At 40.5% G+C, this 230,686-nt stretch carries 213 protein-coding genes, 1 tRNA gene and 1 pseudogene (2 of these 215 only partly in view); 98 read left to right on the forward strand and 117 right to left on the reverse strand.

All coding sequences use genetic code 11. The features are described from left to right. The 47 genes from BUE31_RS23075 to BUE31_RS23305 form a co-directional block, all read right to left on the reverse strand. On the reverse strand, nt 1–155 hold the start of the coding sequence (locus BUE31_RS23075; protein WP_073406215.1) for a hypothetical protein. 1,429 nt of this gene lie to the left of the window's left edge; only the first 155 of its 1,584 coding nucleotides appear in the window; it begins with the start codon at nt 153–155; its stop codon lies beyond the left edge, outside the window. Nucleotides 156–214: 59 nt separating this feature from the next. After that, nucleotides 215–766 (reverse strand): WcaF family extracellular polysaccharide biosynthesis acetyltransferase, encoded by a 552-nt coding sequence (locus BUE31_RS23080; protein WP_073406216.1) that lies wholly within the window; start codon nt 764–766, stop codon nt 215–217. Next, nucleotides 753–2,174, reverse strand: coding sequence for an exosortase Y (xrtY, locus tag BUE31_RS23085; RefSeq protein ID WP_073406217.1), 1,422 nt, complete (start codon nt 2,172–2,174; stop codon nt 753–755). The genes BUE31_RS23080 and xrtY overlap by 14 nt, the downstream gene beginning before the upstream one ends. Further along, on the reverse strand, nt 2,171–2,791 hold the full coding sequence (locus BUE31_RS23090; protein ID WP_073406218.1) for a class I SAM-dependent methyltransferase: 621 nt from the start codon (nt 2,789–2,791) through the stop codon (nt 2,171–2,173). The genes xrtY and BUE31_RS23090 overlap by 4 nt, the downstream gene beginning before the upstream one ends. After that, nucleotides 2,784–3,917, reverse strand: coding sequence for an XrtY-associated glycosyltransferase XYAG1 (locus BUE31_RS23095; RefSeq protein WP_073406219.1), 1,134 nt, complete (start codon nt 3,915–3,917; stop codon nt 2,784–2,786). The genes BUE31_RS23090 and BUE31_RS23095 overlap by 8 nt, the downstream gene beginning before the upstream one ends. After that, complete coding sequence (locus BUE31_RS23100; protein WP_073406220.1) at nt 3,914–5,317, reverse strand: exosortase Y-associated Wzy-like protein; 1,404 nt, start codon at nt 5,315–5,317, stop codon at nt 3,914–3,916. Before BUE31_RS23100 ends, BUE31_RS23095 begins: the two co-directional genes overlap by 4 nt. Before the next feature lie 3 nt (nt 5,318–5,320). Then, entirely contained in the window at nt 5,321–6,166 is an 846-nt protein-coding gene (locus tag BUE31_RS23105; RefSeq protein WP_073406221.1) for an FkbM family methyltransferase, read from the reverse strand. Beyond that, a complete protein-coding gene (locus tag BUE31_RS23110; protein WP_073406222.1) occupies nt 6,153–7,313 on the reverse strand; it encodes a glycosyltransferase family 4 protein in 1,161 nt (386 codons plus the stop codon). Before BUE31_RS23110 ends, BUE31_RS23105 begins: the two co-directional genes overlap by 14 nt. Beyond that, nucleotides 7,310–8,401, reverse strand: coding sequence for an acyltransferase family protein (locus BUE31_RS23115; RefSeq protein ID WP_073406223.1), 1,092 nt, complete (start codon nt 8,399–8,401; stop codon nt 7,310–7,312). The genes BUE31_RS23110 and BUE31_RS23115 overlap by 4 nt, the downstream gene beginning before the upstream one ends. Further along, nucleotides 8,376–9,689 carry a glycosyltransferase gene (locus BUE31_RS23120; protein ID WP_234997893.1) on the reverse strand — a complete coding sequence of 438 codons (1,314 nt, stop codon included), beginning with the start codon at nt 9,687–9,689 and terminating at the stop codon, nt 8,376–8,378. The genes BUE31_RS23115 and BUE31_RS23120 overlap by 26 nt, the downstream gene beginning before the upstream one ends. Beyond that, nucleotides 9,676–10,929: a glycosyltransferase family protein gene (locus BUE31_RS23125; RefSeq protein ID WP_073406225.1), complete on the reverse strand. Its 1,254-nt coding sequence runs from the start codon at nt 10,927–10,929 to the stop codon at nt 9,676–9,678. The genes BUE31_RS23120 and BUE31_RS23125 overlap by 14 nt, the downstream gene beginning before the upstream one ends. Then, on the reverse strand, nt 10,926–11,858 hold the full coding sequence (locus BUE31_RS23130; protein ID WP_073406226.1) for a hypothetical protein: 933 nt from the start codon (nt 11,856–11,858) through the stop codon (nt 10,926–10,928). Before BUE31_RS23130 ends, BUE31_RS23125 begins: the two co-directional genes overlap by 4 nt. 84 nt (nt 11,859–11,942) lie before the next feature. Continuing rightward, on the reverse strand, nt 11,943–12,833 hold the full coding sequence (locus tag BUE31_RS23135) for an alpha-1,2-fucosyltransferase (RefSeq protein WP_073406227.1): 891 nt from the start codon (nt 12,831–12,833) through the stop codon (nt 11,943–11,945). Between the two features lie 41 nt (nt 12,834–12,874). Further along, a complete protein-coding gene (locus BUE31_RS23140) occupies nt 12,875–13,894 on the reverse strand; it encodes a glycosyltransferase (protein WP_143167228.1) in 1,020 nt (339 codons plus the stop codon). Further along, a complete protein-coding gene (locus BUE31_RS23145; RefSeq protein ID WP_073406229.1) occupies nt 13,891–14,883 on the reverse strand; it encodes a glycosyltransferase in 993 nt (330 codons plus the stop codon). The genes BUE31_RS23140 and BUE31_RS23145 overlap by 4 nt, the downstream gene beginning before the upstream one ends. Continuing rightward, on the reverse strand, nt 14,880–15,818 hold the full coding sequence (locus BUE31_RS23150; protein ID WP_073406230.1) for a glycosyltransferase family 2 protein: 939 nt from the start codon (nt 15,816–15,818) through the stop codon (nt 14,880–14,882). Before BUE31_RS23150 ends, BUE31_RS23145 begins: the two co-directional genes overlap by 4 nt. Further along, nucleotides 15,815–16,774, reverse strand: coding sequence for a hypothetical protein (locus BUE31_RS23155; protein WP_073406231.1), 960 nt, complete (start codon nt 16,772–16,774; stop codon nt 15,815–15,817). Before BUE31_RS23155 ends, BUE31_RS23150 begins: the two co-directional genes overlap by 4 nt. Continuing rightward, complete coding sequence (locus BUE31_RS23160) at nt 16,771–17,784, reverse strand: glycosyltransferase (RefSeq protein WP_073406232.1); 1,014 nt, start codon at nt 17,782–17,784, stop codon at nt 16,771–16,773. Before BUE31_RS23160 ends, BUE31_RS23155 begins: the two co-directional genes overlap by 4 nt. After that, the gene (locus BUE31_RS23165) at nt 17,781–18,734 is read right to left on the reverse strand and encodes a glycosyltransferase family 10 domain-containing protein (protein WP_073406233.1); all 954 of its coding nucleotides are present in this window, start codon (nt 18,732–18,734) and stop codon (nt 17,781–17,783) included. Before BUE31_RS23165 ends, BUE31_RS23160 begins: the two co-directional genes overlap by 4 nt. A 28-nt stretch (nt 18,735–18,762) precedes the next feature. Continuing rightward, nucleotides 18,763–19,752 carry a glycosyltransferase family 2 protein gene (locus tag BUE31_RS23170; RefSeq protein ID WP_073406234.1) on the reverse strand — a complete coding sequence of 330 codons (990 nt, stop codon included), beginning with the start codon at nt 19,750–19,752 and terminating at the stop codon, nt 18,763–18,765. Beyond that, entirely contained in the window at nt 19,752–20,759 is a 1,008-nt protein-coding gene (locus BUE31_RS23175; protein ID WP_073406235.1) for a glycosyltransferase family 10 domain-containing protein, read from the reverse strand. The genes BUE31_RS23170 and BUE31_RS23175 overlap by 1 nt, the downstream gene beginning before the upstream one ends. Next, nucleotides 20,760–21,662, reverse strand: a complete 903-nt coding sequence (locus BUE31_RS23180) for a glycosyltransferase (RefSeq protein ID WP_073406236.1) — start codon at nt 21,660–21,662, stop codon at nt 20,760–20,762. A gap of 31 nt (nt 21,663–21,693) precedes the next feature. Further along, a complete protein-coding gene (locus BUE31_RS23185; RefSeq protein WP_073406237.1) occupies nt 21,694–22,611 on the reverse strand; it encodes a hypothetical protein in 918 nt (305 codons plus the stop codon). After that, a complete protein-coding gene (locus BUE31_RS23190) occupies nt 22,601–23,617 on the reverse strand; it encodes a glycosyltransferase family A protein (protein ID WP_073406238.1) in 1,017 nt (338 codons plus the stop codon). Before BUE31_RS23190 ends, BUE31_RS23185 begins: the two co-directional genes overlap by 11 nt. Then, nucleotides 23,618–24,487, reverse strand: a complete 870-nt coding sequence (locus BUE31_RS23195; RefSeq protein WP_073406239.1) for an alpha-1,2-fucosyltransferase — start codon at nt 24,485–24,487, stop codon at nt 23,618–23,620. Continuing rightward, entirely contained in the window at nt 24,484–25,419 is a 936-nt protein-coding gene (locus BUE31_RS23200; protein ID WP_073406240.1) for a glycosyltransferase family 2 protein, read from the reverse strand. Before BUE31_RS23200 ends, BUE31_RS23195 begins: the two co-directional genes overlap by 4 nt. Further along, the gene (locus tag BUE31_RS23205) at nt 25,406–26,644 is read right to left on the reverse strand and encodes an acyltransferase family protein (protein ID WP_073406241.1); all 1,239 of its coding nucleotides are present in this window, start codon (nt 26,642–26,644) and stop codon (nt 25,406–25,408) included. The genes BUE31_RS23200 and BUE31_RS23205 overlap by 14 nt, the downstream gene beginning before the upstream one ends. Then, on the reverse strand, nt 26,628–27,524 hold the full coding sequence (locus BUE31_RS23210) for an exostosin domain-containing protein (RefSeq protein ID WP_073406242.1): 897 nt from the start codon (nt 27,522–27,524) through the stop codon (nt 26,628–26,630). Before BUE31_RS23210 ends, BUE31_RS23205 begins: the two co-directional genes overlap by 17 nt. A 48-nt stretch (nt 27,525–27,572) precedes the next feature. Next, nucleotides 27,573–28,322: a glycosyltransferase family 2 protein gene (locus BUE31_RS23215; protein ID WP_073406243.1), complete on the reverse strand. Its 750-nt coding sequence runs from the start codon at nt 28,320–28,322 to the stop codon at nt 27,573–27,575. 7 nt (nt 28,323–28,329) lie between these two features. Then, nucleotides 28,330–29,220: a glycosyltransferase gene (locus tag BUE31_RS23220; RefSeq protein ID WP_073406244.1), complete on the reverse strand. Its 891-nt coding sequence runs from the start codon at nt 29,218–29,220 to the stop codon at nt 28,330–28,332. Next, nucleotides 29,217–30,416 (reverse strand): glycosyltransferase family 4 protein, encoded by a 1,200-nt coding sequence (locus tag BUE31_RS23225; RefSeq protein ID WP_073406245.1) that lies wholly within the window; start codon nt 30,414–30,416, stop codon nt 29,217–29,219. Before BUE31_RS23225 ends, BUE31_RS23220 begins: the two co-directional genes overlap by 4 nt. A gap of 4 nt (nt 30,417–30,420) precedes the next feature. Next, nucleotides 30,421–31,002 (reverse strand): acyltransferase, encoded by a 582-nt coding sequence (locus BUE31_RS31355; protein WP_200801976.1) that lies wholly within the window; start codon nt 31,000–31,002, stop codon nt 30,421–30,423. Nucleotides 31,003–31,018: 16 nt separating this feature from the next. After that, entirely contained in the window at nt 31,019–31,957 is a 939-nt protein-coding gene (locus BUE31_RS23235; protein ID WP_073406246.1) for a glycosyltransferase family 2 protein, read from the reverse strand. Beyond that, nucleotides 31,950–32,840 (reverse strand): alpha-1,2-fucosyltransferase, encoded by an 891-nt coding sequence (locus BUE31_RS23240; protein ID WP_073406247.1) that lies wholly within the window; start codon nt 32,838–32,840, stop codon nt 31,950–31,952. Before BUE31_RS23240 ends, BUE31_RS23235 begins: the two co-directional genes overlap by 8 nt. A 6-nt stretch (nt 32,841–32,846) precedes the next feature. Then, nucleotides 32,847–33,566 carry an FkbM family methyltransferase gene (locus BUE31_RS23245; RefSeq protein WP_073406248.1) on the reverse strand — a complete coding sequence of 240 codons (720 nt, stop codon included), beginning with the start codon at nt 33,564–33,566 and terminating at the stop codon, nt 32,847–32,849. A gap of 264 nt (nt 33,567–33,830) precedes the next feature. Further along, entirely contained in the window at nt 33,831–34,493 is a 663-nt protein-coding gene (locus tag BUE31_RS23250) for a CatB-related O-acetyltransferase (RefSeq protein ID WP_143167229.1), read from the reverse strand. Between the two features lie 10 nt (nt 34,494–34,503). Then, the gene (locus tag BUE31_RS23255) at nt 34,504–35,472 is read right to left on the reverse strand and encodes a glycosyltransferase family 2 protein (protein ID WP_073406249.1); all 969 of its coding nucleotides are present in this window, start codon (nt 35,470–35,472) and stop codon (nt 34,504–34,506) included. Beyond that, nucleotides 35,456–36,106, reverse strand: coding sequence for an SDR family oxidoreductase (locus tag BUE31_RS23260; protein WP_073406250.1), 651 nt, complete (start codon nt 36,104–36,106; stop codon nt 35,456–35,458). The genes BUE31_RS23255 and BUE31_RS23260 overlap by 17 nt, the downstream gene beginning before the upstream one ends. After that, the gene (locus BUE31_RS23265) at nt 36,103–36,642 is read right to left on the reverse strand and encodes a class I SAM-dependent methyltransferase (protein WP_073406251.1); all 540 of its coding nucleotides are present in this window, start codon (nt 36,640–36,642) and stop codon (nt 36,103–36,105) included. Before BUE31_RS23265 ends, BUE31_RS23260 begins: the two co-directional genes overlap by 4 nt. Further along, entirely contained in the window at nt 36,639–37,733 is a 1,095-nt protein-coding gene (locus BUE31_RS23270) for an FAD-dependent oxidoreductase (protein WP_073406252.1), read from the reverse strand. The genes BUE31_RS23265 and BUE31_RS23270 overlap by 4 nt, the downstream gene beginning before the upstream one ends. After that, on the reverse strand, nt 37,733–39,031 hold the full coding sequence (locus BUE31_RS23275) for an ABC transporter ATP-binding protein (protein ID WP_073406253.1): 1,299 nt from the start codon (nt 39,029–39,031) through the stop codon (nt 37,733–37,735). Before BUE31_RS23275 ends, BUE31_RS23270 begins: the two co-directional genes overlap by 1 nt. 3 nt (nt 39,032–39,034) lie before the next feature. Then, nucleotides 39,035–39,898 (reverse strand): ABC transporter permease, encoded by an 864-nt coding sequence (locus tag BUE31_RS23280; RefSeq protein WP_073406254.1) that lies wholly within the window; start codon nt 39,896–39,898, stop codon nt 39,035–39,037. Beyond that, a complete protein-coding gene (locus BUE31_RS23285; protein WP_073406255.1) occupies nt 39,898–41,013 on the reverse strand; it encodes a glycosyltransferase family 4 protein in 1,116 nt (371 codons plus the stop codon). The genes BUE31_RS23280 and BUE31_RS23285 overlap by 1 nt, the downstream gene beginning before the upstream one ends. Next, nucleotides 41,006–42,793 carry an asparagine synthase (glutamine-hydrolyzing) gene (asnB, locus tag BUE31_RS23290; protein WP_073406256.1) on the reverse strand — a complete coding sequence of 596 codons (1,788 nt, stop codon included), beginning with the start codon at nt 42,791–42,793 and terminating at the stop codon, nt 41,006–41,008. Before asnB ends, BUE31_RS23285 begins: the two co-directional genes overlap by 8 nt. Before the next feature lie 150 nt (nt 42,794–42,943). Continuing rightward, the gene (locus BUE31_RS23295; RefSeq protein ID WP_073406257.1) at nt 42,944–43,456 is read right to left on the reverse strand and encodes a UpxY family transcription antiterminator; all 513 of its coding nucleotides are present in this window, start codon (nt 43,454–43,456) and stop codon (nt 42,944–42,946) included. A 12-nt stretch (nt 43,457–43,468) separates the two neighbouring features. Continuing rightward, nucleotides 43,469–45,904: a GumC family protein gene (locus BUE31_RS23300; protein WP_073406258.1), complete on the reverse strand. Its 2,436-nt coding sequence runs from the start codon at nt 45,902–45,904 to the stop codon at nt 43,469–43,471. Continuing rightward, on the reverse strand, nt 45,905–46,699 hold the full coding sequence (locus tag BUE31_RS23305; RefSeq protein WP_073406259.1) for a polysaccharide biosynthesis/export family protein: 795 nt from the start codon (nt 46,697–46,699) through the stop codon (nt 45,905–45,907). Between the two features lie 77 nt (nt 46,700–46,776). Between BUE31_RS23305 and BUE31_RS23310 the strand changes: the two genes are divergently transcribed. The 3 genes from BUE31_RS23310 (at nt 46,777) to gap (ending at nt 49,846) form a co-directional block, all read left to right on the forward strand. Continuing rightward, nucleotides 46,777–47,523 carry a glycosyltransferase family 2 protein gene (locus tag BUE31_RS23310; protein ID WP_073406260.1) on the forward strand — a complete coding sequence of 249 codons (747 nt, stop codon included), beginning with the start codon at nt 46,777–46,779 and terminating at the stop codon, nt 47,521–47,523. Nucleotides 47,524–47,634: 111 nt separating this feature from the next. Then, nucleotides 47,635–48,738, forward strand: a complete 1,104-nt coding sequence (locus BUE31_RS23315; protein ID WP_073406261.1) for an MraY family glycosyltransferase — start codon at nt 47,635–47,637, stop codon at nt 48,736–48,738. 112 nt (nt 48,739–48,850) lie between these two features. Beyond that, on the forward strand, nt 48,851–49,846 hold the full coding sequence (gap, locus tag BUE31_RS23320; protein WP_073406262.1) for a type I glyceraldehyde-3-phosphate dehydrogenase: 996 nt from the start codon (nt 48,851–48,853) through the stop codon (nt 49,844–49,846). 49 nt (nt 49,847–49,895) lie between these two features. Here gap and BUE31_RS23325 read toward each other — a convergent pair whose 3' ends face one another. Together BUE31_RS23325 and BUE31_RS23330 are read right to left on the reverse strand one after the other, a co-directional pair. After that, a complete protein-coding gene (locus BUE31_RS23325) occupies nt 49,896–50,765 on the reverse strand; it encodes an alpha-1,2-fucosyltransferase (protein WP_073406263.1) in 870 nt (289 codons plus the stop codon). A gap of 180 nt (nt 50,766–50,945) precedes the next feature. Beyond that, the gene (locus tag BUE31_RS23330; protein ID WP_073406264.1) at nt 50,946–51,593 is read right to left on the reverse strand and encodes a hypothetical protein; all 648 of its coding nucleotides are present in this window, start codon (nt 51,591–51,593) and stop codon (nt 50,946–50,948) included. Between the two features lie 210 nt (nt 51,594–51,803). Here BUE31_RS23330 and BUE31_RS23335 point away from each other — a divergent pair, with 210 nt between their 5' ends. The 16 genes from BUE31_RS23335 (at nt 51,804) to ilvA (ending at nt 69,692) form a co-directional block, all read left to right on the forward strand. After that, the gene (locus tag BUE31_RS23335) at nt 51,804–52,238 is read left to right on the forward strand and encodes a GNAT family N-acetyltransferase (RefSeq protein WP_073406265.1); all 435 of its coding nucleotides are present in this window, start codon (nt 51,804–51,806) and stop codon (nt 52,236–52,238) included. A 162-nt stretch (nt 52,239–52,400) separates the two neighbouring features. After that, on the forward strand, nt 52,401–53,591 hold the full coding sequence (locus tag BUE31_RS23340; RefSeq protein WP_073406266.1) for a phosphoglycerate kinase: 1,191 nt from the start codon (nt 52,401–52,403) through the stop codon (nt 53,589–53,591). 390 nt (nt 53,592–53,981) lie between these two features. After that, nucleotides 53,982–54,221: a hypothetical protein gene (locus tag BUE31_RS23345; RefSeq protein ID WP_073406267.1), complete on the forward strand. Its 240-nt coding sequence runs from the start codon at nt 53,982–53,984 to the stop codon at nt 54,219–54,221. After that, a complete protein-coding gene (locus BUE31_RS23350) occupies nt 54,221–54,511 on the forward strand; it encodes a type II toxin-antitoxin system RelE/ParE family toxin (RefSeq protein ID WP_073406268.1) in 291 nt (96 codons plus the stop codon). The genes BUE31_RS23345 and BUE31_RS23350 overlap by 1 nt, the downstream gene beginning before the upstream one ends. Nucleotides 54,512–55,107: 596 nt before the next feature. Then, nucleotides 55,108–56,811, forward strand: coding sequence for a dihydroxy-acid dehydratase (gene ilvD / locus BUE31_RS23355; protein WP_200801977.1), 1,704 nt, complete (start codon nt 55,108–55,110; stop codon nt 56,809–56,811). Nucleotides 56,812–57,000: 189 nt separating this feature from the next. After that, the gene (gene ilvB / locus BUE31_RS23360; protein ID WP_073406269.1) at nt 57,001–58,737 is read left to right on the forward strand and encodes a biosynthetic-type acetolactate synthase large subunit; all 1,737 of its coding nucleotides are present in this window, start codon (nt 57,001–57,003) and stop codon (nt 58,735–58,737) included. A 73-nt stretch (nt 58,738–58,810) separates the two neighbouring features. Next, nucleotides 58,811–59,413, forward strand: coding sequence for an acetolactate synthase small subunit (gene ilvN / locus BUE31_RS23365; RefSeq protein ID WP_073406270.1), 603 nt, complete (start codon nt 58,811–58,813; stop codon nt 59,411–59,413). Between the two features lie 81 nt (nt 59,414–59,494). Next, a complete protein-coding gene (locus BUE31_RS23370) occupies nt 59,495–60,073 on the forward strand; it encodes an O-methyltransferase (RefSeq protein ID WP_073406271.1) in 579 nt (192 codons plus the stop codon). A 148-nt stretch (nt 60,074–60,221) separates the two neighbouring features. Further along, nucleotides 60,222–61,280, forward strand: a complete 1,059-nt coding sequence (gene ilvC, locus BUE31_RS23375) for a ketol-acid reductoisomerase (RefSeq protein WP_073406272.1) — start codon at nt 60,222–60,224, stop codon at nt 61,278–61,280. Nucleotides 61,281–61,432: 152 nt separating this feature from the next. Beyond that, entirely contained in the window at nt 61,433–61,720 is a 288-nt protein-coding gene (locus BUE31_RS23380; protein WP_073406273.1) for an antibiotic biosynthesis monooxygenase family protein, read from the forward strand. Nucleotides 61,721–62,002: 282 nt separating this feature from the next. Beyond that, nucleotides 62,003–63,163, forward strand: a complete 1,161-nt coding sequence (locus BUE31_RS23385) for a 2-isopropylmalate synthase (RefSeq protein ID WP_073406274.1) — start codon at nt 62,003–62,005, stop codon at nt 63,161–63,163. A gap of 43 nt (nt 63,164–63,206) precedes the next feature. After that, nucleotides 63,207–64,613 carry a 3-isopropylmalate dehydratase large subunit gene (leuC, locus tag BUE31_RS23390; protein WP_073406275.1) on the forward strand — a complete coding sequence of 469 codons (1,407 nt, stop codon included), beginning with the start codon at nt 63,207–63,209 and terminating at the stop codon, nt 64,611–64,613. Between the two features lie 75 nt (nt 64,614–64,688). After that, complete coding sequence (leuD, locus tag BUE31_RS23395) at nt 64,689–65,285, forward strand: 3-isopropylmalate dehydratase small subunit (RefSeq protein WP_073406497.1); 597 nt, start codon at nt 64,689–64,691, stop codon at nt 65,283–65,285. Nucleotides 65,286–65,429: 144 nt separating this feature from the next. Then, complete coding sequence (locus tag BUE31_RS23400) at nt 65,430–66,947, forward strand: alpha-isopropylmalate synthase regulatory domain-containing protein (RefSeq protein ID WP_073406276.1); 1,518 nt, start codon at nt 65,430–65,432, stop codon at nt 66,945–66,947. A gap of 310 nt (nt 66,948–67,257) precedes the next feature. Next, entirely contained in the window at nt 67,258–68,316 is a 1,059-nt protein-coding gene (gene leuB, locus BUE31_RS23405) for a 3-isopropylmalate dehydrogenase (RefSeq protein WP_073406277.1), read from the forward strand. A 134-nt stretch (nt 68,317–68,450) separates the two neighbouring features. Then, complete coding sequence (gene ilvA / locus BUE31_RS23410) at nt 68,451–69,692, forward strand: threonine ammonia-lyase IlvA (protein WP_073406278.1); 1,242 nt, start codon at nt 68,451–68,453, stop codon at nt 69,690–69,692. A 63-nt stretch (nt 69,693–69,755) separates the two neighbouring features. Here ilvA and BUE31_RS23415 read toward each other — a convergent pair whose 3' ends face one another. From BUE31_RS23415 to BUE31_RS23425, 3 genes are read right to left on the reverse strand one after another with little or no spacing between them, the layout of a single operon-like run. Further along, nucleotides 69,756–70,229, reverse strand: a complete 474-nt coding sequence (locus BUE31_RS23415) for an SRPBCC family protein (protein WP_073406279.1) — start codon at nt 70,227–70,229, stop codon at nt 69,756–69,758. Between the two features lies 1 nt (nt 70,230). Next, on the reverse strand, nt 70,231–70,611 hold the full coding sequence (locus BUE31_RS23420; protein ID WP_073406280.1) for a hypothetical protein: 381 nt from the start codon (nt 70,609–70,611) through the stop codon (nt 70,231–70,233). Between the two features lie 18 nt (nt 70,612–70,629). Further along, entirely contained in the window at nt 70,630–70,947 is a 318-nt protein-coding gene (locus tag BUE31_RS23425; RefSeq protein WP_073406281.1) for an ArsR/SmtB family transcription factor, read from the reverse strand. A gap of 158 nt (nt 70,948–71,105) precedes the next feature. On the opposite strand from BUE31_RS23425, the gene BUE31_RS23430 reads away from it, so the two are divergent. Further along, nucleotides 71,106–73,616, forward strand: coding sequence for an ATP-binding protein (locus BUE31_RS23430; protein WP_073406282.1), 2,511 nt, complete (start codon nt 71,106–71,108; stop codon nt 73,614–73,616). A 281-nt stretch (nt 73,617–73,897) separates the two neighbouring features. Here the strand turns inward: BUE31_RS23430 and BUE31_RS23435 are convergent, their stop codons facing one another. The 11 genes from BUE31_RS23435 to hemA form a co-directional block, all read right to left on the reverse strand. Then, nucleotides 73,898–75,232: a sigma-54-dependent transcriptional regulator gene (locus BUE31_RS23435; protein WP_073406283.1), complete on the reverse strand. Its 1,335-nt coding sequence runs from the start codon at nt 75,230–75,232 to the stop codon at nt 73,898–73,900. Between the two features lie 85 nt (nt 75,233–75,317). Then, complete coding sequence (locus tag BUE31_RS23440) at nt 75,318–75,635, reverse strand: hypothetical protein (protein WP_073406284.1); 318 nt, start codon at nt 75,633–75,635, stop codon at nt 75,318–75,320. A 209-nt stretch (nt 75,636–75,844) separates the two neighbouring features. Next, the gene (locus BUE31_RS23445; RefSeq protein ID WP_073406285.1) at nt 75,845–76,378 is read right to left on the reverse strand and encodes a CopD family protein; all 534 of its coding nucleotides are present in this window, start codon (nt 76,376–76,378) and stop codon (nt 75,845–75,847) included. Between the two features lie 94 nt (nt 76,379–76,472). Continuing rightward, nucleotides 76,473–77,498: a uroporphyrinogen decarboxylase gene (gene hemE / locus BUE31_RS23450; RefSeq protein WP_073406286.1), complete on the reverse strand. Its 1,026-nt coding sequence runs from the start codon at nt 77,496–77,498 to the stop codon at nt 76,473–76,475. A 167-nt stretch (nt 77,499–77,665) separates the two neighbouring features. Further along, complete coding sequence (locus BUE31_RS23455) at nt 77,666–78,112, reverse strand: tetratricopeptide repeat protein (RefSeq protein WP_234997894.1); 447 nt, start codon at nt 78,110–78,112, stop codon at nt 77,666–77,668. 80 nt (nt 78,113–78,192) lie between these two features. Next, nucleotides 78,193–78,900: a response regulator transcription factor gene (locus BUE31_RS23460; protein ID WP_073406288.1), complete on the reverse strand. Its 708-nt coding sequence runs from the start codon at nt 78,898–78,900 to the stop codon at nt 78,193–78,195. Nucleotides 78,901–79,026: 126 nt separating this feature from the next. Next, nucleotides 79,027–79,896 (reverse strand): sensor histidine kinase, encoded by an 870-nt coding sequence (locus BUE31_RS23465; protein ID WP_073406498.1) that lies wholly within the window; start codon nt 79,894–79,896, stop codon nt 79,027–79,029. 103 nt (nt 79,897–79,999) lie between these two features. Then, the gene (hemL, locus tag BUE31_RS23470) at nt 80,000–81,370 is read right to left on the reverse strand and encodes a glutamate-1-semialdehyde 2,1-aminomutase (RefSeq protein WP_073406289.1); all 1,371 of its coding nucleotides are present in this window, start codon (nt 81,368–81,370) and stop codon (nt 80,000–80,002) included. 62 nt (nt 81,371–81,432) lie between these two features. After that, the gene (gene hemB, locus BUE31_RS23475) at nt 81,433–82,401 is read right to left on the reverse strand and encodes a porphobilinogen synthase (RefSeq protein WP_073406290.1); all 969 of its coding nucleotides are present in this window, start codon (nt 82,399–82,401) and stop codon (nt 81,433–81,435) included. Nucleotides 82,402–82,507: 106 nt separating this feature from the next. Then, nucleotides 82,508–84,100, reverse strand: coding sequence for a hydroxymethylbilane synthase (hemC, locus tag BUE31_RS23480; protein ID WP_073406291.1), 1,593 nt, complete (start codon nt 84,098–84,100; stop codon nt 82,508–82,510). A gap of 314 nt (nt 84,101–84,414) precedes the next feature. After that, the gene (gene hemA / locus BUE31_RS23485; protein WP_073406499.1) at nt 84,415–85,641 is read right to left on the reverse strand and encodes a glutamyl-tRNA reductase; all 1,227 of its coding nucleotides are present in this window, start codon (nt 85,639–85,641) and stop codon (nt 84,415–84,417) included. 151 nt (nt 85,642–85,792) lie between these two features. Here hemA and BUE31_RS23490 point away from each other — a divergent pair, with 151 nt between their 5' ends. From BUE31_RS23490 to BUE31_RS23500, 3 genes are all read left to right on the forward strand, one after another. Beyond that, on the forward strand, nt 85,793–86,170 hold the full coding sequence (locus BUE31_RS23490; RefSeq protein ID WP_073406292.1) for a DoxX family protein: 378 nt from the start codon (nt 85,793–85,795) through the stop codon (nt 86,168–86,170). Nucleotides 86,171–86,448: 278 nt separating this feature from the next. Beyond that, nucleotides 86,449–87,279: an alpha/beta hydrolase family protein gene (locus BUE31_RS23495; RefSeq protein WP_073406293.1), complete on the forward strand. Its 831-nt coding sequence runs from the start codon at nt 86,449–86,451 to the stop codon at nt 87,277–87,279. A 65-nt stretch (nt 87,280–87,344) separates the two neighbouring features. Beyond that, nucleotides 87,345–88,418, forward strand: a complete 1,074-nt coding sequence (locus BUE31_RS23500) for an MBL fold metallo-hydrolase (protein ID WP_200801978.1) — start codon at nt 87,345–87,347, stop codon at nt 88,416–88,418. Between the two features lie 226 nt (nt 88,419–88,644). On the opposite strand, the gene BUE31_RS23505 is transcribed toward BUE31_RS23500, so the two are convergent. Then, nucleotides 88,645–90,177: a serine hydrolase gene (locus tag BUE31_RS23505; RefSeq protein WP_073406295.1), complete on the reverse strand. Its 1,533-nt coding sequence runs from the start codon at nt 90,175–90,177 to the stop codon at nt 88,645–88,647. 93 nt (nt 90,178–90,270) lie between these two features. Here BUE31_RS23505 and BUE31_RS23510 point away from each other — a divergent pair, with 93 nt between their 5' ends. The 3 genes from BUE31_RS23510 to BUE31_RS23520 all read left to right on the forward strand — a co-directional run bounded on the left by BUE31_RS23510 (nt 90,271) and on the right by BUE31_RS23520 (nt 94,466). After that, nucleotides 90,271–92,460, forward strand: a complete 2,190-nt coding sequence (locus BUE31_RS23510; protein ID WP_073406296.1) for a S9 family peptidase — start codon at nt 90,271–90,273, stop codon at nt 92,458–92,460. 481 nt (nt 92,461–92,941) lie between these two features. Next, a complete protein-coding gene (locus tag BUE31_RS30800) occupies nt 92,942–93,643 on the forward strand; it encodes a helix-turn-helix domain-containing protein (RefSeq protein ID WP_143167231.1) in 702 nt (233 codons plus the stop codon). Nucleotides 93,644–93,719: 76 nt separating this feature from the next. Next, on the forward strand, nt 93,720–94,466 hold the full coding sequence (locus BUE31_RS23520) for a gluzincin family metallopeptidase (RefSeq protein WP_073406298.1): 747 nt from the start codon (nt 93,720–93,722) through the stop codon (nt 94,464–94,466). Nucleotides 94,467–94,547: 81 nt separating this feature from the next. Here BUE31_RS23520 and BUE31_RS23525 read toward each other — a convergent pair whose 3' ends face one another. Both BUE31_RS23525 and mutY read right to left on the reverse strand, forming a co-directional pair. Next, the gene (locus BUE31_RS23525; protein WP_073406299.1) at nt 94,548–94,952 is read right to left on the reverse strand and encodes a single-stranded DNA-binding protein; all 405 of its coding nucleotides are present in this window, start codon (nt 94,950–94,952) and stop codon (nt 94,548–94,550) included. Between the two features lie 27 nt (nt 94,953–94,979). Beyond that, nucleotides 94,980–96,026, reverse strand: coding sequence for an A/G-specific adenine glycosylase (mutY, locus tag BUE31_RS23530; protein ID WP_073406300.1), 1,047 nt, complete (start codon nt 96,024–96,026; stop codon nt 94,980–94,982). 180 nt (nt 96,027–96,206) lie between these two features. Here mutY and BUE31_RS23535 point away from each other — a divergent pair, with 180 nt between their 5' ends. From BUE31_RS23535 to radA, 4 genes are all read left to right on the forward strand, one after another. Further along, nucleotides 96,207–96,500, forward strand: a complete 294-nt coding sequence (locus BUE31_RS23535; RefSeq protein ID WP_073406301.1) for an HU family DNA-binding protein — start codon at nt 96,207–96,209, stop codon at nt 96,498–96,500. 11 nt (nt 96,501–96,511) lie between these two features. Continuing rightward, a complete protein-coding gene (locus BUE31_RS23540; RefSeq protein ID WP_073406302.1) occupies nt 96,512–97,387 on the forward strand; it encodes a tetratricopeptide repeat protein in 876 nt (291 codons plus the stop codon). Nucleotides 97,388–97,691: 304 nt separating this feature from the next. Then, a complete protein-coding gene (locus tag BUE31_RS23545) occupies nt 97,692–99,239 on the forward strand; it encodes an Rne/Rng family ribonuclease (protein WP_073406303.1) in 1,548 nt (515 codons plus the stop codon). 181 nt (nt 99,240–99,420) lie between these two features. Next, nucleotides 99,421–100,902 (forward strand): DNA repair protein RadA, encoded by a 1,482-nt coding sequence (radA, locus tag BUE31_RS23550; RefSeq protein WP_073406304.1) that lies wholly within the window; start codon nt 99,421–99,423, stop codon nt 100,900–100,902. 37 nt (nt 100,903–100,939) lie between these two features. On the opposite strand, the gene BUE31_RS23555 is transcribed toward radA, so the two are convergent. From BUE31_RS23555 to BUE31_RS23570, 4 genes are all read right to left on the reverse strand, one after another. Next, nucleotides 100,940–101,398 carry a nuclear transport factor 2 family protein gene (locus BUE31_RS23555; RefSeq protein WP_073406305.1) on the reverse strand — a complete coding sequence of 153 codons (459 nt, stop codon included), beginning with the start codon at nt 101,396–101,398 and terminating at the stop codon, nt 100,940–100,942. 227 nt (nt 101,399–101,625) lie between these two features. Then, entirely contained in the window at nt 101,626–103,053 is a 1,428-nt protein-coding gene (dnaA, locus tag BUE31_RS23560; protein ID WP_073406306.1) for a chromosomal replication initiator protein DnaA, read from the reverse strand. Between the two features lie 435 nt (nt 103,054–103,488). Beyond that, nucleotides 103,489–105,036 carry an acyl-CoA mutase large subunit family protein gene (locus BUE31_RS23565; protein WP_073406307.1) on the reverse strand — a complete coding sequence of 516 codons (1,548 nt, stop codon included), beginning with the start codon at nt 105,034–105,036 and terminating at the stop codon, nt 103,489–103,491. A 53-nt stretch (nt 105,037–105,089) separates the two neighbouring features. After that, on the reverse strand, nt 105,090–105,620 hold the full coding sequence (locus BUE31_RS23570; protein ID WP_073406308.1) for a DUF7935 family protein: 531 nt from the start codon (nt 105,618–105,620) through the stop codon (nt 105,090–105,092). Nucleotides 105,621–105,712: 92 nt separating this feature from the next. Here BUE31_RS23570 and BUE31_RS23575 point away from each other — a divergent pair, with 92 nt between their 5' ends. Then, entirely contained in the window at nt 105,713–106,066 is a 354-nt protein-coding gene (locus tag BUE31_RS23575; protein ID WP_073406309.1) for a HesB/IscA family protein, read from the forward strand. Nucleotides 106,067–106,122: 56 nt separating this feature from the next. Here BUE31_RS23575 and BUE31_RS23580 read toward each other — a convergent pair whose 3' ends face one another. From BUE31_RS23580 to BUE31_RS23595, 4 genes are all read right to left on the reverse strand, one after another. Then, nucleotides 106,123–106,842 (reverse strand): TlpA family protein disulfide reductase, encoded by a 720-nt coding sequence (locus BUE31_RS23580; protein ID WP_073406310.1) that lies wholly within the window; start codon nt 106,840–106,842, stop codon nt 106,123–106,125. Between the two features lies 1 nt (nt 106,843). Continuing rightward, nucleotides 106,844–107,164, reverse strand: a complete 321-nt coding sequence (locus tag BUE31_RS31725) for a TlpA disulfide reductase family protein (protein ID WP_083620276.1) — start codon at nt 107,162–107,164, stop codon at nt 106,844–106,846. After that, on the reverse strand, nt 107,130–107,570 hold the full coding sequence (locus BUE31_RS23590) for a thioredoxin domain-containing protein (RefSeq protein WP_073406311.1): 441 nt from the start codon (nt 107,568–107,570) through the stop codon (nt 107,130–107,132). The genes BUE31_RS31725 and BUE31_RS23590 overlap by 35 nt, the downstream gene beginning before the upstream one ends. A 143-nt stretch (nt 107,571–107,713) precedes the next feature. After that, nucleotides 107,714–108,625: a coiled-coil domain-containing protein gene (locus BUE31_RS23595; RefSeq protein WP_073406312.1), complete on the reverse strand. Its 912-nt coding sequence runs from the start codon at nt 108,623–108,625 to the stop codon at nt 107,714–107,716. A 303-nt stretch (nt 108,626–108,928) separates the two neighbouring features. Here BUE31_RS23595 and BUE31_RS23600 point away from each other — a divergent pair, with 303 nt between their 5' ends. Further along, nucleotides 108,929–110,509 carry a glycoside hydrolase family 10-like protein gene (locus tag BUE31_RS23600; protein ID WP_073406313.1) on the forward strand — a complete coding sequence of 527 codons (1,581 nt, stop codon included), beginning with the start codon at nt 108,929–108,931 and terminating at the stop codon, nt 110,507–110,509. Nucleotides 110,510–110,618: 109 nt separating this feature from the next. Here BUE31_RS23600 and BUE31_RS23605 read toward each other — a convergent pair whose 3' ends face one another. Continuing rightward, nucleotides 110,619–111,368 carry an SDR family NAD(P)-dependent oxidoreductase gene (locus BUE31_RS23605; RefSeq protein WP_073406314.1) on the reverse strand — a complete coding sequence of 250 codons (750 nt, stop codon included), beginning with the start codon at nt 111,366–111,368 and terminating at the stop codon, nt 110,619–110,621. Nucleotides 111,369–111,458: 90 nt separating this feature from the next. Between BUE31_RS23605 and BUE31_RS23610 the strand changes: the two genes are divergently transcribed. Beyond that, on the forward strand, nt 111,459–112,628 hold the full coding sequence (locus BUE31_RS23610) for a TlpA family protein disulfide reductase (protein WP_073406315.1): 1,170 nt from the start codon (nt 111,459–111,461) through the stop codon (nt 112,626–112,628). Here the strand turns inward: BUE31_RS23610 and BUE31_RS23615 are convergent. From BUE31_RS23615 to BUE31_RS23625, 3 genes are all read right to left on the reverse strand, one after another. Beyond that, complete coding sequence (locus tag BUE31_RS23615; RefSeq protein WP_073406316.1) at nt 112,625–113,410, reverse strand: DUF1835 domain-containing protein; 786 nt, start codon at nt 113,408–113,410, stop codon at nt 112,625–112,627. The genes BUE31_RS23610 and BUE31_RS23615 overlap by 4 nt on opposite strands. A 677-nt stretch (nt 113,411–114,087) precedes the next feature. Next, complete coding sequence (locus BUE31_RS23620) at nt 114,088–116,241, reverse strand: carboxy terminal-processing peptidase (protein ID WP_073406500.1); 2,154 nt, start codon at nt 116,239–116,241, stop codon at nt 114,088–114,090. 340 nt (nt 116,242–116,581) lie between these two features. Then, a complete protein-coding gene (locus BUE31_RS23625) occupies nt 116,582–117,205 on the reverse strand; it encodes a tetratricopeptide repeat protein (protein ID WP_073406317.1) in 624 nt (207 codons plus the stop codon). A gap of 215 nt (nt 117,206–117,420) precedes the next feature. On the opposite strand from BUE31_RS23625, the gene BUE31_RS23630 reads away from it, so the two are divergent. Continuing rightward, a complete protein-coding gene (locus tag BUE31_RS23630; RefSeq protein WP_073406318.1) occupies nt 117,421–118,737 on the forward strand; it encodes an amino acid permease in 1,317 nt (438 codons plus the stop codon). A gap of 127 nt (nt 118,738–118,864) precedes the next feature. Next, nucleotides 118,865–119,377, forward strand: a complete 513-nt coding sequence (locus tag BUE31_RS23635) for a hypothetical protein (RefSeq protein WP_143167233.1) — start codon at nt 118,865–118,867, stop codon at nt 119,375–119,377. Nucleotides 119,378–119,483: 106 nt separating this feature from the next. Here the strand turns inward: BUE31_RS23635 and BUE31_RS23640 are convergent, their stop codons facing one another. Continuing rightward, a complete protein-coding gene (locus tag BUE31_RS23640; RefSeq protein ID WP_073406320.1) occupies nt 119,484–120,326 on the reverse strand; it encodes an isoaspartyl peptidase/L-asparaginase in 843 nt (280 codons plus the stop codon). Nucleotides 120,327–120,437: 111 nt separating this feature from the next. Continuing rightward, the gene (locus tag BUE31_RS23645) at nt 120,438–121,346 is read right to left on the reverse strand and encodes a cyanophycinase (protein WP_073406321.1); all 909 of its coding nucleotides are present in this window, start codon (nt 121,344–121,346) and stop codon (nt 120,438–120,440) included. Between the two features lie 277 nt (nt 121,347–121,623). Here BUE31_RS23645 and cphA point away from each other — a divergent pair, with 277 nt between their 5' ends. The 4 genes from cphA (at nt 121,624) to BUE31_RS23660 (ending at nt 126,586) form a co-directional block, all read left to right on the forward strand. Continuing rightward, nucleotides 121,624–124,251: a cyanophycin synthetase gene (cphA, locus tag BUE31_RS23650; protein WP_073406322.1), complete on the forward strand. Its 2,628-nt coding sequence runs from the start codon at nt 121,624–121,626 to the stop codon at nt 124,249–124,251. A gap of 210 nt (nt 124,252–124,461) precedes the next feature. Continuing rightward, nucleotides 124,462–125,244 carry a PI-PLC domain-containing protein gene (locus tag BUE31_RS23655; RefSeq protein ID WP_073406323.1) on the forward strand — a complete coding sequence of 261 codons (783 nt, stop codon included), beginning with the start codon at nt 124,462–124,464 and terminating at the stop codon, nt 125,242–125,244. Nucleotides 125,245–125,363: 119 nt separating this feature from the next. Continuing rightward, nucleotides 125,364–125,561, forward strand: coding sequence for a hypothetical protein (locus BUE31_RS30805; RefSeq protein ID WP_143167234.1), 198 nt, complete (start codon nt 125,364–125,366; stop codon nt 125,559–125,561). 305 nt (nt 125,562–125,866) lie between these two features. Then, nucleotides 125,867–126,586 (forward strand): pseudouridine synthase, encoded by a 720-nt coding sequence (locus BUE31_RS23660; protein ID WP_073406324.1) that lies wholly within the window; start codon nt 125,867–125,869, stop codon nt 126,584–126,586. Between the two features lie 188 nt (nt 126,587–126,774). Here BUE31_RS23660 and BUE31_RS23665 read toward each other — a convergent pair whose 3' ends face one another. Both BUE31_RS23665 and BUE31_RS23670 read right to left on the reverse strand, forming a co-directional pair. Continuing rightward, a complete protein-coding gene (locus BUE31_RS23665) occupies nt 126,775–127,812 on the reverse strand; it encodes a DUF4097 family beta strand repeat-containing protein (RefSeq protein WP_073406325.1) in 1,038 nt (345 codons plus the stop codon). Between the two features lie 89 nt (nt 127,813–127,901). Next, nucleotides 127,902–128,543: a DNA-3-methyladenine glycosylase family protein gene (locus BUE31_RS23670; protein ID WP_073406326.1), complete on the reverse strand. Its 642-nt coding sequence runs from the start codon at nt 128,541–128,543 to the stop codon at nt 127,902–127,904. A gap of 87 nt (nt 128,544–128,630) precedes the next feature. Between BUE31_RS23670 and BUE31_RS31160 the strand changes: the two genes are divergently transcribed. The 6 genes from BUE31_RS31160 to BUE31_RS23695 all read left to right on the forward strand — a co-directional run bounded on the left by BUE31_RS31160 (nt 128,631) and on the right by BUE31_RS23695 (nt 133,994). Next, nucleotides 128,631–128,795, forward strand: a complete 165-nt coding sequence (locus BUE31_RS31160) for a hypothetical protein (protein WP_159440735.1) — start codon at nt 128,631–128,633, stop codon at nt 128,793–128,795. 330 nt (nt 128,796–129,125) lie between these two features. Then, nucleotides 129,126–130,406, forward strand: a complete 1,281-nt coding sequence (locus tag BUE31_RS23675) for a replication-associated recombination protein A (protein WP_073406327.1) — start codon at nt 129,126–129,128, stop codon at nt 130,404–130,406. Between the two features lie 181 nt (nt 130,407–130,587). Beyond that, entirely contained in the window at nt 130,588–132,066 is a 1,479-nt protein-coding gene (locus BUE31_RS23680; protein WP_073406328.1) for a DUF5687 family protein, read from the forward strand. 1 nt (nt 132,067) lies between these two features. Next, a complete protein-coding gene (locus tag BUE31_RS23685; protein ID WP_073406329.1) occupies nt 132,068–132,802 on the forward strand; it encodes an ABC transporter ATP-binding protein in 735 nt (244 codons plus the stop codon). Between the two features lie 118 nt (nt 132,803–132,920). After that, on the forward strand, nt 132,921–133,415 hold the full coding sequence (locus BUE31_RS23690) for a GNAT family N-acetyltransferase (RefSeq protein WP_073406330.1): 495 nt from the start codon (nt 132,921–132,923) through the stop codon (nt 133,413–133,415). An 18-nt stretch (nt 133,416–133,433) separates the two neighbouring features. Then, on the forward strand, nt 133,434–133,994 hold the full coding sequence (locus BUE31_RS23695; RefSeq protein WP_073406331.1) for a hypothetical protein: 561 nt from the start codon (nt 133,434–133,436) through the stop codon (nt 133,992–133,994). Between the two features lie 6 nt (nt 133,995–134,000). Here the strand turns inward: BUE31_RS23695 and BUE31_RS23700 are convergent, their stop codons facing one another. From BUE31_RS23700 to BUE31_RS23725, 6 genes are all read right to left on the reverse strand, one after another. Then, complete coding sequence (locus BUE31_RS23700; RefSeq protein WP_073406332.1) at nt 134,001–134,447, reverse strand: DoxX family protein; 447 nt, start codon at nt 134,445–134,447, stop codon at nt 134,001–134,003. A 216-nt stretch (nt 134,448–134,663) separates the two neighbouring features. Further along, nucleotides 134,664–135,890 (reverse strand): TPR end-of-group domain-containing protein, encoded by a 1,227-nt coding sequence (locus BUE31_RS23705; RefSeq protein WP_073406333.1) that lies wholly within the window; start codon nt 135,888–135,890, stop codon nt 134,664–134,666. Nucleotides 135,891–136,010: 120 nt separating this feature from the next. After that, nucleotides 136,011–136,766 (reverse strand): LytR/AlgR family response regulator transcription factor, encoded by a 756-nt coding sequence (locus BUE31_RS23710; protein WP_073406334.1) that lies wholly within the window; start codon nt 136,764–136,766, stop codon nt 136,011–136,013. Beyond that, entirely contained in the window at nt 136,763–138,439 is a 1,677-nt protein-coding gene (locus BUE31_RS23715; RefSeq protein WP_073406335.1) for a sensor histidine kinase, read from the reverse strand. The genes BUE31_RS23710 and BUE31_RS23715 overlap by 4 nt, the downstream gene beginning before the upstream one ends. A gap of 158 nt (nt 138,440–138,597) precedes the next feature. Next, nucleotides 138,598–139,641 carry an NAD(P)-dependent alcohol dehydrogenase gene (locus BUE31_RS23720; RefSeq protein WP_073406336.1) on the reverse strand — a complete coding sequence of 348 codons (1,044 nt, stop codon included), beginning with the start codon at nt 139,639–139,641 and terminating at the stop codon, nt 138,598–138,600. 273 nt (nt 139,642–139,914) lie between these two features. Next, on the reverse strand, nt 139,915–140,289 hold the full coding sequence (locus BUE31_RS23725) for a hypothetical protein (protein WP_073406337.1): 375 nt from the start codon (nt 140,287–140,289) through the stop codon (nt 139,915–139,917). Between the two features lie 496 nt (nt 140,290–140,785). On the opposite strand from BUE31_RS23725, the gene BUE31_RS23730 reads away from it, so the two are divergent. The 10 genes from BUE31_RS23730 (at nt 140,786) to BUE31_RS23775 (ending at nt 155,923) form a co-directional block, all read left to right on the forward strand. After that, complete coding sequence (locus BUE31_RS23730) at nt 140,786–141,364, forward strand: RNA polymerase sigma-70 factor (RefSeq protein WP_073406338.1); 579 nt, start codon at nt 140,786–140,788, stop codon at nt 141,362–141,364. 85 nt (nt 141,365–141,449) lie between these two features. Then, nucleotides 141,450–142,496, forward strand: coding sequence for a FecR family protein (locus BUE31_RS23735; protein ID WP_073406339.1), 1,047 nt, complete (start codon nt 141,450–141,452; stop codon nt 142,494–142,496). Nucleotides 142,497–142,753: 257 nt separating this feature from the next. After that, on the forward strand, nt 142,754–146,197 hold the full coding sequence (locus BUE31_RS23740) for a TonB-dependent receptor (protein ID WP_073406340.1): 3,444 nt from the start codon (nt 142,754–142,756) through the stop codon (nt 146,195–146,197). An 11-nt stretch (nt 146,198–146,208) separates the two neighbouring features. Then, the gene (locus BUE31_RS23745) at nt 146,209–147,753 is read left to right on the forward strand and encodes a RagB/SusD family nutrient uptake outer membrane protein (RefSeq protein WP_073406341.1); all 1,545 of its coding nucleotides are present in this window, start codon (nt 146,209–146,211) and stop codon (nt 147,751–147,753) included. 26 nt (nt 147,754–147,779) lie between these two features. Then, nucleotides 147,780–148,640, forward strand: a complete 861-nt coding sequence (locus tag BUE31_RS23750) for a PKD domain-containing protein (protein WP_073406342.1) — start codon at nt 147,780–147,782, stop codon at nt 148,638–148,640. A 64-nt stretch (nt 148,641–148,704) separates the two neighbouring features. After that, complete coding sequence (locus BUE31_RS23755; protein ID WP_073406343.1) at nt 148,705–149,550, forward strand: glycoside hydrolase family 16 protein; 846 nt, start codon at nt 148,705–148,707, stop codon at nt 149,548–149,550. A 130-nt stretch (nt 149,551–149,680) separates the two neighbouring features. Continuing rightward, nucleotides 149,681–151,129 (forward strand): glycoside hydrolase family 30 protein, encoded by a 1,449-nt coding sequence (locus BUE31_RS23760; protein ID WP_073406344.1) that lies wholly within the window; start codon nt 149,681–149,683, stop codon nt 151,127–151,129. A 35-nt stretch (nt 151,130–151,164) separates the two neighbouring features. After that, nucleotides 151,165–152,406, forward strand: coding sequence for a multiheme c-type cytochrome (locus BUE31_RS23765; protein WP_073406345.1), 1,242 nt, complete (start codon nt 151,165–151,167; stop codon nt 152,404–152,406). Between the two features lie 408 nt (nt 152,407–152,814). After that, nucleotides 152,815–153,243 carry a PepSY-like domain-containing protein gene (locus tag BUE31_RS23770; protein WP_073406346.1) on the forward strand — a complete coding sequence of 143 codons (429 nt, stop codon included), beginning with the start codon at nt 152,815–152,817 and terminating at the stop codon, nt 153,241–153,243. 157 nt (nt 153,244–153,400) lie between these two features. Continuing rightward, nucleotides 153,401–155,923, forward strand: a complete 2,523-nt coding sequence (locus tag BUE31_RS23775) for a DUF5686 and carboxypeptidase-like regulatory domain-containing protein (protein WP_073406347.1) — start codon at nt 153,401–153,403, stop codon at nt 155,921–155,923. A 243-nt stretch (nt 155,924–156,166) separates the two neighbouring features. Here BUE31_RS23775 and BUE31_RS23780 read toward each other — a convergent pair. Next, nucleotides 156,167–156,240 (reverse strand) — tRNA-Ala (locus BUE31_RS23780). Between the two features lie 83 nt (nt 156,241–156,323). Then, on the reverse strand, nt 156,324–157,619 hold the full coding sequence (locus tag BUE31_RS23785; protein WP_073406348.1) for a DUF885 domain-containing protein: 1,296 nt from the start codon (nt 157,617–157,619) through the stop codon (nt 156,324–156,326). 739 nt (nt 157,620–158,358) lie between these two features. On the opposite strand from BUE31_RS23785, the gene BUE31_RS23790 reads away from it, so the two are divergent. The 3 genes from BUE31_RS23790 (at nt 158,359) to BUE31_RS31165 (ending at nt 160,136) form a co-directional block, all read left to right on the forward strand. After that, the gene (locus BUE31_RS23790) at nt 158,359–159,564 is read left to right on the forward strand and encodes an MFS transporter (RefSeq protein ID WP_073406349.1); all 1,206 of its coding nucleotides are present in this window, start codon (nt 158,359–158,361) and stop codon (nt 159,562–159,564) included. A 192-nt stretch (nt 159,565–159,756) separates the two neighbouring features. Then, nucleotides 159,757–159,948 carry a hypothetical protein gene (locus BUE31_RS23795; protein ID WP_073406350.1) on the forward strand — a complete coding sequence of 64 codons (192 nt, stop codon included), beginning with the start codon at nt 159,757–159,759 and terminating at the stop codon, nt 159,946–159,948. Nucleotides 159,949–159,974: 26 nt separating this feature from the next. After that, nucleotides 159,975–160,136 carry a hypothetical protein gene (locus tag BUE31_RS31165; protein ID WP_159440736.1) on the forward strand — a complete coding sequence of 54 codons (162 nt, stop codon included), beginning with the start codon at nt 159,975–159,977 and terminating at the stop codon, nt 160,134–160,136. A gap of 78 nt (nt 160,137–160,214) precedes the next feature. Here BUE31_RS31165 and lpxB read toward each other — a convergent pair whose 3' ends face one another. The 6 genes from lpxB to acs all read right to left on the reverse strand — a co-directional run bounded on the left by lpxB (nt 160,215) and on the right by acs (nt 166,057). Beyond that, on the reverse strand, nt 160,215–161,327 hold the full coding sequence (lpxB, locus tag BUE31_RS23800; protein WP_073406351.1) for a lipid-A-disaccharide synthase: 1,113 nt from the start codon (nt 161,325–161,327) through the stop codon (nt 160,215–160,217). Continuing rightward, nucleotides 161,324–161,587, reverse strand: coding sequence for a hypothetical protein (locus BUE31_RS23805; protein WP_073406352.1), 264 nt, complete (start codon nt 161,585–161,587; stop codon nt 161,324–161,326). Before BUE31_RS23805 ends, lpxB begins: the two co-directional genes overlap by 4 nt. 3 nt (nt 161,588–161,590) lie before the next feature. Then, entirely contained in the window at nt 161,591–162,364 is a 774-nt protein-coding gene (gene surE / locus BUE31_RS23810) for a 5'/3'-nucleotidase SurE (RefSeq protein WP_073406353.1), read from the reverse strand. A 168-nt stretch (nt 162,365–162,532) separates the two neighbouring features. Next, complete coding sequence (locus tag BUE31_RS23815) at nt 162,533–163,681, reverse strand: acyltransferase family protein (RefSeq protein WP_073406354.1); 1,149 nt, start codon at nt 163,679–163,681, stop codon at nt 162,533–162,535. Between the two features lie 112 nt (nt 163,682–163,793). Continuing rightward, on the reverse strand, nt 163,794–163,979 hold the full coding sequence (locus BUE31_RS23820; RefSeq protein ID WP_073406355.1) for a CsbD family protein: 186 nt from the start codon (nt 163,977–163,979) through the stop codon (nt 163,794–163,796). Between the two features lie 164 nt (nt 163,980–164,143). Then, a complete protein-coding gene (gene acs / locus BUE31_RS23825) occupies nt 164,144–166,057 on the reverse strand; it encodes an acetate--CoA ligase (protein ID WP_073406356.1) in 1,914 nt (637 codons plus the stop codon). Nucleotides 166,058–166,340: 283 nt separating this feature from the next. Between acs and rpmB the strand changes: the two genes are divergently transcribed. From rpmB to BUE31_RS23870, 9 genes are all read left to right on the forward strand, one after another. Then, nucleotides 166,341–166,574: a 50S ribosomal protein L28 gene (gene rpmB, locus BUE31_RS23830; RefSeq protein ID WP_073406357.1), complete on the forward strand. Its 234-nt coding sequence runs from the start codon at nt 166,341–166,343 to the stop codon at nt 166,572–166,574. A gap of 105 nt (nt 166,575–166,679) precedes the next feature. Next, nucleotides 166,680–166,862 (forward strand): 50S ribosomal protein L33, encoded by a 183-nt coding sequence (gene rpmG, locus BUE31_RS23835; protein ID WP_067063463.1) that lies wholly within the window; start codon nt 166,680–166,682, stop codon nt 166,860–166,862. A gap of 65 nt (nt 166,863–166,927) precedes the next feature. Beyond that, nucleotides 166,928–167,089 carry a DUF4295 domain-containing protein gene (locus tag BUE31_RS23840; protein WP_073406358.1) on the forward strand — a complete coding sequence of 54 codons (162 nt, stop codon included), beginning with the start codon at nt 166,928–166,930 and terminating at the stop codon, nt 167,087–167,089. A gap of 182 nt (nt 167,090–167,271) precedes the next feature. Continuing rightward, nucleotides 167,272–168,237: a signal recognition particle-docking protein FtsY gene (ftsY, locus tag BUE31_RS23845; RefSeq protein ID WP_073406359.1), complete on the forward strand. Its 966-nt coding sequence runs from the start codon at nt 167,272–167,274 to the stop codon at nt 168,235–168,237. 123 nt (nt 168,238–168,360) lie between these two features. Further along, complete coding sequence (gene rimO, locus BUE31_RS23850) at nt 168,361–169,695, forward strand: 30S ribosomal protein S12 methylthiotransferase RimO (RefSeq protein ID WP_073406360.1); 1,335 nt, start codon at nt 168,361–168,363, stop codon at nt 169,693–169,695. A 137-nt stretch (nt 169,696–169,832) separates the two neighbouring features. Further along, nucleotides 169,833–171,425, forward strand: coding sequence for a bacillithiol biosynthesis cysteine-adding enzyme BshC (bshC, locus tag BUE31_RS23855; protein ID WP_073406361.1), 1,593 nt, complete (start codon nt 169,833–169,835; stop codon nt 171,423–171,425). 116 nt (nt 171,426–171,541) lie between these two features. After that, complete coding sequence (locus BUE31_RS23860) at nt 171,542–172,876, forward strand: IPT/TIG domain-containing protein (RefSeq protein WP_083620256.1); 1,335 nt, start codon at nt 171,542–171,544, stop codon at nt 172,874–172,876. 6 nt (nt 172,877–172,882) lie between these two features. Then, complete coding sequence (locus BUE31_RS23865; RefSeq protein WP_073406362.1) at nt 172,883–173,419, forward strand: RBBP9/YdeN family alpha/beta hydrolase; 537 nt, start codon at nt 172,883–172,885, stop codon at nt 173,417–173,419. 74 nt (nt 173,420–173,493) lie between these two features. Then, nucleotides 173,494–174,573, forward strand: coding sequence for an Ldh family oxidoreductase (locus BUE31_RS23870; RefSeq protein WP_073406363.1), 1,080 nt, complete (start codon nt 173,494–173,496; stop codon nt 174,571–174,573). Nucleotides 174,574–174,638: 65 nt separating this feature from the next. On the opposite strand, the gene lepB (BUE31_RS23875) is transcribed toward BUE31_RS23870, so the two are convergent. The 7 genes from lepB (BUE31_RS23875) to BUE31_RS23905 all read right to left on the reverse strand — a co-directional run bounded on the left by lepB (BUE31_RS23875) (nt 174,639) and on the right by BUE31_RS23905 (nt 182,172). Beyond that, nucleotides 174,639–176,066, reverse strand: a complete 1,428-nt coding sequence (lepB, locus tag BUE31_RS23875) for a signal peptidase I (protein ID WP_073406364.1) — start codon at nt 176,064–176,066, stop codon at nt 174,639–174,641. A 9-nt stretch (nt 176,067–176,075) separates the two neighbouring features. After that, the gene (gene lepB / locus BUE31_RS23880) at nt 176,076–177,539 is read right to left on the reverse strand and encodes a signal peptidase I (protein ID WP_073406365.1); all 1,464 of its coding nucleotides are present in this window, start codon (nt 177,537–177,539) and stop codon (nt 176,076–176,078) included. A 3-nt stretch (nt 177,540–177,542) separates the two neighbouring features. Beyond that, entirely contained in the window at nt 177,543–178,691 is a 1,149-nt protein-coding gene (gene lepB / locus BUE31_RS23885) for a signal peptidase I (protein ID WP_073406366.1), read from the reverse strand. Nucleotides 178,692–178,878: 187 nt separating this feature from the next. After that, nucleotides 178,879–179,628, reverse strand: coding sequence for a 4-hydroxy-tetrahydrodipicolinate reductase (dapB, locus tag BUE31_RS23890; RefSeq protein WP_073406367.1), 750 nt, complete (start codon nt 179,626–179,628; stop codon nt 178,879–178,881). Between the two features lie 79 nt (nt 179,629–179,707). Then, a complete protein-coding gene (locus tag BUE31_RS23895; protein WP_073406368.1) occupies nt 179,708–180,403 on the reverse strand; it encodes a DUF5683 domain-containing protein in 696 nt (231 codons plus the stop codon). Nucleotides 180,404–180,443: 40 nt separating this feature from the next. Next, on the reverse strand, nt 180,444–181,361 hold the full coding sequence (locus BUE31_RS23900) for a ParB/RepB/Spo0J family partition protein (protein WP_073406369.1): 918 nt from the start codon (nt 181,359–181,361) through the stop codon (nt 180,444–180,446). Nucleotides 181,362–181,368: 7 nt separating this feature from the next. Further along, on the reverse strand, nt 181,369–182,172 hold the full coding sequence (locus tag BUE31_RS23905; protein WP_073406370.1) for a ParA family protein: 804 nt from the start codon (nt 182,170–182,172) through the stop codon (nt 181,369–181,371). A 311-nt stretch (nt 182,173–182,483) separates the two neighbouring features. Between BUE31_RS23905 and BUE31_RS23910 the strand changes: the two genes are divergently transcribed. Further along, nucleotides 182,484–183,005, forward strand: coding sequence for an NADPH-dependent FMN reductase (locus BUE31_RS23910; protein ID WP_073406371.1), 522 nt, complete (start codon nt 182,484–182,486; stop codon nt 183,003–183,005). Between the two features lie 145 nt (nt 183,006–183,150). Here BUE31_RS23910 and BUE31_RS23915 read toward each other — a convergent pair whose 3' ends face one another. After that, entirely contained in the window at nt 183,151–185,091 is a 1,941-nt protein-coding gene (locus tag BUE31_RS23915) for a gliding motility-associated C-terminal domain-containing protein (protein WP_073406372.1), read from the reverse strand. A gap of 330 nt (nt 185,092–185,421) precedes the next feature. Between BUE31_RS23915 and BUE31_RS23920 the strand changes: the two genes are divergently transcribed. After that, a complete protein-coding gene (locus BUE31_RS23920) occupies nt 185,422–187,509 on the forward strand; it encodes a TonB-dependent receptor (protein ID WP_073406373.1) in 2,088 nt (695 codons plus the stop codon). Nucleotides 187,510–187,556: 47 nt separating this feature from the next. On the opposite strand, the gene BUE31_RS23925 is transcribed toward BUE31_RS23920, so the two are convergent. Next, complete coding sequence (locus BUE31_RS23925; protein ID WP_073406374.1) at nt 187,557–190,106, reverse strand: family 20 glycosylhydrolase; 2,550 nt, start codon at nt 190,104–190,106, stop codon at nt 187,557–187,559. A 339-nt stretch (nt 190,107–190,445) separates the two neighbouring features. On the opposite strand from BUE31_RS23925, the gene BUE31_RS23930 reads away from it, so the two are divergent. Both BUE31_RS23930 and BUE31_RS23935 read left to right on the forward strand, forming a co-directional pair. Beyond that, nucleotides 190,446–191,051, forward strand: coding sequence for a GIN domain-containing protein (locus BUE31_RS23930; RefSeq protein WP_073406375.1), 606 nt, complete (start codon nt 190,446–190,448; stop codon nt 191,049–191,051). A gap of 238 nt (nt 191,052–191,289) precedes the next feature. After that, entirely contained in the window at nt 191,290–194,415 is a 3,126-nt protein-coding gene (locus BUE31_RS23935) for an AsmA family protein (RefSeq protein WP_073406376.1), read from the forward strand. A 212-nt stretch (nt 194,416–194,627) separates the two neighbouring features. Here the strand turns inward: BUE31_RS23935 and BUE31_RS23940 are convergent, their stop codons facing one another. Beyond that, on the reverse strand, nt 194,628–195,554 hold the full coding sequence (locus BUE31_RS23940) for a cobalamin-binding protein (RefSeq protein ID WP_073406377.1): 927 nt from the start codon (nt 195,552–195,554) through the stop codon (nt 194,628–194,630). Nucleotides 195,555–195,865: 311 nt separating this feature from the next. On the opposite strand from BUE31_RS23940, the gene lepB (BUE31_RS23945) reads away from it, so the two are divergent. Continuing rightward, complete coding sequence (gene lepB / locus BUE31_RS23945) at nt 195,866–196,975, forward strand: signal peptidase I (RefSeq protein ID WP_073406378.1); 1,110 nt, start codon at nt 195,866–195,868, stop codon at nt 196,973–196,975. A gap of 15 nt (nt 196,976–196,990) precedes the next feature. Here the strand turns inward: lepB (BUE31_RS23945) and BUE31_RS23950 are convergent, their stop codons facing one another. Further along, complete coding sequence (locus BUE31_RS23950; RefSeq protein ID WP_159440737.1) at nt 196,991–197,563, reverse strand: DUF4142 domain-containing protein; 573 nt, start codon at nt 197,561–197,563, stop codon at nt 196,991–196,993. Nucleotides 197,564–197,719: 156 nt separating this feature from the next. Between BUE31_RS23950 and gcvH the strand changes: the two genes are divergently transcribed. The 6 genes from gcvH (at nt 197,720) to feoB (ending at nt 205,157) form a co-directional block, all read left to right on the forward strand. Continuing rightward, nucleotides 197,720–198,100: a glycine cleavage system protein GcvH gene (gene gcvH, locus BUE31_RS23955; protein ID WP_073406380.1), complete on the forward strand. Its 381-nt coding sequence runs from the start codon at nt 197,720–197,722 to the stop codon at nt 198,098–198,100. After that, nucleotides 198,100–198,495: a VanZ family protein gene (locus BUE31_RS23960; protein ID WP_073406381.1), complete on the forward strand. Its 396-nt coding sequence runs from the start codon at nt 198,100–198,102 to the stop codon at nt 198,493–198,495. Before gcvH ends, BUE31_RS23960 begins: the two co-directional genes overlap by 1 nt. A 434-nt stretch (nt 198,496–198,929) precedes the next feature. Further along, nucleotides 198,930–201,758: a TonB-dependent receptor gene (locus tag BUE31_RS23965; RefSeq protein ID WP_073406382.1), complete on the forward strand. Its 2,829-nt coding sequence runs from the start codon at nt 198,930–198,932 to the stop codon at nt 201,756–201,758. A 45-nt stretch (nt 201,759–201,803) separates the two neighbouring features. After that, nucleotides 201,804–202,664 (forward strand): Rpn family recombination-promoting nuclease/putative transposase, encoded by an 861-nt coding sequence (locus BUE31_RS23970; protein WP_073406383.1) that lies wholly within the window; start codon nt 201,804–201,806, stop codon nt 202,662–202,664. 151 nt (nt 202,665–202,815) lie between these two features. Next, the gene (locus tag BUE31_RS23975) at nt 202,816–203,031 is read left to right on the forward strand and encodes a FeoA family protein (RefSeq protein WP_073406384.1); all 216 of its coding nucleotides are present in this window, start codon (nt 202,816–202,818) and stop codon (nt 203,029–203,031) included. An 11-nt stretch (nt 203,032–203,042) separates the two neighbouring features. Next, nucleotides 203,043–205,157 carry a ferrous iron transport protein B gene (gene feoB / locus BUE31_RS23980; protein WP_073406385.1) on the forward strand — a complete coding sequence of 705 codons (2,115 nt, stop codon included), beginning with the start codon at nt 203,043–203,045 and terminating at the stop codon, nt 205,155–205,157. A gap of 10 nt (nt 205,158–205,167) precedes the next feature. Here feoB and BUE31_RS23985 read toward each other — a convergent pair whose 3' ends face one another. Next, nucleotides 205,168–206,598, reverse strand: a complete 1,431-nt coding sequence (locus BUE31_RS23985) for an aminotransferase-like domain-containing protein (RefSeq protein ID WP_073406386.1) — start codon at nt 206,596–206,598, stop codon at nt 205,168–205,170. 88 nt (nt 206,599–206,686) lie between these two features. Here BUE31_RS23985 and BUE31_RS31175 point away from each other — a divergent pair, with 88 nt between their 5' ends. The 7 genes from BUE31_RS31175 to BUE31_RS31360 all read left to right on the forward strand — a co-directional run bounded on the left by BUE31_RS31175 (nt 206,687) and on the right by BUE31_RS31360 (nt 213,021). Beyond that, nucleotides 206,687–207,562: a Rid family detoxifying hydrolase gene (locus tag BUE31_RS31175; protein WP_073406387.1), complete on the forward strand. Its 876-nt coding sequence runs from the start codon at nt 206,687–206,689 to the stop codon at nt 207,560–207,562. A gap of 43 nt (nt 207,563–207,605) precedes the next feature. Then, nucleotides 207,606–208,484 carry a PhzF family phenazine biosynthesis protein gene (locus tag BUE31_RS23995; protein WP_073406388.1) on the forward strand — a complete coding sequence of 293 codons (879 nt, stop codon included), beginning with the start codon at nt 207,606–207,608 and terminating at the stop codon, nt 208,482–208,484. A 113-nt stretch (nt 208,485–208,597) separates the two neighbouring features. Next, a complete protein-coding gene (locus BUE31_RS24000; protein ID WP_073406389.1) occupies nt 208,598–209,209 on the forward strand; it encodes a SprT-like domain-containing protein in 612 nt (203 codons plus the stop codon). A gap of 9 nt (nt 209,210–209,218) precedes the next feature. After that, entirely contained in the window at nt 209,219–209,860 is a 642-nt protein-coding gene (locus BUE31_RS24005) for an HD domain-containing protein (protein WP_073406390.1), read from the forward strand. A 97-nt stretch (nt 209,861–209,957) separates the two neighbouring features. Further along, entirely contained in the window at nt 209,958–210,374 is a 417-nt protein-coding gene (locus BUE31_RS24010; protein WP_073406391.1) for a Fur family transcriptional regulator, read from the forward strand. Nucleotides 210,375–210,511: 137 nt separating this feature from the next. Further along, nucleotides 210,512–211,822, forward strand: a complete 1,311-nt coding sequence (locus BUE31_RS24015) for a carbohydrate porin (RefSeq protein ID WP_073406392.1) — start codon at nt 210,512–210,514, stop codon at nt 211,820–211,822. Between the two features lie 167 nt (nt 211,823–211,989). Then, nucleotides 211,990–213,021: a YXWGXW repeat-containing protein gene (locus tag BUE31_RS31360; protein ID WP_073406393.1), complete on the forward strand. Its 1,032-nt coding sequence runs from the start codon at nt 211,990–211,992 to the stop codon at nt 213,019–213,021. Nucleotides 213,022–213,092: 71 nt separating this feature from the next. On the opposite strand, the gene apaG is transcribed toward BUE31_RS31360, so the two are convergent. Both apaG and dusB read right to left on the reverse strand, forming a co-directional pair. Continuing rightward, nucleotides 213,093–213,479, reverse strand: a complete 387-nt coding sequence (apaG, locus tag BUE31_RS24025) for a Co2+/Mg2+ efflux protein ApaG (RefSeq protein WP_073406394.1) — start codon at nt 213,477–213,479, stop codon at nt 213,093–213,095. A gap of 117 nt (nt 213,480–213,596) precedes the next feature. Then, entirely contained in the window at nt 213,597–214,607 is a 1,011-nt protein-coding gene (gene dusB / locus BUE31_RS24030) for a tRNA dihydrouridine synthase DusB (RefSeq protein WP_073406395.1), read from the reverse strand. Nucleotides 214,608–214,768: 161 nt separating this feature from the next. Here dusB and BUE31_RS24035 point away from each other — a divergent pair, with 161 nt between their 5' ends. The 4 genes and pseudogenes from BUE31_RS24035 to BUE31_RS24050 form a co-directional block, all read left to right on the forward strand. After that, nucleotides 214,769–215,584, forward strand: coding sequence for a CPBP family intramembrane glutamic endopeptidase (locus tag BUE31_RS24035; protein WP_073406396.1), 816 nt, complete (start codon nt 214,769–214,771; stop codon nt 215,582–215,584). Next, a complete protein-coding gene (locus tag BUE31_RS24040; RefSeq protein ID WP_073406397.1) occupies nt 215,584–215,796 on the forward strand; it encodes a putative signal transducing protein in 213 nt (70 codons plus the stop codon). Before BUE31_RS24035 ends, BUE31_RS24040 begins: the two co-directional genes overlap by 1 nt. Then, on the forward strand, nt 215,793–216,629 hold the full coding sequence (locus tag BUE31_RS24045) for a phosphatidate cytidylyltransferase (RefSeq protein ID WP_073406398.1): 837 nt from the start codon (nt 215,793–215,795) through the stop codon (nt 216,627–216,629). The genes BUE31_RS24040 and BUE31_RS24045 overlap by 4 nt, the downstream gene beginning before the upstream one ends. Nucleotides 216,630–216,683: 54 nt before the next feature. Continuing rightward, a pseudogene (locus BUE31_RS24050) lies at nt 216,684–217,337 on the forward strand (phosphatidylserine decarboxylase family protein); the annotation flags it as partial. A gap of 214 nt (nt 217,338–217,551) precedes the next feature. On the opposite strand, the gene def reads toward BUE31_RS24050, so the two are convergent. After that, nucleotides 217,552–218,124 carry a peptide deformylase gene (def, locus tag BUE31_RS24055; RefSeq protein WP_073406399.1) on the reverse strand — a complete coding sequence of 191 codons (573 nt, stop codon included), beginning with the start codon at nt 218,122–218,124 and terminating at the stop codon, nt 217,552–217,554. A gap of 17 nt (nt 218,125–218,141) precedes the next feature. Next, nucleotides 218,142–219,374, reverse strand: a complete 1,233-nt coding sequence (locus BUE31_RS24060; RefSeq protein ID WP_073406400.1) for a M16 family metallopeptidase — start codon at nt 219,372–219,374, stop codon at nt 218,142–218,144. 195 nt (nt 219,375–219,569) lie between these two features. Between BUE31_RS24060 and hpt the strand changes: the two genes are divergently transcribed. Further along, nucleotides 219,570–220,109, forward strand: coding sequence for a hypoxanthine phosphoribosyltransferase (gene hpt, locus BUE31_RS24065; RefSeq protein ID WP_073406401.1), 540 nt, complete (start codon nt 219,570–219,572; stop codon nt 220,107–220,109). A gap of 129 nt (nt 220,110–220,238) precedes the next feature. Here hpt and BUE31_RS24070 read toward each other — a convergent pair whose 3' ends face one another. Continuing rightward, nucleotides 220,239–220,805, reverse strand: coding sequence for an RNA polymerase sigma factor (locus BUE31_RS24070; RefSeq protein WP_073406402.1), 567 nt, complete (start codon nt 220,803–220,805; stop codon nt 220,239–220,241). 231 nt (nt 220,806–221,036) lie between these two features. On the opposite strand from BUE31_RS24070, the gene BUE31_RS24075 reads away from it, so the two are divergent. The 4 genes from BUE31_RS24075 (at nt 221,037) to BUE31_RS24090 (ending at nt 224,197) form a co-directional block, all read left to right on the forward strand. Next, a complete protein-coding gene (locus tag BUE31_RS24075) occupies nt 221,037–221,516 on the forward strand; it encodes a GNAT family N-acetyltransferase (RefSeq protein ID WP_234997896.1) in 480 nt (159 codons plus the stop codon). Between the two features lie 247 nt (nt 221,517–221,763). Then, entirely contained in the window at nt 221,764–223,308 is a 1,545-nt protein-coding gene (locus BUE31_RS24080; protein WP_073406403.1) for an NAD(P)/FAD-dependent oxidoreductase, read from the forward strand. Nucleotides 223,309–223,310: 2 nt separating this feature from the next. Next, nucleotides 223,311–223,793 (forward strand): DinB family protein, encoded by a 483-nt coding sequence (locus BUE31_RS24085; RefSeq protein WP_073406404.1) that lies wholly within the window; start codon nt 223,311–223,313, stop codon nt 223,791–223,793. A gap of 41 nt (nt 223,794–223,834) precedes the next feature. Continuing rightward, on the forward strand, nt 223,835–224,197 hold the full coding sequence (locus tag BUE31_RS24090) for a CoA-binding protein (RefSeq protein ID WP_073406405.1): 363 nt from the start codon (nt 223,835–223,837) through the stop codon (nt 224,195–224,197). 31 nt (nt 224,198–224,228) lie between these two features. On the opposite strand, the gene BUE31_RS24095 is transcribed toward BUE31_RS24090, so the two are convergent. After that, complete coding sequence (locus BUE31_RS24095; protein WP_073406406.1) at nt 224,229–224,735, reverse strand: OsmC family protein; 507 nt, start codon at nt 224,733–224,735, stop codon at nt 224,229–224,231. 21 nt (nt 224,736–224,756) lie between these two features. Continuing rightward, nucleotides 224,757–225,725: an NAD-dependent epimerase/dehydratase family protein gene (locus tag BUE31_RS24100; protein WP_073406407.1), complete on the reverse strand. Its 969-nt coding sequence runs from the start codon at nt 225,723–225,725 to the stop codon at nt 224,757–224,759. 245 nt (nt 225,726–225,970) lie between these two features. Here BUE31_RS24100 and BUE31_RS24105 point away from each other — a divergent pair, with 245 nt between their 5' ends. The 4 genes from BUE31_RS24105 (at nt 225,971) to hflX (ending at nt 229,612) form a co-directional block, all read left to right on the forward strand. Further along, the gene (locus tag BUE31_RS24105; RefSeq protein WP_073406408.1) at nt 225,971–227,068 is read left to right on the forward strand and encodes an Mrp/NBP35 family ATP-binding protein; all 1,098 of its coding nucleotides are present in this window, start codon (nt 225,971–225,973) and stop codon (nt 227,066–227,068) included. Between the two features lie 73 nt (nt 227,069–227,141). Continuing rightward, complete coding sequence (locus tag BUE31_RS24110; RefSeq protein ID WP_073406409.1) at nt 227,142–227,420, forward strand: NifU family protein; 279 nt, start codon at nt 227,142–227,144, stop codon at nt 227,418–227,420. Nucleotides 227,421–227,561: 141 nt separating this feature from the next. Further along, nucleotides 227,562–228,197, forward strand: a complete 636-nt coding sequence (locus BUE31_RS24115) for a hypothetical protein (protein ID WP_073406410.1) — start codon at nt 227,562–227,564, stop codon at nt 228,195–228,197. Nucleotides 228,198–228,427: 230 nt separating this feature from the next. Continuing rightward, a complete protein-coding gene (gene hflX, locus BUE31_RS24120; protein WP_073406411.1) occupies nt 228,428–229,612 on the forward strand; it encodes a GTPase HflX in 1,185 nt (394 codons plus the stop codon). A gap of 153 nt (nt 229,613–229,765) precedes the next feature. Here the strand turns inward: hflX and BUE31_RS24125 are convergent, their stop codons facing one another. Together BUE31_RS24125 and BUE31_RS24130 are read right to left on the reverse strand one after the other, a co-directional pair. Next, nucleotides 229,766–230,569, reverse strand: a complete 804-nt coding sequence (locus BUE31_RS24125; RefSeq protein ID WP_073406412.1) for an undecaprenyl-diphosphate phosphatase — start codon at nt 230,567–230,569, stop codon at nt 229,766–229,768. Nucleotides 230,570–230,665: 96 nt separating this feature from the next. After that, nucleotides 230,666–230,686, reverse strand: partial view of a DUF3098 domain-containing protein gene (locus BUE31_RS24130; RefSeq protein ID WP_083620260.1) — the end only. Its footprint extends 270 nt past the window's final position; only the last 21 of its 291 coding nucleotides appear in the window; its start codon lies beyond the right edge, outside the window — the gene reads right to left on this strand; the stop codon is at nt 230,666–230,668.

The raw sequence follows: 230,686 nt of genomic DNA on the forward strand, positions 1-230,686 counted from the left end.
CCCCCTAAATTCATACAGCGTAATACGTTGAACCCATTTGCAGGATCAGGGAAAAGTGCGGGAGGAATAAAAAACAGGATCACGCCCATTATCAATACGGCTATGCCGGTAATTAACAGAATAATTTTATATGCGTTACTTTTTTGTGATGCCATTAATTAAGTTTAAGGGAAGGTTTTGCAAAACTACTAATTTATATAATTCAGAAAATAAATCAGGTTATAATTCGCTCACGCACTTTTACCGCCGGGTTTCCCTGGTAAATTGAGTATGCTTCCAGGTTTTTAGTGGCTACCGACCCGCTTGTTAATACAGCATGCGATGCGGCAATTACACCCAGATTAACTATTGCCCCCGCTCCTATCCAAACACCATCCTCTAATATTACAGGCTGAGTTATCAGGTCGAATGTCTTCTTTTTATAATTATGGCTTCCCGTAAGTAAAACAGCTCCCTGCGAGATACAAACATTATCGCCCATGGTAATTGCAACAAGGCAATCAATCCAAACATTTTCCCCAATCCATGTATGGTTCCCAATGGTTAAATGCCAGGGGTATTTTACATTAGCTCCTGGCTTTATAATAACCCCCTTACCAATTTTAGCACCAAATAAACGCAGTAAAAATATATTGAAACTGCTTGACGGAAGCAGGCCCCCTTTTAAAAATACTAAATTTACATAATACCACAACAGCCTTTTTATAGCATTGCCTCCCGGTTTAAAAGGCGAATTATTATATAATGAAAGGTCAGTTTTTAGCATCGTTGTTAATCAATATATCATTACGCTTTACCCAAAAGTAAAGCACAATGGCAATAATTATGTATACAATTATGTTAAAAATGGCATGATGATCAATTATCTGGCTCTCCCTCCTGTTCCAGAATAAAGAGAGCAGTACAAATCGGATAACGTTTAAAACCTCGATCCCCAAAATGCCACCAATAAGAAAGGCGATCTTTGATTTGAATTTTACAGGGTAAGCTAAAACAAATGCAGCAAAAAAGCTAATAACTCCTAAACCAAGGCATGAGTAAACCAGTTTAATAACGCCACGACCTGCAACCAAAAGCTCATACTGATTTTCAATAACCGCAAACCCAAGCCATGTAAGAATTTGAGCACTGCTTTTTATTAATATCCACCTCAATCCACTTATATAATTAAGGTTATTAGCCATAAACGAACTGTAATGACTACCGGTTGAAGTAATGCCAAAATAAAATATGTTGAAATAATAAAAGGCAGGAAAAAGCACGGCAAATATTATTATGAATCTTAAAGAGACATTACTTTTAGCGGAGTTTGTCTTCAGCGCGCTTTCTTGCTTTAGAATTTCATCAATTTTAATATCAACAATAAGGCGGAACCAAAATGCTTGCAAAAAATGAAAAATAACACCGGTGCGGCCGTCAAGAATACCGAGCTGAAAAAATATGCGATAAATAAAATAAAGCATCGGCCTTACATACCGTGGTAGCTTCCACCATAGCTGTTTTAACCATGCTGTGCGTTCATCAGGCGAACCCCAAAAATGCGGCCCAACCGTTTGGCTACGCATCTGCTGCATCCGTTCAACCTCTTCCTGGGCAACCAGGTCACTGTACCGATTATGTTTGGCAATCCAAAAGCTAATATTGTTTTCCTTTAAGTTTTCCTCTAAAATATAACCGTCTTTCCAGATAACTGTATTCCCGGGGACTATCAAACGGTGATCCATCATTTCATTAAGATCAGAATAGCCAACGCCAAACCTGATCATTTTAAGCAGGTAAAACGGCGAATAACCCCCATGTTTTATCCACCGGCCTTTAAAAAAGTTTTTACGGTTAAAATAAATGCCGTCAAGATCCTTATTATCTTCATCCTTGAAATTACTCAGGCGCTCTTTAAGCCCGGGAGTTACTATTTGGTCGGCATCCAGGCAAATTACCCATGGGGTTTGAATGTTAAAATTTTTTAATGCATAGTCCCATTGTTTGGGGTGATTTTCGAAAGCATGCTGTAAAACCGTTGCTCCATAATTTTCTGCTATCGCGATGGTATTATCCGTACTTCCCGAATCTAAAACAAAAACCGGTGCATCAAGACTTTGGATAGATGCAAGCAAACGGGGCAAATGAATTTCTTCATTATAGGTTATTATAATAAATGAAAATTGATTGTTCACGATAGCTTCGCTTTTATGATCATGGATTTCCAAAAATACGGAAACCTTCCACAGCCTCTGAATGCTGTAACCGTAAAACCGGCATTGGTTAATACCCTGGTCAGCGTATTTTTAGACCATAGCTTAATATGTCCGCCCAACCAAAGCGGATCCATATGGCTGTCCCACCTGTTAAAAATACTTAGCGTTAGGTTTTTTAAATAGCCATGATAAGGGGTGGTTATTATCAGCTCACCACCCGGTTTTAGTTGTTGTTTACAAAAATCAATAAATGCTTCCGGGTTGTACAAATGTTCTATTACCTCGGTTGATATAATGGTATCAAAAGGGATCCCTTGTAATTGCGGTGGCAAAACATCCGATGACAGGTCCTGTACAAAAAAACGGTCCGGGTTTGTTTTTTGTGCAATAGCTATACCTTTTTCAGACGCATCAGTACCATAAGCGTTATAGCCTTGTTCAAGCAGGTAATTTACCAGGTATCCATTGCCGCAGCCTAAATCAAGAATGTATTTATTTTTTTCCTTATCAATCAGGCTAACAAGGTCATTCAACTGGTAGCTAAAATTATGAGTAGGGCCTGCGCTATGAAATCCGTAATCCTGATAATCAGCCATTTATAACATTATTATACATATCGGTATATTGTTTAGTTAGATGAGCTTCATTAAAATCAGCCCTGATAATTTCCGGAGCACTTAAACGGATGCGATTAAGCTCGTCCTTTTTACCGTGAATAAAATTAATCATATTACCCACTGAAATAGCATTTAGCTCACACTCCCAGCCTAAATTATTTTGGTTAACGTAATCAGCTAAACCTACAAACGGGCTTATCAAAACTGCAGTACCCTGGCTAAGGCTTTCAATAACTACATTGCCAAAGTTTTCATCGTATGACGGTAAAACAAGCAGATGATGTTGAGCCAATAATTCAAACTTATTATCGCCCTGAAAGCCTATCCAATAAACATCTGCCTCGTCGCCATTTTTTTTCACCACAGCCTTTAGCTCGTCTACATACATTTTATCCCCACTCCCTGCAATGGTAAGGCTGTATGGAAAATTTAAAAACGGCAGGGCGTTTATCAAAATATCCAAACCTTTTTTTTCTTCTATTCTTGAAAGAAAAATCAGCTTAAAAATAGCTAAAGATTGAGCGTCCCCCGGCAAATCAGCAGGCAATTTTACAAAATTAGGCAAGTTACTAATCCGTTTGGGCTTAATGAGCGCATAGATAGCTTCACTTTCTTGATTTGATGTTACATGAATATGGCACCTGTTAAGTAAAGGCCTACCCAATAAGTGATGTATAAGCCATTTTTTGCCAATATTTTTGTTTTGAAACGAATAAGGGCTTAACGTACCCCTGGGTGATATAACAATGGGAACACTGCGCAATAATGCAATTAAACATGAAAATACCGACACCAGGTTCCACCAGGCATGAATATGAATTACATCAAAACCGCGAGCCTCCTTCCACAATTTTTTTAACAGCGCCGGCGAAAAATGGCTGTGGTCTTTTGTTAACCGTTTAAAATAGGTTACTTTAACACCGTCTACATTTACAGCCTCACCAGGGTTAACAGGCAACTCTTCTTTCCCGTTGGCAGTTGTTGCATAAGCTTCGATGTAAATACCAGCCTTTGTCAACTGTTCGCTCAACATGGCTACCGACATAGTTGGCCCGCCGTATATAAATGCCGGTTTGTAAGCAGCACAGATCTGTAAAATTCTCAAATTTCTTTTAATATATTTCTTGAACGCAATATTTTAAATACAACCAGCATTGTTATGTAACTCCAAAAAACGGAGTTAATAAGAAATTCAAAACTTAAACCCCGCCAAAATATTTGAAACAGCCCGCTGAATATGAGTGCCGTGCCTAAAATATAGCCCCCAAATAATTTTTCAGCTTTACACGCTATTATTTGAGCCATCGCTCCATATGCAAAAAGAAAAATGAAAACTCCAATTCCGCCGTATGATAAATAAGCATCAACAATAAAAGCAGGTTTAGCCGAAACATTAGAGTTTCTGTTTACTACCCCTGCACTATAAACACGCTCCATAATCAGGTCTTCAGTAATTGGCTTAGATGGCCAGAATATCCGTGGAACTATAACTATGGCTGATTGTTTTACCAATTGCGTTCCATAAAAATCCACCTTCGCAGGTGTTGATTTAACAAACTTGGTAAACATTTCTATTTCACTTAACCTATATACCAAAAATCCCCAATTGGTATTATCGTCAGCATCTTTATTAAGGGTAGCGTTAAGGGCTATCTGTGTAGCATCATCAGCACTTTCCTCGCCTGACCATACATTCCCCCGAAAATTACTTACATAAGCAGGCAAAAACACAAATAGTAAAATTAATAACGGCACAAAAACAATGGTCACAATCTTCTTATAGTTTGGGTATAAAAATACCCCCAGCACCACCACGCTAATAATAATAGGCTCCTTAAATCCGGAAGTAAGCGCCTGGTAAAAGTTAAAAATATATAGTGCAAGGCAAATTATGGTATTTATTACTTTTTGCAGAGGCAGTGCAAAAGCAAGTGCAAGTGTACCGGCGATAAAGCTTAAAGCGCTAAGTTGAAAATAGAGCTGAGATAGTCCGGGGATCCGCGCAAAAAATATTGAAACCGGGAAGGCAATTAAAGCTGTCATTAACAGCAAATTGGCCAACTTTTCTTTTTCAATATAATACTTTTGCTTTACAGGGTATTTCATAAATATCAATATCCCCGAAACAAATGCCGCATGCCCTAAACAATAATACCTTTGGCATTGTGCCGCCAAATCCAACGCATCCTGATCTATCGCTAACGCAGCATTTGTTTTGCTCAAATATTCATATCCCAAAAGACTTAAAAAATAAAATATTGAGGTGCATGCCATGTAGCCCGCAAAAATTATCTGGATAATAAATATTGGCCGCATTAATTGTTCCGCAACAGTTCTGTCATCCGGCAGGGGTTTTATTTTACCGGTTAACGTAACAAAGAAAATAAAGAATGAACCCAGCCATGCAATAAAATAGGAAACAGTAGAAAACGATTGAAATAACAAGGAAATAGCCCATGGCAAAAAGAGTATAAAATGTTTTGCTATATCGTTACCCTTTTTCATGAATTACGCAGGTATGCAAAATATATTACCGCCCTCAACATTTTCCGGGCTCTTTAAAAGTTCACAGCCAACCGGTGTTATCTGGTACATTGTGTAGCCAAACGATTGCAAAAGGGACCAGCAATCCTCAATTTTTTGCCCGTTGTTTAGCCAATAATGGTTATCGTATTCAAAAATTATCCGCGGCTTATGTTTCTGAAGCGTTTTTGCCAGGCCCTGTAATACCTGGTATTCAAAACCCTCTACATCAATTTTTATCAAATCAAGCGAATCAAGACTTTGGATCTCGGGGAGATTATCAGCAACCTTTATAAATACACGCTGTTTTTCAGATCCTTCTATATTACTATTTAAACTAAAAGCACCCTGGTTCCATGAGTTTTTATTTATGGTAAAATCAGCCTCGCTTTCCTTGCTTGATAACGCATAAGGTAACAGCGTAACATTAGCAACTTTGTTCAACAACATATTACGGGTAAATTTTTCCTGCAAATAAATAAGCGGCTCAAAAGCATAAACTTTACCTGTTTGCCCAACGCATTGCGACATCCTGATGCTTTGCAAGCCTATATTTCCACCTATATCTAATGCATTCCCGCCATTTTTAAGTGAGACCCTGATCAGTTTATTTATCTCATCTTCGTAAGTGCCGGTACTTAAAATGGTCCATTCAATATAGTTATCGGCACTGGTATAAATAGCTATATCCTCGCCGCTTAACCATACTATCCCCTCTTTTATACTTGCTTTAAGCTTATCAGATGCCTTCAGCAGGTTTGAAAGCCGTTCCTTCCCGGGAAGTTTCCAGTTACGGGTAAAATCAAGTTTAATACGGTCAATACGCTTCATTCAATAATTTATTTTCAATTGCTTCCGCAATATGTAAAAAGCTCCAGTTTTTGATGATCTGTTTTGATTGCTGTCCTAATTTAGCTAATTGAGCCTTGTCTTTAGTTAATTGCTGTAATTTTTCCACCAGGCTGCCCGCGTTATCACTTATAAAAACAGCGCCATTTCTTTCCTCTTCTATTAAATCAGCCGCACAGCCCACTTTATCTGATGCCAATACGGCTTTGCCGCAGGCCATGGCCTCATTTATACTTAAGCCCCATGTCTCGCTTTTACTGGGCAGGCAAAACAAGTCGGCCGCCTGGTACAAAACAGGCATGTAGGTTTGATTTTTAAACCCGGTAAAATGAACATTGGCAGCACCACTTTTATCAGCCTGCTCTTTTAAATCATTTTCATTGGGGCCGTTACCTGCTAAAAGCAAATGCACATTGGGCCGGTTCAAAGTTATAAATGCCGACAATAGTAACTCAACATTTTTAACCGGCTCAAACTTGCCCGCATACAGGATCAATATATCGTTATTACCGATACTGAATGATGACCGCAGTCCGCCAGCTTCATTGCTCCTGTCGGCTTCAAACCTGTTACTATCAATGGCGTGTGGTGCAAAGCTTAGCTGGCTCTCCTTCAGCTCGTAAGCTTTATAATAATTTCTGTTGTTTTTGCCTACATAAAAAGCATGGTTAATATGCTTGTACACCCATTTCAAAAAAACGTACCGAAGCGCTTTTTTTAATCCGCCTAACTCGTTCAGTAAGGTTGAATCACCACGAAAATATACGGGCACTTTACTGCTAAAGTAGCGGATTATTTTCAGGTGAGCGTTATATGCCCAGCCAAAGATCAATATAGCATCCGGCTGATATTTTTTAATCCTTTCAATTCCATCAGGATTAACAATTCCTTTAAAATAGTGCGAGCCGGGCTCAGTCGCCGTATTTTTCATCCACTCAAAGTCATATCCCTCCAGCAACGGAATGTCCCACTCAACTACTTTATTAAAGCCATGATCGAGCTTGTTAACAGCACCCTCGCCCAAAGTATAAAACACCTTAACATCTATTTTTTTACGCTGATTCAAAAGCTTAAACACTGGTGCGTAATATTGAATAGGATGGGTTGTTATAACCGCCAGCTTCTTCATTTGGCAGTTAAATTACCTATTGATAAAAATGGTTTTTCCAGCAAATTATAGCTAAGTGACGATAGCGGATATAAAATAACCGCGCTTATAACGGTGGTAACAACCGGCGCCGCAATGCCTTTTAATGATGGCATCAGCTGAATTGTGTAAGTAGCTATTACCGGGTATACCAAAGGATGCAAAAGATAAAAGCTATAAGATATACGCCCCATTTTTTTAAATAACCCATTGCCTAAAATAACATTGAGCCACTTTACCGAAACTACCGACAGATATAAGATCCCGGCGAAACCTGTCCCCATAAAGACATAGCCAAATAACTTGAATAAATTGGAATAATTAGCTGATAAGCTTAAAACTTGTTTAGATATTAAAACCCTGCCAGCGTAGGTAACAGCAATAAATAACATTAGCCATAAAAACCTTTTTTTAAAAAATGCATTGTTTTTTATCAGTAGCCTTGCAGCAATTGATCCGCATCCAAACTCCAGTCCTCTAAAAAATATTGTATCTGTAATCGGGTCAAAACGACTTTTTAAAATAAACACCAATACTATCGCAATTAAAAAAGCGCCTCCAAAAATAATTAAAAACGACTTTTTAAACCCAATCCTGTTTTGATAGATCAACAGCAAGGGTATGGTAAAATAAAATTGCCATTCAACGGTCAATGTCCAAAAATGTGAAGCGGTATTATATTGTATGAAAAAATAATTCAGATAAAAAACACTATGCAGAAAATTACTGAGCCCATCAATATTTTGATGATGAACAAACTTGCCGACAAGGATATAAATTATAGTAGCCACGTAGAAAGCCGGCGAAAGCCTTACCCATCTTTTTACCAGGAACCTAAAAAAATCATGATAAGAAAAATCACTTTTCGAAGCGTAAAAATAATACATGCAAAACCCACTGATCACAAAAAAGAGGTCGACACCATTACCACCAATAGCCAGCAAATTAGCCAGATCAAATTTACCAATATAACATCTCGGGTTACCATGAATCGTCCAGGTATGGATCCATAGAACGCCTATGGCGGCTAAAAATCTCAGTCCGTCAAGTGTTTGTATTCTTTGTCTCATAATGTTTTATGGCCCTGGTAAATAATTCAGCCTGTTTACCTGTAAGGTTTTCTGAACTGTATTTTTTGAAATTATTTGAAATAGATAAAGGCTTAAATAAGCCATTACCCCACCCTGTTAATGTTTTAAATAAATCAGCAACCAGGTGAGATGCATCTTCATTAAAGGTTAAAACAACGGCATCGCCGGTACATTCCTTTATAGCTTCAACGGCATTACTCTTTTCATTAAAAATTGCGAGTAGTGGTTTTCCGGTTAACAGGTACGGGTACACTTTTGAAGCTGTATATCTGGGGTCGTCCGAGCCGGGTATAAATAAAGCATCGGCCTGTTGTAAAGTTAATAAGGTATGATAATAGCTGATCCTGTCGGTAATTTCAACCACATTCTCATCAAGTCCGTATTTTTTTGCCAGTGGCAAAATTGTAGGCTTACCAGTACCTGCCGGCGCATAGCTGGTGCCTATAAAATAAAACCTCAGCTTGCCAAACACACCGGGATTTTCAGCAAGTCCTTTTTTTAGGGCTTCAAAAACCGGTGAAATGGCCTTTTGCATGTCCACACCACCACGGCCCACATACACAATGTTTTTAAAGCCGTTTTGCAATAATGAATCGAATTTAGTTTGATTATCCAGCGCTATTTTTAAATCCGGCTCAAAAGCGCCAAATGTAATGGTGGCAGATGGGATGTCATTTATAACAGGATACCTGGCTTTTAAATTGCTGATATAACCGGCAGATACGCTGATCAGTCCATCTGCCTGCTTCATGGCAATAGGCTCCAGGTATTTATGTAAGCGATAGGAGAACCAATATTTTGACGGCTGCTGATCCTTGGGTTTATCCTGGTAATAATCCGAATGCCATGGGTCCTGCATATCTATTACATAAGGAATGCCGAACCGCTTTTTCCAGTAGGCCCCTAAAATACAAAGCGGAAATTGGGTAGTTGAAAAATAAACAAGATCGTACTTTTCCTTTTTTAAGATCTCACTTACCTTTTTACGGTAATACCAAAGGGAGCGTAAAGCAAGACTGCCTAATCCAACTTTTGAGGTTAGTGCGCTGCTTAAAGCTTTTACTTTATAAATTTTTGTCGCTGCAGGGATACTTTGAACAAGCAGTTCATCCTGCACTACATCTGAGTATTTTTCATCAATTATCACTACAGTGGCATCCCAGCCAAATTGCTTAAAATAAGGCAAGCTCATCCTTACACGATGCATATCTGCCGCGTTTGAGGGTGGGAAATACGGCGAGATGATGAGAACTTTAGCGTTTGGCACTACTTAATGTTTGATTAACAAGATCTAAAAATCTTTCACTTTCATTTTCCCAGTTCAGGGTATTTTTAGCCAAAAGCCATGATTCCTCCCGGCTTTTTAAAAGCAGATCCCGGTTTTTATTATATGCCGATAAAACATCAGTCAATGATTGAACGTTTCCCTTTTGATAAATGTTCCCAATGGCTGGGTATTGATTCAATAAAGCGCTTTGGGCAGTGGTGTCACTTGCCGCAATAGCCAAACCGGCCTGTATATAAGTGAATATTTTATTGCTTAACGCAAAATCATTATTGATGCTAAACCCGGGCTCCGTAGCCAGCCCAATATCAAATTGCGCTGCAAACCCAACCAATGCCGCCGGCATAACCGGCTGATGGTAAAAGATCTTTGCAACACCATTATTTAGTTGTTCAATGAATGTTATCGTCTGTGTTGAATGATAGCCCAGCAGGTGCAATTCAAAATTCTCGTCTTTTAAAATATGCAGCGCTTTTACAACATCTTCTATCCCACGGCTAACACCAATAACCTGCGAAAACCAAAAGAGCTTTACAGGTTGACCGGCATTTAATTGAGGTTGCTTTACATCATTATTAAAAGAGAAAACATTTAGCAGGGTAACAGGCTTTTTATCCGGAAAAAGTTGATGATATGCATTAGCAGTTTGTGTGCTGCTTGCTGATAAATAGCTTACCTGCGGAATATACTTATCCTCAATAAATGCTTTTAAAACAACTTCGCTATCGTTGTTATCATTTGAGCTTTCATACCGGTGAAAATCCTCTGCATCAAAGCCGCATAGCTTTTTATGTTTTTGCGATGCTTTAACCACCGCAGGTAAAGCACCAAGATTATGCCCGATGTACAGATCAGCCTTGTGTTTTTTTGCTTCCCGGATTAAAAAATAGCTGCTCCTGGCAATGGCAAATTGCGCAAAGTACTTAATACCGGTATGTTTTGTAACCCATAAGGAAAACTTATGGATTATCCTGCTTAGTAAATAGGTGAACTTTTTTTGCTCCGGATCTCCCCCTGCTCTTACACACCTCCATTGTTTACCGGGTAGCAGCTTTTTATCAAGGTCGGTACCCCAGGCATTCCAGTAGGCATACAAAACGGTAACATCAAACCCTACTGCAGTTAAAGTATCCGCCTCTTTTACCAATCTTGGATTTAAAGACGGCTGCCCTGAAGAAACCAGTACCATCTTTTTCTTAGCAGGATTTACGCTTGCTGTCAATTCTTTTTAAACAAAGGGTACAGGTTATAGATAAAATCTTTATGAAAGGCGCTTCCGCCACCATAAACATAATGTTCGCTTGTTAATTTACTGCCAAGCAGCATTTCCTTCCTGGCCAGGTCATAATGCTTTGGTAAGCCTAAAAAATTTCCTTTTTCACTGGCAAACATCGCCAGCAAGGTTTGTTCCAGGTGCCACGATTCTGTTTTATACAAATTCCCTTCCATTACCCTGTTTATAAAGCTAAAAAAATGCTCATCAAAGTTGTGCAGTAACAGGCCGGAGTTAAAGAAACTGATCATCTCTGATGTAAGATATCTTGCCAGTGTGGCATCATCAAATGTATAAGAGTTATTTACATCGCGGTTATAACACCCGTTATAATTACCTTTTTCAACAATATCCAATATTTCATCAGGCCTTGAAAAAAAGAGCACATCAGAATCAATATGTAATAAGTAGTTTGTCTGTTTTTCTATAATCATGTCAAACAACTTTATGGATAAGAAAAACACGTCTCTTAATTTTTCACAATTTTCAAGTCCTTTTGACGACAGCAGGGTTTTAACCTTTATATTTTCATCACGCCTTAAAAAAACTTTAATCCCAGGGAACATTTTTTTCAGGAGCCTGATCTCTTTTTCAGTAAGCGTTCCGTCTTCGTGATAATGCAAATAAACATTGGGGTTCCAGAAACAAAAACTATAAAGCGCAGCTACCGATTCGTAAAAATTCTTTTTACTGGATACTGTGGCCAGGGTAAGGCTGGCGTTACTTTGTTGTAAAACGATTGGAGAAAGCGATTTGATTTTTTGTCGCAATAGTGCCCGGTAGGTTATCTTCTTTGTTTTTTCAGAAATCCTTGTATAATAACTGGTGTTGCTAAACTGAAGCTCATATTTTAATTTATTTATGATCTTTTTAATCATGATAAATCAAAACAATAAAAAGCATTAACAGGAATAATGTTAAACCTTTGTTTGTTATATTTTTGCATTATGTTCAGAAAAGGGTTAATTAACATTAATTGGAACATCAACTTCTATCCAATCGTCCGGATAAATATTCATAGGGTATTCCTTATTTAATCTGTAACCTAAAAAGTGCCTGGGGCAGTATACAACTTTGTGTTTATTACTATTTAAATAGGCAGCCCACCAGCTAAAAGTACTATTGGCAATTATGCAAACGTCGGCATTAAGCATATGTTGAAAGTCGACTATCACACTGTCTTTTGAAATATGTTTCCTTTCCAAATAGTCAAATTCCCCGGCAGCTATTTCGGGCATATCCGAAATAATAATATAATAATTAGTGTCGCTATGAATTTCTTTAATTAGCCGGTGATAATAAGAAAATGGTAATGACAGATCAGCATCTCCTAAATTATAAGAAGCCAGGTCTAAAAAATCAGATTTCCTGACATGAACAGTTACAATTTTACTTTCCTGCCTGGGGAAGGCGTAATTTTTATTATATGATTTTTTAATACTATTTCTTAATTCCAGATATTTTAACACTTCGGTTTTGTGTTCGGAAAAATACAAGGGCGATTGGAAATAACCATTGAATAATGTAGCATCGCCTTTATCGCTGAGCGTATTTGGAGAGTCGGTTCCTTTAGGGCTGCTTACCAGGTTTTTAATAAAAACCTTTTGGATTAAATTATAAAAGGCGGACCTAAGATAGTGGCTAAAAAATAATTTAAACCCGCTATGGTTAAAAAACAATATATCAATAATGTAAAATGAATTTCTTTTAAGTTTGAAATAGTTATACAATTCAATGGGCATTCCGTCCTTCAATAAAAAAAATACCTTCTTTTTTTTTAGCCCTGAATTTGATATGAAAGCGTACTGAAACAGTTGATTACCTAAACCGCCGGAAATTCGGATCCCTATCATTGTAAATTATTTATAGCAAGTAACATCGTTAAGCAATTATATCAATTAAATATTGAAAGGTATTTTTCCGCTATTTTAATATGACTAAATTTTCCCGCGGCTCTTTCCCGGCAAATCACCCGGTTAATAGTATTTAATTGGGAAATTTTATCTGTCATTTCAATTTCGTCGTTTACTATATACCCTGTAATACTATCTTCCAAAACCTCCGGTACCGAGCCCCGGTTAAAGGCTATTACCGGTGTCCCGCAAGCCATTGCCTCTACCATTACCATACCGAAAGGTTCATCCCATTCAATCGGGAACAAAAGGCCCCTGGCTTGCCTTAAATAGAAATTTTTTTCCTCGTCATTTAAAGCGCCAAGGTAAATAATTTGCTTCCCGTCTACTTGCGGTTCAATTTGCTGTTTGTAGTATTCAAAATTATCGGGCGTTTGCGGAATATTACCTCCTATCCATAATATATTGGATGTTGCTTTGGCAATTTTTATAGCGGTATGTACCCCTTTAATTTTATCCAGGCGCCCCAAAAACATTAAAGGAGCATCGTCACTTACCGATTCATTTAGCTCATATTTTGAAAAATCAATGGCGTTGTATACCGTTTCCCAATTACCGGCCACATTACCTGTTGATACGCAATAGTTGCTGCATGCTGTAAATATCAAATTACAGTTTGGAAGGGCGTTCACCATCTTTATACCCCTAACAGCTACCGGCCTGCCATAGGTCATTATTTTTTTTACTTGATAATTCAAAACAGGTAACAGATACATTAACCGCCCAAAATTGTGGATAATATCAAACTCATTCCTGTGTTTAAAAAGAAAGTACCATACCTCAAAAAGTTCTTTATTTTTTTGAAGGGCAGATCTTTCCAAATCATTCACCCCAAAAGAAAAACACTTACCCGAAATGTGAGAATCAGGGCCAGCCAATAAACTTACCTCGTGCCCCTGCCTTTTATACTCCTCTGCAAACATGTAAACAAGCCGTTCGTGCCCCCCGTAAAGCGGTGGCGGCACTGGTATCCCCGGGTCCATTATCAATAATATCTTCAAGCTATTTCCTGTTCTACTTCTTGATAGATCTGCATGTACTTTTCTGCAGAAAGTTCGAGCGTCAGGTTATTCAAAATGAATTTGCGGGGTTCAAATTTGTCATGCCTGCTTATAAATAAATTAAGTTTTTCAGTAAACTCAATTGCATTTTTAAACTTAACACCACAACTATCATCCCAGTAGGGCACTGAACTTACCGGTTCATATTTCACCTTTTCAGGATAGTAATATGGGTCCTGCCAGTAGCCTTCCCTGTCCCAGGCCAGTATTGGCGTATTGGTTGCCAATATTTGCTGATAAGCCAACCCCTGTGTCTCATGTTCGCACAAAAAAATAGCTGACCGGCTATTGGCAACCTTCTCCTGCAACTCGTCATGGGTATAGTTACCATACTTAACAAACTGGTAACCAAACCCACCTTCTTCCAAAACTTTCAATATGGGTTTTATTAAGGATTCGTTAAACGCATCATGATCCCATCGGATCTTATCGTAAATTAAGAAATCAATCTTTTTTTCAATTGCAGATGATTTCCATTTTTCAGTATCAATACCAACCGGCCAGGCTACTGCTTTATCACCGTAATAAGGGCTGCACATTTGCTGCATCCAGTTGCCAGGCACTAAAAAGCGCTTTACATTTGGATATTTTTCAAACAGATCAGGGCATTCAACCGGGTGCGAATAAACACCAGCGCCAAAAATGACAGGGTTTCTCCACTTCCTGTCAAACAGCAAATGAGGTTTGCCTATAATACAGGCTATTTCTTCCGGATGTGTTTTTATGTAAGCATAATTGTTAAACCTGTATGGAATATTAATTTTATCAAGCCCGCGCATCAACTCCAAAGCCACCATCATCACGCCGCCGGACCTTTGTTTGCCTCTTAACAACCGCCTTATCCAGCGCCTGGGGTAATGGTCAAACTTTACCCACCTATCCGGATCCGGTTCTTCATAAAAAATATTTAAAGGCTTAATATCGTTCAACGTAACAAGAGTTTCCGGCGAAGCCTTAATAGCTTTTCAGTATTTGCAAAACCAAGCTTTTGATAAAGCAATCCCAATACACCTTTTTCCGGAGGTTTAAACCCGGGGTTAAGCTCAAATATCCATTTAACAAGCTTTACGGCTGCGCTTAAATCATTTAATGCTATCCAATGGGCCAGGGGCCATAATATATTTATTGAAGCACCTATTCGCCTTGGGGTAAGCCTTCCTTCTTTACTTAATTGCTCAAGTATAATTTTATACAGGTTTAAATGCTGCTCGTTTTGCACCTGCTGTTTTAGTCCGCTGCTAATCTGTAACCTGTCGTGGTGAGCAACACGGTGCAAAAGCGCAGTACCAGGATGAACAACAGTTTTGGGATCTTTTAAAGCTACCTCTAATATAAAAAGCCGGTCGTCCCGAAAAGCAAAATCCGGCCTGTGAGGAATTTCTTGAATAAAATCCTTCCTAAACAGGAAAGCCGAATAATGCGATCCATCCCCTTCACCCAATTGCCCGGCTATAAAATCATCCGTTTCAATCCAGGGTTGTTTACTTATAGTTTGTCCATCATTATTAAAGCACCTGTAGCCGCTGATAACAACATCGGCATTATTAAGTTCGGCTAATTGAAACTGCTCATCATTTGCGTTGCTATTAAGCAAATCGTCCGAATCCAGGAATCGGATGTATTTACCATTGGCTGCTTTAAACCCTTTATTTACTGCCTGGCATTTACCCAGGTTGGGCTGATCAATAATAACCAGGTCTTTTTGCTGATCAAGCCATTCCCATGTGCCATCCGTACTGCCATCATCAACAACAATTATTTCAACACTGCAATTATTATTCCTGCAACTTTCAATGGTTTGCGGTAAGCTCCACAAGCGGTTATACGTTGGGATGATAATTGAAATATCTACATCTGCTATCACGTTACTACCCTTTCAGAGCTTTTAACTTTCCGGATCCCAAAAAGTTTATGATAGGTAGATCTGAATAAATTTTTCAAAAACAATTTAAACCGTTGGGGATACTCTATTGCTATTACACTTTTCACATTACCCAACCAGCTTAAATTATGGCTAAGGCGATAAACCTCGCGCCGGTAAGGATAGTGCAAGGTATATTCCCCCAAAAAATGAACAATTATTGGCGTCACTTTTTCAAAAGGATACCAGGGCCTGTGTTCAGCATGTGGCAGTGGCGGGTTAACCAAAAGTGTGCGACCATTTATTATATCTATTTTATATTCACCCGGACAGGCTAACGGATCGCTCATAATTGTTCCATCGTCAATCAATGGCTTCATATCTTCAAGCTGCATGGCCAACGCCATTATTACCTCATCATTCGGTCGGTTACGTAACCGAACAAAACCTATTTCGTCATATTGTTTTTCAATATCCCTTGCCCGTTTGTAAATGCGGGTTGCCACTTCACCTTTTTCAAGATAGTAGAGGCCCCCGTTAAATTTAGGGATGTGCGGTACATTATATTTTTTGCAGATGGCGGTAATATCACCAAACCATTCGCCCGATGAAATGTAATTTCCAACCACAGATACCGGCATCCCTTTAAAGCGTTCAAACACCGGCGAAAGGTCACCAAAAATGAGGCAATCGCTGTCAATGAAAAGTGTTTGTCCTTCGGGTGCTACCTTATCCAAAAATAATTTGCTCGAAAAACCTTCGCCAAGTTCGCCGGGTTTAATGGTTATTACTGTTGCTTTTGAAGTAACATCTGCCGACAACAATTCGGGGTGATCTGTTACAATGCTAAATGTTATATCAGCGCTTTTATGCCATAAATAAAAAGACCTCGCCAGGTTAGCTGCAAGGTTTATATACAAAGCTTTACCTGTGGCAATTGTTAATACAGTTCTTGTCAATTTGTAGCCGCCCCTTTAAACTTTCCGCTGAGCGCTCTGTAATATTTTTCGATGACTGAGTTCAATTCTAATATGGCATCCAATCTTCCTTTAGCGTGGTTAACATTTAACCTGCCTATAAATTTACCTGGATGATCTCCTTTTTTAAGCGAGTTAATTAAGCTTATTATATAAATATTAAGGCTGATCAGGAAGGTCCAAAACCATGTTTTTTTAAACCCGGGAAGTGTTGGGTTAAACAGCCAAAAATATGGGCGGTGCAAAATATTGCAATACCCGAATTGATATACCAGGTTTAATAAATACTGATCTGTAAGCCTGCTTTTTTGAATAAAGTGATAGAATTTCAAATCATCACTATAAGCTATATCATAATTTAATAACTTAATGGCATAGCACACTTCCACATCGCCGCCCGAACTTAGTTTATCATTTAACCTGTCAGTAGCTATGGGTTTAAAATCTATAGCTTTTAATTGTTCAAGAGCTGATTTTCGGGCAACTGACCCGGCACCATACACATAAGGACTGCTCCCTTCTATCACACCATTGTGCTCGCTTTGGGGCCCAGTGGCATAATGACTACTATAAGTAGCAAACCATTCCGGCGGGTCTGTTTCCGGCTTTGGGATTCCGCATCCACCTATAATTCCTGCATCAGGCCATTGTTCCAGCAGGTTATAAGCACTTTCAATATAGTTTTCGAAAAGCCAGTTATCATCATCACAAAAAATAAGGCAATCATAGCCGGCTTCTTCCAGGCCCTTTTCACGGGCAAAGCTTAGCCCGGCCAATTTCTGGTCAACCACTTTAAAATTTACACCATTAATATCATATTTGGCCCATTCCATTTCGGCGACCTGCGCTGTATTATCGGCAGACAAATTATTCACTATAATAATTTCCCATTTAATATCAACCGGTACTCTTTGGAGCGAGAGATATCTTAATGTTTCGGGCAACCGCAAGGCACTGTTGTAACAACAAATTATTACAGAAACGCCTCTCATTTATTAAGCTTTTGTTTTAATTGCTGGTACAACTTTCTAAGCCTGTAGTTGCTGTAATAGGTTTCGTGGCCGTTTATAACACAACGTTTTTTTTCACCCTGGGGGCCATCCAGCTTTGAAACCACATTGCACAATGCCGGGAACAGTTGATATTTGTTTAAATAAAGTAGTTTCTGCTCAATTAAAGTATCCTGTAATTGCTCCCATGGATCTTCCTCCAGCAGCTTTTCAATGGTTAAAATGCCTGATCTATAATCGTCAACATCAATTCTCACCAAGGACTCGGGCGCAAAATAACTTGTTATGTCGGGTGGCCCATAGTAAATGGGCAAAGTATGGGCGAGATAGCACTCCGTTATTTTCTCGGTGAAATAACCAGGTATTGCCGAGTTTTCAATTGCTACAGAATATTTGTAAGGTGCCAGCGCATCCCACTTATCATCAATAGGGTTAAATCCCCTGCCATATACATCAATCCTATCCTTAAAATGGCCAATCAGCTTGTTAACAAAGGCAAATCTTTTTTTGTGGCCTATTAAAATAGTGAGGTCTGAACAAACCACCGATAGCGATTTTGTCTTCTCAATTTTTGCAGTGCTGTAAACATCCGTAAATGATTTACTTAGCTGCCAATGATTTATTTCATGCGTTTGGATCAAATTACGGTGGTGCAGATCTTCCCGGCAGGTTATTACATAGTTAAACTGGTCTAAAAATTTTTGATTAAATTGCTTTTGCTCATGCGCCTCATCCGTCATATAAATAACGTTTGATGGTGGGCATTTAACCACCATCCGTTCATGTTCATGCGGAATATCGCCCCAAACTATCCAGTAATCACATTCCCTGCAATCGTTATCAATTTCAAATTTGTAATCAACAATCTGCGGGTTAAGCTGACTCTTTAAAAAATCATGCCGCCAAGGTGTGGTAAGCTTAATAATTTTCATGCCGATGCCAAAATTGTCATAATAGCCATTACACTTTAAACCTTAGGTATGTTAAAATTCGCGCCAACCGCCAGCCTAATATTTTACTTAACCATGTACCTACCGGGCCTGCTTTATACTTTTGGCCGTTATAACCATATTCAAGGGCTTTATTGATCGCTCTTTTTGAAAGTTGCCTGTACCTCGGATAGGCTGCAACACCAATTTCCCAATAATGCCGGGCAAAGACCCTTTCAAGTATAGGGTCGTTAAACCGTTCCTTTAAATAGCTATATTTCAAATCAATAGATAAAAGCATACTCTCATATGCAGATAAACTTTTTTGGCCCGATACTGTGTTATTGTGTTTGTGCTTACGGTAATAATTAGTGCCGATGGTGCTATATTTTATGCCTTCGGATGCTAATATTACCCTGCAAAAAAACTCGCCGTCATCATCAGGGCACCTAAACTCATTCCACATTCCGGCCTTCTCAATTAGCGTTTTTGGGGTAAGCCATGAGTTTGGCTGGATCATGCTTCCATAGCCCGGCAGCACATCGTCATCTGCATTTAATTTCAGCAAAAAATCTACCGGGTCATTGCTATCCTTACAAAACCAGTCGTCATCCTTTAACACAATTTTGCGATAGTCATCCCCATCGTCAAAATGCACAACCCGGCACAAGCCGATAAGGGTTTTTGAACCTTTTAAATACCCCATCTGCCCTTCAATTTTATCCGGACTTAACAAATCATCGGCATCTAAAAACTGGATGTATTCTCCTTTTGCTTCTCTTAATCCGTAGTTCCTGGCTGCGCTTGCTCCTTTATTTTCCTGGGTAAATGCCTTTACATTTTCATTGACATATTTATTAGCTATAGCCAGTGAATTATCGGTTGAGCTATCATTTATTATAATGATCTCCTTGTTGGGCCAGGTTTGGTTCAGCGCAGTTTCTATCGTTTCCGCAATGTGCTTTTCCGCATTGTATAATGGAATAATAATAGAAACTAAAGGATAAGAATATGTTGCCATTAACTTTTATTCGAAAAAATCTCTATCCATCTATCCCTTAATGAAAAGTTAGCAGGGGGTGTGTTGTTATGAAACCAGGGCTGCCTTAAATAAGCCACGTATTTATCCGGGTCTTTATCCAGCATAATTATCTGATCAATCAAGTCGCTAAAATCCAGTTTATTAAACTGCAGCTTCATTTTCAGATTTTTCCCTATTGATTTTAATTTCCGCCTGATCCTGTCATTAGCTGATTTATAATAAAGCGGCCTGATATCAGTAAAATTCAGCTGTGATCTGTTTTCTAGAAACTTAACCAGGCGCGAGTTATTAGGTCTAATAAAATCATTCGCGAACAAGAAACTTTGGGTATTAAATATTTCACTAATATTAGGATCACCGCAATAAACAGGGAGGCTTTGGCAAAGCATTGCGTCATATAATTTTTCCGTTTGGTAATGCGGATAAACATAATTTTCAAAAGCAATGGTAAATTTATACTGCGTTAAAAACTGGTGTTTAACCTCCCATTTACCGCCTTTGTATATGTTATCAACCGATGGCATATTGTTCATGCTTTTGCCAGGGGCATCCACCTTTTTATATTTTGATAATTGCCTAAAAAATTCTTCCCTGTACGGTACGGGGTGAGAATAAAAGAAATTGCAAAATTTTGTTTTTGATGCCAGAATGCGCTCAACATCCCAATCTTTTTTTACCAGGTCATCCGGATTTAAATTATGCCATTGGATCCGTTTATATTTAGGATTATTAATTTGCTGTTCCGATGGGATCCCAAAGGCCCAATCGCATGAGTTTAGATCTGGTATTATATTTTCGCAAAAGTAACCGATCCTAACATACGGACCCGGTTCAGGCACGTCATTACCATAAGGGCCAAAAAAAATATATTCCGGGTTATCACTTTCTACAAAATCAAACTTGTCTGCTACAACATTCAGGATATCGTAGATGGCGGTATGAAAAAGCAATCCATTTTGGCATTTAATTTTAATCCGCCTTTTCATTTATAAAATAAAGCGGGCATCAATAGCCCGGTTATAATCTTCAATAATGGTATATAGGTTATTATACACAAATCCTAAACGCTCTGTTCCAGCCTCACTGGATTGATTAGCGGTAATTACTGAGCTCCCCGCTTTATAATTTATAGCTTTTCCTACCGCTATTTTTAATTCCGAATAAAGTGAAATATCAGAACGGTCGCCTTTATAACCATACTTGGCTTTACCTATTAACCCTTCTGTTTTTAACCTGGCGGCATTAGTTGAAGAGGTAACATTCCCTTGTGTGCTTACAGCTAAAGCATTATAACCTGTGTAATAGGCAATGCTTGCTTTTAACCAGGAGCAACGGAGTGAATATTCCCAATCCAGCATAGCAAACTGTGTATCAAACAACCCTAAATAAGCCAGTGAACTTTTCCTGATCAACAGGTAAACATCACTAAAGGTAAAGCATGGAGTTTTACCTGCTTTCCACGCTTCATAATATTTTAACCTGCCGGTTGTTTGAATATTTTTCGGCGTTTCCAAATCAGTTGTTAAGCAATTGGAGATACAAATATCAACCTGCGGATTGCTCAACATAAAATCAGCGCATTTTCTTATCGCCGTATAAGAATGCACATCATCATCAATTATTTTTTTTATGATAGTGCCCTTTGCCATTAATAACGCCTTGTTCCAGCCGTGGGCCTGGTTATGGTCGGGTTCTGAAATAAACTGATGAATTTTTCCCTGCTCAAAAAGTTGTTGCAAATACTCCGATGCACCATCGGTACTATTGCCATCAACTACCACGATTTCCTCACCTGGCAACAGCTCATTTATCAATTTTTCTAAAGTGATCTTTAAAAACGGTAAACGGTTGCGGGTAGCTATAATAAAGGAAAGTTTATATAAACTCATTTATTTTGTGCAGGATATTAAACGCATAATTTTATCTAAGCCCAAACAGCCTTCTCATCCAATGATATGTTTTGTAAGGGGTATGGATAGCGATGAACACAATCAGGCTTGCTACTGATACAGGCACCCCTGATAAAAATAGCTTTAGCAACAAGCTTTGCGAAATATAAGGGTATGATTTGATATTGCTCCCTCCAAAATGCAGCACAATTGGTGAATAGGTTGATGGATACCAACTGCGCAGCTCAACAAATTTATTAGCCGGGTTACGCAATAACCTATCCCCTTTTAAAACATTTAGCTTACTTGGTTTTTGATCTGTCGATAGATCTGACATAAATCCACCATCGTCTTTAACAGGGGTCTGTTTATTTGATATCATTCCTATCGATAACAGCTCCTCTTCATTCTTCCATTTATTTTTGATGCGGTGAAACCCATACTCATCATACTTAACTGAAATTTCCCGGGCCCTCTCAAAAATACGCCCGGTTAAAGGTGTTCTTTTTATGTAATAAAAACCGCCGTTAAAAGTTATTGCATTATCAATTGAAAATTCTTTTCTCGCAAACACTGCGCCTTTAGGCCCGGTTCCCCAGTATTTTTCAAGCGGGGTAAGCCGGCCAATAACGGTAACATCCATCCCCTGGCAAGCTTCAAATAATGGATCAAGCTTACCATAACACAAACAGTCGGAATCTATGAATAAAGTTTCTTCTGTTTGCAGAAATGTGTCCAGGTATAATTTTGCCTCTATATAAAGCTTTGCCAATTCATCCTTTACCAAAAGAAATTTTATCCCTTCAAGGTCCTTCTCAGGCTTTATATTGGTTGCAATAAAAATCTGCAAACCGGGGTTGTGTATTTTAATTGATTCTGCACAATTTATTGCGAATTTCAGGTATTCACGTTTATTGGTTGCCAGTAATAAAACAGATCTATCTGCCATTAAACTTATGCTTGTTTTTTAACGCAACTACCTCACTATAAATTCCGGTAGTTTTAAAATTATATGCAAAATAATCAATAGCTATATTTTTCCAGGTAATGTGCAGGATCTCTTCCTTTGTCCCTTCACACTTTCTATAAGCTAAATAATGTTTGGGCCAATATTTTAAGTAGATACCCCAATAATACAGCGCCTTTTTTAGCCAGTAAAAAACAGACAGTTCCGATTTTTCAGCAGCTAAGGCCTTATCATATAAGTTTAGCACAACAAAGCTTTTGGCAAAGCCAATATGGAGTTTTTTTAAATAATCCAATGTAAGGCGATTGGTTGCTATATAATGCTTGAATGTTAACTGTGGCGTGTACAAAATTTTATAACCTGCAATCCGGACCCTATAACAAAGCTCCGAGTCGCCTCCAGATGAAAGCTCCTGCTTTTTCCTGTCGTTCAAAAACATTGGATATTCACGGGTAAGGGTTTTTAAAATAGATTTACGGATTGCCATACCCGCTCCATAAACATTACCTACCAATGTTTCTTTTGCAGCCTGCTTACCAATGGCATAACCATGATAAAAGGTATCAAACCAAAAAGGCTTTACTGATACATCTTCAAATTGAGCGGTTCCCCAACCTCCTATTATCCCAACATCCAAATTTGCCGTAAATAGCTTATAAACATTTTGAGCGTAGTTTTCATCAAGCCAATTATCATCATCACAAAAAACAAGAAACTCAAAAGCTGAAGCTGAAACCCCTTTTAAACGGGCGTTTGAAAGCCCGGGCTGCAGTTCAGAAACAATGCTAAGGGTAATATCATTGGGTTGAATTTTGGCCCAAACCAATCTGGCAACTTCACTTGTGTTATCAGTTGAAGCATTATCAACTAAAATTATTTCACAACTAATATCGTTTACAACTTGTGCTGCCAAATATTCCAGCGTCTTCTCAATTCTTAATGAGCTGTTATAGCAGCACACAATAATTGATACGCCATTTTTTAACATTTAAAAATCAATTAAGGTCCAATTGCCGGGATAAATTTCCCGGGGAGTTTCCAGTTTAATGCGCCATCCCAAAAAATACCGGGGAGCGTAAATGGTCTTTCCGGGCTTATTATTTAGCCATGCCCCCCACCAGCTAAATGTACTGTTTGATATAATACAGGCATCCGCATTAAGCAAATGTTGAAAGTCCATTATTTCGCTATCGGCAGATATGGTTTTATTATTAACTTCTTTAAAATTTTGATTTACAAAATCCCTATCGTCGCTAATAAAAACAAAATGCACGTTCTGTCCTTCAAACTTTGCAAGCGCTTTTTCATAATACGCCTTCGGCAGTGATAAATCGCCAGCTCCTAAATTTAAATGTTCAAGACTTTGATAATCTGTTCTGCGGATATGTACAGTTACAATTTTTTTATGCTGATAAAGGCTACTGTATTTAAGATTAAACGCCTCAATAAAAACATTCTTTATAGTAAACCCATTTTTGATCGTTTCTTTTATCGAATCAAAAAATGATTCAGATTGGTAAAAACCGAAGTATAATATATTGTTTTGCAGTGTTATTTCGGCTGCGGTGCCATTATAATCATACTCGTAAACCGCAAGTTTATTTACTTTGGCTAAGTATTTATAGTATGCCCTGCGAAGGTGAAAACTGAAGATATTTTTGAACCCTTTAATCTTAAATAGTTGTGTAAGTGCTTTGTTTGGCCTTGCAACTATATTGTTAAAGTATCTTTCTACGCTTGAAAGCTCTATATACTGATCAATATAAAAATTTGTATTTAGTTGCTTTGAAGCAGCCAGTATAAAAGCATATTGAAACATCTGATTCCCCAACCGCCCCTGCAACCTTACCGCTATCATTTGTTTAAACCTGCAATTCCTTTTAGTTTATAAATAACCTTATTAAAAAATGAAGGTGCCGGGTATGCTATATTTTTCACCCTTAAATGTTGCTTTGAATAAAATTCCTCTTTTGCCTCTTTATCAGTTAGCTTAATTGGGGCTTGTTTAAGTCTATAAAACCAATCGTACTTGCCTTTCCCCAGCATATAAGTTAAAAACGTTTCATCTATAATATCAAAAAACGGAAAAAGAGCATAAGTAACTTTAACAGAAACAGACCATAAATTAACCTCGGCATCATTCATCCAATATGAATTTGCATAATCAAGCCGGTGATAATAATGGGTATCTTTTAAAACAACCATTTTTGCACCGGTTATTATCTGCCTAAGGCCAAATGTCCAGGTATCAAGCGCGCCAGAACCTTCGGCATATCCTTTTGCATTTGTCCAACTTTGTTTGGTAAACAGATAGTTGCCATGCTGGCCAGGCGTATTTTCTCCGCTTAAATAACTTTGCGGACTAATTTCACCAGCCGGTAACGACCAAATGTATTCGGGTTTAAATTTATCTTCCAAAAAATAATGCTGATGCTGAAATGAAGCTACATCGGCGTTGTTTTCGGCAAGGTATTCTTTTAATGGAGTAATGCTTAACGGGGCCAAAACATTATCAGCATCGAGGCAAAATAACAGGTTGTGCCTGGCATTTTCAACCGCCGTATTCCTGGCTGCGGCACCACCTTTGTTCCTGATATGCTCCAGCAAAATAATTACAGGATATTTAATTTTAAGTTCCTTTAATATTTGTAAGGTGTTATCTGTTGAGCAATCATTGGTGATAATGAGCTCATCACCATCGGTAAAATTAGTCTCCATAATTGAATCAACAGACTCAGCTATGGTTTTAGCACAATTATATGCAGGGATGAAAAAGCTAATTGCCGACATTATTGGGTTTATATTTCATCATTATTTTCCGTTCAAAATACTGATAACTAAAGTGAGCCAGCATAATTACTACAAATAAATAAAGAATGAAGATACTGATATGAATAAAAGGGTTTGCAGTTAGCTTAAACCAGCCACCAAAAAAGCTTCCACCCATTACAAAAAATGCCTTTATAGGGTAATGAAATAGGTACACGCCGTATGATATTTTTCCTAAATAGCTTATTGGTTTGGATTGTAACACAGCAGGAAAAAGTGGCTTTTTTATAACTGCGGGCGCTATTAAGAAAAAGGCCAGTAAATTAACCAGGCTGTACTGGTAAAATCCCCTGATGTTTATTAAAAAATGGGAAGTGGTTTCCGTAAACCAAAAGGCTGGGAAGTCATATCCTAAACTTTTCCCATCCACTAAAAAATAGCCTGCCTGCCGTAAAAAGTATAAACAGGTTAAACCTGTAACCAGGAATATAAGCATTACAACAAAAAAAGTACGGTAAGGGAATTTTATTTTAATGGGATATAAAGCAAGCAGGGCGCCTGCAGCAAGCGCATCGGCCTGGCAAAATGTATTAGTGTACAATAGCTCACCAAGCCAGTATTTATTTGAAACTAAATGTGTGCCAATTAATGCTGCCCAAAGCCTTATAAGCGGGCAAATAATTATTATAGCAATAACCAATTTTTTTAACTGCTTGCTATCAAGAAAGTAAACCAGGAAAGGGAAAATGATATAAAACTGCTCTTCAATAGCTAACGACCATAAATGGCCAAAAAAATCGTTAGAATAATCGCCAAAATGAAATAGCGGGGCCAGGTTAAGTTTTATGTTATAAGTATAGGTGAGATAAAAGGGCAAGTCGTACTTTATAGCATTTAAACCTGCTATTAAACTGCCATCCTTTGATAACGCGGGTATAAAACAATAGATCAGCAGAATAATTATAGTGGTACTGAAAATAAACAAGTAGTATATCGGAAATATTCGCAGCGCTCTTTTATAAAAAAAATTGGAAAGGTACTGCTTAAAGGCTCTTTGCTTTTCGTTCACCAGTATGCGGGTTATTAAAAAACCTGATAGTACGAAGAAAATGTTCACGCCAATCCATCCAAATTTTAATGAGAGGCTGTTATTAGGCCAGTGCGTTGAAATTACCAGTAAAGCCGCCAAAGCACGAATGCCGTCCAAACCGGGGATATAGTCTAATTTTTCAGGCTTGCTGTTCAAGTTCTTTTAATATGTATTTACACCATTTTTGGTAGTACAGCTCATTTTTCCAGTACTGATATGCCTTTTTCCCTTTTTTAATAGCTTCTTTCTTATCCAGGTTAGTCAGCAAATATTCTAACTCATCCACAGAGGATGCATAGTAGCTTATCTCATCCCAGGGAATAAACTTTTTAAACGGGCGAACATCCTGGTCGCCAATTAAGCAGGGTGCTATGCCTAATTGCATCGCTTCAAAAAACCGGAACGAATTACAGCTTGTTCCTCGGGGGCATAGGGCAACGTATGATTCAAGGGTTCTTAAATTGTAATTCTTAGCCCAAAGCAATCTTTTATAAAAACGCGTCGGAAGGCCACCGGCTATTAATACACCGGGATTTCCGGCAAACCTCTTTTGCATTTCAACTCTAACAGGGTGCGTATCAAAAGATCCGTTAAATGTGGCCAGATATTTCTTTTTAACTGGTACTGGCGGCTTACGGTGCGGGCTGCATAAAATGGGGATATCAATGCCGGGGTTAATAGTTCGCGCTGCTGTAAACACAACAGATCTACCGGTTCTTATCAACGAGCCACCGTCAAACTGTGTAATGGTAAAAGTTTTTTTATCATCAATTAACAATTTATCAACTTCATTCTGCAATTGCTCCAAACCTTCATTGTTGGTTGCAAAATTATGATTGATATGCCAGCGAGTCCAGTACACAGGCAAGTAATGCCAATCAGCCACTGCCGGATCATCTGTTATTAATTCCTTTTGCTTTTTTATCCAGATCAAAAAATCCTGCTCAATGCCATAATCTTTGTTATGGGCAGGATAGTTAAATGATTGACTTGCCGGTTGTAAAATATCAGGAATATTTAACAAATAAATTTTCATTTAATCCGATTAACCTGTCCGTTATTTAATATAGTCTGTAAATACATTTTAAAGATTGAGCGCCATTTTTACTTTAAATAACAGGGTTTCCAATTTATAACGGATATAGGAGTGATGATGCCACTTATAGCTAAAATAAAACCTGGGGATTTGTGTAAGCCTTCTATGTTCTTTGCTATCTACCGAAACAATTGATTCGCTGCCCAAATGAGTTACAACCGATGTTGATACCAGGCAGTTTTTTACTTTGTACTTTTCAAGCGTATTGGAAAAATCGTAATCACAGTACCAAAATACCAGGTTTTCATCAAGCATGCCTATAATATCAAAGATCTCTCTTTTCACAAAAATGCACCAGCCTATTAATAATCCAAAATACCCTTCAAGAGGAGGCGCATTTAAAGGGAAGCCCTCTTTTTTATGAAAGTTAGGGCAGTATGGTACAGCACTTAACATTGCAGCATCGTTATCCATAGCGTTTAATATTTCACTTGCCCATCCTTTGTGGAAAATCAGGTCGTTATTGCACAAGCACACGTACGGGCTGCTTGTTAATTTTATGCCGATGTTTAGATATTTATGAAAACCAAACTCTTCGGTTGGGTAAATGGTTGTTGAATTTTCAAACTGAAAGGGTTGCAATGTTTTGTTCGATTCAACTACTATCACATTAAAATGGATCTTTTCCGGGTCTTCAGAATCTATTAGTGTCGCAATAGTTTGTACAGTCAGGCTTTTGAGGTGTTCATCCTTTGAGTAACTTAGAATAATGATATCTATACTAACTGTTTCTTTCATTATTTAACTATATAAAATAAAAAGGCATCCCTTTTTTAAAGATCATCTTAAAAGCAAATTTTATAAAATATCCCGGCGTTTTATAGAATAAATACCCCTTTTTAAAGCTTAAAAGATATTTTAATGCCAATTTATAAATCCTTCTGTTCTCCCAGCCGTTTGAAGCACAGATCCAGATAAATTCGTTCAAAATTTTGTACTCAAAGCGGCATAGCTGACCAAAGCTGATGTTTGTACATAACGCAGGTAGTTTTTGTCGCCATTTTTCCTGGAATATCAATGCGTTTTCAATCCAGGTATTATTCATACTGCCAATAGATGAATGATGAACAAGAACATCATTTACACAATACATTTTAACACCCAGGTTATGCAACTGCATGCAAATATCCGTATCATAAAAATGGAAGCCTTTGAAACTTACCTCATCAAATTTTATTAGCTCAAACAGGCTTTTTTTTATACAAAACCATACACCATCAAATGCAACTACCTGTCGGGTAAGCAGCCCATTACTGTTTGATTTTAAAACAGGTTTCGGATCCTCTTGCGACGACTGTAAAATGTTTTCATAGAAAATTCCGCTACCCCACCATGCGCCCGGCATATAGCTATAATAAGGTGTTCCCGCTATACCTATTGCTCCAATTTGTACAGAGGTAAAGTGGTTTATTACGGCAGTTCCCCAATTATTTGTATGGTACACAATATCATCATGCATAAAACATAGTAGGGAATATTTGCTTTTTTTTACGCCTAAATTATACGCTTCACAAATACTGTACTCGTTATTTGAATTATCAATTAAAATAAGCTCGTAAGGAACACCTATAGTTGCTTCAATATTATTTACCAGCGTTTGATTTGTTGAACGGGAGCAAATTATGACAGATATCATTGATTATTTCCCCCGTTTATTACAGGTTCAATCAGCTTATTTATTTCATTGTAAATACCCGGCGAAACTATATTCGAGTTGTATTGAGCTAATACCAGGTCATTAGCCTTTTTGCCTATTTTATCAATAAGCGCCGGATCCACGCTTAATACATGTATTAAATTGGCTATTTGTGCAATATCCAGATAAGGAGCCAGTAAACCGGCGCCCTGTGCTATCAGTTCCGGAGTCCCACCGCTATTTTCAAATGCTATAATGGGTTTTTTAAGAAAGGCTGCTTCCAATACTATTAGCGGAAAAGGATCTTCTCTTGATAATAAAACAAAAACATCAAATAAATTAATAAAATCGAGCGGGTTGGGTTTGCTTTCTAAAAACACCAAACGGTTATCTATATCGCATTTACGGGCATCATATAGCAGTTGCTTCACAAAATCATTATCCTCGCCAGCCCCTAACCAAACTATTTTGAACTTAAAATCAGGATATTGCTCTTTAAGTTTTATGGCGAGTGGTATAACCTGGTCCGTTCCTTTTCTCCATTCAGGTGTGCCGCCCATACCAATTATAAATTCATCATGCCCGATACCTAAGTCTGCCTTACCAAGGGCATTACTATTTGTTAAGTGGCTATCAGTATTTATGAACTCATAATGAAGATGAATTTTTTCTGCAGGTAAATTAAACTCATTTATAAGGTTCTCTTTTACTGACCCTGAAACGGCAATAACGGCGTTAGTTTGTTTTAAGTTTTCCTCCAGGTATTCCCTTGTAAAAAAATAATTTAACACGTATGAAAGCTCATGTACACAACAAAGTGTTTTAATTGAATGGCTTTCCTTAAAAATTTTCAACCAGGGCAAGCTTACAATTGTATTGCCATAAACAAGGTCATACCTCCTTTTTGAAAAATGAGCGGCTGTTTTTTTATACTGTTCAACTAACGTTATTCCGAGCAGCTTTTTTTTAACCCTGTTGGTATACGTATGCTGCCCGGTAAGATCACTTAATACAAATGTTTTCCCTGCTTTTTCGAAGTCGGGCTTTAGAGGGCCGTCTGTTAACAGCAATATTTCAAATTGCAAAGCCGTGTTCTTTTTTAACCAGTTAAGCAGGTGCAATAAAACAATTGGAGCTCCGCTACGGGAGGCTTCATGACTTATAAATAAAACTTTTTTAGCCGGCTGAATTCTCAATTATCTATGAACGATTTTCAATTATATATTCTGCTTTTAATTTAACAACCGTATTGCTGTCGATGGATCTGTAAATCAAGCAATTTGCGCCAATAATAACATTATCACCAATCGTTACGCCCTTGAGTATGGTTACATTACTGCCTATCCAGCAGTTTTTCCCAATAGTTATTGGTGCAGTTTCAAACTGATCTTTTGAAACTATGAGCGTATTTTCCTTATAGCCGAATGTGTGGTTATGATCATATAATTTTACCCCTTCGCCAAACATGGTATTTTCACCGATACTTATTTTTTCGAGACAGTTAACAGAGCAGTAATTATTGAAAAATACATTTGAATCAATCACCAGCTCCGCTTTAGGCAACATTAATATGTGACAGTATTTTTTAAAGCGAATATGCGATCCAAATTTTATGCTGAAATTATCTGCAGGCAGGTTTGCTGTAAAATATGGTTCAATAATAAGCCCGGCCTCAATTGTAACATGGGGATTATGGTAAATATTATTGAGCTTGTTTTCCTCATAGAGAGCGTTCAACTTCGAGATGAATTTACCAATGATACGCTTTAAAGTTCTTTTCAAGATATCTGTATTTTAGTTAAAAAGAGTTGACTTTAAAAACCATGCGGGTTAAATAATATGACCGGCTTCCTAATATACTTATAAATAAAGAGCTTAATTTTCTAAAAGCCTTTTTTGAAACATTGTACATGCCATTATTTAAAAATAATGCCTCTTTAATTCTTCCGAGTTTTATAAAACCACAAATGGTTAGATTTATAAAACCATTTATCTTACGGATCTCCTGGTTTGATAATAGCTCCTTTTTAAAGTTCTTGATAAAAACTGTAGCCTTAGCCAGGGCCATTAAATTGCTATCGTTTGACATATTTGAAATGTGCCTTCTGTAGTAAAAAAGCTTCTCTTCCATCCCAAAAAACGAAACACCATTTATAGCTAGTCTTAACCAATAATCCCAATCTTCACACCCATATACATATGGGCTTTCATCCTGTAATCCTATATTATCAATATGTGCTTTTTTTATCAAGGCAGACAATACCGGGATATAATTACCCTGGTATTCTAATTTATAAATGGCAGAAGCGGTAAAGAAACCTGTAACGGTACCATAAGGTAATGCTGTTTTTATAGAGTTATCATAAAATGTAAAGCCATCTGTAAAAATAACCCCTGCTTTGGGTTCTGTTTTTGCAACACTTAATTGTTTCTTTAATTTATCGGGCATCCACAAATCATCAGCATCTAAAAATGCTATCCAGCTTCCTTTTGCATTTAATATTCCGGTATTCCTGGCAGCGCCGAGTCTTTTGTTTTCCTGGTTAATCAATTTTACCCTTGCATCAGTAGCAGCATATTTACAAGCAATACTTTCTGTACTATCTGTTGAACCATCATTTATTATAAGTAATTCCCAGTTATTGAATGTTTGATTTATAACGGAATTAATTGATTCTTCAATAAATTTCTCCGCATTATAGGCAGGCATAATTATAGAAACTAATGGATCATTCATTGGGTATCCGTATCCAGCTTTTGGGCAAAAGGTCTTGCGAATCCAAATAATCGGTTTCTGTGCTGAACCAGGTAGCCGGGGCTATCACAACTTTTTCTTTATTGGGGTTTAACCATGCTCCCCACCAGCTAAAGCTGCTATTGGCTATAATATGATGCTTGCATTTACTCATCAGCGCCATATCCTGCCAGCTATCGGCATCATAATTATGCTGTACCAGGGTGGCATTATCAATTACAGGTAACAGGTGTTCACCAACCCATTCAGGGTCGTCAGAAAAAAAATAAAAGCGGGAATCTTGTATTTTTTCTTTTATTAATGCTATTGCGTTTTGAAAGTAATTAACAGAGCACACTCCATGTAACTCATTAGTTGCTTTCGAGTTTACATAATCTCCCCGTCGAACATGGATACTTACTGCATTAGGCTGTTGTGTTATCGCATCTGCGATTTTTTGTGATTGTTGATTTAATGCTGGTTTAGGTATAAGAACGTTTCTTATCAAATCCTCAACCGCATTAAAATATTTTTCACTTTGCCAAAACCCTTCAAAATATATCGGCGGCTTTACTTCAAACACCTCATTAGTAAATCGCAAACTACTTTCCCTATAAATGGTGCTTTTATTTATACCTGTTTTGTTAAAGGCTTTCTGAATAAAATTGGGGCGTAAAAATTTGTTTATCTGTTTATCGCCAGCAATATTTATTGGGCTGCTAAAAAGGTCTAATTCATATATTCTTGGTGTAAGGCCGCTATCTGGTTGTTTAAAAAAAGACACGTCAAAATACAAGGAGGTGTTCAGTTTTTTTGATAAAGACAAACCGAAAGCATATTGAAACATTTGATTACCTAAGCCGCCCTGTAGCTTAATAATTATCATACAGCATTATTGGATCCGCTCCCAATTCTCCCAAACAAAATTAAATTGATAGGTTACAACATGAGTTGTTGATAGTTCCTTCCTGATTTTAGTCATTCGTTCAAGGGCATCAGGAACAAAACTGTGGAATTGAATTTGAAGATTTTTAATAATTTTATGATATCCGGTTTCAATCAAGTAATCCAACAAATCGTATTCAGCACCTTCAATATTTAATTTCATCAGATCTATAAACTCAATATTATGTTTCTTCATAAATTCAGCAGCATTTACAAGTTCAATATCTGCCATTAATGCCGCCTCTTTATGCATAGAAGAACCACTTTCATCTAATGAAATTTTTGCAAATGTGTTTTCATTAGATAAACCAAATTCGAAAATACTTATGTCAGGGTTATATAGGAAACGTCGTTCCATTGCTTGAGCAAATGGCTTATATACTTCGAATACGTAAATTTTAGAACGATATCTGCAGTAAATTTCTGATGACCATTGTCCTTCATATCCTCCTAAATCAAATACCAGAGATTTTTCATTTAACGCATAGTTGTATCTCATTTCATCTCCTCTTTCCTCATAAAATCTTTTTAAAGAAAGATCTAAGTCAGGAAGAATAGGAGTATGTATTAATTTTGCAATTTTATGAAAGGCATTATTTCCTTTTTGGCCGCATTTAGCCAATAAAGATCCGATATTTAATAACAGGTAATAAAGCTTTTTTTTCATTCTATCACTAAGATTAATTAATAGGTGTTATCCCATTTCAAACACATCATTATTGAATCTTAGGCTATTTTCCCTTTAATAGTGGTTTTATGAACACCTGTTTTGTTTAATACTTTCTGAATAAAGCCAGGATGTAAAAAGTGGTGTAAGGCCATTGTTTAGTTTAAAAAAAGACATAACGAGATATAACGGCGAATTTAATTTGTTTGATATGGAAAGACCCAAAGCATGCTGAAACATTTAATTACTAGGCCCCCCTGTAATTTAATTATCACTGGCATGTTTCTTTATAAACAATTTAATGTCATGCAGGTCTTGAAAGTTGGTTTTTAACCATGTCTCATCCTTGTTCCACCATTTAAAATCTTCCAGAAACTCAATCTCATCTTTTTCAAATCTGTATCTTATGATCTTTGCCGGGACCCCAACAGCCACGGCATATGGAGGAATATCATTTGTAACTACAGCGCCGGCCCCAATTATTACACCATTACCAATGGTAACATTATCCAAAATAATTGCATTAACTCCAATCCAAACATCGTTCCCTATTTTTGTTTTCCCCATTTCTTCAAAATAATTTTTGTCGCTAAACGTCATCCCATTTTGTTTGGATAGAGAAAAAAATGAAGGGTGTGTGCTTACAAATTTTGAAGATGGATGCATCCCCAGGCAAATACAAGCTCCCTGGGCTATTGAACAAAACTTACCAATATCAGTATTTACTACTGATACATTTGAGCTTAAATAGGTATAATCGCCAATGTGGGTGTTGTAAACGTAGCAGTCTTTACCTATTGCACAATTAAGGCCCATTGTGCTGAAATGAAAAGAATAGTTTAATTCGGGTTGCGGGTTACCTGTTGCCGGGGTTGATTTTTTAACCAGTTTGACTAATATTCTTTTTAAATAACTGTTTAGCGACATTCCGGTATTCCTAGCTAAGTGTGTTTTGCCTTTTTATTTTCGAAAATACATTATAACCTCTCAGGTAAACATTGATGCAAAGTAAATCATAATAAAAGAAGGCTATTTTTTTTATTATGGTAAGGTATATGCTGATTTTTTTTGGAAAGCCCAGCCCCGAGCTGCGGATAATAGTAAAATGACTGTAAAGGTAGTTGCTCCATTTTTTTTGCAGGTAGTGCAGCCCACCAAAATTCACCCTTATAAACAGCAAATTTTTTACCCGGGGGACATGCATTTCCTGTACATAGCCTTTTACAGGCATATAGGTGCATGTACGTAATAATTGGGGCACAACAACCAATTCGCCCTGCAACAATACGGACAGGTTAATTAACATATCCCCGGGCAGGTCACCCTTTTTTAAAATATCAATTACCTGCCTAGATCTGAGTACCTCAGTTTTAAATATTGCATAAAACAAATTTGCCTTGCCAAAACCCTCAAACTGATTTATATAATTTTTTATGCGTTTAACATCGTTGCCGGTGGTAAATTCCTGCAGCAGGGGTAGGTGATTTGGATAAGAAGCAATCCTGTTATTGTCTTCATCTACCTCCATAAAATCGCAGAACCCGACGACGGCTGCAGGGTTGGCAAGCAGCGACAGCATTATTTTTTCAATAAAATCCGGTGCCCACCAATCGTCATCAGCGGCCCACATAAAATATTGGCCCTTTGCCTTTTCAAGCAAAAAGCAAAAATTATTGTACATCGATAGCCGCCTTGGTTGTTTCCAAAAAGTTATTCTTTGGTCATTGGCGCCGTTAACAATCGGACCGAAATCGAGCGTTTCATTAAAATCCTGCGAAATAATTATTTCAAGGTTTTGATATGTTTGATTGGTTATACATTGTAAGGTATGCTTAAAGCCTTCTTCGCGATTATAGCAGCAAATACCAACGGTTACTAAAGGTTGGTTTTTAATTGTATCCGCCATCTACTTCAATATCCGTCCTGTTTATGCTTTGATTATTTACCAGTTCGGCTACAACATTTACCACATCTTCAGCCTTAATAAATTCATTATTAAACATCCTGCCGGCATGTTTTTGCCTGAAACCTTCAGTCATATTATTAAACACCGGCGAATTTTCAACAAGTCCCAATGAAACAATATTAAACCTTAATTGAGGATAGGCATTTGCCAAACTATGCATTAAGCCTGTTAACCCAGCTTTGGCGCTTCCATAGGCAGGATCAAAGCTGCCTTTCTTTTTAGCAACAGACGATATAAACAATACCAGTGCCCCCGGGCTTAATTTACCAGCCAAACCTTTTATGAGCAGGGCTGGCGTAACAAGGTTTATCTTTAACATCCTCAAAAAATGCTCCGCGCTTATATCTTTTGCGCCAACTGATGGGGTTAATCCCTGGAAAAATAGTACGGCTTTATAATTGTCTTTTAGTTCAGCGGTTATACGTTCAGTATCATCGCTTTCAAAATCAAAATTCAGTTGTTGACTTTGGTCATTACGATAAACATTTTGTATGGCATAAACATCTTTATATTTCTCATTAAAAGCTTTCGCCAAAAAACTGTTGCCCCCGAAAATCAATATATTTTCCTTCATTGTTTAACCATGGTTGCAACCAATGCCTGCGCACCCTTATTAAATATTTTTACAACTGTACAATCTTTTAAGCCAATCATATCCGCAATCCGGGTTAGTTTTTGTTTGGTATAGCCATTGTAGTGAAATTGCCCATCGCCATTTTGATTGCCAAAAAAATGCGTGGTTATCATTCCCCATCGCTGCTCAACAGACCGGCCATTGCCGAAGTAATGGTCTTTTGCACCTACTTTATAAAATTCTTTAAACGAGTCTTCAGCTTCTAAAAACTGTTTACATAACCACTCCATATCAGGCGTTTCTGTTACCAGCTTCCCGCCGGGCTTTAATACCCTTGCACATTCCCGCCAAAACTTTTCCTCATCTTTAAACCCAATGTGTTCCACCAAATGCTCTGATAAAATTTCGTCGGCTGAATTATCAGCATACGGCAAATTAAATATGTCGAGTTTTTCCACACCCGGAAAATCAACATACTTATCAATATTAATATACCCTTCTTTTACATTTTTACCCGAGCCTAAATGGAGTTTCATATTTTCGCCCTTTTTAATTTTTGTTTGCCTTGCAGTATATGCTTAATTTCAAGCGCCACCTGTACGCAGGTTGTAACTTTGCCTGATAGTACCGAAAAGTAATTTTTCACTCCCGGGTATAAGTGTAATTCAGTTATGCGCGCATCATCGCTGTTCTCATAAACCAAACGGGTGGTTTTATTATATCCTGCGTGTACAGCTTCACTTAAGAATGGCATAAACAATGCAGATTGTTCATAAATAGCATTTTCGGCATCTTTATCTAAAACATTATTTATCCCGAACCCGGGGTTATCAATTGCCAGTTGCGATTGAGTAACAGATTGCTTTACGTGGTATAACAGAAATTCATTTTTTATCCTTCCCCTGGGCATTACTGAACAAAATGGGCCATCCATAATAGTTAGGCCTTTTGCGGGTGTTGGGTATTTAAAAACCGGAATAATTACGTTTTCAAACAGCAGTTTCTTTTGCTCAACCCCAAGGTGTTTATTTATTTTATTGATGTTTGAATAAGTGGTGTTTATTACTACATCATAATGTTTTACTGTGTTGTTAAATGTTGCTTCAAATGTTTTATCGGCCAGCTGTTTAAGGTTAGTGCATTCCGTATTCAGCAGCAGGTTAACTTTCGATTTTTTTAAATTACTTTTGATAATTTTTTTTAATTTTTCATAATCCCAAACCGGCTCGGGCACTTTAAAACATTCTTCAATTTTATCCCTGTTTAAAAATTTATTATCAGGAAACTCGTTATCATAACCAATGCCAACATTATCACAAAAGCTTACAAATTCTGCGGGTGTGGTTTTGCTCCCTTCCTTAGCAATTGCATAATAATTTGGCAACTGATGAATTACTGCTTTGCCATAGTTAAATAAAAAAGATAACAGGCCTTCAATGCTTTGCTCGGCTGTTTGTATGCTGCGTAAATAATGATACCCCAGGTGTATCCGGTTATGGTTAACTCTTGATGCCAGCTGCATAATATCGTCTTCGGCCTCAATTAAATCAATCTGATTGTTTTTATCAGCCAATATATTTGCTGCTGATGTCCCAAAAAGTCCTGCACCTATAACTAAGATCCTCATTAGCCTATAAAATCTGCCTGCCAGCTAAACATCGGCCTTATTACCCCGCCATAGCTGCCTGCGTACTCACCCCTGGCCGAGTCACCTTCCAGGCTGTCTTTCACTAAAAAAGAAATGGAATCTTCAGCATAGGCATGCAGTTCAAAAGGATCGGATGTGATAACCGCCGGGCTTATTTTTATCTTGCCTTCTGAAAAGAAATTTCCGGGTATTAACATTTCGGCAGTGTACCTGCCTTTTTTTCGCGCCGAATTACTTTTCCAGTCAGAATTAACATCATGCGAGTCAAATAAACGTATGCCATGTTCATTATGAAAAACAAAGGCGTGGGTTAGCTTAACATCGTCAATTAATACTTCGTATTCCATTTTAATTATAACAGGTTTGCGGATATCAATATATTCATAAACCTCGTATTTTTCATTAAATACCCCGGCAGATAAAATGCGCGCAACGCCGTTGCCTGGGGCTTTGCCAGATTCCCATTGCATAAAAGAGGTTGATATTTCATCTATGCTTAAATAATTGGTGATAATTTTATGGGTTACGTCATGCTCTATCAGCAGTCCGTTCCGTAATAACATGGATGAACTGCAAAGCCGTGTTATAGCAGTTAAATTATGGCTCACAAACAGCACAGTCCTTCCTTCACCTTTACTTACATCGCCCATTTTGCCGAGGCATTTTTTTTGAAATTCTGCATCGCCAACCGCCAGCACTTCGTCAACAATCATTATTTCACTTTCCAGGTGCGCTGCAACGGCAAAGGCCAGCCTTACATACATGCCAGATGAATATCGTTTTACCGGCGTATCAATGTAACGCTCAACACCGGAAAAATCAACAATCTCGTCAAATTTCTGCTTTATTTCGGCCTTGCGCATGCCCAGTATGGCACCGTTTAAATAAATATTTTCCCTCCCGCTTAATTCGGGATGAAAGCCGGTGCCCACTTCCAACAGGCTGGCTATGCGCCCTTTTAATTTGGCCGTACCGGTTGTAGGCGATGTAACACGACTTAAAATTTTAAGCAGCGTACTTTTACCGGCCCCGTTGCGCCCTATTATGCCTACCGCAGCTCCCTGCTCAATTTCAAAGTTTATATCTTTTAAGCTCCAAACCACATCGCTTTCACCCTTTACGGCGCGGTCATTTACCTCGCCTATTTTTAAAAACGGGTCTTCTTTACCACGCAACTTTGCCCATGAGCGTTCCAGATCGCGGGAAAGTGTACCAGTACCGATCTCACCCAATTGGTAGGCTTTTGACAAATTCTCTACTTTAATTACTGCTGACATGAATTATACGGTATCTATAAAATTGCGCTCAACCCGGTTAAAGATCACAATGCCAATAAGCAGGATAAAAGTTGTTATTACAGTGGTAATGCCTAATGACAATATGGTGAATGTGCCCTGCCCTAAAAAGCCATATCTAAATGCTTCTATTATTGACGTCATGGGATTATACTCAACCAGCCACTGATACTTTGGATATTTAGCCTTTACAGTTGATAAGGGATAAATAACCGTGGTTAAGTACATCATCAGCTGAATACCGAAAGAGATGAGGAAAGTTAAATCTCTGTATTTCGTGGTCATAGCCGAAATGATCATTCCTAAACCCAAGCCTAACATTGCCATAAGTACCAGCAGCAGCGGGAACAATAACAAATAAGCATTTGGATGAAATGAAGCACCTTTAACCCAGTAAAATATCATCATTAAAACAAACAGCGCCATTTGAACAGCAAACCTGATAAGGTTTGATGCCACTATGCTTAACGGCACAATAAGCCTTGGAAAATAAACTTTTCCAAAAAGACCGGCATTAGAAACAAACACCGATGATGTTTTTCCAAGGCAGTCTGAGAAATAATTCCAGGCGGTAATGCCTGCCAGGTAAAATAGCGGCTGAGGCAAACCATCTGTTGGGATAGCTGCCAGGTTACCAAATACAAAAGTGTATATTAAGGTGGTAAATAACGGTTGGATAAAAAACCATAAGGGCCCTAATATGGTTTGTTTATAAAATGATACAAAATCACGCCTTACCAGCAAAACAAGTAAATCCCTGTAGTGCCAAATATCTTTAAGCTTTAAATCCAGCATGTTATTTGCCGGAGTTAACTCAATGTCCCAATCTTCCTGGCTTATCTCGCTCATTAACTAAACATTTTTTCTAATTTATTAATGTAATCATTTTCATTAAAATGCAACAGGCATTCATGTTGAAGATGTTGTCTTCTTTCTTGTGTTAAGGGATCCTGAAGGTAATTACTTATCGCGTTTTCAAGTTCAACCAGGTTATCCACATTAACCGCTTTTCCTAATTCGCCATTACATATAGCATCAATACTTCCATCGGCGTTTCCACATACAACAGGCAACCCACAAGCTAATGCTTCAATAAAAACGATACCGAATCCTTCTTTTTTACTTGGCAAAACAAACAGGTCAGCCAGTAAAAAATGATCGGTAATTTCAGCTTCCTCAATAAAACCCGTAAGTATAACTTCCTTATCAACTTTAGCGTCAACTATTAGTTTCCTGATCCTTATTTCTTCTTTATGATCATATTGCCCCGAAAGGATATATCTTATTCCGGGAAACTTTAATTTTAAGCAGCCCATAACTTTTATCACCTGGTCATGCCCTTTGTATTGTTCTGTCGAGGCTAAACGTGTTAAGGTAAATATTACCGGGGTATCATCAGTTAACCCGTATCTTTTTATCAATTGATGTGGCTTTGCAAACGTTACAGGCAATTTAATAAAAGGATCAACTGCATTATTTAATACTTCACATATACCGGCATCAGTATTGTGCCGGCTTATCATTTGCTGTTTGGTGAAGTTGCTTACACAAATCACTTTGTCGCAACGCTTTAAAAATACATTTTTTAATGGTGATAAAGGCCTCCAAACTTCAATTCCGTGGGCAATAAGCCACACTTTACATTTTGGGTTTATTGTTTTTATTAACAACCCTATAACAGCAAGGTTAATATGGCTGATAATAACAACATCGGGCCTCCTGGCGGTAATCAATGATTTTAAAACAAAGGCTATCCTGTTAGCACTGAAGCCCATAAATTGTTTAGCCGGCAAATACCGGTGTATCAGGTCGTTATTTGAATCATATACCGACCATAAGTTAAAGCTCCAATTATTACGCGTAGCCAGCAAATGTAAAGAATGCGCCAGCGTACGGGTCATTTTTTGGATGCCGCCGGTTGTACTAAAGGTTTGTAAGGTATATAAAATTACCTTTTTAGTCATTCAATTGGATTTGGTATAGGGCAAAAATTTTAGACCAATGTAAGTGGCCCTCTTTAAATTTCTTTACTGAATCTTGCGCCAATTTCCCTTTATAAAGGTTAGCGTTACTTATTTCTGTGTGCTTACCCATCCATTCCTGTAAAGGAAAAGTGAAGCCCATTTTAGGCCTGTTCCAAACTGCCTCAGGTAATAGGTTACCAAAGCTATCAATTAATAACTTCTTAGGCTTATTTTTATTAAATCTTATTTGGGGAGAGATCCTCTGCACTACTTGCTGAAAATCTTCGTCTAAAAAGGGGACTCTTACTTCTAAACCATGGCTCATGCTTAATACATCAGTATCTCTCAGTAATTGATTTTGCATATACAGATTTGTTTCAAACCAGGCAGCATGCTCTTTATTGTAGGATCCGAGGTCGGGTATACTGTTTTCACCAAACAAAATTTCATTTACCTGTTTTACATCTGTATCAAGTATTTGAGCAATATCATCCGGCACAAACAGGCCACGCAGCAAAAGGTAATCGGCTAAGGGGTGATCGTGTTCTAAAAAAGAGATCTTCCGGTACCTGTCTGCTTTAAAATAATTGGCTGCACCTAATAAAGGTGCAGGTATTTTCCGCAAGTAATGCAGGTATTTAATACGGTTAAAAGATGGATAGCCACCAAATAATTCATCGGCACCTACACCTGATAAAACTGCTTTTAATCCATCCTCATGTGCGTATTTACTAATAAACCAGGTATTGATGCCGTCTGTAGTGGGCATATCCATACTGCTGATTATCTGAGGGAGAAAAGTTTCAAAATCATGTTGCTGCACTAAATGCGTAAATTTTTCGCCCATTAATTGGTTCAGCACAACATTTTGATAAGCACGTTCATCATAGCTTTTCTCATTAAAATAAATGGAGATAGTTTTAAGATGCTGATTTTGCTCATTAGCCAATAGTGATACCAGGCTTGAATCTATTCCTCCGCTTAAAAACACGCCAATTGGTGCGTCGGCTATAAGTTGCCGCTTTATAGCCTTTTTTAAGTAGTCATGAATATACTTCTTTGCCTCATTAAGATCCGTTATATAATCAATACCGGATGATTTATTATTGTAAGCGCTAATATTATAAGTTTCACTTTGATGGTGCCATGCTAAAAAATGTCCTTTTGTAAGGCTATATACATTTTTCAAGGTGGTATATGGTTCCGGAATATTCCCTAAGGCTAAAAATCTTACAGGCCATGATTCTTCAGACTGTGTTGCAATGCCGGCCGCCTTAAATGCTTTAATCTCTGATGCAAAACTTAATTCACCATTATTTACATAATAGTAAAGCGGCTTTATTCCTGTTGTATCCCTAACCAAATACGTTACAGATTGGTCAACATCATACAATGCGAAGGCAAACATGCCTCTGAGTTTTGAAAAGGCCGAAGTTCCCCAATACAGGTAAGCAGCTAAAATAACCTCTGTATCGGTACCTGAATAAAATTTGGCCCCGGTTTTTATTAACTGCTCTTTTAATTCAAGGTAATTATAAATTTCTCCATTAAAGGTGATCCATGCTTTTTGCTGAACATCTGCCATTGGTTGATGTCCTTTTTTGCTCAAATCAAGTATGGACAACCTGCGATGCCCAAATGCAAGATTTACCTTTTCATCCAAAAATACACCTTCATCATCAGGGCCTCCATGTTTTAATGAATTACACATAATGCTAACCTTCTCACTAATTTCATTAGCCGGTAGTCTGTTTGAAATTATTCCTGCTATCCTGCACATAGATTATATATTCATAGCTTCGCCCCGTAAGTCACAGTTAATATTGTGTAACTTATTATTTATCAAATAGTTGTATTATTATTTCAATTATTATATTATGGCCTTAAAATAAGCAAAATGCCCGTTTAATACCTGTTATATAATATAAATCTAAAATCTATTAATTAGTGCAGCTGCAACATAAACAATTATTGAATACCCGAGATTTTCAAGGCGCAAGGCAAGTTGTTTTTGTGAACGATAGGATATGATCTCGCCAATAAGGCCCTTAAGTGGTCCTGCTTTTATCATAATCCTTTCACCGGGTTGTAAGTCCTCTGCAGTTATCTCTAATTCGTAAGGACTAGCCATCAATAATTTAAGCTCATTTATCTGTCTATCAGGCATTGGTGTTATTTTACCCGAAAAATATAAAAATCGGGCAATTCCTTTTGTCATTAATACTTCTGTTTGCTCATGCTCTTTTATATGCACAAACAGGTACGATTTAATAAATGGTTCTTCGGTCCATTTCTTCCTGTCACTCCATTGTTTAAGCTGGCGATGTAAGGGTAAATAAGTTTCAATCCCCTTGTTTACTAATGCCTGGTAAGCTTTTTTTTCAGCACGGGGATATGTATAAACCGGATACCATTTGCAGGCATCTTTATTAATTAAAGCCATATGTTAATACCATCAGCGTTTTTTGAACCAGCGCCTTAAGTCCCACCATTTATTTTCACCTTTATCTACATAATAGCCTGAACTTTCATAACCGGTGTAGTCAGAGTAATAGTAATATTTGGTTCCATAATTTTCACCTGTAAGTTTGGTAGTATAATACCTTGAATGCAGCAGATCCTGGGCAAATGCATTAAGTACTATTACCGTATTATCCAGGTGGTATTCCTGTGCAATTCTCTGCGGCACGGTTGCTGCATAAAATTTTGATTTACCAGATCTGATCACAAAAACGTTAATATCACTTACCCTTATCAATGGTATTGCATCAGATACTAAACCTATTGGAGCGGTATCAATCATTACAATATCATACCTGGAGGTAAGGTTGGCAATTAATTCAGACATTCTTTTCGAATGCAAAAGTTCTGAAGGGTTTGGCGGTATCGGGCCCGAGATGATGAAATCAAGATTTTCCTGATCAGAGTGAGAAATAATATTATCAATTGTGCATTGATTGGCCAAATAGTTACTTAACCCCAGATCATTAGGTACATGGAAAGTTTTATGCAGTTTTGAACGCCTTAAATCAGCAGCAATTAATATGACCTTTTTATCAATAAGTGATAATGTGCTCGACAAATTAACCGCAACAAATGATTTTCCTTCCCCGGCAACTTCAGATGTAACGCATATAACCTTGCTTTTTTTCTCGGAAGCCAAAAAACTTAAATTGGTACGAACAGAACGCACGGACTCGGCAAAAATGGATTTAGGTTTACTAATGGCTAATATTTGGCTGCTATACTCATCAATTTCTTCGGGAAACTTTCTTATCACACCTATAATAGGTATGGTTGTAAGGCTTTCAATAGTTTCTTTATCATAAATGTACGGATTCAGTATCCTGATCAGGATAATTAGTCCAAACCCGATGGCCAGGCCAAAAATTTGCGCTGAACGCTGAACGCCATGCTCATCCGGCGCAACCGGGCTATAATTAGGCTGTGCATAATCAATAATAGTAGCCCCAGGCAAGATCCCTGCACTGTTAATTTGCGCATCCAGCTTTTTTTCTGAAAGGAATGAATACACTTTATCATTAATGTCAAAATCCCGTTTTAAAGCAACCATATCACGCTCGGCCGATGGTAACTCTGCTATTTGTTGATTAACAGCCCCCAGTTGGCTTTGTATGTAATTTAATTTATTTACAATTAGAAGATGTGTGGCGTTAATGCTATTTAAAATATTATTCTTTACCTGTAAGATCTGCTGCTCAAGATCCTGGATAGTTTGAGAATTTTTTGTAAATGTTTTTAATGCGTTTTTTTTGTCGTTAATAAGTACATTCAGGCTGGAGATAGCGCTATTTAGCTGATCGTATTCAACCCCTCCAAGGCTGAAATTAGGAAGCTGATTATCTTCAGCCTTAATAATTTCCTGCTTAAGCTGGTCAATAGCCAGCTGGTCTATTTTCAGTAATGAACTCTGCGCCTCAATCTCTGTTACCTTATTTAAAGCACGGCTGGATGCTGAAGACACATCCATTATTTTCATTTGACTTTGGTATTTCTTTATGGAGTTATCAGACCCTTTAAGCTCTCCCGAAAGAAAATCTAACTGCTTATCAATAAACTTGATCATCTGCGAGGCTGATTGCGTCCGCTGGTTACGATCATAATTCAGGTATTCCTTCATTATAGCGTTTAGTGCATCAGCAGCAAACTGGGGGTTTGAATCAACTTCCTGCAACGCTATTATATTTGAGTTTCTGGCGGTTTCGCCGGTATGCAGCCCGCCCCTAACCCTGCCAACAAAATCTTCTGCAGAATTTAGCTTAAATAAAAACATTGCCGTTTTTGGTAAAAAGCCCGGATATTTAATACTAAACGCGGTTGGCCCCAGCGTAAAGGGTTTATTATAGTAATAGGTATTTTTAACTTCCCTTCCTGCAACCTTATAGCTTATGTTAAAAGAAGTGCTATTAACCGGCCTGTAAGTGATGAGGTCATGAAAAAAATCTAAGCTATCAAACTTAACAAGCTCAACGTCAAGTGGTTTTTGCGGGTATAGCTCATTTGTGCGGTTTAAAACGCGGCCTACAATGTAAAAGCTTATCCGGTAATCCAAATGTTTAATAGCATTCAGCAACAGTGCGGTGCTTTGCAGCACTATTGTTTCACTTTGAATTTTTGATGCACTTGTTCTGTCACTAACACCCGGTACACTTATAAGGTCAGATATTTCCGATTTTTTTTCCTCAAATTTCAGGGTAGCGCCTGTTGCATAAATTTTAGGGGTATACCACAAATATACGTTAGCAATGATAAGGCAAATTGTAACTGAGCCAACAATCCAGTACCATCTGCTTAAGAGTATTTTAGCAATCTTGATATAATCAATCTCCTGGCTGGGCAATTTTGGCTGAGCCTTATCTGTTTCTTCCATTTAACGATGAATAAGCGTAAAGATAATTAACGCCGTATTGAACAAGAGTAACGCAGGTTGAAAGACAGTGCTGGTAAAACTTTGAAAGTTATCAGTGCGGGTTGCCCGTTTATTTTGTGCAATGTAAATTATATCTCCATTTTGTAATACGGTTCTCGGGTCGTTAATTGATTGTATATTACTCAGATCAACTAAAATTACCTTAGGATTTTTTTCAGTCCCCCTGATGATCTTTATATTGGTTTCATTTGCTTTATCAGTAATGCCGCCTGCAGCACCTATCATCTCAATTAACGTTGTATGGGCTTTAGTTAAAGGGAAATTTCCCTGCCCTTTTATTTCTCCAAGTATTGTTACCTTCAGGCTTACAATTTTCAGTTCAATTATCGGGTTTACCAGCACATCTTTACGGTAGGCGTCTTCTACCAGCTTTTGAGCTTCGGTACGTGTATACCCGGCAACCTTTATGCGACCAATGGCAGGCAATATAACTGTGCCATCATCATCAACCTGGAAGTTCTGGTCGGTACCTGCAGAGGTTCCGCTCCCTAAAACATTGGTGTTTATAGCAGCACTTGACGTATTAGTAACAAGGTATTTAGTATCCTGCAGATTACGCACCTGGATAACATCCTGCGCTTTTATCCGGTATTCACTAATTACATCAGCGCTATTGTAAGCACTATCGCTAATCGCATTTTTTTGCTGAAAAAGCGTCTGGTACTGCCTGGTTGAGCAAGAGGTGCAAATTAAAAAAAGTCCGAAAATTAAATAAGTATAAATTATATGACGCATAGATACACTTGCATACTTAAATGTAATGATTCCAAAATTAAACAAAATTGCGAGTATAACTGCGTATTTTTGCTGAAGTGCCAGATTTTAAAATTTCTTTAATAACAGTCGTCTACAATGCTGAAAGCACCATTGCTGCTTGTATCGAATCTGTAATAACACAAAGCTTTAATAACATTGAACATATCATTATTGATGGGGCATCAACCGATGGCACAATCAAGGTCATTGAAAAATACAAGCAGCACCTAACTCACTTCGTTTCAGAACCCGACAAGGGCATATACGATGGCATGAACAAAGGTATTAAACTAGCCACCGGTGATGTTGTTGGAACACTTAATGCCGATGATTTTTTTGCTGATAATACCGTATTAAGCGTTATAGCCGATGCGTTTGCAAAAAAAAATACAGATATTGTATATGGTGACCTGGATTATATAAATGCAGGCGGAAAAGTTATCCGCAAATGGCGATCAGGCACATTTACATCCAAAAGCTTTAATCTTGGCTGGATGCCTCCGCATCCTACTTTTTATTGCAAACGTAATTTATTTGAAAAGTTCGGGTTCTACAGCCTTAATTATGGCACGGCAGCGGATTACGAATTAATGCTCAGGTACTTGTATATCAACAAGTTAACCGCATCTCACATAAATACAGTAATAATTAAGATGAAAACCGGTGGAAAAAGCAACAAAAGCTTAAGCAACCGCGTAAAAGGATTATTCTTTGACTTAAGAGCAATGAGGAATAACAAAATTTTGCTGCCAATTTTAGCATTAATAGTTAAACCGATACGCAAGATTATTCAATACTTTTAATCAAGGTGAAAGAATGTTAGTATGTTAATAAGAAGTGTCCATATTAATTAATATTTATTATTTACTTGCACCACTAATATTAACTATTGTATAACTAGCGTAACTATAAAGATGATGGAATTTTTACATAATTACACTTTTATATATTATGTCTTCATCGTCGCCATTTCTTTGCTGATCACTTCTTTTGCTATCCCATCAATTTTACACGTAGCCCGCTTTCGCCACCTATACGATGATCTTGGCCATTTCAGAAAAGAGCATGATCACGGTATCCCAAGGCTTGGCGGAGTAGCTATTTTTGTTGGTTTCACTATCACTTCGTTATTATTCTGTATGACTGATAAGTCATTACCTATAAATTATTTACTTACTGCCTGCATAATTTTATTTGCAATGGGCATAAAAGATGATCTTTCGGGTGTAAACTCCAATACAAAATTCATTATACAATTTATTGTTTGTGCCATACTGGTAATATTAGGTAATATACGCTTAACCGGCATGTATGGCGTGTTTGGCATTTACGAGTTGCCTTATGTAGTAAGCGTGGGCTTATCAATTTTAATAATTTTAATGGTTGTTAATGCTTTTAATTTGATTGACGGCATTGATGGTTTAGCGGCTACAACCGGCATTATTGCTAATGGCTCTTTTGCAATATTGTTTATATACGAAAAACAATATGAGCTGGCGGCGGTTTCGCTCGCTATGGCAGGCTCTGTATTAGGATTTTTGAGATTTAATTTAACCCCCGCCAAAATATTTATGGGCGATACCGGCTCATTATTAATCGGGTTAATATCGGCAGTAATGGCTTTAAAGTTTATTGAAGTAAATATGCATACCGTAAACAAGCTGCCCCAATTGTATGAGGCGCCTGCATTAACCGTTGCCATATTGATAGGCCCCATATTTGATACGATCCGCGTATTTGTGATACGGATATCAAAAGGAGGCTCACCTTTTAATGCTGATCGCAATCACATTCACCACCGTATGTTAAAGCTTGGTTTTAATCATTTACAAACCACCCTTATTTTAACCGGCGTCAATATTACAGCCATATTTATGGTGCTTTTACTAAAAGCATATAGTAACTCTATCCTTATAGTTTTAATTGTATTAATGTCGCTGACATTTAACTGGCTCATCACTTTCTTTATCCGCTCAAAAGAGCGCGAAAGTTTGGCGCTTCGCAATTTGTTTATTTAAGCATTTCTGCCAATTTATCCTTTCAAAATTACTTTAGCCGGTATTTACAAACCGCTTTAAAATATTTCTGCTCCTTAATTTTAGTTAAATTTGCAGCCTTATATTTTAAACCATGAGGATTGCTGTAAACGGGTTCGGGCGTATCGGGCGCATTTTTTTAAGAAATATTTTGAACAGGCCAGGTATAGCTGTTATAGCTATTAATGATCTGACTGATACTAAAACGCTTGCCCATCTTTTTAAATACGACTCTGTACACCGTGGTTTTAAGGGCACCGTCACCTATGATGACAACCATTTATATATAAATGACCGGGCCATAAAAGTATTTGCAGAACCTGATCCTACAGCATTGCCATGGAAACAATTGGAGATCGATCTGGTAATTGAATCAACCGGTAAATTCACCTCAAAGCAAGGCGCTGAATGCCACCTTGAAGCGGGTGCCCGCCAGGTTATCATTTCAGCGCCCGGCACTGACAAAAGTGTCCCCACAGTTGTGTTGGGTGTAAATGACGGCTTGGTTGACCTGAGGTCGCCAATATTATCAAATGCCTCCTGCACTACAAATAATGTGGCTGCCATGGTTAAAATACTTGATGATAACTGGGAGATTATTGACGGCTACATTACTACCGTACATTCAATGACGGGCGACCAAAACCTTCATGACGCACCTCATAAAGACCTGCGGAGGGCAAGGGCGGCATCAGGCTCTATCATCCCAACAACCACCGGGGCTGCCAAGGCTATTACCGCAATATTCCCTCATTTGGAAGGGCGGCTGGGTGGCGCAGGAATCCGTGTGCCGGTTTTAAATGGTTCCTTAACAGATTTTACATGCAGCTTAAAAAAACAACCAACAGTTGAGGCAATTAATCTTGCTTTTAAACAGGCAGCAGAAGGCGCTATGAAAAATGTTTTGGAATATACCGAAGATCCAATCGTATCAACCGATATATTAGGGAACACCCATAGCTGCATATTTGATGCCCAGCTTACTTCAATTGTTGGAGGACTGGTAAAGGTTGTGGGATGGTATGATAATGAAATGGGCTATTCAAGCCGCCTGGCTGATTTGGTTGAGAAGATAAGTAAGATGAATTAGTTTCAAGTCAATTATAAATTGACGGTTAGTTTTTAGTCTCAATGCCAGTTTAAAACACCGGTACCTGGATCCAGTTTTCAGGATATATTTTGGATGGATGATCTTCACCCTTTAGGAAACCAAGGAAGTGTTTCGGGCAATAAACTGCTTTACTTTTCTTATTATTTAAATAAGCAGCCCACCAGCTGAATGTGCTATTGGCTATTATACAAACATCTGCATTCATCATCAGCTGAAAATCAACGATCTCGCTTTCATTCGAAAAATACTTATTTTCAAGATAATCAAACTCCTTGCGTATGGTATCTATTTCATCAGACATTATTACGTAAAAATTATCAGGGGTATGGACCTCCCTAATTACTTTATGATAATAACCCAGCGGTAAAACCAGGCTGTCTTTATTGCCTGTTGCAGTTTTATAATCTGCCATCCTGATATGGATAACAACAACAGATTGGTATTTTTTTAGCCAGCTAAACTTTTGAGCATACGCTTTTAAATATTTCGATTTTATTGAATACGCTTTTAACAGCTCATCCGCATATGCTTTAAAATATATTTCAGACTGGTAAAATCCATAATACAATGCACTATCATCAGCTTTTTGTAAAACCGAGTTTGGATCTTCGTTTATATCTATAAGGATATGCCGCTTTGTTAGCCGGTTACAAACCCTGTTATAAAAACCCCGCCTTAAGTAATGACTAAAAAACAATTTAAACCCAGCATGATCAAATAGCAACTTATCCAGGTAGTAAAAAAAGTTTTTTTCAAGCTCAAAATACTTGTAAAGGTCAATAGGGGTACCATTTTTTACCAGGAAGAATGGGGTATTAAGTTTTTTATGCTGATTGTAAATAAATGCATACTGAAACAGCTGGTTTCCAAGACCGCCGGATAATACTATAGCTATCATATTTCAGTAAACCAAAGGCAGCAATAATCATTGGGGATAAGCCTGAAATTCAAAGTCTGTTTAAATTATTAATCAGCCTAAAATTAAGGATATTATTTAATAATCAGGCAGACCCGGTTATTATGAAAAAAGCATCGGCCACCTTATTCAACCCCATTAATTAAATCTTCCTTAATCAGCCTACTTCACATACTGCAAATAGGCAACTGCGCTGGTAACCGGGTAATTTTTTTGGTTGTAGTAAGTATATGATGAAAAAGTTAGCAAATCGTCAGTTTTACCCAGCAGCAGGTTTTGTTGATCTGTAGCTAACTGGTTAGAGCCATACATTTTTGAAAACGTTAATAAACGGTGCACGTTTATCTTAACCACTTTTACGCCGCTTATAGTGGTATCTGATATCGACTTAAACTTTACGTTATTTAAGTTATCATCAACAAAGTTAAAAGTTGTTTGCCCTTCCTGGTTTAAGGTTGTAAAATCAAATGCCCCCAGCGAAGTTTTTTTAAGGTCCTCTTTTAAATGAACGGCCGATGTTTTCTTGTAGCCGTCGGCAAGTACAAAAAGATTTACATTTTCATCATATGCTAATATTAAGGTTTTACCCGAAACACTGGTTAAAACCTTTTGTCCGTAAATTACAAAGGCCACCATATGCAGGGAATCGTCAAGGCTTAGCTTTTTTATAGTATCTGTTGGCGACGATGCCGGGTTTCCTGTAGTTGGATTCCCGATGATTGGGTTGCTGTTGCCCGGTGTAACATCAGCTTGCTTGGTGCAACCCCAAAGTATCACAGAAACTAAGATTATCGAAAATAAGGTTCTCATAATAAAAACTCAATAGGTAATAAGTCAGGTATAACTATACAATAGTTGTGCTACTTTTATCGCATTTTGCCAAAAACGGTTAATTGCCTGATAAAACAGTTAATTATAGCGCAACATTATTTTATTGGCCAACTTATACGGGAGAAAAATTAATAAGTTTGGGGAAAAATCTGCTCACTTATATAGAAAACAGGTAACCATTTTAATTGAATGATAAAGTTTATTGCTGTTGATGAATTGCTTGCTATCCGTAATGAGGTTTTGCGCGAAGGGAAATTAGCCCCTGATGAATGCATTTTCCCGTCTGATAGTTTACCGGGCGCTTTTCATTTAGGCTATTACGCGGGCGATGAGCTTGCCTGCATTGCATCTTTCCATCCGCAAGGTTATGGCGAATTTACCGGTGCGGGTTACCAGCTGCGCGGCATGGCTACTGTTGAGGCATACCGGGGAAAAGGGTATGGCAACCAGTTGCTCAACTTTGCCATAGTTTACCTGCGGGGGCAAAAGGCAAATTACCTTTGGTGCAACGCCCGTAAAAAGGCGCTGCAGTTTTACCTGAATATGGGTTTCGAGGTTATATCTGCTGAGTTTGAAGTGCCCGATATAGGGCCCCATTATGTACTTTACGTTAAAATCAGGTGATTTTTGCATTAATTGAAACACCTTTTTAACTTTTACGTTCGGATTTTAGAATTAAATGCTGAATTTGGCGGCCTAATAAATTACTTACATCAAACTATATGAAGCTGAATAGTGTTCTGCCTTATGGCGGGCATATTCATCGTCATTAAAACTAACTGCTAAATGAAAACTATCGACCAAATTAGCTTTGCCGGAAAACGCGCCCTTATCAGGGTTGATTTTAACGTACCACTTGATAAGGATTATAACATTACCGATGATAACCGGATGACGGCTGCACTGCCTACCATTAAAAAGATCCTTAAAGATGGCGGAGCAGTGATCCTGATGTCGCACCTGGGCAGACCAAAAGGCGGTCCGGAAGAAAAATATTCGTTAAAACACATTGTTGCTCATTTAGCTGATCTGCTCGGGCAGCAGGTTGAGTTTGCAGATGATTGCATTGGCGCCGATGCCCTTGCCAAATCAAAAGCATTAGGAAAAGGCGAAGTGCTTTTGTTGGAGAACCTGCGTTTTTATAAGGAAGAAGAAAAAGGCGACAAAGATTTTGCCGAAAAGCTTTCAAAGCTGGGGGATATTTATGTAAACGATGCCTTTGGAACCGCACACCGTGCACATGCCTCAACAGCCATAATTGCACAGTTTTTCCCTAAAGCCAAATACTTTGGTTACCTGATGGCCGGCGAGCTGGCAAACGCCGAAAAGGTATTGAACGGCGCAGCAAAACCTTTCACCGCTATTATGGGCGGCGCCAAGGTATCTGACAAGATTGAACTGATCGAGAAGCTGCTGGATAAGGTTGATAACCTGATCATCGGTGGTGGTATGGCTTATACCTTTGCAAAAGCACAGGGTGGCAACATCGGCAAATCATTGGTCGAAGCCGACAAGCTTGATCTTGCGCTGACCCTGATCCAAAAAGCAAAAGACAAACGCGTTAATTTATTGTTGCCTACAGATTCAGTTATTGCTGATAATTTCAGCAACGATGCCAATACCGATAAGGCGCAAAACGATAATATAAAAGACGGCTGGATGGGTTTGGATATAGGTCCGGATTCAATTGCAGCATTCTCAAAAGTAGTTGAAGCATCAAAAACCATATTGTGGAACGGCCCTATGGGTGTTTTTGAAATGGCAAAGTTTGAAGCCGGCACCAAGGCAATTGCCGAAGCCGTAGTTACTGCAACAGAAAATGGCGCATTCTCATTAATAGGCGGCGGTGATTCCGCAGCAGCGGTAGCCAAGTTTAACTTTACCGATGACGTGAGCTATGTATCAACCGGCGGCGGCGCTTTGTTAGAATACATGGAGGGTAAGGAATTACCAGGCGTGAAAGCGATAAATGAATAAGTTTAGAATCAAGACATAAGAGCCAGGAATCAAGATAAATAGGGACTGATTTTATAAATATGTTAAAGAGGTGAGCTGTGCTTGCCTCTTTTTTTTGAACTAGGATTTTTCACAAGTTGTTTGTTTTTTTAAGGCATTCAAGAAGGTTTCACCGTTTACCTGATTTTAGGATTAAAGGATGAATGCCGGCAAAATCATGTCTATCCTTAAATCCTACAAATGATGGTTCAAATATTAGGCGCTAAGCACTTTTGCCTCACCTGCCCCACTCCTCCATAAACCGGGACAGGCAAGACAGCCGTGACAGCACACAAGCCCCTTTCCTAAATACGCTTACAGAAGTTAGAATTTGCAGAATTAAATATTAAATTTGTGTATACGCATTATGTTATGACTACCACAGCTATCCGTCAAAAATTGATGACCTATCTCGCCGACGCCGATGACAGTAAGGTAAAAGCTATTTATACGCTTGTTGAAGAAGATATGAATAAAACGGATGTCTTTAAACTGACTGACGAACAGCTACAAATATTAGATACAGAGCGTGAAATGCACCTGGCCGGTAAAACAAAATCATATACACGACAGGAAGCAACCGAAATTATTAAGGGACAGCGCAGTTTTTAATGTACAACCTGGTAATTAAACCGCACGCCCTTGAAATGGCAAAAGAAGCCTATGATTGGTATGAGGAACAGCAGGAAGGATTAGGCGATCTGTTTTTAAAAGAGCTGGATGGTTGTTTTAGCAGGGCAGAAAAATTGCCGCTTGCTTATGCCTGGATCAGGAAAGACTTTCGACAGGTTCTTCTAACCACTTTCCCCTACGTTGTTATTTTTGAAATCCTAAAAAGCGATGTTGTTGTGTATGCTGTATTTCACACCAGCAGAAGTCCCCGGAAGAAATTTAAAAAGTAGCACGGTCCATCGACCCCTCACCAGCGTATTGCCCATTTTTTCTGAACCATGATTTTTCACAAGTTGTTTGTTTTTTTAAGGCGCTCTAGAAGGTTTCACCGTTTACCTGATTTTAGGATTAAAGGATGAATGCCGACAAATTCATGTCCATCCTTAAATCAAGCTAATTATGGTTCAAAATCCTCCATCATTCAAAGCTGCAAATTCTTCTACCATCCGCACATTAGAAATTCGCACATCCGCACATCAATTCCCTCCTCATCCGCACATCCAAAATCCGCACATCCGCACATCAAAATCTCTTTTTCAGGCAGAAAATCGCCCCTTTACTATGCATGCATAAAAAACGTACCGAATACCGTTTTGAACTTTGGTCTATTTTGTTAAATATATTCTATCTTTATATCGATAAAATTCAATTTTTTATATTGATAATACTACATTAAACAAAATTAAATACTAATTACAAATTTTTCTTTTATCGCTTGGTATTCCTTTCAGCTATCTCTACCTTACAAATAGCAATTTGCAATACCAATGCAAACCTTAACTGTAACAAAAATTTTAGTACAAAAAGCCGGCAGCGGCATTAACGTATGAGCGCAAAAACTGAATCGATAGAGCTAAATAAATACAGCAAAAACTTAACGCAGGACCCTACCCAACCGGCAGCGCAGGCCATGCTTTACGGCATTGGCTTAACTGACGAGGATATGAAAAAAGCACAGGTGGGTGTGGCAAGTATGGGCTATGATGGCAATACTTGTAACATGCACCTGAACGATTTGGCTAAACTGGTTAAACAAGGCATCTGGAGCGAAGATTTGGTTGGCCTTATATTCCATACCATTGGCGTGAGCGATGGCATGAGCATGGGTACCGAAGGGATGCGTTATTCGCTGGTTAGCAGGGATGTTATTGCTGATTCAATTGAGGCTGTTTGCGGTGCACAATATTATGATGGACTGATCACCTTGCCGGGCTGTGATAAAAACATGCCAGGTTCAGTAATTGCCATGGGCAGGCTTAACCGTCCGTCTATCATGGTATACGGTGGTACTATTAAACCGGGCCATTATAAAGGTGAAGATTTAAACATTGTATCGGCATTTGAGGCTTTGGGCCAAAAGATAGCCGGCAATATAACACCCGAAGATTTTATGGGTGTGGTAAAAAATGCATGCCCAAGCGCAGGAGCATGTGGCGGCATCTATACCGCCAATACCATGGCTTCGGCAATTGAGGCTTTGGGTATGAGCCTGCCTTACTCCTCTTCAAACCCGGCTTTGAGCCAGGAAAAAAAGGATGAGTGTTTAGCAGCAGGCAAAGCAATAAAGATTCTTTTAGAAAAAGATATAAAACCATCAGACATCATGACCCGTGCGGCATTTGAAAATGCTATTGTTACGATAATGGTTCTGGGTGGAAGTACCAATGCGGTACTGCACCTGATAGCGATGGCTAAAAGTGTGGATGTAAAAGTTACACAGGATGATTTCCAGTCGGTAAGCAACCGTATCCCTGTTTTGGCGGATATGAAGCCAAGCGGTAAATACATGATGGAGGACCTGCACAAAGTAGGCGGCGTTCCGGCTGTTATGAAATACCTGTTAAAACTGGGTTGGATAGATGGCAGCTGTTTAACTGTAACCGGTAAAACCATTGCAGAGAATTTAGAAGAAGTACCAGAGATTAACTTTGATACACAGAAGATAATAATGCCGGCTGAAAACCCGATAAAAGCAACCGGCCACTTACAGATCCTTTACGGAAACCTTGCCGAAGGCGGCAGCGTTGCCAAGATAAGCGGTAAGGAAGGCGAACGTTTTGAAGGCCCTGCCCGTGTTTTTGATGGTGAGTTTGAACTTATCCACGGCATTACCAGCGGCCATGTAAGGGCTGGTGATGTAGTAGTTATCCGCAACATAGGCCCTAAAGGTGCGCCGGGTATGCCCGAAATGCTGAAACCTACAGGCGCTATATTCGGCGCTGGCTTAGGCGCTTCGGTAGCTTTAATTACTGATGGACGTTTCAGTGGTGGTACACATGGATTTGTGGTTGGTCACATTACTCCTGAAGCTTACGATGGCGGTTTAATTGCCTTTGTACAGGATAACGACACCATCGAGATTGATGCTATCACCAATACCATGACGCTGAAGGTATCCGAAGCAGAGATTGCTGCACGCCGAGTCAACTGGGTACAGCCAGCGCTTAAAGCTAAAAAAGGGCTGCTGTACAAATACGCAAAAACCGTTAGCACTGCCGCAGAAGGTTGTGTTACGGATGAGATGCCTTAGGAGAGGTGAAAGCTAAAAGGTAGCTCAACTTGTCATTGCGAGCGAGGAACGAGCGCGGCAAACGCGAACTCTGCAAGACCGACTGAAAAGTTCGCGATTGCTTCGTACCTCGCAATGACAAGGAGATAAAAGGTTAGAATTTTAATAAATCCGAATTCGAAAATCCGAATTCCGAAATAAATAAAAGATATGGAAGTTGCACAGGAAACATTAACCGCACCGGCTGCGAAAGAAGCCGTTGAACTATCAGGATCGCAGGCCTTGCTTGACGCTTTGATCATTGAGGGTGTGGATACTATTTTTGGCTATCCGGGTGGCGCAATTATGCCCATTTACGATGCTTTGTTTGATTATAAAGAGAAATTAAATCACATATTAGTCCGCCACGAGCAGGGCGGCATTCATGCTGGCCAGGGCTATGCACGCACATCAGGTAAAGTGGGTGTGGTATTTGCAACCAGCGGTCCGGGTGCTACCAATTTGGTAACCGGCTTAGCTGATGCGCAGATAGACAGCACACCTTTGGTTTGTATCACAGGCCAGGTGTTTGCTCACCTTTTAGGTACCGATGCTTTCCAGGAAACAGATGTAATAAATATTACTACCCCGGTTACCAAATGGAACTACCAGGTAACTGACGCAACTGAGATTCCCGAAGTTATTGCCAAAGCTTTCTACATAGCTAAAAGCGGCAGACCAGGCCCTGTTTTGATCGACATCACAAAAAACGCACAGATCCAGAAGTTTGACTATAAAGGTTATACCAAATGTGATCATATCCGCAGCTACAGGCCAAACCCAATTGTTAGGCCGCAGTATATTAAAGAAGCTGCCGAATTGATCAACTCAGCTAAAAAGCCGTTTATTATTTGGGGACAAGGCGTAATATTGGGCAGCGCTGAGCAGGAGTTTAAAGCTTTTATTGAAAAGAGCGGGATCCCATCTGCATGGACAATTCTTGGTGCAGGCGCTATCCCTACAGATCATCCGTTGAATGTAGGAATGCTGGGGATGCACGGCAATTATGGCCCTAACGTATTGACCAATGAGTGCGATGTATTAATAGCCATAGGCATGCGCTTTGACGACCGTGTAACCGGCCGTCTCGACAAATATGCAAAACAGGCAAAGGTGATCCATTTGGATATTGACCCTGCCGAGATAGATAAAAACGTAAAATCAACTGTACCTGTTTGGGGCGATTGCAAAGAAACCTTGCCTTTGCTTACTGCACTGGTTGAGGGGAAAAACCATACCGAATGGGTGAAGTTATTTAACGAGTACACCCAAAAGGAATACGATGCGGTAATTCATGCCGAGCTTAACCCAACATCGCCGGAAATGACGATGGGCGAAGTAATAAAACAGCTTAACGAATTAACCAAAGGCGATGCAGTTATAGTTACTGATGTTGGCCAGCACCAAATGGTGGCCTGCCGTTACGCTACGCTTAACAAAACCCGCAGCAATATTACCAGCGGTGGCTTAGGTACTATGGGCTTTGCCCTGCCTGCCGCAATTGGAGCTAAGTTTGGCGCGCAGGAACGTGATGTTGTTGCCATTATTGGTGACGGCGGGTTCCAGATGACCTTGCAGGAATTGGGTACCATTATGCAAACCGGTATTGATGTAAAGATCATCATCCTGAATAACAAGTTCCTTGGCATGGTGCGCCAGTGGCAGGAGTTATTTAACCAACGCAGGTATTCGTTTGTGGATATTCAGAGCCCTGATTTTGTGGCCGTTGCCGCTGCTTATGGCATTGCAGGCAGAGTGATTAACGACCGCAAGGACCTTCCATCGGCATTAAAACAAATGATGGAAAACAAAGGCTCGTTCCTTTTAGAAGTAATGGTTACCAAAGAGAACAACGTGTTCCCAATGGTGCCGCAAGGATGCAGTGTTGCCGAGATCAGGTTGAAGTAGAGGCCCCCCGGAGAAAATGTAGAGACGCAATACTTTGCGTCTCCTTAACAAAAGGGATTTAAAAGAAAATTAAATGGAAACCCAAATAGACAAACAGGAATTTAACATCACGGTTTATACAGAAAACCAGATTGGTTTGCTAAACCGGATAGCTATAATATTTACCCGCCGGAAGATCAATATTGATAGTTTGAATACTTCTCCATCAGAAATTGAGAGCATTCACCGTTTTAATATTGTGATAACTGAATCGGAAGATGTGGTGCGCAAGCTTTGCCGCCAGATTGAAAAACAGGTGGAGGTTTTAAAAGTGTATTACCATACCAATGAGGATGTGATTTGGCAGGAACTGGCACTTTACAAGGTATCAACCGATGTTATAGCCGAAAAGGTAAGCGTTGAGCGTTTGCTGCGCGAAAATGGCGCCCGTGTAGTAACCCTTAGAAAGGACTACACTGTGTTTGAAACAACAGGCCACCGCGAAGAAACAGACAACCTGATCAGCATTTTACAGCCCTATGGCCTGATTGAGTTTGTACGTAGCGCACGTGTAGCCATTATTAAGGACAGCGAAGGCTTCAACAGCAAGCTGCGCGATTTTGAAAGGCTTGAACCTGGTGAAGACGTAATTGAAAATGAATATTTAAACAAAGGGGATAAAGTATTCACCATGTAAGGCGAAAGCTAAAAGGTTAAAGGCGAAAGGTTTTAAAACCATCCGCTAATGACTAATGACACAATGACCAATGACTAGCTCATGCTTGAAGAAATAAGACAAAAATATCCATCAGCTTACAATGCTATAAAAGTTGCTACTGAAGCGAGTGGTTTTACCATGCCATCAGAAGTATTGACCTGTTCATTACTTAAAACGCTGGCGGCATCAAAACCGGGTGGTAAGTTTTTGGAGCTGGGCACAGGTACAGGTTTATCTACGACATGGATCTTAGATGGCATGGATGATTCGGCGTCAATGATCTCCATTGATAATGATGAAACGGTTTTAAGCATTGCCAAAGAGAACCTGGGCGTGGATAAACGCTTAAAGCTGATCTGTGCCGATGGTGCAGATTGGATCAAACAAAATGCCGGGCAAAAATTCAGCTTTATTTTTGCTGATGCCTGGCCGGGTAAATATTTGCTGCTGGATGAAGTGCTGAACATGGTTGAAAAAGGCGGCTTGTATATTATTGACGATATGCTGCCACAGGCAAACTGGCCAACAGGCCATGCTGAAAAAGCAACCGATCTGATCAGCTATTTAGATAGCCGCGAGGATATAATTTTAACAAAAATGGGCTGGGCAACGGGGATAGTGATCATAACAAAGAAGTAACGGGAAAGACTTACGAAGTTTACTTGCCAATTTGCTAGTAAACTTCGTAAGTCTGAACTCCACAAAAAGTAAATTATAAACTATAATATAACACAAACCAATCATCGGTGAAATCAAAAAAACCGGTGAAATCAAAACAAAAATAACGATGGCAAAATTAAATTTCGGCGGCACTGAAGAAAATGTAGTAACCCGCGAGGAGTTCCCTTTAGCAAAGGCACAGGAAGTATTAAAAAATGAAGTTGTAGCGGTAATTGGCTATGGCGTTCAGGGTCCTGGTCAGGCGCTTAATCAAAAAGACAATGGCATTAACGTAATTGTTGGTCAGCGTAAAGGCACAAAAACATGGGATAAAGCTGTAAGCGATGGCTTTGTACCCGGCGAAACACTTTTTGAAATTGAAGAAGCCCTTGAAAAAGGAACGGTTATTTGCTACCTGCTTAGCGATGCCGCCCAGATTGCATTATGGCCAACTGTTAAAAAACACTTAACCCCGGGTAAAGCACTTTACTTCTCTCACGGTTTCGGAATTACTTTCAACGAGCAAACTGGCATCATCCCTCCTGCCGATGTTGACGTATTTTTGGTTGCTCCAAAAGGATCAGGCACATCATTGCGCCGCATGTTTTTACAGGGCCGTGGCTTAAATTCAAGCTACGCTATTTTCCAGGATGCTACAGGTAACGCATTTAACCGTGTTATTGCATTAGGTATTGCTGTAGGTAGTGGTTACTTATTCGAAACTAACTTTAAGAAAGAAGTATACAGCGATTTAACCGGCGAACGTGGTACGCTGATGGGTTGTATCCAGGGCATCTTTGCAGCACAGTACGAAGTATTGCGCAAAAATGGTCACTCACCGTCAGAATCATTTAACGAAACTGTTGAAGAGCTAACTCAATCATTAATGCCATTGGTTGCAGAAAATGGTATGGACTGGATGTATGCCAATTGCTCAACAACAGCACAACGCGGTGCATTGGATTGGTGGAAACGTTTCCGTGATGCTACTAAACCTGTATTTGAAGAATTATACAAAAGCGTGGCAACAGGCGTTGAATCACAAAAATCAATTGATTCAAACAGCAAACCCGATTACCGCGAAAAACTGGATGCTGAATTAAAAGAACTACGCGAAAGCGAAATGTGGCAGACAGGCAAAACTGTACGCAGCCTACGCCCTGAAAACCAGGTTGTAGAAGCGTAAGGAGAAAGGTTAAAGCTGAAAGGCGAAAGCTAAAAGGTAAAAAAACGAAAAATAAAAATTTGTCATTGCGAGGAGGTACGACGAAGCAATCTCGTCGGCATGCTAACGAAGAGATTGCCAAGCTATCGCTCGCAATGACAAAATTTAAATAAATGATACTCGAACTAGCCATATTAAATATAATCCCTGGTATGGAGGATGCTTTTTTAAAGGCATTTTCAGTAGCGCAAGGGATTATATCAAAGATGGCCGGCTATATTTCGCATCAGTTAAAAAGATGCGTGGAGCATACAAGCCGCTTCATTTTATTGGTTGAGTGGGAAAAACTCACCGACCATACTGAAGGCTTCAGAGGATCAAAAGAATACCAGGAATGGAAAGGGATGTTACATCATTTTTATGATCCATTCCCAACAGTTGAGCATTATGAGGAGGCATAGCCCCCTAACCCTCTAAAGGGGGAATAGAAATAAAGTTGGTGAAATTACTGGGCAATCATGGAGATCAGCAAATGACCAATCGGTGAAATCAAAATCATCGGTGATTTATAGGAATGAAAGAGATATGAGACGTGAGATTTGATACATGAGATTGTTCATATTTCAAATCTTATTATCATTTTAAATAGATAAATAAAATAGAAGCATTAACCGATGTTAGATAGAGATAAAGGACTTTGCAAAGTCTCAAATCTCACATCTCGCATCAAAAAATCTAAAAATATGTTACACGATCCAAACCGCGTTTATGTTTTTGATACCACGCTTCGCGATGGCGAGCAGGTACCGGGCTGCCAGTTAACCACCCCTGAAAAAATTGAGATCGCCAGAGAACTGGAGGCGTTGGGCGTGGATATTATTGAAGCAGGTTTCCCAATTTCAAGTCCGGGCGATTTTCAGAGTGTTGTGGAGATCTCAAAATCGGTTTCGCATCCAATAGTTTGTGCATTAACCCGCGCAAACAAAGGCGATATTGATGTAGCTGTTGAATCGCTTCAATATGCTAAGAGGCCAAGGATCCATACAGGGATCGGATCGTCTGACATGCACATCAAAACCAAGTTTAACAGCACCCGTGAGGAAATATTGGTACGTGCTGTTGAAGCGGTAAAATATGCCAAAAAATCGGTTGAGGATATTGAGTTTTATGCTGAAGATGCCGGCCGTGCTGATATTCATTATTTAGCGCAAATGATCGAGGCTGTTATAGCTGCCGGTGCAACGGTTGTAAACATTCCGGATACCAACGGCTACTGCTTGCCAAACCAGTACGGCGATAAGATCCGTTTCCTAAAAGAGAACGTAAAGAACATTGATAAAGCCATCATCTCTGTACATTGCCATAACGATTTGGGTTTAGCTACCGCTAACTCAATTGCAGGTTTGCAAAACGGAGCAAGGCAAATTGAAGGAACCATTAACGGCATTGGCGAACGCGCAGGCAATACTTCTATTGAGGAAGTCGTCATGATCCTGAAAACACATCAGCTTGGTTTACATACCAACATAAACGCACGCAATTTTTACGAGATCAGCCAACTGGTACGCACGCAAATGCGGATGCCGGTACAGGCTAATAAAGCAATTGTGGGCAGCAATGCGTTTGCACACAGCAGCGGCATCCACCAGGATGGCTTTTTAAAGAACCGCGAGAACTACGAAATTATTAAACCCGAAGATGTGGGCTTCCCAAGTGCAACTATTGTGCTTACTGCTCGCAGCGGAAGGCATGCCCTAAAATTCCATTTAGAGCGTTTGGGTCAGAATTTGGATAAGAACGAGTTAAACGAGGCTTATAAAAACTTCTTAACTCTGGCCGACAGCAAATTAAATATAACCGATGAAGATTTGTTAATATTAGCTAATAACAGTATCAACGCATAAGTGAACGTTTTACAAATTGAGTAATACATAAGAAACTATAAAAATGAGCAAGACATTATTTGACAAGGTTTGGGACACGCATGTGGTGCGCAAAATTGAAGGTGGACCAGACGTGCTATTCATCGACCGTCATTTGATCCATGAAGTTACCAGCCCGGTAGCCTTTTTAGGCTTAAAGAGCAGGGGAATAAGCGTTTTATACCCCGACCGTACATTTGCTACTGCAGATCATAACACGCCAACCATCAATCAGCATTTACCGGTTGCCGATCCGCTTTCTGCAAACCAGTTGGATGCGCTTGAGTCAAATTCAAAAGAATATGGCATCAGCTACTGGGGACTGGGCCATCAAAAAAATGGTATCGTTCATGTTGTTGGGCCTGAATATGGGATTACCCAACCGGGTGCTACAATTGTTTGCGGCGATTCGCATACCTCAACGCACGGCGCTTTTGGTGCCATTGCTTTTGGGATCGGCACTTCTGAAGTGGAGATGGTTTTGGCTACTCAATGTATTATGCAGCCTAAGCCTAAAAAAATGCGCATCAACGTTAATGGTAAATTAGGCATTGGCGTTACACCGAAAGATGTTGCGTTGTTCATTATTTCAAAATTGACCACATCAGGTGCTACAGGGTATTTTGTTGAATATGCCGGTGATGTGTTTGAAAACATGAGCATGGAAGGCCGGATGACGGTTTGTAATTTAAGTATTGAGATGGGTGCCCGCGGCGGTATGATTGCCCCGGATGAAACTACTATCAACTATGTAAAAGGCCGCGAGTTTAGCCCTAAAGGCGAAGCATGGGACAGGGCATTAGCTTATTACAAAACCCTGAAGACTGATGCTGATGCTGTTTTTGATAAAGAATTAACTTTTGACGGTTCATCAATCGAGCCGATGATAACTTACGGTACTAACCCGGGTATGGGTATGGGAATCTCTCATGAGATCCCTGATGCCGCTCATGTTGAAGGTGGTGCTGCTACCTACGAGAAATCATTAAACTACATGGGCTTCCATGAAGGCGACTCAATGTTGGGTAAACCTGTTGATTTTGTGTTTGTGGGCAGCTGTACCAATGGCCGGATTGAAGATTTTCGCGCGTTTACCTCACTTGTAAAAGGCAAGCACAAAGCTGAAAATGTTACTGCCTGGCTGGTACCCGGCTCGCATATTGTTGAAGCGCAGATTAAAGAAGAAGGTTTGCTTGATATTTTAACCGAAGCAGGTTTCGCATTACGTCAGCCGGGCTGTTCAGCTTGTTTGGCAATGAATGATGACAAGGTTCCTGCCGGAAAATATGCTGTAAGCACATCAAACAGAAACTTTGAAGGCCGCCAGGGTCCGGGGTCAAGAACCATGCTGGCCAGTCCGCTGGTTGCTGCCGCCGCCGCTATAACCGGCGTAGTTACCGACCCAAGGACGTTAATAGAGGAACTTGTTTAATTTGTAAAAAAGTGAGTAGCGGGATAATTGACGAGCGTCAATGACCTAATGACTCAATGACTAATGACTAACAGAATGGCTTACGATAAATTTAATATACTAACAAGCACTGCGGTACCGCTTCCGATAGAGAATGTGGATACTGACCAAATCATCCCGGCGCGCTTTTTAAAAGCTACAGAACGTGTTGGCTTTGGTGATAATCTTTTCCGCGACTGGAGATACAATGCTGATAATACCCAGAAAAAGGATTTTGTATTGAACAACCCCATTTACAGCGGTAAGATACTTGTTGGCGGTAAAAACTTTGGCTCCGGCTCATCAAGGGAACATGCAGCATGGGCCGTTTATGATTATGGCTTCCGTTGTGTGGTATCCAGCTTTTTTGCGGATATCTTTAAAAATAACTGCTTAAACATTGGCGTATTGCCGGTTCAGGTTAGTCCGGAGTTTGCCGAGAAGATTTTTACCGCAATAATTGCTAATCCAAAAACAGAGCTGGAAATAAACTTACCGGATCAAGCCATTACGCTTTTATCAACCGGAGAAAAAGAAACATTTGTAATTAGTCCGTACAAAAAAGATAACATGATCAATGGCTTTGACGATATAGATTACCTGCAAAGCATAAAAGGAGAAATTGAAGAATTTGCGGAGAACCTGCCGCTTTAAAAAATAGAGTCAAGAATTCAAGAGAAAAGAACCAAGAATTCAAGAGTCAGGAATCAAGAAGGTAGCCAATAATAGCTATTGCGTTTTTTCTTGACTCTTGAATTCTTGACTCTTCTTCCCACCCAACCTAATACAATCCAGAAAATGGAAAGAAGGAAATTAGAAATAATGGACACTACGCTTCGCGATGGAGAACAAACATCGGGCGTGTCTTTTTCCATTTCAGAAAAACTAACCATAACCCAGTTATTACTGGAAGAACTCAATGTCGACAGGGTTGAGATTGCCTCTGCCCGCGTATCTGACGGCGAATTTAATGCAGTTAAAAGCATTTTAGTTTGGGCCGAAGAAAACGGATATGCTGACCGCATTGAAGTGCTGTCATTTGTAGACAATGGCGTTTCGATCGACTGGATGGTAAATTCAGGGGTTAAAGTTCAGAACCTGTTAACAAAGGGGTCATTAAATCACTTAACCCATCAGCTAAAAAAAACACCGGAGCAGCATTTTGCTGAAATAAAGCATGTGATTGAGCTTGCGCAGAGTAAAGGTATAGCTACCAATGTTTATTTGGAGGATTGGAGCAACGGCATGCGCAACTCCCCTGAGTATGTGTATCAGTATTTGGATTTTATTATCACACAGCCAGTTAAGAGGATCTTGTTGCCTGATACGCTTGGGGTATTAACCCCGGCAGAAACTGCGAAGTTTTTAACGGAGTTGATAGCCAAATATCCGGGCGTTCATTTTGATTTTCACGCACACAACGATTACGATTTAGGCACCGCCAATGTACTAGAGGCAGTTAAGGCCGGGGTAAGCGGATTGCACCTAACCGTAAACGGGATGGGCGAACGTGCCGGTAATGCCGCCATGGCCAGCGCCGTAGCTGTTATAAATGATTTTGCACCAGAGGTTGAAATAGGCGTTAAAGAATCTTCGATTTATACGGTTAGCAAACTTGTTGAAACATTTTCGGGTGTTAGGATCCCATCCAACAAACCAATTGTTGGTGACAATGTATTTACTCAAACCGCCGGCATCCATGCCGATGGCGACAATAAAAATAATTTATACTTTAACGACCTGCTCCCTGAGCGTTTCGGCAGAAAGCGGGAATATGCTTTGGGTAAAACATCCGGCAAAGCAAACATTGAAAAGAACCTGCAGGAGCTTGGTTTAAAATTAAATGATGCCGACCTTAAAAAAGTTACCCAGCGGGTTATTGAACTGGGCGATAAAAAGGAAACGGTAACTAAGGAAGACCTGCCTTATATTATTTCGGATGTTTTGGATAGCAGCCTGTACGAGGAGAAGGTTGTTGTAGAATCGTACGTATTAACAAATGCGATGGGTTTGCGTCCGTCTGCCACTATTTCAGTGAAAATCGACGGGGAGAAATTTGAAGAAAATGCGCAGGGCGATGGCCAGTTTGATGCTTTTATGAAAGCACTGGCCAAGGTTTACGTTAAAAAGGACAGATGCTTGCCAAAGCTGATTGATTATGCAGTTAGGATAGCCCCCGGCAGTAGTTCGGACGCACTTTGCGAAACCATTATTACCTGGAAAACGGATGCCAAAAAATTCATAACCAGGGGATTGGATTCAGACCAAACCGTTTGCGCAATTAAGGCTACGCAGAAAATGCTGAATATAATTTAAAAACGAAAGTCTTAACTTCGCCCAAGTATTAAAACATTGAAAATATTTAAAATAGTCTATCCATGCATTGCCTTCCTTTTCTTTGGAGCCGTAATTTATGTAGATTACTTTTATCATTTAAAGGATACTTATTGGTTAAACATTAAATCAATTGGTTACGTTTTAAATCTTATTTGTATGACTATTATTCTATTTAGAAAAAAGGATAAGAACGATAATGAGAATTAGCCTTGGTTTCAACTGATATTGTTTCCAATTTGAAATTGATTACCGCTGATCTCGATAAAACTGAAAAACACAAACAAAATAAATGAAACTAAACATCGCACTTTTAGCAGGAGACGGCATAGGGCCTGAGGTTATTGACCAGGCAGTTAAAGTATCTGACGCAATAGCAAAAAAATTCGGTCATGAAATTGCATGGACACCGGCTTTAACCGGCGCTGCAGCTATCGATGCCGTAGGCGAGCCTTACCCGGATTCAACTCACGAAGTTTGCATGGCAGCCGATGCCGTCTTGTTTGGCGCCATTGGCCATCCGCGTTATGATAATGATCCGAAAGCAACCGTTCGTCCGGAGCAGGGGCTGTTAAAAATGCGTAAAAAGCTGGGCCTGTTTGCTAATGTTCGTCCTACGTTTACTTTCCCGTCGTTAATTGACAATTCACCCTTAAAAAGGGAGCGGATTGAAGGCACCGATATGATCATCCTGCGTGAGCTAACCGGTGGCATCTACTTTGGCGAAAGAGGAAGACTGGATGATGGAAACACGGCATTTGATACCTGTACCTATACAAGGGCAGAAATTCAGCGCCTGGCTAAATTAGGTTTTGAAATGGCGATGACCCGCAGTAAAAGACTTTGCTGTGTTGATAAAGCCAATGTGCTTGAAACTTCGCGTTTATGGCGTGAAACCGTACAGGATATGGAAAAAGATTATCCTGAAGTTAAAGTAAGCTACGAGTTTGTTGATGCCGTTGCGATGCGCCTGGTTCAGTGGCCAAACACCTACGATGTAATGATCACCGAGAACCTTTTTGGCGATATTTTAACCGATGAGGCCTCTGTAATTTCGGGATCGATGGGCTTAATGCCATCTGCTTCTATCGGCATTCATACCTCATTATTTGAGCCTATCCATGGGTCATATCCGCAGGCTGCAGGCAAGGATATTGCTAATCCGCTGGCAACTGTGCTTTCTGCTGCTATGATGTTTGAGGATGCTTTTAAATTAAAAGAAGAAGCAGAAGCGATCAGAACTGTTGTAAACAAATCATTAGCTGAAGGCATTGTAACAGAAGACCTTGCCGGTAAAAACAAAGCCTACAAAACAAGCGAGGTAGGCGACTGGCTGGCTAAAAACGTATAGTGAGATAAGAAGATAAGAGTCAGGAATCAAGATGTCAAGAGTCAGGAAAGCTTCGATAGTTGTTCTTGTTTTTTATCTTGACTCCTGATTCTTGATTTCCTGAATCTCTTTATTAATGCTGCAAATCATTCTCCATGTCTGATGTTAAATTAGATTTCCAATCCGCCTCGCAGCGGCTAAACGGTGTTGTAAAGCACACGCCGCTTGAATACCATGCCGGGTTATCAAAAGCCTACCATTGCGAACTATACCTGAAACGTGAAGACCTACAAATAGTACGCTCCTACAAATTACGAGGCGCATTTAATATGATCAGCCAGTTAACGGCAGATGAGTTAAGCCGTGGCGTGGTTTGTGCAAGCGCAGGTAACCATGCACAGGGTGTAGCTTTTTCCTGCAATAGAATGGGCATTAAAGGCGTGATATTTATGCCTGAGATAACCCCAAAGCAAAAGATCACCCAAACAGAAATGTTTGGCAATGGCTATGTGGAGATAATTTTGGTGGGCGATACTTTTGATGATTGCCTGATTGAGGCGCTTTCTTATACCCAGGCACACCAGATGACCTTTATTCCCCCGTTTGATAACTACCGTGTTATTGAAGGGCAAGGCACTGTAGCCGTTGAGATTATGGAGGACCTGCCAGGTACCGAAGTGGTGATAATGCCCATTGGCGGCGGCGGACTGGCAGCCGGAGCCGGAAGCTACTTAAAACAACAAAACCCTAATATTTTACTGATAGGCGTTGAGCCGGAAGGTGCGCCTAGCATGCTCAAAGCCTTTGAACATGGCGGCCCTGTTAGTCTGCCGGATATTAACCGCTTTGTTGATGGCGCTGCTGTAAAAACCGTAGGCAAGCTAACCTATGAGCTTTGTCGCCAGGTTTTGGATGAGATGCTTACCGTTGCTGAGGGTAAAGTGTGTACAACCATTTTAAAATTGTATAACGAGGATGCCATTGTTGTTGAACCGGCAGGCGCATTATCGGTTGCTGTGCTGGAGGCTTGTAAGGATAAGATAAAAGGCAAAAAGGTGGTTTGCGTAGTTAGCGGTGGTAATAATGATATCGAGCGCATGCAGGAAATCAAAGAAAAATCGCTGCTGTATGAAGGGCTTAAACATTATTTCATCATAAAATTCCCCCAACGGCCGGGAGCTTTAAAGTTGTTTGTAAACAATGTGCTTGGCCCCGGTGATGACATTACCCGTTTTGAGTTCATCAAAAAAACGTCAAAAGAAAGCGGTCCTGCACTGGTAGGCATCGAGTTAAAATCAGCTGGCGATTATCCTGCGCTGCTAAAACGCATGGAAGAAAACCGTTTTGAGGTTGTAGAGCTTAACAAAGATCAAACTTTGTTTGAGTTTTTGGTGTAGTTTTAAAACAAAAGCCATTAAGCAAATATTAATGGCTTTTGTTAATTCCAAAACGGTATCTCATTAAAATATAGCCATCATTTTATCCAAACTCTGCTCAAGACCGAGTTTCGCAAATTGAGACATTTGGCCAAAGTCTGCATATTCCGTAACCGTCATTTCGGTTTTATTATTACCAAGATCTTTAAAAGCAACTACCGTACGGATATCTACCGGAAAATCAGGCGGCATACCCAGATCGGTTGGGTTGGCTTTGTTGCCATCTTTATCAGCCAGGTTCATAACAAATTCTATCGTTTCATGCAGTACTATCTTTTTATAGTTCCAGATGCTAAACGTGTCCTGGCCGCCAAAGCTGGCAGGAGCCCGCATGCAAACTATTGATGTAGCACCTTCACGAAAATCAATTATTGCGCTTGGGCAGGTAAAATGATCGGGGCCCCACCAGCGCATAACAAGCGCGGGCTCTGTCCATGTTTTCCATACCAATTCAACCGGGGCATTAAAAACGCGGGTAACTTCAAGTTTTGGATTCATGTTATTTAGTTTTTAAGATTCTTAAATATCCGCCAAATAAAGCAGTTGGCAGGGCGAGTATAACCAGTGTTGCAGGGTACCATACAGGTGGCTCCTTTACAACAAGCAGGCCAATGACCGATAATATTAAACCAATTACTCCGCTAATAAAGACATGGAGCATTGGTTTGGCCGGCGCCAAAGCTGCAGTAAGATAACAACCGCCAATGCCATAAATGGTGCGGTAGATAATTACAATAACTATAAACCACCATGCATTTAAATGATATGGCAATTTCATTATGCCGGTTTTTTGTAATGCAAGATCAGTGAGCGTTGAGATGATGATAACAACAATAAATCCTGCCAGTATGGCCCAGATGCTCTTTAAGGTATTGTTCATAATTTAATATGGTTTTGTTTAATTATTGGTTTGAAGTTGGTTAAGCAAATCATCAAGTTTATCAAGCCGTTTTTCCCAAAGTTTTTTATAGGGTTCAACCCAGGTGGCTACCTCATTTAATCTATCTAGTTTTATCTCGCAATAACGCTCCCTTCCCTTCTGGTTTATTACAACAATGCCGCATTCGGTTAATATTTTAACATGATTTGATATAGCCTGCCTGCTAATATCAAAAGCATCAGCTATACCATTTAAGGTAAGGCTTTCATTGGCTATTACTTTAATTATCTCGCGCCTTACCGGGTCGGCTATTGCCTGGAATACATCTCTTCTCATCTTTTTCTTACAATTACGCAATCATTCGATTGCAAATATAAATGCAATCATTCAATTGCGCAAGTGTTTTTTCAATTTATTTTTTTGCGTGATTTCACGCATTTTTTAATCAAAAAACACATATTTCCTGTTTTTGCGTTATGATATAGGATATCAATATGCATAAACAGAGTTTCATCCGATCGGTAAAGGGGAAAATTATTATTGCTGCCATACTGGCCTGCTTTGCCCTTTTTATGGCCTGGAGCACCAGTAAGGATGCTTTTACGGCTATGCTGAATGCGTTTTCAAACGTTTCGGCCCCAAATGAAAAGCTGCGCCTTGTTAATGACCTGTCGCGCGGAATAGCCAGGATAGACCAGGTGCAAAAAGCCCGTTTACTAAACAACCCCGACAAGTATTATGGCTTTAATGATTCAAAAAATTTGATCTTAAAAATTGATACGCTACAAACGTTGTATCCTATAAAATCAACACAGGTGTTAAGGCTTAATACCTTAAGGAAATTATTGCAGGACCGCGACCGGTTATTTGCAAACTACGTTAAAGTAAGAGAAGGGCTTATTGACAACAAATCCTTTTCGATCCAGGTGGAAAGCTTAAATGATATAGTGGATAAAAGCGCACAGCAGACCGATAGCATGGTTACCACAACCGAAAAAAAGACCTCAACCACAACCGTTTATCCTGCTGCAATTTCAGCGGATGATAAAAGAGATAACAGGAGCTTTTTTAACAAACTCTTCGGCAAGAAAAAAGCAAAAGATACAGACTCAGCAAGCAAGCCTTTCCAGATAGTTGCCGAGGAATTAAATGTAAAACACGATACATTGGCAAAGGCTATCCAGGATAGTTTGCTGAAAGGACTGGGACAAACCATGAAGGACCTGGAAAAGATCCAGAAAAGAAAAAGCGCCCTGTTTGTTAACCGGGAAACCGTGCTAACCCGGTCGAGCGCAAATATTATCCGCCAGATAGTAACCATCCTCAAAAAGGTGGAAACTGAAGTAGTTGTGCAAACCGACTTAAATAACCAGGCTGCAAAAAGCATGGTTCACAGCAGCATTAAGCGCATCAGTATAATTATGCTGGCATTTGTTATCCTTACCGTTTTACTGGTGTATTTTATTTTGAGGGATATCTCGCGCATAAATAAATATCGTAAAGAACTTGAACTGGCGAAAGACGAAGCTGAATACCATGCGCTGGCCAAGCACCGTTTCCTGTCGAATATGAGCCATGAGATCCGCACACCGTTGCAATCCATCATAGGTTACGCCGAAATGATCAACCAGCAGGAACATCCGCAGAAAAAAGATATCGAAGCAATTTACCGGTCATCGGGCCATTTAATGCAGATAGTGAACGAGGTGCTTGACTATAACAGGATCATATCAGGTAAATTCAGCTTTGCAAATCAACCGTTTGATATGCTGACCCTGCTTGATGAAGTTATATTTGTAATGCGCCTGGAAGCTGATAAAAAGGGCATTGATCTTGAAACTGATTATGATAATACAGTTCCGGCTTTTGTAACCGGCGATCCGTTCAGATTAAAACAGATCCTGTTTAACTTATTGGGCAATGCTATTAAGTTTACACAACAAGGCGGGGTTATTTTAACCGTTAGAGCAGAGCAGGTTGACGGGCAGGTGCAATACCATTTTGATGTAACAGATACTGGCATAGGCCTTGCCGTTGCAGATATAGAGCGCATTTTTAATGAATTTGAGCAGGCAGGCGACGAAAAACAAAGTCGCGCCGGTACTGGTCTTGGCTTGCCTATAACCAAAGAGCTTATTGAAAGCCAGGGGGGCAATATAACCGTAAAAAGCAAGCCGGGCAAAGGCAGCAGCTTTAGTTTCGGCCTGCAGTTTGCAAAGGCTCAACAAGAGGTTAAAACTATTATACCCGCTGCACATGCAACATCCGGTTTAGCTACTAATAAGGTTTGGATTATTGATGATGATACTTTTATACTTGAGCTATGCTCCCGTATCTTTGATAACAACAAGATTGCATATCGTTGCTTTACCTCGCCTCACGAGATCTTAAATACACCGTGGGATGCGGCTGTAAAGTATTTGCTGCTGGATATCCGGATGCCCGAAATGAGCGGCATGGAGCTTTGCCGGTTGCTCCGTAAACAGGTACCCGCCGATGTAAAGATCTACGCCCTTACTGCGCAGGCCCTTCCCGGTGAACGCGAATCAGTTTTAGCGCAGGGATTTAATGGCCTTCTGATGAAACCTTTTAGGGAAAGCGAGCTGGTTGCACTTATAAAAGACAATCCGGATGCCGGTGAAAAGAACAGCATACCGCAGATCAATATCAAAGCCATTGAGAAAATGACCATGGGCGACACGGAACAAACAGCTAAAATACTTGCCCGCTTTGCCGTGGATAGTATGAATGATGTTGAGCAATTAAAGGCAGGTTTAGCTACAGAAAATATTGAAAAGGTATTGTTGCTTACCCACCGTATTGCAGGCCGTACCGCACAGGCAGGTGCAAGAGAACTGGCAGAAAGCTTTCGTTTAGCCGAAATGGAATTAAACAGGGATAAAAAAATTACCGCAACCAGGATTGAACATATTTTAGCCCTGGCCCAAAAGCTACATGACCTGGCTGTTGTAACCCGCGATTATAGTTTTATAGAGACGGTATAAAACAGTGCCAAGTCAAAAGTCATTATGTGTATCCACGCCCGCAAAGCGTTCCATTTTTCCACGCGGAACACCCGGAACGCTGTGAAACATACTGACTATCAAATGTTTAGTTATTTATCAAGAATCAAATAGATATAAATTACTCATAATCAACATGTCCATCAATCTTTATATCGAACTCGTTAAATTATGTTAATCAATGTAAACCCAGTTTTTGTTAACTGAATCAATCCAAGCCAGAATTGTGCATCAATTTGTGGTTGCTATAACACGGGTAGAAATCAGCTATCCAGGCCGTAACGCTCAATTTTACTATAAAGCGTTTTGCGGTCAATATTGAGCAGCTTGGCGGCTTTTGATTTATTATACTTTACCTGGATCAGCGTTTTTTGGATCAGTTGTTTTTCATTCACCTCGTTTTGCGCCTTAAGATCAGATTCCCGGTTTTGGTGAATATTGTTTGACACAGAGAACAACATTTCATCGGGCATAGTGTCAACACCGGCTATATCATCATGGCTTAGCAAAACCATCCGTTTAATTACGTTTTTAAGCTCGCGCAAATTACCCGGCCAATCGTATTTATGCAGGATCTCTTTTGCCTCTGTAGATAGGCTACTAACCTTACGGTCAAGTTCTGCATTTGCCAGCTTTATAAAATGCCTGATAAAAATATCTATATCGTTTCCCCTTGCCCGTAACGGGGCAAGCTGGATCTTAAACTCATTAATGCGGTGGTAAAGGTCCTGCCTGAAATCGCCGCCGCTTACGCTGTTTACCAAATCATCATTGGTTGCTGTAACTATCCTTACGTTAACAGGTACTTGCTTGTTGCTGCCTAATGGCTGGATTGTTTTTTCCTGCAATGCCCGCAGCAGTTTTACCTGTACATCATAACTCAGGTTACCTACTTCATCTAAAAATAGCGTGCCTCCGTCAGCATATTCAAACATGCCTTTTTTGTCGGCAATGGCGCCGGTAAAAGCACCTTTTATATGTCCGAATAATTCGCTTGCGGCGAGGTCTTTTGAAAGTGCACCACAATCAATTGCCACAAATGGCTTTGCCTTGCGTTTACTTTGGCGGTGAATGGTTCGTGCCACATACTCTTTGCCCGTACCGCTTTCACCCTGGATAAGTACAGCCATGTCTGTTGGCGCAACCACGTCAATGTGCTCATGCAACTTGTCTGAATCATGGCTATTGCCTTTTATAAATTCGGGCTGATCATCCTGAACCGCAGCCGTGGGCTCTTTTTTCCCGCCCAAGGCATTGCTCATGATCATCAGCAATTCATCAGGATTAACCGGCTTTGTAATATAATCAAATGCGCCCGACTGGATAGCATTTACCGCAGTGCGTACATCATTAAAGCTCGTCATAATAATTATCGGAACAGTTGAACCTGTACCCCTGGCGTTAATAAGCACATCAAGGCCAATACCATCGGGTAAGCGATAATCAAGCAATAAAAGATCAAATGTATTTTGAGCGATAGCTTTCAGGCCATCCTTAATATTGGAGGCTGTAGTTATATCATGCCCATGCTTTTGTAAAAATCCCTGCAATAATTGAGAGAAGGTAAGATCGTCTTCAACTATTAATATTTTTGCCATAAGCTTTTATAGTGATGCAAGGCAAAAATACAAAAGGCCCCGATATAATGGGGCCTTTTGAGGGATAAAACAATATGATTAGAGTTTATTGAATTATTTTTCCGTCTTTGTCAAACTTTAAGGCTTTTGTTTCTGTGCCTTTTTTAACATCAACCTCATAATATTGGGTAGTTCCTGCTGTTACTGCAAAAGCTGTTGATGGCACCCATGTTTTGAAAACATCGCTTGAAAGCACTGTTTTAACCGGATCAGGAAGTGCTTCAAGTTTTATAGGGGTTTTCTGTACGCTGTCTGCCTGGGCTACAATTGCAACAGTGTGCATGTTTGTATTTAAATTGTTTGCCTTAACTGTAGCTAATCCTGCTACAACTAATACTGCTGCTGATAAAATGAATTTTTTCATAAATATAATTTTTTGTTTTTTATGTATGATGTGATACCATGATACATAATGGTGCCATAAACAGATTAAATATACTACCCACTTAAAATCAGCAACTTAGTAAAATTCACTTGAAATATAGTTGCTGACTTACTCCACAATTTGAGGGAAAAGGCAACAGAAAATACGGGTTAGAAAGTAAAGGGAGATTTTATAAAGAAGAGCAAAAATTACTTTTTGGTGCGATAGTACTTATAGATTTTCACCGCCGACATGAGGATGACCGATAAAAGCACCAGGCCTACAATGCCATAGATCCAGTTTACAGCATTTTTTAATACGGCCAGAAAAACTATGGCGAACAGAAAAAGGGTGGCTACCTCGTTCCAGATGCGGAGCTGGGTGGATGTCCAGGTGAAAATCCCTTTTGCCATCTGTTTCATTTTATTTTGGCAGATGAAGTGGTATATTATTAACCCTACAACAAAAGCAAGCTTAATATGCATCCAGGGCTGCTGGAGCCATACCGGTGCAAGGCAAAGCATGGTAATGCCTGCAGCCAGCACCAATACCATTGATGGCACTGCAATAATATACCAAAGCTTACGCTCCATTATTTCAAACTGTTTAGAGAGAATAGTGCGATCGGGATCGGGCTTGTCCTGTGCCTCGGTATGGTAGATAAACAAACGCACAATATAAAACAACCCCGCCATCCAGCAGACTACAAAAATGATGTGTATGGATAAAATATAATTATACACGAATTCTCTCTAATTTATTCAAATTTCACGAATTATGGTTATCCAATTTATTAAAGCAGATTAGTGAAATTCGCCCTAATTCTTGAAATTCGTGTCAGTTTCTGTATTCTTTTATCACCTCAACCGCGTACTTCACGTTATCAAACGGAATATCCGGCATTATGCCATGCCCAAGGTTAAAGATAAAGCCTTTTTCATCCTTCATCCTGTCGAATAAACGATAAATACGTTCTTTAATTACTTTTTTGTCAGCATACAAAATATGCGGATCAAGGTTGCCCTGTACAGCTATGCCGGCAGGTAAACGTTTTTTAATATCGAGCAGGTCAACGTTCCAGTCGATAGAGATCACATCAGGTTTTGCCTCTGCCATCAGCGGTGCAAAAACCGAACTGCCTTTACAGAAAGAAATAACCGGGATATCCTTACGGTTAAGCTTGCTGATGATCTCAACAATGTAACGGTGTGAGAACTCTTTATAATCATCCCATGATAAAGCCTGTGCCCAGCTGTCGAAGATCTGTACTGCATTTACGCCGGCTGCAATTTGCAGGTTCAAATAATCGGCGGTTACGGTTGCTATTTTTGATAACAGCTGGTGAGCCATTTCCGGCTCATTATGCAGCATCAGTTTGGTAAGCTTAAAATCTTTTGACGACCCGCCTTCAACCAGGTAACTCATTACTGTAAAAGGAGCTCCTGCAAAACCAATCAGCGGAATACTGCCGTTTAGCCTTTGTTGAATTACTTTTATAGCATCAGCCACGTATTGCAGCTTGTCGCCCACATCGGTTTGCAAATTATCAATATCGGCTTTGGTACGAACCGGGTTGGCAAATTTAGGCCCTATATTTTGTGTGAAGCTCAAATCACCGCCCATGGCTTCACCGGTAACCAGGATATCTGAAAATAAAATAGCGGCATCAATCCCCAGCAAATCAACCGGAAGCATGGTAACATCGGCAGCCAATTCCGGGGTTTTGCACATCTCTAAAAACGAATATTTATTCTTGATGTCCCAATATTCTTTCATAAAACGGCCTGCCTGGCGCATCATCCATACCGGTGGTCGTTCTGTTTTTTCAGAAAATGCCGCTTTTATTAATAACGAATCTCTCATAATGTGAAGAGAGTCAGGAAATCAAGAGTCAAGAATCAAGACTTTGTTCCTGATTATGACCGGCATCCCTGCTCTGTTTAACGTAACTTAAATTTTAATATATAGAGGGGCAGGAGTTATGAATCAAGAGAAAGTAAATCTTGACTCTTGATTCTCGCATCCTGCCTCTATCTTATGTGTTTTTTTAATTCCTGGCGAAGGCGTTCAATAACACCCTTCATTTTTGCATTTATATTTTCCTGGTGCTTTTCAGTAAGTTGTAGATAAGCATCAGCCTTTTCAAAGTTGCCCTGCCTTATGCTGATGTTGGCCACATGTACCAACGCTGCCACATGATCATTAATCGAGCGCAGGGGATATTGGGCAGCTATTTCATAATGCTTTTCGGCATCCTCAAAATCCTGTTTTTGCAGGCAAACGCCGCCCATCAAAAACTCATAATAACCCCGGCGATTTTTGCTTAGCCATTGCGGATTAAAGATCTCCATTAATGTGCGCTCTGCTTTATCGTAATTTTTATGATGAAAATATTTGGCCGCAACAATAAGCGTTCCCTGCCTTATGTAATCCCAGGCAAGCAACACAATAAACATCAGGGCAACTGACGCAAACATGTATTGCCGCAGATAAACTAACAACAGCAGCGACAAAAAAAATATAAAGCCAATAAATAAGCGTGTCCTGTTTGCAAACATTAATGCTGGGTATCAGTAAACTTATAACCTACACCACGGATAGAATGAAAATAAACCGGGTTTTTAGGATCTGGTTCAAAATATTTACGGAAAGTGAGGATAAAGTTATCAATGGTACGGGTTGACGGGTAAACGTCATAGTTCCATACAGTTTCCAGGATCTGCTCGCGCGATACGGCATCATTACGGCGCTCTATCAGCAGCTTAAGCAGCATGGTTTCCTTTTTAGTTAAGGGGGTAATCGACTCATCGCCATTTACCAGCTCAAAAGAGTTAAAGTGGATGGTTTTATCACCTATCTTATAGCTGTTAAACTCTTTAAGGTCATCGCCTTTAAGGCTGCGTTTTACAAGGTTGTTCACCCTTAATATCAGCTCTTCAAGGTTAAATGGTTTGGTAAGGTAATCATCGGCACCTTTTTTTAAACCTGCTATTTTATCCTCGTTGGTATTTTTAGCGGTTAAAAACATAATGGGCACTTCAGAGTTCTCCAGCCTGATAGTTTCAGCAACTACAAAGCCATCAATCTCGGGCATCATAACATCCAGTATTACCAGGTTAAAACGCTCTTCTTTAAATATTTGCAATGCCTTTTTACCATTGGTGGCAGTTGATACCTTGTAACCTTCAAGCTCAAGGTTAAGCTTTATGGCCTCAAGCAAATGCTCTTCGTCCTCGGCTAGTAAAATTCTTTTTTTGTTTGGCATGATAATTTAATTATACACTAATATTCACGAATTTAATCGAATTTCACGAATTAAAAAGGTTCCAGCTCTAAAAGCAGATTTGTGAAAATTCGCCCTCATTCGTGTAATTCGAGTTTTTAATTCTATTTAATCAAAAACTACTTCAAATATACTACCTACCGGGCGGTTATCCTTCACCTTTATGCTGGCCCGGTGCTTCTCCAATACTTCTTTTACAATATACAGACCTAAACCGGTACCTTTTGTGTTGCGGGTATCCTCGCTGCCTACACGGTAGAACTTATCGAAAATACGATTTTTTTCATGATCTGCTATTCCTATCCCATGATCGGCCACTTCAAGAAAAATTTTGCCTTCTTTTGAAAATAGTTTAACCGCTACGGTTTCGCAGGGGCCAGAGTATTTAATGGCATTTTCAACCAGGTTGGTAACAACAGATGTTAAAGCAAACTTATCGCCTGTTATCTCAATTTTGGGTTCAATTTCAGCATCAATTATCTGCTGTGTGCCCTCGCATTTGGTTATCTGCAAGCGATTTACAATACTATCAACCAAAACGGAAAGGCTGAACTTGTCTTTAGGAAAAGTATAACTGTGGTTATCAATTTTTGAAGCCAGCAACATGTTTTCAACCATATCGTCCAGGCGGTCGATATCCATTAGTGATTTACCTATAAAGCTAAGTACCTGATCTTTTGTAAGATCTCGTTTCTGGATGGTTTGTAAAAGGATCTTGATTGATGCCAGGGGCGATTTAAGCTCGTGTGTTACTGAAAGCAAAAAATTCTTTTTTTGCTCCTGCAGCTTACGCTCCCGGTTTATTGACCGGTGCAGTGAATACGCCCCAACAAAAAACACCACGATGAATATGGAGCCTTCGCCCATTATCATCCCGAAGCTGCTGGGCATCATTTTAATAAGCAGGTAGCCCCACCATATCAATTCGGCCAAGGCGTAAATGATAAGGGCGTAGAAAATTACGAATGATCTTTTCATAACAGTTTGTTTTAAAGTTTGCAGTTGCCGGTTCTCAGTTTGCAGTTGGTTATTAACTAAAGATAATTCAAAACTGCCAACTGCCAACTTTTTTCTCTGCCAACTATTTTTCCCGGAACACTACTTCAAGGCTATCAAATATAGCACGTTTTGCTTTCTCAAGGTCTATTTTGGTGTGAGCGGATGATATAAATCCAACCTCGTAACCACTCGGGCCTAAATAAATGCCCCGGTTAAGCAATTCACGGTGTAACTTTTTAAATTTATCCATGCTGGCCGCATCAATTTCATCAGCCCTGCGGATAGTCTCCTGGTCTGTAAACGCAAACCAAAATATGGAGCCGATGGTAAATACTTTAAACTTATAATTACGGGCAGTGGCAAAACGCTGAATAGCCTCGGTAAATTCTTCCGTTTTATTATTCAAATCGCGGTAAAAGCCCATGCGGAGCAGTTCACTTAGCTGTGCAATACCGGCAGCCATAGCAACCGGGTTGCCTGATAAGGTACCCGCCTGGTAAACCCCGCCATCCGGAGAAACATGCCCCATGATCTCTCCCGAAGCGCCATAACAGCCAACGGGCAAGCCACCGCCAATGATCTTTCCGTAAGTTATAATATCAGGTTTAATTTGATAATAACCCGCAGCGCCTTCAAAACCAATCCTAAAGCCGGATATCACTTCATCAAATATCAGTAAAGTACCGTTTTGGGTACATACTTCGCGCAGGTATTTCAAAAACTCCTTTTCCTGTAAAAGTAAACCGTTATTTGCCGGTACCGGTTCAATAATTATAGCGGCTATCTGGTCTTTAAACTCCTCAAACGCTTTTTTAATGGCTTCCTTATCATTTAATGCAACAACAATGGTTTCATCGGCAAATGATTTTGGTACACCTGCTGATGAGGTTTCGCCAAAAGTAACCAGACCGGAGCCGGCCTTTACCAGCAACGAGTCGCTGTGCCCATGGTAACAGCCTTCAAATTTTAAGATCTTATCGCGTTTGGTATAGCCTCTTGCCAGCCTGATAGCCGACATAACGGCTTCTGTGCCTGAGCTCACGAAACGCAGCTTTTCAATAAATTTATTGTTTTTGATAATGAGCTCGGCCAGTTCGTTCTCCAAAGCTGTTGGCGCACCGAACGACATGCCATTTTGCATCACTTCTATAACCTTTTCGCGAACCTTTGCATTATTATGTCCAAGGATCAGCGGCCCCCATGAACAGCAAAAATCAATAAACTGGTTATCGTCAGCATCCCATAAATAGCAGCCATCTCCCTTTTTTATAAAAAGCGGTGTACCGTGAACAGATTTAAATGCCCTTACCGGTGAATTTACCCCACCCGGAAAAAATGTCTTAGCCTTTGCAAACAGCTCAGCTGATTTTTCCCTAACAATATCAGGCTTGCCTGTTGAACCCGAAGGCTCATTCCCCTCTGATGTAAATTTCTTTTTTATTGAATCAAACATAAATTTATATTTTGCCAGCGATGTTTTTTTCTAACCTCTAATCACCGGCCTCTAATCTCTAACTACAACCACTTATTCAGCAAAACCTCCTTAGCATGATACGTTAATATCGCGCTGGCGCCTGCACGCCTGATGCTGGTAAGCACCTCGGTAATGGCGCGTTGCTCATTTAACCAGCCTTTTTGAATGGCTGCCTTTATCATAGCATATTCGCCGCTTACATTATACGCTGCAACGGGCAGTTCCGTATTATCCTTTATTAATTTAATTATATCAAGGTAAGGCAGGGCCGGTTTAACCATTAAAAAGTCGGCGCCTTCCAGTTCATCCAAATTGGCTTCAATTAAAGCTTCCCGCTGGTTGGCAGGGTTCATCTGGTAAGTTTTTTTATCGCCAAACTTAGGGGCCGAATTCAATGCATCTCTAAATGGACCATAAAACGCACTTGCATACTTTGCCGAATACGACATGATAGATACATTGGTAAACTTATTATCATCCAATACCTTGCGGATATAGCCTACACGGCCATCCATCATATCGCTCGGGGCAATAATATCGGCGCCGCATTGTGCATGGGCAAGCGCCATTTTACCAAGCACTTCCAGCGTTTCATCATTAAGGATCTCGCCATTCTCTACAATGCCATCATGACCATCACTGCTGTAAGGGTCCATCGCTACATCGGTAATTATACAGGCTTCAGGGAAGGTCTTTTTTACTTCGCGGATTGCACGCAGGTAAAGGCTTTCCTCCCTATGGCTTTCAGTAGCGTATTTATCTTTTAACGATTCATCAATATTCGGGAACAGGTCAAAAGAATTAAGTCCGAGTTTCAGGCAGCTTTCAATCTCGCGCAGCAAATTATCGATTGAATAACGGTAGATGCCCGGCATGGAAGCCACCTCAGTTTTTTGTGCATTACCATCAACTATGAACAGCGGAAAGATAAGGTTAGCCGCGCTAACATGTGTTTCCTGTACCATCTGGCGGATAACTTCACTTTTTCTGTTTCTTCGTGGTCGTTGCATTTTAGTTCATGGTTAATAGTTCATGGTTAATAGCCGGAGGTTCATAGTTCATAGTTAAGAACACTTGCTTTTTACTATGAACTATGAACCTCCGGCTATGAACCCCTCAGCACCTGTGGCTCAAACAAATTGTTCCAAATACGGCTTCTGCCAGGCCTGTTTCATCAGGCGAATAAGGCAGGGTATATTTTACGCCCATTTCATCCAGTTTTTTGCCGGTTGATACGCCTATTGCAATGATCTTTTGGTCGGGATCAAGCAGGTTATCAACAAAGTAAGCTTCCACATTTGACGGACTGGTAAATACCATTATCTCCGCACCGGTTTGCGGTACATCGTCTTCCAGTATAGTTTCATAAACCGTAAGATCAATGATCTTTGTATCGGCAGATAATGCCTGCTGAATGCTCCGCATAGAGTTTTCGGCAGATGGAAATACCACGGTCTTTCCGTTGGCAAGGGCTGCAAACTCGGCTGCCACCTCTGCGGGGTCGCCATCGCCGGTAAAGTCAACAAAGTGCCCCTTACGGCGTAGCATGTCTTCCGATCCGCTTCCCATTACCCCAAACTTTACTTTTTTAGGCAATAACGGATCAAGCTGGAAGAAATATTCAACCGCATTTTTACTGCTAAAAAACAGCCAGTCGGCATTTCTTAAAATATAGTTGTCAAGTTTGGTAATCACTGCAACCGTGCGTATGAGTGAACGGGCTTCAACTTCAATATCATGTTTCTCCAGCGCCTTACGGAAATAGCTTTTTTCAGAAAGCTCACGCGAGATAAATACCTTCATCGGGAACTTACGGTCCTTACTAAAAAACAGGGCTACTTTTTGAGCCAGTCCTTCAGTGGTTGACGCTTCTAAAAACAGCCGATCGGGGAACTCATCACCTTCATCAGCTTTTGAGGTAAATACCTGGTAAACGCCATCTTCCTTACGGCAATAGCAGCCTAAAGGTAAATGGCAGCCCCCGCCAAACAGTTGTAAAAGTGTACGTTCAACCGCAAGTTCTTCGGCAACATCAGGGTGGTTCAGCGGTTGCAAAGCTTCAAATAATTCTTTATCATCTTCGCGGATCTGGATTGCCAGCGCACCTTGTGCCGGTGCGGGGATTAGTTCAGTAGGCGTTAATTCCTCTACATAAAAATCGCTCAAATCCAGTCCCAGCCTGCTTACACCGGCTTTGGCCACCATAATGGCATCATAATTTTCATCGCGCAGTTTATTTACACGGGTGGGTACATTGCCCCTAAGGTCTTTTATATCCAGATCAGGGCGATAAGCCAGCAGTTGTGCCTTACGCCTGTTTGATGATGTACCGACAATGCCGCCATATTTAACTGATAGCTTTTGGTGCACATCAACACAGTCCTTCAGTATCAGCAGTAGCTCAGATGGATCTTCCCGTTCTGAAACTGCTGCGATAATGAGTCCCGGAGGGTTTTCGGTTGGCAGGTCCTTGTGCGAGTGTACCGCTAAATCAATGGTGCCTGCCAATAATTCTTCTTCAAGTTCTTTGGTAAAAAAGCCCTTGCCTTCCAGCTTATCAAAGCTCAGGTTAAGGAGGCGGTCGCCCTGGGTTTTAATGATCTTCAGCTCAACAGCAATGTTAAGTGCGGCCAGGCTATCTTTTATAAAGTTTGCCTGCCAAAGCGCCAGATCACTGCCGCGGGTTCCTATTATTAATGTTCTGTCCAAAGGGCCTAATTATTTGCAAGGGCAAATTTAACATTTTACAGGGATGTTTAGAGGGATAATTAATGATATGAAAGTGGGGTGACGGTTGGGGTGGGGTTGAAAGGGTTGTAGGTTATTTGTCTGAACCATGATTCACCTGATTAAAGGATTAAGGGATGCCTGTCGCTTTGCTTTTATATTTGTTTACCATCCTTCAATCCTTTAATCAGGTGAATCATGGTTCAAAAAAGCGTTAAGGATGGAAGTGGGTACCGGCCTGTGCTTAAGGCCTGCAGGCGTATGAACGGACAGCCTGGGCCGAAGGCAACGCCCTATTAATTATTATTGATCAATATATCTTTAGCCATTATCATGGGTACGCTGATATACTTTTTCTCCATATAGTTGATCACTTTTTCAAGGATCTCGCGGCTATGCTGGTCCATGCCTTGTACTTCATCGGCAAAAACTGAATTGATTGCCGTATTGCGGATCTCTTTTATTTTTTCGGGGACCTGGCGCATGGCAAGCTCTATGCGGCGTTGTTTAAGCTCCAGTAAAAAATCGTTAATGTTTTGTTCAATAATTCCTTCGGCAAGGGTAAGTTCTTCGTAACGCTCCTGCAGGTTCTTTTTGGCAACTTCGTTTAAGGAGTGTACCTCAATAAAGTTAACCGGGTATTTTTCAAGTACATCAGGATGGGTATCGTTCGGTACTGCCAGGTCAACAATGGTTTTGCGGCCGGTATCGCCATTTAATAAGCCCGCATAAATTTCGGGCGTAATAATGGGCTCGGTAGCCGATGTACAGGTAATAATGGCATCAAAACCTTTATCGTAAGTTTTTAAAGCTCCCAGGTTAAATGCTTCGCCGTTTAAATCAGCAGCTAATTGCGTGGCATTGGCAACAGTGCGGTTAAATACCGAGAAGTTTGAAAATTTATGCTTTTGAAGATATTTTGAAATGTTGCGGTTGGTTTCGCCTGCTCCTATGATCAGGATGCGGGCATTTGTACAGAGCTTAAGGTCGCGTAGTTTGCGGTAAGCCAGTGAAACCACCGAAATAGGGTTTTTTGAAATATTGGTATTGGTGTAAACCTCTTTGGCCGTTTTTACTATACAGCTCATATACATGCGCAGTCCGTCGCCAGTTAGGCCTGCTTCTTTGCAGTTTTCGTAGGCCTTGCGTAATTGCGAAAGGATCTCTTTTTCGCCAACTATCAAACTTTCAAGTGAGCACGAGGTACGCAGCAGGTGTTCAAGCGCTTCCCTGTCTTCATAAATAGAAGCCGAATCTAAAAAGGTGCCGGTAGATACCGGGCAAAGCCCCATATCAATAGAATCCATAAACTCCTTGGCGAATGCTTTATCAACAACATGCGACGTAAGCATCACAAACTCAACCCGGTTACAGGTGGCAAGATAAAAAATCTCGGAGATGCCGAACTGGGTTTTTACCTTATGCAGCTTATCCGTTAGATTTTCCTGGCAAATCACCAATTTTCCCAACTCCTTCAGCTCAATCTGTTTATGCGTAAAAGCGATTACCTTTAGATACTTCAAAGCTATTTTAAAATTTGACCCGACAAAAATAACAGGATTAATAAGATGCAGTGTCAACCCTTTGTCATACAGTTGTATTTAGAATGTTTATAAATAAAGAGTGTTTTTTTAACAATTAAATCTATTTTATAGGTAAAATCATACATAAATAATGAATTTATTAAAAAAGGGCAGTCTTTTTATCCTTGTAATTGGCTACCTGGCAGCCGGGGCCAACCACTTCCGGTCGCCGGGAGGTTACATAAACATCATTCCGCAGTATATTCCCCTCCCAAAACTTATGAATATTCTTGCAGGCTTTTTTGAAATATTATTTGGCTTGATGCTGATTTTCAAAAGAACAAGGCGATGGGCTGCAGGGTGTATTATTTTAATGCTGATTGCCTTTTTGCCGGTACATATTGATATGGTTATCCGTGCGCCGTTCTGGCTGGGCAGCCTTTATGTAACGCCGCTTATTGCCTGGGTGAGGCTGGTGGTTTTGCAGCCGCTGCTGATATGGTCGGCGTGGTGGTATACGAAGAAATAATAAAGGTCTTCTTTGTGTAGCAGAGGAGGGGTGGCGAGCGAATCCGCTAACTAGTGGACGGGGTGAGTCAACCCGCTATGCATTTACGCCAATGCATTTGCGTTGATATCGCCTGCAGATTTTACTCACCCGGTCGACGCTTCGCTGGACCTCCCTCTCTTCGCTGCGCGGAAAGAGGGAAGGGGAAAGAGAATGTTTGTTTTCGCACAAAATCAGTGTCCCACAAGGCCATCGAAAGCAATTATTTAATCATCCAATATCATATCTTTGATATAATTATGATCAAAAAACAAAACTTCAACATTCCAGGCGCTAAGGGCCGTGGTATGCTGATGGATCTCACCTATAAAACATCCCTTAAAAATGCACCGCTGGTAATATTTGCCCACGGCTTTAAAGGGTTTAAGGACTGGGGGGCGCATAACCTGGTGGCAAATTACTTTGCCGAACATGGCTTCCGATTTTTGAAATTCAATTTTTCGCATAACGGCACCACTGCCGATAACCCAACAGACTTTGCCGACCTGATAGCCTTTGCCGATAACACTTTTTCAATTGAGCTGGAAGATTTAAAGGCTGTTATTGATTTCGCCTGCGGCGGATCTGGAATAGCGGCGGCGGCGGGTGTTTATTTAATAGGCCATAGTATGGGTGGCGGCATAGGTATTATAAAAACTGCCGAAGATAACCGGGTTAAAAAGCTGGTTACCATGGCTTCTATATCGGGCTTTCGCAATTTATGGCCGAAAGAGATTGAAGAGCAATGGCGCTTAACCGGCATCACATATATACAAAATAAACGTACCGGCCAGCAAATGCCTTTAAAAGTTAGTTTGCTTAATGATTTGGACAAGAACCCCGCTCGCTTCGACATCCTGGCACATGCTGCCAAAGTAAAACAGCCCTGGCTTATTGTGCATGGGCAGGAAGATGCTTCTGTACCGGTAAGCCATGCTGAGGAGCTGAAAGCTGCACAGCCCCATGCTGCCTATTCAGTAATTCCCGGCGCCGACCATGTGTTTGGAGCAACCCATCCCTATGTTGAACAAAGCCTGCCCGCTCATTTACTTGAGTTTTGCAAGCAGGCGATTGTCTTTCTGAAAAAGTAATTTTTTTGTCATAACTATACCGGCATTAAACTTACTGCTAATCTTTCTGTTAAGCGTACCGGAGCATGAATGTAACAATTCAGCTTCATCAATATCTCACTAAAAACCCCATGTATATTTGGGGAATCAATTTTGACACCTATTTTATGAGTTTATCAGGGGCGAGTAAAAAGGGGAGAAAGTTTTTAAATCCGATCCCAACCGATGAGGCCGGATTTGACAAAATGATCCCCATATTAAAAGAGTATTATCATAACAAAGCCGAAAACACGCCCAAACAACAGTTAGGTCCGTTTAAAACCGATGTTTCAGTTTTTCAAGCCCCTCCCGAAACCGGGTTAAGGATCACATTGATCGGGCATTCGAGCCTATTGATTGAGATTGACGGCAAACGTATCCTTACCGACCCGGTTTGGAGCGACAGGGTATCGTTCAGTTCCTTTTTCGGGCCTAAGCGGTTCTTTCAGCCGCCGATAGCGCTGGATGAACTGCCGCCTTTGGATGCCATTATACTCTCGCACGATCATTACGACCACCTGGATAAAAACACCATTAAGTTTTTTGCGGATAAAACCATTCCATTCATCTGCTCGCTTGGCGTTGGGCAGCATATTGAGAAATGGGGCATAGAAAGAAACTTTATCAGTGAACTGGATTGGGGCGACAGCATAATGCTTGGCGGCGATTGTAATATTATAGCAACCCCGGCAAGGCACTTTAGCGGCAGGGGTGTTGTTGGCCGTAATGAAACCTTGTGGTCGTCATTTGTGATCAAAGGGTCGCAGCATAATATATTTTTTGGCGCAGATTCGGGCTGGTTTCCTGGTTTTAAGGAGATTGGCGATACCTTTGGCCCCTTCGACCTCACCATGCTGGAGATAGGCGCCTACGGCAAGTTCTGGCCCGACATTCACATGGGTCCTGATAATGCCTCAAACGCTCACCTGGCGCTAAACAGCAAGCTGATGATGCCCATCCATTGGGGAACATTTAACCTTGCCCCTCACGCCTGGTACGAGCCAATTGAACGGTTAGTAACCTACGCCAAAGAAAAAAACATTGAACTGTTTGTACCCGAGCCGGGCAAACCTACCGAGGTGAAGCCCTATGTTTCGGGATGGTGGCAAAAATATTTGTGAAGATGATGTGCAGATGTGCTGATTATTGATGTGCGGATGGTTTTGTCTGAATCAGGGTTTCTTTTTTGAACCATGATTTGCTTGATTAAAGGATTAATTGATTCCTTAATCCGGGCAATCTTTAAATCCCAGGAATTCCGGTTCAGACAATCTGTTGTAACGCCTGTAATGTTTGTATTGGGGGATAACGTACATAACAGGTGTTACAACTATAGTTCAACCAAAATCAGGGAATCTTTGTAAACTCATAGGCATCGCGCTCCACAAAATCGGCTACTTTAATCCTGATGCCTTTTACCGTACCATTTTGCACTATAAACGGAAACACAGCTTTACCTAAGGTAGGGTCGGAAAAGGTGGCGTAAAAGCGGTTGCCGCCAAGTGGCTGCAGATGGGTGTACATTTTAGGGTGATGCTCAAAGCGGATCTCCAGGTCGTTATTTTCACCTTGTGTAATAGTAAGCGATCCATAAAGACTATTCTCATACTTGCCAATATAGCTTGATGGCAATAAAGCAGGTTTTGGGTTAAACGCAACCGAATCACGTAGCTTTTTATCGGCCACCTGTTCAACCGCCGCATCATTTTTATAGGCAGCCAAATAGGTATCGCTGTAATCGCGGTATTGCTTTTTAAAATAAGCATCCATTATTTCCCAGCGCAGGGCCTCAAAAAAGTTATTCTGATCGGTATTGGTTAATATAACTATCCCTAGGTGCTCATCGGGCACCAGCGTTACTGACGATAGGTAACCGTTTATACCACCGTCGTGCATTATAAGGTGCTTCCCGACATAGTCCTGTATCATCCATCCAAGTGCATACAGCTCGTAATTGGTTGAGCCATCCGGGTGGTTAACCCGGCCCATAATATCCTGTGCCTCGCGTGTAGCCTTAATCGCGGCAGCCGGGATTATCTGCCTCGCTCCTACTTTACCATCGTTAAGCAAAGCAAGCACCCATTTGCTCATATCGTTTATTGACGAACTTATACCGCCCGCAGGCGCAAGGCCATCTATCTGGCAGTAAGGAATTGGCGATAAACGTCCGTCAATCAGCGTATGAGGAACCGTTCTGTTTAATGATTTAGGCAGATCGGCGCTTAAGGCTAAAGTATTGGTCATGCCGAGTGGCGCAAAAATATTTTCTTTAAGATAGATCTCCCAGGGCTTGCCTGTTACCACCGGAATGATCTCGCCCGCGGTTAAAAATGCGGCATTGGTATACCCCCACCTGGTGCGGAAAGGATAAGCAGCCTTAAGCATGCCCAGCCGTTGTATAATATCGCTGCGGGTTAAGTTGGTGTTATAAAAAGTAAAATCGCCCTGAAAAGTTTGGAAGCCCAGGTGATGGCAAAGCAGGTCGCGGATAACGGCCATCTCACCGGCGGGTTTATTGTCGAGCTTAAACTGCGGCAGGTATTTGGTAACCTTATCATCCAGCGAAAGCTTTTTGTCGTTCTGCAGCATGGCAAGCGCGGTAGCGGTAAAGGCTTTTGTATTGCTGCCGATCATAAACAGGGTATTAATATCAACCTTGGCAGGCAGGCCCAGCTCCTTAATGCCATATGCTTTCATCAATACTATTTTGCCATCCTTAACAATACATACGGCGGCACCCGGGATACGCCAGTTGGTTAATGCCCGGTTAATATAAAAATCAATACTATCCTTAACAAACTTACTCCTGTCAATATGCTGTGCAAAAGTTAACGTTACACAGCTAAAAAGGCCAACCGCACTTAGTAGTATTTTTTTCATTACAGATATTTATTACAGGCTATAAAGTGCTAATTTAACGCAAAATTTACTGACCCATTATTTATAAATAAAATAAAGCTAAAAACTGACCCAATGAATATTAAACGTTACCGATTAAAACTAATACCCCTCCTTTTTTTAATACTGATACTTACACAGTTGTCTGTGAAAGCACAGCGTGGCAAAACGCACTGGGCGGCGGATGGCTACCAATACTATCGTGGAGATGCATCCGGGATAGTGGAGCTTGACACCCGCGATGCCAATAAAAAAACTGTTTTGGTAAGCACTGAAATGCTTACGCCACCGGGAAAAACCCCGCTTAAGGTGGCTAACTTTATCCTGTCAAACGATGGACAAAAGGTATTAATATTTACCAATACGCAGCGGGTTTGGCGCTATAATACCCGTGGCGACTATTGGGTGTATGACCTTACCGCAAAAACTTTAAAGCAGTTGGGCACCGCAAGACCCGCATCGTCATTAATGTTCACTAAACTATCTCCCGACGGAACAAAGGCTGCCTATGTTAGCGAACACAATATTTTTACTGAAGACCTTGCAACTGGTGCAGTTAAGCAATTAACCTTTGATGGCACCCAAACAATGATAAACGGCACATTTGACTGGGCCTATGAAGAAGAGTTTGACTGCCGTGACGGTTTCCGCTGGTCGCCTGATAGCAGGAGCATTGCTTACTGGCAGATAAATGCGGCAAATACCAAAAAATATTTGATGCTGAATACTACCGATTCCATCTACCCATACGTTGTTCCGGTTGAGTACCCTGTTGCAGGTGAAAACCCAAGCGCATGTAAAATAGGCGTTGTTGATATTACTACCGGCAAAATAAGCTGGATGGATATTCCGGGTGATGCTATTCAGCATTATATCCCGCGGATGGAGTGGACTACCAACTCAAACGAAATTATATTGGAGCAATTAAATCGCGCTCAAACCGAAAGCAAGGTCTTTACAGCCAATGTTTCAAACGGTACGGCAAGGGTGATCCACACAGAGAGCGACAAAGCCTGGATCGACGGCAAATCGCGCTGGAACGGCGGTGACCCTGTAGGCTGGGAATGGATAAACAAAGGCAAGGACTTTTTATGGATCAGCGAAAAAGACGGCTGGAGACATATCTCGAGAATTGACAAGGATGGCAAAGAAACCTTAATTACCAAAGGCGACTATGATGTGGAATCTCTCGACCTGGTTGACGAAGCAGGCGGTTATATTTATTTCTTGGCTTCGCCTGATAATGCTACCCAGAAATACCTTTACCGCATAAAACTAAGCGGCGGCAAAGCCGAGCGCGTAACGCCTGCGGATGAGCCCGGAACCCATAGCTATGAGATCTCGCCGAACGGAAAAATAGGGCTGCATAATTTTTCAAACAGCTACACGCCGTATCAAAGCGAAGTGGTAAGCCTGCCTGATCATAAGCATCTAAGCGGAACCGTTATAAAACTAAACCAGGACGCTAAAAACAAACCGGAATTTTTTAAGGTAAAAACTGTTGATGGCGTTACTATGGACGGATGGATGGTTAAACCAACCAACTTTGATCCTACAAAAAAATATCCGGTTGTGTTTTATGTGTATAGCGAGCCTGCAGGGGCAACGGTAACCGATGCCTATGGAGCAACCAGGAACGGCGAATATGTTGGCAATATGGCTGACGATGGCTATATCTATATCTCCCTGGATAACCGCGGAACACCCGCACCAAAAGGGGCTGAATGGCGTAAATCGATCTATAAAAACATTGGGATAGTAAATATTGAAGACCAGGCAATGGGCGCTAAAGAGATCCTGAAATGGCCGTTTGTTGATTCAACCCGTGTGGCAGTTTGGGGATGGAGCGGTGGCGGCTCATGCACGCTTAACCTGATGTTTCAGCATCCTGAAATTTACAAAACAGGGATAGCTGTTGCTGCTGTAGGCTGGCAGTTAACTTATGATAACATTTACCAGGAACGTTATATGGGCGTACCCATTGACGATGCAAGCCGCGAAGTATTTATAAAAGGGTCGCCTATTACCTATGCTAAAAACCTGCGCGGTAATTTATTATATGTACACGGTACCGGCGATGATAACGTGCATTATAAAAATGCCGAGATGCTGATCAATGAGCTGGTTAAATATAACAGGCAGTTCCAGCTAATGTCGTACCCTAACCGTTCGCACGGCATTTATGAAGGGCCCGGCACCAGCTTGCATTTGCGCACGTTGTACACGCAGTATTTAAAAGAGCATTGCCCTCCGGGAGGCAGATAAGAATTAATAAATTTTGACCGAAGTAGCGGTTAACCTTAAAGTTAACCGCTATTTTTATGCTTATTATTTTTAATTAAAGCCATAGGTGGATCTATCTTTCAATATTTTTCAAATCTTAATTCTTGTTGGTGCAATCAACGGGTTTGTGTGGAGTGCATTAATATTTATACAAAGGCAAAAAAATATCAGCATATACCTGGGCTTATTCGTTTTTTTGTTTGCACTGGCAAGTATTAAGATTATTCTCCAGGAAAAAATCCCCTATTTTAACTCATATCTCCCTATTCCGTTATTATACCAATTCGCTTTAGGTCCGCTCTTATATCTTTACCTTAAAACCGTTTTAGGAGCTAATTATAAACCATCCAGCAAACAACTTTGGCACTTTTTACCCTCATTGCTCTTTGATATCCTTCCTGCTGCCCTATTGTTTATTTTTAATTTTACCAAGTATACTTTTCAAATACAAAAACTAAGTTTTATGAGTGATATACTGGCGTGTTTTCTCTTCATAGCTTATTTGTACTTTTCACTTTCACTCATTATTAATAGATACGGAAAGAACCCCCTTGTATTAAAAAATGAAAAAAAAATTGGATGGGCTAAAAAGTTTATGCTTGCCTCAACTTTAATAGCCGTTACCTGGTTAATGTACATAATATGGGTAATTGTATTAAATGGCAAATTAGTACTTGGCATGATGCCCTATTATCCTATCTATTTAATATTTGGTTTTTGTATTTACAGTATCGGGATAGCAGGGTATTATAAACCTGAGATTGGATTACTAAAAATACCCGTCAACGAAAGAAATGAACTTTTAACAAAAGGTGAGGTAAAAAACAACAAAGAGATAATTCTAAAGGCAATGGCTACTCATTGTTATTATACTGATGAAAATATAAACATCCAAAAACTTTCAAAAAAAATAGGAATCAATGTAAAAGAGCTGTCCTATATTATAAATGTTGGGTTTGGGAAAAACTTTAGCGATTTTATCAACGAGTTCCGTATTACTGATTTTAAACAAAGACTCGAAGACCCTAAAAATATAAAATATAATCTACTTGGGCTGGCTTATGAAGTAGGATTTAATTCAAAGGCATCTTTTTACCGGGCCTTTAAGAAGGCTACCCATAAAACCCCCGCAGAATTTTATAAACAACAATATAAATCTATCTGATTATTAAGTTTCAAAACCGGTTTTGAGACTCCGGTGGATGTTTACCCGCCTATTTTCGTGAAAAAATATTCTAGTCATGAAAACTTCTTTGATTTTTATTATTATGCTGATCGTCCTGACAGGCTGTTCATCAGGCATGAAGCCGCAATTTAGAACCGATCATTTTATGTTTATTTATAATGCCAAATTCGATAAAAAAGAGGCTAGGGACGTTGCTAATGTACTGGAAGCTAATTACGTAAGAATCAGCAAAGATCTTAAAACTACACCAACTGATCCTATTGAGGTGTCGCTATATACAAGCAGATGGACTTACGCCACTACGCATGGGCATTGGACTACCGGGGGTAATATTGAAGGTTCGGGTAAATTACATTTTCTTCAACATGGCTGGGATGAAATGGACATTAAAAAAATCGCGATTCACGAATTTTCACACGCAGTAATGTTAAAGCTACTTTTAGACCGTGAACCAAAACCACTTGATGTTACAGGTTTTGATAAAAAATTCAATGCATTCCCGGTGTGGCTATATGAAGCCATAGCAGTTTATGAAGCTAAACAATTTGTTGACCCTAAAACCCTACCCTTTTTTTCCAATAATTCATTTCCTGACCTAAATGAGTTAAATAACAGGATCAAAGGCTCCAAAATATATAAGGTTGGTTACACAATTATTGAATACTTGCTAAACAAATACGGGCAGGATAAATTGATTACCCTGATAGCATCATATGGCAACCTAAAGGTATTAAATACCACTGACAGCTCCTTTGCTAATGGATGGCATGAGTTTGTTAAAGAAAAATATTTGAATAAGTGATTTAAGTTGGGGATTCAGTAAACAAACAAAAGCCACCAGGTTATCCCTGAGTGGCTTTTTTAATTAGGGTTTATAATTGGTTTAGTATTCTGTATTCTCCGTATCAGCAATTACATCTGCTTCTTTTGAAGTTTGTTTGCCGTCGTGCTCAAAATCAGTTTTGCGGCCAAGCAGGGTGAAGTTTTCGGCAACTACCTCTGTGGTATATTTTTTTATTCCTTCTTTATCTTCAAATGAACGGGTGCGCAGCTTGCCTTCAATATAAACAAGCTTACCCTTTTGCAAAAACTTTGCTGCTACATCGGCAAGGCCCCGCCACATTACAATATTGTGCCACTCGGTTTGTTCAACCTTGCGTCCATCTTTATTAAAACTTTCGGAAGTTGCCAATGGGAAACTTACTACTGAAACACCACCTTCTAAAGAACGGGCCTCCGGATCTTTACCCAGATGGCCTACCAAAATAACTTTATTAACGCCTGACATATATATTGTAAAGCAACAAAAAATATATTACAAATTAAAAATATTTTTTATAAATATAAATATGATTTTTGGGATGGCTAATTTTTTAAGGTCTTCAACTGATGTATAGAACCAATGTTCCTTTAATTTCAGCGGTTGATTCTGCAATATTACCAGGCGCACATAAAGCCTCTGATGGGTAAGAACATGTTTTTTTACGGCTGAGATCTCAGCAATTTTCAAATCCGGTCCAAAAAATTCGATCACTTCCGGCTGGAGGAATAATTCGCCGGGTGGTAATAAGGATATTGTTTCAATTAAAGGCAGATCATACATATTTGCCCAAATATCAGCCTGGTCTCTTTTGTTAATCAGCACGTTATGCCCATCGGTAACTAAAAAATAATTAAAATACCGTTCGCGCACTTTAACTTTATTCAGTTTAACCGGTAAGAGATTAATTGCGTTATGCGTAAAAGCATAGCAACCTGTCCGTACCGGGCAAATTCCGCATGCGGGATTCTTAGGTTTGCAAATTACTGCGCCAAACTCCATCATGGCCTGGTTATGCGAGCCCGGCATTTGCTTATTAAGCAAATCATTTGCTGCCTGCTGGAATATCTTTTTGCCCTTTGTGCTGTTAATGGGCTCATCAATGCCCAGGTAACGCGCTATTACCCGATAAACATTACCGTCAACAACAGCCCTGGCTTCGTTTAACGAAAATGAGGCTATCGCCGAAGCTGTATATTCGCCAATGCCTTTTAGCTTTATAAGCTGATCATACGTATTTGGGAATTGGCCATTATATGCTTCTTGCACTAACCGGGCTGTTTTAAGCATGTTACGCCCACGGGAATAATAGCCCAGGCCCTGCCATAGTTTCAGGATCTCGTCCTCGCTGGCGGCAGCAAAGCTGCTAACATTGGGATATTGTTCAAGGAAGCGGTTAAAGTAAGGCATCCCCTGCTCCACCCGTGTTTGTTGTAAAATAATTTCCGAAAGCCATATCACGTAAGCATCGGTAGTATTGCGCCAGGGCAGGTCCCGTTTATTTTCCTGGTACCAGTGTCTCAGTTCGTTATTAAAATCCATCTGGCGCAAAAGTACTAATGAAATGATGCCATTTTATGGTAATTTTTGGGGCCTTTTAGCTGAATTACAGCATGTAATAAAAAAAATATGTTAATTATTTCAATCTTTAGTAATAAAGAGATACTTTTGCAACCCCAAATCAGTTAAGTAATAGTATAATAAATAAAAGAAAAAGCAGATATGACTAAGGCAGAAATTATAACTGAAATCTCATCCAAGACAGGCATTGAGAAAGTTGACGTTCAGGAAACTGTTGAGGCGTTTTTTAAAGTAGTAAAAACCTCAATGGTTGGTGGTGAAAACGTTTATGTAAGAGGTTTCGGTAGTTTTGTTGTGAAGAAAAGGGCGAAAAAAACTGCCCGTAATATTTCAAAAAACACTGCCATCATTATCCCGGAACATTTCGTTCCAAGTTTTAAACCGGCCAAAACTTTTGTTGATAAAGTTAGAACCGGTAACAAGATTACCAAATAATTTACTGCGCAATGCATAAAAAACAAATAGTTGTAATTGTAATAGTTGTTACCATTATGGGCTTTTTGTTTTTTATGCCGGTAAAAGGGCTTATAAAGTCGAAAGAAGCACAGGGGCATACCAATACTACTGCTGCTAAAAGCCGGCCGGTTACAACTGTTGATGTAGCAATTGTATCGGCAGCTGCTAAAGTTTTAATTGGTCCGTCATTATCTGCACAGATAAATGATACGGAAGGCCAATTAAAAATTGCAACTGCTGATGCTGATAAGCTTAATCTGCAAAAAAAACTGGCCAAGCTGTGGGATGATGTAAATCAGCCTGCACCGGCGGCGTTTTATTACCAGGCCATTGCCCAAAAGGAAAACAAGTTTGACGAATGGCAAAATGCAGGCACCCGTTTTAACGACGCCTACAAAACAAGCCAGGACACAGCGTCGCAACCATCATTTGTAATAAATGGCATTGCGAGTTTCAAAAACGCTGTTAAGCTTAAACCTGCAGACCTTGATGCTAAAACCGGTTTAGGTGTTGCTTATGTAAACCAAACCAGCTCAGGTATTACTGATCCCGACGGAGGTTCGCCAATGCAGGGGATCATGTTGTTGCTTGATGTTGTAAAACAAGACCCGAAAAACAGGAATGCAAATTTAAGCCTCGGTTTATTTGCCATGAAATCGGGCCAGTATGCAAAAGCTGTGCAAAGGTTTAAAACTATAATTGCACAGAAAGCTGAAGTTGAGCCCTATTTTTACCTGGCAGAAAGCTATAAGCAGCTGGGACAGAAAAAGGAAGCTATTGACGCTTATCAGAAATGTAAAGAGATGATGCCCGATCCGGCATTTAATCAGCGCATTGACGAGTATATTAAAGAATTAAAGAATTAATCACAAATAAAAATTATTATTATGCCGAGCGGTAAAAAACGTAAAAGACACAAAATGGCTACTCATAAACGTAAAAAACGTTTAAGAAAGAACAGACATAAGAAAAAATAAGCAGTGTTGTTAAGTCGATAGTCTTTAGTCGTAAGTCTAAAGTCTGTTTGACTCGGGACTATAGACTCAAGACTATCTTTACTTGCACACTAATACCCCCTTATATTCCTGTTCACATACTAACAGGCAAATTTGTTTTTTACCCACTTATTAACGTGCGGTTTGATAACCGCTTTAAGAAATGGAGTAGCAATTGATAAAAGAATTAATTATCGATTCATCCCCCAGCGGGACTACTATTGCATTATTACAGGACAAACAGCTTGTAGAGCTTCATAAAGAGCAGATCAGCAACAATTATACTGTTGGTGATATTTACCTTGGCAGGATCAAAAAGATCATGCCTGGGTTAAATGCTGCTTTTGTTGATGTAGGCTATGAGAAAGATGCCTTTTTGCATTACCTTGATCTTGGCCCGCAGGTGCAAAGCCTGCTTAAGCTAACCAAGCAAGTACGTAGCGGGGGATATCAGTCAAAGCTTTTAGATAACTTTAAGCTCGACGGTGATATTAACAAGGGGGGTAAGATCTCGGAGTTATTATCAAAAAATCAGCTTATACCGGTACAGATAGCCAAGGAGCCTATTTCAACAAAAGGCCCCCGCTTAAGTTCTGATATATCTATAGCTGGGCGATATGTAGTATTGGTGCCGTTTTCGGAGGTTATCTCTATCTCAAAAAAGATAAAGAGCAACACCGAGCGTAACCGGTTGCGTAAAATTGTTGAAAGTATAAAGCCAAAGCATTTTGGTGTTATTATACGTACAGTTTCTGAAGGTAAAGGCGTTGCCGAAATGCAAAAGGACCTGCTTGATCTGATATCAAAGTGGGAATCATTCATTACGCGCCTGCCATCCATTGAGCCTGCTAAAAAGGCGCTTGGTGAGATCGACCGTACATCAACCTTATTGCGGGATATCCTCAATCCAGATTTTCAGCATATTTATGTGAATGATAACAGCATGTTCGAAGAGGTACGCTCTTATGTTCATGAAATATCACCCGACCTTGAAAGCATCGTCAGGTTCCATAAAAACAGTGTGCCCATATTTGAGCACTATGGTGTTGATAAACAAATTAAAGGGGCTTTTGGTAAAACCGTAAACCTTGCAGGCGGCGCCTATCTGGTTATTGAGCATACCGAAGCCTTACACGTTATCGACGTAAACAGCGGTAACCGTACAGCCAGCAAAGAAAACCAGGAAGAAAATGCTTTCCAGGTAAACAAAGAAGCTGCTAAAGAAATTGCCCGCCAGCTCAGGCTGCGCGATATGGGCGGTATTGTGGTTATCGACTTTATTGATATGCACAAGCCAAACAACCGTAAAGATCTGTTTGATTATTTACGTGGTGAAATGGCGCACGACAGGGCCAAGCATACTATTTTACCGCCAAGTAAATTTGGCCTGGTACAAATAACCCGTCAGCGGGTACGCCCTGAAATGAACATTGTTACCAACGAGGTTTGCCCAACCTGTAATGGTACCGGTACCATAAGGCCAACAATTTTGTTGCTTGATGATATCGAAACTAATTTTAATTATATATTGGTTGAGCAGAACGAGAAGAACATTACGCTTACTGTTCACCCATACATTGAAGCCTACATTAAAAAAGGCTTTATAAACCGCCAGATGAAGTGGTTTTTAAAATACAACCAGTGGATAAAGGTTAAAAGCAACCCCGCTTACCAGATCACTGAGTTCCATTTCTTCTCAGGCGCTGAAGAAATTAAATTGTAGATGTGCGGATTCCGGATGTGCAGATGTGCGGATGAAAAAATAGAAAAAGAGCAGATGTTTTAAAAAGCATCTGCTCTTTTTGTTTTAAGGGCTATTCATTTACTAATTATTTTAGCAAAACATTGTGTATATTGCAGTTAAAATCCGCACATTTGCACATCAATAATCCGCACATCCAAAAATGGCTAAATCAAAAATCGCATACTTCTGTCAAAGCTGTGGCTACGAATCGGCAAAGTGGCTGGGTAAGTGTCCGTCATGCGCGCAATGGAACACCTTTGTTGAAGAAATACTGGAAAAGCCTAATACATCTGTCCCCAACTGGAAAACTGCCTCTACAACGTTGCAAAAGGCAAATAAGCCGGTTCAGGTTGCCGATATTACTTTTACAGATGAAGACAGGCTGATTACCCCCGATGCGGAATTTAACCGCGTTTTAGGCGGCGGAATAGTTGCCGGATCGTTGGTATTGATTGGTGGTGAGCCCGGCATAGGTAAATCAACCCTGATGCTGCAGCTTGCCCTGAATATGCCCAATCTGAAAGTACTTTATGTATCAGGCGAGGAAAGTGAGCGGCAGATAAAGATGAGAGCGGAGAGGCTTCAGGAAGTTGGAGATCAGAGATCAGAGGTTAGAGATCAGAGATTAGGAGAAAAATTTAATAAATCCGAAATCGAACATCCGAATTCCGAAATCAATAAAGGTTGCTACATTTTGACGGAAACATCCACCCAAAACATATTTAAACAGATTGAGGCTTTGGAGCCAGACCTAGTGGTAATAGATTCTATTCAGACTTTACATTCGGCACATATTGAATCTACACCCGGCAGTGTGTCGCAGGTTAGGGAATGTACTGCCGAGATGCTGCGCTTTGCCAAGGAAAGCTCTACACCGGTATTTTTAATAGGCCATATAACTAAAGACGGCATGATTGCCGGCCCGAAAATACTGGAGCACATGGTTGATACCGTTTTGCAGTTTGAGGGCGACAGGCACCATGTTTACCGCATATTACGCACGGTGAAAAATCGTTTCGGCTCATCGTCTGAGCTTGGCATTTATGAAATGCTTGGCGAGGGCTTGCGGGAGGTATCAAATCCATCTGAGATCCTATTATCGCAACGCGATGAACCATTGAGCGGCATCACTATTAGCGCCACACTAGAAGGTATGAGGCCGATGCTGATAGAAACCCAGGCACTCGTGAGTATCTCAGCATATGGCACGCCACAACGTACCGCAACCGGCTTTGACACCAAACGCATGAGCATGCTGTTGGCGGTGCTTGAAAAACGTTGCGGTTTTAAGCTGGGCGCAAAGGATGTGTTTTTAAATATCACCGGCGGGATCCGGGTTGAAGACCCGGCTATTGACCTGGGGCTTGCGGTTGCCATTATTTCTTCGCACGAGGATATTGCTATTTCTACAAAAACCTGTTTTGCGGGTGAAATTGGTTTATCAGGCGAGATTCGTGCTGTGAACCGTGTGGAACAACGGATTGCCGAAGCGCAAAAACTTGGGTTTGAACAGATCTTTATCTCTAAATATAACCTCCCCGCCGGCGGCCAGGACAGAAAGAAGATAGACCTGTCCCGCTATAAGATAGAAGTACGGGTGGTAAGTAATATTGAGGAGGTGTTTGGAATATTGTTTGGATAAATTACTACGCGTTAATGACAAATGGGATAAAAACACCTTAATTAATACAATTATCTTTCCTCCTGGTATCAACAATATAAATTATCTTCCAGCCACCGGCAGTTTTCATTAACGAAAAAACATCTACCCCACAATGACTGAATTTATCGCCCAGGTAAAATTTATAGGGGGCCCAAACACTGGCCAGGTCGCCATCAATTTTGATATCGCCGTAGGTAATACGTTCATCATAGATGGCAGTGTGTGGTGTTCCAATAGCTTTTGCAAAATCATTGGCGCTATCAGTTGAAATTGCAGCTTTGCCTTCTTTATTTGTCGAAACGCTTTGCAGTATCATTTCCTTTGCAAAAACAGATTTCAATAAAGTGCTATCGCCCTTGCGCATAGCATCAAATAGGGTGTTGATGGATTGCTTAACACCATCTATTGCCGATTGCTGGGCAAATGTGCTGATTGAAATTAGCAGCAGGAAATTTAGGAGTAATAACTTCTTCATAATAATTATTTGATACAATTTAGGGAAAATCAAGTATTGAGCAAATTAATATATTTCTTTTAATTCCACGTCATGCCGAATTTATTTCGGCACCCCATATGCCATATATGCGCCTTGCAAGCGTGAATGTTCTGTGGGGTGCCGAAATAAATTCGGCATGACGGTTTGGGTTATAAAAAAAGCCCTGCATTTTCATGCAAGGCCCATATAAATCATTATAAGATCAGTTAGGACATTTTAAGCTTCTTCTGAATATCGGCTACATAGCCTTTAAATTTCTTATCGGTGTCAATCAAATCTTCAACTGTCTGGCAGGCATAGATCACGGTTGAGTGGTCACGGCCGCCAAAGAAATGTCCGATTGATTTTAATGAGCTTTTGGTATGCGCTTTAGCAAGATACATAGAGATCTGGCGAGCCTGTACAATTTCGCGTTTGCGGGTTTGTGATTTAACCATCTCTATTGGCACTTCAAAATACTCGCAAACCAGGTTCTGGATATACTCCATCGAGATCTCTTTTGAAGAGTTCTTCACAAAGTTTTTCAACATTTGTTTAGCCAGGTTCAGGTCAATCTCCTTACGATTAAGGGTCGACTGTGCCAGCAATGATACCATTGCACCTTCAAGCTCACGTACGTTATTGTCAATATTATGGGCAACGTACTCAATTACATCGTTTGATAATTCAATGCCGTCCTGGTAGGTTTTATTTTTAAGGATAGCCATGCGGGTTTCCAAGTCAGGAATTTGCAGGTCGGCCGAAAGTCCCCATTTAAACCTTGATAACAGGCGTTCCTCTAAACCGGCAAGGTCTTTTGGCGCCTTATCCGAAGTGATGATAACCTGTTTGCCTGATTGATGCAGGTGATTGAAGATATGGAAAAAGAAATCCTGTGTTTTTTCTTTACCGGCAAAATTGTGCACATCATCCATTATCAGCACGTCAATGGCTTGGTAAAAGTTCACAAAATCATTGATGTTATTATGCTTTAAAGCATCAACAAATTGCTGTGTAAATTTCTCACATGATACGTAAAGCACCAGCTTATCAGGCAATGAGTTTTTTATTTCGTTGCCAATGGCTTGTGCCAGGTGGGTTTTGCCTAAGCCAACACCGCCATATATCATCAAGGGGTTAAATGATGTGCCACCGGGTTTTGCCGCTACAGCATAACCTGCCGAACGGGCAAGCCTGTTGCAATCGCCTTCAACAAAATTATTGAACGTGTAATTGCGGTTTAACTGCGGATCTACATTCAGCTTTTTTAGTCCCGGAATAACAAAAGGATTCTTTATGTCCTTATTGATCGAAATAGGTATCGGCATAGACTGATTTTTTGACTCAGCGCCATTCCCGTTAGAGGGTATATTTGTGGTGTATGGCTTGCTGGATGATGATTGTTCTACAACTATATTATACTCCAAACGCCCATCATCCCCTAATTGTTTTTTTATTGTTTTGCGCAGCAGGCCAACATAGTGCTCTTCAAGCCATTCATAGAAAAATAAACTTGGTACTTGTATGGTTAAAACACTCCCTTCCATCCTTAAAGCTTTAATTGGCTCAAACCAGGTTTTAAAGCTTTGAGCCGGTATGTTGTCTTTTATGATTTGAAGGCAGCTATTCCAAACGTTAGTACAAGTTTTTTCCATAAGTATTTTATTAAAATATTGATTTCCAACCCCCAGCGAAACATCTTTTGGAACTGCTACGGAACATCGAATATTCTAAAAAAAAGTGGATAAAAAAATTAATTTTTAACTTTTTAGGAAAATAAATTTATCGAATTATAACGCGTTTTATGCTGTAAATTGAATATTAAATATTACATTTCGCAATAAAAAGGGTCCCGATATTTTATTATTTAACTATTTCAATACTTTTTTACTTAGTCCTCCAATTTCGACATTCAGCACAAGTTCCCTGCCCACTGCAAGGGCTTGGCATTTATCAATTTTCAAGCCATTATAACGGTTCTTGCCCCTTAAAGTTTTAAATATTTTTTAAGTGGCTGATTATGGTGTGAATAAGTTTTTACGGATGTGGATAACAAATTGTCAGTAGGATATTTTGACAGGTTTTAGCTGTTAATATTCGCCAAAAACCTGTCGTAATGCGTCAGATATTTCCCCAAGTGTGGCATAGTTCTCAACAGCGTCCAAAATAAAGGGCATCAGATTTTGATTACCCCTGGCAGTTTCGCCAAGTTTTTGCAGGCAGTTTGCTACGGCATTATTATCCCGGATATTTTTAAGTACAGCAATTTTTTCCGCCTGTTTTATCCGGATAGCATCATCAACCCTGAACACATTTATAGCGCTTGCTTCAGTTTCTGTAAACTTATTAACGCCAACTAATACTTTCTCACCGCTTTCAATTTCATTTTGATATTTATAAGCTGAGCTTGCAATTTCCTGCTGAATATAATCCTGCTCAATGGCCTTTACCGAGCCACCCATTGCATCAATCTTATCAATATATATCTGGGCAGCTTTCTCAAGCTCATCAGTCAAAGCCTCTATAAAATAGGATCCTGCTAAAGGGTCAACCGTATCGGTAACGCCGCTTTCAAATGCAATGATCTGCTGGGTACGTAAGGCAATTTTAGCTGCGGCTTCCGTAGGTAAGGATATAGCCTCATCATAGCCGTTGGTATGTAAGGATTGTGTGCCACCAAGTACAGCGGCCAATGCCTGGTTGCTTACCCTTACAATATTATTCATAGGTTGCTGCGCTGTTAAGGTTGAGCCACCTGTTTGCGTATGAAAGCGCAGCTTTTGCGCACCGGCATCAGTAGCGCCCAACTCCTTTGTGATATGCGCCCACATGCGCCTTGCGGCCCTGAACTTGGCTATCTCCTCAAAAAAGTTATTGTGGCAGTTAAAAAAGAAGGAAAGCCTTTTTGCAAAAACGTTTATGTCCAGTCCTTTTTGCAAGGCGGCCTTTAAATAGGTTTTCCCGTTAGCCAGTGTAAACGCAAGCTCCTGCACGGCCGTTGAGCCAGCCTCACGAATGTGGTAGCCTGATATGGATATAGTGTTCCATTTAGGCACCTCCTTGCTGCAATATTCAAATACATCCGTTATCAGGCGCATTGAAGCTTCAGGGGGATATATATAGGTACCACGGGCAGCGTACTCCTTTAATATATCGTTTTGGATGGTTCCCGAGATCTGCTTCAGATCAGCCCCCTGTTTTTTTGCCAAGGCGATGTACATCGCTAACAATACAGGCGCTGTGGCATTAATGGTCATTGAGGTAGTAATGTTCTTTAACTCGATGCCGTTAAACAGGATCTCGATATCCTGTAATGAATCTATGGCAACGCCCACCTTGCCTACTTCTCCCTCGGCAAGCTCATGATCTGAATCATAACCTATCTGGGTTGGCAGGTCAAAAGCAACCGATAGGCCCATAGTTCCCTGGCTTAACAGGTAATGGTATCTTTTATTTGATTCCTCGGCGGTTGAAAACCCGGCATACTGGCGCATGGTCCAGGGCCTGCCCCGGTACATATCTTTCTGGATCCCCCGCGTGAACGGAAATTCACCGGGCAAGTCGGCCATGCCAGAAGGCTCAGTATAAACCTCTTTAATTTCGATCCCTGATGTGGTGGTAAATTTCTTTTCGGCCATGTGGTTTATAAAATATTCAACTAATCTCTGATCCCCAGCCTCTGATCTCTAAATCAAAACAACTCCTCAAGATCTTTTCTCAGCATGCTTGCGCCAAGTTCATAAGGGTTATCTTCAAGCTGACTTAAGCTTCCCAGTATAATCTTACTCAGGTCAAGCCCTGTGGCTGTTTCAGGCGCTCCTTTAATAGCATTGTTAACAATGCCTAATGTATCCTCTTTAACATGTTTTACTACACCCCATGCCCTGCTGCTTAAATAAATTTGCTGGGTTATGTTGTGCTGGTATTCATTACGGATCTCATCAACAATTAAGCTATATAACTCATGCGCCGAATAGGAAGGCGCATTTAAACGGATCAGCATATTGGCAGGGTTAACCCGCTCAATAAATAACACACAGCGCTCATACGCCTGCAGGCGCAGTGGCAGGGTTTGGTTGCTGATGGTTTTCCTGAATTCAAGCAATTGGATCTTCTCATCCCTGTCGAGGTATGGCTTTATAAGGTAGAAGGCTATCCATACAATACCCAAACCGGCTATAGTATATTTTACGATATCTAAAAAGTAAGGCAAAAAGTTCATGCTGAAGAATGTTAAATAGAGGTCATAAATAAACCTGTTGCGACAAAAATCCGCATTTTACCTTATATTTGTTTAGTTAATTAAAAAATAAGATGAGTACTGCTGTTGAAACCGCACCCGCACCGGTAACCTTTACACAAGGGGCCGTAAAAGAACTGTTCAAATTAAAAGATCAGCAAGAGCTTAATGATGATTTTGGCCTGCGCGTAGGCGTTGAAGGCGGTGGCTGCTCTGGTATGAACTATGTTTTAGGGTTCGATCAGAAAAAAGACGGCGACCAGGAATTTTATATCGACGGGATAAAGGTTTATATGCACAAAGCGCATGGTTTATACCTCGCCGGGATGCTGATAGATTTCCAGGACGGTTTGAATGCCCGTGGTTTTACCTTTAATAATCCTAATGCTGCCAGCACCTGTGGTTGTGGCACTTCGTTTTCTGTATAATCGCAAAATGATAAACATCACATACAGGCAGCCAACAAGCTGCCTTTTTTTATGCTTTATTTTATCTCTTCAATTGTTTTTTTGATCCAGTAAGGCACAGCCCCCTCGCCATACCCCTGGCTGTTAAATCTTATAATGCCTTTCCTATCAATCACAATGCTTGCCGGGCATTCGTTTACCCCGTAATAATAAAACAAAGACATCGAATCACTAACTACATGATAATTGAAAGGAGATACTTTTAAAAATCGTTCAACATTGGTTTTTTTGTCTAAAGTTATGGCAATAAACACCACCTCCTTATTGTTTTGATAGGCCTGAACCACACGGTTTAATTCAGGCATTTCATAACGACAAGGCGGACAGGCAATAAACCAAAAGTTTATTACAACTATTTTACCTGATAAATCTTCGGGGTTTATAATAGCTCCATTCACATCTGTAATTTTCCTGAACTTAAATGCATCGCCTGACTTAAAAAATTTAGTCTCTTCCGGTTTGGGTAAATTTGCAAATTGTTTATCTTCTTCTGTTTCGTTTCTCCTGGTTAATATAAATTCGGTACTGTCACTGTCGTGATGAATTGGCTTTAACCTGTATTTACCACCGGCCAACAACTTACTCCAATTTGCATAGGTACATCTATGCCCATTCTCGTCATTTACAATAGTTTTTTTATTAAACGCATATTCTTCAATAGGTTTTGTAATTTCTATCTGGGCATAGGTATTTATCGTTATTAAAATTCCAATCAGTATTAACAGCTGTTTTTTCATTTTACTTCACTTCCTCAATGGTTTTTGTAAATCCGTCAAGGGTATAAGGACCATACCCCATGGTATGAAACCTTACTTTACCTTCTTTATCTAATATTACACTGGTTGGATAGCTTTTTATTTCGTATTGGGCGGCGATCTCTTTCCCGTCATCAACAATGTGATATGCAAACGGGTTGTCCTTCAGGAATTTTTTAAGATCGTCCTTCTCATCCAGGGCAACCGCTATAAATATAATATTAGGGTTATTTGCATAGGATAGCGCAATTTTATTAAGCTCAGGAATTTCATCCTGGCAGGGAGCACTTAATAAACCAAAAATTTAAAACCACAACCTTACCTTCAAGGTCTTTTGGCCTTATTTTATAGCCTTCAATATCTTTTGCACTAAAAAGCTCTAATTTTTTTCCCGTTTTAATGTAGCCGCTTTCATCCGTTGGGAGCCTAAAACCTTTCATCATGGCTCTTGTGGCTTCGTCAATTTTCATCAGGGTGAATTCATCAACACTATCCTTTCCGGGATTTATAACTTTCAATGTATAATTACCCGTTATAATTAACTTGTGCCAGTCTGCATATGAATATCTAACCCCTGCTGAATCTTTTACAACAGTGTTTGAATCAACTTTATGGGTTCGTCGTGTAATTGAATTTGAAACTTGCGCATTAGCCGCCATGGTGAGAGCTACCAGGGCTATAAACAGGAAAAAGCTTTTTCTTATTATCATGATAAGTGTTAGATGAAATAAAGATACAACCTGCCCGAATATAAACAAGATTATTAATTTTCGCAGATGAAGCGCATTAATCATTGCCTATTAAACAAAAAAAGCACCTTGTCCAGGTGCTTTTTTATTCAATGTCAATTTTACTATTTCAAAGAGAAGCTGGTTTTACCCATGGTATACCCATCGGCATAAAGCAACACGGTATATGATCCTTTTTGGAAAGCAACCGGGTTGTTCCAGTCAATAGTATAGCCGCTGCCATCATCTTTAAATTCAATTGCAGTTTTGTAGGTAAACTGAAGATCCTGCCCATCGGCATTAAATGTACCTGAATCAGTACCTGTTATTAAATTGCCTGTTGGGTCAATTACACGCACATAAATATCATGCATTGATTTTTCAGCAACAGCATTGCTTGCAATTGTAAAGTTTATCTTAATTTTTTTTGCCGGACCAGAGCGTTTTGTGTCCACCTCTTTCCCGCTGCCCCTAACTTTATACGCTACTATATCAACAGTAGCTACTTTAAGCGCCGATGCTACCTTAACCTTGGTATCTAGATCCTTGTTTCGTTTTGTTAAATCACTGTCTTTTTTTGCAGCAGTAACTAAATTGGTTTTCAGGGTATCTCGTTCACTAGCTAATGAAACGTTTTGTTTTTTTAGCTCATCAATATCAGCGGTATATTTAGTTACAAAATACCTCAATTGTTTTACATCTTCCTGTGCTTTGGCCAGTTCAGCCACTGTTAGTTTACCTTTGGCAAGCTCAACGCGTAAAACCTTTATTTTAGCCTTTAGCGAGTCGTTTTTCGCCTGCAGGGTTGCCGACATTTTTGTTTTGCCAACATTTACCTGCTCAATTTGCGCTTCTAAGCTGTCGAGCTCGGTTTGCAGCCTGGTTTTCTCATCATTTTGATACACAACTTTAGTATCAGATTTATTTTTTTGCAAATACAAGTACACATCCGTGGCAAGCAAAGCCAATACTACCACTATAAGGAAGTAAATGACGTTTGAATTTTTTTTAGGTGTTTGGCTTGTTTGGTTTTCCATAACAATTAATTTTTTTTAAGTTTTCAATAATAGTTAAAGTATGCCGGTTTTATAATAATAAATGTTATAACTTATTGTTTTTATTATTTCCGGTATTTAATTATTGATCTATCCCATTCAATATAAATTAAAGTGTGAAAAATATAACGCAAGTATTGCCCTAATTGGTATAATATTTAGTTTGAGCCGGGCTAAAAATAAGCACAATATGATTAAAACACAAAATACGGGCAATTATTATACCCTATACTAAAACTGCTAAGCTATGAGTTTATATCTTTGCAGCTTTTAATAATTTGTTTAATGCGCATCTACCGCCAGGCACTTTTTTTAATTTTTACTTTAATTATTGTTATAGAAGCAAGGGCTCAGCCTATCCGCAGTATTGATTCACTGCCTGGTGAAGACCCTTTGATTAAAGATACTATCGCTCCTAAACGCGAGTTCAGGGGCGTATGGATTGCTACTGTTGAAAATATAGATTGGCCCAGCAAACCGGGATTAGGCACCGATGAGCAAAAACAGGAAATGGTTGACAGGCTAACTATCCACCAGCGGCAGGGTATTAACGCAGTGATGTTTCAGATAAGGCCGGCTGCAGATGCGTTTTATGCCAAAAGCCGCGAACCATGGTCAAAGTGGTTAACCGGCAAACAAGGAAAAGCCCCCGACCCGGCATATGACCCGCTTGAATTTGCAATTAACGAGGCCCACAAACGCGGCATGGAGCTGCATGCCTGGTTTAATCCTTACAGGGGAACTAATGATGGTAAATTTTCTTTATTGGCACCATCGCATATTACCCGAATAAAACCAGAATGGTTTTTTACATATGGCGGAATTAAACATTTTAACCCCGGTATACCGGAGGTGCGCGATTATATTGTCAAGGTGTTTTTAGATGTGGTTGACAATTATGATATAGATGGTGTACACATGGATGATTATTTTTACCCATACCCAATTGATGGCCAGCATATAAATGATGCGCAAACATTTGCCACTTATGGCGATGGTTATGATGATATAAAAGACTGGCGCCGACACAATGTTGATACCCTGATCAAGATGCTAAGCGACAGCATTCATAAACATAAACCACACATAAAATTCGGGATCAGTCCGTTTGGGATCTGGGCAAATACTTATCAGAACTCTGAAGGCTCTGAAACGCATGGCGGCTCATCTTATTATGAAACGTTCGCAGACTCGCGCAAATGGGTAAAAGAGGGTTGGGTTGATTATATTAACCCGCAGCTTTACTGGCCCATTGACAACCCCTCAGCCGCTTTTAACAAACTTCTGGACTGGTGGAGCGATAATACTTACGGGAGACATCTGTACATCGGGATGGCGGCATACCGGATAAACGAGCGGAAGGTGAACAAATTTAAAAATCCGGCTCAAATGCCCGACCAGATAAAATACCTGCGTAAAAACCCAAGGGTGCAGGGCAGTGTTTATTTTAGCTCAAAGTCATTGCTAAATAACCCGCTTGGTTTCAGCGATTCGCTTAAACAAACTTATTATAATCACCCTTCATTACCACCGGTAATGCTTTGGTTAGATTCAATTCCGCCAAACCCACCGATAAATTTTACTGCTACAGCAGGAGTAAAAGGTGTTGAACTAAAGTGGGCAACTCCCCCGCTGGCCAAAGATCTGGAACCTGTGTATGGTTATGTTGTTTATCGTTTTAACGGAAATGAGAAGGTAAACTTAAATGATCCCAAATATATCCTGCATATCCAATATAACACCAGCACCTTTTTTATCGATGCCAGCGTGAAGAAAGGAAAAACCTATCTGTATGTAGTTACGGCAATTGACCGGCTAAAAAATGAGAGCGAACCATCGCCAACTGTTGCTGCAACACCGAAATAATTAGGTTAAGAGTCAAGAAATCAAGATGCAAGAATCAGGAAATTAGTAGCTGTTAATGCTCCCTTTCTATCTTGATTCTTGCGTCTTGACCTCTTAACTCTCTTCTCAACTAACTGTTCATAACAGCGCCGCAATTAATATCAATTACCTGGCCGGTTATGGAGCTTTGGCTTAACAGGTAAGCAACCAAAGCGGCAATTTCTTCGGGACTGCTCATGCGCCTTAAGGGCACACTTTGCATAGCCATATCATAAAACTCCTGCTTGCTTATGCCAATACTGTCTGCAATGCCCCGCAGGCCGCTTTGAGCCATATCCGTATCAACCCAACCGGGGCAAATGGCATTCACCAGAATATTTTGTGATGCATACTGTGCAGCCCATGATCGCATTAAGCCCAGCAGCCCCGCCTTTGATGCGCAATAAGCCGAATAATTAGGCACACCCAGCCTAGCCAAAACTGACGAGGTAATAAGGATCTGTTTTTCGCCGGATGCCCTGTTTAAGTGCGGCAAAAAGGTGTTCACAAAATTATAAGTACCTGTTAAATTGGTTTCAATAATATCGTGCCAGCGGTCGGCCTCGCCCCAGTAATTTTCTCCTCCAATGCCAGAGTTGGCTATTAAGCCGTTAATAGCCGTTTCCCCTATTTGTGCGGCTGCTTTGCTTAAGCTTTCTTTATCCCTTATATCCGCAGTTAATATTTGATGATCACCTGCAGAAAGCGTTGCTAACGTTTCCTGTAATTTATCGGTGTTACGTCCCAATAAAATACAGTTATTCCCTTTGCTGCTTAGTTCCTGCGCTATTGCACGGCCAATACCGCTCCCTGCGCCGCTAATGAGATATGTTTTATTCATGATAATATCCTTTACGGCTAAAGTAGTTTTTTGAAAGGAATTTTAAATTTAATTATTATATTTACGAAACATTCGTAGATAATTAACAACATGAAACGTCTTCTGATTTTGGCAGGCCTATTCTTTATAACATTTTCTGGCTTTTCAAAAAGCAATAAAGCCGCTGTTGACGCGCCTGAAGTGCTAAGCAAAGTACTGCATAAGTTAGCCGGTTTAAAAAGCCTCAGCTATACTTATAAAAGAACTATTGATTATCCTGGTGAAGCTTATCATGAAGAGATGACTGTTAATTCATATCTTGATTTTGAACCTGCTGCACAACTTATTGGTGTAAGATATCAATTTAGCAACAATGATCTGTTGTCCGTTTACAATGGGTCAGAAAGTTTTTACTGTGATAAAAAAGAAAAAACGATCTCGGTAGATAATTCACCTAAAGCGGAATCGTTCAAGTATTCATCCAATCTTTTCAATTCATATCTAACCTTAAAAAATGCTTTACCCGCAATAATTGCCGATAATAGTATTCCGAAGCTATTGTATGATACAACTATCGCAGATAAGCGCTTTTTTGTGGCTGATGTTATATTAAAAAACAAAACCCTGAATTCTTTAGGCGAGTATGTGCCAACCACTAAAGAACTAAAGTTTAGCTACAAGCTGATTATCGATAAAACCACTTTTATGCCGGTTGAAGTTATCCAGCATACCTTAAACACCCTGGATATGACCAAAACGCAATTTACCGGCATTGATCTAAGTCCGGCGGCTAAAACCGAAACATCATGGTATGCTTCCAGCTATGATTCTTATTCGCCCGAAAAGGCTAAAGAAAATGTCGCTTTAATAAAATCAGGAACTCTGGCACCGGAAAGCAGCTTAACTTTTTTTAAAGATCAGAAAACTACAGCCATCAGTGCTTTTAAGGGGAGTGTTGTGTTACTTGAATTTTGGATAAAAGATTGCGGTCATTGTATTGAAGATGCGCCCCTGCTCAATGCTTTATACAATAAATATAAAGACAAAAATTTCAAGTTACTCGCAATAAACTCGCACGATACAAAAAACATGATCGATTTTTTTGTAAAAAAGCATAAGGTAAAATATGATGTATTAACCGGCAATAATGAAATTGAAAAGAATTACGGGATCTCCGGGTTTCCAGCTATGGTGCTGATAGACAAAAACGGGACGGTAGTTTATTCTGCCTATGGCTTTGATGAAAAAAAGCTGGAAGAGATGATCGATCAAAGCATTTAACTGATAAATTTTTTATCACGGAGATTGTTCAGGTAAATTTCAATGTCCATATCACTCATGCCATAGATCTTTTCTGTTTTCCAGAATTCCAGGTAGATCTCCGGTATCGTCCTCACGCCGTAATTATAAATTTCCAGCAGCTTTTGTTCAATGTAATTTAGTCCCTGTTCATTTACCTCCAAGCGTTTAAGCTGCGCCTGTAACGCCGGTTTTAAAAAATGCTGACTACCCCAGAAGGTAGTAGTTGCTAAAAACTCCTTTAGCATTTCAGCATCCCGGCTTACATAAACTTTCCAGGCTTGCGCGGCGATGGCAAAATCCTTCTCGCTCAGCTGTTCTCTTATATTATCGTAAAGATATTCCAGCTCTTCACCATTTAGTTCGCCCATTCCTCTGAAATCATCCTTACCTGGAAAATCACCCGGGCAAATCAAATAAATAGCAGGTGCAGACAGATCTGTTTTTTGTTCCAGGTAAGCTATAACACCCAGCAAATTTGCCTGGCAATGCAAATCGAATTCAAACCACAGGTTTATTTCATCGTATTGTTCGCTCAGTTTTGTAAGCTGATCGAGCATTTTATGCTGATAGTTCTCCGGCTTTTCGTTAAACGCTTCTAAGATCCATTCTTCACGGTTTCGCCAGAAGTGCGCTGATGAAATATTTTCTTCAAGGGGACCTTCTGAAAGCACTTCACGCCAAACTATAACATCGCCAGCAAGGCCGGTTTGTTCAAAGCCGCGTAAGGTTGAATCGCCGTTAAGGATATGAAGAGTGTTCATATGGGGTGGATTTTATAAACGCAAAACCAAAGCTAAGATTTTGGAGATAAATTAATTCAGCTAAAATTAATAATGACGTTGCATAGATATTGGATGTTGTATACCTGCCTAAAGTGTTACGTACCTACGGCCAATGTCATTAAGTTAAGTTTTTTTGCCCTCTTTTTTGCTTGCAAAAGAGAGGGCGGTCCAGCGCAGCGTAGACCGGGTGAGTCCTCTGCAAGCGGCGTTAACGCGAATGCATTGGCGCCAATACGCGGCGGTGTAGACTCACCCCGGCATTGCTTCGCTCGCCGACCCTCTCTCCGGCAAGCCGGAAAGAGGGTGAGCTGCAATTTTCCCTTAACTTAATGACATTGACCTACGGTAAGAGAAATATTTTCTCTCTTTTTTCTACCAATATTGGACCCCATCGGAGTCAGAATTTGGTTTAGAAATGCGCCAACCCGTTATCCTTTCCTATTGCCACCATGCAAGCGGCTCCTTTAGGAGCCTAATATTGGTAGAAAATATAATTGTAAAAAATTTAGCGTGCCATAGGTACACAACCTATAAAAGCGACATTAACGCCAATGCAGATTAAGTTTTGTAACGATAAACTACATAAGCGTAAACTCCTTATAAACAACAAATCCCGGCTTTAACCGGGATCTGTTTATACTATTATTAAACACTGTTTAATTAGATATCTGAGGCGTTGTTGTGCTGGTAAATTTATTATCAAGGCTTATATAATCTGTAAGTATCTGGCCTGCTTCACGTTTTAAGAAATCCAGGTCCTCATTACGCGGACGGGTTTGCCCTTTCTTTAAAACCGGTAAGCCCATTGCCACCCTGCGTAAATTATTTTCTTCAAACGCCTTTTTATCATCAGCATCGCGTTGTTCCTTTAGTTTTTGCTCATTTAAGGTAACGCTTTTCTCTGCCTCGTGCTTTTTAATCTCGGCGATATCTTCCAGCATGTATTTGTAATTCGGGCTGCTTTCCATACGCTGATCGTGCAGTTTCTTTAGCTGCGGCAACACAGCGCTAAAGTCGCCAACCCTGGTATAACTACTTTTTGCGATCACGTCAAACGGCATGGCTGATGGCTCGGTATCTTCGCCGTATTTGTCCAAAGGAATAACCGACGGGAACTGGATATCAGGGGTAACGCCTTTGTGCTGGGTTGAGTTACCTGTTATCCGGTAAAATTTGGCAATTGTTAAATTAAGCTGACCAAACACACTCTGGCTGCCTGTTGTTGCTGTTACTGCTTTTTTATCTTTACCAACCAGGCCTGCTACACGTTCAAGCATTGATGGCGGGATTACCCTATCCAGGTCAATCGCATTTTGCACTGAGCCTTTGCCATAGGTTTGGGTACCTACAATTATACCGCGGCCATAATCCTGTATAGCGCCTGAAAATATCTCAGTAGCTGAAGCGCTGAAACGATCAACCAAAATTGCCAGCGGACCTGAATATGAAACTGAAGGGTCTTCATCCTTGTCAACTTCTATCTCGTCATTAGGGTTCCTTACTTGTACAACCGGTCCGGTTTTAATAAACAGGCCTGTAAGGTCAACGGCTTCCAGCAATGAACCACCCCCATTTTGGCGCATATCCATCACTATACCATCAACCCCCTGAAGTTTTAGCGAGTCGATAAGCAGCTTAACATCATGCGTGGTGCTCTTGTAATTAGGATTGCCTGATTTATAATCGTTAAAGTCGATATAAAAAGCAGGAACTGAAATAACCCCTATTTTAATGGTTTTGCCATTTTCAATATATGTGCGGATCTCTTTCTTGGCTGATTCATCTTTCAGGATAATCTTTTCGCGTACCAGTTCAACAACTTTTGGCTTGCTGCTCACACTCATCCCTTTTGGCAAAAGCTCTAACTTTACCGTTGTACCTTTTTTACCTCGAATCAATGCGATGGCATTTTCTACTCGCCAGCCCACAACGTTTTGAAACTCGCCGTCAGCGCCCTGTGCAACCCCAACAATGCGGTCATCAACGTTTACCTGCTTACTTTTTTCAGCTGGCCCACCGGCAGTTAACGATTTAATGATCACAAACTCATTCTCCACATTTAGCCCGGCGCCAATACCTTCCAGCTGCCTTGACATCTCTATATTAAAGTTAGCTGCATTTGCCGGGTTAAAATAATTGGTATGCGGATCAATAGCCTCAGTAAAGGCATCCATAAATAGCTGGAAAACATCCTGGTTGTTTAGCTTATTGGCTTGCGATAATAAATTTGTATACCGTTTTCTTAATGTTTCTTTATTCTTGGCAACATCGGGGCTGGCCAGCTTTAAATTAAGCATGTCGTACTTTACACGTTCGCTCCAAAGTTTGTTCATTTCGGCTTCAGACGATACAAACGGAAGGTTATCCCTGTCGTAAGTGAAATTTTCATTCTTCGAAAAGTCAAAGCTGTTGTCCAATTGCGTTAAGGAGTACTTAATACGATCGATATAACGCTTTTGGTAAACATTAAATATGTAAAAAACATTACCCAGGTTGCCATTTTTCACATCGTCATCCAATACGGTTTTGTACTTATCAAAATCCTGGATATCCGAAGCCAGGAAATAATTGTGGCTTTCATCCATCATTTTTAAATAGCGATTATAGATCACCGTTGAGATGGAATCATTAAGCTCAACTTTTTTATAGTTGTATTTTGATATCATCGTAGCTATTGTTTTACAAACAATGCTTTGCTTCTCATCAGGCTGTATATTATTTGAGCCATCAACCTTTACATGTTTGGCGGGTTTAGCGCTGCACGCCAGTGTGGCACCAAGAACCAGCACTAAATATAATTTTTTGAACATATCTTTTACACTCTTTAAATCGGGGGTTATATAAAACATCAATACTTATGCCTAAAATTCAGTTTGCTAACTTAAATAAAAAGAGACAGCCCAATGCCGTCTCCTAATGAATAACAATATTACAATAATGTTTGAATTGTTTTCACAAAATGCGCATACATTTTACGATAATGTTACAAATTTATTGTGCTGGAGAAAAGAATCAAGACATTAAGAGTCAGGAATTAAGATAATTAAGAACCGGAAAGTTAAAATATAACCAATAGATCAATGTAGCCACAAGGACTTCAACAGCATTTTTTCTCTTGAATCTTGCTTTCCTGACTCTTAAATCTAATTTTTATTCTGCTTTTGAAGTGCTTACGGGTGGGGCCTCAGCATAACGCACATCGGTTTTTGGGGCATTATTTTTATTTTGTTTGATGAGTGCCATTTTTTTCTCAATGGCTGTAACATCAACATTAAAGCCCTTTACGCTGGCTATATCATGCGCTTCAGTAAGGTCCTGCTGGGCCTGGGTATAATCGCCAAGGTCTGATTTTATAGTAGCAAGGTCTATTAAATTAGCAATGGTATGTTTATCATCATTTTGCTGGCGCGATATAATATTACTTTGCAGCAAGTACCATTTAGCTTCCGAATACCGGTTTTGCTGAATGTACAACCTTGCAAGCTCACTAAAATTATAGCTGGCATCGGTGTATACCCTAAAACGCATATTATGCTGTGCCGTACGCATCACCATGTTTTCGGCCGCCTGAAAGCTGTATTCACTACGGTCTAACGTAATATTATGAATTTTACCAGGCTTTAATACGGGGGTAATATGTATGCGTGAAACTGAATGATCGGTTACCTGCTCAATCAGCGGAAATCGTTTATGGCTTTTTAAATCAATACGGTACCATTGTGCAGAAGCCGAAAGGCTAAACACGCAGCAAATAATAAGAAGGGTAAATCTCATTTAATCTTTTGTCCCGAGTTTAAATTAATAATGTAAAAGTAAATAATTTTCAACAAAATACCGAAACGTGAATTTAACGCATAAATTATGGCTTATTATACGAAATACTTTATAAGTTGTTTGGAAAATATAAAATAAGCGAAAAGAAATAAAAACAGATATATTTATAAATTGCATGCTGACCTGAATTAAAATCGCTTTCTTATATAATATACATGGCCTCAACATCCAAAAAATTAGGCATCTGGACAAGTACTTCCTTAGTGGTGGGCAGTATGATAGGCTCCGGTGTATTTTTAGTGCCTGCAGCAATGGCTTCATATGGCAGTGTAAGCTTATTGGGATGGGTATTTTCGGCCATCGGCGCCTTTTTTCTTGCGCGGGTGTTTAGCCTGTTAAGTACCATGATCCCGATAAGTACCGGCGGACCCTATGCTTATACACATTATGGTTTTGGCGATTTTGCAGGCTTTATGGTTGCCTGGGGTTATTATATTTCAATTATTACAGCTAATGCAGCCATAACTATTTCGTTTGTAAGCGCCATGAGCACCTTTTTTCCGGTACTGGCAACAAATGCGGTTGCTGCAATTTTAACCGGCTTAAGCGCTATATGGTTTTTAGCATGGGTAAATACCAGGGGAATCCCGGCATCGGGCAAGGTGCAGCTGGTAACAACCATTTTAAAACTGCTGCCTTTGCTGGTGATCTCTATTGGCGGACTATTTTTTATCCGGCTCGAAAACTTTCACCCCTTTAATAGCAGCGGCGGCTCGGTTTATGATGCCATTAATACCACTGCCACTATAACCATGTTTTCGTTTGTAGGTATTGAATGTGCTACCATCCCAGCCGATAGCGTTGAAAATCCGGGAAAAACAATTGCCCGCGCTACCATGATTGGGCTGCTGATCTGTACGCTGGTTTACATATTAGGCAGTGTAAGCATAATGGGTATTATTCCTGCTGCCCAGCTTAAGCATTCTGTTACGCCTTATGCCGATGCTGCCGCTATTATGTTTGGCAGCAATGCCCGATACTGGGCCAGCGGCGGCATGGCCATTGCAGCCTTTGGAGCACTTAACGGATGGACACTGATCCAGGGTAAGCTGCCTTATGCCATAGCTAAGGATAAACTATTCCCGGCAGTATTTGGCTGGCAGAATAAAAAAGGCGCACCATTTGTCGGCATCATTGTAAGCAGCACTTTTGTTTCCTTATTTATGATGATGAATTACACCAAAGGCTTGGTTGAGCAATTCAAGTTTTTAATATTACTATCTACCCTAAACACGCTGGTGCCATATCTTTTTTGCGCAGCGGCATATGTTATCATCCGGTTGAAAATAAAACAATCAAAAGGCTTATTTACAGCGCTCCTTGTTGGCATGCTGGCTTTTGCCTATTCCATATGGGCAATTGCAGGATCGGGCCAAAGCACCGTTTATTGGGGTTTTTTACTGCTTATGGCAGGGATTCCTTTTTATGTTTGGGTGGTTTACAAAAAGAATAGCGAAGCAGATAATAACTAGTGATTAAACATGGTGTTACTTATACCCAACGGATTAAAATCAGTTGAGACTTAAAGTAATTGATTTGTTACCATAGATCCATCAAACCAACGGAGAGATCGCGAGTCAAAGAAATAAAAAAAACTTTATGAAAAATCTAATCACTATCACAATTTTATTATTGTCTGCATCTTTATTGACCAAAGCGCAGGACACCACAAAAGTTAAGGCCCAGCCAGACAGCGTTATTAAAATGATTCCTTTTGGAGAGGGTAAGCATTCGTCATACCTTTTTACTATTGGCGGCAAGCTGCAAACACCGGAAGATATTAAGATCAGGCTATTAAGCTATGCGCCATCGGCAGCTGAGTATTCGATAGCTAAAAATAGCGCTACCTGGGGCTATATTTCCTGGGCAGGGTTTGGCGCATCAAGCATTGCCGCAGTAATTGTATTTGCGACCCATAATAAACACACAGGCGAAACAACAGGATTTGTTAATGGCCAACCGGCGTTTATTTACCAGCATCATAGCCAGGCAGGGGCATACATTTTAACGGGGGTGGCTACTGCATTTTTAACCTCGGCAATAATTAACCTGGTTAAAGCAGGCAAGCACGGTAACAGGGCTTTGAAATTGTACAATCAGCGCTTTGAATAAGGAGTTATTGTATAAAGATTTACGAAGTTTAACTCGGTAATTTATTTGTTTTTAATGGCCTCGTTGAGGGCTTTGCCGTTTAAAAATTTCGTAAATCTGATAAGTATTAAGCAAACACCTCTACACCATTATCATATGCTGCCCAAACCATATAGGGATGTGTATCGGCATGATAAATTTCACCGGTGGCGGAGATGCCTATTACTCCTGCAAAGCCATCATAGGGTTTTAGCTCATTCAGAGTTTTTTCTGTTGCCATTGCCAGCGGCATAGCGTCAGTTACCCGGGTTACAATGTTTGAGGCGACTGCTCCACTAACAATATCTTCGCCCACACCTGTGCATGAAATGGCTGCAAAAGCGTTGGCATAATTGCCCGCAGTAGTTGCCGAGTCACTTACCCGGCCGGGAATTTCAAAACCTTTACCTCCGGTTGAGGTTGCCGCTGCCAGGTTACCATAAACATCAAGCGCTACACAGCCAACTGTGCCCAGTCGGATGGAATCACTGAGCTTTTTTTCGTATTCCCTTCGGCGTTGCGGTGTTTCGGGATTATAATATTTAAATTCGTTTTCGCGGGCAAAATCCTGCGCGCCTTTGCCGCTTAAAACCCGGTCTTCATAAGTTAAAAGCTTTTCGGCTATGCAAATAGGGTTTTTTACATCCTCAATGTTTATAACGCCCGAAAACTTCATGGTCTTACCATCCATCAACGATGCGCTAAGGCGGATTTTACCATCACTCTGGATCTGTGAGCCGGTACCTGCGTTAAACAGTTCGCAATTCTCCAGCAGGTGTACCGTATAAACAACTGTTTCAACAGCGGTATGGCTTAACAAGTATTTATGGCCAAGCTTTATTATTTCGGCAAGCGCATCCTGCTTGGCCTTTTTTACTTCCTGGTTAGTTTGCGATTCGCTAAAAAAACCACCGTGGATTATTATCTTCATAAAGTAGAAATATTAGGAGAGTCAAGAAGTCAAGAGTCAGGAATCAAGATAAGAAAAAAGAACCGTGCCCTTTCTTGACTCTTGTATCTTAACTTCTTGATTCTATTCTTCTCAGCTTCCCGGAGTACTATTCAATACCCCATCCTCAGCCTTTGCTGCTTTTTTTATGATCAGCTGGTTCTGCAGCAGGTCGTACTTGTCAAATATAGACATTACGCTTACCCGCATATTTTTTATTGATACCGGCGAACCCATTTCCACATCATAAATATTTGTTTCGGCCATTTTACGCCCGTTAACTAAAATAGTTAAACCCGAGCCTATGGCTTCCATCATGGTGCCTTCTGTTATCAGTAAGCCCGCATCTTCACCTAAACCTATCCCAAGCATGCCTGGGTTGCTGGCCACTGCATATAATAGCCTGCCAATGCGGCCGCGTTGTACAAAATGTGTATCAATAATAACAGAATCAATAAAGCCAAGGCCGGCCGTGATCTGTACCTCACCCTTGATCAGCGCTTTGCTGCTTTGCCCGCGATAGATCATATTGGTTGATGCCGCAGCCGCACCAGCTGATGTGCCTGCAATTACAAAATGCTCGTTTTCATAACGGTTCTTCATGATCTGCAAAAATTCTGTCCCGCCAAAAATTGAGCTTAGCCTTAGCTGGTCGCCACCGCTAAACATTACCACATCTGCTTTGCGGAGGCGGTCGAGATATTCCGGGTTTGAGGCATCTTCGCGTTTGCGGATATCCATTACACCGATATGGTTAACAAGCAAATAATTAAATGCTTCGGTGTATTCTTCGCCAACCAGTTCGGGGATCTGAGATGCGGTAGTAATTACCTCAACAATTGACCCGCTTTGTTTTGCCGACTCGGTAATGATCCTTTTTAAGATCCCCTGCTCAAAAAATTTAAGATGATCAGGCTTTAAAATATCCTCCTGGGCGCTTAAATTAGTATTCATGTCAACAGCGCCACCAATAATTATCAATTTACCTTTCGGGACAGTCATTTCTTAGTTGATTAAGTTAGATTGGGTTGATTGGTTGATTGGGTTGGATTAAGTTGACTGGGTTTATTAAGTTGATATGCCAACTCAATCTAACTTAATCAACTTACTCACCTGATCAACCACTCCCCTTACAGGTTACAAATTAAAATAAAAACCACCATAAAGGCAGGCTGTTATAAATAATAATGCCTTTTTTGTGTTAAAAATTTTATTAGACTATTAAGTTTTTTAGATTTAGGAGAAAATTACCCCCCGATAGTAAACGAAGCACTCATAAATGAAGATAGAAAATATACAAGTACTGCGCGGCCCGAACATTTGGAGTGTTAGCCGGAAAAAATTGATCCAGATGAGGCTGAACCTTGAGGAACTGGAGAACCAGCCGACAAATACCATTGATGGCTTTTACGAAAGGCTTGAAAAACTAATACCTACACTTTACAGCCATCGTTGCTCACCCGGTGTACCCGGCGGTTTCTTTCAGCGGGTTAAGGCAGGTACCTGGATGGGCCATGTAATTGAGCATATTGCATTGGAGATCCAATCGCTTGCCGGTATGGAAACAGGCTTTGGCCGCACCCGCGAAACAAAAACGCCGGGCATTTACAACGTGGTATTTACTTACCTTGAAGAGAAGGTAGGGATCTTTGCTGCCGAATCATCAGTAAAGATTGCTGAGGCGCTAATAAAAGGCCAAGACTACGACCTGGAGCATGATATCCAAAAAATGCGCGAGATACGTGAGAATACCCGTTTGGGGCCAAGTACAGGCTCAATTGTTGAAGAGGCAATTGCACGGGATATTCCATGGATCAGGTTAAATAACCAATCGCTGGTACAATTGGGCTACGGCAAAAACCAGGTACGTTTCCGCGCCACCATGACGGAAAAAACCAGCTGCATAGCGGTTGACATTGCCAGCAATAAGGACGAAACCAAGCGTTTATTACTTGAACAGGCCATTCCCGTTGCCAAAGGCATCACCATTTCATCACTTGAGGGGGTAGACGAAGCTATCCGTAAAGTAGGCTTTCCACTGGTATTTAAACCATTGGATGGCAACCATGGCCGGGGCATCTCTATCAACATAAAAACTCATGAGGATGCTGTTGAAGCTTATGAATTTGCCGCTAAGATCTCGCGTCGCGTAATTGTTGAACGGTTTGTTACCGGTTACGATTTCCGTGTACTGGTGATAGATAATAAAATGGTTGCCGCCGCCCTGCGCGATCCGGCCCATGTTAAAGGCGATGGCATATTAACCATACAACAGCTGATAGACAAGGAAAACGAAGATCCGCGCCGTGGTTACGGGCATGAGAATGTTTTAACGCTGATCTCTATTGACCGCGACACGCTGGACCTGCTGGAAAAGAAGGGCTATACTTTAGAAACCGTTCCCAAAAAAGGCGAAAAGGTTTTTGTAAAATCAACCGCCAACCTAAGCACCGGCGGAACATCTGTTGATGTTACCGACCATGTGCACCCGCAAAACGTATTTATCTGCGAACGCATCTCCAAGATAATAGGCCTTGATATTTGCGGAATTGATATTATGGCTGAGAACCTGACCGAACCGCTTACCGAAAACGGCGGTGTGGTGCTGGAAGTAAATGCCGCACCCGGTTTCAGGATGCACATAGCGCCAAGCGAAGGCTTGCCGCGTAACGTTGCCGGCCATGTGATTGATATGCTGTATCCCCCGGGGAAATCGGCACGCATTCCTATTATAGCCATAACGGGCACCAACGGAAAAACCACAACCACCCGCCTGATAGCGCATATTGTAAAAAATAACGGTCACCGGGTTGGGTTTACCACATCCGATGGCATCTATGTGCAAAATACCATGATGCTAAAGGGCGATACAACCGGCCCCGTTAGCTCTGAGTTTATTTTGAAAGACCCAACGGTTGACTTTGCCGTACTTGAAACTGCCCGCGGCGGTATTTTACGAGCTGGTTTAGGCTTTGGCTTTTGTGATATTGGCGTAGTTACCAATATCCAGGAAGATCACCTTGGTCTGGCAGATATTCATACGCTCGATGACCTTACCCGCGTTAAAGGCGTAGTGGTTGATTCGATTAAAAAAGATGGCTGGGCGGTATTAAATGCCGATAATGAGTATTGCGTACGTATGGGTAAAAATGCGCATTGTAAAGTGGCCTATTTTAGCTTGCACGAGAACAATCCAATCATCAAATCGCATTGCAAAAAGGGTGGAATTGCCTGTATTTACGAAAACGGCTTTATTACCATTCAAAAAGGCGACTGGAAGATCCGTGTGCAGCGCACTACCCTGATCCCGGTAACATTTGGCGGCACCGTTCCTTTTATGATTGAGAATGTGCTGGCTGCCACGCTGGCAACCTTCCTGTGCGATTTTAAGACCGAGGATATTAAGATCTCGCTCGAGACCTTTATCCCATCGGCAGCGCAAACACCGGGCAGGATGAACATCTTTAATTTTAGAGACTTCCGCTTTATGATCGACTTTGCTCATAACCCGGCAGGCTTTAAAGGCATAAAGGCGTTTTTAGACCATATTGACTCTCCTCTAAAAATAGGCATCATAGCAGGCACCGGCGACAGGCGCGATGAGGACATCCGCGAGCTGGGCAAGCTATCGGCAGAGATGTTTGATTATATCATCATCCGCCAGGAAAAACACCTGCGCGGCCGTACTGCCGAAAACATTGTTGGCTTACTTAAAGAAGGAATTGCATCAGTAAATACTACCGTACCTATTGAAGTTGTACCAAAAGAAATTGATGCTATTAAACATTCCATGAGCCTTGCCCGCCCCGGTACGTTTATAGTTGCACTAAGCGATGTAATTGACAACGCAATTGAAACCGTACAAAACTACCAGGAGCAGGAAAGGAACGGGACGTTTAATATGTAGGGGGAAGAGATTTCGGAATTCGGATTTTCGATTTCGGAATTGAAGGGATAATTTAAAATTTGTCATTGCGAGGAACGAAGCAATCGCGAACTATGTATTTACGCCATGCAGGTTCTACACTGTTCTATCGGCTCTGTAAAGTTCGCGATTGCCGCGCTACGCTCGCAATGACATGATGATGATTGCACATTAACCTATCGAGTTAAATTTATGAATAAACAAAAATCTACAATAACCCTAATAGCACTCTCATTTGCTTTTACCTCCTGCCTCACCTCAACCAAAGATTACACTCCTGCCGATGCTCATTCGCATAACGATTATAAAAACAGCATCCCGTTTTACCGGGCTTATGATGCCGGTTTTGGATCGATAGAGGCGGATGTTTTTGCGGTTAACGGGCAGTTGCTGGTGGCACACAGTGAAGATGAGATCACTCCAAAGCGCTCGCTTAAAGGAATGTATCTTGATCCGCTTATAGAGAAATTTAAGCGCGATACCACTCGAAAGCTGAGGCTGCTCATCGAAATAAAAAAAGATTATACCATTACCCTCCCATTGGTAATTGAAGAGCTTAAGCCACTTAGTCAATATTTGAATTACCCCGGCCATGCGGGCAGGCTTTCAATAGTAATGACGGGGGCCGTTCCGCCGGGCGCCGTAATGTTAAACTACCCTGCATGGTTAAATTTTGACGTGGATCATATTGGTGGGTTTACCCCGCAGCAGCTTACAAAAGTTGGTTTGATAAGTGTGCCGTTCAGCAGGTTTTCTAAATGGGATGGCGCAAGAGATATAAGTCAGCCTGATGTTGATCGCTTAACTGCTATGATTGACAGCGCCCACGCCATTGGCAAAAAAGTCCGCTTTTGGGAAACGCCCGATAACCCGGCCTGCTGGAAAGAATTGATCCGCTTACATGCGGATGTGATAGGAACAGACCGGATTAATGAGCTGGCAATTTATTTGGATAAAAAGGCGTATTTGGAATAATTGCTGTTTCACCGTGTTTCGGGGTGTTCGGCACAAGTACCGAACGGAACAAGATAATAGAGTTATCATATTATTATAATTATTCACTGAGGTACATAATTGAGTGTAAACCTTATTCAATGAAAATATTAAAAAATGGATATTTCAAAGGAGTTGGAGTATTATTAATAATAGTCTCTTTAATGTGGGCTTTTTTTATTCTGGTACTTTATTCTGATAGCATGATGAGTGATTCTCATACCATGTTGAACTCCATCATTTGTTTGCTATTATTAGGTATTGGTTTATTTTTAATTATTGGATCACAAAAGCGATAATATTATATTGATCAGCTAGTGATTGTAGGGTCAATAAGGGTAGTTGCTTTATTGTTATAATGGAATAATTAATATATCAAGTTAAGAAAGAATGCCTTGTTCTTGTTCCGTTCGTTTTTTGGACGACACAACATGAAACAGCGTGAAACAGGCTTTTCAGGGCAAGGTCCAGGAAAACCGTGTTTCGTTCTATATTTGTGTCGAACACCCCGAAACAAAGTGAAACAAGTTTTCTTTACCCCATAGTTGTCTATCCGCAAAAAATATCGGGTATTAATTAATAATGCCTTTACCTTTGCCCCAATATGCCCTTACTTGAGATCCTGTTTCATGATGATCACCTGGTAGCCATCAACAAGCCGCATGGCCTGCTGGTGCACCGCTCATCAATTGCTAATGATGCTACCGAGTTTGCCCTGCAAATGCTGCGTGATCAACTTAACCGGCATGTATTCCCCGCACACCGGCTCGATCGTAAAACAGGCGGCGTACTTTTATTTGCGTTAAGTAAAGATGTGGAGAGGCTGATGCAGCAGCAATTTTCTGAAAACCTTGTCGATAAAAAATACCTGGCTATAGTTAGGGGACATACCCCTGATATAGAAGAGATTGATTACCCGCTGCGTAAAGAGAACGGAACTTTACAGGAGGCATTTACCAAATATAAAACACTTGCCCGCGCCGAGCTTGATGTACCGCTGGGCAACCACCCGACTTCCCGTTATTCATTGGTCGAGGCTAATCCTGAAAGCGGGCGGATGCACCAGTTGCGCAAACACTTCGCCCACGTTTTTCACCCTATAATTGGCGATCGTACCCACGGCTGCAACAAACAAAACAAATTATTTAAAGAGCGCTGGGAGTTGGATACCATGCTGCTGCATGCTTCGCAATTAACATTTAATCACCCGGTTACCAAAGCGCTGGCACATATTGAAGCGCCTTTACAGGATGAGTTTTTAAGGGTGATGGGGATTATGGGGTGGGATTTAAATGGGTGTCACCCTGAGGCACTCGAAGGGTGAGCGCAGTGGCCTATCCGCGTGCTAAGCATGGTGCTTAGGCCTTTGCCCGCATGCTTCGAGCGCCTCAGCATGACACCCCTTTTTATTCCGCTCAAGCAATCCGTATACATAAAAAAAGCATCGAAAATAAATCCCGATGCCTTTTTAAGTCTTGAATCCTGGTTCCTGACTTCTTGCTTCTTTTCTTCCTAATTAAACCTCATATTTATATCACCGCCTGATGCATGTGCACTAACAGGTATACCCCCGCCGTTTACGCTTCCGTTTATGTGGTTTTTGCTCCACTCGCCACTAAAGCCACTTATTTTTGATGGATTAATGCTTTCACCCCTTATATCAAGGTCTAACCCTTGTTTTTGAGGTAATTCTATCTCAATATTCCCTGAGCTGGCGCTAAGTCTAAGGTATTTGCCAACTTTGGTCATTTGTGCAACTAAATTACCGGCGCTGGTGCTGGCTTCCAAGCTGCAATTCATTCCTTTCAGGTCAATTCCGCCGCCTGATGTGTTGGTAGATAATTCGCCCTCAATATTGCTGCCTTCAACACCGCCGCCGCTGGTATGTGCAAGGATGTTGCCCTTTAGGTTGGCAAGCTCAATGCCGCCGCCCGAAGTCATCAGTTTGATCTTTCCGGTACAATTTTTTGCAGTAATGCCGCCACCACTGGTACTCAGGTCTATATCCTCATTTGAATTTGAAACATCAATTCCGCCACCAGAAGTTCTGCCGTGGATAACACCATTAAGCTTATCAATTCTTAAGCCGCCGCCGCTGGTTGAAAATGTTTCATTTCCTTTTAAATTATCAAGCTCAATACCACCGCCGCTGGTTTTTAAACTGGTGGTAACCCCCTGCGGAACATATATTTTAAATGAGATGCTCATTGACCGCGTCCAGTTCGAAAAATTGTGCTTGTTTTTTACGATAGCGCTTAACTCATGCCCGGTAACCGAAATATTCATGTCGTAATCTTCAGCAAGGCGCTTTTGAATTTCTTCTTTTGAGAGCTCGCGGCCATTATTGCCCCTAATGTATACTTCTACTCTTGGTGATTGTCCGGCCTGACCACTTACAGAAATACCCCCTGCAGATGTACTTACCACAACGCTGTTGATGGCATCATTTGTTAATGATTTGGTAAGATAGGGTGTTTTGTTTTCGTGATCCTGTGCCAGTGCAACAACGCTTTGGCAGGCTACTATAAATAAGGTTAAATAAGTTTTCATAATTTTAAGTTTGTTTATCTATCAGACTTAAAATTATACTGATACGTTGCATCCGGGAAGATATTTATTTTTGATACAGATAAGTCTCATCATACCATTAAACCCTTATTCTTTGGCACCGACAAATAATAATGCCACAACAGCATGGTAGCAATAGTTCTGTACGGCTGCCATTGAGTTGCCATCTCTGTCATTTGTTCTTTAGTTGTATTGGCAGGCAGCTTTTTAACCCGCTTCATTGCATTTACAGCTGCAAGGTCGCCAACCGGGAATATATCCGAATGCTGTAAAACAAACATCAGGTAAACATCGGCCGTCCAGTTGCCAATGCCTTTAAGGGCTACCAATTTGGCACGGACTTCATTGTCGGGCATGTCTTCCAATTCAGCTAAATTTAGCTGTCCGCTTAGCAAGGCTTCTGCAAGGTATTTGATATAGCCTGTTTTTTGCCGGCTGCAATAGCAGGCTTTCATTTCCTCGTCGGTAAGCAACAGCAGCCTTGCAGGGGTTAGTTCCTGCAACCTTTCCTTCAATTTGTTTAAGGCTGATAGTGCCGATGCCAGCGAAACCTGCTGCTCCAAAATAATGTGCACCAACGTCTCAAACGTATTTGGCCGCGACCAAAATGGTGGATAGCCGTGGGCTTTGATGATAGCTGCAAGATTAGGATCAGCGGCAGCGAGCTTATCGCAAATAGTGTGGTAAGTAGATTGGGTAAAGCGATTGATCACAAATTGGAATTAAAATTGAACCATTATCAAAAATAGCATTATAAAGTTTGTTTATTATATTTGATATGGGATGAAACTTTCAAAACCATGAATGAAGAAAACTCTTTTAACAGTAACAATAACCTGAAAGGTAAATCTTTAGAAAGCCAATTAACACCAGCGCAAAAAGAAATCTGGGGAAATATACGACAAGGTTTTATAGAGTTAAAACTAGCTGAAGAAGGGAAAGTTAAATTTCGTCCAATACGGTAACTACTTGATGAACTTTCCTAGGATGAAGAGGATGCTTATTTATTAACAGCTATGGAAGAAGTTAAAGATGAAAAAACAGTTTCTGAAAAGGAAGCAAATGAATTTAAGAGATGGCTAAGGTCTTCTGTTCAAGAATATCATAAATCAAAACGCAATAAAAACTACTAAGACCTACTATAAATTCTTAAACAATGTTGGCCCGTTTTCTCCCCCGAAAAGATGTTTATCGTTTCTTTCCATAAAACATAACGTCAACCTCTCTGTTATTTCAAAAAAGCATCTTGCTAAAAATATTAGGATTTAGCGTTTTCTTTTCTCAATTTTACCAATATGAATAACCTGCCCCCATTAGCCGAGCGGATGCGCCCCAAAAATCTGGATGATTATGTGGGGCAAAAACACTTAGTGGGCAAAGGCGCCGTATTACGCAAGGCTATTGAATCGGGCTCGCTGCCTTCCATGATATTTTGGGGACCGCCCGGGGTTGGGAAAACCACACTGGCTTATATCATTTCACAAACGCTCGACAGGCCATTCTTTTCCTTAAGCGCCATTAACTCGGGAGTTAAGGATGTGCGCGAGGTGATTGAAAAAGCTTCACTGTTAAAAGCAGAAGGCCAGATCCTGCCGGTTTTGTTTATTGATGAAATCCATCGTTTCTCCAAATCGCAACAAGACTCATTGCTTGGGGCCGTTGAGCGGGGAATAGTTACATTGATAGGTGCTACTACTGAAAATCCTTCATTCGAAGTTATTTCGGCTTTGCTGTCGCGATGCCAGGTTTATATCCTGCAGCCGTTGGATGAAGATGATTTGATGAGCCTGCTGCAAAAAGCGATGAAGGAAGATGAGGTAATCAATAAAAAGAATATCACCATAAAAGAAAATGAGGCTGTACTTCGCTTATCAGGCGGCGATGCCCGAAAGCTGCTCAATATTTTCGAGCTGCTGGTAAATGCGTTCGACAGTAAAAAGATCACCATTACCAATGATGCAGTGCTGGAGCATGTGCAGCAAAATATGGCCTTGTATGATAAAACAGGCGAACAGCATTATGATATTATTTCGGCCTTTATTAAATCCATGCGCGGCAGCGACCCTAACGGTGCAGTTTATTGGCTGGCGAGGATGATAGTTGGCGGTGAGGACCCTTTATTCATTGCCCGGCGGATGCTGATCCTGTCATCAGAAGATATTGGCAACGCCAATCCAAATGCCCTGCTGCTGGCACAAAGCTGTTTTGAAGCAGTTAATAAAATTGGGATGCCCGAGTCGCAGCTCATCTTGTCACAAACGGCCATCTATTTGGCAACATCTGCAAAAAGCAATTCGGCAACTACGGCCATTGGCGCGGCAATAGCCATGGTTAAACAAACCGGCGATTTGCCTGTACCACTGCACCTGCGCAATGCGCCTACCAAATTCATGAAAAATATAGGCTATGGTAAGGATTATAAATACGCCCATAGCTATGAAGGGAATTTTACCGAGCTTGACTTTTTACCCGATGCCATAAAAGGGACAAAACTGTATGATCCGGGTAACAATGCCCGCGAAAACGAATCAAAAGAGAAGCTGAGAAAGCTTTGGGGCGACAGGTATAAGTATTGAAATCCTTGAAAGAGTAAAGAGTAAAGAATCAAGAGCCAAGAGTCAAGACAAAAATATTCTGACGGGCATTATACTTGTGTTTTATATTTAATAGTTTAACTTTCGATTCCTGCCTCTTGATTCTTGGCTCTTGGCTCTTTTTTAACTATTATTACCCTTGTAAATATTTTATCAGGCATAAATGACATCAACTTTCCTCCGGCACGAGTTAAAAGCTTTCTGGCGATCAAAAAATACAGGTAAAAGTATTGCTATACGGATAGTAATGGGATTTTTTATCCTGTACCTGTTTATTAACATGTTTGTTTTAGGGCTGTTTTTAAATGATATTTTAGCAAAAGTATTTCCAAAGGAGGATCTTGTTGTTTCATTCTGCGGTATCCTGCTGATGTATTTTCTGTTTGATCTTTTTACACGCTTACAACTGCAGGAACTACCTACCCTGCGCGTTCAGCCTTATTTGCAGCTGCCTGTAAAACGCAATGCGCTGGTACGGTACCTGGCATTTACCTCCTTACTTTCGGTATTTAACCTTTGGCCTTTCGTGCTGTTTGTGCCATTTATTATAAAAATCATCTCTACTGATTCGGGCGGTGTAGTAGCGCTTGCCTTTATAGTATCATTGGCGGGCCTCACCGTATTTAATAATTACTTTGCCCTGTACTTAAAAAGAAAAGCCAATTTAAACGGCTGGATCTTTTTAATAGCAGCTGGTGTGATCATCCTGATCGGCTTGTCTGATTTTTTTTGGCACCTGTTTTCTATCCGTAAATTCTCATACCTGTTTTTTGGGAATTTAGTTACACACCCGGTATTGGCAATTGCGCCCTTATTGCTTGGAGCGGTAATGTATTATCTTAACTTCTCGTATTTAAAAGATAATCTGTACCTGGAAGAGCTGGGCTCGCGCAAAGTTGCTAAATATAAAAGCAGTACCGAATATCCTTTACTTAGCCGCTTTGGCAGCGTGGGCGACCTGGTGGCTAATGAAATTAAATTAGTGTTCCGCAACAAGCGCTCTAAGTCGGCATTTATAATGGGGCTGTTTATTATGCTTTATGGATTGATATTTTATACCAACCCTAAAATGAATAATGATAGCTACAAGGTGTTTGTAAGCATGTTTATGACGGGCATCTTTATCATTAATTACGGTCAGTTTATGTACAGCTGGCAGGCATCGCACTTTGATGGATTGCTAGTCAGCAAAATAAAGTTTTCTGAATTTTTAAAGGCCAAGTACTTGCTGTTTACCATTATATCAACCTTCTTTTTGCTGCTAACAACCCCTTACGCTTATTTTGGCTGGAAAACCCTGCTTATTGAAGTAGTAATGTATTTATGGAACATAGGTGTAAACACTACGTTGGTATTATTTTTTGCAAACCGAAATTACAAACGGATCGACCTTTCAAAAGGTGCTGCATTTAACTGGGAAGGGGTTAGCGGTAACCAGTGGATCTTATCTATCCCCTTGCTGGTGGCTCCATATGTAATTTACGGGCCATTTGCAATACTGCATCATAATGATGCGGGCCTGGCAATGTTAGCAGTTGTTAGCCTGGTATTTATTTTTATGCGCGGTTTCTGGATCAAAAAGCTGGAGGCTGATTTTTATAACAAACGATACACAATAGCTGAAGGGTTCAGAAATAAATAATATGATAGAAATTAAAAACCTTAAAAAAGTTTATAACGGCGTTACCGTTGTAAATGTGCCCGGTGTTGAGATAAGGAAAGGCGAAAGCGTTGGCCTGGTGGGCAACAACGGCGCCGGTAAAACAACTTTGTTCCGCATGGTGCTTGACCTGATAAGGCCCGAAACAGGACAGGTTTTATTAAATGGCGAAAATGTTGCAGGACACGAGCACTGGAAAAACTATACCGCATCATACCTTGATGAGGGATTTTTGATAGATTACCTTACACCCGAAGAGTACTTTTATTTTATTGGCGGCCTGCACCAGCAAACCCAGGTGCATGTTGATGATTATTTGGCAGGCCTTACCGATTTTTTTAATGGCGAGATCTTGAAAAAGGGCAAATACATCCGTGACCTTTCGAAGGGGAACCAGTGTAAAGTAGGTGTGGCATCGTGCCTGCTGCAAAACCCGGAGCTATTGATGCTGGATGAACCTTTCGCCAATATAGATCCAAGTACACAGTTCAGGCTAAAAAGCATTTTGAAGGACCTAAATAAAAACAAAGGTGTAACCACACTAATCTCCAGCCATGACCTTAACCATATTACCGATGTATGCGATCGCATTTTACTGATGGAAAAGGGAGTGATCATAAAAGACATTGCCACTAGTTCATCAACTTTAAACGAACTGGAAGAATATTTTGGTGTAGGACAAACCATCTCCATAGAAACAAAAGTTGACGCAGAATAAAATCATTAAATAATCTCTGTGAACTTTGCGCATCGCTTTGCGGCCTCTGTGGTAAAAATTAACTACGGAGTTAACAGAGAAGGCATAGAGCGCACAGAGAAAAGAATATACTATTAACATGTACACTATCCGGAAAGCAACATTAAACGATGTTGGAACAATAATAGACCTGGCCGAAAAAGTCTGGTGGCCCTCCTACTCGCCTATACTTGAAAAAGAACAGATCAGCTTTATGCTGGGCGAAATTTATTCGGTTGAGAAGATCACTTCACAAATTGGAAATAACATTCAAAGTTATTTACTGCTGATAGAAGAGGACAAGCCAGTAGCATTTGCCGGGTATTCGCCACGCGACGAAAATCCTGAAATTTATAAGCTGCACAAACTTTACTGCCTGCCCGAAACACAAGGGAAAGGTTATGGCAAGATCCTGATAAACGAAGTGATCAATAAGACTATAGAAGCAGGTAAACACACCCTGGATTTAAACGTAAACCGCTACAACAAAGCCAAAAACTTTTACGAAAAAATGGGCTTTGAAGTGGCTTATGAAGAAGATATTGCCATTGGTCCCTATTGGATGAATGACTTTGTGATGCGGAAAGAATTATAGTTGTATATTTAACTCATTATGAGCATAATATACAAATCATTCCTGAATAAATTAATAGCTGTTGCTGGTTTAATTGCCTTTATGTTTACCGCGGCATCGGCACAACCAGCATTTGATTGTGCAAAATTGTTGAGTCGGGCCATAGCGGGTGATAGCGCACAAATTGCGGTAAATAATATTAAGCAACATGCTAATTGTTTTGGGCTTGACAGTGTCGACGTTAAAATTTGGGCTCAAGCTCCGGTTTTGGGTAGCCTTTTAGTAAAGCGAGCTTCAATGGGCAATGAAAATTTAACCTATAACGATCTGTTAACAGAGTTTAATACCGCTAAAAAAGATACGGGCTATTTATCCATGCGTAATTTAATAATTGCTCAAACCACGCTCGAAGCCACAAAAATATCCGTAGCCTCGTGGGACAACAGCGTGAAGCTTTTAAAAGTAATCGGAATGCCTGATAGCGAAATGGAAAATTTTCATCAATTTATGCTGGAGAAAAAAGATAAGAACTGGAACTACAGGCAGCTTGTTGTTGCTTACCGGATGAAACAAATGGACGCGCCAAAAGGCAAAAATTGATCAATCCTACCCAAGTTTGTTTATCAACCATTGATCAATTGACATTGCACCGCTGCCTTTAATAATAATTATGAGCAGCATAGCCAGCAGCATTACAAAGTACTCTATCCCTTCGCCTTTCTTTTTCCCAAACCAATTCAGCATCCACCCGTCGGGCGAGTGAACTACCAGGGCGCCAGTAAATATAATGAACGCCCCACCGGCAGCAAAGCGGCCCAATAATCCTATTATTAACGCTACACTGCCAAAGGATTGACTGATAATAATTAGCCATGCAATAAATTGAGGGACTTTTTTTGTCTTCAGATCCAATAGTGTAGCCTTAATTCCAACACCCCTAAATCCAAGTTTTTGCATGCCATAAGGCAATATAATTATCCCGCAAATTATCCGCAGAAAGGTGTACACATAATCAGCATCTGTTTGCAGCAATTTTTGAATAACATTGCTCATTGCTTTGGTTTTTGTTGTTAACTGACGTTAAGCTCAGCTGCTTTACTATTTCTCTTTTGTAAAGATACATTAAGTGTTACTTTTAATAGGATCCAGGTTATAGCAATCATTAATGCGGAATGTAAAGCTGTTGCTGCCTCAATTAGCATTTAAAAACAAAAAAGACAACCTGCAAATTAATGAGGTTGTCTTTATTAAATATGGAGTAATTTAAACTTATTCGCCTGTTGGTTTCTGCCAAAAAGAACCTGGGTTGTTAGTTGAATATTCAGCCTTATTGCCCCCGAATTTATTTGTGCTGTTTATTGTAGTAAACTTGCCGGGATATAAGTTTACATATTGAACGGCCGGTTTGCCTTTCTGCATGGTTTCCAGGTCCCACTCGCTTTTTGCGGCACATCTTATCCAGTAAAGATTTTTTGACATGTAATTAAGGTAAACCTCTTGTGTTTCTTTGTTCTTATGATTCCAGTTGGCATCTTCATTCAAAACCAGCGGACTGTCATTGATCAACCGCTCCCTAACTTCTTCAATGCTTAAATAGTTCCCTTTGTCGTCTTTCATATATGCGCAGAAGGTAGGATCCATCCAAATCCATTTATTCAACGTTTTTGACCATACAACGGTAATTACATGGCAGTCAAAATCTGCGGTATCTTTTGGCATACAGGTTACCAGCCTTGCTTTAAAGCCTTCCGCCTGGTAAGCATCTTTTAAAATGGTGGCCATCATGCGGCAGTTCACGCCGCGGTCATCCTTTTTGCAAACAGCTATCAGATCAATTGCATTTTTTGATGGCGGGTTATTTGAATTGCCATCATGTCTTACAACATCATGTACCCAATAAAGCAGGTTTTTAATTTTGCTGATCTCATCACCATTACCACTCACAGAATCAAGGTTGAATTTGGTTTTAAAGTTAACCAGTTCAGGAGCGCTTGCAGCTTGATAAGTGAATACCGGAAGATCAGCTTTTTCCTTATTATAAGGACCAGCTTTTTTAAGTACATAATTATAATCTCCTTTTTCTCTTAATTGGGTTAACACCTCTTTAAATTCCTTGTTGTCACGCAGAGTGTTCAAATCGCTGTCAATTTTAACCTGGGAATAGTCGGTAAATCCAGATGAACAGGCTTTTTTTAAGTATTCAATAGCTTTTTCTTTTTGCCCGTTCATTGCAGTATAACAAGCCATATTATAATACATGCCCGGCAAATAGCCGGGGTTATTTTTTTTAAAAGCCGGCGACAGCTTATCATACTTGTCAAACCATTCGTTTCCCAGCGCAATAGATTTAGGATAATCTTTTAAAGCATAGGCGGCATGCATACTGCTATCTGTTTTAATATAATAGGCATTAAAATCTGCCGCTTCTTTACTCTGCTGTGCATTAGCTAAAAGGGTTGCTAAGCAAATACCACATGCTAATAATAGTTTTTTCATTGTTTTTATTTTTTGTAAGATGAAATATTTTGGCAATAGGTTGCTCGTTCGGAATAATTTTAAGGTTAATTCCGTTAGGTAATTCTTATTTTAATTAGATAGGAGGAAAAGAGAGTGGAATTATCCTGTATCAAGCGCTTTTTTTACGTCATCCTTTTTATTTCTTGACACTGGTATTTCCGTGCCGTTAAATAATAATAAATGGTCGCCGTATTCCTTTTTCCAGCTTTTTACAAACTTTTTATTTACCAGGTGCGACTGATGGCAGCGGATAAAACCGTAATCTTTCAGGATCTCTTCATACTCATAAATCGGCTTGCTAACCAAAAGCTCCTCGCCATCCTGCAAAAAGAAAGTGCTGTAATTGTTTGACGATTCGCACCTGATTATTTCATTTGTTTTTATAAACCTTGTTTCCTTAAGTGTGGTAAGCGCAATACGCTGATCTTCTTTATTCTGCTGACTTTTTAATAAATGGATCAGGTTTTCAAGCTGCTGGTTCTGCACCTTAAGCCGGCATTTCTTAACCGCTCTGTCAACTGCCGATTGTAGTTCATTAATATCAATCGGTTTTAGTAAATAATCAATAGCAGCAAAGCGCATGGCCTGTATAGCGTAGTTGTCAAAAGCGGTAACAAATATTACTTCAAAATCATAATTGCTTAGTCCACGTAATAAATCAAAGCCGGTTTTATTAGGCATCTGGATATCTAAAAAAACAATGTCAGGCTGCTGTTTTAGTATAATGGATGTACCATCATCAGCACTCAAGGCCGTATCACACACGGTTATTTGCGGGCAATAAGCATTCAGCAACTCCTGCAGGTTGTTTAAATTATGCCTTTCGTCATCTATTAAAACCGCCTTAATGCTCATAAAAACCAATTTTTAAAGGTGAGCTCTATTTTGGCTCCTGTTGGAACGTTCTTTTTTACTTCGAATGTTACAGGCTGATCTTTTGTAAACTCATTCAGCAATTTTATCCTGTCCTGCGTAAGCTTTAATCCAAAACCTTTGCTGTTTACATTCGCTAAAAAACCTTCGCCGTTATCTTTTATTGTTACTGCCATATTGTTCTGTTGCTTTGCAAAACCAATGGAAACCAACCCCTTCTCCTGCAAAGCAGAAACCCCATGCTTAACCGCATTTTCAACCATCGGCTGTAATAATAATGATGGGATTTCTGTTTCATAAATATTGATCTCTTTATCTATGTGTATTTCATACTTAAACCCAAACCGCAATTGTTCCAGCTTTAAATAGGTCTCTAAAGTTAGTATTTCCTTATCCAGTGATGTTTGATCCTTATTACTGTTATTTAATGATTCGCGCATTAGTTTAGCAAAATCAGACAGGTATATGTTAGCTCCTTTTATATCCTGCTTATTTATAAGCCCCTGTATGGAGCTTAACGCATTAAAAATAAAATGCGGGTTAAGCTGGGCGTAAATACTTTTAAGCTCCAATTGCAGCTTTGTTTTCTTCGCCAATTCCCTGTCGGCCTTCTGCTTTTGTTTAATATGCATTATTAAAAACAGGATAAACCCCATAAAAGCACATATTAAAATACCCGCGATAATTTTAAACAAAGTTGATTGATACCAGGGTGTTTTAACTTCAAAAGGGTAACTTGTTACATTTTGGCGCTGTACATTATAGCGCATTTTTAACAAATATTGACCCGGCGTAAGGTTTTTGAGCCACACAAACTGGTTGTCAAAGTCATTTACCTTCCAGGGAATAAAAACTTCTCCATTTTTTTCAAGCTGGTACTCCACTTGCTTTCTGTTATAAATATCAGCCAGCAAATAAAATATAAGGTTATTATCGGTTGGCTCAAGTATCAACTTTTTAGGTCTTAAAGTCTGCGGATCAAGCTGATCAACCGTATAGTGTTTCTTCCATCTCCCTATCTCTTCATCAGTTGCCCTGTATGACCATGGCCGGCTAAGTCTTTTAAAAAACAAATCCAATTCATTAGCGGTATAAATTTCGCCTACAACAGGTTTTATGGCCGGCCATGCAACAACAGAAGTGGCTACTATTTTATCGCTTCCCTTTTTCCTCACATCAATTATCACCTTATTTCCTATACTCGTTCTATAACCACCCAGGTAGGCCATTTGCGGCATTCCGGAAACCGCCCCTACGCTGTAGTCAGTAAATTTTGTGATAGCGCCCCATGGCTCAATTACTTTGTTATCACCGTCCGTTACCCTGAACTCATACTCTGGGGCGTTGGTTTTATTTACACCATGTAACAGAAATTGAGCCTTTGCTGTATCAAATGTTGTAATTGCTGTAAAATTGTGTGGCCTGCCTTTTTGAAAGGCAGCAGAATGGGATAACGAGGTAAAAAGGCCGTCGCCCGGGTTCATTATCCAAAAAGAATCATTGGTTTCATATACCGCAGTAATTATCCCCAGGTTGGAAGCTTTATCGGTTGTGCCATTCGGATAGCTTTGCGAGTACAAGCTGTAATTAAATTGCGCTTTAGTTGGCTTTGCTAACGCGATGAGTAGTAATAAGAGCAGGCTGATCTTTTTCATATCTTTTTATTTATGATCAAATATCTGCTGCTCATTTTTAATATTTTTCAGCAATGTGAATCCTGCAAATTGTAATGTGAATTTGGTATTAAAGCTAACAAAAAAGGCATCTGCAAATAAATGCAAATGCCTTTTTGAGCATTATTATACCTTTTCGATTATAACGTAGCCATATCAATAACAAACCTATACCTTACATCGCCTTTTTCCATGCGCTTGTATGATGGTGTGATATCTTTTATATCGATAATTTCAATATCTGATACGATATTATGTTCGGCACAAAAATCCAGCATTTCCTGGGTCTCGGCTAATCCGCCAATACCTGATCCTGCAAGACTCTTACGACCGGCAAGTAAGCTAAATGCAGCTACTTCAGCAGGCTTAGGCGGAACGCCAACGCAAATGTGTACCCCGTTTGTTCTTAATAATGATAAATACATATTAAAATCATGCTCGGCTGAAACGGTATCAAGTATAAAATCAAACGTTCCCTTTGCTGCTTTTACTTGTTCAGGATCAGTAGTAACTACAAAGTGGTGTGCCCCTAACTTTTTAGCGTCTTCCTCTTTTTTAGGCGAGGTACTTAATACCGTTACTTCGGCGCCAAACGCAACACCAAATTTAACAGCCATGTGGCCAAGGCCGCCAAGACCAAGTACTGCCAGCTTATGGCCCTTACCAACCTTCCAGTGTCTTAACGGCGAGTAGGTAGTAATACCAGCACAAAGTAAAGGCGCCGTTGCAGCCAGGTCCAGTTTATCTGAAATATGCAGCACAAAATCTTCATTAACCACAATGGTGTTTGAATAACCGCCATAAGTTGGTGTTTTGTGATCCTGCTCCAACCCGTTATACGTTTGCGAACTGCCATTTAAACAGTATTGTTCTAAATCCTGCTTGCAGTTCTCACATACGCGGCATGAGTCAACCAGGCAGCCGGTTCCGGCAAGGTCGCCAACTTTGAAATTCTTTACATGATCGCCAACCTTAATTACGCGGCCAACAATTTCATGCCCCGGAACCATTGGGAAGATCCCCGGGAACCAGTCGTTTTTAATCTGGTGCAGGTCTGAATGGCAAACACCGCAAAATAAAATATCAAATTGTACATCGTGTGGCCCTACTTCGCGGCGCTCAAAGGTCCAGGGTGCCAGGTCAGTATGTTCATCCTGAGCAGCATATGCTTTAGTTTCAATCATAGTAGTGTTTTTTTGTTAGTGAGGAATTACCAGGAACCGGAGCGATTCCTGATAACAAATATACAATTGCACTTATGTAATTAAAAATGTGCAGCCGTCTTTTAATGTATTGTTAATGTCAGAATTAAGAGACGATCATAAAAGGTTATTTCTCCCTTTTAATTTTTACTATTACTGGGTGATATAATAAAGATATAACCAAAACTTAAGCAAAAAAGCTCCCGGAAATTAATCCGGAAGCTTTATATAAATATCAACATTAAACTATTTTTATTAAATGGCAGGAAATATATTTTGGGCTAGTTTTCCCAAAACGGGTATAGGCTTTTCTTCTCCGTTTCTGGCACCAGTTAAACCAATTATCCAAAGAAGGATAAATAATGCGTTTACAAAAACAATAACATTAAAAGATGAGAATATGCCTTCTAATAATCCCATCCTATCTAAAAATAAAAGCACTCCATATCTTATTGAGATATAAGTAATATATAAAAGAAGAGTTTGCCTCAATTGAAAACTGCTTAAGCTTGTTTTCTCGGTTTGATGATATCCAAAATAAGATACCGACCACCCTAAAACAAAAAAATAACTGCACAACCCCGCTGTTTTCCCATCATCCTGTACACCGAAAATTTCATTCCCTCTCATAAATTGCTGTCGATTTGATTTTAATAGTAAATTTCTTAACAACTAACCCGTTTGTTTATAGTAGAATATTTATTCCTTATAAACCGGCTGTTATACGAAAGAGCGAATGCTTTTGTTATCATATTTATGTAAAATATGCATTGAAGGGCCAAGGTCCGGCATAAACAAAATATGGCTAAAACCAGGCTTTATTTAGTGGTGAACTTAAGGCCGAACCGATGGCTTTTCAGATGATGCAGAATGGTTGTCACTCCGTTTTCAGTATTATGGCATAGGTATCCGTCTGGTAAAAAAGCAAAGCAGATACAAACGGGAATTTATTCTTTGGCAGCAAATTTGAACCCGTGTAGTGGATATGTAGTGCTTAAATTCACCTTAAATAACCATAACTTTTTAAGTATTGTATTTAAAAACTTGTTAGTTAGCCAATTTTTTTTGAGTTTTGTTAATTGGTTAATGCTATATTAAATATAACATTAACATCCCATTATTGCCAATGAGTGATTTTACTGAACTTTCTGATGAGGACCTTCTTTTACTAATAAAGCAGGATAAGCTTAGTGCGTTTAAAGAGTTGTATGGCCGTTATTGGAAAAAACTTTACAGCAATGCTTATAAACGCTTAAAAAGCAAAGAGCTGGCAGAAGAAATTGTACAGGAAATATTTACTAACTTTTGGTTAAAAAGAGAATCACTACAAATAACCACTGTTTCTGGCTACATGCATTCGGCAATTGTTAACCGTGTAATTGACCAGTACCGTAAAGAACTGGTAAGGGTAAAATACAGGGAGGCTTTTAAGGTTGTTCATTCGGAGGCCGATAATTCAACCGAGGATGCAATAATGCTGAAGGACCTGGCTTATTCTATTGAAGCGGAGGTAAGCCAATTGCCAGACAAATGCCGATCGGTATATGAATTAAGCCGCAATGAACATAAAACCAATAAAGAAATAGCGCTGCACCTCGGCATCTCAGAAAAAACGGTTGAAAATCATTTAACCAATGCGCTGAGAAAACTCCGTATCGGTTTAAGCCACTACCTTTTCATCCTCATCATTTTCATCTATAAATAATTTTTTAAGAATTATTTTATCCGGGCTTAGGGGATACGCCTCAGTTAAACGTTAAGTATTATATAAACCCAATTATTTTCTTTTCATGGAAGGATCTAAACTAGCTGAATTGCTGGAGAAGTATATTGATGGCAATTGTACGGAGGCTGAAATAGCATTGGTTAAAGAATGGTATCAGTCCTTTGAACAAGAGCATGACCATATTTCGGGCATAAGCTTGTTTGAAGAAAATGAGCTTAAAGAACGGATCTATAACCACATCCTCCATAATACAGGTGAATCTGAAGATGAGGAAGAAGAATCCCCTTCAGAAAGATCTAATTGGCTGGTGCGCAGGTGGCCTGCCATTGCAAGTGCAGCTGCAATAATTGTAGCAATTGGAGCATTAGTGCTGTATCAGCATAATCAAATAAGAACAATGCAAATGGCTGCTGACGATGCTTCGCAGCAGCAAATGGAGTCTATTACCAATAACTCCGATCAGATCTATAAAGCAAAACTTCCTGATAACAGTTCTGTTTGGCTAAACCCGCGTTCGCAGTTAACATTTCCAAAGACCTTTGATTCAAAATCAAGGATTGTCTCTATATCGGGCGAATGTTTTTTTGAAGTAACCAAAAATCCAAAATGTCCTTTTATAATCAACAGTCGCTCCATTATTACAAAGGTTTGGGGTACCAGTTTTTTTGTTCGTGATAATGACCAAAGTAATACTGCAGAAGTTTCAGTACTTACCGGCAAGGTTTCGGTAAGTATTAAAACCGCTCATAACATCGACCAGCCTTCATTAAAGCTTGAAAAAGGCGAGGTGATGCTTTATCCCCATCAAAAAGCCATCTATTTAATTGATCAGCACATTTTAAAGCCCGAAACTGTAGAAAATGATGCCACGCTTCAGATCTGGAAACGCGTAAACCTGTTTTTTGATAATAAGCCACTTGGAGAAATAATCCCGGTGCTTAACTCAACATTTCATGTCCATATAAAGGTGAGGAGCGAGAAATTAAATCATTATATCCTGAATGCCGATATGGCTGGTTTTAATTTACCCGATGTATTGCAAGCATTAAAAAAGTCCCTGAATGTAAATTATGAACTGGGGGACTATGAAACCGACATAGAATTAGAATAAACCAATTAGCTAACCTAATAAATAAGCAGATGAAAGAAAAATTGCAAACATAAACCTATAAAATCCAACCAACCTGGTGCATGGCATCAGCATAAAAAAACTTAGAAGTGTTACGAGCACTTCTAAGTCAAAGTCGGCCCCGCGTGGAGAACACCAAACTAATGGTGAAGGGGCTTTAATTGTCTCATTTTTAACAAAGAAACATAAACAAATATATGAAATTTCGTTTACGAAGCCCTATTCCCTGGTTTAAAATCATGAAGATTACATTTAGTCAGATCCTGATAGCCTTGATGTTAAGCGGCATAGCTTATTCAAGCCCATTGAAGGCCCAGGACGTTCTTGACAAGACGGTAAATATGTCATTAAACAATGTTACGCTGCTGGACGCAGTAAACTATTTGCGAAAAAATAATAACGTAAAATTTATTTACAGTAAAAACGCTATTAATGTTTCGCAAAAGATCTCAGCAAATTTCACTAATCAATCTCTTAAAACCGTACTCGATCAGCTTTTTAAAAATAATGGCATTGATTACGAGGTATTGAAAAACAGGATAGTTCTTGGAAAATCAACTGATCTAACCGAGCCTTCAAATTCAACAGCAGCTACGGTTGATAAAGCCGATGGTATAAGCAATGCTGCAATAACTATCCCCGTATCAGGTAAGGTTATTGATGAAAAAGGCTTACCAATACCGGGTGCAACAGTTCTTGAAAAAGGCACTACCAATGGTATTACCACAAATAGCGATGGTACATTTAAATTAAATGTAAGCAGCTCAAATTCTGTTTTGGTTATAGCTTTTGTTGGTTACACAAGCCAGGAAGTACCGGCAAGCTTACAAATGCCAATTACCGTTACACTTATTGAAGACGTTAAGGGGATTAACGAAGTGGTGGTAGTTGGTTACGGTACACAAAAGAAAAGTGTTACAACAGGTTCTATCTCAGGAGTTACCGCTAGAGAGTTTGAAGATCAGCCAGTTACCCGTATTGAACAAATATTACAGGGCAGAACCTCAGGTCTTACAGTCACTACAAATGACGGGCAGCCGGGTGATGGGTCTACAGTACGAGTAAGGGGTGTAACTACATTTAACAATAATGATCCGTTGTGGGTTGTTGACGGTGTGGTGGTTGATAATGGCGGTATTGGCTACCTGAATCAGTCGGATATTGAATCGATCGAGGTATTAAAGGATGCCGCTTCATCAGCTATTTACGGTACGCGGGCTGCTGCAGGCGTTATCCTGGTTACCACCAAAAAAGGTAAAGCCGGTAAAATGCAGATCAATTATTCGGGTTATGTTGGCACATCTGCACCTGCCAGAAAATTAGATCTGCTGGATGCAACACAATATGCAACATTAAGAAACGAATCAAGTGTGGTGGCTGGGGCAAAAGGAAATGGAATACTATTTCCTAATCCCTCATCATTAGGAAAGGGTACCGACTGGCAATCTCTGATCTTTAATAATAGTGCGAAAGAAACAAACCAGGAATTAAGTTTCTCCGGAGGTAACGAAAAATCAACATATTATACTTCTTTTGGTTATTTAGATCAAAACGGTATTGTTGCCTCCCCAATTTCGAAATATAAAAGGGTAAATTTCAGAACGAACCAAACCTATAAACCATCAAAATATGTGAATTTTGGAGAAAATATTGGCTATACCTACAACAAATCAATTGGCCTGGGTAATACCAATAGCGTATTTGGTGGACCTTTAAGTTCTGCCATCAATCTTGATCCTACTACTCCTGCCGTAATAACCGACCCTACCGCTGCCACCGCTTTATTAGCAGCTCATCCAACAGCTATTGTAAATGCGCAAGGGTTTCCTTATGGTATATCAAGCGCCCCATCATTGGTAGGGCAGGAAATTACCAACCCGTTGGCATACATCCAAACCCGGTTGGGAAATTACAGTTGGGCCCACAATATAGTTGGTAACGCTTACTTAGAAGTTAATCCAATAAAAGGGCTGGCTATAAAGTCAACTCTTGGTACTAAAATGGCATTCTACGGCGATGAAAGCTTTACGCCGGTTTCTTATCTTAATGCATCAACCTTTACCACTCAAAATAACTATAACCGTGATATGACCCGTGTTTTTAACTGGAATATTGAAAACACGGCATCCTACACACACAGCTTTGGTAAACATCATGCTAACGCGCTGTTGGGGCAAGGATCATATATTGACGCAGCCAACGTGCAATCAGGCGTAACATACTACAATTTACCTGTAACTACCTTTAAAGATGCTTCATTAAATTACAATATTCCGGCCGTCCAAAGAATAGGTTATGGAAGTGAAGGGCAGGCACATCATATCAGTTCATTATTCGCACGCTTAAATTATGATTATGATGAAAAGTACATCCTTCAGGCTGTGATCAGAAGAGATGGTTCATCACGCTTTGGAGAAAACCATAAATATGGAACATTTCCATCCGTATCATTAGGATGGGTACCCACAAAAGAAGCCTTCTGGCCACAAAATAATGTTGTAGACTTCCTAAAGCTTCGTGGGGGTTACGGTGTTGTAGGTAATGACGCGCTTCGCGATAACGCATTCCTTTCAACAGTTAGTGGCGGCAGAAACTACAGTTTCGGCACAAATGATACCTATATTAGCGGTTATAGCCCGGATGCGCCATCAAATCCCAATTTGAAATGGGAACAAACTTCACAAACTAATATAGGTTTAGATGCGGTTTTATTTCATGATTTTAATTTAACACTTGAATGGTATAAGAAAAAAACAACCGGCATCCTTCAAGCAGTCAACATTCCATATTATGTAGGTGCGATCAACAACCCTTATGCCAATGTTGGCGATATGGAAAATACAGGCGAAGAACTGACATTGGGTTATCACAAAAAAGTTGGTGATTTTAACATTGGTTTTGATGGAAACATATCTCACCTTAAAAACAGGGTTACCCGTTTAGCTCCGGGACAGCTTTATTTAGACGGAACAGGCGTTCAAAATGTTGAGGGCGGTGTAACCCGTTCAACAGTGGGACAAGCCTACGGCTCTTTTTATGGCTATGATAACCTTGGAATATTCCAAACCCAGGCTGAAATTGACAGTTACATTTCGCCAAAAACCGGGCAAAGAATACAGCCTAACGCTAAGCCAGGTGATTTTAAATGGGCCGATTTAGATGGTAATGGAACTATAGATGATAAGGACCGTAAATATATAGGTAACTCATTGCCTTCCTGGCAGTATGGCTTAACCTTTACTGCGGCATACAAAAATTTTGACATTGTGATATTTGGACAGGGCCAGGCCGGAAATAAAATATTCCAGGGGCTACACCGCCTGGATATTCTTACTGCCAACTATACTACAGCTGCCTTAGGAAGATGGACCGGACCGGGAACATCAACTTTTTGGCCGCGTTTAACTGATGATGATGTTAACAAGAATTTTGAACGTAACTCCAGCTTCTTCCTGCAGAGTGGCACTTATTTCCGGATCAAAACATTGCAGTTAGGGTATACCCTTACAAAGGATTTAGTGAAGAAATTAGGATTACAAAGAGTGCGGGTTTACGCAACCGGAGAAAATTTAATAACGTTTACGAAATATACCGGCTATGACCCGGATATCGCCGGAAGCATTGACCAGGGCTTTTATCCGCAGGCCCGTACATTCATACTTGGTTTAAGTGTAGGTATTTAATATATAAGAACATGAAAAAGTATTTAAAATATTTATCAATTTGTGCTGTTGGGCTTCTGATTGCCCCGGCATGTAAAAAAAGTTTCCTGACGGTAAATCCAAAGGGGACAAATCTTGAATCACAATATTACCGTAATCAAGCTGAAGCCTTTACCGGCCTGGTAGCTGTTTACGATATTGTTGGTTATCAAAGTGGTGGCCTTTTAACAAAGGAAGATGCGATGGATGCCGGTTGTGATGATCATGTAGCCGGTGGCGGTGGCGCAGGCGATATTACCGATTTGCAGGTATTTAATAATTATACCCTTAATGAAACACAAGGCCCATCAAGTGCCTTATGGCAGGGGAGTTATCAAGGGATCTTTCGTGCTAATGTGCTTTTATCAAAGTTGCCGGGAGTACCTATGGATGCGGGGTTAAAGAAGAGGTATGCTGACGAAACTACCGCACTGCGCGCCTACTTTTATTTTGACCTGGTTCGCCTTTTCAAAAACATTCCGTTAATATTAACCGAAGTTGCTTCAGATCAGATAGACAATGTTTTACAGGTGCCTCCGGCAACAGTGTATAGCCAGATAGAGTCAGATCTGAAAGCTGTAATTGACTCAAAAAGCATCCCTGACAAAGTTGATGTTACAGCAGATGGCGGCCGGTTAACCATGGGTGCCGTACACGCGCTGTTGGGCAAAGTATATCTTTTTGATAAAAAGTATACTGAAGCTGCTGCACAATTTGCCATTGTTAATGGTACACCTGGTCAGCCAAATTCTACTTATGGTTATCAATTGCTTGCTAATTTTGCTGATCTGTGGAAGGTTTCCAATAAATTCAATGCTGAATCCATACTTGAAGTAGGGCATTCATCAAAATCAGGAGGTAGCTGGAGTTGCGCTGCATGTACTGAAGGAAATCTTTTAAACATATTGGTAGGCCCGAGAGGATATAACCCCAAAACTGCTGCTGCTCCTGATTATATCTCAGGTTACAGCTTCATTCCATTCACAAAAGAATTCTTTGATTTTATACATTTTGACCCGCGCAATAAAGCAACTGTTGCCAATTTAGACAGCCTTAAAGCAAATGGGATAGCTGATTATTCTGCTGGTTATGCTAATACAGGGTTTTTTGTTGGAAAATTTGCGGGTCATCTTGCTGACAAAACTACAGGTGGCGGTGCTCCTGAATTAAACTATCCGCAAAACATATATGAAATCCGATTAGCTGATACCTATTTAATGGAAGCCGAAGCGCTTATTATGGCTAATGGAGATTTAACCCGTGCCGCTGCTTTGATGACAGCTGTACATACCCGTGCGTATAATGATGGTAAAACACATGCGCTTGCAGCAACAATGCCCGTACTTAAAAATGAGAGGCGTGCTGAACTTGCTGCCGAAGGCCATCGCTGGTTTGACCTTGTACGCTGGGGAGATGCAGCTTCAGTACTTGGATACAAAGGCTTTAAAGCCGGCAGGAACGAGATCCTTCCAATTCCGCTTAATGATTTGAATGCCACCAAATTAAAGCAAAGCAAAGAGTATGGTGGTACTCTGTAATTTAAACTTATTTAATATTTAAATCAATGAAATTAAATTTATTTAAAGCTTACGCCCTAATTTTAGGGGTATCGGCTATTGGAATATATGTTGGCTGTAAGCCTGAAAAATTTGGAGATGGAAACGGGTTAACACCTACCAACCAGGCATCATTTACTATTACGCCTGTTGCCGGCAAGGCTAATCATTATGTATTAAAAGCTGTTGAAACCGGTGTACTGGGTGTAAAATGGGATTTAGGCGACGGAGGAGGTTCAAACCCCGGAACCGCTGTTGACAGTGTGTTTATTCCGGATGCAGGAACTTACAATATTACATTAACTACATTAGGTATTGGGGGCGCTACAAAAACAGCAACGCTTCCTGTTACTGTTCCCACATCCGACCCTGTATCAGGAAATCAGGTTTTAGGTGGTAAAATGGGTGCAGGTGATGATGCTTACTGGACACACTTTATTGTTGGCAGTGGAAATAATATGGTAATTGATCCGAGTAAAGGCGTAATGGTTGCTAATGAAACGGGTTATCAAGCCGGTGCTATTTACCAGGCCTTTAACCTTACTGCCGGGAAAAAGTACATGGTTGATATGGTAGTTTCGGGCAGCGGCGCTACCAATAGCTGGTTTGAAGTTTGGGTTGATACCAAGAAGCCTGTTAACGGGCAGGATTACAATACCGGTACTAAACCAATTTCTTTAAATACATTTGCGGGATGCGGCAAGTCGCCTTTCAATGGTAAACTATCAGCACTTTCATGTTCAGGTAGTGGCAATCCATTCACTGTTATAACCACCGGCAATTATTACCTGGTAATTAAATGCGGTGGCCAGGATACAGGGCTTACCGGAATTTCTTTTACCAACGTAACGTTAAGAGGAGTTAATTAATAGTAATAATACAAACAACAGGCTGTTTATTAAAGCAGCCTGTTGTTACAAAAAAAATTACTTTATGAAAAAATCAAACTTTATACTATTTCTATGTTTAGCATCAGGTATGCTATCATGCTCAAAAAAACAGGCTGTATTACCTCCGTTTGTGCCGGTTACACAAACGCCTAAAGTATATACCTTTGATACAATAGCAGCCTGGGCAGATGAATTTGATACAAATGGTGCTCCCGACCCTAATAAATGGGGATATGACGTAGGTGGAGGCGGCTGGGGAAACCATGAGCTGGAATACTATACCAATACAGTTAACAATGCAAGTATTACCAATGGCATACTAACCATAACTGCAAAAAAAGAAAGTATTGGCGGAATGAATTACTCTTCATCGCGCATGGTATCAAAAGCTTCAAACGATTTGCTTTATGGCCGGATTGAAGTAAAAGCCAAATTGCCAGTTGGCAAAGGAACCTGGCCTGCAATATGGATGTTGCCAAATGATTATGCTTATGGTAACTGGCCAAACTCTGGCGAGGTGGATATTATGGAGATGGTGGGTTTTGATCCTAATAATGTTCACTTTAGTATTCATGATCAAACCAACTTTGGCGGAAACTCTAAAACAAGCACTTTAAATATACCAACTGCCGAAACTGATTTCCACATTTACCGCGCTGATTGGACTCCGGATGGTATTAAAGGCTATTATGATAATACGCTGGTATTTACTTTTTTAAATGATAAAACAGGAAACTCAGCAACATGGCCGTTTGATAAACCATTTCATATATTATTAAACCTGGCTATTGGCGGCGATTGGGGTGGTTCACAAGGTGTTGACGATTCCATTTTCCCTACCGCCATGCAGGTTGATTATGTGCGTTATTATAAAATGATCACCAATTAATTATAGCGCTTTAGCTGTAAAACATTTCAAATCATCACAAATTAATTTGACACCGGGTCGAAAAATCAGGCATAATCATTATGCCTGCAATTATCTGCCGGGTATGTTTTCATTTATTTAAAAAATACTTATGGAAAAGATCAGGAAATATACTTTAATGGTTACGATAGCAGGGCTTTTGGCTTTTGGGTTTGGATGCAGTAAAAAGTCGCCCATCGGCGGCGGCGAAACACCACCACCCATAAAACCGGTTACCCCGGTTAAAACCGATGTTTCAATGTGGGTTACCACTGCTGATCAGTTTCAGCTGTTGAACAAACAAAATGTATCGCTGATTTTTAGTGCCGGTTCAAATCAAAACACAACCATAAATGTTGATACCACGCAAACCTATCAAACAATTGACGGCTTCGGCTTTTGCCTGTCAGGCGGCAGCGCTTACCTGATTAATAGTTTAAGCGATGCAAAGAAAACTGCATTGTTAAGAGAGTTATTTGCTACAGACTCAACCAGCATTGGCATCAGCTATATCCGTATAACTATAGGTGCGTCTGACATGAGTGCAGGTACTTTTAGCTATGATGATGTTGCCGGCGATGTTTCCTTGCAGAACTTTAGTCTCGCTAAAGAACAAACGGACCTGATCCCCATCCTGCAGAAAATAATAGCTATCAACCCAAATATTAAAATTTTAGCCTGCCCATGGAGTGCCCCGGCCTGGATGAAGGATAGTAATAGCTTTACTGGCGGCAGTTTAAAACCCGCGTATTTTGATGCCTATGCAAATTATTTTGTAAAATACATCCAGGGAATGAAGGCCGCAGGGATAACTATTGATGCCATTACCCCACAAAATGAACCTTTAAATGCTTATAATACGCCTGCTATGCTGATGCTATCCGCAGATGAAGGCTCTTTCATTAAAAACAATTTGGGGCCTGCATTTAAAACTGCCGGAATAACTACAAAAATTATTGTTTACGATCATAATGCCGACCACCCTGAATATGCGACTCAAATTTTAGCTGATGCGGCCGCCAATCCTTCTGTTGACGGGTCCGCCTTTCACCTTTATGGGGGCTCTATAAATGCTTTATCGCCAGTACATGATGCCTATCCTGCTAAAAACATTTACTTTACTGAACAGGCAACATTCCAAAGCGATCGGTTTGGCAGCGCTTTAGCATGGCACATAAGCAACCTGATTGTTGGAGCAACCCGTAACTGGAGCCGTAACGTTTTGGAATGGGTGCTGGCTACCGACGCGAATAACGGCCCGCATACCGCAGGCGGGTGCAGTACCTGTTTGGGAGCAGTAACTATAAGCCCTGAAATTACGCGTAATGTTGCTTATTATATTATAGCACACGCATCAAAATTTGTAAGGCCCGGCGCAGTAAGGATAGCTTCTGATCAGCAAAACACCCTATTGAACGTAGCGTTTAAAAATACTGATGGCTCCAAGGTGCTCATCGTAATAAATACATCAACCGGCGATCAATCATTCAACCTGAAATTTAACTCAAAAATTGTTACCACAACACTGCCTGGCGGTGCTGTTGCAACTTATAAATGGTAATTACAGGCACTAATTAATAACATTGGCACACTATAATGAAAAGTAAGCGCATTTATTTTTTAATACTGATTTGTTTGGTGCCCATTGCTGCCATTTATATCCAATATATAAATCAGTCGGAAAAAACAGATGCCAGGGGGGATAACTATGCCGGTTCGGATAAATGCATAAAGTGCCATAAAGCCGTTTATACGGCATACTTGGAAACAGCGCATTATCAATCATCCAAACCGGCATCTGCCCATAACATACATGGAAGTTTTGATAATTACCACAACGTTTTTTCAATTACCGAGCACTCAAAAGTGATTATGGAAAAGCGCGGCAACAGCTTATACCAGGTTGCTTATGAAGATGGGAAACAGGTAAGGGCCGAACGTTTTGATATTACATTTGGCGGCAGAAAGGCAGAAACATATTTATATTGGAAAGACAAACAGTTGTTTGAGCTGCCAATCTCATACTTCACCTCTTTGAAAAGCTGGACAAACAGCCCTGGCTATGTTCCAAAAGAGCATGCCTATTTTGACAGGCCTGTAATACAGCGCTGTTTTGAGTGCCATAGCAGTTACATAGAACAATTGCCAATTACCAACCTGGAAAAGCAGGAAGCCGAGTTTAATAAAAGTTCAATTGTTTATAGTATTGATTGCGAAAGGTGCCATGGCCCTGCTGCTAACCATGTAAATTTTCATACGGCTAATCCGGATGAGAAAAAGGGAAAGTATATTGTTAAATATTCATCGTTAACAAGGGCACAAAAACTAGACGCCTGTGCAGTATGCCACGGCGGCGGTAAAGATGTTTACCTGGAATCGGTATTTAAATTTAAAATGGGCGATACGCTGTCAAAATTTAAAGAACCAAGCTTTTCGTACCAGGACCCTAACCCGGCAACGCTTGATGTTCATGGCAATCAAAACAGTTTGCTGGCGGCAAGCAAATGCTTTTTAATGAGCAATATGGACTGCAATACCTGCCATAACGTACATGTAAATGAAAGCGCCGACCTGGTTGCTTACTCACAAAAATGCATGAAATGTCATAATGAAACCAATCATAATTTTTGCAAAATGGCCCCTAAGTTAGGTACATTGATCAAAAATAATTGTATTGACTGCCACATGCCGCTAAAACCATCAAACGAGATCTCAGTTGCATCAAAAGGCGGCAAAAAGGAAATACCTTACCTGGTACGAACACATCACATTACCATATACCCGGAAGAATCAAAAAAGATATTAGCATTTGTAAGCGGTAAGGCAATTGGTAAATAATCGCCATTCTTAAACAGGCAATGGGCCGCTGTTAATATATACCCTTTCTTTTAAGAGCCCACTGCAATAAATAATATCCTTTCTGATTGTTTTTAGCGTTTCAGGATTTTGGCCAAGCCGTTAATTGAGACAAAGAATTATTCCGTCATCTGTAATTAATTGATAGCTTAATACGTAGTTGTATAATCAGAAAGTATTTGAAGTACCACTCTGCATTTTTAACAAATCAGGTAGAAATTAATGTTAAAATTAGTTAAATGATTTTCTGGCAGGTGAAATACCAAAATAAACCAGAATTGATCCGGATGTTTATGTAACAAATCCATTACAATACTTACAGGTAATTCTATTTATCCCTGTTTAAAATTATTGGCAAGCTATTATTGAACACAAATAAAACAAATAAATATGAAGAAGATCATCTTAAGTATGTTAATGGGAGTGGCAGCAATCACTGCTGTAAGTGCCCAGAGAGTAAAAAGCCCCTTTGTTCCGGCAACAGTAAAATCGGCGTTAACTGCAAAGTATCCCGCTGCTGCCGACGTAAGCTGGGAAAAGGAAAAGGGGAACTATGAAGCAAACTGGGGTGGTAAATCAGGGGAAGATATGTCTGTACAGTTTACACCGGATGGGGCTTTCGTTGAACAGGTAGTGGCTATAAAGGTGAGTAATTTACCAGCTGGTGTTATCACTTATGTTAAACAACATTATAAAGGGGTTAAAATAACTGAGGCCGGTAAACTAACTGATGCTAAAGGCACCCTAATGTACGAAGCCGGGGTAAAAGGTAAGGACCTTGTGTTTGATGAAAAAGGCAATTTTCTTAAACAAGATTAATTTCCATGATTAATGATTCCACCTATTTTGGCAGCCTGTTATGGGCAGCCATTTTTAATTTCAGTAAATTCAATAAAGTTTTGCTTAACTTGAATATGTATTGCAATATTGACGGGCATATGCCTTTGCACCAAATTAACTTTTGCTAAAATCACCTATGATAAAACTCTTTGCTGGATCATTGCTCTTCCTTTCCATTTTACTATTAGGAAGTCAGCAGGTTATTGGGCAAAAAGTAATTATTAAGGGTAAAATAACAGATGCAAAAACTGGTGAGCCTGTTACTTATGCTACCATTGGTGTTAAAGGAACAGAGATAGGTACAAGCACAAATTTTGACGGCTTTTTTAAATTGGAGTTTATAAAAAAGAGCGACTCTATTACAGTAAGCTGCATAGGATATTTGCAGCAATCATTTCTGATTGGCCGTGCATCTGTACAAACTATAAATATTCAGTTAAAACCGTCCTCCCAATCACTGAACGAGGTCAGGATCACACCGAAAGGTTATATGAACCCGGCCTGGGCAATTTTAAAGGAAATGGTTAAGCATAAGCCGGTGAACGACCCGCGTAGTATAAAATCTTATCAGCTGGAAAGCTATAGCCGCATTGAATTGGACGCGAGCAACTTCAGTTCTAATTTACTGAAAAAGAAATTTATCCAGCAGGCAATTTCAATGGCAGATAGTATGAAAATAGCAGGGGTTGATAATATGCCTGTGCTCCCGTTATTTCTTTCAGAAACCGTTTCTGATTTTTTTTATCAAAGTAATCCGGAGGCTAAGCGGGAGGACATAAAAAAAACAAAAACAAATGGCGTTGGTTTTGAAGACGGTGCCCTGCTTGCACAGTTAACAGGCAGTACTTTTCAACAATATAACTTCTATAAAAATTTCGTTAGCGCCGCAGGAAAGGAATTTGCATCCCCAATTTCTGACGGTTGGAAAAATTGGTATGACTATGAACTGGAAAATCGAAATGCCATAGTGGATGGAAAAACCTGTTACCAGATCTCCTTTAAACCCAAGCGCTCCCGGGATCTTGCTTTTACCGGTACAATATGGATAGCGCAGGAGAATTATGCTTTATACCAGATCAAGGCAACTATTGAACCATCAGCAAATTTAAATTTCATCCACCGGATCTCTGTTCAGCAACAGATGGACGGCAAGACACCTGACAGGCCATGGTTGCCGGTAAAAACCCGTATTTTAGTGGAGGTTGAGCAACTTTCGAGCAACTCAAGCGGCCTGCTGGCCAAATTTTACACTGTAAATAAAATAATAAATACCGACGGGGTTTATCCACCTGACTTTTTTAAGGATAATATTACCGTAGACCCGGATGCACGACAATCCGATAATCATTTTTGGGACATGAACAGGCCCGATTCGTTAACGAACGCTGAAAAATCGGTGTATAGTTTGATTGATACGGTTAAGACGCTTCCAACGATTAAAAACTACCTTACAGCTGCAGATCTGCTGATCAATGGCTATTACAGGGCTGGCAATATCAGCCTGGGGCCTTTCCTGAATACTTATAGTTATAATAATGTGGAAGGAAACCGGATCAGGCTAGGGTTCAAAACAAATTCAGATTTTGATAAAAAATGGATATTGGGCGGTTATGTTGCTTATGGTTCTAAAGATCTGGACGTAAAATATGGCGCTTCAATAGATTATATACTATCCCGGAAGCATTGGACAGAAGCGGGTATCAGCTTTACGCATGACCTGAACCAGGTGGCCTTATTGAGTGACAATTATTTGTACCAACGCAATAACCTATTTTCTGCATTTACGCGATTTGGCCGTATTGATAAACGAAAAGTATTTGATCAGGATTTGTTGAACTTCTATGTCCGCCGTGACCTGTTTAAAGGTTTTACAGAAAAGATCAGTTTTTCACAGTGGTCTTTAGATCCGTTATTCCAGTTTAACTTTAATGACCCAAAAGGTGGCATAAGCCAGCAGTTATTTGTTTCCGAATTTCAGTTTGAAACCAAATGGTCTCCTGGGGTTCAACCCCTGATTTCAGAAACTATCAATCGTCCGGTCAGTATTAAAACGGATGTTTCCAAGCCTGAATTTACTTTCAGGTACACATTGGGATTGAAGAATTTATTCGGCAGTGATGTTACCTATCACAAATTCAGTTTTAATATAACCCAGACCTTAAAAATGGGTAGTCTTGGAAGAGGGAAATATTCATTTTCGTCGGGCTATATCCCTTCAAGTGTTCCTTTTCCTTTATTGGAAAATCACCTTGGCAATACCACCTTCATTTATAACCCAAATGCCTTTAACCTGATGCGCTTTTTTGAATTTGCCAGCGACAAATACGCCAGTTTGAGTTATACGCAGCATTTTGAAGGGCTGCTATTAAACACGATACCCGTAATTAAGAATTTTAAATGGCGCCTGGTTGGAACAGCAAATATTTTGTATGGCAGCATATCACAAACTAACCAAAATAATATTCTTGACCGCAATACCCTTAAGTTACAAGGCCTGGGTACTACTCCGTACGTTGAAGCAGGTTACGGAATTGAAAATATCTTTAAATTCTTTAGGGTCGATTTTATCCATCGCCTTACTTACAGGGATAATAACAATGCTTTGAATGGAAGTGCTAAAAACTTCGGGATTAAGATTTCAGCACAGATCAGGCTCTGATCCAGTAAATATTAAGGGAATGATCCCTTGATGTTAATCTGACACAACTCTAAATATTCCAGAAAAATTGTTCGCCGGCTGATGAAAAAAAGACTTAAACCATGGCTTACGGCTATTTTCAATCCAAATAATTGTATTTTATATTGGGTTGGCTTGTTTTACTTGACGGGAAGTTTTGGAAAAATGTTTTACTTGAAAGAAAAAAGGCATTTACATGTTTCGTAAATGCCTTGATTATTTAAGTGGAGAATATCGGAGTCGAACCGATGACCTCTTGCATGCCATGCAAGCGCTCTAGCCAGCTGAGCTAATCCCCCAAAATTGTGGAGTGCAAATATATATCTTTCGGGCAGAAATCCAAAGCTGTTTTAAATTCATTTATTACTTGCAGGCTATAGTCCTATTCAGCTTCAAGTACTCGTTCTTTCACCATAAATACAGGCAGCGAGCCAAGGTTAAGGATTCGGTCGTGAAAGTTTCTGATATTAAACTTAGTGCCTTCCTTTTTTTGCAGTATTTGTTTCCATTCCATTATCTGGCCAGCTCCGTATTTATAGGTAATGCACTGCGCCGGCCAGCGCTTTACACGGGCTATTTCGCGCATGGCAATATCGTCCTGGTTTTTAATGTTCTTTTTCCAAAAAGAAAGGGCTTGCTCATCTGTCCAACCGTAATAATTAAGGCCGATATCCATTGGTACCCTTACAGACCTTACTATATCCCATTCCCATTTACCAAGCTCGTCATACCGGGTTTTATAAGCGCCAAGGTCTTTTCCAAGTTCCTCCACATAAGCCCCCCAGCCTTCCTCTAATCCTAAATAATAAAAAAGCTGCTGCACCTTTGATTGTTTTATGGCAGCATTTATGGAAGATTTATAATGATGCCCAGGTACCGCTTCATGAATAAAAAGCCAGTCAACCTGTCTTTTATTATAGGGTTTATTAAACTGGTTATAATAAAATACGTTGTTATCATAATAACCCGGGGCTTGCGCCATTGCTTCATTTGTGCTTTGTTCAATTTTTAAAGGCTGTATTTTGTGCTTATTGAACACATTACCCATATTTTTATAAATGACCGCCCGTGTTTGCTCAAAATACTTCAATACATCTTTTGGGTCGTTAATAAAAAACTCCTTATCATTTAAGTGTTTGTAAAAACCGTCTTCGCTTAAACCGCTTTGACTACGGATGGCTTCGATATGTCCTTGCACCCTTTTTATTTCCGTTAGTCCGAATTGGTAAATTTCATCAGGCGTAACATTGGCGCTAAGCCATCTTTTTAAAAAATACTTATACCAGGCTTTCCCGTTGGGGATGGTGTACAATCCTCCTGCAGAAATTTCTTTTGGTTTATTTGCGTCCCATTGTTTTTCCAGGCTCAGCCGTTCCAAATTCATACTGGTTTCATAAGCTATAAGCTCATAGTCCTGTTTTTGGCTTTTGCTCAAGCCCTCTGCGGAGAGCTTTTTTTGTTCAGCCTTAATAGTTTCGAAAAAAGTTATCTGTTTTTGAATTTCATCTGCCGGTTTTATTTGTTTCAGGGCAGTTACATAACTAAGCTCCATTTGCGGAATTTTTAGCGCAGCATATCCTTTTACAAATTTATCAGCGAACTGATCAAAGGTTTCAGAAGCTTTAAAGCCGGTTAAGCAAAACAGGGAAACATATAAATAGATCAGTTTAAGTTTCATTTTATAATTGTTGGGCTCTCTTAATTATTGCGGATCAAAGTTATAAATATACATGATAAGGTGAGCGGCCCGACGAATTACAAAAAACCCTTAAAACAAGTAAAGCCCCTGATGGGCAGGGGCCTTTACTAACCAATTATAAACCTAAATTATGAGAAGACTTTTTTAATATTTTGATGGTGTAAAAATAACACTATCTTTTCATATAAATCGAATTTTTTTGTAATTTTTTTGTAAAAAACTTCTTTGCTGCTATTCGATTAACAAAAATACAAACATTTTGTTAAAAATATAATAATTAGCAAAAAAAAGTTAAAATTATTTATCACTTACTTATATCTAACAATATTAAGCATGCAAAAACAATTTTATTTCACATAAAATAAGCTTTTATAAATTTTTTACTGAAAATAACAATAAAAAATTGCTGATTTTTCTTTTAAAAAACAGATAAGCAAGCAACATACTCTAAAAAACAATCTATAAATATAAAATTATCTGATTTTTCCTCTTTATATCACAAAATATCTACCAATCAATTGAAAAACTAAATAATTTCAGACTTAACGGCAAAACTTTTTAATAATTGTCTCCGGCTTACCTTAATTAAATTTTCAAAAACAAGGCCCTCCTTTAAAAAGTCTCTTGAATTGGTATAATGCGTTGTAAAAAATTGCGCAAATCAAACATCATTTTAAAAATGCTTTATCACTTTTGCGGATAATTTTTTCAATTACCGATGAATAACAATGCCCTCCTTAAAAAACATCCGGAACTAACCACTTTAACGTTGTGGATAATGACTATTGCAACCAGCCTTGTAGTAGCTAATTTATACTATAACCAGCCTTTGCTTGAAGATATTGCCCGCACTTTCAATACAACCCGCGCAAGGGCAGGCCAGGTATCCGTGCTTACTCAAATAGGTTATGCCACAGGTTTATTTTTCCTTGCTCCGCTTGCCGACATGGTGAAACGTAAGCGTTTAATGATAATTGTTTTTGCATTCATTATACTATCCCTTTTACTTACCGCCCTGGCTCCAACTATTAATGTGCTTATTTTTGCAAGTTTTTTGATAGGTGCAACCTCCATGATCCCCCAAATATTAGTCCCCATGGCTGCACACCTGGCCAAACCTAATGAACGCGGAAAAAAGATCGGGGTTATTATGAGCGGCTTGTTAATTGGAATTTTGCTATCGCGAACCTTTAGCGGTTATATTGGCGAGTATTTTGGCTGGCGGGCAGTGTATTATATAGCTGCCGGTATAATGTTATTAATGTGGCTGATGATCGGTTTGTTTTTACCCGAGGTTGAGCCAGATTACAAAGGCACCTACAAACAATTAATGGCATCACTCGCCCACCTGGTTAAGCACGAGCCTAAATTACGGCTGGCAGCTTTACGCGGTGCCCTCTGCTTTGCGTGTTTCAGTGCTTTTTGGACTACTATTGTGTTTTTACTAAAGCAAAACTTTAACATGGGCAGCAGCGTAGCCGGGGAGTTTGGTCTTATTGGCGCATTCGGAGCAATTGCCGCTGGATTAATGGGCAGGTTAAGCGATAAAATGGATGCCTATAAATTATCAGGCTTTACACTGTTACTGATCCTCATCTCATTTATCATCTTTATTTTTTCGGCACATAGTATTGCCGGTTTAATTATCGGGGTGATTATTATGGATATGGGCGTACAGGCAACCCATATTTCTAATCAGTCGATAATTTTCGCTTTAAAACCCGAGGCGCGGAACCGCATCAATACCGTTTATATGGTAACTTATTTTATAGGCGGATCTGTTGGAACCTTTTTTGCCACCCAGCTTTGGAAAAGCTATCAATGGAATGGCGTATGTATTACAGGGATCACTATATCAATAATAACACTGGTTATCCATTTTCTAAATCATCCTAAACCCGTAAATAAACCTGTAAGCGCTTAGCTTTTGACTACTGTTTACAACAGGTGTACTAAAATATTATACATTAAACTACACAAATAATCATCCTTCAATACAGGATGATTATCTTATTTATGCTGTATATCACCACTTTGTAAAATAAACCTGAGCTAACAATGACTATTCTTTGCTTCAATCAAAATTTTGGCACTGAATTGGACTACTATAAATCAAATGCAATACAGGATGGCACTTGACAGCAAAAAGAATCGCGAAGGCGAAGAGAAAGAATGGGAAAACCCTGTTGATCCGGCTAAGACTTCGGACGAGCGGGATAAAGAGCAGCTTTTAAGACAATACAAAGAAGCCAAGCGCAGGAAAGATAACCTGACAGAAAACAACGAAACTGAAAAACAAACAAAATAAACCATTAACTAAAAGAACACCTACCTATGAAAACTTATAAAAAAACCACCCCCAGTAAATTATTAGCAAATTTTGATGCCGAATTAATGAACTTGCTAACTAACGATTTGAAGTTATTTATGGCAAGAAATCCATTTTTAATGAGCAAGAAACAGGCTATGGTACAATCTACCCTGTCAGTAGCCTGACCATCATATATCTACCTGTTGAAAAACAGAACTAAAAATTACCTATGAAAACGATAGCGCTTTGCAATTTGCAGAGCGCTATTTTTTTGTAGCGTATTTGATGATGAGCGCTGCTGTTTTAGCCGAAGCGCCTGGTGTGCCCATTTTTACATCAAGCTCATCATAATCACCCATCATTCTGCTCCTGTAGTTTTTGTTATCTATGATCTTATCCAGCTCGGCAGTTATATTTTCTGTGGCGCAATCTTGCTGGATCAACTCTTTTACAACCAGCTTGTCCATTATCAGGTTCACCAGCGAGATGAATTTTATTTTTACAACCAGCCGGGCAATACCAATTGATACCGGGTGCCCCTTATATACAACTACTTGCGGCACATTAAACAGGGCGGTTTCCAGCGTTGCTGTTCCGGATGCCACTATTGCCGCATCTGCGTTATTGAGCAGATCATAAGTAGCGTTGAATAAAACCGGGATATCTTTTCCGATGATAAATTGCCGGTAATAGTCCTCCGTAAATGACGGTGCGCCTGCAATAACAAACTGATGATTCGGAAACTGATCTGTCACGCCTAGCATTTCAGGCAACAAACGGCTGATCTCCTGCTTACGGCTGCCAGGGAGCAAAGCAATGATCTTTTTTGGAGGCAGCTTATTATTTATGATAAAGTTTTCGTCGGGTTTAAAAGCCGCCACTGCATCAAGCAAAGGGTTGCCAACATAATCAACCTCCATTCCCCACGCTTTATAAAAATCAACTTCGAAAGGCAGGATACAAAACAGGTGATCAACTATCCGTTTTATTTTCAGCACCCGTTTTTGGTTCCATGCCCAAACTTTTGGCGAGATATAATAGCAAACCAATAGGTTATTATTTTTGGCGAATTCGGCAATTTTTAAATTAAAGCCGGGAAAGTCAATCAAGATCAAAACATCCGGTTGCCAGGCGGCTATATCAGCCTTGCAAAACTTCAGGTTTTTTAAAATGGCATTCAGGTTAAGCACAACTTCAATAAAACCCATAAAGGCCATATCTGCATAATGCTTTACCAGGGTTCCGCCTTCGGCCTGCATCAGGTCGCCGCCAAAAAAACGAAACTCTGCCTGTTCGTCGCGCTCTTTTAAGGCTTTCATCAAATTAGCCCCATGCAGATCGCCCGAAGCTTCGCCGGCTACCAGGTAATACTTCATCGCAAATGAACTTTAAAAATGAATACCAGCAACATTATTATAAAAGTAGCCAGCATGATGCCACGGGCGGTTTGGTCAAGCTCTTTTTTAAGGATAAAACGCATCATTATCAAATTCAAAGCAATAGCTGCAAAATAGGGCAATGCAGGGCGATTGATGATCTCCACGTTAGTTTTTAATAAATATGCCGCACCCCATGCAATAACAGGAAATATAAGGGCGGCTAAAATGCCGGTGATGAAACTATTTTTGTTTAGCATGGCTTATATATTAAACTTCCATCCATTTAAAACCTGGATAGCATGGTGTGCCGTCATATCAAACTGTACCGGCACTACAGAGACATAATTATGTTCCAGTGCCCAAACATCTGTATCCTCGCCATTGTCGCTGGTTTGAAAAACACCGGTGAGCCAGTAGTACGGGCGGTTATGCGGATCCATCCGCTCATCAAACTCTTCTGCCCATTTGGCATTGGCCTGACGGCTGATCTTTATCCCTTTTATATTATTACCTGCCGGGAAGTTTACGTTTAATAAAGTAGCTGTAGGTAAGCCATGCTCCAAAACCTGCAAAGCTATCTCCTTTACATATTTTAAGCAATGCGAAAAATCAGCCTGTAAGGTATAATCGTCCAATGAAAACCCGATAGACGGGATGCTTTCAATAGCGCCTTCAACAGCTGCCGACATGGTACCGGAGTATAGTATATTGATAGAATTATTTAAACCGTGGTTGATGCCCGAAACACACAGATCAGGCTTTTTCCCTTTAAAAATCTTATTTACTGCAAGCTTAACACAATCAACAGGCGTGCCGGAGCAACGGTACATTTCAACCCCTTCGTAAATATCAACCTGGTCTAACCGTAATGGTTTGCCAATAGTAATGGCATGGCCCATCCCTGACTGCGGGCTATCAGGTGCCACAACTACAACCCTGCCGATCTCGGCCATGGTATCCATTAAAGCTTTTATACCGGGTGCGGTTATTCCGTCATCATTTACAACAAGTATGGTGGGTTTGGATTTTTTCATTTCATGCAAAATTAATACATTTAACTTATGCCAGCGGATGAAATGCACTAATGCTACCTGTTGCCTATCAGCTAGAGACGCGATGCATCGCGTCTCTAGCTGATAGGCAACCCTGGAAAAACGGATAAATGGCGTATAAAGACGCGAAGCATCGCGTCTCTACAATTATTAAATCACCTTCCTCACTCCCGGGATCCTAACAATCCCAGCAGCCAGCAAAAAACTCCCAACAACAGCCAGCGGCCCAACCACTAAAAGTTTTAACGCCGGATCAACTGACCAATCTCTAACTACCATTGATAGCGAAATAAGCACCAGCGGGTGAAAAATATAAACAGCAAACGTGTACCGGGATAATTTATCAAGGATGGCTGATGGCTTGTTCCACAGTTTTTTGCCATAACAAAGTAGCATGGTTATTATTGAAAAGCCAATTACCTGTTCCCAAACTGCGTATAATAAGGACTGCCAGTGCCATCCGCCGGAGAACCAACCGAGCGGCATATCCAGTTTTATTTTGATGATATAAAATAAAGGGAAACAAAGGATCAGGAATATTACCAGTATCAGCATTTGTTTACCTGTTTTTGGAGATAAAGTATTTAACCAGTTGTTTTTATAAGCCATTAAACCAAATATAAACAGGGCAATATATTGCGAAAAATGCCCCGGCTGAAAGCCAAGCGGCTTTAACACCCAGCCAACCGGGAATGTGGTTCTTACCAAGAAGCTAATAAAGCCTACTATTATGGCATGTAAAATGATGATGCCTCCTGACGGTGCCGGCAAGTTTTTTGAAGCGCTATTTTTTATAACTGCCCGCCATAGTACATAAATAAGCGTAAACAACAAAAGTGCAGCAACAAACCAAAGTACGCCAAAATCAATCCAGGAATGAAAACCACTTAAGTACTGCATGTAAGTAATATGATGACCTTCCGCAAAATAATAAACCAGGTAACTCAATATAGGTGATAAGATAAGCGAATAAAACATCAGCGGCAAACCTAACCGCAGCAAACGATCGCTTATAAAGCGTACAGATCCTTTCTTTTCAAACGAAGGACCAATAAAGCAGGCTGATAGAAAAAAGAAAAAGCCCATAAAGAAAGCCTGGTTGATAGCCACAAACATCGTCATTGGAATAAGGGCACTTGCGTTGGTTGTTTTTTGACTATAGTACCATCCACCCGGAGCCCCATAAGTAATAAAAGAATGATGCAGGATCACCAATACGGTAAGCAACACTTTCAGGTGGTTGATATAATAGATCTTTTTAGGCTGTTCGGGAATAAGAGCTGATTGTGAAGCAGACATAAGCTTTTGAAAAGGTTAAATAACATCCCAATAGACACTTAATACATTAGATAGTTACAACAAGCACAAAAAAAGGGAGACTCCCGCCTCCCTTTTCAAAGTTTAAATGTCCTTATAAACTATTGAGCCACTTTACCAGCTCATCGCGCGTTTTTCCTGTTTTTTTCTGAAGCTTTCCTAAGGTTTCGTCATCCTTACCTTCTTCGTGGATTAGGTCGTCATCGGTTAGATCGCCGTAAGCTTGTTTTATTTTACCCTTCAACTCGTTCCAGCCGCCTTTTAATTCTAATTTGTCCATGATGTTTTTTATTTAGATGTGTTTGAATAACATCCGGGACATCATTTTGGTTTGAGAAAAGAGAGACAAGAAGTCAAGAATCAGGATTCAAGATTAAAAATACAGGGATGGTTCTCATCATTCTTTCTTGATTCCTGACTCTTACAATCTTATCTCTTTCCTTCCTACAACGCTCCTGCTTTTATCTCATCAACAACGGCCGGATCAAGCAGTGTAGAGGTATCGCCCAAATTACTGGTATCGCCCTCTGCTATCTTCCTTAAGATGCGTCGCATTATCTTGCCAGACCTTGTTTTAGGCAAACCGCTTACAAACTGGATCTTGTCGGGTTTAGCTATAGCGCCGATGATCCGCTGAACGGTCATTACTATATCCTTACGCGCAAGTTCTTCATCGCCATGCTGGTTAGGGCAAACCACAAAGGCATATACACCCTGGCCCTTTATATCATGGGGGTAACCAACTACAGCCGATTCAACCACGCTGCTGTGCATATTAATAGCATTCTCCACTTCGGCAGTGCCAATCCTGTGACCGGACACGTTCAGCACATCATCAACACGACCAGTTATCCGGTAATAACCATCATCATCACGCAGACAACCATCGCCGGTAAAGTATAAGTTTTCGTAGGTAGCAAAATAAGTGGTACGGCAGCGTTCATGATCGCCATACGTGGTACGCAGCATACCAGGCCATGGGAAACGAATACATAAATTACCGCTTACACCATTACCTTCAACCACTTTTCCATTTTCATCAACCAGAACAGGCTGTATCCCAGGCAGCGGCAATGTAGCATATCCGGGTTTGGTTGGGGTGATGCCTGCAATTGGCGAGATCATAAAACCACCGGTTTCCGTTTGCCACCAGGTATCAACAATGGGGCATTTACCAAGTCCTATTTTTTCATCAAACCAGTGCCAAGCTTCTTCGTTGATGGGTTCGCCTACCGATCCCAATTTTTTTAGCGAGCTAAAATCTTTTCCTTTTAAAACATCATCGCCAAAGCTCATTAATGAACGGATTGCGGTTGGCGCCGTATATAATATGTTTACTTTATATTTTTCAACTATGTCCCAAAACCTTCCGGGGGTAGGCCATGAAGGAATTCCTTCAAACATAACTGTTGTTGCGCCCTGGCTTAATGGCCCGTAAGCAATGTATGAATGCCCGGTTATCCAACCGATGTCGGCGGTACAAAAATAAACTTCGCCCTGGTTATATTGAAAGGCATTGGCAAAGGTATAACCGGTATAAACCATATACCCGCCGCAGGTATGCACCACACCTTTTGGCTTGCCGGTTGAGCCGGATGTGTAAAGAATAAATAACATATCTTCCGCATCCATCTCTTCTGCAGGGCATTCTAAATTTCCCTGTGTTTCAACTTTCTTTATTTCATCTTCCCACCAAACATCACGGCCCTTGATCATTGAAACCGGCGTGCGGCTGCGGGTAAGCACAATAACTTTTTCAATGGTAGGGCATTGTACCAATGCATCGTCAATAATGCCTTTTAAAGGAATAGGTTTATTACCGCGAAAGCCACCATCGGCAGTAATAACAAGCTTACAGGTGGCATCATTGATCCGGTCGGCAATTGATTGTGCCGAAAAGCCGCCAAATACTACGGAATGGATAGCACCTATGCGGGCGCAGGCTAAAACCGCAATTGCCAGCTCAGGCACCATGGGCATATAGATACAAACCCTGTCGCCTTTTTTTACGCCGTTATTTTTTAGCACATTGGCAAACTGGCAAACTTTATTATGCAGCTGGCGGTAGGTTAAAACCCTGTGATCTTCCTGCGGATCATTAGGTTCCCATAAAATAGCAGGCTTATCGCCTAAAGTTTCCAGGTGACGATCAAGACAATTCTCGGTAATATTAAGTTTTGCGCCCTGGAACCATTTAATGTTTGGTTCTTTAAAATTCCATTCAAGCACTTTGTCCCACTTTTTGCGCCACAAAAAATTGCTGGCTATGCCTTCCCAAAACTCTTCAGGATTAGTTACGCTTTGCTGGTAAACTTGTTTGTATTCTTCAAAAGATGCGATCTTCATTGCGGTTTTCATAGTATCTGGAATTGGTGGGCGAAAATTACTAATTTCCGGTTTAATAGCTTGTATTAAATAAAGATTTATATAAATTTTAAAAAGTATTACTATCTTTTTAAAATATCAACATAAGCTATCTCTCCTTTGCCTTATATAAACAATGCTTTTACCAGTCAGTTTTTCCACTGAAACAACCGAATAAATATATTTTCAAATATTTTCAAAACTGTATTGCCTATTTCACATAAAATCCTGATATTTGCAAACTCTTTACAAAAAGGGATAATTAAAAAGATTTGTCATGTCAAGAATTTGTGATCTAACAGGAAAAAGATCTTTAGTAGGTAACAACGTTTCTAACTCAAACGTTAAAACCAAACGCAGATTTCATCCAAACTTAAAACTTAAGAAGTTTTATATTCCTGAGGAAGATAAATGGATAACCTTAAAGGTATCTACTTCAGCTGTTAAAACTATCAGCAAAAATGGTATAACTGCTTGTATCAATAAATTTGTAAAAAAAGGATACATTTAGTAGAAGGTTAATTGGTTGATTAAGTTTATTGGGTTGATTAAGTTCAGGATACCAATTGCTACAAATCACTAATTCACTCATTCGCTAATTCAATAAATAAAGAAAATGGCTAAGAAAGGCAATAGAGTTCAGGTAATTTTAGAATGCACCGAGCATAAAACAAGCGGCATGCCTGGTATGTCTCGTTATATTACCACTAAGAACAAGAAAAATACAACAGAAAGACTGGAAATGAAGAAATTCAACCCGGTTTTAAGAAAAGTAACTGTTCATAAAGAAATTAAGTAATTAACTGATTAAGCTGATTGAAAATCGCTAATTCATTAAATCACTAATTCAAAAAATAAAAAGACATGGCAAAGAAAGTAGTTGCAACGCTAAAAGTAGCAGGTAAAGGCAAAGAATATTCAAAAGTTATAACAATGGCTAAATCACCACGTACCGGTGCTTACTCATTTAAAGAACAGATCGTAGCTAACGATTTCGTTAAGGATGCGATAGCCGGAAAATTATAATAATAATTTTTGATCAAAATATAAAGCCATCTTGTATATACGGGAAGGCTTTTTTTGTTGAAGAGATTTTGATGCGAATGAATTTAATAAAAACAGATTTAAACTGATTATGTCTATATACTTACAATCAGCACATATTAAATCCGCACATTTGCATATCCGCACATTCGCACATTAAAAACATGGGATTATTCGATTTTTTCAAAAAAAAGGAAAGCACTCCACAAGAGCAAGAGGCGCTGGATACCGGTTTAGAAAAAACAAAGGATAACTTTTTTTCAAAAATAACCAAGGTAGTTGCCGGCAAATCATCTGTAGATGATGATGTACTGGACGACCTGGAAGAGGTGCTGGTAACATCAGATGTGGGTGTAAAAACCACGTTGAAAATCATCGAGCGCATCCAGGCGCGAGTTGCCCGTGATAAATATATAAGCACATCTGAGCTGAATTCCCTGTTAAAGGATGAAATTCAGAAACTCCTCGCCGAAAATAACAGTAACGATTTTACCAGCTTTGAGTACGGTACACATAAACCATATGTAATAATGGTAGTTGGCGTAAATGGCGTAGGCAAAACTACCACTATAGGTAAGCTGGCCCATAAATTAAAACAGGCGGGCAATAAAGTGGTATTAGGTGCTGCGGATACCTTCCGTGCCGCCGCGGTTGCGCAGATCCAGTTATGGGGCGAGCGGGTAGGTGTAAAGGTTGTGGCGCAGGCAATGGGTTCAGATCCTGCTTCAGTAGCTTATGATACTTTGCGTTCAGCTGTTGCCAATGGCGATGACGTTGCAATTATTGATACTGCGGGCCGTTTACATAATAAAGTAGGCTTAATGAATGAGCTTACCAAGATCAAAAACGTAATGCAAAAGGTTGTTCCCGGCGCCCCGCACGAGATCTTGCTGGTACTGGATGCCTCAACCGGGCAAAACGCTATTGAGCAATGCAAGCAGTTTACAGAAGCCACCGATGTTAATGCATTGGCTTTAACCAAGCTCGACGGCACTGCAAAAGGTGGTGTGGTGATAGGAATTTCGGATCAGTTTAAGATCCCGGTAAAATATATAGGCGTTGGTGAAAGCATGAATGATCTGCAGTTGTTTGACAGGCAGGGATTTGTAGATTCACTTTTTAAGAATTAAAGGATTGTCATTGCGAGAAAGAACGACGAAGCAACCTCTTACCTTGCAATTTCCGCCATGCACAGTTCGCGATTGCTTCGTTCCTCGCAATGACAAGTTGTGCATTGCATTGAGTTCTGAATTATGAAAACAAAATCAATTAGCAAGCCAGTAATTACAAACAAGCCACGGGTAAACGTAGTTACTTTAGGTTGCAGCAAAAATATTTACGATTCTGAGATCTTAATGGGTCAGTTGAAAGGCAACCATTTTGACGTGGTGCATGAGGCTGAAAAGGTAAACAGTGATGATATCATTGTAATAAACACCTGTGGCTTTATTGATAACGCCAAGCAGGAATCTATTGATACCATTCTTCAGTACAGTGAACTGAAGGAACAGGGAAAAGTTGGAAAAGTGATTGTTACCGGTTGTCTTTCTGAACGTTACAAGCCCGAGCTTGAAGCCGAGATCAGTAATGTGGATTCATGGTTTGGCACCAATGACCTGCAAAACCTGTTAAGCTCCGTTGGCGCTGATTACAAACACGAGCTGATAGGCGAACGCCTGTTAACTACTCCCAAACACTTTGCTTATTTTAAAATAGCCGAAGGATGTAACCGTCCGTGCTCATTTTGCGCTATCCCGTTGATGCGCGGTAAGCATTTAAGCTCCCCTATTGACCAATTGGTTAAGGATGCGAAGGTTTTAGCCAAAAACGGCACAAAAGAACTGATACTTATTGCCCAGGACCTAACCTATTATGGTTTGGATCTTTATGGCAAACGTAACCTGGATGAATTGCTTCGCCGCTTATCTGATGTTAACGGCATTGAGTGGATCAGGCTGCAATATGCTTATCCTTCAGGCTTCCCGATGGAGATCCTGGATGTAATGAATGAGCGTGATAATATTTGTAAGTACATGGATATGCCATTGCAGCACATCAGCGATGATATGCTAAAATCTATGCGCCGCGGCATCACTAAACAAAAAACCATCGATGTGGTAAACCAGATCCGTGACAAAGTTCCGGGGATTGCTATGCGCACCACGCTGATAACGGGCTATCCCGGTGAAACCGAACGTGATTTTGAGGAAATGCAGCAATGGGTTGAGGATACAAAGTTTGACCGCTTAGGTTGCTTTACCTATTCGCACGAAGAAAAAACGCACGCCCATTCATTGGTTGATGATGTACCGGAGGAAGTGAAACAACAACGTGCAGATGCCATAATGGAAATTCAGCAGGCAATCTCATTCGATAAAAACCAGGAAAAAATAGGCAATACCTATAAAGTGTTGATTGATAAAAAGGATGGCGGCTATTTTGTTGGTCGTACGGAATATGATTCGCCGGAGGTTGATAACGAGGTTTTAATTGATGCCAAAATTGATTATGCTACCATAGGCAGCTTTGTAAACGTGCAAATTGATACCGCCGAAGACTTTGATCTTTATGGACATATTGTAAAATAAAGCCTTTTTGATTTATAGGATGTTTATTTTATAATTTTAAAGTATAAATTCGACACCTTTAACAATGGATGACATTTGATGTTTACACCGGGTTTCCCTAAATCCGAAATGGAACATCCGACATCCGAAATCAAAAAATGGACTCAGCCTGTATAAACTATAAAGACACGGGATCTTTCTCCCCAACCGTTATTGATTACCTGGAAGATGCCCCTGCGCTTCGTCCGTTTTATGGTTACCGGCCGGATCTCAATGGCTTTGCTAAAATGCTGAAAAGCAAAAAGGTAATTGCCGACCGTGAGATGCTGGTAAAGATCGTGACAGACCAATACAGCAAAATGCCCTACCAGGATGAGGTTCAAAACAATATATCCCTTCTCAAAAAAGACAACTCATATACTATTACTACAGGCCATCAGCTAAATATATTCGCAGGCCCCCTGTATTTTATTTATAAAATTGTTACGGCTATAAAATTGGCCGGTCAGCTAAAAGCGCAATTTCCAGATAAAGATTTTGTACCGGTTTACTGGATGGCATCTGAAGATCATGATTTTGCCGAGATAAACTATACCAATATCGGTGGAAAAAAAGTGCATTGGTGGTATGAGGCTTCTGGTGCTACCGGAAGGATAAACCCGGATACCATGCGCCAGGCGCTTAATCAATATAAAGGCGCTTTGGGTATTGAGCGCCATGCTAATGAGCTTGCCGAAATTGTTGAAACTGCCTACACAAAATTTGATAAGCTGGCCGACGCTACCCGGTATTTGGTGAATGCTTTGTTTGGCCAATATGGCTTAGTAATTATTGATGCTGACGATCACCGTTTTAAACAATCATTTGCACCGATAATTGAGCAGGATATAATTGAGCAGAACAGCTTTAAAAACATTGAAGCTACCAATAAGCAATTGCATGATTTGGGCATACACATCCAGGTTAATCCCCGCGAGATCAATTTCTTTTATTTGATGGATGGCCTGCGCGAGCGGATAGTTTTTGAGCATGATAGTTACAATGTATTAAATAGCGAGATCAGTTTTACAGAAGCTGAATTAAAGGCCGAGATCAGTCAGTACCCGGAACGGTTTAGCCCAAATGTGGTGATGCGCCCACTTTACCAGGAGTGTATTTTACCAAACATTGCCTATATAGGCGGCGGCGCTGAGGTAGTATACTGGCTGGAACTAAAATCAAATTTCGAGCATTATAAGGTTGATTTCCCAATCCTGATCCTGCGTAATTCTGGTTTGGTGATAGGCAAGGAAACTGCTTCAAAAATTGCTAAAATGGATCTGCAACCTGCCGACCTGTTCAAAACCAGTGATACCATAAAAAACGACTGGATAAAAAAGCATAGTCAGCATAATTTAACGCTTACAGAAGAGTGGCGCGAACTGACCAGTGTTTTTGAAAAAATAAAGCTGCGCGCCTATAAAATAGATAGCACTCTTGCTCCATCAGCAGATGCGGTACAGACCCGGTTAAAACATGCGGTTGATAACCTGGAGAAAAAACTGATAAAGGCCGAAAAACGCAACTACCTTACCCGTCTTGAGCAGGTTGAACATATCAAGAGCGATATTTTCCCAAAAGACAGCCTTCAGGAACGCTCCGAAAACTTCGGCCTGTTTTATGTAAAATGGGGGCAGGAATTTATTGATGAACTCATCCGCCACTTTGAGCCACTTGATTTTAAGTTTACAGTGCTGACGGAGAAATCCTGATAACTTAATTATCCAGCACTTTTCACCAATAAATTACTCTTATTTATCTGGTAGTTATCGAATTAGTAAATTATATTTAGCAATTGGTAAATATAACTTCACAAGTCAAATTCGGAATGATATATAAGCACATAAAGTCAGGCAGTGTTATTCGCATCCTTGTATTTTTAACAGTCTCATTTTTGATATCCTGCTCTAAAAAAACTGCGGATACTCCCAATAAGCCAGTAGCTATTACGTCTTTAAGCGTAAACACAGGGCCATACAATACTAGTGTAACTATTAACGGCACAGGTTTTAGCGCTGCCATTGCCGAAGATAAAGTATTATTTAATGGAAAGCCCGCTGAAATTAAAGCCGCATCAGCCACAAAGATAATAGCTACTGTTCCAGTGGGCGCTGGCACCGGAGTTGTTAGTGTTTCCGTAAAAGATGCTACCGCAGTACCAGGCCCTGTATTTACTTACCAGTTTACTGCTGTAGTAAGCGCATTTGTGGGTAGCGGTAAATCGGGATATGATGATGGGCAGGGTGCCGCAGCTTCCTTTTCAACTATCTCTTCGCTTGAATTTGATGCAGACGATAACTTATATGTAACTTCCGGCAACGCCATCAGGAAGGTTAGCCCTGATGGGCTGGTAACTACTTTAGCCGGCAGCAGCAAAGAAGGAAGTGATGACGGTAAAGGAGCGGCCGCATCTTTCAAATATCCGCAATGTACTGCAATTGATGCAGCCCATAATATCTATGTTGGCGACACCGAGAATAGACTGATCCGTAAAATAAGCCCTGATGGGGATGTTACTACTATTAGCGGCCACATTGGGGGAGGCTATGCCGACGGAAAATTAAGTGATGCTTTGTACGTTGACCCCGATGGGATGGCCTTTGATAAAGCAGGCAATCTTTTTGTAAGTGATGGCCGCAATAATGTTATCCGAAAAATCTCGACTGATGGAATAGTAAGCACATTTGCAGGCGGCGGCCCGTTTGCGAGAGGTTCAAAAGACGGAAATGGCACCAATGCTACTTTTACTGAGCCATTCTCAATCGCGTTTAATTCTTCAGGAAATCTGTTAGTAGCAGATTTCTCCAGAAGTTTAATCAGGGAGATTGCACCTAATGCCGATGTTACAACATTTGCAGGTGGTAATAGCAAGGGCACCTTTATTAACGGGAAAGGAACTTTAGCATCATTTTTTTCTCCCTGGGGTGTTGCTGTAGATGCAAAAGATAATATCTATGTAACCGACTTTGGTAACAATGTGATCAGGATGATAACGCCCAACGGTGAAGTAAGCACGCTAGTGGGTAGCGGTGCTTCAGGCGCTGCAAACGGACCGGCTGACAAAGCCTCATTTAACTCCCCCGGCGGAATAGCGATTGATAAGTCGGGGAATATATACGTGGCTGATTTTAATTATTTGATTCGAAAAATAACTTTGAAATAAAAGTATATGCAATTCAATTCTACAATCCTTATCATTCCTGGCCTTGGCAATTCAGGCCCGCAGCATTGGCAATCTATTTGGGAAAACAAGTTTAATTTCACCCGTGTTGAACAGAAAGAATGGGAAACCCCTGTTTGCGCTGACTGGATAGAAGCTATTAACAATGAAGTAAGCAAACATGACCCTGCTAATGTGATATTGGTTGGCCATAGCCTGGCTTGCTCAACAATAGCCTATTGGGCGCAAAAATTTAACATTAAAATTAAAGGCGCCTTATTGGTTGGGCCAAGCGATACCGAGGCAGATACCTACCCACCCGGAACAACAGGATTTAAACCTGTACCTCTGGTTAAACTACCATTCAAAACAATAGTGGTAGCCAGCACAAACGATTTTTATGTAAAATTTGACCGCGCCGAACTTTTTGCCGATAGTTGGGGTAGCGAATTAATTAATATTGGGGATGCGGGGCATATTAACGTGTCATCGGGTTTCGGAGAGTGGGATGAAGGGTTGGAGATATTGAAGGAGCTGGATAAATAATTAATTCCCAAAAGATTTACGAAGTTTTTGAAACTTCGTAAATCTGGCTGAATGCAAACCCGCTATATTTGCCCATGCTAATCTCTCAATCAGCTCTCCGTAATTTCACCCAAAATATCTTCCTTTCCATGGGCTGCAGTAATGAACATGCTGTTCTGGCTGCGGATGTATTGTTGCAAGCAGATCTTCGCGGAATTGATTCGCACGGTGTTGCACGCCTGGTGGGCTATGTGCGCCTGTGGGAAAGCAAACGGATAAACACTAACCCAAATATCACCATTGTACACGAAACACCCACCACAGCCACTGTTGATGGCGATGCGGGTTTAGGTCTGGTCGTTGCTCCCTTTGCTATGCGTTTAGCCATTAAAAAGGCTGAGCAATACGGCTCCGGCTGGGTGTCTGTACGAAACTCCAACCATTTTGGGATTGCAGGTTATCACAGCTTGCTGGCGGTTGAAAAAGACATGATCGGTTTTGCCATGACCAATGCCAGTCCGCTGGTTGCACCAACTTACTCAAACGAAAGATTACTGGGAACCAACCCCATGTGCTACGCTTTTCCGGCGGGTAAATATCCACCGGTAGTGGTTGATATGGCTACTTCGGCGGCTGCAAACGGCAAGCTGGAGATTGCGCAGCGTGCCGGAAAACCGGTTCCCGAAGGTTGGATCCAGGATGCTGATGGTAATTATACCACCGATCCGCATGCTTTAAAATCCGGTGGCTCGCTTTTACCATTAGGTGGCGATAAAGAACATGGCAGCCATAAAGGATTTGGACTAAGCGCAACGGTAGATATTCTTTCGGCAGTATTATCTGGGGCTAATTATGGGCCATGGGTGCCCCCGTTTGTTGCTTTTTTACAGCCTCCGACAGACCCTGTTGGCCTGGGCATCGGTCATTTTGTTGGGGCTATGCGGGTGGATGGCTTCCGCCCTATTGATGAATTTAAAGCACATTTGGATAACTGGATCACCCGTTTTAAATCGGCACAAACAGTTGATCCTGATCAAAAAGTTATTATCCCCGGTGAGCCGGAGCTGGAAGCCGAAGCAGATAGAAAAGTAAACGGCATCCCGTTAGTTGATGCTGTTGTGGAGGATTTGAATGGGCTGGCTGAGAGGTTTGGGATAGGCCCCCTGGCCCCCTAACGGGGGAATGCTTGATTGAGATTTAACTTAATCAACCACTCTCTTAATCAATTCAATCAACCAATTTACCTTATCCACTTAAAGATCCTTCTCCAACGGGTCTGGTGTAAAAAATCTGCGATTTCATCGGTGCTCATCCATATAAACAGCGCTTTGCCAACAATATGATCCTCTGGCACAAATCCCCAAAAGCGCGAATCTTCCGAGTTATGGCGGTTATCGCCCATCATCCAGTAATAATCCTGTTTAAAGGTATAGGTTGCAGCTTTTTTTCCATTGATTATAAGATCCTTGCCTGAGATAGTAACCTTGTTGTTTTCATACACCTCAATAGCCCGTTTATACATTGGGATAGTTAAGTCATTCAATGTAATTGTCCAGCCTTTTTTAGGGATGATGATTGGGCCAAGGTTATCTAATGTCCATCTGAAGTGTTTGTCGTGCGGAAAGATTGATTCTTCAAACCCTGAGATATTCTGGTAATATTCAGTTACCGATTTAACGTTAGCATAAGCGCTCATTGCTTTGGCAGATTGGCGGGTCATCAGCATTTCATAGTCATTATCACCAAATTGCTGCCGTACATCAATATGCAGTTCCCGTAAAATAAGCGAATCAAGCAGTTGGCCGTTTGTATGTACAATATATGCAGGCTGCCCATCCACTGGGTTTAGCGCTTTTTTACCATTTATGTAAACCTGCGCATTGATGATCGTCAGTGTATCTCCGGGAGTCGCCTGGCAGCGTTTTATATAGTTTTCGCGTTTATCAACAGGCCGGTAAAACGGTGAATCAGCATCCATCGGATAATTAAAAACAACAACATCACCCTTTTTAACAGTGCTTAACCCTGGCAGGCGAAAATAAGGCAATTTAATGCCGTCCCAGTAAGCTTTAGTATTAATAAGCGGCATGGTATGATGGGCAAACGGAAAAGAAACCGGGGTAATTGGCGTACGCGGACCATAGTTAACCTTACTCACAAATAAATAATCGCCAATTAAGAGCGAACTTTCCATTGATCCGCTTGGGATAACGTAAGCCTCAATAAAAAAGGTACGGATCAGCGTGGCGGCAAGCATGGCAAACAATATTGCTTCTGTCCACTCCCGGGTTGATGATTTAACTAACTTTTCCCGGTGTGCTTCCTTAAACCCAATATTTGCAGATTGCCCAAGGTATTGGGTCTTTTTCTCAAAACCCCATTTTGGGAGAAATATAAATGGCAATAGTATTGCAGCGGCCTGCTGCCTTATGGTAAATTTTCCATATGACTTAACAAAATCCATATAGATCCCGATACCAACAATAACATTAAATACCGGGATAAAAAGCCAGAAAAGCCACCAGGCGGGCCTTCCGCTTAGCTTTAGCATGATGTAGGTTGAATAACCCGGGATCAGCGCTTCCCAGCCCGGGCGGCCTGCTTTTTTAAACAGTTTCCAGGAACCGGCCCATATTAATACCAGGAACGCGACAACAGCATATACCATTACAAAACCTTAATTTATTCCTTTAAATAACCTGTCCCAGCGAATTTGACTAAATAGCGGCGCTTTATCATCTGCACTCATCCAGATAAAAGATGCCTTTCCTATAATATGATCTTCCGGAACGAAACCCCAAAAGCGTGAATCATCCGAATCGTGCCTGTTATCGCCCATCATCCAGTAATAATTCAATTTAAAAGTATAGCTCTTGGTTTTTTTGCCATTTATGAATATGTCATTCCCTTTAACTTCCAGTCTATTGTTTTCATAAATATTTATGCAGCGCTCATATAGCGGGTAGGTCATACTATCAAGTTTTACTGTCCAGCCTTTCTTGGGAATAATTATAGGACCGTAATTATCCACGTTCCATTTATAATCAGGCTGTCTGCCATTAAGCATTAAACTTGCGGGACCTACCGGATGGATGGAGTTTGTTGGATAAACCGGACTCTCTGGGTCTGTTAATCCTTTTGGTGAGATATGCGGCTTTATTGATTTAACGTTTGAATATCCCTTTAATATCTTAGCTGCCTCAGCTGTCATGGTCGGGTTTGGATTACCGTCATACATAGAAACATGCAGGTCTTTTAAAATTTGTGGATTAAGATCGGCTCCTGTTGTAACATAAGTATAATCTATTTCCCCTTCAGATGGATTTTGTGAAGGCCTGTTATTTATATATACCTGTCCATCAACCACGCTTAAAGTATCTCCGGCAATTCCTTCGCACCGCTTTAAGAAAATTTCGCGCTTATCAACCGGGCGATAGTAAGGTGAATCGGCATCCATAGGATAATTAAACACCACAACATCTCCTCTTTTTATGCTGCTGAAACCAGGCAACCTTAAATAAGGAAGCTTTAATCCATCCAAGTATATTTTAGTAAACGGGAATGATACGGGCCGCATTGGTGTGCGCGCTCCATAGCTTAGCTTGCTTACAAAAAAGTAATCCCCTGTAAGTAAAGTACGTTCCATTGAAGATGTTGGCATAATGTACGACTCTATAAAAAAAGCACGAATAAATATCGCAGCGGCAACAGAGCATAAAAAAGGGACACCCCACACAATAACAGTAGGCGTTTTTGCAGGCTTTCCAAATTTTTCTTTAAACTCCGCAGTTGCAGATGGGCCTAAATATCGGGTATCATCAAAGCCCCATTTGGGTAAATAAATAAACGGGAAAAATGAGGCTGCAAGTTGTTTACGGATAGTAAATTTTCCATATGATTTTATAAAATCAATGTAGATACCCAATCCGGCAACTAAGTTTAATATTGGGATAAAAAGCCAAATGAGCCACCACGCAGGTCTACCACTTATTTTAAGCATTACGTAGGTTGAGTAAAATGGAACGAGTGCCTCCCATCCTTGCCAGCCTGCTTTTCTGAATAATTTCCAATAACCAGGAAGCATTAAAACAAAAAAAGGGGCAGCTAATATGCATACCCCTATATAATAAGCTATTCCCATATATTAATGAATGCCATTGAATAACCTGCTCCAGCGGATCTTGCTGAAGAATGGTGCATTATCATCCCAGCTCATCCAGATAAACAAGGCTTTGCCAACAATGTGGTCTTCAGGCACAAAACCCCAAAAGCGTGAATCGTCTGAATCATGACGGTTATCGCCCATCATCCAGAAGTAATTCATTTTAAAGGTGTAGCTGTCGGTCTTTTTGCCGTTAATAAAAATATCGTTGCCTTTAACTTCCAGCTTGTTGTTCTCATAGGTTCTGATACAACGCTCATAAAGCGGATAGGTCATACTGTCAAGCTTTACTGTCCACCCTTTTTTAGGAATAATTATAGGGCCATAATTGTCAACGCTCCATTTAAAGTCAGGCTGTTTGCCGTTAAGCATCAGGTTAGGCGGACCAACCGGGTGACCCGGATTTGTAGGATAAACCGCGCTATTAGGATCACTTATCCCTTTTTGAGAAAGGATCGGTTTAAGTGATTTTATGTTTGAGTATCCTTTTAATTTATCGGCAGATTCCTTCGTCATGGCCTGATAAGTATGCCCTTCATAAAGTGTTATGTTAAGCTCATCCGTAATTTGCGGGTTAAGATCAACACCGTTGGTTGAATAACTGTATTCCATTTGCTCGCCCGGTGGGTTGGGAGCGATTTTGCGGTTTACATATACCTGTCCGTCAACAACACTTAAAGTATCGCCGGGAGCACCCTGGCAACGTTTTATAAAGTTTTCACGCTTATCAACCGGCCTGTAAAACGGTGAATCTGCATCCATAGGATAGTTAAATACCACCACATCGCCTTTTTTAACATCACTTAAACCAGGTAAGCGGTAATAAGGAAGCTGGATCCCGTCCCAATAGGCCTTGGTATTTATAAGCGGCATGGTATGGTGGGCAAATGGGAATGCAATTGGTGTTATAGGTGTGCGGGCTCCGTAATTAACCTTGCTTACAAACAAAAAGTCGCCAACAAGCAGCGATCTTTCCATTGATGGGGTAGGTATTACATAGGCTTCTATAAAAAAAGTACGGATCAAAGTTGCCGCTATTACAGCGAAAACGATAGCATCAGTCCACTCGCGTACAGCGCTTTTCTTTTTTTTAGGGGTATCTTTCTTTTTACTCCAGAATTTCCAGTTCATGTTTACAATATTGGTAATTTATTTTAGGAATACAGAATCAAGAGTCAAGAAATCAAGAGTCAAGATGAAAAACTTTTCTGTCAATGCTTAAATCTTTTCTTATTTCTTCTAATCTTGATCCTTGTTTCCTGTTTATCTTTATTCTTATCTCTTGATTCTTGATCTCTTGCTTCCTGACTCTCTTCTCTTATTTAAAGTCAAACATATCTTCAACCGAGTGGAATCCTGTTTTTCCCTGGATCCATTCAGCAGCCAATACGGCACCTAATGCAAAGCCGTTACGGTTATGGGCGGTATGTTTAAATTCTATCGAATCGACCTCTGAATCATAGATAACGGTATGCGTACCCGGAACGCTGTCAATCCGAAAGGATTCTATCAGCAGTTGATCGCTTTTTACATTATCATCCGCAGTTTCGGCGCCGTCGGCAGTAAGAGAATTAACCCATTCTTTTTTCGAGTGGAGGTTTTCAACTATTCCTTCAGCAATGGTTATGGCTGTACCACTTGGCGAATCAAGCTTTTGGGTATGGTGGATCTCTTCAACCTGCACATCATAATACGGGTAATTGTTCATCAGCCTGGCAAGCACCTTATTAACGTGGAAAAATATATTTACGCCAACACTAAAATTTGTGGCATATAACAGGGCTGTGCTGCTGCGTTCATATTGCTCTTTTAACTTTGGCAGGTTACTATACCAGCCGGTTGTACCAACAACAACAGGCACACCTGCATTAAGGCAGTGCTCAATATTACTTAATACGGTACCGGGGGTGCTAAACTCAATGGCAACATCGGCCATTTGCAGGTTTTCGGCAGTTAGCTCATCCTGGTTATCCTGGTCAATTTTTAATACGATTTCGTGCTTGCGGTCGGTGGCAATTTTTTCAATTATCTTGCCCATTTTCCCGTATCCTAATAATGCGATCTTCATTCCGGTTTTTATTTTTTTGATGTGATGCTAACAACCATACTGCCTGATGATTGACAAGATCTGTAACCTTGAACAATTATCAAAGTGTAAAGGTAATTTTTATCCCCGGAATATATGAACCGATAGAATTTTGAGCATAAATAGTTGGCTGATTGATCAGGCCGGGCGTTATCCGCATTGAAAAATTATTGTCAAGCGTATAGCTATGGATAAATTTGGCGTCGATATAAGCGTCAACAGCATTTATACCCCAAAAAGCTACAGCTCCTAATATACAAAGGTCACGGTTGCGGCGGTAGCCATCTTTTGCATCATAAATTGCCTGATCGCTAACATTTGCAGCTTTATATTGGTTATATTCAGTATAATAAGGATCACCAGCCTTTGGCGTTATTAAATGATTGCGATATATTGACAGTTGCAAAAACTCCTTGTAATACTGGGCATTAAATACTATTCCCCAGCCAAAAAGACCAAGTGCGCCATAAATAACAGGCACTTTCCAAATTTTGTGATTATATATCTGCCCCAGTCCCGGAACAAGCAGGGAGCGGATAACCGCCTTATGCGGGCTGTGCAAAGTATCGGGATGATAAACTTTCTCTTTCCGTATTTTAGGTGCGTCTGATCTTATTATATCGGTATCCTGCCGCATTGCCTTAAGTGAATCCATTTTACTTTTTACAACAGTTTTGATTGTTGTATCGGGCTTTTGTGCCCTGGCAGTAAAAACAAATCCGGCAAGCAGCCAGGTAATAAGCAAATATTTATACATCTGTTACATTAAAAAACCCTTTGTTGTAAGGGAATATAGTTTACCAATCCATAATTTCGAGGATCCGGCTAAGATCACTTTCTGATAAAAAGGGAATCTCAATTGTACCCCGGCCCTGACCGCCAATTTTCAGCTTAACTCTTGAGCTGAATTTAGATGCCAGGTCGTCCTGTATTTTTTGAACCTGGAACGAGATCGGCTCAGGCTGTTTACCTTCCTTTTTTACAGGCGCCCTTTGCATATCACGAACCAGTTCTTCTGTCTTACGAACGGATAAACCCTGCTGAATAATATGTTGATGGATATATATTTGTTTTGTGGGATCGTCAATAGTGATCAATGCCTTGGCGTGGCCCATGGTAATTTCGCCTTCGCGGATAGAAGCCTGGATAGCCGGGGGTAATTTTAACAGGCGCAGGTAGTTAGTAACAGTCGACCGGTTCTTACTTACGCGCTCACCCAATTCATCCTGTTTAAGGTTACATTCCTCAATCATCCGCTGCAAGCTAAGTGCTACTTCAATAGCATTCAGATTTTCGCGCTGCAGGTTTTCAATAAGCGCCATTTCCAGCATTTGCTGATCATTGGCACTACGGATATAAACCGGGATGTGTGTTAAACCGGCAAGCTTTGAGGCACGTAAACGGCGTTCGCCGGATATCAACTGGTAGCTATGTGCGTTTAGCCGCCTAACAGTAATTGGCTGAATAAGTCCCTGTAGTTTTATTGAATCAGCCAGTTCTGTCAAAGCTTCCTGGTCAAAATCAGTACGGGGCTGAAACGGATTAACTTCTATTTCAGATAATTTTATCTCGTTTACCGAACCCAGGCTGTTAACTTCAGGGCCGGATGAAACGTTATTTGCTTTATTATTATTTTGACTTTGATTAACACTTTCCGAATCATTCAGCAATGCACTTAATCCTCTTCCTAAAGCGTTTCTTTTTTCTGCACTCATCTTTTAATTATACTATTGCTGTATTTGTTGTGGCTTCTTCTCTAACCAAACCATTTTTGCGTAAAATTTCGCGGGCCAGGTTAAGATAATTTATTGCCCCTTTGCTGGTAGCATCATGCATAATTACTGATATGCCAAAGCTTGGAGCCTCGCTTAAACGCGTGTTACGCTGAATAATGGTATCAAACACCATATCTTCAAAATGGCTCCTCACCTCTTCAACTACCTGGTTTGATAAACGCAGCCTTACATCGTACATCGTTAATAATATGCCTTCAATCTCCAGTTTAGGGTTTAACCTCGACTGTACAATTTTTATGGTGTTTAACAGCTTGCCTAAACCTTCCAATGCAAAATACTCGCATTGTACAGGTATAATTACAGAGTCGGCTGCTGTTAAAGCGTTAATGGTGATCAAACCCAGTGAAGGCGAGCAGTCAATTATAATAAAATCATAATCATCCCTTATGCTGTTTAACACCGCTTTCATTTTATACTCGCGGTCGGTAAGATTTATCATTTCTATCTCGGCGCCCACCAGGTCAATATGGGCAGGCAACAGATCCAGATTCGGGGTCTCGGTTTTTTGAATAGCTTCACGCGGGTCTATCTGGTTAATGATACACTCATAAATGCTATTCTTTATGTTCCTCGGATCAAACCCAATACCCGAGGTTGAATTGGCTTGCGGATCGGCATCAACCAATAATGTTTTAAACTCCAATACGGCTAAACTTGCAGCCAGATTTATTGATGACGTAGTTTTACCTACACCGCCTTTTTGGTTGGCTAAAGCAATAATTTTACTCATTTTATACGTTAAAAAAATTTATAAATGGGTTTTTCACTAACAACGAAATATAGGAACAGCAATTTATACTTTCCTAAGGTTTTTTATGCGGGATAAAGATACATATTTAAATAATTCCGAAATCCACAGGTTTTGCCTATTTACAAACAGTTTTGGGTCCGAAAGTCGAGAAAGTCCGGAAGTCCGAAAGAAAAAGCTTGCGAATGTATACAAGACTTACGAAGTTTTGAAAACTTCATAAGTCTTTCCATGATTATTTATTTACTTTGTTCATTCGTGATTTTTTAATTCACAAATTCAATAACCCAAACATGGTTACTATCATATCAGCCACTAATCGCCCAAACAGTTCAACGTATAAGCTGGCACAGTATTATCAGAAAAAATTAAAAGAAAAAGGATTTGAGGCCGGGATCTTATCTTTAACCCAATTGCCGGCAAATATAATTGAAAGCGATCTGTACAAAAAAAGGAGCGAAGAATTTATGCCGATACAGGATCTTGTGTCAAAAACCGATAAGTTCCTGTTTATTATCCCCGAATATAACGGCAGCTTTCCCGGAGTTTTAAAGGTTTTTATAGATGCCTGCAGCTTTCCCGAAAGCTTTTATGAAAAAAAAGCAGCGCTTGTTGGTTTATCATCCGGTAAATATGGAAACATTAGGGGCATTGATCACTTTACCGGTGTTTGCCATTATATGCACTTAAACATTATGCCGTTAAAAATTCATATCGGCAGTATTAATAAAGAGTTTGACGCGGATAATAATCTTTTTCAGAAGGATACCCTGAAGTTTACTGAAGAGCAAATGGATAAATTTATTTTGTTTTGATTGGGAGATTACACCGATTTTTGTTGATTTCACCGATTGGAATAATCATATAAAGCTTATTAAATAATTTCACGCAAATCAATACTATTGATAATCAAATTTTTAGCCTTTAGCTTTACGCATTCTGCTTTTAGCTTTTATATAATCACCTTACAATAAACACCCATCCTGAAAGTTTAGGCGTGTTGTTTTTCAAATCGATAACATAGTAATAAGTGCCTTCGGGCAGGGCCGAACCGTTATAAGTACCATCCCAGGCTTTGGAATAGCCTATACTTTGGTAAACTTTTTTGCCATAACGGTCAAATACCAGGGTCGAGCTTTCGGGATAGGTAAATAAGGCTTCAATGTTCCATTGGTCATTAATGCCATCGTTATTTGGCGAGAAAGTATTTGGTATGATTATCTTTTTATAAACCTTTACAAAAACAGGAGCGCTGACGGAGATGCCACAGCTTTGCGATGTTACCGTCATGGTATAAGTAATATCATCAGTAGGATTGGCAATTGGCGTGGCTGATGTCGGGTCGTCAAGCGCGGTAGCCGGCGACCATAAAATGCTGCTGATCTTATCCCCTTTTACCGTTCCACTTAACTTTACCGATTGTCCCTCAAAGATGTTTTTATTTCCGCCGCCATTGGCTACCGGGTTCTGATTTACGGTTACTATTATTGATTTGGTATCGGTACAATAATCATTGCTCACATTAACATTATAGGTAGTTGTTACAAGCGGTGTGGCTATTGGGTTTGGCACATCATCATGATTAAGCCCGGTGGATGGCGTCCATTTGTAATACAATCCGCCCGATGCGCCAAGCTGTGTGTGTTCGCCGGCACATATAGGTGCAACGGCAATTACATTTGCTACAGGCTTTGGAATAATACTAACCTGCACATTTGCAGGCGCCCCTGTGCAATTTTGAGCTGATATGGGTACAACTGTGTAAGTACCTGCATCTGCCAGGGCAATGTTATTAATAACCAGCGGGTTTTGCAAAGTTGGCGCCAGGTCGGGCCCCGACCATATATATGTTGCCCCGCCAGAAGCGGTTAAGGTTAAGGTAGTGCCTTCACAGAAGGTTTGCGGCGCAATGGCTGCAGCAACAGGAAGCGGGATTACCGTAGCGGTTAATGGCAATGAGTAAACCCTGCAGTTAAGTGATGAGATATCCCCGCCATTTGCCACAACACCAACCCGGTATAAATAGGTCCCTAAAACGGTGTTATCAGCAGGCCTTATATAGGTATCGGAATTGGCTCCAGGTATGTCGGCCCAATTATTGCCGCCGGTATTATACTGCCATTGATATACCGGGTTGCCATTAACTTTGGCTTGTAGGGTAACCATGGTATTACTTCCTATACATACATCCTGCGCTGCTGAACCACTGAAAGATCCAAAACCAGCCTGCACCACCTGGCCGCAGGCACGAAAGGTAATGTCATCCAAAGCCAGGTCATTCCCGCATCCTCCCGGTGCATTGTTTATCATTTTTACAATAACGTTGGTAACATTAGCGGGGGTAGTAAAAAAGGTGCCGTATTGTGCCCATACCGTTTCGTCTGTAGGCGGTATATTACCTGTATTATAGGTTTTAAGTACCTGCCCGGTAGTTGTTTCGATTGAAAATGTAATATTAGGTTGGGAAGAAGCGCCTCCACAAGCTGATGGAATGATAAGATTAGTTATATAAGCAGCAAACTCATAAGTAGTATTGGGGCATAACTGGCCGGCATCTGCACTTTGGGTATAAAACAACCCCGGATTATTTGATGCATTAACTATCATCATATACCCGTTAGGGTTACCTGTGTGGTCATGTGAAAGGGTGTGCCAGGTTTGGCCAAAGCAGCCGTTAGTACTACTGGCAATGGTATAACTTCCATCATTAGGGCAATCGCTTCCAAAGTAGTTGTAATTGGTTACATTACTACCTAATGGGGCTCCCTGGTTAGTACCCGATCCAAAATCCTGGTTAATAACTGGATCGCCCAGGCTCCCGGTACAAACCTGCGCCTGGCTTTTGATGGCAAGAGTTATACAAACTACCAGTAAAAATAACTTAAGCCAAATTGGTTTCATCACCAGGTAAACAACTGTAAAATAATTGGTTTTATTCCAAAAGTAATTTAATTACTCAATGCGCGACCCGTAATTTGAAAAAACGGCCAATTATTAGTGAATTTGATAGAGAAAGGACTGATATCGGCAATAAGATATAGCAAGTGATGGCATTGAAGGGCAAACTAACCCCAACAATTAATTATATTGCGGGGGTTGCGCCCCTGGTTTATCTGTGTCATCCATTATTGTGACTATCCTTCTAAAATTCTGTTGATATTTACTCTTAAAGGAATACTAAGCTGCATTAATTTATAATTAAATAAGCTATTTTTGTGTTCCATAACTCCTATGATAAAACACTGCCTTAGCTTATTTATTACGCTTTCTATTGCTTCAGGGGTTAGCGCTCAAAACATTCACATTAAACAAAAAAAAGATACTGCTAAACAGTTAGAGCCGGTTATTATCAGGGGCTATTTGTCTGATCAGCCCTTACTAAGTGTGCCCGCATCTGTAAGTGTTATCAGTAAGGCGCAATTGAGCCTGCAGCCCGATAATTCATTTGTTTCGGCATTAAACAGTGTGCCCGGTGTAAGAGCCGAGGAACGGTCGCCGGGTAGTTACCGACTGTCTATAAGGGGGAGCCTGCTGCGTTCGCCATTTGGCATCAGGGATGTAAAGATCTATTACGATGAGATTCCGCTTACTGATGCGGGTGGCAATACTTATCTCAATGCTATTGATATTAACAGCATCAACCATATTGAAATATTAAAAGGACCTGATGGCAGCTTGTTTGGTGCAAATTCAGGCGGGGTAGTTTTGTTAAGCCCGGTTAACCTGCACACGGATAGCAATTCTGTTTTGCTTGGTTTAAACGGGGGGAGTTACGGGCTGGTACATGAAAATGTGGCTATCCAGAATCAAATCGGCAATTCCCGTTTAAGTTTAAACCAGGGTTATGAAAGCTATGGGGGCTACCGCCAGCATAGCTATATGCAACGTCATTTTATACAGGCGGTAAACCGGTGGACCTATAATGGCAAAGACGAGCTTCGGGCATTGGCCTTTTACTCCGATTTGAATTATCAAACTCCCGGGGGACTTACCTTAGCACAATACCAGGCAGATCCGCAATCTGCACGGTTGCCTACCAAGTTTGTTCCGGGGGCCATCGCTCAAAAAATAGGCATCACTACAAAAATGTTGCTGGGTGGCGTGGTTAATGAACTGCATATAAATAACAGGCTGCGCAATGTACTGTCGGTTTTTGGCTCTTATGTTGATTTTTCCAATCCCTTTATTACCAATTATGAGCAGCGCTACGAAAGCACCTATGGCTTGCGGACCTATTTTGAACTAAGCAGCGAAAAGCATACAGATTACGGGTGGAAGCTGAATTTAGGACTGGAATGGCAGCAAACCAAGGCTGATATTAATAATTATGGCAACAGAAAAGGCGTGAGAGATACGGCCCAAACGCTCGACAAGATCAACACCAACCAGCATTTCTTTTTTACCCGGTATGTGTTCGATCTGTATAAGCGCTGGCATGCAGAAGCGGCTTTGAGTCTTAATTTTTATGATTACAAATTCAGGAACGTTTACCCAAATGCCGAAGCGGATTTTACCAACAGGCATTTTACCCCGCAACTAATGCCGAGGGTAGCCTTATCATACGATGTAACGGATAATTTTATATGGCGTGCATCTGTAAGCCGGGGTTACTCCACACCTACTACTGCCGAAATAAGGCCCACCAATAATATCATCAACACCAATTTACAGGCGCAATATGGCTGGAACTATGAAACAGGTTTCCGCCTGCGTAATGCCGACCAAAGTATGTTTTTGGATGCTTCAGTATTTTATTATGTTTTGCATAATGCCATTGTGCTGCGCCTTAACCCGGACGAAACTGAATATTATATAAATGCAGGTGGCACACATCAGCCGGGCATTGAGCTTTATTTTTCAGATTGGATCATCAGTCAAAATGGTTCCGGCTTTATAAGGGGGTTGCAGTTTAATGAATCGTTAACGCTCAACAAATTTACCTTCAGCGGTGATTACCATAATGCTACTGCTAACTACCCGGACAATAAATTAACAGGGGTGCCGGGGCAGGTAATTGTTTCCAGCTTTCAAATTAAATTCCCGGATCGCTTTTACCTTTTTATTGAGCATAATTATACCGGGCGCATTCCGCTTACTGATGCCAATACCGTTTTTGCATCGCATTATAACCTGTTACAAACTAAAGCAGGCTGGCAATTTACAGTTAACCGCAAAAGTAAATTTGAAATATACGCAGGTGCAGGCAATCTGCTTAATGAAAAATACAGCCTTGGGAATGATTTGAATGCTGTTGGAAACAGATTTTATAACCCTGCGCCGCTGCGCAATTATTTTATTGGCTTTAACGCAGGGTTTTAAAATAGTTATAACAAAGGCAAACCTCAAAATGCCCCTGTTACTTTTTGTTAGGGAGTAACAGGTTCTGAAACGTTGCTACCCCGGCCTTTAGTATCAAAAGCTTTAAATTTCACGTTGTTATTATCAATTTTAACACCATCGTTATATAATGCGCTTTTAGCATCGGGATCTTTTCCGTTTGTTGTATAGCGGATGGTTAAGCCCGGGAACTGGATATTGGCAACATATTTACTATCCTGTAAGGCAACACCCGGCTTTGGTACCCTATAATTATAGCCGCCGTTATAATAGCTTAAACGGGGCAGCTCTCTTTTGCCTAATACATTTAAAAAATTTACCCAATCCTTTTGGTAAAGCGAATCGCTTTTTGCGACATTTTTTTCAGTTGCCCAGGCGGGATCCTGGCTCCAGGCGCGTTCGGCAAAGCCTAATACTCTTGGTAACAGCATGTATTCAAGGCGTTCGGTGCTTTTTATATTTTCGCCCCAAACAGCACTTTGCAAGCCTAAAATATTGCTTTTTCCATAATCTGTAAGGCGTTGTTTACCGATGAAAATGTTCCTGTTTAACGGCAAGCCATCTTTATCAACCTTTGAGTTTTTAAAGTAATCATATGGGATGAACGAAAAGGGCTTGTCGATATCAGAGAATGCACCCCAATAATATCCCGGCTCATCAAATGATTTATAGTTTGCCATATCAAAATACAAATTGGTTACACAGGTAAGCACTGTTTTATAGCCTGCATTTGCCAGTTTATACGCCAGGTCCTCATTACCGCCGCCCAATGTGTTGTTCCAAACTTCGGCCTGCAAATGTTCAGGCATAAAATCAGGGTTTGGCACGTAAACAGGCTGACCATCAAGCGCGGTTTTACGCAATGCCATTTCTTCCCATCCCGACAGGTAAAGCCCTTTTGCTTTTACAAGCTGGTTAACCCGGCCATAAAAGTAGTACCACAGGTCGGCGGTGCTTCCAATTTCGGGATGTGTAGCTTTTAAAGCTAAATATGCCGGAGATTTCTCCCAAACGTGTGCCGGCACCTCGTCACCACCAAAGTTGATGGTTTTTAAAGGGGCACCTGCTTCTTTATACATACTAACAATATCGCCTATTACGGTTTCAACAAAGTTGTAGGTTGATGGCAGGGATACGTCAATAATATTATCTGTCCAGTATTGGTTGGAGCTATATTCTGATTTGTCGTTCAGATCATAAAGCAAATATTTTTCTGCTTCTGCCTTTTTACCTTCCGCCATTAACCGGGTGTACCGGGCATTCATTGATTTAATGGCTGCACGTGCATGGCCGGGAGCCTCAATTTCGGGGATCACCATAATATGCAGCTTATCTGCATATTTCAGGATCTCAATATAATCGGCCCTGGTATAAAAGCCGGTGCCGGTTTTATTATCTACTTCACCGCCTGAGCCGTGTGACGGTGGTAAAAATTGCTTGCTATCTAATGTATGGCCGCGTTTTGAACCAACTTCTGTTAGCTCAGGTAACGATGGTATTTCCAAACGCCATCCTTCATCTTCAGTTAAATGAAAATGGAACACATTTATTTTGTAAAGCGCCAAAACATCAAGCACCCTGAAAATTTCTTTTTTTGGCTGAAAGTTACGGCCAACATCAAGCATAAAAGCGCGGTAGCCAAAGCGTGGTTCGTCTTTGATTTCTACACAAGGTATTTGAATTTCTTTTTGCGGATGAGCGTATGCTGATGGGGGGATTAAGGTTTTGAGAGATTGAATAGCATAGAAAATACCTGTTGCGGTAGTTGCATTAACATCTATCCGGTCGGCCTTAACGGTTAACTCATATGCTTCGGCACCCAGGCCCTCTTTAAAACTAAAATTTATAAAACCGGATGCCTCAACCTGATGGGTTCGGCCCGAAGTCTTGTTAATTACCTGCGCGAGCCATGTGTTGAAACGCATTACTTCACCGGCAAAGTGATCATCAAAATGAGTGCTCACATTTTTATCAAGAACAAAAAAGCCCCCGGTTTCTTTATAACTCACCGGTGTAGGGAACACTTTAGTTAACTGTTGCTCCGGCACATCGGTTATATTTTTATTCTGATCATAAATTATAGCCGTTGTTACCAGTCCCGGGTAATTGGGTTTAAAGGGTTTAATGGTAAATGCGCCGGTGTTGTATCCTTTATCGGGCTGGCTGTCCCAAACCACATAAAATCCTTCCGGGCCGTCGGTATTGGTAATTACCGGTTCTTCATCAACAAACTCTATCCGTAATGATTGCCCGGGCTTTATTTCGGTAAATGTGGCTGTTGGGGTTAAACTAAAAAGATCGCCATTTACAAATTTGATGATTGCGTTGCCGGTAACGGTTTGCTCGGCCATTAAACGGGCTGAGTTAAAGTACATTTTCCAGCCGGTGGCTGGGAATGTTGCTTTACCATTGTTGGTAATGGTTAACGCATTTAATGATTGCGGTTTGTTCTGATAATTATTTTGCAGGGCTTCCCATGCTATACTCAAATCGCGGGTATTAAACTTTGGTTCATCAATGGGTTTGGCGACCAGGTTTAAACAAAAGGCAGCCATTAAAATAACGAGAAAATATCGCATAGAATAATTATTAGGTTGTAAATGAGGTAGTAAATATAAGCTATTTATGAAAATTCACTAACTTTTTAAAATATTTTAAAAAGTGTATTTATTACAGATAAAATTGCTCCAATAGCCGACAGAAAACCATAAAATACCGATAAATGGCCATTGGCAACCGATATACCCCTTTGAAACCGACTATAAATCAATATAATATGACTTGCCGACTAAAGCAGCGTATTTGTCTACAATAGGTGCCTAATGGTCTATTTTGTTTTTTTAGGAGATGAAATGGTTGTTGCTTTGAACATTGAAAACAACAAACAAGCAAAAATCAACCATTAAAATATTAAGAAAATGAAAACATTAATTTTAACCATCGCTATCCTGTTCGCAACACTGTTAGGCATCAGCCAGTCAACCTATGCAGCAGGCAACACCACTGAAGAAAGTACTACTTTAACAGTTGTAAGCAATATCAGTGAAATTGAGATCCACGGTAATGTTGAGCTTTATGTATCAGACGGCCCCGCCGACCAGGTAAAAGTTTACAACAAATACTATTCAGATAATGCATTGGTTCAGGATGATAAAGGTGTGTTGCGCATTTCATCATACAATACGCAAAAGCTAAAAGTATGGGTTACCGTTAGCCAGCTACAAAAACTAAGCGTATATGACAATGCCGAAGTAAAGTCATTCGGAAAGCTTTCAGCAATTGATCTTGATGTAAGAATCTACAACAACGCATCGGCGCAACTAGATCTGGAAGCTTATGCTGCCAGCATCACTTTAAATGATTACGCCAAAGCTGATCTGACAGGTAACGTGAGCGAAGGCAGCCTGCAATATGATCCAACCGCACGCTTAAACACAAGTAATTTTAACATAATACGCCTAACCAACTCTCGGAAATTTCGCAGTGCTAAAAGTGATAGTAGTGATGAGCTGTCAATAATTTAATCCCCTATATTTATATTTGGCAAAAGCGCGCATAGAATTAATTTTCAATGCGCGCTTTTCATTTATCAGGCTTTTCAGCATACTTAAAAAATAAGATGCCGGTTGTTTTTTACCTTAAGCCAATGTTAAATATTGCCCCATAGCATTATGGAATACATTTGTTTCGTTATTTTAGCTGTGTTAAATCTAAAAATCGGGATTTGATCAGCCAGATTTTTGCCGGTCACAACTAACGCTTATGAGCCTATCCATCAAAAAAACAATATTTAAAACTTTAAAAATAACAGGTATAACCGTTGGAAGCTTGCTGATACTTTTATTTGCTTTGCCCATTTTATTCCCGCAAACGGTTAGCAATAAAATCAAACAATGGGCTAATGGCAGCATAAACGGGCAACTGGAGTTCTCTAAAACAAGGCTCTCGTTCTTTAAGCATTTCCCAAGCCTTACACTAACCCTGTATGACTTAGACCTAAAAGGAAGCGCACCGTTTCAAAAAGACACGCTGGTGGCAGCAAAAGAGGTTTCCTTTGGGATTGATTTGAGCACGCTGTTTCAAAAAAAACTTACCATTAATAAAATTTTCCTTAACACTGCTTTTATCAATATCCAGTCGGACAGTGCGGGGCATGTAAACTATAATGTTTATAAGGGTAAAAATACAGCCTCATCTCCTGCGGATACCAGCAGCGCATCGTTAGGTATAAACCAGATCCTGATAGAAAACAGCAGGTTTGTATACAATGATCCATCGTTGCCTGTAAAATTTGTTGCCCGCGGTATTAGCTATACGGGGCAGGGCGATCTAACTAAAGATGTTTTCGACCTGCATACCCATACCGAAATGCAGGCAGTTGATTTCTATTATAACAATGTGCCTTATGTAATATCGAAGAAGTTGAACGCTGACCTGATCACACAGATAAATACCAAATCGCTGGCGTTCGTTTTCCAGAAAAACGACTTATTATTAAATACATTACCCGTTAATTTCATTGGCAAATTTGCGTTCCTGAAAAATGGTTACAGCATGGATTTTAATATTAATTCGAAGGATAGCCAGCTGCATGACATTATCACAGCACTGCCCCCATCCTATTTAAAAGGGCTGGATAAAGCAGATATAAAAGGTACCGGGAATATCAAATTCAGGCTTGCCGGTTTATACAATGCTGCTGACAGTACACTGCCCAATCTGAGCCTGAATATCAAGATCCGCAATGGCTACATCAATAGCCCAAAAACGCCAACCCCAATCAGTAATTTATACATGGACTTTGATACCCAATTGCCGGGGCTTGATCCGGACAGTTTGAAGATCAATCTGGATTCACTGCACTTTAATATGGGTAAGGATTATTTAAATTCTGTTGTTCGCGTTAAGGGAACCAAAGCGCCTATTGTTTATGCCAAACTGAATACCGAGATGGATCTTGCAAAATGGAATGCTGCGTTTGGTAAAATGCATGTAAACCTGAAGGGGCAATATGCATTACATTTACTGGCGCAGGGTAAGTATGCCACCACTATCCATCGTGTAAAAAATCGCAAACCGGATACGGTTATTACCAGCATCCCCCAATTTAATGTGCAATCCACTTTTCGCAATGGTTACATAAAGTATGCAAGCGTGCCCGAGGCTGTAAAAAATATCAGCTTTGATATGAGCGCAGTTTGCCCGGATAACAATTACCAGCATACCAGTTTTTCGATAGATAATTTGAATGCCAGCGTGCTGGAAAACTTTATTAAGGGCCATTTTAAAATGAATGCCGAACCCGGTTTTCCGATGGATGCCGATTTAAAGGCAAAGTTTAATATGGCCGATATTAAAAAGGTTTACCCGATTGACAGCCTGGGTGTATCGCTCGCGGGTAACCTTGTTGCCGACCTGCAAACAAAGGGCAAATACCTGCCTGCAAAAAAGATTTATCCAACTACCAAAATTAATGTTCAGCTTAAGGACGGGGTGATCCAGACAAAATACTATCCGCACCCTATCCAGAATATCCAGGTAAATACCAATATTGTAAACAGTACCGGAACACTGGCAGGAATGAAAGTTAATATTAAGCCTGTTTCGTTTGTGTTTGAAGGGAATCCGTTTACGTTTAGAGCAAACCTAAAGAACTTTAATAATATTGAATATAACATTGCGTCGCAGGGCACGCTTGATGTGGGTAAGATTTACCAGGTATTTGCTATTAAAGGATATAATGTAAAAGGGCAGATAAAAACTAAACTTTCATTAAAGGGCAAGCAAAGCGATGCTGCCGCAGGTAACTATGCGAAGCTTAATAACTCGGGGAGTATGCAGGTAAAAGAGCTTGCTGTTAAGTCTGATCTTTTCCCAAAACCTTTCCTGATTAAGAATGGTACATTTAGCTTTAAGCAGGATAAGATGAACTTTGATGCCTTTACGGCAACATATGGTAAATCAATAATTACTTTAAACGGTGCATTGTCAAACGTTATTGAGTATGTAACCAAACCGGGCGCTGTACTTAAGGGGGACCTGAATTTTGGCAGCCCCAACATTGTGGCAGATGATTTTATGGCTTTTGCCAGTGCATCGCCAACTCAAAGCGGACACCCGGGATCGGCAAGCACCGGTGTGATCATGGTGCCAAAAACACTTGACCTGAACTTTACCGCGGATGTTAAAAAGGTAAAGTACAATGGCCTTGAATTAACAGACGCTAAGGGGCAAATGGCTATTACAAATGGTAACATCGTTTTAAAGCAAACCGGCTTTACCATAATAGGAGCCCCTGTGACCATGGATGCAACCTATAGCAGCCAAAGCGCAAAAAAAGCAGTTTTTGATTATCATATAAGCGCTAAGGAGTTTGATATAAAAAGAGCATATAACGAGATCAAGCTTTTTCACGATATGGCCTCTTCGGCAAAAAGCGCGTCGGGCCTGGTAGCGCTCGATTATAAGCTAGGCGGCAGGCTTAACAGTAATATGCAGCCGGTTTATCCATCATTAAAGGGTGGCGGCGTATTGTCGGTTAAAAAAGTATCCGTACATGGGTTTAAGCTTTTCGGCGCGGTAAGCAATAAAACCGATCATAAAATTGACAGCGGCGATGTTTCAAAAGTGAATATAGAAACCACCATTGCCAATAACATCATCACCATAAAACAAACCAAAATGCGCATGGCCGGGTTCAGGCTAAAATTTTCGGGCCAGGTAAGTTTTGACAATGTGCTGAACCTGCAGTTCAGGCTGGGCCTGCCGCCGTTCGGCATATTCGGCATCCCGATGACCATCACAGGCACACAGGCAAACCCGAAGATCCGTTTGGGCAAGGCTAAGAAAGATGATGAGATTAAGGAGACGGATGATAATGGGGAGTGAGAGACTTTTTTCTATTTATGTTATTCCGGAAGGAACCTGAACTAAGACAAAAGGGTCTCGACACACCAACTACTAATCCCGGGTTTCGTTCGATTTAGTAAGGCACATGTATAGAAAAGTGCCCTTTCGTATACATATCGTAGTGCACATGTATAGAAAAGTGGCATTTTCTATACATATCAATCTACAAGTCTGAGTAACTTAATCGTCTTCTACACCCCAAACCTGATCCAACCATCCCCCTCATATCCAAAAATAAATTGCTTTGGGTGGATAATCTCGGCAAGGATCTCAATTGAATCAACAATCCGCGGACCAGGGCGGTTAAAGTATTGGTTGCCATCGGCAATATAAACGCGGTTATTTTTTACCGCTTTCATATCGTTAAAACCGGGCAGCTGTAATATAATATCAACTTCTTTTAAAGTGCGCTCAATTGAAAATCCGCAGGGCATTATGATGATAACTTCGGGGTTTTGTAAACGGATCTCACCCCATTGTATATAAGGCGAGTGTTTTCCTGCTTCGGTTAATACATTTGTTCCCCCGGCAATGCTTACCAGCCCGGGCACCCAGTTACCGGAAAGCATCATAGGTTCCAGCCACTCAATACAGGCAACCGTGGGCTTGTTATCGCTGAATTTCAGTTTATGGCGGATGATATCAACCCGCTCCTGCAGGTCTTCAACCAGGGTATCACCTTTATCAGCCACGTTCAATGCTACTGCAACGGTTTTAATATCATTAAAGATCTCGTCAAGACTGTTGGGCTGAAGCGATACGATATGTGCTTCTTTATCCAGGTAGTTTTCCAACGCCTGCTCTACCTCTTGCAATGATACCGCACAAACTTCGCATTGTGCCTGGGTGATCACCACATCGGGCGCCAGTTCCTTTACCACATCGCGTTTTACGGTATAAACCGACAAGGCATCGGCAAGGATCTCTTTTACCTTAACATCAATAGCGGCGCTGCTTAAATTATCAGGGAAGTTTGCTTCAGAACATACCGGTAATTGTTTAACCGATTCGGGAAAATCACACTCATGCGACCGCCCAACAAGGCTTTGTTCGAGGCCTAAGGCACAAACTATTTCTGTTGCGGATGGCAGTAAGGAAACTATTTTAAGTGAGCTCATATTAAGGCGCAAAGGTAGGGATTGTAAATAAAAAGGAAATGTAATTATTTGTAGTAAGATATACTTGGCCTCATTCTTTCCCTCTTTGCGCAGCAGAGAGGGTGGTCGAGCGAAGCAATGACCGGGTGAGTAGACTATGCATGCGACGTTAACGTAAATGCATTGGCGCAAATGCGTGGCGTATAGACTCACCCCGACGACTCCGCTAGCCAGCGGATGGTCGGCCCTCTCTTTGCTTCGCATAAAGAGGGCAAAAAAATTTGTAACAATTGCCTGATCTAACCGTCAAAACTTTCACAAACCCTTGCGTTATGAAATGGAAGCTTCCTTTTACAAAGAAAACCGATAGCACTAAACCGAAAAAATCAAAAACACGCGAGTGGGTTGATGCTATATTATTTGCAGCTATTGCCTCTACCATTATTCGGGGATTGCTGTTTTCGGCATATGCAATACCATCAGGATCAATGGAAGGCACTTTGTTAACCGGCGACTATTTATTTGTAAGCAAAATAAGCTACGGCCCAAGGATGCCGTTTACACCGGTTTCAATCCCATTTTTAGAATCAACCATAACAAGATATAACGTTAAAACCTACTGGGATGGGATTAAGCTGCCTTATTTCCGCCTGCCGGGTTTAACCGAAATAAAGAAAGGCGATATAGTTGTCTTTAATAAACCTGAAGAAGCCGATCCGTCATACAACAGGCCGGTTGATGTGCGCACAAACCTGATAAAACGCTGCCAGGCAACCCCGGGCGATGTTTTTACCATTGTAAACGGCCAGGTATTTATAAACGGTAAAGCAGCGCCTAATGCCGAAAAAGCACAAACATCATACGAAGTAGTTACCAATGGCACCGATATTAATCCGCAGGTATACCATGATATGAGCATTGAGCTGCTTGGGCAAAAAGACGCCAATACTTATGTGATGATAATTCCGAAAGCTTATGTGGCAACACTAAAAGGCTACTCTAATATAAAGAGCATTACACCTGTTATTCAATCTGCCGGAGAATATGCGGCTGATGTTTTTCCGCATAACGAAAAATTTAAGTGGAACCAGGATAATTTCGGTCCGCTGGTTATGCCAAAACGCGGGTATATAATTCCGTTAAATGATTCTACCATGGTTTTATACCGCAGGGCAATTGAATTGTATGAAAACAATAAAGTGGCCATTAACGGTAAGGCCATCCTTATAAACGGCAAAAAAGCTGACAGCTATACCTTTAAAATGAACTACTACTGGATGATGGGCGACAATCGTCACAATTCGCTCGATTCCCGCTTTTGGGGCTACGTGCCCGAAGACCATGTGGTTGGCAAGGCTATGATAACCTGGATGAGTATTGATTCGACCGGGACCTTTTTTGATAAAATAAGGTGGAACCGAATTTTTAAGCCTATTAAATAATTTTAAACCGGCTTATTATTCCATGCTATAGCTTATTGCATTTATAGCATCGAAATGTGCCTGCAGCACGCGCAATGTTTTAGCGGCAAATGATTTTATGTCAGGATCAGCACAGTTTTTTGCAGCGTTTTCAAACGTTGCGATTTCTTTTTTATAGTCTTCAATCATATTACTGATATAGGCTTTATCAAAATCATTTCCTGATTTTTTTGATAACATGCTTATTTCATTCTGCTTATTCGGGTCAGCAAATGTTAGCAAAGAGATATTTTTGGCTGATGCCAGGCTTTTAATTTTATTACTTATTTTGGAATGTGCTGCAATCATTATCATTCCAAAACTTTTAATCCGTTTATTATTGCTTTTTTGCCGGGCAAGCTTACCCAGTTCCGTTTCTGCCATGCTATTCCTGGCTGCTTCGGCTATAAAATCCGCATCAGCCTTTTCAACAATTACGTTTTCTTTCCCGCTACTTTTTTTTACGGTAGTAAAACTATCAACCATACTGTCATCCTTTATATTGCTTTTGCATGCCTGGAAAGTTAACAGAACCGTTGTAATAGTAATTGAAAGCTGTAACTTATTCATAATCATTTATGTTGATAGCTATCTTATTAACAAAGCATAGCTGCTTTTAGTTTCTATATTTAAAAACGTTAAAACCCGTAAAGAATTTTTATAAGTGGTTATTTATTGCGTTAGCTTAAAGTTTTATTATTTTTGGACCATAAAATCAAAAAAACTATGGATTTTCCGGCAGGATTAAAATACACTAAAGACCACGAGTGGATAAAAGTTGACGGCGATGTAGCCTATATTGGGATTACCGAATTTGCACAAGGCGAATTAGGCGATATTGTTTATATAGATATCAGCTCGTTAGGAAAAGAAGTTGCCAAAGACGAAGTTTTTGGTACTGTTGAAGCGGTTAAAACCGTATCAGACCTTTTTATGCCGGTTGCCGGAACAATTAACGAAGTTAACCCTGCGCTGGATAAGCAACCCGAATTGGTGAACTCCGATCCTTATGGTGAAGGCTGGATGGTTAAAATAACCCTATCAGATCCCGCATCGGTTGAATCATTATTATCAGCTGATAGCTATAAATCGCTTGTTGGCGCTTAATGAAAGCTATTATTAAATATTACTGGCCCGCAATTTTGTGGGCCTTATTTGTTTTTATAATGTGCAGTGTAAAATTAGGGGAAGTGTCTGACTCACCTCTATTTTTCCCCGGCTTTGACAAGCTGGTGCATTGCGGATTCTTTTTTGTGATGATTGTTTTTAGCACCACAGGCTACATAAGGCAACAATCTTTACGCAGTTTATCGTACAAGGTGTTAGCACTAATTACTGTACTGGCCATTGCTTACGGCGGCATTATTGAATTATTGCAGCTGTATATATTTACATGGCGCAGCGGCGAATGGAATGATCTTTTTGCCGATACGATAGGCGCATTAATGGCAGCATTTAGTATATTTATAACGGTTAAAGCATTAAACCATGATAAAGAATAAATTTATACTATTAGGGTTGTTAGGATTACTCGTCCTTTCATCATGCGGCATTTTCCATAAAAGCTGCGGCTGCCCTACATTTGGAAAAGTAAAATATGCTGCCCCGTACAAATCCTCTTCGCTTATTGCCTAAAAGCATATAAAGTTCTGCCAGTAACCTCCGTGAACTTCGCGCCTTCTCTATTTCTCTGCGTTAAAAATTTACTGCAAGGTCTTTGGGAATATTGAAAGGCACAAATATTTAAAGATCCATTACCTTCCTGTTTTAAATTTAAGTGTACCCAAGCTAATCTGTTGGTGAGAATCCCCTACCTATTTGTTAAAAATTGTTAAATCTTGATTTTAAACTACGATAATATCGTAGAATTACGAATAATTCGTAATTTAGCTGCGCAGGTATTATTTAAAATTAGTGTATCATTTTTAAACTGTTTATGTCAAAAAACTTACGCCACACCATCACAGCTTTTAGCCTTATTTTAGTATCATTAACCACTTTTGCGCAACAGGCAAAAAGGCAGGTAAAAGGAAAACTGGTTGATGAAACCAATAACCCAGTTGATTATGCTACTGTATCAGTAGTAAACGCCGCTGACTCCCTATTGGAAAAAAGTTCAGTATCCGGCAAAAATGGAGGCTTCGAAATAAACGGACTTAAAAACGGAAGCTACAGGCTGATTGTATCACAACTGGGTTTAAAAAACTTTGTACAGGCTTTTAGTATCAGCGCAGCTAAACCCTCTATTGATTTTGGCACACTGAAAATGGTAAAGGATGTACATAACTTAAATGAGGTTGATGTTAAAGCAGAAAAAGCACCCATCACCATTAAAAAAGATACCGTTGAATTTAATGCGGGCTCGTTTAAAACGCAGGCAAATGATAACGTGGAAGCGCTGTTAAAGAAAATCCCCGGCATGGATGTTGACAAAGACGGCAAAATAACTACGGGCGGTAAGGATGTAAAAAAGGTAATGGTTGATGGCCGCGAGTTTTTTGGGAACGACCCAAAAGCGGCTACAAAAAACCTGCCTGCTGATGCTATTGATAAGGTGCAGGTAATTGATGATAAAACTGATAAAGCAAAAAACACAGGTATTGATGATGGTCAGCGCGATAAAGTATTAAACCTTACCCTAAAGGCCGATAAAAAGAAAGGCTGGTTTGGAAACGCTACCGCGGCAGGCGGCACGCAGGATAAGTACCTTGGCCAGTTTAACTTAAATCATTTTGATAACAAAAAACAGCTGTCGTTCCTGTTTTTGAGCAATAATGTTAATGAGTCGGGCTTTAGTTTCGAGGACTTGAATAATTTTACAGGGGGCAATGTTTTTGATGCTTTTTCATCAGGCAACGGGAATAACTCCATATCAGTTAGCAGTGGAGGACGGGTAAATGTTAACGGCGCGTTTTCAGGGGTAAATGATGGCGTAATTACCAACCACAGCGGCGGGATCAACTATTCGGATATTTATGGCAAAAAGGAACAGTTGAAATTTAACGTGAACTTTATTTCAGTGATCTCCTCAAACATGCTGCAAAAGATGTCTGACATCCAGGATAATCCAAATAACTTATTCACCAATCAAAAAACGGGTGGCAGTAATACAATTAACAGCTATCGCCTAAACTTTACTTTTGATTATAAGCTGGATAGTTTAACCAATATTAAATTTAAGCCAAGTATCAGCACTACGCTCAATAAAAATAATTCATCGTTATTTTCAAATACTCTTAACGGTGCAATGGATAGCATAAACAACATAAGCCAATTGCTGAACGGTAAAAAAACAAGCCCGGCGTATGGCGGCCTGTTTTCTGTTAATCATAAGCTGCATAAGGGTAAAGGATCACTTAACTTTTTTGCAAACGGCAATTACTCCAAATCTGATTACGATTACACCAATATATCAACATCCCGTTATTTTGTAAACAACCAAAACGGGAATGACATTAATCAACAAGCCAGTCAGAACAATAACGCTACTTTTTTTAGCGGCACGGCGTCATACGTAAGCCAGTTAAGTGCTAAGCATAAACTAAACCTTACCCTTAGCCAAAGTTTTGATTACCGCAAGCAACTGGCAGATCAATACACGTTAGATTATAACGGAGCCACCGGGAAGTACGAGATAATAGATCCGCTGCTGAGTGGAAATTTTGACAACCGCAACTGGCGGTATACAACTACTGCTGGCCTTAACAAAACTAGCGATGAAGTAACTTTAAACTTCAACTTTGCTGTTGCCGATTTGGGTTTGCAGGGCGATTTCACCAGCAATAATAAATTCAGCACGGTAAAACGCGATGCTTTTGCGCTGGTACCCAATGCCAGTTTTTCCTACCGTAAAAAGAATGGGCCAAACTTTTACTTAAATGTTGGCACCGATGTTAGTTTGCCGTCAGCTACTGACCTGCAGCCTGTATTTAATAATACTGATCCGTTGTATATCAAGCAGGGAAATCCTAACCTGGTGATGTCGCGCTCATTAAACACCAATTTTAACTACAGCTATTTCGATATCAAAAACAATTACTACTTTAACCTTTACGGCAACTTTACAAATACCTGGAACGGGTTTTCAACCGCAAGTACAGTGGATGCAAATGGTATAACAACCTCTCGCCCTATTAATACCGATGGCAACTACAATTCAAACTTTGGCTTTAATTACGGAAAGCCTACAAAAATTAAAGGGTTAAAATTTAGCTTAGGTTTAAACGGAAGCATTAGCCGCTTTGTGAACATAATAAATGGCAATGAAAATGCCGTACGCCGTCTTTCACCGGGCTTAAGCATGGGTACCAATTACGATATTGATAATTTGCAGTTGGGTTTAAGAGGCTACGGAACATATAACAATGCCAAAAACTCCTATCAGTCATTAGCCGATCAGCACTATTATACTTTTTATAATACATTTACCGCCAGTGTAAAGCCAATAAAAGATTGGCGCATATTCAGCGATGTTACCCAAAGATTATTCAGAGGTGCGCCTGCAAGCGCCAATACCTCGTTTTATATCTGGAATGCAGGACTTGAGCGCACATTCTTAAAAAAACAAAACCTTACTTTTTCTCTAAATGCATTTGATATTTTAAATCAAAACTCAGGGATTCAACGCAACATATCAACAACCGGCATCGTAGAAAACGATCAAACAAATACTATTGGCCGCTATTTTTATGCAAAGCTTATTTATAAGATAACTAAGGTTGGATCGCCTGCTAAAAGCACTCCCGGCATAATTATTATGAGGTAAAAATTGGTCGTCAACAAATGCTTGTAAAGGCTTATCTTTGGCTATATGCCTGATAATAAACCACCGGTTACCGGAAAGTATATTGATCCTTTAGTTGACTTTGCCTTTAAGAAGATTTTTGGCAGCGAGCCTAATAAAGATCTGCTGATCGCCTTTTTAAATGAGGTCTTCCGGGGACGCAAATACATAATCGACCTGGTTTACAACAAGAATGAACATCCCGGTGATTTAAAGGATGAAGGCGCTGCTATATTCGATTTGCTTTGTACCGGTGAGAACGGTGAAAAGTTTTTGATTGAAGTTCAACGTGGGCGTCAAGGTAATTTTAAAGAAAGAGCTTTATTCTATACATCGCGGCTGATAAGTGATCAGGCTCCAAAGGGTAAGCGTAGCGAATGGGCTTATAACCTTACTGAGGTTTATCTTGTTGCTTTGTTAGAAGATTTTACATTACAAATAAGCAACGGCAATGAATACCTGCATGATATTTGTTTATGTAACCGTGAAACAGGTGAAATATTTTACGATAAGCTGGGTTATATTTATTTAGAATTGAATAAATTTGTAAAAGAGGACACCGAACTGGAAACTGATTTGGACAAATGGCTTTATATTTTAAAGAATATGAGCCGTATGGACAAGATTCCGGCTTACCTGCGAAAACCCATATTTGAAAAACTATTCAGCATAGCTGAATATACTAATTTGACAAAGGAGGAAAAGACCATGTACGATAGCAGCATGAAATATAAATGGGACAATAAAAATGTACTGGATTATGCGTTGAAAGAAGCTAAACTTGAAGAAGCACGGGCAATTGCCCGTGAACTTAAAAAGGAAGGCCTGGATATTGCCTTTATTGCCAGGACCACTAAGCTAGCTATTGAAGAAATAGAAAAGCTATAAAAACCAGATAACAGCTTATTACAGTTCGCCTGCTAAAAGCACTCCCGGCATAATTATTATGAGGTAAGTATTACTTGTGTAAATTTTGATTGTTCTTATTTGGATTTAATTTAAATAAGCTATACATTTGGCCTAAGTTTTAAATAAGAATATGACGCTTTCAGAACTTGCACCAGGCGAAATTGGGATTGTAAAAGAGTTTACCGACCTTGAGATGTCAGTAAAATTGATGGAAATGGGATGCTTACCCGGCGAATCGATCACCGTTTCGCGTATTGCACCGCTTGGGGATCCGATGGCTATTAATGTATCAGGTTACCAGCTGAGTCTGCGCAAATTTGAAGCTTCAACTATTATCCTGCAATAGCACGTTAACAATTGAAGGCCGATATAAGAGTTGCACTTGTAGGAAATCCAAACACCGGTAAATCAACTCTTTTTAATACATTAACCGGTTTAAATCAAAAAATAGGAAATTTTCCCGGCGTTACGGTTGATAAAAAAACCGGCTATTCCACTTTGCCCGATGGCCGTATTGCCGAGATCATTGACCTGCCGGGCACTTACAGCCTTTACCCTAAAAGCCAGGATGAATCTATCGTTTTCTCCGTATTGGCCGACAGATCAAATGCCCATACTCCCGATCTTGTTGTTGTAATTATTGATGCAACAAATCTTAAAAGAAACTTACTGCTTTATACCCAGGTTGCAGACCTGAAAATACCCGTTATTATAGCGCTGAACATGACGGACCTGTCGACAAAGGCAGGTATTAATATTGATATTGACCTTTTTGCCAAAAAACTGGGCGTACCTGTAGTTCCTATTTCGGCACGAAAGGTTGAGGGCATTGATAAGTTAAAACAGGCTATAACCTTTGCTAATAAAATTGCATTACAGGAGTCATCTATTGATGTAGAAGCCATTGCCCCGCAACTGATAGCGCAAATAAGCGAAGAGCTAAAGCTCGACAATCCTTATTTCGCCTTGCAGCTGGCCCATCAGCATGAAACTGTTAAGTTTTTAACCCCAACCGAAAGCGACCGTATAGAGGAACTGGAAAAAGAATTTTCATTCCACTCCCAAAAATCGCAGGCTACAGAGACTATTGCCCGGTATAGTTTTATTAATGATTTGCTATACGATACTGTTAAGATTCCCGAAACAGCTAAAGATGAAACATTAAGCAATAAGATTGATAAGATACTAACCCATAAAGTGTTGGGCTTTGTTATTTTCCTGGGCATATTGCTCTTTATGTTCCAGTCTATTTTTGCATGGTCGGCTTACCCGATGGAAAAAATTGGAGATCTGTTTGCATGGGTTCAAAATTCATTGCACCAATTACTTCCCGCAGGGCCATTAACCGGTTTATTAGTCGATGGCGTTATAGGAGGATTGAGCGGCGTAATGGTGTTTATCCCCCAGATAGCTATACTTTTTGCATTTATTTCGATCCTGGAAGATACCGGCTACATGTCGCGGGTTACGTTTATGATGGATAAGCTGATGCGCAAGGTTGGTTTAAATGGAAAATCGGTTGTTCCGCTTATTGGTGGTTTTGCGTGTGCTGTGCCATCTATTATGAGCACCCGTACTATTGAGAACTGGAAAGACCGGATGATTACCATAATGGTAACACCATTGGTTACCTGCTCGGCCCGGCTCCCTATTTATACGCTGCTAATCGCGTTGGTTGTGCCAAACCGTAATGTTTGGTGGATCTTTAACATGCAGGGATTAGCATTAACGGGGATGTATGTTTTCAGCCTGATATCAGCGATAGTTGTAGCCTTTGCGTTTAAGCTGATCCTGAAGGGCCGCGAGCGCGGCTACTTTATTATGGAATTGCCGGTTTACCGGATGCCAAGATGGAATAATGTGGCCTTCAGCATGTATGACCGTTCAAAGGCGTTTGTTTTACAGGCTGGTAAAGTTATTATAGCCGTATCGGTTATCCTATGGGTACTGGCATCATACGGCCCTGGTGACCGCTTTGCAAAAATCGAACAAAAATATCAGCAGCCTCAGTATGCAAAACAGCTTAACCCGGATGATCTTAAAAGAGCCATCAATTCCGAAAAACTTGAGAATTCATACGCCGGGGTATTGGGCCACGTTATTGAGCCAGCCATCAGGCCATTAGGCTTTGACTGGAAAATAGGTATAGCGCTCATCACTTCCTTTGCTGCCCGCGAAGTTTTTGTAGGCACAATGGCTACCATTTACAGTGTTGACGGCAATGCCGATAAAATAGAATCGGTACAGAAAAAAATGGCCTCGGCCAAAAATACTCAAACTGGCCAACCGGTATTTTCGCTGGCAGTTGCATTTTCATTAATGATGTTTTATGCCTTCGCTATGCAGTGCGCCAGCACGGTTGCCGTAGTTTACCGCGAAACAAAGAATTGGCGCTGGCCCGCTATCCAATTCGCTTATATGACAGTATTGGCATATGCCGCGAGTTTACTGGCTTATAATTTGTTGAAATAGTCATAGCGGATCAGGCTGTTTTGTCACCAGCGGATTGAAATAAAAGACCTAGTTTCTTCAGCGCATTTTCAGTATTAGCATCCCATAATTTACAATAGCTTATGCGTAAATAATTTTGATAGTCGCCTTTGGCAGAGAATAATTCACCAGGGGCATAACTAATTCCAAGCTTAAAAGCAGCGTCTTGCAGTTGTACCGTATTTATATATCCAGGTAATTCAACCCAAATAACAAGGCCGCCGATTGGGGAGCTGATTTTTGTACCTTCCGGAAAATACTGTTCAATCAGGTTTGTAGTTCGCACTAAATTTTTGTTCAGCTCAATTCTGAATTTTTTCAGGTGCCGGTCGTAAACACCAAAAGATAATAGCTCGCACAATGATTTTTGAGTAAAACTACAGGTTGGGCCGTTGTGCATGGACTTAAGACGCGCCACTTCATAAACAAACCTATCTGTTGCACACCAGCCAATACGGAGCCCGGGAGCAAGTGATTTCGAAAAAGAGTTGCAATACAATACCCAGCCATTTTTATCATAAGTTTTAATGGTATCCGGCCTGGTGCCTTTAAAAAAAATATCTCCGTATAAGTCATCCTCTATGATGGGAATTTCCATTTTATTGGCAAATTCTGCAAGCTGTTGCTTTTTCTCACTGCTTAAACATGTACCATTTGGGTTATTAAAATTAGCCACCAAAACGCACGCTTTAACAGCAAACTTGCTGCATGCATCCTCCAGGTCCGTTATATTGATCCCTGTTTCTGAATGGCACGGGATTGTAATTACTTTTAAATTTAAATATTCCAGGCACTGCATAATGCCGTAATAGCATGGGTCTTGTACCAGCACTGTATCGCCTTCTTTTGTAACCGCTTTAAGGCCAAGAATAACAGCTTCAGTGGCGCCATTGGTAATGATTATATCACTTGCCTGTAATGAGCCGCTCCACATGAATGACCTTTTAGCAATCTCTTCCCGTAATTTCAGGTTTCCTTTGCGTTCCTCCATAGCAAGGTAGCTTCCGCTTAAATCTCTCGAAGCATTTTGAATGGCCCGTTTAATACTATTAAAAGGTAATAAACGATGATCAGGAAGGGCGTTGGCAAAGGATACAAAATGCTTTCCGGCACCATCTTTACGAAGTTTTTGGATCAGTTGATCTATATGAACTGTTTTGGCAGACAATGTTACCGGGTTAGTTTGGGGAAGGGGAAGCTTTCTTTTAGACCGGTAACTTACAAAGTATCCTGATTTTTCACGCGCATTTATTAGTCCTTTATCAATTAGATGGTTAAATGCCTGTAATACTGTGCCCACACTTATGCCATTCTCTTTATGCAAACTACGTAACGACGGAAGTTTATCTCCGGCTTTATAAACATCATTTTCAATCATTGATGCTACTTTATTAGCCAGGGTTATATAAATAGATTCATGCATAGTAAAATCTGTTATAGTTAAATATTCAAAAACTGTATCTGTTATATATTGGCAAATTTAATGAATTTTGTTATTACAATATCAGCACATGAAAACATCCTTTTTTACTTTCCTATCCGTAATCATCATCCTAATAAATAAAACCCAGGCACAAACCCAGCAAATGAACATTAACCAACAACCGAGAGAAATAGTTAAAGCCTTTTTACAAATTGTAAGATCAGGAAAAAGCCCCGAAAGAGCAGCAGAATTTATGGCCGATACAGTTTTAGCCAATCAAATGAATGCTGAAAAACAGGAAACTATAAAAAGAACACCACAGAATTATTCGGAACATGTTAAAGAATTTAAGGCTCTTTACGGCCCATATGAATTTGAAATAACTGAATTGATAGCTAATGATAATAAAGTATATGCCCGATGGAAACAAACCGGGAAGCATTTAGCAGACATAGGTCAATTTAAAGCTACGGGCTTACCTTTAATAGAAATTGGAAGTGCAGTTTACCGCGTTGAAAATGGTAAGATAGCTGAATACTGGATACAAACAGACCGAAAAGGATTTGACTTGCAATTACAGCAAAACGAAGAATTAACAACCCATAAACTGCCAAACGGGTTTCCATTCACCGACGCTGTGGCTTTAGGGGAAACATTATACATATCAGGACAGATAGGGACTGACAATTTAAACGGCAAGTTGATAAATACCGACTTTAAAGCAGAAGCAAACCAGGTAATGAAGAATCTAGGCAGCGTTCTTCAAAAGCACAACTTAACCTATACCAATCTTATAAACGTGACAATTTACCTGACAACTATGGATAATTATGCCCCCACCAATGAGGTTTATCAAAAGTACTTTAATGGCCAGTTTCCGGCACGGGTATGTATTGCTGTTAAAGAGCTTCCCCTCCAGGCAAATATTGAAATTTCAGCAATCGCCAGGATCGGGAATAAATAAATAGATCCTACTCACTTAATCATAAAATATTAACAACCAGTTTATGAGTATAATACCATATTATCATGTCGACGTTTTTACAGATCAGCCATTTTCCGGTAACGGCTTAACTGTTTTTACAGATGCTGAAGGACTTAGCGAAGCCGCAATGCTTAAATTGACACAAGAAATGCGGCAATTTGAGAGTATTTTTCTTCAAAAAATTGATTCTGGCAAGGTGCGGGCCCGTATTTTCACTTGCCAGGAAGAGATGGATTTTGCAGGCCATCCGGTTTTAGGGGCAGCTGCCACTTTACACGATCTCTACCAACCTGACGCTGAAAAAGCGACCTGGACATTTATATTAAATAAAAAATCGGTTTCAGTAGTCACCGAAAAGAAAAACCAGTTTTACAGCGCAATTATGAACCAGGGAAAGGTTGAGTTTGGCAAGGAGTTAGACGCGGCAGAAACAGCCTTGTTGCTTGATTGCTTAAGTTCAAACCCGGGTGATCTATATCCGGGATGTTATCCAATAGTTGTTTCTACCGGTTTGCCTTACCTGATCATTCCCTTACAAAAAAATGGTTTCGGGGCAAAAATAAGGGTACCTGACCTGGAGGAAAGGATCCGGCAATGGGGCGCCATGTTTATTGGGATACTTGAAATTCCAACGTTACGGATAAGAAGTTGGGATAACGAGGGAACTGTAGAGGATATAGCCACAGGCAGCCTTGCCGGGCCTGCTGGCGCTTACCTGGTAAAACTCGGTTTTCAAAAACCTGGTTCTGTTATACAAATTAACCAGGGAGAAAACCTCGGGCGCCCTAGTCAGCTTTTTGTTGAAGTAAGGATAAGTAATGGGGAATTAACTGATGTTTATGTACGTGGCAACGTTTGTAAAGTTGCACAAAGCATTTTAACGGCGGGACAATATTTATAAGCTGAAAGCGAAAAGCCGAAAGCATAAAGCTTTTATTCCTTTTCTAATTTTTTTGCTTTGGGCTTTAAGCTTTAGTCTTTCCGCTTTTTATTATCTTTGCGCCGAGGTAAAAATTGGATAAAGTAAAAATTCTTGAAACATATCTTCCGCCTGATGCAGCCCCGCTCATTGGCCGGTGGATTGACTACTTTAAATGCGAATTCAAAATTTCGCGCAACCGCAACACTAAGTTTGGCGATTACAGGCCGCCGCACTCGGGTAAAGGGCACCGCATCTCTGTAAATTTTGATCTGAACCCTTATGCGTTCCTGGTTACCACAGTGCATGAGTTTGCACACCTTCATACTTGGAACGAACATAAGCACAAGGCCAAACCGCATGGTACCGAATGGAAGCTGAACTTTAAAAAAATGATGCAGCCTTTTTTTGAGAAGGACATTTTTCCTGCGGATGTTAAACATGCTATAACAGGTTATTTGAATAACCCGGCGGCATCCAGCTGTTCCGACCTTACTCTGTACCGTTCGCTCCGGATGTATGATGCGCCTAAAGAATCAATTGTAACGGTTGAAAAGTTACCTTTGAAGGCTATGTTTAAGCTAAAGGATGGGCGGATCTTCCGCAAGGAAGAGAAGCTGCGGAAACGCTATAAATGCATAGAAGTAAATTCAAGGCGCGTATATTTATTCAGCCCGGTTGCCGAAGTTGAACTGATTGCAGATTAATAAACGATTATGAACAATTCCGCACTTATTGATAAAACAGTAACCTTTGTTCGCCAGACATTACAAGATGCTGAAGGCGGGCATGACTGGTGGCATATTAACCGCGTATGGAACAATGCAAAGCTGATTGCCCAAACCGAACAGGCCGATTCTTTAGTTGTTGAACTCGGAGCCCTGTTGCATGACATCGCCGACAGCAAATTTCATAACGGAGATGAGGAACTCGGCCCAAAAACTGCCGGTGATTTTTTGAAGGATAGCAATGTTGACGAAGAAACCATTAACCATGTGCAGCAAATTATAAGACATATTTCTTTCAAATCAGGCTTTGATAAGGCAGGCTTTAAGTCTATTGAGCTGGATATTGTACAGGATGCCGACCGTTTGGATGCGCTTGGAGCCATAGGCATAGCCCGGGCCTTTAATTATGGCGGTTTTAAAGGCCGCGAGATCTATAATCCTGAAATTAAGCCAAACCTTAGCATGACAAAAGAGGAATATAAAAACTCAACAGCCCCCTCTATCAATCATTTTTACGAAAAACTATTGCTGCTTAAAGATAAAATGAACACCACTACCGGTAAAAAGCTGGCAGAGCAGCGGCATAATTTTATGCTGAGCTATTTAGAGCAGTTTTATTCGGAGTGTTAACATACAGTTTAAACCAATAGTATACTTTTGCCGTTAATACAATAAAACCAATAACAATCAGACCCAGTGGCATAGGCTATTAGCTAACTTAAACAGTATGAAAGCAATAACAGAACAAAAGCTGGCTAATAAAAATGTTACCCCAACAGCTATGCGTATATTGGTTATGAATACGCTGTTAGCGCAAAACGCAGCTATAAGCTTAAGCGATATTGAAAAAAGTTTGGCCCCGGCAGACCGGATCACTATATACCGAACCATTAAAACTTTTGAAGAAAAAGGATTGGTTCATGTAATTGAGGATGGCGCCGGCGCACCAAAATATGCTTTATGTTTAGAGGAATGTGATGTAAACGAGCATCATGATTTGCATGTGCACTTTAATTGCATCTGCTGTAAAGAAACCTTTTGCCTCCCAAATTGCAAAATCCCCGATGTTTCATTACCTGCTAATTTTTCTTCAACAGAGATGAATCTTATTGTTAAAGGAATTTGTGACAAATGCGCTAACTAATGCAATTCCATTGCATTGTTTTAATAACTTACTTTGCGGCATAATTAAAAAATTAGATAAAAAAATTTGAATAATAATAAATTTAGACAAGTCTAAATTTATTATTAGATTTGCTTAAATTTAATAAAATGTCTGTTATGAAAAAATACATACTCTCTTTTATATTATTAATTGCTGTTGTTAAGCTATCTGCTGCGCAGGATACTGTAAAGCAGGAACGCTTTAGCTTCCATTTTCAGCAAACTATTATTACACAATACAAGTCAGGGTTTAGTGCCGGTTATAGTGGCTTAAACAGCTTATCGACCAAAGAAGAAACACAAAGTTCCATCACTTCCACATTTTTTGGTGCGGCCCGCCTGTGGAAAGGGGCTGAAGCTTACTTTAACCCGGAGATCTCCGGAGGCGCAGGTTTAAGTAAAACATTGGGGATAGCCGGTTTTCCGAATGGCGAAACCTTTAGGGTTGGTTCGGCAGAACCTAAAATTTACATCGCCCGCTTGTATTTTAAGCAAAACTTTGAATGGGGAAATGAAAAAGATACTATACAAAGTGATGCCAATGTGCTGGGTGGTTTAAAAAGCAAGCGCTATTTTTCAATAGCTGCCGGAAAATTTGGAATGGCTGATTTTTTTGATGGCAATAATTTCAGTCATGACCCGCGCACGCAGTTTATGAACTGGGCATTAATGGATAACGGCTCATGGGATTATCCCGCAAACACACGTGGCTATACTATAGGTGCCGTTACCGAATTAGGTCAGCCTAACTGGACCCTGCGTTTTGCTTTTACCATGGTGGTAACCCAGGCTAATTCATCTGTATGGGATAGCAAGATAGGTAAAGCAAATACCCAAACTATTGAATATGAAAAACGGTACACTTTAGGTGGTCAAAGCGGGACATTGCGTTTACTTGGATTCAGGAACAATGGTAAATTCGGTAATTATAATTTGGCTGTTGCCCAAAACCCGGCTGCCCCAAATGTTGATAGTACGCAAGCTTATGGCCGCCATAAATATGGTTTTGGTATTAGTGCTGATCAGTATCTTTCTAAAGATCTTGGCGTATTTGCCAAAGCCAGCTATAATGACGGGCATACCGAAACCTGGTTCTTTACTGAAATTGATCGTTCTGTAAGTTTAGGCGCTGTATTAAAAGGCACTTCCTGGAAACGTAATGAAGATGAAGTTGGCCTTGCGTTTATTGGGAACGGTTTATCTGCGCCACACCGCAATTACCTTGCAGCAGGCGGCTATGGCTTTTTAATTGGCGATGGCAAACTTAATTATGCACCCGAAATGATTGCTGAACTGTATTATAAAATTAATGCCTACCAAAAGAAATTCTTTTTAACCCCCGATTACCAGTTTATTGTAAACCCTGCCTATAATAAAGATCGCGGACCGGTAAATGTATTCTCGATAAGAGCACATGTGGAGTTTTAACATTTATGTTCTATTGTCTCTTAAGCCACAGTAATTGGGGGAACACTTTCCAGGTTTTGAATACTCAGGGTTTTAACCAGGCAAACATTATCTGTTGCTGATTGTCATATAATTAACAATGAGCAATTAATTAGTATTGCTTAAACAGTTAATAAACAATTACCCCGATGAAAAAGATCATTAAAATATTCATTTTATTATGTGTGGCATATTTTGCCATACCCCAAACATATGCACAGGTTAGCGTAAGCGTAACAGTAGGTACACCGCCCCCGGCATTACGGGTTTATGTGCAGCCGGAATGCCCGGTTGATGGTTATATATGGCAACCCGGTTACTGGGCTTATGATAATGACGAAGGTGGTTATTACTGGGTGCCGGGTGTATGGGTGGCCCCGCCAAATCCAGGCCTTTACTGGACCCCGGCTTACTGGGGCTATACCGGCGGCGTATACGGATTTTATTCGGGTTACTGGGGGCCGCATGTAGGCTTTTATGGTGGCATTAATTATGGTTACGGCTATGGCGGCCATGGATATGGCGGCGGCAGATGGGACGGAGACCGTTTCCGTTACAACACTGCTGTTGTACGTGTAAACAGAACCGTAATACACAATACTTATGTTGACCGTACCGTTGTACGCAATACACGTGACCACCGGAGCTTTAATGGTGGCCGAGGCGGTGTAACAGCCAGGCCAAGGCCACAGGAGCGGGCAGCAATGAGAGAACGCCATATTCAGCCTACATCAAACCAGGTCTCGCACCAGGAAGCAGCGCATAAAGACAGGAACTCGTTTGTAAAAGCAAATCGCGGAAGGCCTGCTGCATCAGCGCCGGCAAACAGGGCTGGTGCAAGATCCAGTGCAGCAAGGCCAAACGGCACTCACCCTAATCGTAATCAACCACAGCAACAAAGGGCATCACAACAACGTGCTCCGCAGCAACAAAGGGCACCGCAACAGCGTGCTCCACAGCAACAACGGGCACCGCAACAGCGTGCTCCACAGCAACAACGGGCACCACAGCAACGTGCTCCACAACAACAACGGGCACCACAGCAACGTGCTCCACAACAACAACGGGCACCGCAACAACAACGGGCACCACAACAACGTGCTCCACAACAACAACGGGCACCTCAGCAACAACGTGCTCCACAACCGCATAATGCGCCAAGGCCAGAGCATCACCGGTAAAATATTTATCAAACAAAAACCCCGGCTGTTATATGGCCGGGGCTTTGTTTTTTAATTATGTTGAGTGAAAACTAATTCATGCGGTATGGCGCTATCAGGTAAAATTCAGGGATCAATACATTAAAAAGCTGGTTATCCATTAGTCGCGACATCTGGTATTCGCCTTTCATGCTGCCCATATCTGTTTTTAAGTTACAGCCCGAAACGTATTCATGAGCCTGCCCCGGCTCAATAACCGGTTGCTGACCAACTACACCTTCGCCTTCAACTTCGCGTTTTGCGCCGTTCGAATCAAAAATATACCAATGGCGGCCCAAAAGCCGAACTGCATATGAACCCATATTCTCTATTTTTACCTTGTAGGCAAACATAAAATGGTCATTCGCAGGATTAGAATACTCCGGCTGATAAATGGTTTCTACCGAAACTTTAACGCCGTCTGTAATAGTAGTAACCATATAAAAATCTCCTTAATTCAAATATATATTATCTGTTCAAATATCAAGCCATATTTGCAGAATATTTTTAAGTGGAAAGTCTGGAGTCTATCGTCTTAGTCTTTTTTGACCCCAGAATTAAGACTGCACGCTTAATATTTCATCCGCGTAGCGCGGATTTTGGCTTACTTCATGTAAAATTTCCATTACATCTTCTAAAGTGCCAGCAGTAACCAGGCGCATGCGGTATTCCTTAAAATTTTCAATCCCTTTAAAGTAATTGCTGTAATGCCTGCGCATTTCAAAAATTCCAGTTTTTGGACCTTTCCATTCAATGGACTTTTGCAAGTGGGTGGTACAGGCATCAATACGTTCGGCAATGGTGGGTTTATCCAGGTATTCGCCGGTTTTAAAGTAATGTTTTATCTCCCTGAAAATCCATGGATAACCAATTGCAGCGCGGCCTATCATCATCCCATCCACATCAAATTCCATTCGCCATTCTGCCGCTTTTTGGGGAGAATCGATGTCACCATTCCCAAAAATGGGGATTTGAATCCTCGGATTCTTTTTTATTTCGCGGATCAGCGCCCAGTCAGCAACACCTTTGTACATTTGCGCCCGGGTACGCCCATGAATAGTGAGCGCTTTTATACCTACATCCTGCAGGCGCTCAGCAACTTCGTAAACGTTTTTAGTATTATCATCCCAGCCAAGCCGGGTTTTTACGGTTACCGGCAAGTGCGTAGCTTCAACCACAGCCTTGGTCATGGCCACCATTTTATCAATATCCTGTAACAGGCTTGCACCTGCGCCACGGCATGCAACCTGCTTTACCGGGCAACCGTAGTTAATATCCATCAGGTCGGGCTTTGCAAGCGTGGCAATTTCAGTGGCCTCGCGCATGTGATCGATATCGCTGCCGAAGATCTGGATGCCGATTGGACGCTCGTACTCAAAAATATCAAGTTTCTGGCGGCTTTTGGCTGCGTCACGGATCAATCCCTCGCTCGAGATAAATTCCGTGTACATCATATCCGCCCCATATTTTTTACATACGTAACGGAAGGGAGGATCGCTCACATCTTCCATCGGCGCCAGCAAAAGCGGGAACTCCCCTAAATCAATATTTCCTATTTGTACAGACATCCAGTATATTCGCTGCAAAAATACGTATTTTAAGCCGGATGATAAACACACCGTACAAAGAGTTAGATAAGGGTGACAAATCTTCAGTTCGTCCCTGGTTGCAGCTTCTTATTTTCATATGTATATTTATTGGTGTCCTGATTTTAGGTAATCTTATCGGAATGGGGATCGTTACAGCGCTCTACGGCTTAAAAACATTGCTGGCATTGGGCAGTGTAACGGTTACCGCACCTCATTTTGTTCCGGCTTTATGGATAGTGCAAATACTGGGTACCACCCTGCCCATATTTATTGCGCCCATAATGTTTGCCAGGCTTGTAGCTAATGATCTGCAGGGCTATATAAAACCCGGCTTTCGTTTTCCGTGGCTTTTGCTGGTGGTCATCTTCGCGCTCATGTTTTTATCCAATCCGCTTATTGAGCTTTTATCAAACATCAACCAAAAAATGATTTTACCGCCCTGGTTAAAATGGATGCGCGATAGCGAAGATAGTGCGCAGAAAGTGATGGAAGCCATACTAAAAATGGACAACATCTGGGATGTGATAGCTGATGTGCTGATGATTGGCCTGCTAACCGCCATTGTTGAAGAGTTTATGTTTAGGGGAGTGATCCAAACCATATTTATACGTTGGACGAAGAATACGCATGTAGCAGTATGGATAACCGCTATTTTATTCAGCGCTTTCCATATGGAGTTTTTTGGGTTTTTACCCCGCTTAATGCTGGGCGTGTTCTTTGGTTACTTTGTAGCCTGGAGCGGCAGTATCTGGACGGGTGTTTGGGCGCATTTTATTAATAACAGCACCGTAGTTGTAGTAACTTATCTTTTCCAGAAAAAAATCATCAATGGCGAACCGAACGAGCAGCATATGTTTAACTATATTGGTTATGCAATAAGCTTTGTAACTGTGGTGTTTTTGCTTTTTATTTACAAAAGGATAGCTGTGGTAAAAGATCAAATCCAGGTTGAGTGATGGAAAAGAATTGGGTAAAAATATTCACATCCACTAACTTTTACCAATCAGAAATGGTGAAACAGGCCCTTGCGGGCAATCATATTGAAACCGTATTATTAAACAAGCAGGACTCATCACACCGGTCATTTGGCAACATTGAAGTTTATGTGCACCAAAATGATTTTAGCGATGCTATTGAAATTATTATTCTGAATCAAATTACCTCATGAAAACACGCGCCATAACCGGTTTCTTTTTTGTTATAGTTATGCTGGCATCCGTTATGTTTGGGCCTTACCTGTTCGGTGCTTTTTACCTGGTAATAAGCTGTTTTTGCCTTTTTGAATTTTACAAGCTTATTAAAGAAAATACAGCCAGCCCCAATGTTATAGCCGGATTAATTAATGGCGCGCTACTTTTTGCCGCATTTGCCTTATTGAGCTACTCTAGTATTTTTGGGATACCTGTTTTAGAAGGAAGAAATGTTGCGCATAAAATGCTGTTTTTACTTCCGTTATGTTCAAGTGTAATTTTTATACACGAGCTCTTTAAAAAGGCAGCAGCTCCATTTGCTAATATTGCTTTTACTTACCTCGGGTTAATATTTACAATAGTCCCTTTTGCATTTTTTCATGGACTGGCTTATGTATCAGGGGGCTTTAACCTGCATATCCCACTCGGATTTTTAATTATGCTTTGGGCTAATGATACCGGCGCCTACCTGGCAGGAAGAGCATTTGGACGTACTAAACTATTTGAACGCCATTCACCCAAAAAAACATGGGAAGGCTTTATCGGAGGTGTTTTGATAAGCGCAGGAACGGCATTAATACTAAGTTATTTTTATGCGGAGCTTGCCCGGGAACAATGGATTATCATTGCTTTATTGATATCATTTTTCGGCACCACAGGCGACCTGGTGGAATCCATGTTTAAACGAAGCATTAATGTTAAAGATTCGGGAGGCATCCTTCCGGGTCACGGCGGGCTATTGGATAGGTTTGACGGACTACTTTTAGCGGCCCCAATTGTATATACTTACCTTTACTTCATTTCAAATTAGTAGTTTTGTACAATTATCAGAATACGATAACACTATAAGAAACAACCCCCAATGATGACTTTTCATAAAGAAGGATACACATCCTTAGCTATTTGCGTCCTGTTCATATTTGTATTGAATGCATTTATATCATTTTACTTCCCTGAAGCGCATGTGGTAAAATGGATAGTTTATATACTTTCTTTTTTACTTTTTGTTACCATTGTGCAGTTTTTTCGCAGCCCGAAGGTGAACATTGACACAGATGATAAGTATGTACTTTGCCCTGCAGACGGGAAAGTGGTGGTGATTGAAGAAACTGTTGAAACAGAGTTTTTGAAAGATAAAAGGATCCAGCTTTCGATTTTCATGTCGCCAATAAATGTGCACATAAACCGTAACCCTATAGCGGGTGTAGTTAAATATTTTAAATACAACCCGGGTAAATACCTGGTGGCCTGGCACCCGAAATCATCAACCGAAAACGAGCGGACCACCATTGCTATTGAAAACAATAATGGCGTAACCGTATTGTTCCGGCAGATTGCAGGGGCACTTGCCCGCCGCATTGTGTGGTATGTAAAAGAAGGTGATGTGGTTGAGCAGGGTGCGCAGTTTGGCTTTATAAAGTTCGGATCGCGCGTTGACGTATTTTTACCATTAGGAACAGAAATAAAAGTTGAGCTTGGCCAGGTAGTAAAAGGCGGCCGCACCATATTGGCCCAGCTGGCTGAAAAGCCGGCGCCGGTTAAAGCCGAACCCTTTAAAGAAAAAGCCGAGCCGGGAGATACCTTTGAAACGGTGAAAGCTGCAAGGCCGGTTAAGAATACCATAAAGAAGGCGTAAAGGTTTTGAACCCTGATCGAGATATAGCAAAAATGCCCGGAAAAATCCGGGCATTTTTGTTATATCTATATTTTAAACTCTCTTTAGGGGCTGGACTCTACCTTCCTTTCTTGGCAGCCGGGAATTTCATTCTGTATTCAACATCAACTATCCCTTTTGAAATATCGGTTAGTTTTTTCTCTAACAGGCGTTTGCGGAGCGGGCTTAGCTTATCGGTAAACAACTTGCCTTCAATATGGTCATATTCATGCTGTATAACACGCGCAGCCATGCCTGAAAACGTTTCTTCATAGTGTTTCCAGTTTTCATCGTAATAAGAAATTTTTATGGTTGGCTTGCGGTAAACATCTTCTCTTATATCGGGGATACTAAGGCAGCCTTCGTTAAACGCCCATTCTTCGCCGGTTTCTTCTAAAATATTGGCATTTATAAAAGCCTTTTTAAAGTCTTTCAACTCAGGCTCTTTATCCTCAAATGATGAAACGTCAACAACAAATAAGCGCATGGATAAACCAACCTGGGGTGCAGCTAAGCCCACACCATGTGCGCCATACATGGTTTCGTACAAATTTTCAACTAACTCTTTTATATGCGGATATTCATCCGGCTCAATGGCTGTCGCTTTTCTTCTTAAAACAGGATCGCCGTATGCTATAATAGGAAATTTCATTGTGCAAAAATACGGCTTTATTGCTTAGGCTCAAATAGTAAGGTAATCATCCTGTCATTATCAAAAATTTCGTTACTTATTTCTAACAATTGTTCGGCTGTTACCGCATTAATTTTGTCGAATACCTCCTGCAGTGTGTCCACATAATTAAAATCAAGCAGGCTTTTAGCCATAGAAATGATCAGGCTCATCCGGTTTTCTTCGGCTAAGGCTATCTGGCCAATAAATTTTTCTTTGGCCTGGTGCAACTGCAGGGTACCTAATTTATTATCGCGCAGTTTTTTTAATTCTTTATGGATCAGCCTGGTTGCTTTTTCAGCTTTTTCGCTATCGGTCCCAAAATAAACGGAGAAAATCCCTGTATCGGTTAACGAGGTATAGTTTGATTCAACAGTATAAGCTATGCCATGTTTCTCCCTTATTTCAAGATTCAGTCTGCTGCTCATTCCCATGCCGCCCAACAGGTTATTTAAAAGCAATAAGCCATTTTTATGCTCATGGGCCGACGGATAGGCCCGGCTGCCAATAATGCAATGCGTTTGCGAGATGGGCTTGGTAATGATGCTTTTTGTTGAAAGGATCTCCGCGGGAGTAACCCTGTGTTTTTTTGAATAGTTTGCCGGGATAGCGCCAAAATATTTTTCGGCAAGTTTAGTTACCTTTTTAAAATCATAATCGCCAAAAACGGCAAAAATCATTTCTGAAGTGTTATAGTTTGCGGCAATAAATTGATTAATATCTGCGCTGTTCAATTTGGCAACGGTTTCAGGTGTGCCTAAAATATTATTACCTATCGGGTGTCCCCTAAACAATAATTCCTCAAAATCATCCTGAATGGCTTCCTCTGGCTGATCAAGATAAGAAGAAATCTCATCCAGTATTACTCCTCTTTCTTTTTCCTGCTCATCTTCCGGAAAGGTGGAATGAAATAAAATATCCTCAAAAAGGTCAATTGTACGCTCCAAATGCTGGTTTAACAGCGACGCATGGATGCAGGTATACTCTTTGGTTGTATAGGCATTAAGGTCGGCCCCTACAAGCTCAAGGCGGTTCAGGATCTGGTTGGTGCTGCGCCTTTCCGTTTCCTTAAACAGTAAATGTTCAATAAAGTGAGCCAGGCCGGTTTGATGTTCTGTTTCATCGCGCGAGCCGGCATTAACAATAAAACAGCAATGCGTTATTGTTGATGTTGCATGTTTATAAAGTATCCTGATGCCGTTGGATAACGTGTGAACCTGGTAATCCGTCATGATTGAGGCGCAAAGATAGGGTTTAAGTCGGAAAAGTCCGAAAGTCGGGAAAGACTGAAAGAAAAAGCAAAATTATTGATGGCTTTTAAACAGAGATAACATAAAGCCACTCAAATACTGTAACATGTTCATTATTTTTCTTCCGGACTCCTGGACTTCCCCGACTTTCGGACTAATTTTTACTAAATTTAGCACATGAAAAAACAAATAGCCGATTTAGAGTTTGAACCGCTTATAGAATCCGCAGCTATTGACAATCGCATACAAGCTATTGGCAAACAGCTGAATACTGACTATCAGCATACTATACCGGTATTTGTAGGTGTTTTAAACGGCAGCTTTTTGTTTATTGCAGATATTATTAAACAAATAGACATCCCCTGCGAGATCACTTTTACCAAACTGGCTTCTTATTATGGCGGTACCAAAAGCAGCCTCAAAATTCGCGATGATATTGATTTTAGCGTTGATATAAAAGGCCGGGATGTTGTAGTTATTGAAGATATTGTTGATACCGGCAATACAGCACACTATTTGTTAGAGAAACTTAAGTTAAAACAACCGGCCACAATAGCGCTGTGCTCCCTGCTGTTAAAGCCCGCTGCCTTGTTAAAGCCAATTGAAGAGCTAAAATATATAGGCTTTGAAATTGAGAATGAGTTTGTTGTAGGCTACGGCCTGGATTACAAAGAAATGGGCAGAAATTTGAAAGATATTTATAAAAGAGTGAAGTAGAAGAAGGACTTCGGAAGTCGGAATTTCGATTTCGGAATTGTTTTTATCCTCACGCCCTATGTTTGTGAGGACACAAACATGGGGCGTGGACAAGGAAAAAAGGATCTTGATCAACCTAACCAATTACCCTCAGCCCGCCATATAATGCATTTCATTGGCGGTAAGCTTGTTCACCATATCTTTTAAAATGGCGCGGGCGCGGTGCAGGTTGGTGCGGGATAACAACTCGGTCATCCCCAGTTTGGTGCCGATCTCCTGGTGCGAGTAGCCTTCAATGGCGTACATATTAAATACAGAGCGATAAGTTTGCGGCAGCTTCTGGATCATCTTCATCAGGTCCTTAGCTTCCAGTCCGTGGGCATTGTAGCCGCTGCTGAACCCGCTGTTCTCTTCGGTAAAATCTTCTACCAAAACCATTGGTTTAAGTTTGCGGTAACGTGATATAGCACAATGAACCATAATGCGGCGGATCCATCCTTCAAGATTGCCATCACCACGGAAATTGTGTGCGTTTTTGAACATCTTTATAAAGCCTTCCTGTAAAATATCCTGGGCTTCGTCTTTATCATGAGCATAACGCATGCACACAGCCAGCATCCTCGGCGCCAGGGTTTTATATAAAAGTTCCTGTTGCTTACGATCGTTTTTCAGGCAGCCTTCCCAAATTTCAGCTAATTTTATATCGGTGGTCATCATCTTGTTGTATTTGGTACCACTATGCCAATATTGATACCCTTATTTTAAATTACTGATTATCAAACAAATAAATTTTACACCATCTACGAAACTGTTCGTTTCCGAACGGTAGGTGATACAAAGGCGGACGATTTGGTTGGGATTCACAGATCATGGTTGATGGTTCGTTGCAGAACTGCCAACCGGGTAAAACAAATTGGTATTTTTATTAATTTTAAGCCTGTTAGCTTAATGATCACAATGAATGGAACTGCACAAAGCATCACCCTTAAAAGAACCGACTCTGATGACGCCGGTTTCCGTAATTTAATAATCCATCTGGATAAAGACCTGGAAAACCGATATGGCGCACAGCAAGGTTTTTTCAGTCAGTTTAACAAACTGGATAAAATTAAAAATGTGGTGATTGCTTATTTGGATGACGCACCTGCTGGCTGTGGTGCGTTAAGGCCGTATAACGAAACCGATATTGAAATTAAGAGAATGTTTGTTGCTGATGAACATCGGGGCAAAGGCATTGCAATACAGGTATTAAATGAATTGGAGGCCTGGGCGGCAGAATTAAACTTTCAAAATTGCATACTTGAAACCGGCACAAACCAACCCGAGGCTATAAGCCTTTATCTAAAATGCGGTTACGAAATAATACCTGCCTACGGGCATTATGTTGGGGTTGAGAATAGTATTTGTATGGGGAAGGGGTTGGGGTAGCCTGTATAAAACAAACATTTGCAATGTCCGGCAGAGCCGAAAATGTTTGAACCATGATTAATAGGATTTAAAGATGCCCATGATGTCTTGCGAATTTGTTTAAATTATCATTAAACAGGATTAAAGGTATCAGGAAAATCCTTCAATCAAGCGAATCATGGTTCAAAACCAACGCATATGGCAAATTATCAATGTAATCCCATTTTCCCTATCTTTGCCCTATCCGGGATAAAAACCCGGCAATAGCATGATAAAAGAAATTGAAATTGTTTGTCCCCCGGGGCAACAGGAAGATGAAGGCGCTTTAATAAAGATTGCCGCTACCGCATTAAACATCTCTCCGCAAAAGATCTCCGCCTTAAAAATTCTTAAGCGCTCCATTGATGCCCGTGGCCGCAGGGTGGTTTACCGCATGCAGGTGCAGGTGTTTATGGATGAACTATATGTGCCCGAAACTTTTACGGTTAAATACCCGGATGTTAAAACAGCTAAGCCTGTTATTATAATAGGCGCTGGTCCGGCAGGGCTGTTTGCCGCATTGCAATGCATTGAGCTGGGTTTAAAGCCTATAATAGTTGAACGCGGCAAAGATGTAAAACAACGCCGCCGCGACCTGGCAAACATCAACAAACAAGGCCTGGTAAACCCCGAATCAAATTATTGTTTTGGCGAGGGTGGCGCTGGCACTTATTCTGATGGCAAGCTATACACCCGCTCAACCAAACGCGGTGATGTAAACGCAGTATTAAAAACCTTTGTGGCCCATGGCGCTACTGAGGATATTTTGATTGATGCCCGCCCGCATATCGGCACCAATAAATTACCGCAGATCATCACCTCAATAAAAGACAGCATTGTGAACGCAGGTGGCGAGGTGCTTTTTGATGCCAAAGTAATCAGCCTGTTGGTTGAATTTGGAAAGATAAAGGGTGTTGAGCTGGCCAATGGCCAAAAGATAATGGCCGATGCGGTGATCCTGGCGACAGGACACTCGGCAAGGGATATTTTTGAAATGCTGCATCATCAAAACATTTTAATTGAAGCCAAGCCTTTTGCTTTAGGTGTAAGGATAGAACACCCACAGGAGATAATAGACCAAGCCCAATATCATTGCGAGTTCCGCGGACCCGATCTGCCGCCGTCCTATTATAACCTGGTTGAACAGGTGGAAAACAGGGGGGTATTCTCTTTTTGTATGTGTCCGGGAGGTATTATTACGCCCTGCGCAACCGAGGCTGAGGAAATAGTGGTAAATGGCTGGAGCCCTTCAAAACGGAACAATCCCTTTGCAAACTCAGGTACCGTGGTACAGATAAATTCGGAAGATGTTAAAGGCGACATGAATGATCCGTTAAGGATGCTCCGCTTTCAGCAGGAAATAGAAAAGCTGGCATTTAAAGCAGGCGGTGGAAATTTAGTTGCCCCCGGACAAAGGATGATTGATTTTGTAGAGAACCGGATCTCGAAAGACCTGCCTGAAAACTCTTATCTGCCCGGCACAAAGTCTGTTGAGCTAAAAGAAATTTTACCCGGCTGGATCAATGAACGCCTGCGTAAGGCCCTGCCCGCTTTTGGGCGCAAAATGAAAGGCTATTATACCAACGAGGCTATTTTAGTAGGTGTTGAGTCGCGCACATCATCGCCAGTAAAAGTGCCGCGGGATAAAGAGACGCTACAGCATCCACAGGTAACAGGATTGTTTCCATGCGGCGAGGGCGCAGGCTATGCAGGTGGCATAATTTCTGCTGCCATTGATGGAATAAACTGCGCCATTGCAGCATCAAAAATATAAACATGACCATTTCAGAAAAATTAAGCAAAGAATTAGAACAAGTATTATCGGGCGATCCCTGGTATGGTGCACCGGTTTACACTATCCTTGAAAAAGTAAGCTTTGAAACGGCTTATGAGAAACCTGCCGGAGCGGTACATAATATTGCCGGCATTGTGCTGCACATGCTCTCATGGACAGAAGAGGTGATGGACCGCATGAATGAAATGACAGCACAACAACCCTCAAGCGGCGACTGGCCCGATCCCGGTACACCTGATGAGCAAAAATGGCAGCAATATGTCAATGATCTGAAGCTGGTTAACGTAAATTTGCTGGGTATTATTCAAAGCTACACAGAGGAGCAATGGAGTGAACCCATTCTTGATGAGCGCAATTCAGAGCTGGGGACAGGTGTAAGCTATGAAGAATTAGTAAGAGGATTGTTACAACACCATGTATACCATTCTGCACAAATTGCGTTGTTAACAAGGATTATTGGATGATTATAATATCACGGCTTAATAATCAGTGAAATCATAATAAAGTGGATAAAAAAACATTAATATTAGGCGCAACACCCAACGAAGGGCGATACGCAAACCTCGCCGCCAACAGGCTGGTACGGAGCGGGCACACCATTGTGAACGTAGGTATAAAGGAGGGCGAAGTTGCAGGTGTGCCTATTGAAAAGCCGGAAACTATTCACAATGACATTGATACCATAACGCTGTATGTTGGCCCGGTAAACCAGGAAGGGTTGTACAATTATATACTGGATACCCACCCCAAGCGCATCATCTTTAACCCCGGCACCGAAAATTCAGAACTGCGCCGAATGGCCAATGAAAAGGGAATTAAAACGGAATATGCCTGTACGCTGGTGCTGCTATCTGTTGGGCAATATTAGGTTATTTGCAGAGACACAAAGTATTGTGTCTCTACGTAATATTATAACTGGTTTCAAGATCCGTTCCACCGCGAATGGTCTGATAGATAACACAATACCTTTCGGTAAGCTTTGAAAGGCTTGCAAGCTGCTCTTCTGTCGCATCTGAATCCAGATCAAAGCTAAGCCTGATCTGTTTAAACCCTACAGCAGCTTCTTTTGAAACCCCTAAAGTGCCACGGAAATCAAGGTCGCCTTCAGCTTTAACGGTGCCGCTTTTAATTTCTACCCCAATGGCAGTAGCTACAGCGCTTAAAGTAACGCCGGCACAGGCTACTAACGCTTCCAGCAGCATATCGCCAGAACAGGCAAGCATTCCGTCGCCCCCCGTTGCCGGATGAAGGCCTGCTTCAACCAATGCGCGACCGGTATCAACTTTGCAGGAGATACCTTCGCCAATATTACCCTGCGCTTTTAAAGTAATTAAAGCCGAACCGGGTTCTACCTTGTACTTTTCTTTGATCGGAGCCTGCAGCTCTTTTAACTCATTAGTATTCATATATAAATTGTATAGGGCAAATTATTTTGATCCGGCTAACCTTTCACAAACCTCCTTTATCGTATCACTCAAAGGCTTAAACTCAATCCCTATTGCTTTTTTTATTTTCTTATTATCATAATCGCGCTTCATGATAGCAGCCTGGGCTGAAACTTTGTCTAATGAAGGTGATTTACCGGTTAATACTCCAATTATCCGGGCTGCCCGCCACGCTAAATTCATCACCCAGGGTTTAGCTAATGTTGCCGGGGGTTTTATGCCGAAGCCATCGGCAATTTCGGCAGTAATTTGTTTGTATTTACGGTTTTCAGCGCTGATAATATACCTTTCGCCATTAATATCGCTATTCATTAACCCTATCATGCATTTGGCAACATCTTCCACATCAACAAAGCCCGAGCTGCCCGCAGTATAAAATTTAAGTCCCTTTCTAACGGTTTCAAATAGTTGCCCGCTGCCTGTTGTACCCGCATTGGCGCCTAAAATTATTGAAGGATTAACAATCACCGCATCCAGTCCCTCGGCAATGCCGCGCCAAACCTCCATCTCACTTTCCAGCTTTGATATGGCATAGCCATCGGTTTCAGTGTCACGGTCAAGGTGGTGATTTTCGGTTATCTGGTCGCCGGGTTTGGCAAGGCCGACAGCTGCAACTGAGCTTACATGCACCAGCCGGATATTTTTTTCCATGCACAAATTAACCAGGTTAGCTGTGCCGGTAACGTTGGCCCTGATCATGGGCTTTTTATCGGCTTGTTTTAATGATACCCATGCCGCGCAATGATAAACCTGAGTTACGCCATTAAGAGCATCCTCCAATGCAAAAAAATCCAGCAGATCTGCCTCTACCCATTCAATCTGGCAGGGAAGTAAAATATCAGGGATTAATGAATTAGTACGTCGCGTACAGCGAATGCGGTGCCCCTGCCCTGCTAGTTGCAAGGCTACTTCTGAACCTAAAAAACCTGTTGCACCGGTAACTAAGATCATATTTTGATGTGCGGATATGCCGATGTGCAAATGTGCAGATTTTAACTAAGATTCATAGGATTTGAAGATTAAAGGATTTCTTTTACCCGATGAATTATTATATACCTCTTTCTTCCGGACTTTACTGACTTTTCCGACTTTCGGACTCCAACTAACCTCTAATCTCCAGTCTCTGATCTCTACAACCAAAACTATCATTTACATGACACTACTTCGCCCCGTTTTAAGTAAATTCGCATCATATTATGACCATCACCCGCGAACAAATTTTACAAGCCCTGGGCAATGTTGAGGAACCCGATCTGAAAAAAGACCTGGTTACCCTGAATATGATCCAGGATATTCAAATTGAGGGCAACCGCGTTAGCTTTTCAGTGATATTGACAACACCGGCATGCCCGCTAAAGGCGATGATAGAGAATGCATGCCGCAATGCCATTCTTTATTTTGTTAGCAAGGATGCCGACGTGCACATCAATATGACATCGCAGGTTACCTCGCAAAAAAATACCGGGGTGCCTGGCGTTAAAAATATTATCGCGGTAGCATCAGGTAAAGGTGGTGTGGGTAAGTCAACCGTTGCGGTAAATCTGGCTTTGGGTTTAGCAAAAACAGGCGCAAAAGTGGGCCTGATTGATGCCGATATTTACGGCCCGTCTATCCCGATCATGTTTGGACTGGAAAATGCCCGGCCGCAGGCAAGTGAAGTTAATGGCAAAACCCGCATTCAGCCAATTGAGAAATATGGTGTTAAATTACTGTCGATAGGCTTTTTTACCGATCCAAACCAGCCTGTGCCATGGCGCGGCCCAATGGTATCAACCGCGGTTAAACAATTATTTAACGATGCCGACTGGGGCGAGCTGGATTATTTAGTGATTGACCTGCCGCCGGGAACCGGGGATATCCATATTACGGTAACACAAACTTTCCCGGTAACGGGTGCGGTAATTGTTACCACGCCGCAAAACGTAGCGCTGGCCGATGCAAAAAAAGGGATTGGCATGTTTATGATGCCCGCCATTAATGTACCGATACTGGGAGTAGTTGAAAACATGGCTTATTTTACGCCTGCGGAACTGCCTGAAAATAAATATTATATATTTGGCCAGGGCGGTGGCAAAAAGCTTGCAGCACAACTGGATGTTCCATTTTTAGGAGAGATCCCGTTGATAAAAGGTATTAGCGATAGTGGCGATACCGGCAAACCAATTGTTTTGGATGAAGATAGCATGATGGCAAAAGCCTTTACAGATATGGCTAAAAGCGTGGCACAACAGGTGGCCATAAGCAATGCCAAAGCTTTTGAAAAAGCCAATGCAGCGCAGCCGTTGAATAACTAAATAAGCAGTACCAGTACTGCTTTGATATACAAATGAAAAATATTTAATAACTTTACTTTATAAAATAGTACAAATGAGTTTATTAGATCAGGTGGAAGCAGCGTTGGATACGATAAGACCGTATTTGCTGACAGATGGGGGGAATGTTTCAATTGAGGAGATCACTCCCGATAATGTAGTTAGGCTTAAGTTGCTTGGCTCGTGCGGGTCATGCCCAATGAGTATAATGACGCTAAAGGCGGGGATTGAAGAAGCTATAAAAAAAGCTGTGCCCGAAATTACCGGTATTGAAGCTATAAACCTAACCGATATAGACGACCCGAATGCGGTGCTCCCTGAAAACCTCAGGTAGTGTTAAGATTTGTTAAATTGCCATGCAGATTGCAGCAATAACCTATTTTTGTTCAAAGGTTGAATCTTTTTATTAAAATACTGTAGAATATAACAATTTGTCATTCTGAGCGTAGTTTAGAATGACAAAAGAATTGATTGAATGAAGAAGTTAATTGGCTTTCTTTTCTTTTTATTTATAACAGCAACAGCTTTTGCGCAAAAGCAGGAAGCGCCTATTGTGCAGTTTAGCGGTATTGTGCATAATGCCGATAGTGTGGGGGTTATTGTGCCATATGTAAGCATTGTAAACACCACCAATAAAAACCTGGTTAATATTTCAAACTATAAGGGCTATTTTTCATTCCCTGCCCATGAGCGCGATACCATTCGTTTTACCTGTGTGGGATATGCCCCGGTAATTATAGTTATTCCTGCAAACATTACCTCAAAAAGCTATACTTCGCAGGTAATGCTTAAGCCACAGATCATTAACCTGCCGGTATTTCACGTTTTCCCCTGGGCAACTACTGAAGAATTCAGAAAAGATTTTATCTCCATGAAAATTGCGGATGATGACCTTGCAATTGCCCAAAAGAACCTGAGCCGTACATCTATTCTGAGCTTGCAGCGCACCTTACCACGGGATGGCTCCGAAATGAATGGGTTCCAGGATTTTCATAACAGCGTGCTCAACTCACATTCAATTACCAACCCGCTGTTGAATCCGTTTAACTGGGGTAGCCTGATCAAAGAGATCTCGGACGGGGATAAAAGCCGTACACCAGGCACTAATTAAGGGTAAAAGATTTAAGAAGTCAAGAATCAGGAATCAAGAGAGAAAGTAAACCCAGGTTAATTGCGAGCGATGGCGTGGTAATTTTGAGGTTATGTTTATCAACCATGCATATTCATCTAAAGATATAGTTGCATAGGAAAATGTGCTATAATCATCCGATTTATTCTGCAAAAAAGTCTTAATAACTGCCATTTTATTATATTGGCATCTATATTGTAAATCATTAGTTAATGAAGCAAAAATTTTATGATACTGCTGTGAAGCAGGAACGGGCTGTTTTAGTGGGCGTAATAACCCAGGGAGAAACAGATGAGCAGGCAAAAGAATATTTAGAAGAACTTGAATTTTTAGTGGCCACAGCCGGTGCTGAAACGGTAAAAACTTTCACACAAAAGCTGCAGAAACCAGACAGGGCTACTTTTGTGGGTTCGGGCAGACTGGAAGACATTAAGGCTTATGTAACAGCCGAAGAAATTGATATGGTAGTTTTTGACGATGAGCTTACCCCATCGCAATTACGTAATATTGAAAATGAACTACAGGTAAAGATCCTGGACCGTAATAACCTGATCCTGGATATTTTTGCCGGGCGGGCACAGTCGGCCCAGGCTAAATCGCAGGTTGAGTTGGCACAACTGCAATACCTATTACCACGATTAACCCGTTTATGGACCCACCTGGAACGCCAGAAGGGCGGTATTGGGATGCGTGGTCCGGGTGAGTCGCAGATTGAGACGGACAGGCGTTTGATCCTGAACAAGATCTCCCTGCTTAAAGACAAGCTGAAACAAATAGACAGGCAAAACGAGACCCAGCGTAAAAACCGGACCCAGATGATCCGCGTGGCTTTAGTTGGTTATACCAATGTGGGTAAATCAACCATTATGAACATGATCTCCAAATCGGAGGTATTTGCCGAGAACAAGCTGTTTGCAACCCTTGATACTACGGTTAGGAAAGTGGTGATTGAGAATGTGCCTTTTCTGCTATCAGATACAGTAGGGTTTATCCGTAAACTGCCACACCAATTGGTTGAGTGTTTTAAATCGACCCTGGATGAGGTTCGCGAAGCGGATATACTGGTGCATGTGGTTGATATATCGCACCATAACTTTGAAGACCAGATAAGAACGGTAAATGAAACATTGAAGGATATTGGTGCTATTGACAAAAAGGTGATCACTGTTTTTAATAAGATAGATGCTTTTCTGCCTGAACAGCACCAGCTGGAAGAACAACAGGATCCGTTAACGTTACATGACTTTAAAAATAGCTGGATGGCAAAAAATAACAGTCCGGCAATATTTATATCAGCCACAAAAAAGGAAAACCTGGAAGAGTTCAGGACGCTGTTATATGAGGAAGTGAAAGAGATCCATACGGCAAGATATCCGTATGATCAATTATTATATTGATCCCGATAGACCCTAATTGTCAATTGCGAGGTACGAAGCAATCGCGAACTATACTGGGCGAACAGAAATGTGTAGAACCTGCATTGGCGGTTGTGTACAGCGTGCGGTTGCCCTCCGCTAGCCAGCGGATCGCAATGACAAGGAAAAAAGAGTTTATGCCGTATGCAAAGCGTTGGTTGTAAAGTACAATATGATAATAACTATCCCCGCAACTATACGGTAATAGCCAAACAGCTTAAAGCCTTTCTTCTCTAAAAAGGTAATAAAGCTTTTAATTGCCAGTAAAGCAACTACGAACGCTATAGCGCTCCCAATAAGCAGGTATTTTATATCCTGGTGCATTTCATCAGCGCCTATTGTACTGTGTTTATGAAAATCCCATAGATCTTTTATAGTTGCGCCAAACATGGTGGGCACTGCAAGGAAGAAAGAAAATTCAGCTGCTGCTTTACGGCTCAATTTCTGCGACATACCACCAACAATTGATGCTGCTGAACGGGATACCCCCGGCACCATAGCCAAACACTGGAAAAAACCAATTTTCAACGCGGTTGAGTAGCTTATTTGCTCTTCATCGTCAACAGTAGGCTTATTAAACCAGTCATCCACAAAAAGGAGAATAATACCACCTACAACAAAAGCAATGGCTACAACAAGCGGACTTTCCAGCAATACATCTATTTTCTTTTTAAACAGCAAACCAAAAATAACGGCGGGTATTACGCCTATTACCAGTTTGATATAAAAGTTTATGGAGCGGAAAAAGCGTTTAAAATAAAGCACCACAACGGCAAGTATGGCGCCCAACTGGATAACTATCTCGAAAAGCTTTACAAATTCATCTTTGCTGATGCCCATTAGCGAGCTTGTAATAACCAAATGCCCGGTTGATGATACCGGCAAAAATTCTGTTAATCCTTCAATTATAGCAAGGATTATAACATGGATGATGTTCATAGGGGTTAAGTTGTTTAAGTTGCTTGGGTTGGATTAAGTTGAATAAGTTTTATCAGGTTGATGATTTTAACTCAATCAACCACTCTCTTAATCAACTCAATCAACTTTTACAGATGG

It is taken from the genome of Mucilaginibacter sp. OK098, from assembly GCF_900142915.1.
Taxonomy (GTDB): domain Bacteria; phylum Bacteroidota; class Bacteroidia; order Sphingobacteriales; family Sphingobacteriaceae; genus Mucilaginibacter.

Excerpts from the sequence above, each read along its gene's own strand:
- BUE31_RS23080 (WP_073406216.1), bottom strand. The coding sequence starts at position 766 with ATGCTAAAAACTGACCTTTCATTATATAATAATTCGCCTTTTAAACCG.
- BUE31_RS23090 (WP_073406218.1), bottom strand. The coding sequence starts at position 2,791 with ATGGCTGATTATCAGGATTACGGATTTCATAGCGCAGGCCCTACTCAT.
- BUE31_RS23100 (WP_073406220.1), bottom strand. The coding sequence starts at position 5,317 with ATGAAAAAGGGTAACGATATAGCAAAACATTTTATACTCTTTTTGCCA.
- BUE31_RS23105 (WP_073406221.1), bottom strand. The coding sequence starts at position 6,166 with ATGAAGCGTATTGACCGTATTAAACTTGATTTTACCCGTAACTGGAAA.
- BUE31_RS23110 (WP_073406222.1), bottom strand. The coding sequence starts at position 7,313 with ATGAAGAAGCTGGCGGTTATAACAACCCATCCTATTCAATATTACGCA.
- BUE31_RS23115 (WP_073406223.1), bottom strand. The coding sequence starts at position 8,401 with ATGAGACAAAGAATACAAACACTTGACGGACTGAGATTTTTAGCCGCC.
- BUE31_RS23130 (WP_073406226.1), bottom strand. The coding sequence starts at position 11,858 with ATGATTAAAAAGATCATAAATAAATTAAAATATGAGCTTCAGTTTAGC.
- BUE31_RS23135 (WP_073406227.1), bottom strand. The coding sequence starts at position 12,833 with ATGATAGGGATCCGAATTTCCGGCGGTTTAGGTAATCAACTGTTTCAG.
- BUE31_RS23160 (WP_073406232.1), bottom strand. The coding sequence starts at position 17,784 with ATGAGAGGCGTTTCTGTAATAATTTGTTGTTACAACAGTGCCTTGCGG.
- BUE31_RS23165 (WP_073406233.1), bottom strand. The coding sequence starts at position 18,734 with ATGAAAATTATTAAGCTTACCACACCTTGGCGGCATGATTTTTTAAAG.
- BUE31_RS23170 (WP_073406234.1), bottom strand. The coding sequence starts at position 19,752 with ATGGCAACATATTCTTATCCTTTAGTTTCTATTATTATTCCATTATAC.
- BUE31_RS23175 (WP_073406235.1), bottom strand. The coding sequence starts at position 20,759 with ATGAAAAGGCGGATTAAAATTAAATGCCAAAATGGATTGCTTTTTCAT.
- BUE31_RS23180 (WP_073406236.1), bottom strand. The coding sequence starts at position 21,662 with ATGAGTTTATATAAACTTTCCTTTATTATAGCTACCCGCAACCGTTTA.
- BUE31_RS23185 (WP_073406237.1), bottom strand. The coding sequence starts at position 22,611 with ATGGCAGATAGATCTGTTTTATTACTGGCAACCAATAAACGTGAATAC.
- BUE31_RS23190 (WP_073406238.1), bottom strand. The coding sequence starts at position 23,617 with ATGTTAAAAAATGGCGTATCAATTATTGTGTGCTGCTATAACAGCTCA.
- BUE31_RS23195 (WP_073406239.1), bottom strand. The coding sequence starts at position 24,487 with ATGATAGCGGTAAGGTTGCAGGGGCGGTTGGGGAATCAGATGTTTCAA.
- BUE31_RS23200 (WP_073406240.1), bottom strand. The coding sequence starts at position 25,419 with ATGTCGGCAATTAGCTTTTTCATCCCTGCATATAATTGTGCTAAAACC.
- BUE31_RS23210 (WP_073406242.1), bottom strand. The coding sequence starts at position 27,524 with ATGAAAATTTATTTGTTAAATATTCCTGATATTTTACAACCGGCAAGT.
- BUE31_RS23215 (WP_073406243.1), bottom strand. The coding sequence starts at position 28,322 with ATGAAAGAAACAGTTAGTATAGATATCATTATTCTAAGTTACTCAAAG.
- BUE31_RS23220 (WP_073406244.1), bottom strand. The coding sequence starts at position 29,220 with ATGATATCTGTCATAATTTGCTCCCGTTCAACAAATCAAACGCTGGTA.
- BUE31_RS23235 (WP_073406246.1), bottom strand. The coding sequence starts at position 31,957 with ATGAATGATCCATTAGTTTCTATAATTATGCCTGCCTATAATGCGGAG.
- BUE31_RS23240 (WP_073406247.1), bottom strand. The coding sequence starts at position 32,840 with ATGATAATTATTAAGCTACAGGGCGGCTTAGGTAATCAAATGTTTCAA.
- BUE31_RS23245 (WP_073406248.1), bottom strand. The coding sequence starts at position 33,566 with ATGAAAAAAAAGCTTTATTACCTGTTATTAAATATCGGATCTTTATTG.
- BUE31_RS23250 (WP_143167229.1), bottom strand. The coding sequence starts at position 34,493 with ATGTCGCTAAACAGTTATTTAAAAAGAATATTAGTCAAACTGGTTAAA.
- BUE31_RS23255 (WP_073406249.1), bottom strand. The coding sequence starts at position 35,472 with ATGGCGGATACAATTAAAAACCAACCTTTAGTAACCGTTGGTATTTGC.
- BUE31_RS23260 (WP_073406250.1), bottom strand. The coding sequence starts at position 36,106 with ATGAAGGAAAATATATTGATTTTCGGGGGCAACAGTTTTTTGGCGAAA.
- BUE31_RS23265 (WP_073406251.1), bottom strand. The coding sequence starts at position 36,642 with ATGAAACTCCATTTAGGCTCGGGTAAAAATGTAAAAGAAGGGTATATT.
- BUE31_RS23270 (WP_073406252.1), bottom strand. The coding sequence starts at position 37,733 with ATGAGGATCTTAGTTATAGGTGCAGGACTTTTTGGGACATCAGCAGCA.
- BUE31_RS23275 (WP_073406253.1), bottom strand. The coding sequence starts at position 39,031 with ATGTCAGCAGTAATTAAAGTAGAGAATTTGTCAAAAGCCTACCAATTG.
- BUE31_RS23280 (WP_073406254.1), bottom strand. The coding sequence starts at position 39,898 with ATGAGCGAGATAAGCCAGGAAGATTGGGACATTGAGTTAACTCCGGCA.
- BUE31_RS23285 (WP_073406255.1), bottom strand. The coding sequence starts at position 41,013 with ATGACTAAAAAGGTAATTTTATATACCTTACAAACCTTTAGTACAACC.
- asnB (WP_073406256.1), bottom strand. The coding sequence starts at position 42,793 with ATGTGCAGGATAGCAGGAATAATTTCAAACAGACTACCGGCTAATGAA.
- BUE31_RS23295 (WP_073406257.1), bottom strand. The coding sequence starts at position 43,456 with ATGGCTTTAATTAATAAAGATGCCTGCAAATGGTATCCGGTTTATACA.
- BUE31_RS23300 (WP_073406258.1), bottom strand. The coding sequence starts at position 45,904 with ATGGAAGAAACAGATAAGGCTCAGCCAAAATTGCCCAGCCAGGAGATT.
- BUE31_RS23305 (WP_073406259.1), bottom strand. The coding sequence starts at position 46,699 with ATGCGTCATATAATTTATACTTATTTAATTTTCGGACTTTTTTTAATT.
- BUE31_RS23315 (WP_073406261.1), top strand. The coding sequence starts at position 47,635 with ATGATGGAATTTTTACATAATTACACTTTTATATATTATGTCTTCATC.
- gap (WP_073406262.1), top strand. The coding sequence starts at position 48,851 with ATGAGGATTGCTGTAAACGGGTTCGGGCGTATCGGGCGCATTTTTTTA.
- BUE31_RS23325 (WP_073406263.1), bottom strand. The coding sequence starts at position 50,765 with ATGATAGCTATAGTATTATCCGGCGGTCTTGGAAACCAGCTGTTTCAG.
- BUE31_RS23330 (WP_073406264.1), bottom strand. The coding sequence starts at position 51,593 with ATGAGAACCTTATTTTCGATAATCTTAGTTTCTGTGATACTTTGGGGT.
- BUE31_RS23335 (WP_073406265.1), top strand. The coding sequence starts at position 51,804 with ATGATAAAGTTTATTGCTGTTGATGAATTGCTTGCTATCCGTAATGAG.
- BUE31_RS23340 (WP_073406266.1), top strand. The coding sequence starts at position 52,401 with ATGAAAACTATCGACCAAATTAGCTTTGCCGGAAAACGCGCCCTTATC.
- BUE31_RS23345 (WP_073406267.1), top strand. The coding sequence starts at position 53,982 with ATGACTACCACAGCTATCCGTCAAAAATTGATGACCTATCTCGCCGAC.
- BUE31_RS23350 (WP_073406268.1), top strand. The coding sequence starts at position 54,221 with ATGTACAACCTGGTAATTAAACCGCACGCCCTTGAAATGGCAAAAGAA.
- ilvD (WP_200801977.1), top strand. The coding sequence starts at position 55,108 with ATGAGCGCAAAAACTGAATCGATAGAGCTAAATAAATACAGCAAAAAC.
- ilvB (WP_073406269.1), top strand. The coding sequence starts at position 57,001 with ATGGAAGTTGCACAGGAAACATTAACCGCACCGGCTGCGAAAGAAGCC.
- ilvN (WP_073406270.1), top strand. The coding sequence starts at position 58,811 with ATGGAAACCCAAATAGACAAACAGGAATTTAACATCACGGTTTATACA.
- BUE31_RS23370 (WP_073406271.1), top strand. The coding sequence starts at position 59,495 with ATGCTTGAAGAAATAAGACAAAAATATCCATCAGCTTACAATGCTATA.
- ilvC (WP_073406272.1), top strand. The coding sequence starts at position 60,222 with ATGGCAAAATTAAATTTCGGCGGCACTGAAGAAAATGTAGTAACCCGC.
- BUE31_RS23380 (WP_073406273.1), top strand. The coding sequence starts at position 61,433 with ATGATACTCGAACTAGCCATATTAAATATAATCCCTGGTATGGAGGAT.
- BUE31_RS23385 (WP_073406274.1), top strand. The coding sequence starts at position 62,003 with ATGTTACACGATCCAAACCGCGTTTATGTTTTTGATACCACGCTTCGC.
- leuC (WP_073406275.1), top strand. The coding sequence starts at position 63,207 with ATGAGCAAGACATTATTTGACAAGGTTTGGGACACGCATGTGGTGCGC.
- leuD (WP_073406497.1), top strand. The coding sequence starts at position 64,689 with ATGGCTTACGATAAATTTAATATACTAACAAGCACTGCGGTACCGCTT.
- BUE31_RS23400 (WP_073406276.1), top strand. The coding sequence starts at position 65,430 with ATGGAAAGAAGGAAATTAGAAATAATGGACACTACGCTTCGCGATGGA.
- leuB (WP_073406277.1), top strand. The coding sequence starts at position 67,258 with ATGAAACTAAACATCGCACTTTTAGCAGGAGACGGCATAGGGCCTGAG.
- ilvA (WP_073406278.1), top strand. The coding sequence starts at position 68,451 with ATGTCTGATGTTAAATTAGATTTCCAATCCGCCTCGCAGCGGCTAAAC.
- BUE31_RS23415 (WP_073406279.1), bottom strand. The coding sequence starts at position 70,229 with ATGAATCCAAAACTTGAAGTTACCCGCGTTTTTAATGCCCCGGTTGAA.
- BUE31_RS23420 (WP_073406280.1), bottom strand. The coding sequence starts at position 70,611 with ATGAACAATACCTTAAAGAGCATCTGGGCCATACTGGCAGGATTTATT.
- BUE31_RS23425 (WP_073406281.1), bottom strand. The coding sequence starts at position 70,947 with ATGAGAAGAGATGTATTCCAGGCAATAGCCGACCCGGTAAGGCGCGAG.
- BUE31_RS23430 (WP_073406282.1), top strand. The coding sequence starts at position 71,106 with ATGCATAAACAGAGTTTCATCCGATCGGTAAAGGGGAAAATTATTATT.
- BUE31_RS23435 (WP_073406283.1), bottom strand. The coding sequence starts at position 75,232 with ATGGCAAAAATATTAATAGTTGAAGACGATCTTACCTTCTCTCAATTA.
- BUE31_RS23440 (WP_073406284.1), bottom strand. The coding sequence starts at position 75,635 with ATGAAAAAATTCATTTTATCAGCAGCAGTATTAGTTGTAGCAGGATTA.
- hemE (WP_073406286.1), bottom strand. The coding sequence starts at position 77,498 with ATGAGAGATTCGTTATTAATAAAAGCGGCATTTTCTGAAAAAACAGAA.
- BUE31_RS23455 (WP_234997894.1), bottom strand. The coding sequence starts at position 78,112 with ATGTTTGCGTCAGTTGCCCTGATGTTTATTGTGTTGCTTGCCTGGGAT.
- BUE31_RS23460 (WP_073406288.1), bottom strand. The coding sequence starts at position 78,900 with ATGCCAAACAAAAAAAGAATTTTACTAGCCGAGGACGAAGAGCATTTG.
- BUE31_RS23465 (WP_073406498.1), bottom strand. The coding sequence starts at position 79,896 with ATGAAAAGATCATTCGTAATTTTCTACGCCCTTATCATTTACGCCTTG.
- hemL (WP_073406289.1), bottom strand. The coding sequence starts at position 81,370 with ATGTTTGATTCAATAAAAAAGAAATTTACATCAGAGGGGAATGAGCCT.
- hemB (WP_073406290.1), bottom strand. The coding sequence starts at position 82,401 with ATGCAACGACCACGAAGAAACAGAAAAAGTGAAGTTATCCGCCAGATG.
- BUE31_RS23490 (WP_073406292.1), top strand. The coding sequence starts at position 85,793 with ATGAATTTATTAAAAAAGGGCAGTCTTTTTATCCTTGTAATTGGCTAC.
- BUE31_RS23495 (WP_073406293.1), top strand. The coding sequence starts at position 86,449 with ATGATCAAAAAACAAAACTTCAACATTCCAGGCGCTAAGGGCCGTGGT.
- BUE31_RS23500 (WP_200801978.1), top strand. The coding sequence starts at position 87,345 with ATGAATGTAACAATTCAGCTTCATCAATATCTCACTAAAAACCCCATG.
- BUE31_RS23505 (WP_073406295.1), bottom strand. The coding sequence starts at position 90,177 with ATGAAAAAAATACTACTAAGTGCGGTTGGCCTTTTTAGCTGTGTAACG.
- BUE31_RS23510 (WP_073406296.1), top strand. The coding sequence starts at position 90,271 with ATGAATATTAAACGTTACCGATTAAAACTAATACCCCTCCTTTTTTTA.
- BUE31_RS30800 (WP_143167231.1), top strand. The coding sequence starts at position 92,942 with ATGAGTGATATACTGGCGTGTTTTCTCTTCATAGCTTATTTGTACTTT.
- BUE31_RS23520 (WP_073406298.1), top strand. The coding sequence starts at position 93,720 with ATGAAAACTTCTTTGATTTTTATTATTATGCTGATCGTCCTGACAGGC.
- BUE31_RS23525 (WP_073406299.1), bottom strand. The coding sequence starts at position 94,952 with ATGTCAGGCGTTAATAAAGTTATTTTGGTAGGCCATCTGGGTAAAGAT.
- mutY (WP_073406300.1), bottom strand. The coding sequence starts at position 96,026 with ATGGATTTTAATAACGAACTGAGACACTGGTACCAGGAAAATAAACGG.
- BUE31_RS23535 (WP_073406301.1), top strand. The coding sequence starts at position 96,207 with ATGACTAAGGCAGAAATTATAACTGAAATCTCATCCAAGACAGGCATT.
- BUE31_RS23540 (WP_073406302.1), top strand. The coding sequence starts at position 96,512 with ATGCATAAAAAACAAATAGTTGTAATTGTAATAGTTGTTACCATTATG.
- radA (WP_073406304.1), top strand. The coding sequence starts at position 99,421 with ATGGCTAAATCAAAAATCGCATACTTCTGTCAAAGCTGTGGCTACGAA.
- BUE31_RS23555 (WP_073406305.1), bottom strand. The coding sequence starts at position 101,398 with ATGAAGAAGTTATTACTCCTAAATTTCCTGCTGCTAATTTCAATCAGC.
- dnaA (WP_073406306.1), bottom strand. The coding sequence starts at position 103,053 with ATGGAAAAAACTTGTACTAACGTTTGGAATAGCTGCCTTCAAATCATA.
- BUE31_RS23565 (WP_073406307.1), bottom strand. The coding sequence starts at position 105,036 with ATGGCCGAAAAGAAATTTACCACCACATCAGGGATCGAAATTAAAGAG.
- BUE31_RS23570 (WP_073406308.1), bottom strand. The coding sequence starts at position 105,620 with ATGAACTTTTTGCCTTACTTTTTAGATATCGTAAAATATACTATAGCC.
- BUE31_RS23575 (WP_073406309.1), top strand. The coding sequence starts at position 105,713 with ATGAGTACTGCTGTTGAAACCGCACCCGCACCGGTAACCTTTACACAA.
- BUE31_RS23580 (WP_073406310.1), bottom strand. The coding sequence starts at position 106,842 with ATGAAAAAACAGCTGTTAATACTGATTGGAATTTTAATAACGATAAAT.
- BUE31_RS23590 (WP_073406311.1), bottom strand. The coding sequence starts at position 107,570 with ATGATAATAAGAAAAAGCTTTTTCCTGTTTATAGCCCTGGTAGCTCTC.
- BUE31_RS23595 (WP_073406312.1), bottom strand. The coding sequence starts at position 108,625 with ATGGAAAACCAAACAAGCCAAACACCTAAAAAAAATTCAAACGTCATT.
- BUE31_RS23600 (WP_073406313.1), top strand. The coding sequence starts at position 108,929 with ATGCGCATCTACCGCCAGGCACTTTTTTTAATTTTTACTTTAATTATT.
- BUE31_RS23605 (WP_073406314.1), bottom strand. The coding sequence starts at position 111,368 with ATGAATAAAACATATCTCATTAGCGGCGCAGGGAGCGGTATTGGCCGT.
- BUE31_RS23610 (WP_073406315.1), top strand. The coding sequence starts at position 111,459 with ATGAAACGTCTTCTGATTTTGGCAGGCCTATTCTTTATAACATTTTCT.
- BUE31_RS23615 (WP_073406316.1), bottom strand. The coding sequence starts at position 113,410 with ATGAACACTCTTCATATCCTTAACGGCGATTCAACCTTACGCGGCTTT.
- BUE31_RS23620 (WP_073406500.1), bottom strand. The coding sequence starts at position 116,241 with ATGTTCAAAAAATTATATTTAGTGCTGGTTCTTGGTGCCACACTGGCG.
- BUE31_RS23625 (WP_073406317.1), bottom strand. The coding sequence starts at position 117,205 with ATGAGATTTACCCTTCTTATTATTTGCTGCGTGTTTAGCCTTTCGGCT.
- BUE31_RS23630 (WP_073406318.1), top strand. The coding sequence starts at position 117,421 with ATGGCCTCAACATCCAAAAAATTAGGCATCTGGACAAGTACTTCCTTA.
- BUE31_RS23635 (WP_143167233.1), top strand. The coding sequence starts at position 118,865 with ATGAAAAATCTAATCACTATCACAATTTTATTATTGTCTGCATCTTTA.
- BUE31_RS23640 (WP_073406320.1), bottom strand. The coding sequence starts at position 120,326 with ATGAAGATAATAATCCACGGTGGTTTTTTTAGCGAATCGCAAACTAAC.
- BUE31_RS23645 (WP_073406321.1), bottom strand. The coding sequence starts at position 121,346 with ATGACTGTCCCGAAAGGTAAATTGATAATTATTGGTGGCGCTGTTGAC.
- cphA (WP_073406322.1), top strand. The coding sequence starts at position 121,624 with ATGAAGATAGAAAATATACAAGTACTGCGCGGCCCGAACATTTGGAGT.
- BUE31_RS23655 (WP_073406323.1), top strand. The coding sequence starts at position 124,462 with ATGAATAAACAAAAATCTACAATAACCCTAATAGCACTCTCATTTGCT.
- BUE31_RS30805 (WP_143167234.1), top strand. The coding sequence starts at position 125,364 with ATGAAAATATTAAAAAATGGATATTTCAAAGGAGTTGGAGTATTATTA.
- BUE31_RS23660 (WP_073406324.1), top strand. The coding sequence starts at position 125,867 with ATGCCCTTACTTGAGATCCTGTTTCATGATGATCACCTGGTAGCCATC.
- BUE31_RS23665 (WP_073406325.1), bottom strand. The coding sequence starts at position 127,812 with ATGAAAACTTATTTAACCTTATTTATAGTAGCCTGCCAAAGCGTTGTT.
- BUE31_RS31160 (WP_159440735.1), top strand. The coding sequence starts at position 128,631 with ATGAATGAAGAAAACTCTTTTAACAGTAACAATAACCTGAAAGGTAAA.
- BUE31_RS23675 (WP_073406327.1), top strand. The coding sequence starts at position 129,126 with ATGAATAACCTGCCCCCATTAGCCGAGCGGATGCGCCCCAAAAATCTG.
- BUE31_RS23680 (WP_073406328.1), top strand. The coding sequence starts at position 130,588 with ATGACATCAACTTTCCTCCGGCACGAGTTAAAAGCTTTCTGGCGATCA.
- BUE31_RS23685 (WP_073406329.1), top strand. The coding sequence starts at position 132,068 with ATGATAGAAATTAAAAACCTTAAAAAAGTTTATAACGGCGTTACCGTT.
- BUE31_RS23690 (WP_073406330.1), top strand. The coding sequence starts at position 132,921 with ATGTACACTATCCGGAAAGCAACATTAAACGATGTTGGAACAATAATA.
- BUE31_RS23695 (WP_073406331.1), top strand. The coding sequence starts at position 133,434 with ATGAGCATAATATACAAATCATTCCTGAATAAATTAATAGCTGTTGCT.
- BUE31_RS23700 (WP_073406332.1), bottom strand. The coding sequence starts at position 134,447 with ATGAGCAATGTTATTCAAAAATTGCTGCAAACAGATGCTGATTATGTG.
- BUE31_RS23705 (WP_073406333.1), bottom strand. The coding sequence starts at position 135,890 with ATGAAAAAACTATTATTAGCATGTGGTATTTGCTTAGCAACCCTTTTA.
- BUE31_RS23710 (WP_073406334.1), bottom strand. The coding sequence starts at position 136,766 with ATGAGCATTAAGGCGGTTTTAATAGATGACGAAAGGCATAATTTAAAC.
- BUE31_RS23715 (WP_073406335.1), bottom strand. The coding sequence starts at position 138,439 with ATGAAAAAGATCAGCCTGCTCTTATTACTACTCATCGCGTTAGCAAAG.
- BUE31_RS23720 (WP_073406336.1), bottom strand. The coding sequence starts at position 139,641 with ATGATTGAAACTAAAGCATATGCTGCTCAGGATGAACATACTGACCTG.
- BUE31_RS23725 (WP_073406337.1), bottom strand. The coding sequence starts at position 140,289 with ATGAGAGGGAATGAAATTTTCGGTGTACAGGATGATGGGAAAACAGCG.
- BUE31_RS23730 (WP_073406338.1), top strand. The coding sequence starts at position 140,786 with ATGAGTGATTTTACTGAACTTTCTGATGAGGACCTTCTTTTACTAATA.
- BUE31_RS23735 (WP_073406339.1), top strand. The coding sequence starts at position 141,450 with ATGGAAGGATCTAAACTAGCTGAATTGCTGGAGAAGTATATTGATGGC.
- BUE31_RS23740 (WP_073406340.1), top strand. The coding sequence starts at position 142,754 with ATGAAGATTACATTTAGTCAGATCCTGATAGCCTTGATGTTAAGCGGC.
- BUE31_RS23745 (WP_073406341.1), top strand. The coding sequence starts at position 146,209 with ATGAAAAAGTATTTAAAATATTTATCAATTTGTGCTGTTGGGCTTCTG.
- BUE31_RS23750 (WP_073406342.1), top strand. The coding sequence starts at position 147,780 with ATGAAATTAAATTTATTTAAAGCTTACGCCCTAATTTTAGGGGTATCG.
- BUE31_RS23755 (WP_073406343.1), top strand. The coding sequence starts at position 148,705 with ATGAAAAAATCAAACTTTATACTATTTCTATGTTTAGCATCAGGTATG.
- BUE31_RS23760 (WP_073406344.1), top strand. The coding sequence starts at position 149,681 with ATGGAAAAGATCAGGAAATATACTTTAATGGTTACGATAGCAGGGCTT.
- BUE31_RS23765 (WP_073406345.1), top strand. The coding sequence starts at position 151,165 with ATGAAAAGTAAGCGCATTTATTTTTTAATACTGATTTGTTTGGTGCCC.
- BUE31_RS23770 (WP_073406346.1), top strand. The coding sequence starts at position 152,815 with ATGAAGAAGATCATCTTAAGTATGTTAATGGGAGTGGCAGCAATCACT.
- BUE31_RS23775 (WP_073406347.1), top strand. The coding sequence starts at position 153,401 with ATGATAAAACTCTTTGCTGGATCATTGCTCTTCCTTTCCATTTTACTA.
- BUE31_RS23785 (WP_073406348.1), bottom strand. The coding sequence starts at position 157,619 with ATGAAACTTAAACTGATCTATTTATATGTTTCCCTGTTTTGCTTAACC.
- BUE31_RS23790 (WP_073406349.1), top strand. The coding sequence starts at position 158,359 with ATGAATAACAATGCCCTCCTTAAAAAACATCCGGAACTAACCACTTTA.
- BUE31_RS23795 (WP_073406350.1), top strand. The coding sequence starts at position 159,757 with ATGCAATACAGGATGGCACTTGACAGCAAAAAGAATCGCGAAGGCGAA.
- BUE31_RS31165 (WP_159440736.1), top strand. The coding sequence starts at position 159,975 with ATGAAAACTTATAAAAAAACCACCCCCAGTAAATTATTAGCAAATTTT.
- lpxB (WP_073406351.1), bottom strand. The coding sequence starts at position 161,327 with ATGAAGTATTACCTGGTAGCCGGCGAAGCTTCGGGCGATCTGCATGGG.
- BUE31_RS23805 (WP_073406352.1), bottom strand. The coding sequence starts at position 161,587 with ATGCTAAACAAAAATAGTTTCATCACCGGCATTTTAGCCGCCCTTATA.
- surE (WP_073406353.1), bottom strand. The coding sequence starts at position 162,364 with ATGAAAAAATCCAAACCCACCATACTTGTTGTAAATGATGACGGAATA.
- BUE31_RS23815 (WP_073406354.1), bottom strand. The coding sequence starts at position 163,681 with ATGTCTGCTTCACAATCAGCTCTTATTCCCGAACAGCCTAAAAAGATC.
- BUE31_RS23820 (WP_073406355.1), bottom strand. The coding sequence starts at position 163,979 with ATGGACAAATTAGAATTAAAAGGCGGCTGGAACGAGTTGAAGGGTAAA.
- acs (WP_073406356.1), bottom strand. The coding sequence starts at position 166,057 with ATGAAAACCGCAATGAAGATCGCATCTTTTGAAGAATACAAACAAGTT.
- rpmB (WP_073406357.1), top strand. The coding sequence starts at position 166,341 with ATGTCAAGAATTTGTGATCTAACAGGAAAAAGATCTTTAGTAGGTAAC.
- rpmG (WP_067063463.1), top strand. The coding sequence starts at position 166,680 with ATGGCTAAGAAAGGCAATAGAGTTCAGGTAATTTTAGAATGCACCGAG.
- BUE31_RS23840 (WP_073406358.1), top strand. The coding sequence starts at position 166,928 with ATGGCAAAGAAAGTAGTTGCAACGCTAAAAGTAGCAGGTAAAGGCAAA.
- ftsY (WP_073406359.1), top strand. The coding sequence starts at position 167,272 with ATGGGATTATTCGATTTTTTCAAAAAAAAGGAAAGCACTCCACAAGAG.
- rimO (WP_073406360.1), top strand. The coding sequence starts at position 168,361 with ATGAAAACAAAATCAATTAGCAAGCCAGTAATTACAAACAAGCCACGG.
- bshC (WP_073406361.1), top strand. The coding sequence starts at position 169,833 with ATGGACTCAGCCTGTATAAACTATAAAGACACGGGATCTTTCTCCCCA.
- BUE31_RS23860 (WP_083620256.1), top strand. The coding sequence starts at position 171,542 with ATGATATATAAGCACATAAAGTCAGGCAGTGTTATTCGCATCCTTGTA.
- BUE31_RS23865 (WP_073406362.1), top strand. The coding sequence starts at position 172,883 with ATGCAATTCAATTCTACAATCCTTATCATTCCTGGCCTTGGCAATTCA.
- BUE31_RS23870 (WP_073406363.1), top strand. The coding sequence starts at position 173,494 with ATGCTAATCTCTCAATCAGCTCTCCGTAATTTCACCCAAAATATCTTC.
- lepB (WP_073406364.1), bottom strand. The coding sequence starts at position 176,066 with ATGGTATATGCTGTTGTCGCGTTCCTGGTATTAATATGGGCCGGTTCC.
- lepB (WP_073406365.1), bottom strand. The coding sequence starts at position 177,539 with ATGGGAATAGCTTATTATATAGGGGTATGCATATTAGCTGCCCCTTTT.
- lepB (WP_073406366.1), bottom strand. The coding sequence starts at position 178,691 with ATGAACTGGAAATTCTGGAGTAAAAAGAAAGATACCCCTAAAAAAAAG.
- dapB (WP_073406367.1), bottom strand. The coding sequence starts at position 179,628 with ATGAAGATCGCATTATTAGGATACGGGAAAATGGGCAAGATAATTGAA.
- BUE31_RS23895 (WP_073406368.1), bottom strand. The coding sequence starts at position 180,403 with ATGTATAAATATTTGCTTATTACCTGGCTGCTTGCCGGATTTGTTTTT.
- BUE31_RS23900 (WP_073406369.1), bottom strand. The coding sequence starts at position 181,361 with ATGAGTGCAGAAAAAAGAAACGCTTTAGGAAGAGGATTAAGTGCATTG.
- BUE31_RS23905 (WP_073406370.1), bottom strand. The coding sequence starts at position 182,172 with ATGAGTAAAATTATTGCTTTAGCCAACCAAAAAGGCGGTGTAGGTAAA.
- BUE31_RS23910 (WP_073406371.1), top strand. The coding sequence starts at position 182,484 with ATGGTTACTATCATATCAGCCACTAATCGCCCAAACAGTTCAACGTAT.
- BUE31_RS23915 (WP_073406372.1), bottom strand. The coding sequence starts at position 185,091 with ATGAAACCAATTTGGCTTAAGTTATTTTTACTGGTAGTTTGTATAACT.
- BUE31_RS23920 (WP_073406373.1), top strand. The coding sequence starts at position 185,422 with ATGATAAAACACTGCCTTAGCTTATTTATTACGCTTTCTATTGCTTCA.
- BUE31_RS23925 (WP_073406374.1), bottom strand. The coding sequence starts at position 190,106 with ATGCGATATTTTCTCGTTATTTTAATGGCTGCCTTTTGTTTAAACCTG.
- BUE31_RS23930 (WP_073406375.1), top strand. The coding sequence starts at position 190,446 with ATGAAAACATTAATTTTAACCATCGCTATCCTGTTCGCAACACTGTTA.
- BUE31_RS23935 (WP_073406376.1), top strand. The coding sequence starts at position 191,290 with ATGAGCCTATCCATCAAAAAAACAATATTTAAAACTTTAAAAATAACA.
- BUE31_RS23940 (WP_073406377.1), bottom strand. The coding sequence starts at position 195,554 with ATGAGCTCACTTAAAATAGTTTCCTTACTGCCATCCGCAACAGAAATA.
- lepB (WP_073406378.1), top strand. The coding sequence starts at position 195,866 with ATGAAATGGAAGCTTCCTTTTACAAAGAAAACCGATAGCACTAAACCG.
- BUE31_RS23950 (WP_159440737.1), bottom strand. The coding sequence starts at position 197,563 with ATGAATAAGTTACAGCTTTCAATTACTATTACAACGGTTCTGTTAACT.
- gcvH (WP_073406380.1), top strand. The coding sequence starts at position 197,720 with ATGGATTTTCCGGCAGGATTAAAATACACTAAAGACCACGAGTGGATA.
- BUE31_RS23960 (WP_073406381.1), top strand. The coding sequence starts at position 198,100 with ATGAAAGCTATTATTAAATATTACTGGCCCGCAATTTTGTGGGCCTTA.
- BUE31_RS23965 (WP_073406382.1), top strand. The coding sequence starts at position 198,930 with ATGTCAAAAAACTTACGCCACACCATCACAGCTTTTAGCCTTATTTTA.
- BUE31_RS23970 (WP_073406383.1), top strand. The coding sequence starts at position 201,804 with ATGCCTGATAATAAACCACCGGTTACCGGAAAGTATATTGATCCTTTA.
- BUE31_RS23975 (WP_073406384.1), top strand. The coding sequence starts at position 202,816 with ATGACGCTTTCAGAACTTGCACCAGGCGAAATTGGGATTGTAAAAGAG.
- BUE31_RS23985 (WP_073406386.1), bottom strand. The coding sequence starts at position 206,598 with ATGCATGAATCTATTTATATAACCCTGGCTAATAAAGTAGCATCAATG.
- BUE31_RS31175 (WP_073406387.1), top strand. The coding sequence starts at position 206,687 with ATGAAAACATCCTTTTTTACTTTCCTATCCGTAATCATCATCCTAATA.
- BUE31_RS23995 (WP_073406388.1), top strand. The coding sequence starts at position 207,606 with ATGAGTATAATACCATATTATCATGTCGACGTTTTTACAGATCAGCCA.
- BUE31_RS24005 (WP_073406390.1), top strand. The coding sequence starts at position 209,219 with ATGAACAATTCCGCACTTATTGATAAAACAGTAACCTTTGTTCGCCAG.
- BUE31_RS24010 (WP_073406391.1), top strand. The coding sequence starts at position 209,958 with ATGAAAGCAATAACAGAACAAAAGCTGGCTAATAAAAATGTTACCCCA.
- BUE31_RS24015 (WP_073406392.1), top strand. The coding sequence starts at position 210,512 with ATGAAAAAATACATACTCTCTTTTATATTATTAATTGCTGTTGTTAAG.
- BUE31_RS31360 (WP_073406393.1), top strand. The coding sequence starts at position 211,990 with ATGAAAAAGATCATTAAAATATTCATTTTATTATGTGTGGCATATTTT.
- apaG (WP_073406394.1), bottom strand. The coding sequence starts at position 213,479 with ATGGTTACTACTATTACAGACGGCGTTAAAGTTTCGGTAGAAACCATT.
- dusB (WP_073406395.1), bottom strand. The coding sequence starts at position 214,607 with ATGTCTGTACAAATAGGAAATATTGATTTAGGGGAGTTCCCGCTTTTG.
- BUE31_RS24035 (WP_073406396.1), top strand. The coding sequence starts at position 214,769 with ATGGGGATCGTTACAGCGCTCTACGGCTTAAAAACATTGCTGGCATTG.
- BUE31_RS24040 (WP_073406397.1), top strand. The coding sequence starts at position 215,584 with ATGGAAAAGAATTGGGTAAAAATATTCACATCCACTAACTTTTACCAA.
- BUE31_RS24045 (WP_073406398.1), top strand. The coding sequence starts at position 215,793 with ATGAAAACACGCGCCATAACCGGTTTCTTTTTTGTTATAGTTATGCTG.
- def (WP_073406399.1), bottom strand. The coding sequence starts at position 218,124 with ATGAAATTTCCTATTATAGCATACGGCGATCCTGTTTTAAGAAGAAAA.
- BUE31_RS24060 (WP_073406400.1), bottom strand. The coding sequence starts at position 219,374 with ATGACGGATTACCAGGTTCACACGTTATCCAACGGCATCAGGATACTT.
- hpt (WP_073406401.1), top strand. The coding sequence starts at position 219,570 with ATGAAAAAACAAATAGCCGATTTAGAGTTTGAACCGCTTATAGAATCC.
- BUE31_RS24070 (WP_073406402.1), bottom strand. The coding sequence starts at position 220,805 with ATGATGACCACCGATATAAAATTAGCTGAAATTTGGGAAGGCTGCCTG.
- BUE31_RS24075 (WP_234997896.1), top strand. The coding sequence starts at position 221,037 with ATGATCACAATGAATGGAACTGCACAAAGCATCACCCTTAAAAGAACC.
- BUE31_RS24080 (WP_073406403.1), top strand. The coding sequence starts at position 221,764 with ATGATAAAAGAAATTGAAATTGTTTGTCCCCCGGGGCAACAGGAAGAT.
- BUE31_RS24085 (WP_073406404.1), top strand. The coding sequence starts at position 223,311 with ATGACCATTTCAGAAAAATTAAGCAAAGAATTAGAACAAGTATTATCG.
- BUE31_RS24095 (WP_073406406.1), bottom strand. The coding sequence starts at position 224,735 with ATGAATACTAATGAGTTAAAAGAGCTGCAGGCTCCGATCAAAGAAAAG.
- BUE31_RS24100 (WP_073406407.1), bottom strand. The coding sequence starts at position 225,725 with ATGATCTTAGTTACCGGTGCAACAGGTTTTTTAGGTTCAGAAGTAGCC.
- BUE31_RS24105 (WP_073406408.1), top strand. The coding sequence starts at position 225,971 with ATGACCATCACCCGCGAACAAATTTTACAAGCCCTGGGCAATGTTGAG.
- BUE31_RS24110 (WP_073406409.1), top strand. The coding sequence starts at position 227,142 with ATGAGTTTATTAGATCAGGTGGAAGCAGCGTTGGATACGATAAGACCG.
- BUE31_RS24115 (WP_073406410.1), top strand. The coding sequence starts at position 227,562 with ATGAAGAAGTTAATTGGCTTTCTTTTCTTTTTATTTATAACAGCAACA.
- hflX (WP_073406411.1), top strand. The coding sequence starts at position 228,428 with ATGAAGCAAAAATTTTATGATACTGCTGTGAAGCAGGAACGGGCTGTT.
- BUE31_RS24125 (WP_073406412.1), bottom strand. The coding sequence starts at position 230,569 with ATGAACATCATCCATGTTATAATCCTTGCTATAATTGAAGGATTAACA.